The 230,686-nt window shown below is 33.8% G+C and carries 191 protein-coding genes, 1 other RNA gene and 5 pseudogenes (2 of these 197 cut by a window edge); 77 read left to right on the forward strand and 120 right to left on the reverse strand.

Going from position 1 to position 230,686, the window contains the following annotated elements:
* The 3 genes in view from rlmD to ACRASX_RS14525 are tightly spaced (at most 39 nt apart) and all read left to right on the forward strand, a layout consistent with a single transcriptional unit that may run on beyond the window.
* Positions 1 to 1,111, forward strand: the 3' portion of a protein-coding gene (rlmD, locus tag ACRASX_RS14515; RefSeq protein WP_432221742.1) for a 23S rRNA (uracil(1939)-C(5))-methyltransferase RlmD. 302 nt of this gene lie to the left of the window's left edge; only the last 1,111 of its 1,413 coding nucleotides appear in the window; its start codon lies beyond the left edge, outside the window; its stop codon occupies positions 1,109 to 1,111.
* 39 nt (positions 1,112 to 1,150) lie between these two features.
* Positions 1,151 to 1,690: a DUF6452 family protein gene (locus ACRASX_RS14520; RefSeq protein ID WP_432221743.1), complete on the forward strand. Its 540-nt coding sequence runs from the start codon at positions 1,151 to 1,153 to the stop codon at positions 1,688 to 1,690.
* On the forward strand, positions 1,662 to 2,456 hold the full coding sequence (locus tag ACRASX_RS14525) for a DUF6048 family protein (RefSeq protein WP_432221744.1): 795 nt from the start codon (positions 1,662 to 1,664) through the stop codon (positions 2,454 to 2,456). The genes ACRASX_RS14520 and ACRASX_RS14525 overlap by 29 nt, the downstream gene beginning before the upstream one ends.
* Before the next feature lie 81 nt (positions 2,457 to 2,537).
* Here ACRASX_RS14525 and ACRASX_RS14530 read toward each other — a convergent pair whose 3' ends face one another.
* Entirely contained in the window at positions 2,538 to 2,774 is a 237-nt protein-coding gene (locus tag ACRASX_RS14530; protein ID WP_066306210.1) for a hypothetical protein, read from the reverse strand.
* A gap of 78 nt (positions 2,775 to 2,852) precedes the next feature.
* A complete protein-coding gene (locus ACRASX_RS14535) occupies positions 2,853 to 4,025 on the reverse strand; it encodes a THUMP domain-containing class I SAM-dependent RNA methyltransferase (RefSeq protein ID WP_066306207.1) in 1,173 nt (390 codons plus the stop codon).
* A 205-nt stretch (positions 4,026 to 4,230) separates the two neighbouring features.
* Here ACRASX_RS14535 and ACRASX_RS14540 point away from each other — a divergent pair, with 205 nt between their 5' ends.
* The 12 genes from ACRASX_RS14540 to ACRASX_RS14595 all read left to right on the forward strand — a co-directional run bounded on the left by ACRASX_RS14540 (position 4,231) and on the right by ACRASX_RS14595 (position 15,767).
* Positions 4,231 to 4,995: a class I SAM-dependent methyltransferase gene (locus ACRASX_RS14540; protein WP_432221745.1), complete on the forward strand. Its 765-nt coding sequence runs from the start codon at positions 4,231 to 4,233 to the stop codon at positions 4,993 to 4,995.
* 91 nt (positions 4,996 to 5,086) lie between these two features.
* The gene (locus tag ACRASX_RS14545) at positions 5,087 to 5,755 is read left to right on the forward strand and encodes a ZIP family metal transporter (RefSeq protein ID WP_066306194.1); all 669 of its coding nucleotides are present in this window, start codon (positions 5,087 to 5,089) and stop codon (positions 5,753 to 5,755) included.
* 284 nt (positions 5,756 to 6,039) lie between these two features.
* Positions 6,040 to 6,858 (forward strand): N-acetylmuramic acid 6-phosphate etherase, encoded by an 819-nt coding sequence (gene murQ / locus ACRASX_RS14550; protein WP_432221746.1) that lies wholly within the window; start codon positions 6,040 to 6,042, stop codon positions 6,856 to 6,858.
* A gap of 67 nt (positions 6,859 to 6,925) precedes the next feature.
* Positions 6,926 to 7,147: a DUF6095 family protein gene (locus ACRASX_RS14555; RefSeq protein ID WP_066306190.1), complete on the forward strand. Its 222-nt coding sequence runs from the start codon at positions 6,926 to 6,928 to the stop codon at positions 7,145 to 7,147.
* A gap of 17 nt (positions 7,148 to 7,164) precedes the next feature.
* A complete protein-coding gene (locus tag ACRASX_RS14560; RefSeq protein WP_066306188.1) occupies positions 7,165 to 7,737 on the forward strand; it encodes a pentapeptide repeat-containing protein in 573 nt (190 codons plus the stop codon).
* A 2-nt stretch (positions 7,738 to 7,739) separates the two neighbouring features.
* Positions 7,740 to 8,315: a DUF1572 family protein gene (locus ACRASX_RS14565; RefSeq protein WP_432221747.1), complete on the forward strand. Its 576-nt coding sequence runs from the start codon at positions 7,740 to 7,742 to the stop codon at positions 8,313 to 8,315.
* Positions 8,316 to 8,446: 131 nt separating this feature from the next.
* Entirely contained in the window at positions 8,447 to 8,821 is a 375-nt protein-coding gene (locus ACRASX_RS14570; RefSeq protein ID WP_066306185.1) for a DNA topoisomerase IV, read from the forward strand.
* Between the two features lie 44 nt (positions 8,822 to 8,865).
* Positions 8,866 to 9,636, forward strand: coding sequence for a TerC family protein (locus tag ACRASX_RS14575; protein ID WP_066306178.1), 771 nt, complete (start codon positions 8,866 to 8,868; stop codon positions 9,634 to 9,636).
* An 86-nt stretch (positions 9,637 to 9,722) separates the two neighbouring features.
* Entirely contained in the window at positions 9,723 to 11,642 is a 1,920-nt protein-coding gene (locus tag ACRASX_RS14580; RefSeq protein WP_432221748.1) for a DUF294 nucleotidyltransferase-like domain-containing protein, read from the forward strand.
* 4 nt (positions 11,643 to 11,646) lie between these two features.
* The gene (locus ACRASX_RS14585; protein WP_432221749.1) at positions 11,647 to 12,288 is read left to right on the forward strand and encodes a 3'-5' exonuclease; all 642 of its coding nucleotides are present in this window, start codon (positions 11,647 to 11,649) and stop codon (positions 12,286 to 12,288) included.
* A gap of 142 nt (positions 12,289 to 12,430) precedes the next feature.
* Positions 12,431 to 13,912: an alkaline phosphatase PhoX gene (locus ACRASX_RS14590; RefSeq protein WP_432221750.1), complete on the forward strand. Its 1,482-nt coding sequence runs from the start codon at positions 12,431 to 12,433 to the stop codon at positions 13,910 to 13,912.
* A gap of 67 nt (positions 13,913 to 13,979) precedes the next feature.
* Complete coding sequence (locus ACRASX_RS14595) at positions 13,980 to 15,767, forward strand: cytochrome-c peroxidase (RefSeq protein WP_432221751.1); 1,788 nt, start codon at positions 13,980 to 13,982, stop codon at positions 15,765 to 15,767.
* Positions 15,768 to 15,830: 63 nt separating this feature from the next.
* Here the strand turns inward: ACRASX_RS14595 and ACRASX_RS14600 are convergent, their stop codons facing one another.
* The 8 genes from ACRASX_RS14600 to ACRASX_RS14635 all read right to left on the reverse strand — a co-directional run bounded on the left by ACRASX_RS14600 (position 15,831) and on the right by ACRASX_RS14635 (position 25,583).
* Positions 15,831 to 18,548: a DNA gyrase/topoisomerase IV subunit A gene (locus tag ACRASX_RS14600; RefSeq protein WP_432221752.1), complete on the reverse strand. Its 2,718-nt coding sequence runs from the start codon at positions 18,546 to 18,548 to the stop codon at positions 15,831 to 15,833.
* A 69-nt stretch (positions 18,549 to 18,617) separates the two neighbouring features.
* Positions 18,618 to 18,869, reverse strand: a complete 252-nt coding sequence (locus ACRASX_RS14605) for a nucleotidyltransferase domain-containing protein (protein ID WP_432223093.1) — start codon at positions 18,867 to 18,869, stop codon at positions 18,618 to 18,620.
* 163 nt (positions 18,870 to 19,032) lie between these two features.
* Complete coding sequence (locus tag ACRASX_RS14610) at positions 19,033 to 20,901, reverse strand: DNA topoisomerase IV subunit B (protein ID WP_066306162.1); 1,869 nt, start codon at positions 20,899 to 20,901, stop codon at positions 19,033 to 19,035.
* A 158-nt stretch (positions 20,902 to 21,059) separates the two neighbouring features.
* The gene (pncB, locus tag ACRASX_RS14615; RefSeq protein ID WP_432221753.1) at positions 21,060 to 22,241 is read right to left on the reverse strand and encodes a nicotinate phosphoribosyltransferase; all 1,182 of its coding nucleotides are present in this window, start codon (positions 22,239 to 22,241) and stop codon (positions 21,060 to 21,062) included.
* A gap of 6 nt (positions 22,242 to 22,247) precedes the next feature.
* A complete protein-coding gene (locus ACRASX_RS14620; RefSeq protein WP_432221754.1) occupies positions 22,248 to 22,772 on the reverse strand; it encodes an NADPH-dependent FMN reductase in 525 nt (174 codons plus the stop codon).
* Complete coding sequence (locus ACRASX_RS14625; protein WP_432221755.1) at positions 22,769 to 23,704, reverse strand: YihY/virulence factor BrkB family protein; 936 nt, start codon at positions 23,702 to 23,704, stop codon at positions 22,769 to 22,771. Before ACRASX_RS14625 ends, ACRASX_RS14620 begins: the two co-directional genes overlap by 4 nt.
* Before the next feature lie 169 nt (positions 23,705 to 23,873).
* Positions 23,874 to 24,968 (reverse strand): redox-regulated ATPase YchF, encoded by a 1,095-nt coding sequence (gene ychF, locus ACRASX_RS14630; RefSeq protein WP_432221756.1) that lies wholly within the window; start codon positions 24,966 to 24,968, stop codon positions 23,874 to 23,876.
* 264 nt (positions 24,969 to 25,232) lie between these two features.
* Positions 25,233 to 25,583 carry a 4Fe-4S dicluster domain-containing protein gene (locus tag ACRASX_RS14635; protein WP_066306319.1) on the reverse strand — a complete coding sequence of 117 codons (351 nt, stop codon included), beginning with the start codon at positions 25,581 to 25,583 and terminating at the stop codon, positions 25,233 to 25,235.
* 156 nt (positions 25,584 to 25,739) lie between these two features.
* Between ACRASX_RS14635 and ACRASX_RS14640 the strand changes: the two genes are divergently transcribed.
* From ACRASX_RS14640 to ACRASX_RS14665, 6 genes are all read left to right on the forward strand, one after another.
* Positions 25,740 to 26,804, forward strand: coding sequence for an acyl-CoA reductase (locus ACRASX_RS14640; protein WP_432221757.1), 1,065 nt, complete (start codon positions 25,740 to 25,742; stop codon positions 26,802 to 26,804).
* 92 nt (positions 26,805 to 26,896) lie between these two features.
* On the forward strand, positions 26,897 to 27,967 hold the full coding sequence (gene serC, locus ACRASX_RS14645) for a 3-phosphoserine/phosphohydroxythreonine transaminase (RefSeq protein ID WP_432221758.1): 1,071 nt from the start codon (positions 26,897 to 26,899) through the stop codon (positions 27,965 to 27,967).
* 211 nt (positions 27,968 to 28,178) lie between these two features.
* Complete coding sequence (locus tag ACRASX_RS14650) at positions 28,179 to 29,129, forward strand: D-2-hydroxyacid dehydrogenase (protein ID WP_432221759.1); 951 nt, start codon at positions 28,179 to 28,181, stop codon at positions 29,127 to 29,129.
* Positions 29,130 to 29,229: 100 nt separating this feature from the next.
* Positions 29,230 to 29,787, forward strand: a complete 558-nt coding sequence (locus ACRASX_RS14655) for a hypothetical protein (protein WP_432221760.1) — start codon at positions 29,230 to 29,232, stop codon at positions 29,785 to 29,787.
* Between the two features lie 63 nt (positions 29,788 to 29,850).
* The gene (locus tag ACRASX_RS14660; protein ID WP_432221761.1) at positions 29,851 to 30,291 is read left to right on the forward strand and encodes a DUF6146 family protein; all 441 of its coding nucleotides are present in this window, start codon (positions 29,851 to 29,853) and stop codon (positions 30,289 to 30,291) included.
* A 32-nt stretch (positions 30,292 to 30,323) separates the two neighbouring features.
* Positions 30,324 to 30,629, forward strand: coding sequence for a DUF6787 family protein (locus ACRASX_RS14665; protein ID WP_066306141.1), 306 nt, complete (start codon positions 30,324 to 30,326; stop codon positions 30,627 to 30,629).
* Between the two features lie 3 nt (positions 30,630 to 30,632).
* Here ACRASX_RS14665 and ACRASX_RS14670 read toward each other — a convergent pair whose 3' ends face one another.
* Positions 30,633 to 30,932 carry a hypothetical protein gene (locus tag ACRASX_RS14670; RefSeq protein ID WP_432221762.1) on the reverse strand — a complete coding sequence of 100 codons (300 nt, stop codon included), beginning with the start codon at positions 30,930 to 30,932 and terminating at the stop codon, positions 30,633 to 30,635.
* Between the two features lie 205 nt (positions 30,933 to 31,137).
* Between ACRASX_RS14670 and ACRASX_RS14675 the strand changes: the two genes are divergently transcribed.
* The 4 genes from ACRASX_RS14675 (at position 31,138) to ACRASX_RS14690 (ending at position 51,303) form a co-directional block, all read left to right on the forward strand.
* Positions 31,138 to 31,800, forward strand: coding sequence for an ABC transporter ATP-binding protein (locus ACRASX_RS14675; RefSeq protein ID WP_432221763.1), 663 nt, complete (start codon positions 31,138 to 31,140; stop codon positions 31,798 to 31,800).
* 810 nt (positions 31,801 to 32,610) lie between these two features.
* Entirely contained in the window at positions 32,611 to 48,387 is a 15,777-nt protein-coding gene (locus tag ACRASX_RS14680) for a gliding motility-associated C-terminal domain-containing protein (RefSeq protein WP_432221764.1), read from the forward strand.
* Positions 48,388 to 48,440: 53 nt separating this feature from the next.
* Positions 48,441 to 49,352, forward strand: coding sequence for a PorP/SprF family type IX secretion system membrane protein (locus ACRASX_RS14685; protein WP_066305360.1), 912 nt, complete (start codon positions 48,441 to 48,443; stop codon positions 49,350 to 49,352).
* Between the two features lie 10 nt (positions 49,353 to 49,362).
* Positions 49,363 to 51,303: an OmpA family protein gene (locus ACRASX_RS14690; protein ID WP_432221765.1), complete on the forward strand. Its 1,941-nt coding sequence runs from the start codon at positions 49,363 to 49,365 to the stop codon at positions 51,301 to 51,303.
* A gap of 288 nt (positions 51,304 to 51,591) precedes the next feature.
* Here the strand turns inward: ACRASX_RS14690 and ACRASX_RS14695 are convergent, their stop codons facing one another.
* The 4 genes from ACRASX_RS14695 to ACRASX_RS14710 all read right to left on the reverse strand — a co-directional run bounded on the left by ACRASX_RS14695 (position 51,592) and on the right by ACRASX_RS14710 (position 54,129).
* On the reverse strand, positions 51,592 to 52,587 hold the full coding sequence (locus ACRASX_RS14695; protein ID WP_432221766.1) for a metal-dependent hydrolase: 996 nt from the start codon (positions 52,585 to 52,587) through the stop codon (positions 51,592 to 51,594).
* Positions 52,588 to 52,728: 141 nt separating this feature from the next.
* Positions 52,729 to 53,322, reverse strand: a complete 594-nt coding sequence (locus tag ACRASX_RS14700) for a nucleotidyl transferase AbiEii/AbiGii toxin family protein (RefSeq protein ID WP_432221767.1) — start codon at positions 53,320 to 53,322, stop codon at positions 52,729 to 52,731.
* Positions 53,323 to 53,375: 53 nt separating this feature from the next.
* Complete coding sequence (locus ACRASX_RS14705; protein WP_432221768.1) at positions 53,376 to 53,873, reverse strand: helix-turn-helix transcriptional regulator; 498 nt, start codon at positions 53,871 to 53,873, stop codon at positions 53,376 to 53,378.
* Positions 53,874 to 53,910: 37 nt separating this feature from the next.
* Entirely contained in the window at positions 53,911 to 54,129 is a 219-nt protein-coding gene (locus ACRASX_RS14710; RefSeq protein ID WP_432221769.1) for a hypothetical protein, read from the reverse strand.
* Positions 54,130 to 54,559: 430 nt separating this feature from the next.
* On the opposite strand from ACRASX_RS14710, the gene ACRASX_RS14715 reads away from it, so the two are divergent.
* Entirely contained in the window at positions 54,560 to 54,925 is a 366-nt protein-coding gene (locus ACRASX_RS14715) for a hypothetical protein (RefSeq protein WP_432221770.1), read from the forward strand.
* A gap of 396 nt (positions 54,926 to 55,321) precedes the next feature.
* Here ACRASX_RS14715 and ACRASX_RS14720 read toward each other — a convergent pair whose 3' ends face one another.
* The 7 genes from ACRASX_RS14720 to ACRASX_RS14750 form a co-directional block, all read right to left on the reverse strand.
* On the reverse strand, positions 55,322 to 56,422 hold the full coding sequence (locus ACRASX_RS14720) for a Fic family protein (RefSeq protein WP_432221771.1): 1,101 nt from the start codon (positions 56,420 to 56,422) through the stop codon (positions 55,322 to 55,324).
* A gap of 516 nt (positions 56,423 to 56,938) precedes the next feature.
* The gene (locus ACRASX_RS14725; RefSeq protein WP_432221772.1) at positions 56,939 to 61,879 is read right to left on the reverse strand and encodes a hypothetical protein; all 4,941 of its coding nucleotides are present in this window, start codon (positions 61,877 to 61,879) and stop codon (positions 56,939 to 56,941) included.
* Positions 61,880 to 62,163: 284 nt separating this feature from the next.
* Positions 62,164 to 65,037 (reverse strand): type I restriction endonuclease subunit R, encoded by a 2,874-nt coding sequence (locus ACRASX_RS14730; protein ID WP_432221773.1) that lies wholly within the window; start codon positions 65,035 to 65,037, stop codon positions 62,164 to 62,166.
* A gap of 65 nt (positions 65,038 to 65,102) precedes the next feature.
* The gene (locus tag ACRASX_RS14735) at positions 65,103 to 66,254 is read right to left on the reverse strand and encodes a restriction endonuclease subunit S (RefSeq protein WP_432221774.1); all 1,152 of its coding nucleotides are present in this window, start codon (positions 66,252 to 66,254) and stop codon (positions 65,103 to 65,105) included.
* A gap of 2 nt (positions 66,255 to 66,256) precedes the next feature.
* Complete coding sequence (locus ACRASX_RS14740) at positions 66,257 to 67,267, reverse strand: virulence RhuM family protein (RefSeq protein ID WP_432221775.1); 1,011 nt, start codon at positions 67,265 to 67,267, stop codon at positions 66,257 to 66,259.
* A 130-nt stretch (positions 67,268 to 67,397) separates the two neighbouring features.
* A complete protein-coding gene (locus ACRASX_RS14745; RefSeq protein WP_432221776.1) occupies positions 67,398 to 67,658 on the reverse strand; it encodes a KilA-N domain-containing protein in 261 nt (86 codons plus the stop codon).
* 55 nt (positions 67,659 to 67,713) lie between these two features.
* Complete coding sequence (locus ACRASX_RS14750) at positions 67,714 to 69,276, reverse strand: type I restriction-modification system subunit M (protein ID WP_432221777.1); 1,563 nt, start codon at positions 69,274 to 69,276, stop codon at positions 67,714 to 67,716.
* A 458-nt stretch (positions 69,277 to 69,734) separates the two neighbouring features.
* On the opposite strand from ACRASX_RS14750, the gene ACRASX_RS14755 reads away from it, so the two are divergent.
* Both ACRASX_RS14755 and ACRASX_RS14760 read left to right on the forward strand, forming a co-directional pair.
* The gene (locus ACRASX_RS14755; RefSeq protein WP_432221778.1) at positions 69,735 to 70,355 is read left to right on the forward strand and encodes a hypothetical protein; all 621 of its coding nucleotides are present in this window, start codon (positions 69,735 to 69,737) and stop codon (positions 70,353 to 70,355) included.
* Between the two features lie 56 nt (positions 70,356 to 70,411).
* Positions 70,412 to 71,017 carry a hypothetical protein gene (locus ACRASX_RS14760; protein WP_432221779.1) on the forward strand — a complete coding sequence of 202 codons (606 nt, stop codon included), beginning with the start codon at positions 70,412 to 70,414 and terminating at the stop codon, positions 71,015 to 71,017.
* 139 nt (positions 71,018 to 71,156) lie between these two features.
* On the opposite strand, the gene ACRASX_RS14765 is transcribed toward ACRASX_RS14760, so the two are convergent.
* From ACRASX_RS14765 to ACRASX_RS14895, 27 genes are all read right to left on the reverse strand, one after another.
* Entirely contained in the window at positions 71,157 to 71,543 is a 387-nt protein-coding gene (locus ACRASX_RS14765) for a hypothetical protein (protein ID WP_432221780.1), read from the reverse strand.
* A gap of 33 nt (positions 71,544 to 71,576) precedes the next feature.
* Entirely contained in the window at positions 71,577 to 72,881 is a 1,305-nt protein-coding gene (locus tag ACRASX_RS14770) for a relaxase/mobilization nuclease domain-containing protein (protein WP_432221781.1), read from the reverse strand.
* Positions 72,878 to 73,267 carry a hypothetical protein gene (locus ACRASX_RS14775; protein ID WP_432221782.1) on the reverse strand — a complete coding sequence of 130 codons (390 nt, stop codon included), beginning with the start codon at positions 73,265 to 73,267 and terminating at the stop codon, positions 72,878 to 72,880. The genes ACRASX_RS14770 and ACRASX_RS14775 overlap by 4 nt, the downstream gene beginning before the upstream one ends.
* 164 nt (positions 73,268 to 73,431) lie before the next feature.
* Positions 73,432 to 74,301, reverse strand: a complete 870-nt coding sequence (locus ACRASX_RS14780) for a toprim domain-containing protein (protein ID WP_432221783.1) — start codon at positions 74,299 to 74,301, stop codon at positions 73,432 to 73,434.
* 297 nt (positions 74,302 to 74,598) lie between these two features.
* Positions 74,599 to 76,476 carry a hypothetical protein gene (locus ACRASX_RS14785; RefSeq protein WP_432221784.1) on the reverse strand — a complete coding sequence of 626 codons (1,878 nt, stop codon included), beginning with the start codon at positions 76,474 to 76,476 and terminating at the stop codon, positions 74,599 to 74,601.
* Positions 76,477 to 76,565: 89 nt separating this feature from the next.
* Positions 76,566 to 76,853 carry a helix-turn-helix transcriptional regulator gene (locus tag ACRASX_RS14790; RefSeq protein WP_432221785.1) on the reverse strand — a complete coding sequence of 96 codons (288 nt, stop codon included), beginning with the start codon at positions 76,851 to 76,853 and terminating at the stop codon, positions 76,566 to 76,568.
* Between the two features lie 73 nt (positions 76,854 to 76,926).
* Positions 76,927 to 77,970, reverse strand: coding sequence for a hypothetical protein (locus tag ACRASX_RS14795; RefSeq protein WP_432221786.1), 1,044 nt, complete (start codon positions 77,968 to 77,970; stop codon positions 76,927 to 76,929).
* Positions 77,971 to 77,975: 5 nt separating this feature from the next.
* Positions 77,976 to 79,103 carry a site-specific integrase gene (locus tag ACRASX_RS14800; RefSeq protein ID WP_432221787.1) on the reverse strand — a complete coding sequence of 376 codons (1,128 nt, stop codon included), beginning with the start codon at positions 79,101 to 79,103 and terminating at the stop codon, positions 77,976 to 77,978.
* A gap of 639 nt (positions 79,104 to 79,742) precedes the next feature.
* Positions 79,743 to 80,066, reverse strand: coding sequence for a helix-turn-helix domain-containing protein (locus tag ACRASX_RS14805; RefSeq protein WP_066305894.1), 324 nt, complete (start codon positions 80,064 to 80,066; stop codon positions 79,743 to 79,745).
* A gap of 128 nt (positions 80,067 to 80,194) precedes the next feature.
* Positions 80,195 to 80,488 (reverse strand): hypothetical protein, encoded by a 294-nt coding sequence (locus ACRASX_RS14810; protein WP_066305897.1) that lies wholly within the window; start codon positions 80,486 to 80,488, stop codon positions 80,195 to 80,197.
* A gap of 6 nt (positions 80,489 to 80,494) precedes the next feature.
* Positions 80,495 to 81,295, reverse strand: coding sequence for a hypothetical protein (locus ACRASX_RS14815; protein ID WP_066305900.1), 801 nt, complete (start codon positions 81,293 to 81,295; stop codon positions 80,495 to 80,497).
* A gap of 38 nt (positions 81,296 to 81,333) precedes the next feature.
* Positions 81,334 to 82,158 (reverse strand): conjugative transposon protein TraN, encoded by an 825-nt coding sequence (gene traN, locus ACRASX_RS14820; protein ID WP_432221788.1) that lies wholly within the window; start codon positions 82,156 to 82,158, stop codon positions 81,334 to 81,336.
* Between the two features lie 24 nt (positions 82,159 to 82,182).
* On the reverse strand, positions 82,183 to 83,475 hold the full coding sequence (gene traM, locus ACRASX_RS14825) for a conjugative transposon protein TraM (protein WP_432221789.1): 1,293 nt from the start codon (positions 83,473 to 83,475) through the stop codon (positions 82,183 to 82,185).
* A complete protein-coding gene (locus ACRASX_RS14830; RefSeq protein ID WP_432221790.1) occupies positions 83,450 to 83,974 on the reverse strand; it encodes a hypothetical protein in 525 nt (174 codons plus the stop codon). The genes traM (ACRASX_RS14825) and ACRASX_RS14830 overlap by 26 nt, the downstream gene beginning before the upstream one ends.
* Positions 83,955 to 84,563, reverse strand: coding sequence for a conjugative transposon protein TraK (gene traK, locus ACRASX_RS14835; protein ID WP_432221791.1), 609 nt, complete (start codon positions 84,561 to 84,563; stop codon positions 83,955 to 83,957). Before traK (ACRASX_RS14835) ends, ACRASX_RS14830 begins: the two co-directional genes overlap by 20 nt.
* A gap of 25 nt (positions 84,564 to 84,588) precedes the next feature.
* Positions 84,589 to 85,788 carry a conjugative transposon protein TraJ gene (gene traJ / locus ACRASX_RS14840; protein ID WP_432221792.1) on the reverse strand — a complete coding sequence of 400 codons (1,200 nt, stop codon included), beginning with the start codon at positions 85,786 to 85,788 and terminating at the stop codon, positions 84,589 to 84,591.
* Positions 85,789 to 85,799: 11 nt separating this feature from the next.
* Positions 85,800 to 86,462, reverse strand: a complete 663-nt coding sequence (locus ACRASX_RS14845) for a TerB family tellurite resistance protein (RefSeq protein ID WP_432221793.1) — start codon at positions 86,460 to 86,462, stop codon at positions 85,800 to 85,802.
* The gene (locus tag ACRASX_RS14850; RefSeq protein WP_432221794.1) at positions 86,441 to 87,058 is read right to left on the reverse strand and encodes a hypothetical protein; all 618 of its coding nucleotides are present in this window, start codon (positions 87,056 to 87,058) and stop codon (positions 86,441 to 86,443) included. Before ACRASX_RS14850 ends, ACRASX_RS14845 begins: the two co-directional genes overlap by 22 nt.
* A 13-nt stretch (positions 87,059 to 87,071) precedes the next feature.
* Positions 87,072 to 87,785 carry a conjugal transfer protein TraI gene (locus tag ACRASX_RS14855; protein WP_432221795.1) on the reverse strand — a complete coding sequence of 238 codons (714 nt, stop codon included), beginning with the start codon at positions 87,783 to 87,785 and terminating at the stop codon, positions 87,072 to 87,074.
* A gap of 10 nt (positions 87,786 to 87,795) precedes the next feature.
* Positions 87,796 to 90,264 carry a TraG family conjugative transposon ATPase gene (locus tag ACRASX_RS14860; RefSeq protein ID WP_432221796.1) on the reverse strand — a complete coding sequence of 823 codons (2,469 nt, stop codon included), beginning with the start codon at positions 90,262 to 90,264 and terminating at the stop codon, positions 87,796 to 87,798.
* A 29-nt stretch (positions 90,265 to 90,293) separates the two neighbouring features.
* Positions 90,294 to 90,620, reverse strand: a complete 327-nt coding sequence (locus ACRASX_RS14865) for a DUF4133 domain-containing protein (RefSeq protein ID WP_432221797.1) — start codon at positions 90,618 to 90,620, stop codon at positions 90,294 to 90,296.
* Between the two features lie 2 nt (positions 90,621 to 90,622).
* Complete coding sequence (locus ACRASX_RS14870; protein WP_432223094.1) at positions 90,623 to 90,904, reverse strand: DUF4134 domain-containing protein; 282 nt, start codon at positions 90,902 to 90,904, stop codon at positions 90,623 to 90,625.
* 190 nt (positions 90,905 to 91,094) lie between these two features.
* Positions 91,095 to 91,577 (reverse strand): hypothetical protein, encoded by a 483-nt coding sequence (locus tag ACRASX_RS14875; RefSeq protein ID WP_432221798.1) that lies wholly within the window; start codon positions 91,575 to 91,577, stop codon positions 91,095 to 91,097.
* A gap of 244 nt (positions 91,578 to 91,821) precedes the next feature.
* On the reverse strand, positions 91,822 to 92,373 hold the full coding sequence (locus ACRASX_RS14880; protein WP_432221799.1) for a hypothetical protein: 552 nt from the start codon (positions 92,371 to 92,373) through the stop codon (positions 91,822 to 91,824).
* 18 nt (positions 92,374 to 92,391) lie between these two features.
* On the reverse strand, positions 92,392 to 93,594 hold the full coding sequence (locus ACRASX_RS14885) for a hypothetical protein (protein WP_432221800.1): 1,203 nt from the start codon (positions 93,592 to 93,594) through the stop codon (positions 92,392 to 92,394).
* A 45-nt stretch (positions 93,595 to 93,639) separates the two neighbouring features.
* Positions 93,640 to 94,515 (reverse strand): helix-turn-helix domain-containing protein, encoded by an 876-nt coding sequence (locus ACRASX_RS14890; protein ID WP_432221801.1) that lies wholly within the window; start codon positions 94,513 to 94,515, stop codon positions 93,640 to 93,642.
* A gap of 301 nt (positions 94,516 to 94,816) precedes the next feature.
* Positions 94,817 to 95,509, reverse strand: a complete 693-nt coding sequence (locus tag ACRASX_RS14895) for a hypothetical protein (protein WP_432221802.1) — start codon at positions 95,507 to 95,509, stop codon at positions 94,817 to 94,819.
* A 336-nt stretch (positions 95,510 to 95,845) separates the two neighbouring features.
* Between ACRASX_RS14895 and ACRASX_RS14900 the strand changes: the two genes are divergently transcribed.
* Both ACRASX_RS14900 and ACRASX_RS14905 read left to right on the forward strand, forming a co-directional pair.
* Positions 95,846 to 97,534 carry a helix-turn-helix domain-containing protein gene (locus ACRASX_RS14900; protein WP_432221803.1) on the forward strand — a complete coding sequence of 563 codons (1,689 nt, stop codon included), beginning with the start codon at positions 95,846 to 95,848 and terminating at the stop codon, positions 97,532 to 97,534.
* A 179-nt stretch (positions 97,535 to 97,713) separates the two neighbouring features.
* Positions 97,714 to 97,890, forward strand: a complete 177-nt coding sequence (locus tag ACRASX_RS14905; protein WP_432221804.1) for a histone H1 — start codon at positions 97,714 to 97,716, stop codon at positions 97,888 to 97,890.
* 88 nt (positions 97,891 to 97,978) lie between these two features.
* On the opposite strand, the gene ACRASX_RS14910 is transcribed toward ACRASX_RS14905, so the two are convergent.
* A complete protein-coding gene (locus ACRASX_RS14910; protein WP_432221805.1) occupies positions 97,979 to 98,110 on the reverse strand; it encodes a Fic family protein in 132 nt (43 codons plus the stop codon).
* A gap of 114 nt (positions 98,111 to 98,224) precedes the next feature.
* On the reverse strand, positions 98,225 to 99,316 hold the full coding sequence (locus ACRASX_RS14915; RefSeq protein WP_432221806.1) for a Fic family protein: 1,092 nt from the start codon (positions 99,314 to 99,316) through the stop codon (positions 98,225 to 98,227).
* Positions 99,317 to 99,660: 344 nt separating this feature from the next.
* Here ACRASX_RS14915 and ACRASX_RS14920 point away from each other — a divergent pair.
* A pseudogene (locus ACRASX_RS14920) lies at positions 99,661 to 99,750 on the forward strand (histone H1); the annotation flags it as partial.
* A 94-nt stretch (positions 99,751 to 99,844) separates the two neighbouring features.
* Here the strand turns inward: ACRASX_RS14920 and ACRASX_RS14925 are convergent.
* Entirely contained in the window at positions 99,845 to 100,357 is a 513-nt protein-coding gene (locus tag ACRASX_RS14925) for a helix-turn-helix transcriptional regulator (RefSeq protein ID WP_432221807.1), read from the reverse strand.
* Positions 100,358 to 100,633: 276 nt separating this feature from the next.
* On the reverse strand, positions 100,634 to 101,326 hold the full coding sequence (locus ACRASX_RS14930; RefSeq protein ID WP_432221808.1) for a hypothetical protein: 693 nt from the start codon (positions 101,324 to 101,326) through the stop codon (positions 100,634 to 100,636).
* 317 nt (positions 101,327 to 101,643) lie between these two features.
* On the opposite strand from ACRASX_RS14930, the gene ACRASX_RS14935 reads away from it, so the two are divergent.
* Both ACRASX_RS14935 and ACRASX_RS14940 read left to right on the forward strand, forming a co-directional pair.
* Positions 101,644 to 101,853, forward strand: a complete 210-nt coding sequence (locus ACRASX_RS14935; protein WP_432221809.1) for a hypothetical protein — start codon at positions 101,644 to 101,646, stop codon at positions 101,851 to 101,853.
* A gap of 2 nt (positions 101,854 to 101,855) precedes the next feature.
* Entirely contained in the window at positions 101,856 to 102,920 is a 1,065-nt protein-coding gene (locus ACRASX_RS14940) for an HNH endonuclease domain-containing protein (RefSeq protein WP_432221810.1), read from the forward strand.
* A 175-nt stretch (positions 102,921 to 103,095) separates the two neighbouring features.
* Here the strand turns inward: ACRASX_RS14940 and ACRASX_RS14945 are convergent, their stop codons facing one another.
* From ACRASX_RS14945 to ACRASX_RS14975, 7 genes are all read right to left on the reverse strand, one after another.
* Positions 103,096 to 103,317 carry an AlbA family DNA-binding domain-containing protein gene (locus ACRASX_RS14945; protein WP_432223095.1) on the reverse strand — a complete coding sequence of 74 codons (222 nt, stop codon included), beginning with the start codon at positions 103,315 to 103,317 and terminating at the stop codon, positions 103,096 to 103,098.
* 13 nt (positions 103,318 to 103,330) lie between these two features.
* A complete protein-coding gene (locus tag ACRASX_RS14950; protein WP_432221811.1) occupies positions 103,331 to 104,683 on the reverse strand; it encodes an IS5 family transposase in 1,353 nt (450 codons plus the stop codon).
* A gap of 237 nt (positions 104,684 to 104,920) precedes the next feature.
* The gene (locus ACRASX_RS14955) at positions 104,921 to 106,309 is read right to left on the reverse strand and encodes a hypothetical protein (RefSeq protein ID WP_432221812.1); all 1,389 of its coding nucleotides are present in this window, start codon (positions 106,307 to 106,309) and stop codon (positions 104,921 to 104,923) included.
* 3 nt (positions 106,310 to 106,312) lie between these two features.
* The gene (locus ACRASX_RS14960) at positions 106,313 to 108,463 is read right to left on the reverse strand and encodes an ATP-binding protein (protein WP_432221813.1); all 2,151 of its coding nucleotides are present in this window, start codon (positions 108,461 to 108,463) and stop codon (positions 106,313 to 106,315) included.
* Positions 108,451 to 109,674, reverse strand: coding sequence for a DNA cytosine methyltransferase (locus ACRASX_RS14965; protein ID WP_432221814.1), 1,224 nt, complete (start codon positions 109,672 to 109,674; stop codon positions 108,451 to 108,453). The genes ACRASX_RS14960 and ACRASX_RS14965 overlap by 13 nt, the downstream gene beginning before the upstream one ends.
* 1 nt (position 109,675) lies before the next feature.
* Positions 109,676 to 109,891 carry a helix-turn-helix domain-containing protein gene (locus ACRASX_RS14970; RefSeq protein WP_432221815.1) on the reverse strand — a complete coding sequence of 72 codons (216 nt, stop codon included), beginning with the start codon at positions 109,889 to 109,891 and terminating at the stop codon, positions 109,676 to 109,678.
* 217 nt (positions 109,892 to 110,108) lie between these two features.
* Positions 110,109 to 110,429: a helix-turn-helix domain-containing protein gene (locus ACRASX_RS14975; protein WP_432221816.1), complete on the reverse strand. Its 321-nt coding sequence runs from the start codon at positions 110,427 to 110,429 to the stop codon at positions 110,109 to 110,111.
* 624 nt (positions 110,430 to 111,053) lie between these two features.
* Here ACRASX_RS14975 and ACRASX_RS14980 point away from each other — a divergent pair.
* Genes ACRASX_RS14980 through ACRASX_RS14990 form a run of 3 tightly spaced genes read left to right on the forward strand, consistent with a single transcriptional unit; the run spans position 111,054 to position 118,047 of the window.
* The gene (locus ACRASX_RS14980) at positions 111,054 to 113,957 is read left to right on the forward strand and encodes a SusC/RagA family TonB-linked outer membrane protein (protein WP_432221817.1); all 2,904 of its coding nucleotides are present in this window, start codon (positions 111,054 to 111,056) and stop codon (positions 113,955 to 113,957) included.
* Positions 113,958 to 113,967: 10 nt separating this feature from the next.
* Complete coding sequence (locus ACRASX_RS14985) at positions 113,968 to 115,374, forward strand: RagB/SusD family nutrient uptake outer membrane protein (protein ID WP_432221818.1); 1,407 nt, start codon at positions 113,968 to 113,970, stop codon at positions 115,372 to 115,374.
* Positions 115,375 to 115,386: 12 nt separating this feature from the next.
* Positions 115,387 to 118,047, forward strand: coding sequence for an alpha/beta hydrolase family protein (locus ACRASX_RS14990; protein WP_432221819.1), 2,661 nt, complete (start codon positions 115,387 to 115,389; stop codon positions 118,045 to 118,047).
* Between the two features lie 68 nt (positions 118,048 to 118,115).
* On the opposite strand, the gene ACRASX_RS14995 is transcribed toward ACRASX_RS14990, so the two are convergent.
* The 3 genes from ACRASX_RS14995 to ACRASX_RS15005 form a co-directional block, all read right to left on the reverse strand.
* On the reverse strand, positions 118,116 to 118,385 hold the full coding sequence (locus ACRASX_RS14995) for a hypothetical protein (RefSeq protein ID WP_432221820.1): 270 nt from the start codon (positions 118,383 to 118,385) through the stop codon (positions 118,116 to 118,118).
* 102 nt (positions 118,386 to 118,487) lie between these two features.
* A complete protein-coding gene (locus ACRASX_RS15000) occupies positions 118,488 to 120,002 on the reverse strand; it encodes a MauE/DoxX family redox-associated membrane protein (RefSeq protein WP_432221821.1) in 1,515 nt (504 codons plus the stop codon).
* A gap of 211 nt (positions 120,003 to 120,213) precedes the next feature.
* Positions 120,214 to 120,504, reverse strand: a complete 291-nt coding sequence (locus ACRASX_RS15005; RefSeq protein WP_432221822.1) for a hypothetical protein — start codon at positions 120,502 to 120,504, stop codon at positions 120,214 to 120,216.
* Positions 120,505 to 120,792: 288 nt separating this feature from the next.
* Between ACRASX_RS15005 and ACRASX_RS15010 the strand changes: the two genes are divergently transcribed.
* From ACRASX_RS15010 to ACRASX_RS15025, 4 genes are all read left to right on the forward strand, one after another.
* The gene (locus ACRASX_RS15010; RefSeq protein WP_432221823.1) at positions 120,793 to 121,188 is read left to right on the forward strand and encodes a plasmid mobilization protein; all 396 of its coding nucleotides are present in this window, start codon (positions 120,793 to 120,795) and stop codon (positions 121,186 to 121,188) included.
* Positions 121,173 to 122,459, forward strand: coding sequence for a relaxase/mobilization nuclease domain-containing protein (locus tag ACRASX_RS15015; RefSeq protein WP_432221824.1), 1,287 nt, complete (start codon positions 121,173 to 121,175; stop codon positions 122,457 to 122,459). Before ACRASX_RS15010 ends, ACRASX_RS15015 begins: the two co-directional genes overlap by 16 nt.
* 25 nt (positions 122,460 to 122,484) lie before the next feature.
* Positions 122,485 to 124,467 (forward strand): conjugal transfer protein MobC, encoded by a 1,983-nt coding sequence (gene mobC / locus ACRASX_RS15020; protein WP_432223096.1) that lies wholly within the window; start codon positions 122,485 to 122,487, stop codon positions 124,465 to 124,467.
* 154 nt (positions 124,468 to 124,621) lie between these two features.
* Positions 124,622 to 125,059: a DUF1810 domain-containing protein gene (locus ACRASX_RS15025; protein WP_432221825.1), complete on the forward strand. Its 438-nt coding sequence runs from the start codon at positions 124,622 to 124,624 to the stop codon at positions 125,057 to 125,059.
* Positions 125,060 to 125,213: 154 nt separating this feature from the next.
* Here ACRASX_RS15025 and ACRASX_RS15030 read toward each other — a convergent pair whose 3' ends face one another.
* The gene (locus ACRASX_RS15030) at positions 125,214 to 125,345 is read right to left on the reverse strand and encodes a hypothetical protein (protein ID WP_432221826.1); all 132 of its coding nucleotides are present in this window, start codon (positions 125,343 to 125,345) and stop codon (positions 125,214 to 125,216) included.
* A gap of 80 nt (positions 125,346 to 125,425) precedes the next feature.
* On the opposite strand from ACRASX_RS15030, the pseudogene ACRASX_RS15035 reads away from it, so the two are divergent.
* Positions 125,426 to 125,788 (forward strand): annotated as a pseudogene (locus ACRASX_RS15035) (DUF932 domain-containing protein); the annotation flags it as partial.
* Positions 125,789 to 125,873: 85 nt separating this feature from the next.
* Here the strand turns inward: ACRASX_RS15035 and ACRASX_RS15040 are convergent.
* From ACRASX_RS15040 to ACRASX_RS15055, 4 genes are all read right to left on the reverse strand, one after another.
* Positions 125,874 to 126,890 (reverse strand): site-specific integrase, encoded by a 1,017-nt coding sequence (locus ACRASX_RS15040; RefSeq protein ID WP_066305865.1) that lies wholly within the window; start codon positions 126,888 to 126,890, stop codon positions 125,874 to 125,876.
* The gene (locus tag ACRASX_RS15045) at positions 126,877 to 127,866 is read right to left on the reverse strand and encodes a tyrosine-type recombinase/integrase (protein ID WP_432221827.1); all 990 of its coding nucleotides are present in this window, start codon (positions 127,864 to 127,866) and stop codon (positions 126,877 to 126,879) included. Before ACRASX_RS15045 ends, ACRASX_RS15040 begins: the two co-directional genes overlap by 14 nt.
* Positions 127,863 to 128,579, reverse strand: a complete 717-nt coding sequence (locus ACRASX_RS15050; RefSeq protein ID WP_432221828.1) for a site-specific integrase — start codon at positions 128,577 to 128,579, stop codon at positions 127,863 to 127,865. Before ACRASX_RS15050 ends, ACRASX_RS15045 begins: the two co-directional genes overlap by 4 nt.
* Positions 128,580 to 128,665: 86 nt before the next feature.
* Complete coding sequence (locus ACRASX_RS15055) at positions 128,666 to 129,127, reverse strand: hypothetical protein (protein WP_432221829.1); 462 nt, start codon at positions 129,125 to 129,127, stop codon at positions 128,666 to 128,668.
* Between the two features lie 163 nt (positions 129,128 to 129,290).
* On the opposite strand from ACRASX_RS15055, the pseudogene ACRASX_RS15060 reads away from it, so the two are divergent.
* Together ACRASX_RS15060 and ACRASX_RS15065 are read left to right on the forward strand one after the other, a co-directional pair.
* Positions 129,291 to 129,959: pseudogene (locus ACRASX_RS15060) on the forward strand (DUF932 domain-containing protein); the annotation flags it as partial.
* Positions 129,960 to 130,274: 315 nt separating this feature from the next.
* Positions 130,275 to 130,745: a JAB domain-containing protein gene (locus ACRASX_RS15065; RefSeq protein WP_432221830.1), complete on the forward strand. Its 471-nt coding sequence runs from the start codon at positions 130,275 to 130,277 to the stop codon at positions 130,743 to 130,745.
* A gap of 331 nt (positions 130,746 to 131,076) precedes the next feature.
* Here ACRASX_RS15065 and ACRASX_RS15070 read toward each other — a convergent pair whose 3' ends face one another.
* Complete coding sequence (locus ACRASX_RS15070; protein WP_066305835.1) at positions 131,077 to 131,511, reverse strand: hypothetical protein; 435 nt, start codon at positions 131,509 to 131,511, stop codon at positions 131,077 to 131,079.
* Positions 131,512 to 131,730: 219 nt separating this feature from the next.
* On the opposite strand from ACRASX_RS15070, the gene ACRASX_RS15075 reads away from it, so the two are divergent.
* On the forward strand, positions 131,731 to 132,135 hold the full coding sequence (locus ACRASX_RS15075; RefSeq protein WP_066305837.1) for a response regulator: 405 nt from the start codon (positions 131,731 to 131,733) through the stop codon (positions 132,133 to 132,135).
* Positions 132,136 to 132,564: 429 nt separating this feature from the next.
* Complete coding sequence (locus tag ACRASX_RS15080) at positions 132,565 to 132,936, forward strand: hypothetical protein (protein ID WP_157492551.1); 372 nt, start codon at positions 132,565 to 132,567, stop codon at positions 132,934 to 132,936.
* A gap of 949 nt (positions 132,937 to 133,885) precedes the next feature.
* On the opposite strand, the gene ACRASX_RS15085 is transcribed toward ACRASX_RS15080, so the two are convergent.
* Both ACRASX_RS15085 and ACRASX_RS15090 read right to left on the reverse strand, forming a co-directional pair.
* Complete coding sequence (locus ACRASX_RS15085; protein ID WP_066305842.1) at positions 133,886 to 134,329, reverse strand: adenylyltransferase/cytidyltransferase family protein; 444 nt, start codon at positions 134,327 to 134,329, stop codon at positions 133,886 to 133,888.
* 139 nt (positions 134,330 to 134,468) lie between these two features.
* Positions 134,469 to 136,268: a glycoside hydrolase family 15 protein gene (locus tag ACRASX_RS15090; protein WP_066305844.1), complete on the reverse strand. Its 1,800-nt coding sequence runs from the start codon at positions 136,266 to 136,268 to the stop codon at positions 134,469 to 134,471.
* 322 nt (positions 136,269 to 136,590) lie between these two features.
* Between ACRASX_RS15090 and ACRASX_RS15095 the strand changes: the two genes are divergently transcribed.
* The gene (locus tag ACRASX_RS15095; protein WP_066305847.1) at positions 136,591 to 138,801 is read left to right on the forward strand and encodes a bifunctional alpha,alpha-trehalose-phosphate synthase (UDP-forming)/trehalose-phosphatase; all 2,211 of its coding nucleotides are present in this window, start codon (positions 136,591 to 136,593) and stop codon (positions 138,799 to 138,801) included.
* 386 nt (positions 138,802 to 139,187) lie between these two features.
* Here the strand turns inward: ACRASX_RS15095 and ACRASX_RS15100 are convergent, their stop codons facing one another.
* The 4 genes from ACRASX_RS15100 to ACRASX_RS15115 all read right to left on the reverse strand — a co-directional run bounded on the left by ACRASX_RS15100 (position 139,188) and on the right by ACRASX_RS15115 (position 142,447).
* On the reverse strand, positions 139,188 to 139,838 hold the full coding sequence (locus ACRASX_RS15100; protein ID WP_066305848.1) for an SOS response-associated peptidase: 651 nt from the start codon (positions 139,836 to 139,838) through the stop codon (positions 139,188 to 139,190).
* 27 nt (positions 139,839 to 139,865) lie between these two features.
* Entirely contained in the window at positions 139,866 to 140,606 is a 741-nt protein-coding gene (locus ACRASX_RS15105; RefSeq protein ID WP_066305850.1) for a DUF3891 family protein, read from the reverse strand.
* Positions 140,607 to 140,776: 170 nt separating this feature from the next.
* Complete coding sequence (locus tag ACRASX_RS15110; RefSeq protein WP_066305852.1) at positions 140,777 to 141,034, reverse strand: hypothetical protein; 258 nt, start codon at positions 141,032 to 141,034, stop codon at positions 140,777 to 140,779.
* Between the two features lie 1,227 nt (positions 141,035 to 142,261).
* Entirely contained in the window at positions 142,262 to 142,447 is a 186-nt protein-coding gene (locus ACRASX_RS15115) for a hypothetical protein (protein ID WP_432221831.1), read from the reverse strand.
* Between the two features lie 80 nt (positions 142,448 to 142,527).
* Between ACRASX_RS15115 and ACRASX_RS15120 the strand changes: the two genes are divergently transcribed.
* Positions 142,528 to 143,589, forward strand: a complete 1,062-nt coding sequence (locus ACRASX_RS15120; RefSeq protein WP_432221832.1) for an SHOCT domain-containing protein — start codon at positions 142,528 to 142,530, stop codon at positions 143,587 to 143,589.
* A 200-nt stretch (positions 143,590 to 143,789) separates the two neighbouring features.
* Positions 143,790 to 144,185, forward strand: coding sequence for a hypothetical protein (locus ACRASX_RS15125; protein WP_432221833.1), 396 nt, complete (start codon positions 143,790 to 143,792; stop codon positions 144,183 to 144,185).
* A 235-nt stretch (positions 144,186 to 144,420) separates the two neighbouring features.
* Here the strand turns inward: ACRASX_RS15125 and ACRASX_RS15130 are convergent, their stop codons facing one another.
* The 3 genes from ACRASX_RS15130 to ACRASX_RS15140 form a co-directional block, all read right to left on the reverse strand.
* Complete coding sequence (locus ACRASX_RS15130) at positions 144,421 to 145,581, reverse strand: IS91 family transposase (protein WP_432221834.1); 1,161 nt, start codon at positions 145,579 to 145,581, stop codon at positions 144,421 to 144,423.
* The gene (locus ACRASX_RS15135; RefSeq protein WP_432221835.1) at positions 145,566 to 146,426 is read right to left on the reverse strand and encodes a tyrosine-type recombinase/integrase; all 861 of its coding nucleotides are present in this window, start codon (positions 146,424 to 146,426) and stop codon (positions 145,566 to 145,568) included. The genes ACRASX_RS15130 and ACRASX_RS15135 overlap by 16 nt, the downstream gene beginning before the upstream one ends.
* Positions 146,427 to 146,789: 363 nt before the next feature.
* Positions 146,790 to 148,334, reverse strand: a complete 1,545-nt coding sequence (locus ACRASX_RS15140) for an IS1182 family transposase (protein ID WP_432221836.1) — start codon at positions 148,332 to 148,334, stop codon at positions 146,790 to 146,792.
* Between the two features lie 157 nt (positions 148,335 to 148,491).
* Here ACRASX_RS15140 and ACRASX_RS15145 point away from each other — a divergent pair, with 157 nt between their 5' ends.
* The 3 genes from ACRASX_RS15145 (at position 148,492) to ACRASX_RS15155 (ending at position 150,676) form a co-directional block, all read left to right on the forward strand.
* Entirely contained in the window at positions 148,492 to 148,875 is a 384-nt protein-coding gene (locus ACRASX_RS15145) for a helix-turn-helix domain-containing protein (RefSeq protein WP_432221837.1), read from the forward strand.
* A complete protein-coding gene (locus ACRASX_RS15150; RefSeq protein ID WP_432221838.1) occupies positions 148,827 to 149,735 on the forward strand; it encodes an IS3 family transposase in 909 nt (302 codons plus the stop codon). The genes ACRASX_RS15145 and ACRASX_RS15150 overlap by 49 nt, the downstream gene beginning before the upstream one ends.
* Before the next feature lie 272 nt (positions 149,736 to 150,007).
* Complete coding sequence (locus tag ACRASX_RS15155) at positions 150,008 to 150,676, forward strand: hypothetical protein (RefSeq protein ID WP_432221839.1); 669 nt, start codon at positions 150,008 to 150,010, stop codon at positions 150,674 to 150,676.
* A 37-nt stretch (positions 150,677 to 150,713) separates the two neighbouring features.
* Here ACRASX_RS15155 and ACRASX_RS15160 read toward each other — a convergent pair whose 3' ends face one another.
* Entirely contained in the window at positions 150,714 to 151,691 is a 978-nt protein-coding gene (locus tag ACRASX_RS15160; protein ID WP_066305296.1) for an IS110 family transposase, read from the reverse strand.
* A gap of 432 nt (positions 151,692 to 152,123) precedes the next feature.
* Positions 152,124 to 153,668 (reverse strand): IS1182 family transposase, encoded by a 1,545-nt coding sequence (locus ACRASX_RS15165; protein WP_432221840.1) that lies wholly within the window; start codon positions 153,666 to 153,668, stop codon positions 152,124 to 152,126.
* A gap of 148 nt (positions 153,669 to 153,816) precedes the next feature.
* Between ACRASX_RS15165 and ACRASX_RS15170 the strand changes: the two genes are divergently transcribed.
* Complete coding sequence (locus ACRASX_RS15170) at positions 153,817 to 154,737, forward strand: hypothetical protein (protein ID WP_066305745.1); 921 nt, start codon at positions 153,817 to 153,819, stop codon at positions 154,735 to 154,737.
* Positions 154,738 to 155,150: 413 nt separating this feature from the next.
* On the opposite strand, the gene ACRASX_RS15175 is transcribed toward ACRASX_RS15170, so the two are convergent.
* A complete protein-coding gene (locus ACRASX_RS15175) occupies positions 155,151 to 156,233 on the reverse strand; it encodes an IS110 family transposase (RefSeq protein ID WP_066305750.1) in 1,083 nt (360 codons plus the stop codon).
* A gap of 222 nt (positions 156,234 to 156,455) precedes the next feature.
* Between ACRASX_RS15175 and ACRASX_RS15180 the strand changes: the two genes are divergently transcribed.
* From ACRASX_RS15180 to ACRASX_RS15195, 4 genes and pseudogenes are all read left to right on the forward strand, one after another.
* Complete coding sequence (locus ACRASX_RS15180) at positions 156,456 to 156,839, forward strand: helix-turn-helix domain-containing protein (RefSeq protein WP_432221841.1); 384 nt, start codon at positions 156,456 to 156,458, stop codon at positions 156,837 to 156,839.
* On the forward strand, positions 156,791 to 157,699 hold the full coding sequence (locus tag ACRASX_RS15185) for an IS3 family transposase (protein ID WP_432221838.1): 909 nt from the start codon (positions 156,791 to 156,793) through the stop codon (positions 157,697 to 157,699). The genes ACRASX_RS15180 and ACRASX_RS15185 overlap by 49 nt, the downstream gene beginning before the upstream one ends.
* A gap of 301 nt (positions 157,700 to 158,000) precedes the next feature.
* Positions 158,001 to 159,002 (forward strand): annotated as a pseudogene (locus tag ACRASX_RS15190) (IS30 family transposase).
* Between the two features lie 283 nt (positions 159,003 to 159,285).
* The gene (locus ACRASX_RS15195; RefSeq protein WP_066305752.1) at positions 159,286 to 159,504 is read left to right on the forward strand and encodes a hypothetical protein; all 219 of its coding nucleotides are present in this window, start codon (positions 159,286 to 159,288) and stop codon (positions 159,502 to 159,504) included.
* 877 nt (positions 159,505 to 160,381) lie between these two features.
* On the opposite strand, the gene ACRASX_RS15200 is transcribed toward ACRASX_RS15195, so the two are convergent.
* Both ACRASX_RS15200 and ACRASX_RS15205 read right to left on the reverse strand, forming a co-directional pair.
* Positions 160,382 to 160,621 carry a hypothetical protein gene (locus ACRASX_RS15200; RefSeq protein ID WP_082706530.1) on the reverse strand — a complete coding sequence of 80 codons (240 nt, stop codon included), beginning with the start codon at positions 160,619 to 160,621 and terminating at the stop codon, positions 160,382 to 160,384.
* Between the two features lie 43 nt (positions 160,622 to 160,664).
* Complete coding sequence (locus ACRASX_RS15205) at positions 160,665 to 160,853, reverse strand: transposase (protein ID WP_082706531.1); 189 nt, start codon at positions 160,851 to 160,853, stop codon at positions 160,665 to 160,667.
* 411 nt (positions 160,854 to 161,264) lie between these two features.
* Between ACRASX_RS15205 and ACRASX_RS15210 the strand changes: the two genes are divergently transcribed.
* Positions 161,265 to 161,636, forward strand: a complete 372-nt coding sequence (locus ACRASX_RS15210; RefSeq protein WP_432221842.1) for a hypothetical protein — start codon at positions 161,265 to 161,267, stop codon at positions 161,634 to 161,636.
* A gap of 822 nt (positions 161,637 to 162,458) precedes the next feature.
* Here ACRASX_RS15210 and ACRASX_RS15215 read toward each other — a convergent pair.
* Positions 162,459 to 162,986 (reverse strand): GreA/GreB family elongation factor, encoded by a 528-nt coding sequence (locus ACRASX_RS15215; protein WP_231739458.1) that lies wholly within the window; start codon positions 162,984 to 162,986, stop codon positions 162,459 to 162,461.
* Between the two features lie 865 nt (positions 162,987 to 163,851).
* On the opposite strand from ACRASX_RS15215, the gene ACRASX_RS15220 reads away from it, so the two are divergent.
* On the forward strand, positions 163,852 to 165,996 hold the full coding sequence (locus tag ACRASX_RS15220) for a catalase (protein ID WP_066305756.1): 2,145 nt from the start codon (positions 163,852 to 163,854) through the stop codon (positions 165,994 to 165,996).
* 11 nt (positions 165,997 to 166,007) lie between these two features.
* Entirely contained in the window at positions 166,008 to 166,580 is a 573-nt protein-coding gene (locus ACRASX_RS15225) for a ferritin-like domain-containing protein (protein ID WP_432221843.1), read from the forward strand.
* A gap of 172 nt (positions 166,581 to 166,752) precedes the next feature.
* On the opposite strand, the pseudogene ACRASX_RS15230 reads toward ACRASX_RS15225, so the two are convergent.
* Both ACRASX_RS15230 and ACRASX_RS15235 read right to left on the reverse strand, forming a co-directional pair.
* A pseudogene (locus ACRASX_RS15230) lies at positions 166,753 to 167,049 on the reverse strand (DUF6766 family protein).
* Positions 167,049 to 167,363, reverse strand: a complete 315-nt coding sequence (locus tag ACRASX_RS15235) for a DUF6766 family protein (RefSeq protein ID WP_369815122.1) — start codon at positions 167,361 to 167,363, stop codon at positions 167,049 to 167,051. The pseudogene ACRASX_RS15230 and the gene ACRASX_RS15235 overlap by 1 nt, the downstream one beginning before the upstream one ends.
* Positions 167,364 to 167,795: 432 nt before the next feature.
* On the opposite strand from ACRASX_RS15235, the gene ACRASX_RS15240 reads away from it, so the two are divergent.
* From ACRASX_RS15240 to ACRASX_RS15250, 3 genes are read left to right on the forward strand one after another with little or no spacing between them, the layout of a single operon-like run.
* Positions 167,796 to 168,776 carry a glycosyltransferase gene (locus ACRASX_RS15240; RefSeq protein WP_432221844.1) on the forward strand — a complete coding sequence of 327 codons (981 nt, stop codon included), beginning with the start codon at positions 167,796 to 167,798 and terminating at the stop codon, positions 168,774 to 168,776.
* Positions 168,773 to 169,906 (forward strand): UDP-galactopyranose mutase, encoded by a 1,134-nt coding sequence (gene glf, locus ACRASX_RS15245; protein ID WP_066305760.1) that lies wholly within the window; start codon positions 168,773 to 168,775, stop codon positions 169,904 to 169,906. Before ACRASX_RS15240 ends, glf begins: the two co-directional genes overlap by 4 nt.
* Positions 169,907 to 171,052 (forward strand): hypothetical protein, encoded by a 1,146-nt coding sequence (locus ACRASX_RS15250; protein ID WP_432221845.1) that lies wholly within the window; start codon positions 169,907 to 169,909, stop codon positions 171,050 to 171,052.
* Positions 171,053 to 171,327: 275 nt separating this feature from the next.
* Here ACRASX_RS15250 and ACRASX_RS15255 read toward each other — a convergent pair whose 3' ends face one another.
* The gene (locus ACRASX_RS15255) at positions 171,328 to 171,606 is read right to left on the reverse strand and encodes a hypothetical protein (protein ID WP_432221846.1); all 279 of its coding nucleotides are present in this window, start codon (positions 171,604 to 171,606) and stop codon (positions 171,328 to 171,330) included.
* Between the two features lie 488 nt (positions 171,607 to 172,094).
* On the opposite strand from ACRASX_RS15255, the gene ACRASX_RS15260 reads away from it, so the two are divergent.
* The gene (locus tag ACRASX_RS15260) at positions 172,095 to 172,520 is read left to right on the forward strand and encodes a response regulator (RefSeq protein ID WP_066305767.1); all 426 of its coding nucleotides are present in this window, start codon (positions 172,095 to 172,097) and stop codon (positions 172,518 to 172,520) included.
* A 236-nt stretch (positions 172,521 to 172,756) separates the two neighbouring features.
* The gene (locus tag ACRASX_RS15265; protein ID WP_432221847.1) at positions 172,757 to 174,424 is read left to right on the forward strand and encodes an FAD-dependent oxidoreductase; all 1,668 of its coding nucleotides are present in this window, start codon (positions 172,757 to 172,759) and stop codon (positions 174,422 to 174,424) included.
* A gap of 121 nt (positions 174,425 to 174,545) precedes the next feature.
* On the opposite strand, the gene ACRASX_RS15270 is transcribed toward ACRASX_RS15265, so the two are convergent.
* The 3 genes from ACRASX_RS15270 to ACRASX_RS15280 all read right to left on the reverse strand — a co-directional run bounded on the left by ACRASX_RS15270 (position 174,546) and on the right by ACRASX_RS15280 (position 176,947).
* Positions 174,546 to 174,917: an STAS/SEC14 domain-containing protein gene (locus ACRASX_RS15270; RefSeq protein WP_066305773.1), complete on the reverse strand. Its 372-nt coding sequence runs from the start codon at positions 174,915 to 174,917 to the stop codon at positions 174,546 to 174,548.
* A 39-nt stretch (positions 174,918 to 174,956) separates the two neighbouring features.
* Positions 174,957 to 176,126 carry a zinc-dependent alcohol dehydrogenase gene (locus tag ACRASX_RS15275; RefSeq protein ID WP_432221848.1) on the reverse strand — a complete coding sequence of 390 codons (1,170 nt, stop codon included), beginning with the start codon at positions 176,124 to 176,126 and terminating at the stop codon, positions 174,957 to 174,959.
* 653 nt (positions 176,127 to 176,779) lie between these two features.
* A complete protein-coding gene (locus tag ACRASX_RS15280) occupies positions 176,780 to 176,947 on the reverse strand; it encodes a hypothetical protein (RefSeq protein ID WP_197413360.1) in 168 nt (55 codons plus the stop codon).
* A gap of 523 nt (positions 176,948 to 177,470) precedes the next feature.
* Between ACRASX_RS15280 and ACRASX_RS15285 the strand changes: the two genes are divergently transcribed.
* Positions 177,471 to 178,118: a ferritin-like domain-containing protein gene (locus ACRASX_RS15285; RefSeq protein ID WP_432221849.1), complete on the forward strand. Its 648-nt coding sequence runs from the start codon at positions 177,471 to 177,473 to the stop codon at positions 178,116 to 178,118.
* A gap of 61 nt (positions 178,119 to 178,179) precedes the next feature.
* On the opposite strand, the gene ACRASX_RS15290 is transcribed toward ACRASX_RS15285, so the two are convergent.
* From ACRASX_RS15290 to mnmE, 10 genes are all read right to left on the reverse strand, one after another.
* The gene (locus ACRASX_RS15290) at positions 178,180 to 178,557 is read right to left on the reverse strand and encodes a response regulator (RefSeq protein WP_066305781.1); all 378 of its coding nucleotides are present in this window, start codon (positions 178,555 to 178,557) and stop codon (positions 178,180 to 178,182) included.
* A gap of 171 nt (positions 178,558 to 178,728) precedes the next feature.
* The gene (locus tag ACRASX_RS15295) at positions 178,729 to 178,974 is read right to left on the reverse strand and encodes a hypothetical protein (RefSeq protein WP_066305783.1); all 246 of its coding nucleotides are present in this window, start codon (positions 178,972 to 178,974) and stop codon (positions 178,729 to 178,731) included.
* 48 nt (positions 178,975 to 179,022) lie between these two features.
* Positions 179,023 to 179,244: a hypothetical protein gene (locus tag ACRASX_RS15300; RefSeq protein WP_066305785.1), complete on the reverse strand. Its 222-nt coding sequence runs from the start codon at positions 179,242 to 179,244 to the stop codon at positions 179,023 to 179,025.
* 1,038 nt (positions 179,245 to 180,282) lie between these two features.
* On the reverse strand, positions 180,283 to 181,167 hold the full coding sequence (locus ACRASX_RS15305) for a PorP/SprF family type IX secretion system membrane protein (protein WP_432221850.1): 885 nt from the start codon (positions 181,165 to 181,167) through the stop codon (positions 180,283 to 180,285).
* A 25-nt stretch (positions 181,168 to 181,192) separates the two neighbouring features.
* On the reverse strand, positions 181,193 to 188,773 hold the full coding sequence (locus ACRASX_RS15310; RefSeq protein WP_432221851.1) for an HYR domain-containing protein: 7,581 nt from the start codon (positions 188,771 to 188,773) through the stop codon (positions 181,193 to 181,195).
* 8 nt (positions 188,774 to 188,781) lie between these two features.
* On the reverse strand, positions 188,782 to 189,219 hold the full coding sequence (locus ACRASX_RS15315; RefSeq protein WP_432221852.1) for a hypothetical protein: 438 nt from the start codon (positions 189,217 to 189,219) through the stop codon (positions 188,782 to 188,784).
* Between the two features lie 1,415 nt (positions 189,220 to 190,634).
* Positions 190,635 to 190,769: a hypothetical protein gene (locus tag ACRASX_RS15320; protein WP_255357067.1), complete on the reverse strand. Its 135-nt coding sequence runs from the start codon at positions 190,767 to 190,769 to the stop codon at positions 190,635 to 190,637.
* Positions 190,770 to 191,108: 339 nt separating this feature from the next.
* Complete coding sequence (locus ACRASX_RS15325) at positions 191,109 to 192,251, reverse strand: site-specific integrase (RefSeq protein ID WP_066306335.1); 1,143 nt, start codon at positions 192,249 to 192,251, stop codon at positions 191,109 to 191,111.
* The gene (locus ACRASX_RS15330; RefSeq protein WP_066306339.1) at positions 192,244 to 192,813 is read right to left on the reverse strand and encodes a helix-turn-helix domain-containing protein; all 570 of its coding nucleotides are present in this window, start codon (positions 192,811 to 192,813) and stop codon (positions 192,244 to 192,246) included. Before ACRASX_RS15330 ends, ACRASX_RS15325 begins: the two co-directional genes overlap by 8 nt.
* 315 nt (positions 192,814 to 193,128) lie before the next feature.
* Entirely contained in the window at positions 193,129 to 194,529 is a 1,401-nt protein-coding gene (gene mnmE / locus ACRASX_RS15335; protein ID WP_432221853.1) for a tRNA uridine-5-carboxymethylaminomethyl(34) synthesis GTPase MnmE, read from the reverse strand.
* A 212-nt stretch (positions 194,530 to 194,741) separates the two neighbouring features.
* Between mnmE and ACRASX_RS15340 the strand changes: the two genes are divergently transcribed.
* Together ACRASX_RS15340 and ACRASX_RS15345 are read left to right on the forward strand one after the other, a co-directional pair.
* On the forward strand, positions 194,742 to 195,575 hold the full coding sequence (locus tag ACRASX_RS15340) for a universal stress protein (protein WP_432221854.1): 834 nt from the start codon (positions 194,742 to 194,744) through the stop codon (positions 195,573 to 195,575).
* Between the two features lie 115 nt (positions 195,576 to 195,690).
* Positions 195,691 to 197,463, forward strand: a complete 1,773-nt coding sequence (locus ACRASX_RS15345; protein WP_432221855.1) for a MutS-related protein — start codon at positions 195,691 to 195,693, stop codon at positions 197,461 to 197,463.
* Here ACRASX_RS15345 and ACRASX_RS15350 read toward each other — a convergent pair.
* The 5 genes from ACRASX_RS15350 to ACRASX_RS15370 form a co-directional block, all read right to left on the reverse strand.
* Positions 197,456 to 197,884, reverse strand: coding sequence for a protease complex subunit PrcB family protein (locus tag ACRASX_RS15350; protein ID WP_432221856.1), 429 nt, complete (start codon positions 197,882 to 197,884; stop codon positions 197,456 to 197,458). The genes ACRASX_RS15345 and ACRASX_RS15350 overlap by 8 nt on opposite strands.
* Before the next feature lie 18 nt (positions 197,885 to 197,902).
* Entirely contained in the window at positions 197,903 to 199,036 is a 1,134-nt protein-coding gene (gene bshA, locus ACRASX_RS15355; protein ID WP_066306358.1) for an N-acetyl-alpha-D-glucosaminyl L-malate synthase BshA, read from the reverse strand.
* A 126-nt stretch (positions 199,037 to 199,162) separates the two neighbouring features.
* Positions 199,163 to 203,131, reverse strand: a complete 3,969-nt coding sequence (locus tag ACRASX_RS15360; RefSeq protein WP_432221857.1) for a PAS domain S-box protein — start codon at positions 203,129 to 203,131, stop codon at positions 199,163 to 199,165.
* A gap of 12 nt (positions 203,132 to 203,143) precedes the next feature.
* Positions 203,144 to 203,581: a response regulator gene (locus ACRASX_RS15365; RefSeq protein WP_432221858.1), complete on the reverse strand. Its 438-nt coding sequence runs from the start codon at positions 203,579 to 203,581 to the stop codon at positions 203,144 to 203,146.
* 145 nt (positions 203,582 to 203,726) lie between these two features.
* Positions 203,727 to 204,923, reverse strand: a complete 1,197-nt coding sequence (locus tag ACRASX_RS15370) for an NAD(P)-dependent oxidoreductase (RefSeq protein WP_432221859.1) — start codon at positions 204,921 to 204,923, stop codon at positions 203,727 to 203,729.
* 226 nt (positions 204,924 to 205,149) lie between these two features.
* Here ACRASX_RS15370 and ACRASX_RS15375 point away from each other — a divergent pair, with 226 nt between their 5' ends.
* Together ACRASX_RS15375 and ssrA are read left to right on the forward strand one after the other, a co-directional pair.
* A complete protein-coding gene (locus ACRASX_RS15375; protein ID WP_432221860.1) occupies positions 205,150 to 206,346 on the forward strand; it encodes a serine hydrolase domain-containing protein in 1,197 nt (398 codons plus the stop codon).
* 72 nt (positions 206,347 to 206,418) lie between these two features.
* Positions 206,419 to 206,815, forward strand: a transfer-messenger RNA (tmRNA) gene (ssrA, locus tag ACRASX_RS15380).
* On the opposite strand, the gene ACRASX_RS15385 is transcribed toward ssrA, so the two are convergent.
* Both ACRASX_RS15385 and ACRASX_RS15390 read right to left on the reverse strand, forming a co-directional pair.
* Complete coding sequence (locus ACRASX_RS15385) at positions 206,770 to 208,326, reverse strand: recombinase family protein (RefSeq protein WP_432221861.1); 1,557 nt, start codon at positions 208,324 to 208,326, stop codon at positions 206,770 to 206,772. The two genes, ssrA and ACRASX_RS15385, sit on opposite strands and share 46 nt — an antisense overlap.
* On the reverse strand, positions 208,310 to 208,459 hold the full coding sequence (locus tag ACRASX_RS15390) for a hypothetical protein (protein ID WP_432221862.1): 150 nt from the start codon (positions 208,457 to 208,459) through the stop codon (positions 208,310 to 208,312). Before ACRASX_RS15390 ends, ACRASX_RS15385 begins: the two co-directional genes overlap by 17 nt.
* Positions 208,460 to 209,792: 1,333 nt before the next feature.
* Here ACRASX_RS15390 and ACRASX_RS15395 point away from each other — a divergent pair.
* Positions 209,793 to 210,185 carry a single-stranded DNA-binding protein gene (locus tag ACRASX_RS15395; RefSeq protein WP_432221863.1) on the forward strand — a complete coding sequence of 131 codons (393 nt, stop codon included), beginning with the start codon at positions 209,793 to 209,795 and terminating at the stop codon, positions 210,183 to 210,185.
* A gap of 44 nt (positions 210,186 to 210,229) precedes the next feature.
* Positions 210,230 to 211,303, forward strand: a complete 1,074-nt coding sequence (locus ACRASX_RS15400) for a DUF932 domain-containing protein (RefSeq protein ID WP_432221864.1) — start codon at positions 210,230 to 210,232, stop codon at positions 211,301 to 211,303.
* Between the two features lie 377 nt (positions 211,304 to 211,680).
* Here the strand turns inward: ACRASX_RS15400 and ACRASX_RS15405 are convergent, their stop codons facing one another.
* The 10 genes from ACRASX_RS15405 to ACRASX_RS15450 form a co-directional block, all read right to left on the reverse strand.
* On the reverse strand, positions 211,681 to 211,959 hold the full coding sequence (locus tag ACRASX_RS15405; RefSeq protein WP_432221865.1) for a molybdenum ABC transporter permease: 279 nt from the start codon (positions 211,957 to 211,959) through the stop codon (positions 211,681 to 211,683).
* Between the two features lie 215 nt (positions 211,960 to 212,174).
* Entirely contained in the window at positions 212,175 to 213,077 is a 903-nt protein-coding gene (traN, locus tag ACRASX_RS15410) for a conjugative transposon protein TraN (protein WP_432221866.1), read from the reverse strand.
* Positions 213,078 to 213,110: 33 nt separating this feature from the next.
* Positions 213,111 to 214,412, reverse strand: coding sequence for a conjugative transposon protein TraM (gene traM / locus ACRASX_RS15415; protein ID WP_432221867.1), 1,302 nt, complete (start codon positions 214,410 to 214,412; stop codon positions 213,111 to 213,113).
* Positions 214,399 to 214,686 (reverse strand): nitrogen regulatory IIA protein, encoded by a 288-nt coding sequence (locus ACRASX_RS15420; protein ID WP_432221868.1) that lies wholly within the window; start codon positions 214,684 to 214,686, stop codon positions 214,399 to 214,401. The genes traM (ACRASX_RS15415) and ACRASX_RS15420 overlap by 14 nt, the downstream gene beginning before the upstream one ends.
* Positions 214,687 to 214,697: 11 nt before the next feature.
* Positions 214,698 to 215,321 carry a conjugative transposon protein TraK gene (gene traK / locus ACRASX_RS15425; protein ID WP_432221869.1) on the reverse strand — a complete coding sequence of 208 codons (624 nt, stop codon included), beginning with the start codon at positions 215,319 to 215,321 and terminating at the stop codon, positions 214,698 to 214,700.
* A gap of 19 nt (positions 215,322 to 215,340) precedes the next feature.
* On the reverse strand, positions 215,341 to 216,333 hold the full coding sequence (traJ, locus tag ACRASX_RS15430) for a conjugative transposon protein TraJ (protein WP_432221870.1): 993 nt from the start codon (positions 216,331 to 216,333) through the stop codon (positions 215,341 to 215,343).
* A gap of 2 nt (positions 216,334 to 216,335) precedes the next feature.
* On the reverse strand, positions 216,336 to 216,968 hold the full coding sequence (locus ACRASX_RS15435; protein WP_432221871.1) for a DUF4141 domain-containing protein: 633 nt from the start codon (positions 216,966 to 216,968) through the stop codon (positions 216,336 to 216,338).
* A 24-nt stretch (positions 216,969 to 216,992) separates the two neighbouring features.
* On the reverse strand, positions 216,993 to 219,497 hold the full coding sequence (locus ACRASX_RS15440) for a TraG family conjugative transposon ATPase (protein WP_432221872.1): 2,505 nt from the start codon (positions 219,495 to 219,497) through the stop codon (positions 216,993 to 216,995).
* A complete protein-coding gene (locus ACRASX_RS15445) occupies positions 219,494 to 219,826 on the reverse strand; it encodes a DUF4133 domain-containing protein (protein WP_432221873.1) in 333 nt (110 codons plus the stop codon). The genes ACRASX_RS15440 and ACRASX_RS15445 overlap by 4 nt, the downstream gene beginning before the upstream one ends.
* 10 nt (positions 219,827 to 219,836) lie before the next feature.
* Entirely contained in the window at positions 219,837 to 220,142 is a 306-nt protein-coding gene (locus tag ACRASX_RS15450) for a DUF4134 domain-containing protein (protein WP_432221874.1), read from the reverse strand.
* Between the two features lie 326 nt (positions 220,143 to 220,468).
* On the opposite strand from ACRASX_RS15450, the gene ACRASX_RS15455 reads away from it, so the two are divergent.
* The 4 genes from ACRASX_RS15455 to ACRASX_RS15470 are packed head-to-tail and all read left to right on the forward strand — an operon-like array spanning position 220,469 to position 226,438.
* Positions 220,469 to 222,784, forward strand: a complete 2,316-nt coding sequence (locus tag ACRASX_RS15455) for a sensor histidine kinase (protein WP_432221875.1) — start codon at positions 220,469 to 220,471, stop codon at positions 222,782 to 222,784.
* Complete coding sequence (locus ACRASX_RS15460) at positions 222,774 to 223,826, forward strand: hypothetical protein (RefSeq protein WP_432221876.1); 1,053 nt, start codon at positions 222,774 to 222,776, stop codon at positions 223,824 to 223,826. Before ACRASX_RS15455 ends, ACRASX_RS15460 begins: the two co-directional genes overlap by 11 nt.
* Before the next feature lie 4 nt (positions 223,827 to 223,830).
* Positions 223,831 to 224,544 carry a hypothetical protein gene (locus ACRASX_RS15465; protein ID WP_432221877.1) on the forward strand — a complete coding sequence of 238 codons (714 nt, stop codon included), beginning with the start codon at positions 223,831 to 223,833 and terminating at the stop codon, positions 224,542 to 224,544.
* Position 224,545: 1 nt separating this feature from the next.
* A complete protein-coding gene (locus ACRASX_RS15470) occupies positions 224,546 to 226,438 on the forward strand; it encodes an HsdM family class I SAM-dependent methyltransferase (RefSeq protein ID WP_432221878.1) in 1,893 nt (630 codons plus the stop codon).
* 76 nt (positions 226,439 to 226,514) lie between these two features.
* Here the strand turns inward: ACRASX_RS15470 and ACRASX_RS15475 are convergent, their stop codons facing one another.
* From ACRASX_RS15475 to ACRASX_RS15485, 3 genes are read right to left on the reverse strand one after another with little or no spacing between them, the layout of a single operon-like run.
* The gene (locus tag ACRASX_RS15475) at positions 226,515 to 227,147 is read right to left on the reverse strand and encodes a conjugal transfer protein TraD (protein WP_432221879.1); all 633 of its coding nucleotides are present in this window, start codon (positions 227,145 to 227,147) and stop codon (positions 226,515 to 226,517) included.
* A gap of 7 nt (positions 227,148 to 227,154) precedes the next feature.
* Positions 227,155 to 227,580 (reverse strand): DUF3408 domain-containing protein, encoded by a 426-nt coding sequence (locus tag ACRASX_RS15480; protein ID WP_432221880.1) that lies wholly within the window; start codon positions 227,578 to 227,580, stop codon positions 227,155 to 227,157.
* Positions 227,581 to 227,584: 4 nt separating this feature from the next.
* Complete coding sequence (locus tag ACRASX_RS15485) at positions 227,585 to 228,352, reverse strand: ParA family protein (RefSeq protein WP_432221881.1); 768 nt, start codon at positions 228,350 to 228,352, stop codon at positions 227,585 to 227,587.
* Between the two features lie 713 nt (positions 228,353 to 229,065).
* Here ACRASX_RS15485 and mobA point away from each other — a divergent pair.
* Together mobA and mobB are read left to right on the forward strand one after the other, a co-directional pair.
* Positions 229,066 to 229,509 carry a conjugal transfer protein MobA gene (mobA, locus tag ACRASX_RS15490; RefSeq protein WP_432223097.1) on the forward strand — a complete coding sequence of 148 codons (444 nt, stop codon included), beginning with the start codon at positions 229,066 to 229,068 and terminating at the stop codon, positions 229,507 to 229,509.
* Positions 229,506 to 230,686: the 5' portion of a conjugal transfer protein MobB gene (mobB, locus tag ACRASX_RS15495; RefSeq protein WP_432221882.1), read on the forward strand. Its footprint extends 124 nt past the window's final position; the window shows 1,181 of its 1,305 coding nt (coding positions 1-1,181); its start codon is at positions 229,506 to 229,508; its stop codon lies off the right edge, out of view. Before mobA ends, mobB begins: the two co-directional genes overlap by 4 nt.

Consider the following 230,686-nt stretch of genomic DNA (forward strand, 5'->3'; position numbering starts at 1 on the left):
AAATGAGGTCAAAAATCATTTGCAACGAATTGGAAAAATTGAACTTCCAGAATTTGAACCAATTTTAGGTTCACAGAAAAAATTTTTCTACAGAAATAAAATGGAGTTTTCTTTTTCAAATAGCCGTTGGCTGACTGAAGAAGAGATAGAAAGCACTGAAGATTTAGGCGACAGAAATGCACTTGGTTTTCATATACCAAAAATGTGGGATAAAATTCTAGACATCCAAAAATGTCATTTGCAAGAAGATCCTTCAAACGCTATTCGTAACGAAGTTCGCGATTTTGCTATAGCTAATAATTTAGAATTTTTTAATCCTCGAGCGCAAGAAGGTTTATTGCGTACTTTGATGATTCGTACTTCTTCTACAGGTGAGCTAATGGTTTTATTTCAGTTTTTTGATAACAATCATGAGCAGAGAGAATTAATACTAGACCACATTTATGAGAAATTCCCACAAATTACATCGTTGCAATTTGTAGTGAATAACAAACAAAACGATACAATATACGATCAAAACATTATTCTATATAAAGGTAGAAACTATATTTTGGAAGAAATGGAAGGTTTAAAATTTAGTATTAATGCTAAATCTTTTTACCAAACCAATTCAGATCAAGCATACGAATTGTACAAAATAACGCGTGATTTTGCTGGACTTACTGGTAACGAAATTGTTTATGATTTGTATACAGGAACAGGAACTATTGCACAATTTGTATCCAAAGAGGCAAAAAAAGTAATTGGTGTAGAAAGTGTTCCAGATGCAATTTTAGATGCAAAAGCAAACGCAGAAAGAAACAGCATCACGAACTGTGAGTTTTTCGTTGGCGATATGAAAGTTGTTTTTAACGACAGTTTTATTGCTCAACATGGTCAACCAGACGTTATTATTACCGATCCACCAAGAGACGGAATGCACAAGGATGTGGTAGAGCAAATCATGAAAATTGCACCCAAAAAAGTAGTCTATGTAAGTTGTAACTCGGCTACGCAAGCACGTGATTTGGCACTAATGAATGAAAAATACAAAGTGACTCGTGTGCGTCCTGTAGATATGTTTCCGCAAACGCACCACGTAGAAAACGTTGTCCTTTTAGAACTTCGTTAATTGATAGGTTTAGAAAGTAAATCTTGTAAAAAAAAGGCAATGAAAAAAACAGTTATTTTTCTTTTAATGGTAGCGTTTTCATTTTCTGGATGTGAAAAAGATGACATATGCGATGCAGATACACCAACGACACCTCGATTGGTAATTTCTTTTTTTGATAGTAATACGCCTGAATTAGCAAAAAAAGTGACCGATCTTAAAGTGATTGGTGACGGAATGGAAGACGGAATTATTTTTAATGAAAATGCAATCGGTGAAGCAAAATTTCGCACCAGCGGAACAAGCATTTCGATCCCATTAAAAACAATAGAAGACAGCTGCAGCTACACTTTTATTTTGAATGATGGTAGTACAAATGCTACGTTGACAAACCAAGATAAAATTGAAGTTTTTTACACCAGAAACAATGTTTATGTTTCTCGTGCGTGCGGCTTTAAAACTATATTTCAACTAGATACACAAAAGCCTTTTTTACGAACTGATGGAGCAAATGCGGATGGCTTTTGGATGAAATCAGTTCGACTTGAAAACCCTAATATTGAATTCGAAAATGAAACACATATCAAAGTATATTTTTAGTATTTGGTTTATTTTTGGATTTTCAGTAGTTCAAGCACAAACTCAAGACACTTTAGCTGTTCCCATCAAAGAAGTAGAAATTACAAATTCTATTTCCAAAAAAGAGACTGTAAAAGTTAATACAGATACAATAGCAACAAAAACAGATCGTTATGGCTTGCGCGTTGGTGTCGATTTATACAAATTGACTCGTGGATTATACGACAAGAATTACAAAGGTGTCGAGCTTGTTGGTGATTATCGTTTAACTAAAAGATATTATTTGGCGGCCGAACTTGGTACTGAAAACAAAACAACAGAAGACGACAGATTAACTGCGAACGCTACAGGGCAATATATAAAAGCTGGTTTTGATTACAATACGTATGAAAACTGGTTGGACATGGAAAATATTATCTCTGTTGGAATGCGTTATGGTTTTAGTACTTTCAATCAAGAATTAATTGATTATAAAATCTACAATCCAAATCCATATTGGGGAGAAGTTCCTCCATTAGCTTCTGGTCAAAAATATAGCGGCTTAAATGCCAGTTGGATTGAAGTAAATGCTGGCTTAAAAGCAAAAGTATTTAACAATATATTTGTTGGTTTCAGCGTACAGATCAAGGGTTTAGTTACAAATAATGCACCTGTTAATTTTGACAATTTATACATTCCTGGTTTCAACAGAACCTATGACGGAAAATTTGGTATCGGATTTAATTACACCGTTTCGTATTTTATCCCGATTTATAAAAAGAAAATTAAAATAGAACTTGAAGAATAAAAAGAAAGCTGATTCAAAATTGAATCAGCTTTCTTTTTATGATTAGTATTTAAAATACCTGTGCCATTTTATATTTGATCGTTATCCTATTTCTTTAACACCTTTTACAAAAATCCATTTCATAAAAAGTTTCTCTCCATCTTTAGTTTTAGCCGCTTGAAATTTTGGAGACAACAAAGTGCCTATTACAAAAGCAGTCATGGGAACCCAAATCCCAGTTAAATCGGTATACGAGCCTACCAAAAATCGAACTAACATAAATAAGCAGGCAAAGCAGCCCAACTGATATAAAAATGCTCTTATTTGTAATTTTGTCATTTCTTTTCTTTTTTAGTTCAAAGCTACAAAGAAATTAGGGAACCTAATAAGAGCTCAACCTCTTTGTGTCTTCAACTTTTATAAATTTTCTTCAGGAACCTGAAACTTCGTTCTTTTGCTTCCTTCGTACATTTCGTATTTTACCAAACGCGATTCGATACTCGCGTTAAATAGTTTTATTTTTCTCGACGGACGCAATCCTACATGCTTTAACGCATCTAAGTTTCCTGTGATAAACCAAGCGTTTGTTGCTGGGTAGCTTTTTTTCAACGTATCACCAATGCTTTTGTAAAATTCTTCCATATGAATATCCAAACGCTCATCATAAGGTGGATTAAAAACCATATGTAACGTGCCTTGAGTTTGCTTTTCTGTATCAAAAAAGTTTTCTTCCTCGATAGTAATATAATCTTCTAAATTAGCATTTCGAATATTGTCTTTGGCTTTGCTAACCGCACTTGGGGCCTTATCATATCCTTTTATCGTATAATGAAACTCTTTTACTTTTTTCAACAAACTGCTTACAATTTGATCAAATAATTCATTATCCCAATCTTTCCATTTTTCAAAAGCAAATTCTTTACGATTAATATTTGCAGGAATATTACAAGCAATCATCGCTGCTTCTGCCAAAAAAGTCCCTGAACCGCACATGGGATCCAAAAAGTGACCTTGACCTTCCCAACCAGACAATAACAAAACGCCTGCCGCTAAAACTTCGTTTATAGGTGCAATGTTTGTTGCTGTACGGTAACCACGTTGGTGCAATGAATTTCCTGACGTATCTAATGCAACCGAAACTTGGTCTTTATCGATATGAATATTGATTCTTAAATCCGGATATACTTTATCAATACTTGGACGCTGACCTGTACGCTCTCTAAATTGATCGACGATGGCATCTTTACATTTTTGCGAAACAAATTCAGAGTGATTAAAAAACTCCGAATGCACTGTTGCATCAATAACGAAAGTTTGATTGGCATTTAACAATTTAGACCAATTAACTCCCGAGACTCCTTTATATAAAGCTTGTTCATTTTTGGCTCGAAACGAATAAATTGGTTTTAAAATTTTTAAGGCCGTACGCAAAGACAAGTTTGCTTTATACATAAATCCCTTGTCGCCTTTAAAACTAACCATTCGCACTCCTTTTTCTACATCCTGAGCACCAAGAGCACGCAATTCATTTTCTAATATTTCTTCAAAACCAAAAAAACATTTGGCTATCATTCTAAAATTTTCTTCCATTTTCTTTATTAATTCTAACTATTATACTCAAAACCTATTGAATGTAATATTTCTCTTAAATTATTTTTAAGAATATCATTATTAATTCAATTTCGAGAGCGTTTAAAAAATTAATGCTTTTAAATGCTTTGTATGGTACCGAAATAGTTGTTTTCTGCAAAAATACACTAAATTTGCGGGACTTGAATTAATTGAAAAAGAATAAATGTCTGAAGCGCATCATCCGTCCGAAAACAATCCAAATAACGAAACCGAAACTTGGTTTTCTTCTTGGTTTGACACCCCATATTACCACATTTTATATAAAGATAGAAATTACCGAGAGGCTCAAATTTTCATGGACAATTTGACCCATTATCTCAACTTACCCGAAAAAGCAAAAGTATTGGACTTAGCTTGCGGAAAAGGCCGCCATTCTATTTACTTAAGTCAATTAGGATTTAACGTCTTAGGTGCTGATTTATCTGAAAACAGTATTGCTGAAGCGAATAAAAATGACAACGAAAACTTGCATTTTAAAGTACACGATATGCGCCAGCCATTTGATGAGAAATTTGACGCAATTTTCAATTTATTTACCAGTTTTGGCTATTTTGAAAATGACGAAGACAATCTTACTACTTTAATCGCAATCAAGGATAGCTTAAGTGAATACGGTTTTGCTGTTATTGATTTTATGAACGTACACCAAGTTTTAAACACTTTGGTTCCCGAAGAAATTAAAACAGTTGAAGGTATTGATTTTCACATCAAGAGATATTTGTTAGACGGTCATATTTTTAAAGAAATTGATTTTGAAGACAACGGAAATAAATATCATTTTACTGAAAAAGTAAAAGCCCTGACACTTAAAGATTTCGAAGAATTGATGGAAGAGGCAGGTATTTTTCTACTGGATACTTTTGGAGATTATAAGCTTAAAAAGTTCCATAAAACAGAAAGTGAACGTTTAATAATGATTTTTAAGTAGCTTTTTTACAGTTTCAAAAACTGAATAAAAAACTTAAATTTTTCTTTACGATTGAAAATTAGTAGTGTTTAAAAACAACACCTGTATTACGATGAATTACCTTTTACCTTTACTTTCTGTACTTTTAGGGTATATTTTTGCTCTGATTATCAAGCCTAAAAACAAAAGCAATTTAAAATTATTACTTGCTTTTAGCGGTTCGTTTTTACTTTCATTAACAGTAATGCACTTGCTTCCAGAAGTATATGAAGGTCACGATCACAATACTGGTTTGTTTATCATGCTTGGAATTTTATTTCAAATCATACTCGAATTTTTCTCTAAAGGAGCTGAACACGGACACGTGCACGGAAAACCAATTATGAATCAAATTCCGTGGCTGTTATTTATCAGTTTGTGTATCCATGCTTTTTTAGAAGGCTTTCCGGTTGGTCATCACCATGATTTGGCGATAGGAATTGCAATTCATCACTTGCCAATTGCGATAATTTTAACTACTTTTTTCATCAATGCAGAACTGAACAAAAAAGCCATTTTTGCTTTCATGATTACCTTTGCCTTAATGACACCTCTTGGTACAGTGGCCTCTGATTATTTTACTTTTTTAAATGATTATTACACTCAAATTACTGCGGTTGTAATCGGAATTTTATTTCATATCTCCTCCACCATTATTTTTGAAAGTAGTGAAGGACATAAATTTAATATTGCCAAAGTTTCTATGATTATCTTAGGAATTGTGTTGGCCTATGTTTTGTAACTGAAACAAAAAAAATAATTCTACTGTAATTAATTCTTAAAAAATGTACTGTAAAAACGTAAGACAAAAAATTACTTAGATTAAAAGTGTAGTTATTGAATTTACAACAGCACTACTTTTTAAGTTATTGTAAGTTTCTTATCGCTTTAAATTGATTTATAATCGCTTTAAATTTGCAAACGTTTTTATTATACTTTTATTTTAAAAATACTTATTTTTAAATGAGTTACTACCTTTTAAACTTCGATGATCCTTTGTAACTTTGCATCTTCAAAAGACAAAAAATGACTTTCACTAAAACGACCGAACAAGCTTCCAAATACGAACATTTAGAGCAAATGTCTGTTCACGAATTGTTGATAAATATCAATAACGAAGACAAGACCGTTCCTGATACAGTCGAAAAAGCAATTCCACAAATAGAAAAAATTATCGAACAAGTTATTCTTAAATTAAAAAAAGGCGGTCGCTTGTTCTACATTGGCGCAGGTACTTCTGGACGTTTAGGAGTTGTGGATGCCTCGGAATGTCCGCCGACATTTGGTGTATCATTTGACTTGGTTGTTGGTATCATTGCGGGTGGTGATACTGCCATTCGCCGAGCGGTAGAAAATGCCGAAGACGATCCTGATCAAGCGTGGTTAGATTTGCAAGCAAAAAATATTACGACCAAAGATGTGGTTATTGGAATAGCAGCTTCGGGAACCACACCATACGTTATTGGTGGTTTAGAGATGTGCAACGCTAACGGAATTGTTACTGGAAGTATTTCTTGCAATGCTGGTAGTCCACTTTCTCAAACCGCTCAGTTTCCTGTTGATGTGGTGGTTGGTCCAGAATTTATCACTGGAAGCTCTCGCATGAAAGCAGGAACTGCACAGAAACTGGTACTGAATATGATTACGACAGCAGCGATGATACAGCTTGGAAAGGTCAAAGGTAACAAAATGGTCGATATGCAATTGAGCAATGCTAAATTGGTCGATCGCGGTGTTAAAATGATCATGGGCCTAATTCCTGTTTCGTACGACGAAGCAAATGTACTTTTAGACAAATATGGCAGCGTAAGAAAAGCTTTTGAAAACTATAATTTGCAAGAGTAATTGTGCAAGAGACACAAAACTTCTAGAAAGATTACTATATTTTGGTTTTATAACTTTAAAATAAAAAATGGCAACAAATAAAAACTTGATCAGCAAAGGAGTGAAATTTTTAACAGGTGCATTGCCTCTGCTTTTTTTAGGCCCAGTTCTCATTTACAATGCTTTCATGAATAAACACACGAATTGGCATTACCTTATTTTAGGAATCGGAATTGTAGCTTGTTTCGCGGCCGTGTTCCTAATGTTTAAAGGTCTACAAACGATTATGAAAGCACTTTTTAACGATTAATTTTTACAATAAAAACCATGGAAAATCTACTTCACGTTCAGAAAACTTTTGAAAAAGTAACTTATACTGATAAAATTATCAATAATAGGGAGTTTGAAGATTGTGTGTTTAAAAACTGTGATTTTTCAAATAGTAACTTCGCAAACAACACCTTTATGGATTGCGAATTTATTGATTGCAATTTATCGATGATGAATGTAATGGGAACCAGTTTAAAAAATGTTTCCTTTAAATACTGCAAGGTATTAGGCATTCACTTTAACGAGTGTGACGATTTTTTATTTCAAGTTCAATTTGAAGAATCTACTTTGGATTATGCCATTTTTACCAATAAAAAAATGCCGAAAACAAAATTCCTACATTGCTCTATGCAAGAAGTTACTTTTGTAGGCACGACATTAACCAATAGTATTTTTGAAAACTGCAATTTAGAAGGAGCGATTTTTAACGATACACAATTGGCTGGCGCTGACTTTAAAACTGCATACAACTATAAAATCGATCCCGAATTTAATCCGATGAAGAAAGCTAAATTTTCAACACAAGGTTTAGATGGTCTTTTAGACAAATACGATATTAAAATTGTGTAATTATGGAAGCAAATGCATCGTATTTAGAAAGCGTTAGCAAACAGTTTTTATACTACAAAACGCTAGGAGAAAAAGCCATACACCAACTAGAACCCGAACAACTTTTTACTGCCGCAAACGAAGATTCAAACAGTATTGCAACCATCATTAAACATCTTGCTGGAAATATGCTCTCGCGTTGGACTGACTTTTTGACTACAGATGGTGAAAAAGAGTGGCGCAACAGAGATGTTGAGTTTGAAAATGATTTAAAAACGAAAGAAGCAGTGCTAGAGCTTTGGGAAAAAGGTTGGAATTGCCTTTTTAACACCCTAAATTCACTTCAGCCACAAAATCTTTCAACCATTGTTTACATTCGAAATGAAGGACATTCTGTAATTGAGGCAATTAACAGACAATTAGCACATTATCCCTATCACATTGGTCAAATTGTATTTTATGCCAAACAAATTAAAAAAGAGAATTGGTACAGTTTGTCTATTTCAAAAAACAATTCGCAGAATTACAATAACGAAAAGTTTGCAGGAGACAAAGAAATGAAGAACTTTACCGATGACGAATTGAAACGATTACAATAAAGTACACTAACAACTTTTGCTTATAGGCATAAACCCCTAGCCCTGATAGCAGCGAAAATCCTTTTTTACGGCTTTTTACCGAAAAAAAGATTGCAGTGCACAGCAGGAAAAAGCTCCAAAAAAACATTAAAATGAAAAGATTAATTGCCTTTATTCCGCTTTTTGCATTGCTTTCGTGTTATCAAACAGAGCACAATTGTAAAGAATTTAAAACAGGAAAATTTAAGTTTGAACATAAAGTGGATGGTGTGACTAAAACGACACTTTTTGAGCGTAAAGATCATATTGAAATCGAGACTTTTGAAGGCAAAACCGATACTGCATCAATACGCTGGGTAAGCGATTGCGAATATATTTTGAAGAAATTGAATCCAAAAAACAAAGCAGAAGAAAAGTCGATTGGAATGAAAATATTAACGACTCAGAAAGATTCGTATACATTTGAATTTGGATTAATTGGATCGGATCAAAAACAACACGGAAAAGTAACCCGAATTGTAGAATAATCTATTTATTTTTGCGCAGTATTTTAATTAATCTCTAAAAACGAATGGAAGTATTTTTAAATCCGGATGCATGGGTTGCATTGTTAACGTTGACTTTTCTAGAAATTATCTTAGGAATCGACAACATCATTTTTATCTCGATTGTCACTGGTAAATTACCAGAAGAGGAACGCAAAAAAGCCACTAGAATTGGTCTCTTTTTAGCGATGTTCATGCGTATTGCCTTGCTTATGGGAATTTCCTATTTGATTGCAATGAAAAAGCCATTGTTTAGTGTTGATTGGGGCTGGTTTTCGGCCGATTTTACTGGTCAAGCCGTGATCTTATTTGGCGGCGGATTATTTTTGATTTACAAGAGTACGAAGGAAATTAGTGAAAAAGTCGATCATAAAGGAGAAGAAGAAATAACGTTAAAAACGGCGGCTAAAAAGACGTTCTCGAATGTTATTGTTCAAATCTTACTAATTGACTTGATTTTTTCTGTCGATTCTATTTTAACAGCTGTAGGAATGACCAATGGTGTGACCGGAGCGTTAACGATTATGATTACTGCTGTAGTTATTTCGGTTGCAGTAATGATGATTTTTGCGGTTCCTGTTGGGAATTTTGTCAATGCAAATCCTTCTATTCAAATTTTGGGACTTTCGTTCTTAATTTTAATTGGATTCATGTTAATTACAGAAAGTATGCACTTGTCGAACGCGAATTTGTTAGAAGAGCATATTGGCGCAATTCCGAAAGGATATCTCTATTTTGCTATAGCCTTCTCGGTTGCGGTCGAGTTTGTGAATATGAAAATGAGGAAAAGAACATAGTTCAAGATATTTTTTTAAAAAGCTCCAGAATGGGGCTTTTTTTATTTTATTTTTTAGCTTTACTTGATTTAAAAGAACGCATTACAATGAAAAATACAATTTCGCAAAGGGTAGCCGATTTTTTAAAAAGCTTCCCTCCTTTTACATTTTTGCAACAAAGAGATTTGGAGCAATTATCCGAACAAATTTCGATTGTTTATAAAGAGAAAGATGCTGTTATTTTTGCTGAAAATGACAAAACGCACGATTGTTTTTATGTAGTGCACAAAGGAGCTGTTGCCTTAAAAAAGAGTCACACCAGTGATATTTTGGACATGTGTGATGAAGGAGATATTTTTGGATTACGTCCTCTTTTAGCACAAGAAAATTATGTGATGGAAGCACGCGCTTACGAGGAAAGTATTTTATACTCCATTCCCATTGCTATCTTTAAACCCTTTGCCCAAGAAAATAAAGCGATTGGAAATTTTTTGATTGAAAGTTATGCTTCCAACACCAAAAATCCATATTCTGATATTCATAAGGATAATTTGTATGGTGAACTTTTGGAGCATGAAAAACATTCTGATAAAGAAATATTTGATCTACAACCAGTTAAGTATTCAAAAAAAATTGTAACCTGCAGTCGCTTAACTACGGCTAAACAAATTGCTCAATTATTAACGGAGAAGAAAGTTGGAGCAATTTTAATTGTTGATGAAAACTTACCCGTGGGTATTATTACCGATAAAGATTTAAGAAATAAAATCGTTACGGGAGAATTTCCTATAACCACTCCTGCAGAAACAATAATGACTTCGCCTGTACTCACTTATCCGAAAAAATTAACGGTAACTGAGGCGCAAATGGCAATGATGAAAGGTAATATTAGTTATTTGTGCATCACCAAAGATGGAACGCCCAACACCAAATTAGTCGGTGTTTTGTCTAAACACGATTTAATGCTAACACTTGGTAATAATCCTGCGGTATTAATTAAGGCTTTGAAAAGAGTGAGAAAAATTAAAGAAATTAAACCCATTCGCGCTCGAATTACACAATTGTTGCAAGGTTATTTAGATCAAAATATTCCGATGCAATTGATCGCTAAAATTATAACCGAATTAAACAATGCTTGTATTACGCGAGTAATCGAAATTTCGATGAAAAAAATGAGCGGTCCACCTCCAGTTAGATTTGCTTGGTTGGCGTTAGGAAGTCAAGGAAGAAGCGAACAAATGTTGCACACCGATCAAGACAATGCAATCGTTTATGAAAATGTTTCTGAGGATCTTTCAGCAGAAACTAAATCTTTCTTTTTACGATTTGCTGTGTTGGTCAATAAAGGATTGCTCCATATTGGTTACGATTATTGTCCCGCCGAAATGATGGCTTCGAATCGAAAATGGTGCCTGAGTTTAGACGATTGGAAAGATCAGGTGCAGTATTGGGTTACCAATCCAGGTAAAGATGAAGTCTTACTGTCCTTTATCTTTTTTGATTACAGTTTAACGTATGGCGATTCTAAAATTGTAAACGAATTGTCTGAATCTATATTTGAAATCGTTAAAGAAAATCCAGATTTTTACCGCCATTTGGTTAGTGGTGCGCTTCAAAACCCTTCTCCAACTGGCTTTTTTAGACAATTTTTAGTAGAACAAAATGGGGTGAATAAGGATCAATTTGATGTAAAACGAAGAGCTTTAATGCCGTTAACCGATGCGGCTCGTGTTTTAATTCTATCTCATTCAGTAAAATCGATAAGCAATACTGCCGAACGTTTTGAGAAATTAGCTGATCTAGAACCTCAAAATTCTGAATTATTTTTGTCTTGTGCCTATTCATTTAAAGCGCTATTAAAATTTAGAACCAAGCAAGGATTGTTACACAATGATTCTGGGCAGTTTATTGCGCTAGAAACACTTTCAAAAACTGAAAAAATAAAACTAAAAAGTACGTTTAAAACTATTAAGGAACTGCAGGAATTAATTTCAATTCGATTTAATAATGCGAATATATTAGGATAAAGTTATGAGCTTGTTAGATAAACTAAAATTTTGGAAAACTCGAGAAACAGAAATTGCTATTGAATTACAGCTTCCAATAAACGAGTGTCGTTTTGTTGTTTTAGATACCGAAACTACTGGTTTTGATTATGAAAAGGATCGCATTTTATGTGTTGGCGCGCTTGTTTTACAAAACGATACCATTAATTTGCAAACTGGTTTTGAGCACTATATGGATCAAGATATTTACAACAGTAATGCAGCACAAATTCACGGAATCTTAAGAAGTGATGTTTTATACCATCGATCCGAATTACAAGTATTACAGTTGCTTTTGGATTATGTGGGAGATTCTATACTTGTTGCACATCATGCTAATTTTGACGTTACCATGATTAACAAGGCATTGGAGCGAAATGGTTTGCCTAAATTAAAAAACAGAATTTTAGACACCGCTATTTTATATAAAAAGACATTACTAAAATCGCATTTGTTTGAGCGCAAAGAGCATTATACTTTGGATGATCTTGCTGATAAATTTGACATTTCAAAAAAAGACCGTCACACTGCTATGGGCGATGCTTATATTACTGCCATTGCTTTTTTAAAAATCATAAAACGTTTAAGAGATAATAAAGAAACGGTGTTGGCTGATTTGTTTGTCTAACATCTTCAACTTTTATACCTACCACTGAATTTTACAATTTAGTAATACAAAACTGCTTATTTGGTAGCAATTATAAAAAACTAGCTTAACACCTGTTTTGTTTTGGAGCAATAGCTTTGCTTCAAATAAAAAACAAAACAACATGAAATGTAATTTTTTAAAATCGACCGCTTTAGCAGCAGTTACGAGTCTATTGGTACTAAGTTGTCAAAATGATGACACGAACGGCGCTACTACCGTCAATCCACAGATTGATTTTACTTCTCAATCCAAAATTCCACCTTTTGTATATGCAATGAGTGGTTTTGAAAATCTTAAGATCAGTACGCTACTCACTAGTGCTGATGTATTGCCTGAATCTCCTTCTTTTATTTATGGAGCGCAACCTGACGGCGCTGGATTAATGAAAGATCCAAATAGCGAAGGCTATATTTTAATTACTAATCATGAAATACTGCAATCGGTGTCTCGAGTGTACTTGGATAAAACCTTTAAACCTGTAAAAGGAGATTACCTTGTAGATGGTATTGGTGGTTTAACTCGCTTGTGCTCCGCCACACTTGCTACACCACAAATTCATGGATTTGGTCCTCTTTTTTTAACTGCTGGCGAAAGCGGTCAGGAAAGTATGGTACACGGAATCGATCCGCTAGGTTCCTCAACTGACAAAAGTAGAAAAGACAGAGTTTTACCTGCTCTAGGAAAAGCAAGTATGGAAAATGCGGTGCCCTTACCTAAAGAAGCTTATCCTGGAAAAACAATTATTATTATAGGAGAAGACCAATCGTATTCGACTTCACATGCGAGTGCTGGACAACTAATTATGTACATGAGCAATACAATTGGTGATTTATCTAATGGTAAATTATATGCTTTAAAAAGAGCAGATGGCAATCAGGTAGAAACCACTATAACGTTAAACAATTCCTATCCTGTTTCGTTTGTTGAAATTCCGAATGCTAAGAACTTAACTGGTGCAGAAATTAACACCACTGTAAATGCCTTGGGAGCGATTCGCTTCTCTAGAGTGGAAGATGTGGATTATCGAAAAGGAAGCGCCAGCAACAATAGAGAAGTATATTTTACTGCAACTGGTCAATCATCTGCTAATAATCCAGTAGAAGGATTTACGATGTGGGGAAGAGTTTATAAATTGAAAATGGATGCGACTAATCCGTTGAAAGGAACTTTGGAATTGGTAGTTGAAGGTGACAGTACTCCAGGAACCGGAATCATTAATCCAGATAATATTTGTGTGACCGAAAACTACGTGTACATTCAAGAAGACGGTGACAGTTATTATGCCGATGCGAAACACGATTCGTACATCTGGCAGTACAATATTGCATCCAAACAAAATAAACCTTGGTTAAACATGAATCATAAAAGAACAGATGCAGCTTGGAATGCTTCTTATAATCAGTCGGGTGAAATGCGTTTTGGAAGTTGGGAATTTGGCTCAATGGAAGATATCTCAAACATAATTGGAGTTCCAAATACGTTTACAGTAAACATTCATTCCCACACTTGGCAACTTGATGCCTTCAAAAACGCTGATGGATCAGGAATAAACAAAAACAAAGAAGGTGGACAAACCGTTATTATTAGAAATGTAGAACGTTAACACTACCTCTTAAAAACAATTTTCAACCCTTATTATTTTGATAGGGGTTGTTCTCTTTTAAAATAATATGATACAACTCAAACACTATATTTCACTATTAATTTTTTGTACTATTTTCTCTTGCAAAGAAAACCAACCTTCAAAAACGACTGTTAAGCAAGATTTAATCATTGATTTTAACAAATTAAACAATGACATGCTACAATTTCAAAAAATTGTAACTGCAAACCAATCAAAGGCTGAAATTATTGCTCAATTTAAAAAATCACGTTTGGCATATAAAAAAGTAGAATGGGCAGTTGAGTATTTTATGCCAGAAACTGCACGATTTATGAATGGCCCCGCATTGGATGAATTGGAATTAGAAGAAAATCGAGCTTTTGAACCGCATGGATTTCAGGTCATGGAAGAACTTATTTATCCAGAATATAGAATTCAAAATAAAGAAGATTTAATACGGGAAACCACTATTTTTTTATCCAATATTAAACAGTTAAAAAACACTTTTGAAGTAATTACCATGAGTGATGAATATGTTTTACATGCACTTCAGCAAAATGTATTTCGAGTAATTTCTTTAGGAATCACTGGTTTTGACAGTCCTCTTTTACAATCTTCCATTCCAGAAGCAGGCGAAAGTTTAAGTGGCATTCCGAACACACTTGAAAAAATTAATAAAGGCAGTAAAATAATATTTGATTTAAAAAAGCTAACTCAAAAAGCAAATCAGTACTGCAAAGAAAACAATGATTTTAACGCTTTCGACCGAGCCGTTTTTATCACACACTATCTGAATCCGATTTCCAGAAAATTAAAAGCTTTTCAGGATGAACAACAACTTAAAAACGTAAAAAAAAGCAGTCCGTTGAAAGCTAGTGTCGCCACCTTATTCGATAAAGATGCGTTTAATGTTAATGCATTTGTACTTTCAGAAGGATATAATTTTACGAAAGAAAAAGCAACTTTAGGCGAAAAATTATTTTATGATACTAATTTGTCTAAGAATAACGATCGAAGTTGTGCGACTTGCCATCATCCTGAAAAAGCATTCACTGACGGATTGCAAACCAATGTTGCGCTCAATGGCAGCACTTTAATGCGAAACACGCCTACTCTAACCTATTCTTCTTTACAAAATGCACAATTTTGGGACATGCGCCAATTGGATTTAGAAAAACAAAGTCTAGCTGTAATTGAAAATAAAGATGAAATGCACGGTTCTTTAAAAGACATTCACGCACAGATCTTACTAAATGACGTCTATACTACGCTTTTCAAAAAAGCATATCCAAAAACAGCCGAGACAGAAGCTTGGCAAATTCAGAATGCTATTGCAAGCTTTCTAAGATCCTTAAACGCTTTCGATTCAAAATTCGATTTATATATGAGAGGAGATGAAAACATTCTTAGCAATCAGGAAATTAAAGGAATGAATCTTTTTATGGGCAAAGCAAAATGCGCAACCTGCCATTTTACTCCTTTGTTTAACGGAACAGTTCCTCCTAATTATGCTAAAACAGAACATGAAGTAATTGGTACTCCGAACGATGCTTCTAGTAAAAAAATAAGTCCAGATGTTGGTCTTTACCTGTATAATAAATTGCCGCAACTTGTTGGGGCTTTTAAAACACCGACGGTACGAAATAGTAATGTTACTGCTCCATATATGCATAATGGCGTTTTTAAAACTTTAGAAGAAGTAGTCGATTTTTACAACAAAGGCGGCGGCAAAGGACTGGGATTAAAAGTTGACAACCAAACGCTCCCTTTTGACGAATTAAATTTGACTAAAATAGAAGAACAAGCGATTGTTGCCTTTATGAAAACTCTTACCGACAAAAAGTACCAACAATAAATTCAAATTGAGATTATAGTACATGCAAAAAGCGCTGAAAAATTCTCAGCGCTTTTTTATTTTTTAATCTAAAACTAAACCGATTTGACCGTCATCTTCGAGTTGGGTTTCTACATCAGAATCAGGAATAGCAATTGATTCTTCTATCTCTTCTTCGGGCTCATCATACGGCAACGGTTCTAACAAATTGACTTGTTTTAATTTATCTGCCGTTAATTGATTTCCTAACGCTTTAAAACCTTTTACCGCTATAAATTCTTCAATCTCAACATTCAAATTATCTTTTTGAACTCCTTTTACTTTTGCAAAAACAATTTCAGCCACTGGGCGATAATCCGTAGAAACGATTTCAAGTTGCGAATTTGGATGTTCGGTTATAAAGCTTTCTTCTTTACCTTCATTCTCTACTAAAAAACGTTTTACATAATACCTTGCTTTTTCACCTTCATAGTAAATTGCCGAAATTGGTTTTTTTGGAATCCATTTTTCCAAGATAATCATATCTTCTTCAAAATGAGTCGATAATTCTGGAATAATAACTTTGACTTTACCGGCTTGACTGATGATTAAAATTTTATCATTGGGTTTAAATTCTCCCAATAATTCCCCTCGACCATCGACGTTTAAACGTTTTACGGTATCATCAAACCAAACTTTTCTTGGCAATAAAGTCGAAATTCCTTTCTCTTTTAGTTCGATTTTTTTGATTGGATATTTTGTCGCCAAATTCCCTTTAGATGCACGCCCTTTTATCGCTAAATTGGCAAAATCAACGTCAAATTTCAATTTTTTAATGCTTCCCACCTGACGTAAAATAATCGTTATTACTTCTGCTTCTCCATTCGGATTATGAGAAAAGTACACAACTTGTGAACCAGTGCTTCCGTTGGTTAAATCGTATAATTTATCTCTTGTAACTCCAGAAACATTGAATCGTTTCAAGTAAGATGGACCTGATTTTCCATCCCGATACAGCATATTGTAAATGGTGCGCTTGTCGCTTTTATCAAAAATAGCAATGTGAATAATATCTTTACCCACAAACGTTTTAGCATCTACTTTGGTAATCATCATTTTACCATCACGTAAAAACACAATTACATCGTCAATATCCGAGCAATCCGTCAGGTATTCGTCTTTCTTCAAACTCGTTCCTACAAATCCTTCTTCGCGATTTACATATAATTTTGTATTTCGCAGCACTACTTTAGTCGCTTCGATATCATCAAAAATACGTAACTCGGTTTGACGCTCGCGACCTTTGCCATATTTTTCTTTTAATTTAGAAAAATAAGCAATTGCAAAATCTATCAAATTGGCTAAATGATGTTCTACTTCTTTCATTTCGTCCTCCAATCTAGCGATTACATCATCGGCTTTATCAGAATCAAAACGAGTAATACGAATCATCGGGATTTGCGTTAATCGATTCAAATCTTCATCGTTAATTTCTCTAACAAATGAAGCTTTAAAAACTTCAAATCGATCATATAAATAGTTATACAATGATTCTCTATCTCCGTACAATTTAAAATCAATATACATTTCTTCACGGATGAAGATTTTTTCTAAAGTAGAAAAATGCCATTTATTTTTTAGTTCTTCTAGCTGTATTTCTAATTCCTGACGAAGTAAATCAGAGGTTCTTTCGGTCGAAATTTTCAGCATTTCAGAAACTCCAATAAACAACGGTTTATTGTCTTCGATAATACAACCCAAAGGCGCAATTGAAGTTTCACAAGCAGTAAATGCGAATAATGCATCGATGGTTTTATCAGGAGAAACGCCTGGAAAAAGATGAATTAGAATCTCTACATCGGCCGCAGTATTGTCTTCAATTTTCTTGATTTTGATTTTGCCTTTGTCGTTGGCTTTCAAAATACTATCAATTAATGTCGTTGTATTGGTCGAAAACGGAATTTGCGTAATCACCAGTGTATTTTTGTCCAGTTGCGAAATTTTCGCGCGTACACGCACACGTCCTCCACGAAGTCCATCGTTATAATTAGAAATATCGGCTATACCTTGGGTAACGAAATCGGGATAAATTGTAAACGCTTTACCTTTTAAAATTTTAATCGACGCATCTATCAATTCATTGAAGTTATGTGGCAATACTTTCATGGAAAGTCCAACTGCAATTCCTTCTGCTCCTTGTGCTAAAAGCAACGGAAACTTTACCGGAAGATTGTTTGGTTCAGCACGACGACCGTCATATGAAACGCCCCAATCAGTAATTTTTGGCGAATACAAAACTTCCAAAGCAAACTTAGACAACCGCGCTTCAATGTAACGAGAAGCCGCCGCACCGTCGCCTGTTAAGATGTTTCCCCAGTTTCCTTGACAGTCAATTAATAAATCTTTTTGACCAATTTGCACCATAGCGTCACCAATACTCTGATCTCCGTGCGGATGATACTGCATGGTGTGGCCCACAACATTGGCTACTTTATTGTATCGACCATCATCCAACTCTTTTAAAGAGTGCATGATGCGACGTTGAACAGGTTTAAATCCGTCCTCAATGGCAGGAACAGCACGTTCTAGAATAACGTACGATGCATAATCCAAAAACCAATCTTTGTACATACCGGTTACTTTGGTAATGGTATCGCCATCTTCATTATTATTTTCGTAAAAATGTCCGCCCTCAAAGTGCTTCGCTTCTACTTCAATAATTTCTTCCTCATGATTTTCTCCTTGATTTTCATCAATAGAATTTTCTTCAGAATTATTTTCTTCGTTGTTTGGAATGCTGTTATCGTCTTCTTCGTCTTTCATTTATTGTGCTTCGGGAATTATTTTATTTAACCTGAAATTTAACTATTCTATATTTTAAGGGAATTCTTCTTAATCATCTCTGTTTTTATTCCTTTTGTAAAAAGTTTGTCCCACTCTTTGTATATGTTCTTTTAGACTATCTGAATTTAAATTACTGCAAACTAAAATATCAAATTTATATGGAATATAACTATCATCTAAGTCTTGCCACAATTTATCGCAATCTGATTTTGTAGGTTCTCCCAAAATAGTCAAATCAATATCAGATCCCTCTCTGCAAGTTCCTTTAGCACGTGAACCATAAATTACCACTTCGTCGATAGAAGTGCAATTTTCTTATATTTCTAGAATTTCACGATAACTTTTAGGATAGATACCAAACATTACAAATAATTTTTTATTTTATTTTCAAACTTGATAAAAGCGGCAACATATTCGTTTAAAATAACTTCTAAAATCACTAAGATTTCAGATTTTCCATACCTTAAACTTCTTCAACTGCATCCAATTCAACTTTCAAATTTTTGATAATAAATTCCTGTCGATCTGGCGTATTTTTTCCCATATAAAAGGATAATAATTGCTCTATAGACGTGTTTTTATCCATCATAATAGGTTCTAATCGAATGGTATCTCCAATGAAATTTTTAAACTCATCGGGCGAAATTTCACCTAAACCTTTAAATCGAGTAATCTCTGGTTTTGGTTTTAATTTTTCGATTGCAGCTCTACGCTCTTCGTCAGAATAGCAATAAATCGTTTCCTTTTTATTTCGAACTCTAAAAAGTGGCGTTTGTAAAATATACAAATGGCCTTCTTTGATTAACTCTGGAAAAAACTGAAGAAAAAAGGTAATCAATAACAATCGAATGTGCATTCCATCGACATCGGCATCGGTTGCAATTACGATATTATTGTAACGCAATTTTTCTAACCCATCTTCGATATCCAAAGCGGCTTGCAATAAATTGAATTCTTCGTTTTCATACACAATTTTTTTGCTCATTCCGTACGAGTTCAAAGGCTTTCCTCTCAAACTAAAAACGGCTTGTGTATTTACATCTCGCGACTTTGTAATCGATCCCGAAGCCGAATCTCCCTCGGTAATGAACAGCGTACTTTCTAAATTTCGACTGTTTTTAGTGTCGGGAAGGTGCGCCCGACAATCTCTTAATTTTTTATTGTGAAGATTCGCTTTTTTAGCACGATCGGTCGCTAATTTTCGAATTCCTGATAACTCTTTACGCTCGCGCTCTGCTTGCAAAATTTTACGCAACAAGGCTTCAGCAGTCGGCGGATTTTTATGTAAATAGTTGTCTAATTTAGTTTTAATAAAGTCGTTGATAAAAGTACGAACCGAAACGGCAGGCGTTCCATCATCAGAACCCATATCCATCGAACCCAATTTGGTTTTAGTTTGCGATTCAAAAACAGGTTCCATAACCTTGATGCTGATCGCACTAACAATCGATTTACGAACGTCTGATGCTTCGAAACTTTTGTTGTAAAACTCTCGAATCGTTTTTACAATTGCTTCTCTATAAGCCGCCAAGTGTGTTCCTCCTTGTGTAGTATTTTGACCGTTTACAAAAGAGTGGTATTCTTCGCTATATTGTGTTTTACTGTGTGTTAACGCAATTTCGATATCGTGATCTTTCAAATGAATAATCGGATATTCTAAATCGTCGGCACTAATGGTTTCTTCTAATAAATCTCTAAGACCATTTTCCGAAAGATACTTTTCTCCGTTAAAAATAATCGTCAAACCATTGTTCAAGTAACAATAGTTTTTGACCATTTTGATCACATATTCTAATCGAAATTTAAAATTTTTAAAAATTGATTCGTCTGGCGTAAAAGTTACTTTAGTTCCTTTTCGCTTTGTTGTAGTAATTATTTCTTCTTCTAAAACTAAATTACCTGCAGAGAATTCGGCTGCTTTTTGTTTATCATCACGAACCGATTCTACACGAAAATAATCAGACAACGCATTTACTGCTTTTGTTCCTACTCCATTTAATCCTACTGATTTTTGGAAGGCTTTAGAATCATACTTTCCACCGGTATTCATTTTTGAAACTACATCGACCACTTTTCCAAGCGGAATCCCACGACCGTAATCGCGAACTGTAACTACTTTTTCCTTAATTGTAACTTCGATTGTTTTTCCTGCACCCATAACGAATTCATCGATACAGTTGTCCAAAACCTCTTTAAGCAAAATGTAAATACCGTCATCGGGAGAAGATCCGTCTCCTAACTTTCCGATATACATACCGGGACGCATACGAATATGTTCTTTCCAGTCGAGTGAACGAATATTATCTTCCGTGTACTGATTTTGCTCTAACATATATGAATTTGGATTTTTTGCTAATGTACTATATATCGATAAAAGATAAAAGTCAATTTTTTAAAGTTACCCATAATTTGCACTAAAAAAGCAAAAAAAGCGTTCCGTAAAAAATTGACTCAATAAAAATATAAAAAAACTGTTTTTATACAAAAAAATTAATGTTCAATTCCTAAAACCTGTTGCGCCAAAGCAATCATTTTTGGGGTTCCGGTATGTTTGTTTTTCTCATCCGATAATTTTACTACTCCTTCCCAATGGCTATTTTCGGGTTTTGTATCAGTCAGTTTAATTACCATATTCATTGGTCGTAAACCTACGTCGTTACTAAAATTGGTTCCGATCCCAAATGACATCTTAATTTTTCCTCTGCAGAAATCGGCTATTACTTTTACCTTCTCAAAATTTAAAGAATCAGAAAACACAATAATTTTTGATTTAGGATCAATTCCCATTTGTTCGTAATGTGCAATTGTCTTTTTTGCAAATTCAATTGGGTCGCCGCTATCGTGACGCACACCATCAAAAAGTTTAGAATATTTTTTATTGAATTGTTCTAAAAAAACATCTGTAGTGTAGGTATCTGTAAGTGCAATTCCGAGGTCACCTTGATACACTTTAGTCCAGTTCTCCAAACTAATCGCGTTAGCTACTTTAAAACCATACTGCGCCGCATGAAACATAAACCATTCGTGTGCATGTGTTCCCGATGGTTTTCTGTTTTGCAACATGGCCAAATGCACATTACTTGTTCCTAAAAAACTAGTAGAACCAAAAGTATCCAAAGTTTCATTAACCAAACGATGCACTTTGTAAGAATGGCGGCGACGCGTTCCAAATTCTAAAATAACCACACCTAAAGCATTGTAATTCTCAATTTTTTCTTTGGTTATTCGTTTTACTTCCTCATCATCCACTCGAACTAAATCTTGCTGGGCCACATAAAAAAGTTCAGAAATTAATGCCATCAAAGGAACTTCCCATAAAATAGTTCGGTACCAATACCCCTCGATAATCACTTTTAGCTCGCCCTCATGTTGTTCGATTTTCACTTCGGTTGGGTCGTACTGATACCCTTGTAGAAAATCTAAATAAGTCGGATCTAAATATGGACAATTGTCTGCTAGAAATTTCTTTTCTTGCACGGTTAGTTTTAAATGTACCATGGCATCTACAGCTTCACGAAGTAAAACGGCAAAATTAGCAGGAAAAACGTGCTTGCCGCGATTGATAAAAGCATAGCGAACTTTTACATTTGGGAAAAGCTTAATGACAGCGTGCTGCATTGTAAACTTGTAAAAATCATTATCTAAAATAGAATGTAATTGTACTGAAGTCATATATTTTTAAAAATTATCGGCAATCAATTTTTCGAGTGCTGTTCGCAATTCGATATTACTAATTTCTTCTTTTTCAAGGTCAAAATTATCATTAAAATTCGGTAAAGAATAGGTTGCTTTTATATCAGCTGCAAACCTAGGAAAAGCATTATGGGCAATATCTAAAACCGATGCTCCACCACGCGCTCCAGGCGAAGTAGCCATTAACAACATTTCTTTATCTGCAAAAATATTCTTGGTAATTCGAGAGCACCAATCCAAAATATTTTTGAAAGCAACCGAGTAATTTCCGTTATTCTCCGCTAAAGAAACTACAACACAGTCGGCTGTTGCTAATTTATCCAAAAAAGCCTGTGCCAACTTATGCTGACCAATGTTTTCTTCTAAATCCACGCCAAATAAAGGCATTTCATAATCGTTTAAATCTAATATTTCGACTTGTGCGTTTTTGAATAAATTTGCCGTATAAGTCGCTAGTTTTTTATTGATGGAGTTTTTACTATTGCTTCCTCCAAAGGCTACTATTTTCATGCTTCAGTCGTTTTGGTTTTTGGATCAATCTCAATAATTTGTTTTTTAATTTCGACTGAGTATTTGTTTGGATGAATGTCACCACCATATGTATGGGCGTAAATTTTTGTAAACTCTGCCCCAAAGTACAGAATTATAGCCGAATAATAAACCCAAACCAATATAATTATAACTGATCCTGCAGCGCCATAAACAGAGGCAACCGTAGAGCTTCCTAGATAATACCCGATAGCAAATTTGCCTATCATAAACAAAACAGCCGTAAATGAAGCACCAATTAGCGCATCTTTCATCCGTATAATTCCGTCTGGTAAGGTTCTAAAAATGATCGTGAATAAAAACGTTATGGTAGCAAAAACGAAGAAAATATTTAGAGAATAGAAAAAGTAAAATGAGCTGTCTGGGAAATACAGTTTTATACGGTCGCTTACTAAATCTAATACAGTATTTAACAGCAAACTCACCAACATTAAAAATCCAACCGAAACAATCATCGAAAAAGACATCAAGCGATTTTGAATGAATTTTTTGATTCCTTTATTGGGTTTAGCACTAATGCCCCAAATAAAATTGATAGAACTCTGAATTTCAGCAAAAACCCCTGAAGCTCCAATGATTAACATAATAACCCCAAAAATAGATACAAAAACATTACTATCAGACAAAGTAACATTTTTGATGGCGTCTTGAATTTGAAGCGCAGCATCATTTCCAACCATCCCTCTAATTTGACCGTATAATTGTCCAGCAACTGCTTCTTGTCCGAAAAAAAAGCCGCAAATTGTAATGATGATAATCAGTAAGGGCGGCAATGCAAAAATAGTATAGTACGACAAAGCAGCACTCAATTTGATTGCGTTATCATCTACAAAAGCCAATGCAGCATCTTTTAAAAGATGGAATGATTTCTGAAAAGAATTTTTTATTTTCAAAGTTTTCAATTTACAGTTACGCTCAAATATAATTAATTAAAATGTTTGAAAAAATGAATGTCTTGCAATTGTGGAAATTATGTAAAAGCGGAAAGGTTTGGTTTAATTTCAAAAAAAATAGGACTCCTAAAAGTCCTATTTTATATTTATATATGTAAAAATTTAAAGTTTACACGTTGAAACGGAAATGCATTACATCACCATCTTTTACAATATATTCTTTACCTTCTACCTTAAATTTACCTGCTTCTTTGGCTTTGGCTTCAGAGCCGTAATGAACGTAATCTTCAAAAGAAATTACTTCGGCACGAATAAATCCTTTTTCAAAATCAGTATGAATAACCCCTGCAGCTTGTGGCGCAGTAGAACCGATGTTGATGGTCCAAGCACGTACTTCTTTTACTCCAGCCGTAAAATACGTTTGTTGTTTTAGTAATTTATAAGCTGCACGAATTAAAACAGATGCTCCTGGCTCTGTCAAACCCATGTCTTCAAGAAAAACTTGACGCTCTTCGTAGCTTTCTAATTCGGTAATATCTGCCTCTGCTCCTACCGAAAGAATAATAACTTCAGCATCTTCATCTTTCACTAATTCGCGAACTTGATCTACGTATTTATTTCCGTCGACAGCAGAATTTTCATCTACGTTACACACGTACAATACTGGTTTTGCAGTAATTAATTGAAACGCTTCCATTAATTCTTCTTCGTCAGCATTTTGAGGAATAATTGTTCGTGCTGATTTAGCTTGCAACAATGATTCTCTAATTCTATCTAAAAGTGCTTTTTCAGTTTGCGCTTCTTTATTTCCTGTTTTTGCTGCACGATTTACTTTTTCTAAACGTTTTTCAACCGTTTCTAAATCTTTTAATTGCAGCTCAATATCAATGGTTTCTTTGTCACGAATCGGATTTACATTTCCGTCTACGTGTATAATATTATCATTATCAAAACAACGCAAAACGTGAATAATTGCATTACATTCTCTAATGTTACCTAAAAACTGATTCCCTAAACCTTCGCCTTTACTTGCTCCTTTTACTAAACCTGCAATATCAACAATATCAACAGTTGCCATTTGTACACGCTCTGGTTTTACAAGTTCCTCTAACTTATTAATACGGGGATCTGGTACATTTACCACACCAATATTAGGTTCGATTGTACAAAAAGGAAAGTTAGCACTTTGCGCTTTTGCGTTTGATAAACAATTAAATAAAGTTGATTTTCCAACATTTGGTAATCCTACAATTCCTGCTTTCATCTGTAGATAAATTTGTTTGTATAGTATGGAGCCGATTCATAATTTGTATAAAAACTCTTTACACATTACTATCGCTGCAAAATTTCATATTTTATTCTAAAAGTGTGCAAATATACCATTTAAAACCACGATGCCGAATAATTTTTTAGCATTAATCTTTATTTGCTGCTTTTCTAAAAGCAATATCAAATATATTTAAGAATTAGAAACAAAAAATCCCAAGCGATGTGCTCAGGATTTTTATATTATTATTTATAATACAGTTTATTCGTTATGCAAAAATGCTTTACGATTCAATAATGTTTCGTCGCTTTCTACGTGATTATCATCTGGAATACAACAATCTACTGGACAAACAGCCGCACACTGTGGCTCATCATGAAATCCTTTACATTCTGTACATTTTCCAGGAACAATAAAATATACTTCGTCAGAAATTGGGGTTTGTGCGTCTTCTGCATCCACTTCTGTTCCGTCTGGTAAAATTACTTTTCCAGTTAACTTTGTTCCATCTTTATATCTCCAATCGTCAGCACCTTCATAAATTGCTGTATTTGGGCACTCTGGTTCGCAAGCCCCACAATTGATACATTCGTCGGTTATAATTATTGCCATCTTTTCTACTCTTAAAGTTTTGTTGTGTCCAATTACATAATCATTTAAATGCTCCAAGACAATTATCTCTTTATCCCTTGATGCTTTTTGACTTTCGTCTTAATTATGCTTATTTTTGTGCAAAATTACAATCAAAACTATTCATATACAAGAATTATGACATTAGAAACAAAAAATAGTGTTTTTGTTGAATTAGGAAATTTCTTAAGTCAATTTTCAGAACACAATACCATAAAAAAATCGGATGTTTTACACAACGATTTGTTTTTTGAAGATTTTGTAAATCTAATTCAGTTGTCCCAATCACACAATGGTTGGTACACGCCCGAGCAAGTTTATTTTGCCATTCAATCTTGGGCAAATGCTTTAACAAAAGCTAATTTAGAGCAGTGGTTGTCTAATTATCCAACAATTAATGACCAGCGCACACCTAAAACTGTTGCTTTAATCTTGGCAGGAAATATTCCGCTGGTTGGGTTTCACGATTTTTTATCGGTTTTAATTACCGGAAATTCAGTTTTGGTTAAAACGTCTTCTAACGATCAACATTTATTGCCTTTTTTAGCCAAATACTTAATTGCTATCGACGACAGCTTAGCCGATCGCATTACTTTTGTGGAAGGAAAATTAGAAAATTTTGATACCGTAATCGCCACTGGCAGCAATAATACGGCCCGTTATTTTGAGTATTATTTTAAAGACAAACCTTCTATTATTCGTAAAAACAGAAATTCGGTTGCTGTTTTAGATGGAACTGAAAGTAAAGAACAATTACTTGCGCTAGGTGAGGATATTTTTCGCTATTTCGGGTTGGGCTGTCGCAATGTTTCGAAGCTATTTGTTCCTAAAGGCTATAAATTCGACTCTTTTTTTGAAGCTATTTTTGCCTATCAAGATGTTATTCATTATGAAAAATATGCGAATAATTATGATTACAATAAAGCTGTTTTTTTAATGAGTGATTTTAAATTATTAGACAATGGTTTTCTTACCATAAAAGAAGATACAAGCTACGCCTCTCCTATTTCTAGCGTTTTTTATGAATTTTACGAAGACATAGATGAAATCAGAGAACGATTAGTGTCGGATACTGAACAAATTCAGTGCATTGTGAGCAATAATTTAATTGAAAACAGTATTAATTTTGGTCAAACTCAACTTCCTCACTTATGGAATTATGCAGATAATGTCGATACTATATCGTTTTTGTTAATAACATAAGTTAAAATTTGACAATTAATGCGAAATTTTTAACGCTTTTTAGACATCTATTAACGAAATTTGCATCTTAAATTTTCGCATTAACTACAACCATGAAAAAACACAACTACAGCGCAGGACCTTGTATTTTACCACAAGAAGTTTTTGACCAATCAGCACAAGCAATTTTAAATTTTAACGATTCAGGTTTATCTATTCTTGAAATTTCGCACCGAAGTAAAGATTTCGTTGCCGTAATGGAAGAAGCTAGAGCACTTGCAATTGAATTATTAGGCCTTGAAGGAAAGGGGTATCAAGCACTTTTTCTTTCGGGAGGAGCGAGTTTAGAGTTTTTAATGGTTCCGTATAACTTGATGAAAGAAAACGGAAAGGCCGCTTACTTAGATTCAGGAACTTGGGCTACCAACGCAATCAAAGAAGCTCAATTCTTTGGTGAAACTGTTATCGTTGCTTCATCAAAAGAGGCTAATTATACGTATATCCCTAAAGATTACGAAATTCCTGCTGATGCTGATTATTTTCATTGCACCAGTAATAACACCATTTTTGGAACACAAATGAAATCGTTTCCAAAAACAAATGTACCGATGGTATGTGATATGAGTTCGGATATTTTTTCTCGAGTGATTGATTTTTCTCAATTTGATATTATTTATGCTGGCGCTCAAAAAAATATGGGACCTGCAGGAACAACATTGGTGGTTATTAAAGAATCAATTATTGGTAAAAGCGGTCGCACGATACCAAGTATGTTGGATTACGCTAAACAAGTAAAAGCAGAAAGTATGTATAATACTCCTCCTGTTTTTCCTATATATGCATCATTATTGACCTTAAAATGGATTAAAGAAAAAGGTGGAATTGCAGCTCTTGAAAAATTAAACAATGCAAAAGCAGCTTTACTTTACAATGAAATAGATAGCAATCCTTTGTTTAAAGGAGCGGCAAGAGAAGAAGATCGCTCGACTATGAATGTTACGTTCTTACTTACTAACCCAGAGCATACTGAAACATTTGATCAAATGTGGAAAGAAGCCAATATTTCTGGAATAGCAGGTCACCGTTCGGTTGGTGGTTACAGAGCTTCTATTTACAACGCTATGCCAATAGAAAGTGTGCAAGTACTAGTTGACGTAATGAAAGCTTTAGCAAGCAAGATTTAAATTCTAATTTCAATGCAAATCGAAACTAGATGTGACTACAGGAGTCCTAGCCCAGATAGAAGGGAAAATCCTTTTTTATTGTTTTTTACAATAAAAAAGATTGGAATGATAGCTGGAAAAAGCTCCTAATTAAATACGTAAATAATAAGATAATTGTTTGTACTAATTGGTTGAAAACAACTAAAAAACAGACGAAAAAAAATAAAAAGAAATGAAAGTATTAGCAAACGACGGTATTTCACAAAGTGGAATTCTTGCCTTAGAAAAAGGTGGATTTGAAGTAATTACAGCAAAAGTAGCGCAAGAACAAGTAGCCAATTATGTAAACGAAAATGACATTGCTGTTGTTTTGGTTCGTAGCGCTACAAAAGTGCGTAAAGATATTATTGACGCTTGTCCTGGATTAAAAATTATTGGTCGCGGTGGTGTTGGTATGGACAATATTGATGTTGACTATGCAAAAAGCAAAGGAATTCACGTAATCAATACACCTGCATCTTCATCTGAATCGGTTGCTGAATTGGTTTTTGGACACTTGTTTAACGGAGTTCGTTTTTTACATGATTCAAACAGAAACATGCCTTTGGAAGGTGATACCAATTTTGATGGTTTGAAAAAAGCATACGCAAATGGTGTAGAATTAAGAGGTAAAACATTAGGTATTATTGGTATTGGTCGTATTGGTCAAGCTACTGCAAAGGTTGCGCTTGGTTTAGGTATGAAAGTAATTGCTGCGGATAGTTTTATCCCGGAAATAGACATTAAGGTTTCGTTTTTTGACGGTCAATCGGTTACTACAAAAATAACCACACAATCTTTAGAGTCTGTTTTTAAAGAAGCTGATTTTATTAGTTTACACGTTCCTGCTCAAAACGGTTATATTATCGGTGAGAAAGAATTTGAAATTATGAAAGACGGTGTTGGAATTGTTAACTGCGCTCGTGGTGGTGTAATTGACGAAGTTGCTTTGGTTAAAGCATTGGATTCTGGAAAAGTTGCTTTTGCAGGTTTGGATGTTTTTGAAAGTGAGCCCAAACCAGAAATGGCAATTTTGATGCACTCCAAAATTTCGTTAACGCCCCATATTGGAGCTGCAACGGGAGAAGCACAAGATAGAATTGGTACAGAATTAGCTTCGCAAATTATTTCGTTGTTGAACTAAACTACTGATTTAATACAACTTACAAAGGGATTTGGTATTAAAATACTAAATCCCTTTGTTTTTTTAAGTAACTTTGAGTTTAAATTTAATTTAAAAAACTATGTTAGAACAATTAGCACAAATAGTGCAACAGTTTGGCAATGATGCTGTTGTACAAAACGATGCGATTCCCAATGAACACAATCAAGCGGTATTGCAAGAAACAGGAAATTCTATTTTTTATAGTTTACAAAAAATGGCTTCTGAAGGTGATTTATCGCAACTAGCGGCATTATTGCAAGGAAATAATATCAGCAGTGCCAACCCAGCAGTACAAGAGATTACGAATAATGTTTCGGGTTCGTTGACTGAAAAGTTTGGGTTAAGTTCGTCTGCAGCTATTGGAGCAGCTTCCAGCATGATTCCGCAAATACTGGGTTCATTGATGGGTAAAGCAAACGATAAAAACGATAGCAGTTTTAATATTTCTGATATTATCGCTGCATTGACAAGTGGAAATAGCGCTCAATCGTCGGGTATTATGGAAGCAATAAATAAATACGGAATGCAGTTTGGTTTGGATCAAAATGCAGATGGAAAAGTAGATCTGGAAGATGCTATGGCACTGACCAAAAATGGAGGTCTAGGTAGTGTTTTAGGAAAGCTTTTTGGAAAGTAAAAAGTTGCGTTTCTAAAAAATAGAATGTATAAAATTGAATATCATTCTCGTAAATAATTAGCAATGAAAAATTCTTTCTATTTCATCACACTCTTTTGTATAATCCTAGGTTGTTCTGCAACTAAAACAAGTACTAATACCGCAATTGCAGCGACTGACGTTACTACTGCCGTAAGCGACACTGTTCGTATTGCCAATGATGAGTTAGAATATGAAGTATTAATTATTGATCCTGGTTTTAGCAGTTGGCTCGTTTCTAGAGCTTATCCTAGAAATTATTATTCGCAAAGTTATCTTGAAAATAAAAATCAAAATTATATTATAGAATGGAATAGTCGGGCGCTGCAACCACTGCGTTATGATTCGAATTTATACGAAATGACCATAAATTACGATCTGACTACCGACTACGGTTACGAGGTAAATTATTTAATTTACAACTATATGATTTATTTTCAAAATACCTATAAACAAAGGTTAGCAGGTTACGTTCCTTCGAGATAATGTTACTACATTTGTAATCATTACATAGAAAAATGAAGCGATTAAAAGAACGTTGGGGCGTAACCTCCAATTTGCAACTTACTGTTATATTTATAGTTTTTGCTATTACAGGCTCAGCGTCTGCTTGGCTTTCAAAACCTTTTTGTCTGTGGTTGGGAATATCCAAAGATCACGTTGGCTTTTTATTTACACCACTTCGTCTAATTCTTATTTTTCCTATCTATCAAATTTTATTAGTTTTTATCGGAACAATTTTTGGCCAGTTTACTTTTTTTTGGGCTTTCGAAAAAAAGATGCTCAAAAAACTTGGACTGGGGTTTTTATTTAAAGACAACTAAAAATCAATTCTCTTCTTTACGAATATAATATGTGTACAACCACGTTAATGTAAAAGACGGAATTATGTCTGTAAAAGGCAGAACCTCTTCTAAAAAGGTGAAAATTCCAGCCACCTTTCCTACTCTTCCTTTGTACATATAAGTCATTAAATAACCTGCTAATGGCGCCCAAATAACGTCTGAAAATTCGCCTATTCCAGGAATTGCAAAAGAAAGCATTCCGATGCCATCAAACAGTATACCCAAAAGCAGTTTAGTTGTTTTTCGTCTTTGAACCGCTTTATCTAGTGTTGTTGTATTCATTTTTATTTTTTTATCAATCAAGGATTATTATAAAAGTCATGTTTCAATTATAAGCTGTACTAGTGCATTAGATGAGCCATTTTTAAATATAAATTTAAAAAATCAAAATTGAATTATAATTAAAAGTATTTAAGTAAAAATTATGCCAAAGCCGTTTTATTATCGAAGGAAACTTTTGTTTCTTTGTGCAAACAGTTTCTGAACCATGATACAAGCAAAAAATATTCATAAGTTTTACGATCAACTTGAAGTACTAAAAGGGGTAGATCTACACATTAAAAAAGGGGAAATTGTATCTATTGTTGGCGCCTCAGGTGCCGGAAAAACGACACTTTTACAGATTTTAGGAACATTAGATAAACCTTCTACCACTGACGGCACCTCTTTACTTATTAATAACGAGAATATTTTAAAATTAAACGATAAAGCATTATCTAAATTTAGAAATTTGAACTTAGGATTCATTTTTCAGTTTCACCAATTATTACCCGAGTTTACTGCCTTAGAAAACATTTGTATTCCGGCATATATCGCAGGTAAGAAACAAGCGGAAACTGAAATCGAGGCTAAAAAACTGTTGGAATACTTAGGACTGTCGCATAGAATAAACCACAAGCCAAACGAACTTTCGGGTGGAGAGCAACAACGAGTTGCCGTGGCCAGAGCATTAATCAACAAACCCGACGTTATTTTTGCCGATGAACCTTCTGGAAATTTAGATACTACTTCTGCAGAAAATTTGCACCAGTTATTTTTTAAGCTTAGAGATGAATTTGGACAAACCTTTGTTATTGTCACCCACAACGAAGAATTAGCCAATATGGCCGATCGTAAATTAGTAATGTCAGACGGTAGAATTGTGACTTAGCTGTTTTATAGGTCGAATTTACTGTGATCTATTCTCCTTGATGGCATTTATTGATTGTCGCACTCATGTATCATTGAGTACGTAGTATCTTCTTTTACTTCCTTATTATGGGAGGTAAATTATACTATTTCTAGTCAAAAGAATATCAAATTTTTGAGAGTAATTTCTTTCGTAAAACGATGTTTTTTTTGAATTACCAGCTTTTTTGTGATAAATGTAGCCCTACTAGAGTTAAGTAGAGATAAACAGCATTAAACAGTTGAATTTTCGTGCTTTACATCTCAAATCCGCATGATTTATTTACTTTTTTTGTAAGTTAAAGCTTTATAATTTTTTAAAATAATGTTTTTAATCGATAATAAGTGGTCTTAATCGAGTATTCTCATAATCTTATAATTTAGGATTTCTTTGTGGTATTTTTGCCGTCAAATAAATCGTTAATGGAAACAAGTTTTTCGAACAAAATTTTTACTTTTATCAGAGATTTTTTTATACAACAACATCTATTTGTTTGTTTTTCGCTTACAACCGTATTCCTATTCACAAGTACATCTACAGCTGTTAAAAGAGAAATAGTAAATGCTTATTTTACTTTTAAAACACCTAGCAATCCAAAATATTTTTCTTTTATAATCGTCTGGATAAGATCTGCCCTATTTTTAATTTTTATTAAAAATAATGAAGTGCATATTCCTCCATGCAGACGACTAATTTTAAGCTGACTTTCAAGCATTTTTTCACATTTTTTACATTCATTTTTTATCAGAAAATTAAAAATTTCTGGTTGTACTTACAAAATCCCCTTTGTCTATGCATAATTTTACCTCTAAAAAGTTTTGTTATTTTAAATTTTTACTGTTTATCTTCTTATCATTCTCTGCAAGAGCTCAAGTTTGTGGAACTCCTGGAGTTGATGGACCCATAACTATTTCTAGCGCTGTAAATACCTATTATCCTGTTTTAAGTAGTACACTTACTTTAAATGCGGGAGCACAATCCATAGAATTAGCCGCAGTGCCAGCAACTGATATTTATGGTAATAATTTTGGTGCACTTTCAATTGCTACTGGTGATTTGATTTTGATTATTCAGATGCAAGACGCGGAAATTAATTATACTAATACAACCAACTATGGCTCAGGTTTACCTGATCCTAATAGAGGTTTCCTTGAAGCTACTGGATTTACTAATATTGGTAATACTGGTATTTTTGAATATGTAATAGCAACAAATAACGTACCAATTAGTGGAGGAAATCTAACCTTTAAAGGAACAGGTACGCTTGCTGGAGTTAAAAATAGTTTTTACAATGCTGCTCCAACAACGACAAGAGGAAAAAGAACCTTTCAAATTGTTAGAGTGCCACAGTATTCTAATCTGACCTTAAACGCAAATATTACCGCACCACCATTTAATGGTAGTTCGGGTGGGGTTATCGCATTTAATGTTTCGGGTACTTTTAATTTTGCTAATTATACTATTGACGGTAATGCAAGAGGATTTAGAGGGGGATTTAGCCCTAAAGCAGATTCTGATTTAAATAATTCTATAATTTATACAGGAAATTCTTCTTCAACTGTTATTTCTGGTAAAGGAGAAGGAATAGCAGGCACTCCAAAACGAATGTGGGATGGATATAATGAAGTGGTCAATGCAGTAGAAGGTTTACCAGGAGGATCCTCGGGAAGAGGAGCTCCTGCAAACGGAGGAGGTGGCGGTAACGATCACAACGCAGGAGGAGGTGGTGGTGGTAACGGTGGTTACGGTGGCATAGGTGGTCTTGGCTGGCAAGGAGGTAAGGGAGATACTTCTCCAAAAACGGGTGGAGGAAGACCTGGTTCTACAACTTATATTCCCACAAAAACTCCTCCTTTAGATAGACTCATTATGGGTGGTGGTGGTGGTGGTGGTGATGCCAATAATGCTACGAGTGGTGTAAAAGGAGGCGTTGGTGGAGCCATAATATTAATAAATGCAGGAAGTCTTGCTGGAATTGGAAGAATAGAAGCCAATGGTGGCATTGGTGCTGCGGGTAAATATGCAAATTCTCCTGATGGTGCAGGTGGAGGCGGAGCTGGAGGAAGTGTATTTTTAAATATTTCTAATCCTAGTACAGCAACAATTACAATAGATGCAAAAGGAGGTAACGGTGGTAATACTGAAAAGGATGGCGGTAATGAGCATGGTCCCGGCGGCGGCGGCGGCGGCGGTATTGTTAGATATAATGCATCAGGAGCTACGATAACAAGTAATATAAATGCAGGTTTGGCTGGAAAAACTAATAATGGAGTTAATCCAACTAGTACTCATGGAGCGATGGATGGAGCTGCTGGTTATTCAGCAACTTTTGCTGCTGGTGATTTAGCCGAAAATCTGCAGATTAATTCAGATTGTTTTCCAGTTTTGGAGACTAAAGTAAAAGCATTAACTCAATCAGTTTGTAATTCGGTTAATAATGAAGTGTCTTATGAAATTCAAATAAAAAATATTGGAAGTGGAAATGCTGCAAAAGTTTTCTTAGACTTCGCTTTTCCAACAGGTGTAGATTTTTTATCCGCTACAGCAGTTTATTCTATAGAAGCTACTGGTCCAGCGGGTCTTTTGTCGCATACTAATACTGCAAACAAACCTTTAATTGGTGATTTTAATATTGCTAAAGATGGAATAGTAACAATAACGTTGAAAGGTAAAATTACTAGTTTTGCAACTACAGGTGTAAACAATGCTAATGCTCAAGCAATATACTTAGATCCTACAAGAACAACAGCTAATGCAAACAGACAAATTACTGCATTTACTTATAGTTTTGGGTCCTATGCAAAGATTTACGAAGGCGGAAGTCAAGCGAATGTCCCAGGTATAAATTTTAACGGATCTAGTTCTAATATTGACAATGTTGAAATTTTAGCGTTACCTGTAGCGCCTACAGTAACTACTACACAACCGAATTGTACTACTTCGACAGGAACAATAAAAGTGACTGCGCCTGTTAATGGTTCGGGTATAATGTATGCATTAACTGGTTTAGCTCCAGTTGTTGCTGCAGTGTCTAATTCTACTGGACAATTCTCTGGTTTAGTAGCGGGTACTTATCAGGTAACTACTAGTAATGCTAATTCATGTACTTCATTACCTACTTCTACAATTACTATAAATTCTGTTTCTGGTGCTCCCACTACTACAAGTGTGTCTATTTGTGTAGGAGGTTCAGGAAATTTAATTGCGAGTGGATGTACTGATAATAGCAAAATTGAATGGTTTACCACAGCTACTGGAGGGTCTTCAATATTTACGGGTGCTACTTTTAATCCTATTGGTGTATCGGGTTCTGGATTAACGAATGCAAATACTGCTGGAACAACCACTTTTTATGCTAGTTGTAATGGTTCCACATGTAGAGCAGCAACAAATTTTGCTATAAATCCAATACCAACAATAAATGCAGTTACGCCAGGGACAATTTGCGGTGCTGGAAGTGTTACTTTGAGTGCTACTGCTTCTTCGGGCACAATAAGTTGGTACGATATTGCAACTGGTGGTACACCAATAGCTACAGGAACTACTTATACTACCCCAAGTTTGTCTGTAACCAAAACATATTATGTACAAGCATCGGATAATAATTGTACTTCAGCTAGAACTTCCGTTACTGCTACAGTTACTGCTATACCAACAATAACATCTACTACAGGAGCGGAAGGATGTGGTCCAGGAACTTTGACTTTAAAAGCTACAGCTTCAGCAGGAACAGTTAATTGGTATGCAAATGCATTAGGAGGAACGTCACTTTATGAAGGAACTGAGTATATAACTCCAAATTTATCTGCAACCACTACTTATTATGTTGATGCAACAAATAATAGTTGTACTTCAGGCTCTCGATTAGCTGTGGCTGCTACGGTTAATACAGTTTCTACTCTAACATTAACTACTGGTTCGCAAAATCAGACAATTTGTACAGGAGCAGCAATCACAAATACGGTATATACTTTTGCAGGTAGCGCTACTAATGCTGTTGTGACAAATTTGCCTGCAGGACTGACCTCCAATGTTGATACAACAAATAAAACAGTAACCATTAGTGGTACTCCAACAGTTGCTGGCACTTATACCATAACAACGAATGGACATGTAGGATCATGTACTGCAGCTACTTTAAGCGGAAAAATTACTTTGACGGCTACTAATGCAGTTGGAGTTGCTTCGTCTACCCCAACATTATGTATCAACACAGCATTAACAGCTATTACACATACCACAACAGGAGCAACTGGAATTGGTACAGCTACAGGTTTACCGACAGGAGTTACAGCAGTTTGGGCAAGTAACACTATTACAATAAGTGGAACTCCAACAGCATCTGGTACATTTAATTATAGTATTCCATTAACTGGTGGATGTGGAGCAGTTAAATCAGCAACAGGAACCATCACAGTAAATGCAGACAATACCGTTGGAAACGCATCAGCTACCCCAACATTATGTATCAACACAGCATTAACAGCTATTACACATACCACAACAGGAGCAACTGGAATTGGTACAGCTACAGGTTTACCAACAGGAGTTACAGCAGTTTGGGCAAGTAACACTATTACAATAAGTGGAACTCCAACAGCATCTGGTACATTTAATTATAGTATTCCATTAGTTGGTGGATGTGGAGCAGTTAAATCAGCAACAGGAACCATCACAGTAAATGCAGACAATATCGTTGGAAACGCATCAGCTACCCCAACATTATGTATCAACACAGCATTAACAGCTATTACACATACCACAACAGGAGCAACTGGAATTGATACAGCTACAGGTTTACCAACAGGAGTTACAGCAGTTTGGGCAAGTAACACTATTACAATAAGTGGAACTCCAACAGCATCTGGTACATTTAATTATAGTATTCCATTAACTGGTGGATGTGGAGCAGTTAAATCAGCAACAGGAACCATCACAGTAAATGCAGACAATACCGTTGGAAACGCATCAGCTACCCCAACATTATGTATCAACACAGCATTAACAGCTATTACACATACCACAACAGGAGCAACTGGAATTGGTACAGCTACAGGTTTACCAACAGGAGTTACAGCAGTTTGGGCAAGTGACACTATTACAATAAGTGGAACTCCAACAGCATCTGGTACATTTAATTATAGTATTCCATTAACTGGTGGATGTGGAGCAGTTAAATCAGCAACGGGAACCATCACAGTAAATGCAGACAATACCGTTGGAAACGCATCAGCTACCCCAACATTATGTATCAACACAGCATTAACAGCTATTACACATACCACAACAGGAGCAACTGGAATTGGTACAGCTACAGGTTTACCAACAGGAGTTACAGCAGTTTGGGCAAGTAACACTATTACAATAAGTGGAACTCCAACAGCATCTGGTACATTTAATTATAGTATTCCATTAGTTGGTGGATGTGGAGCAGTTAAATCAGCAACAGGAACCATCACAGTAAATGCAGACAATACCGTTGGAAACGCATCAGCTACCCCAACATTATGTATCAACACAGCATTAACAGCTATTACACATACCACAACAGGAGCAACTGGAATTGGTACAGCTACAGGTTTACCGACAGGAGTTACAGCAGTTTGGGCAAGTAACACTATTACAATAAGTGGAACTCCAACAGCATCTGGTACATTTAATTATAGTATTCCATTAGTTGGTGGATGTGGAGCAGTTAAATCAGCAACAGGAACCATCACAGTAAATGCAGACAATACCGTTGGAAACGCATCAGCTACCCCAACATTATGTATCAACACAGCATTAACAGCTATTACACATACCACAACAGGAGCAACTGGAATTGGTACAGCTACAGGTTTACCAACAGGAGTTACAGCAGTTTGGGCAAGTGACACTATTACAATAAGTGGAACTCCAACAGCATCTGGTACATTTAATTATAGTATTCCATTAACTGGTGGATGTGGAGCAGTTAAATCAGCAACGGGAACCATCACAGTAAATGCAGACAATACCGTTGGAAACGCATCAGCTACCCCAACATTATGTATCAACACAGCATTAACAGCTATTACACATACCACAACAGGAGCAACTGGAATTGGTACAGCTACAGGTTTACCAACAGGAGTTACAGCAGTTTGGGCAAGTAACACTATTACAATAAGTGGAACTCCAACAGCATCTGGTACATTTAATTATAGTATTCCATTAGTTGGTGGATGTGGAGCAGTTAAATCAGCAACAGGAACCATCACAGTAAATGCAGACAATACCGTTGGAAACGCATCAGCTACCCCAACATTATGTATCAACACAGCATTAACAGCTATTACACATACCACAACAGGAGCAACTGGAATTGGTACAGCTACAGGTTTACCAACAGGAGTTACAGCAGTTTGGGCAAGTAACACTATTACAATAAGTGGAACTCCAACAGCATCTGGTACATTTAATTATAGTATTCCATTAGTTGGTGGATGTGGAGCAGTTAAATCAGCAACAGGAACCATCACAGTAAATGCAGACAATATCGTTGGAAACGCATCAGCTACCCCAACATTATGTATCAACACAGCATTAACAGCTATTACACATACCACAACAGGAGCAACTGGAATTGATACAGCTACAGGTTTACCAACAGGAGTTACAGCAGTTTGGGCAAGTAACACTATTACAATAAGTGGAACTCCAACAGCATCTGGTACATTTAATTATAGTATTCCATTAACTGGTGGATGTGGAGCAGTTAAATCAGCAACAGGAACCATCACAGTAAATGCAGACAATACCGTTGGAAACGCATCAGCTACCCCAACATTATGTATCAACACAGCATTAACAGCTATTACACATACCACAACAGGAGCAACTGGAATTGGTACAGCTACAGGTTTACCAACAGGAGTTACAGCAGTTTGGGCAAGTGACACTATTACAATAAGTGGAACTCCAACAGCATCTGGTACATTTAATTATAGTATTCCATTAACTGGTGGATGTGGAGCAGTTAAATCAGCAACGGGAACCATCACAGTAAATGCAGACAATACCGTTGGAAACGCATCAGCTACCCCAACATTATGTATCAACACAGCATTAACAGCTATTACACATACCACAACAGGAGCAACTGGAATTGGTACAGCTACAGGTTTACCAACAGGAGTTACAGCAGTTTGGGCAAGTAACACTATTACAATAAGTGGAACTCCAACAGCATCTGGTACATTTAATTATAGTATTCCATTAGTTGGTGGATGTGGAGCAGTTAAATCAGCAACAGGAACCATCACAGTAAATGCAGACAATACCGTTGGAAACGCATCAGCTACCCCAACATTATGTATCAACACAGCATTAACAGCTATTACACATACCACAACAGGAGCAACTGGAATTGGTACAGCTACAGGTTTACCGACAGGAGTTACAGCAGTTTGGGCAAGTAACACTATTACAATAAGTGGAACTCCAACAGCATCTGGTACATTTAATTATAGTATTCCATTAGTTGGTGGATGTGGAGCAGTTAAATCAGCAACAGGAACCATCACAGTAAATGCAGACAATACCGTTGGAAACGCATCAGCTACCCCAACATTATGTATCAACACAGCATTAACAGCTATTACACATACCACAACAGGAGCAACTGGAATTGGTACAGCTACAGGTTTACCAACAGGAGTTACAGCAGTTTGGGCAAGTGACACTATTACAATAAGTGGAACTCCAACAGCATCTGGTACATTTAATTATAGTATTCCATTAACTGGTGGATGTGGAGCAGTTAAATCAGCAACGGGAACCATCACAGTAAATGCAGACAATACCGTTGGAAACGCATCAGCTACCCCAACATTATGTATCAACACAGCATTAACAGCTATTACACATACCACAACAGGAGCAACTGGAATTGGTACAGCTACAGGTTTACCAACAGGAGTTACAGCAGTTTGGGCAAGTAACACTATTACAATAAGTGGAACTCCAACAGCATCTGGTACATTTAATTATAGTATTCCATTAGTTGGTGGATGTGGAGCAGTTAAATCAGCAACAGGAACCATCACAGTAAATGCAGACAATACCGTTGGAAACGCATCAGCTACCCCAACATTATGTATCAACACAGCATTAACAGCTATTACACATACCACAACAGGAGCAACTGGAATTGGTACAGCTACAGGTTTACCGACAGGAGTTACAGCAGTTTGGGCAAGTAACACTATTACAATAAGTGGAACTCCAACAGCATCTGGTACATTTAATTATAGTATTCCATTAGTTGGTGGATGTGGAGCAGTTAAATCAGCAACAGGAACCATCACAGTAAATGCAGACAATACCGTTGGAAACGCATCAGCTACCCCAACATTATGTATCAACACAGCATTAACAGCTATTACACATACCACAACAGGAGCAACTGGAATTGGTACAGCTACAGGTTTACCGACAGGAGTTACAGCAGTTTGGGCAAGTAACACTATTACAATAAGTGGAACTCCAACAGCATCTGGTACATTTAATTATAGTATTCCATTAACTGGTGGATGTGGTAATGTCGTGGTTAAAGGGAATATTATTGTTACTTCCTCTCCAATTACTCCATCGATAGGCTTGATTACTCAACCAACATGCGGAATTACAACGGGGAGCATTGAATTAAGTGGATTACCATTCGGCAATTGGAATATAACTGCAATACCAGCTACTCCTGGCTTAACGGGTCTAACAGGTTCTGTTGGAACTACTACAATTGGCGGACTTACTGCAGGTCAAACTTATCAATTTAGAGTTCTAAATGATTTAGGTTGTATTTCAAATTTAAGTACAGCAGTACTAATTAATAATGGAATTTGTGCAAATGACGATACACCAGCGGCAATCAACGGAAAAGATGGTGGAAACACTACAACTTCTGTTTTAGATAATGATACCCTAAACGGACAACCAGTAGTTGCATCAGAAGTTGATTTAACTCCAAAAGGTGCTTATCCAAATGGAATTAAATTGAATCCAAACGGAACAATTACAGTAGATGCCAATACTCCTGCAGGGAATTATACTGTTGAGTATACCATTTGTGAAAAATTAAATCCATCAAATTGCAGTTCAGCTACAGTAACTGTGGTGGTTCAAGCGGCAGTAATCAAAGCAAATGACGATACGCCAGCAGCAATCAATGGGAAAGATGGTGGAAACACTACAACTTCTGTTCTAGATAATGATACGCTAAACGGACAACCAGTAGTTGCATCAGAAGTTGATTTAACTCCAAAAGGCGTTTATCCAACTGGAATTAAATTGAATCCAAACGGAACAATTACAGTAGATGCCAATACTCCTGCAGGGAATTATACTGTTGAGTATACCATTTGTGAAAAATTAAATCCATCAAATTGCAGTTCAGCTTCAGTAACTGTGGTGGTTCAAGCGGCAGTAATCAAAGCAAATGACGATACGCCAGCGGCAATCAATGGAAAAGATGGTGGAACAACGCCATCAGTTTTAGATAATGATACGCTAAACGGACAACCAGTAATTCCATCAGAAGTTGATTTAACTCCAAAAGGCGTTTATCCAAATGGAATTAAATTGAATCCAAGCGGAACAATTGCAGTAGATGCCAATACTCCTGCAGGGAATTATACTGTTGAGTATACCATTTGTGAAAAATTAAATCCATCAAATTGCAGTTCAGCTACAGTAACTGTGGTGGTTCAAGCGGTAGTAATCAAAGCAAATGACGATACGCCAGCAGCAATCAATGGGAAAGATGGTGGAAACACTACAACTTCTGTTTTAGATAATGATACGCTAAACGGACAACCAGTAGTTGCATCAGAAGTTGACTTAACTCCAAAAGGTGCTTATCCAACTGGAATTAAATTGAATCCAAACGGAACAATTACAGTAGATGCCAATACTCCTGCAGGGAATTATACTGTTGAGTATACCATTTGTGAAAAATTAAATCCATCAAATTGCAGTTCAGCTACAGTAACTGTGGTGGTTCAAGCGGCAGTAATCAAAGCAAATGACGATACGCCAGCAGCAATCAATGGGAAAGATGGTGGAAACACTACAACTTCTGTTCTAGATAATGATACGCTAAACGGACAACCAGTAGTTGCATCAGAAGTTGATTTAACTCCAAAAGGCGTTTATCCAACTGGAATTAAATTGAATCCAAACGGAACAATTACAGTAGATGCCAATACTCCTGCAGGGAATTATACTGTTGAGTATACCATTTGTGAAAAATTAAATCCATCAAATTGCAGTTCAGCTTCAGTAACTGTGGTGGTTCAAGCGGCAGTAATCAAAGCAAATGACGATACGCCAGCGGCAATCAATGGAAAAGATGGTGGAACAACGCCATCAGTTTTAGATAATGATACGCTAAACGGACAACCAGTAATTCCATCAGAAGTTGATTTAACTCCAAAAGGCGTTTATCCAAATGGAATTAAATTGAATCCAAGCGGAACAATTGCAGTAGATGCCAATACTCCTGCAGGGAATTATACTGTTGAGTATACCATTTGTGAAAAATTAAATCCATCAAATTGCAGTTCAGCTACAGTAACTGTGGTGGTTCAAGCGGTAGTAATCAAAGCAAATGACGATACGCCAGCAGCAATCAATGGGAAAGATGGTGGAAACACTACAACTTCTGTTTTAGATAATGATACGCTAAACGGACAACCAGTAGTTGCATCAGAAGTTGACTTAACTCCAAAAGGTGCTTATCCAACTGGAATTAAATTGAATCCAAACGGAACAATTACAGTAGATGCCAATACTCCTGCAGGGAATTATACTGTTGAGTATACAATTTGTGAAAAATTAAATCCATCAAATTGCAGTTCAGCTACAGTAACTGTGGTGGTTCAAGCGGTAGTAATCAAAGCAAATGACGATACGCCAGCGGCAATCAACGGAAAAGATGGTGGAAACACTACAACTTCTGTTCTAGATAATGATGTCCTAAACGGGCAACCAATAATTGCATCAGAAGTTGATTTAACTCCAAAAGGTGTTTATCCAACTGGAATTAAATTGAATACAAACGGAACAATTACAGTAGATGCCAATACTCCTGCAGGGAATTATACTGTTGAGTATACCATTTGTGAGAAATTAAATCCAACAAATTGTAGTACAGCTTCAGTAACTGTGGTGGTTCAAGCGGCAGTAATCAAAGCAAATGACGATACGCCAGCAGCAATCAATGGGAAAGATGGTGGAAACATTACAACTTCTGTTTTAGATAATGATACGCTAAACGGACAACCAGTAGTTGCATCAGAAGTTGATTTAACTCCAAAAGGTGCTTATCCAACTGGAATTAAATTGAATCCAAACGCAACAATTACAGTAGATGCCAATACTCCTGCAGGGAATTATACTGTTGAGTATACCATTTGTGAGAAATTAAATCCAACAAATTGTAGTACAGCTTCAGTAACTGTGGTGGTTCAAGCGGCAGTAATCAAAGCAAATGACGATACGCCAGCAGCAATCAATGGGAAAGATGGTGGAAACACTACAACTTCTGTTTTAGATAATGATACGCTAAACGGACAACCAGTAGTTGCATCAGAAGTTGACTTAACTCCAAAAGGTGCTTATCCAACTGGAATTAAATTGAATCCAAACGGAACAATTACAGTAGATGCCAATACTCCTGCAGGGAATTATACTGTTGAGTATACAATTTGTGAAAAATTAAATCCATCAAATTGCAGTTCAGCTACAGTAACTGTGGTGGTTCAAGCGGTAGTAATCAAAGCAAATGACGATACGCCAGCGGCAATCAACGGAAAAGATGGTGGAAACACTACAACTTCTGTTTTAGATAATGATACGCTAAACGGACAACCAGTACTTGCATCAGAAGTTGATTTAACTCCAAAAGGTGCTTATCCAACTGGAATTAAATTGAATCCAAACGCAACAATTACAGTAGATGCCAATACTCCTGCTGGTACTTATAATGTTGAATATACAATTTGTGAGAAATTAAATCCAACGAATTGTAGTACTGCTACAGTAATTGTAGTTGTTACAGCGGCAGTAATCAAAGCAAATGATGATACGCCAGCGGCAATCAATGGAAAAGATGGTGGAAACACTACAACTTCTGTTTTAGATAATGATACGCTAAACGGACAACCAGTAGTTGCATCAGAAGTTGACTTAACTCCAAAAGGTGCTTATCCAACTGGAATTAAATTGAATCCAAACGGAACAATTACAGTAGATGCCAATACTCCTGCAGGGAATTATACTGTTGAGTATACCATTTGTGAAAAATTAAATCCATCAAATTGCAGTTCAGCTACAGTAACTGTGGTGGTTCAAGCGGCAGTAATCAAAGCAAATGACGATACGCCAGCAGCAATCAATGGGAAAGATGGTGGAAACACTACAACTTCTGTTCTAGATAATGATACGCTAAACGGACAACCAGTAGTTGCATCAGAAGTTGATTTAACTCCAAAAGGCGTTTATCCAACTGGAATTAAATTGAATCCAAACGGAACAATTACAGTAGATGCCAATACTCCTGCAGGGAATTATACTGTTGAGTATACCATTTGTGAAAAATTAAATCCATCAAATTGCAGTTCAGCTTCAGTAACTGTGGTGGTTCAAGCGGCAGTAATCAAAGCAAATGACGATACGCCAGCGGCAATCAATGGAAAAGATGGTGGAACAACGCCATCAGTTTTAGATAATGATACGCTAAACGTACAACCAGTAATTCCATCAGAAGTTGATTTAACTCCAAAAGGCGTTTATCCAAATGGAATTAAATTGAATCCAAGCGGAACAATTGCAGTAGATGCCAATACTCCTGCAGGGAATTATACTGTTGAGTATACCATTTGTGAAAAATTAAATCCATCAAATTGCAGTTCAGCTACAGTAACTGTGGTGGTTCAAGCGGTAGTAATCAAAGCAAATGACGATACGCCAGCAGCAATCAATGGGAAAGATGGTGGAAACACTACAACTTCTGTTTTAGATAATGATACGCTAAACGGACAACCAGTAGTTGCATCAGAAGTTGACTTAACTCCAAAAGGTGCTTATCCAACTGGAATTAAATTGAATCCAAACGGAACAATTACAGTAGATGCCAATACTCCTGCAGGGAATTATACTGTTGAGTATACAATTTGTGAAAAATTAAATCCATCAAATTGCAGTTCAGCTACAGTAACTGTGGTGGTTCAAGCGGTAGTAATCAAAGCAAATGACGATACGCCAGCGGCAATCAACGGAAAAGATGGTGGAAACACTACAACTTCTGTTCTAGATAATGATGTCCTAAACGGGCAACCAATAATTGCATCAGAAGTTGATTTAACTCCAAAAGGTGTTTATCCAACTGGAATTAAATTGAATACAAACGGAACAATTACAGTAGATGCCAATACTCCTGCAGGGAATTATACTGTTGAGTATACCATTTGTGAGAAATTAAATCCAACAAATTGTAGTACAGCTTCAGTAACTGTGGTGGTTCAAGCGGCAGTAATCAAAGCAAATGACGATACGCCAGCAGCAATCAATGGGAAAGATGGTGGAAACATTACAACTTCTGTTTTAGATAATGATACGCTAAACGGACAACCAGTAGTTGCATCAGAAGTTGATTTAACTCCAAAAGGTGCTTATCCAACTGGAATTAAATTGAATCCAAACGCAACAATTACAGTAGATGCCAATACTCCTGCAGGGAATTATACTGTTGAGTATACCATTTGTGAGAAATTAAATCCAACAAATTGTAGTACAGCTTCAGTAACTGTGGTGGTTCAAGCGGCAGTAATCAAAGCAAATGACGATACGCCAGCAGCAATCAATGGGAAAGATGGTGGAAACACTACAACTTCTGTTTTAGATAATGATACGCTAAACGGACAACCAGTAGTTGCATCAGAAGTTGACTTAACTCCAAAAGGTGCTTATCCAACTGGAATTAAATTGAATCCAAACGGAACAATTACAGTAGATGCCAATACTCCTGCAGGGAATTATACTGTTGAGTATACAATTTGTGAAAAATTAAATCCATCAAATTGCAGTTCAGCTACAGTAACTGTGGTGGTTCAAGCGGTAGTAATCAAAGCAAATGACGATACGCCAGCGGCAATCAACGGAAAAGATGGTGGAAACACTACAACTTCTGTTTTAGATAATGATACGCTAAACGGACAACCAGTACTTGCATCAGAAGTTGATTTAACTCCAAAAGGTGCTTATCCAACTGGAATTAAATTGAATCCAAACGCAACAATTACAGTAGATGCCAATACTCCTGCTGGTACTTATAATGTTGAATATACAATTTGTGAGAAATTAAATCCAACGAATTGTAGTACTGCTACAGTAATTGTAGTTGTTACAGCGGCAGTAATCAAAGCAAATGATGATACGCCAGCGGCAATCAATGGAAAAGATGGTGGAAACACTACAACTTCTGTTTTAGATAATGATACGCTAAACGGACAACCAGTAGTTGCATCAGAAGTTGACTTAACTCCAAAAGGTGCTTATCCAACTGGAATTAAATTGAATCCAAACGGAACAATTACAGTAGATGCCAATACTCCTGCAGGGAATTATACTGTTGAGTATACCATTTGTGAAAAATTAAATCCATCAAATTGCAGTTCAGCTACAGTAACTGTGGTGGTTCAAGCGGCAGTAATCAAAGCAAATGACGATACGCCAGCAGCAATCAATGGGAAAGATGGTGGAACAACACCATCAGTTTTAGATAATGATAAGCTAAACGGACAACCAATAATTGCATCAGAAGTTGATTTAACTCCAAAAGGTGCTTATCCAACTGGAATTAAATTGAATCCAAACGGAACAATTACAGTAGATGCCAATACTCCTGCAGGGAATTATACTGTTGAGTATACCATTTGTGAAAAATTAAATCCATCAAATTGCAGTTCAGCTTCAGTAACTGTGGTGGTTCAAGCGGCAGTAATCAAAGCAAATGACGATACGCCAGCGGCAATCAATGGAAAAGATGGTGGAACAACGCCATCAGTTTTAGATAATGATACGCTAAACGGACAACCAGTAATTCCATCAGAAGTTGATTTAACTCCAAAAGGCGTTTATCCAAATGGAATTAAATTGAATCCAAGCGGAACAATTGCAGTAGATGCCAATACTCCTGCAGGGAATTATACTGTTGAGTATACCATTTGTGAAAAATTAAATCCATCAAATTGCAGTTCAGCTACAGTAACTGTGGTGGTTCAAGCGGTAGTAATCAAAGCAAATGACGATACGCCAGCAGCAATCAATGGGAAAGATGGTGGAAACACTACAACTTCTGTTTTAGATAATGATACGCTAAACGGACAACCAGTAGTTGCATCAGAAGTTGACTTAACTCCAAAAGGTGCTTATCCAACTGGAATTAAATTGAATCCAAACGGAACAATTACAGTAGATGCCAATACTCCTGCAGGGAATTATACTGTTGAGTATACCATTTGTGAAAAATTAAATCCATCAAATTGCAGTTCAGCTACAGTAAAAGTGACTGTTCAAGCACCAGGTATCAATGCAAATAACGATGGTCTGGTAACGGTTGACGGAATCAACGGCGCAGTGGCATTTTTAAATGTGCTAAGCAATGATAATTTGAACGGAGCCACGATTAATCCGTCGCAGATCACCTTAGTTTCGAATAACATTCCAAAAGGAATAGTTTTAAATGCTGACGGAACTTTAGATGTAGCACCCAATACTGCCGGAGGAACCTATACATTCGATTATCAAATTTGCGAAATTGCAAATACTACTAATTGTGCAACAGCAAAAGTTTCTGTTTTTATAGAAAGACCTGCTATCACATTGGTAAGAACTGTGACCTTTAATGATGAAAACGGAAATGGCGTTGTCGATTCAGGGGAGACCATTACCTACTCGTTTACCGTTACCAATACAGGAAATACTACCTTGCAAAACATACAAATTACAGATTCATTAGAAGGCTTGATCATACTTGGAGGACCAATCACATTAGGAATTAATCAAATTGACATTAATTCATTTAGTGCCAATTACACTATAACTCAGAATGACATTAATAAAGGTACTATCTCCAGTCAAGCAACAGTAGTTGGATTTACCAACTCTGGAATTCAAGTAGACGATTCTTCGGATTATAAAGATGCAATCAAAGATTATCCAACTGTTCTTCCTTCTCAAAGTTGTGTAATTAAGATATTCAACGCTTTGTCAATAAACGGAGACAACACGAACGAAAGATTCTATATTCAAGGAATTGAATGTTATCCTGATAATACTGTCGAAATTTACAACAGATGGGGAGTATTGATTTTTGAAAAAAGCAACTACGATAATGTAAATGTTGTATTCAAAGGATTTTCTGAAGGAAGAGTAACTATAAAAGAAACAGGTGGTTTACCAGCTGGAACGTATTTCTATGTTCTGAAATACAAGGATAGCAGTTTAAAAGCAAATCAAAAAGCGGGCTATTTATATATAACAAAGTAAAATAATATGGACTCAACGTTACAAGCAATGAGTCCATATTTAAAATTAAAATTATGAAAAAAATTATTTTGTTGTTTCTGTTTTCTTCAAGTGCATTGTTTGCACAACAAGATGCTCAGTTTACACAATACATGTACAATACTATCAATATAAATCCAGCCTATGCAGGATCAAGAGGAGCTTTAAGCATTTTTGGATTGCATCGTACACAATGGGTCGGATTAGATGGCGCGCCAGAAACCAGTAGCTTTTCAGTAAATACTCCGATCACCAATAGTAATATCGGGCTAGGTGTTTCTGTGATTAATGATAAAATTGGACCAACGAACGAGAATACTTTCTCTGCAGATTTGTCTTATACTGTTCCAACTTCACCTGATTTTAAGCTTTCTTTCGGTCTTAAAGCTACCGCGAATCTATTTAATTTAGACATCAATAAATTGAATCCTGAAAGCCAAGGAGATCCTCAGTTTCAAGATTTTTCAAGTAAATTTTCTCCTAATATTGGAGCTGGAATATATTGGCATTCTGACAAAGCTTATATTGGTCTTTCGATACCAAATTTTATAGAAACGGATCGTTATAGTGATGCTGATGTTGCTATTTTTAAAGATAAAATTAACTACTATTTAATCGCAGGTTACGTATTTAATCTAGATCGTTACGAATACATTAAATTTAAACCAGCGCTTTTAACAAAAATGATTGAAGGCTCACCTTTACAAGTAGATGTTTCTGGAAATTTTATGTTCAATGATAAATTTACTGTAGGGGTTGCTTACCGTTGGAGCGCTGCTGTTAGTGCTATGGCAGGTTTTCAAGTCACTGATGGATTGTTTATTGGTTATGGATATGATAAAGAAACTACCAATTTAAGCAACTATAACTCGGGGTCTCACGAAATTTTCTTACGATTCGAATTCTTAAAAAACTACAGCCGAATAACTTCACCTCGATTCTTCTAAACCTACGATTATGCAAATTAAAAAATTACTTTATACGGGTTGTCTCGTTCTTCTGGCAGTAAGTGGAATTGCACAAAGCGGTACCCTCTCCACTGCAGATAGTAAATATCAAGAATATGCCTACATCGACGCTATTACTACTTACGAGAAAGTAGCGGAGAAAGGTTATAAAGACGAACAAATGTTTCAGAGATTAGGAAATGCCTATTATTTTAATGGAGAGCTAGCACGATCTTCAAAATGGTATACTGCTCTTTTTGAAATGAATCCACAACAGGAACCAGAATACTATTATCGGTATGCACAAGCTTTAAAAGCAGTTGAGAATTACATGAAAGCAGATCAGATGCTAGCACTTTTCAATCAAAAGACAAAAACGGATTCTAGAGGAATATTGTTTGCTAACAATACAAATTACTTAGAGCAAATAAAATTAAATTCAGGACGATTTGAAATAGCTGATGCAGGTATCAACTCCCCCTACTCTGATTACGGAAGTGCTTTTTATGACAACCAACTGGTATTCGCTTCGGCAAGAGATACGGGCGGTGTAGCTAGAAAAACATTTAAATGGACTAACAAATCATTTACAAATTTGTACTCTGCACCATTGGAGGCAGATGGAACTCTTGGTAAGCCGAAACGATTTGAAAAAAAAATCAATTCGATATTTAATGAATCGACTCCCATTTTCACAAAGGATGGCAGTACGATGTATTTTACTAGAAACAACTTCTTAGAAGGTAAAAGAGGAAAAAATGATCAAAAAATTACTTTGTTAAAACTCTACAAAGCTAATTTTATGGATGGAAAATGGGCCAACATTACCGAACTACCGTTTAACAGTAACCAGTACAGTGTTGCACATCCGGCGTTGAGTGCAGATGAAAAAACTTTATATTTTGCGTCAGATATGCCTGGAACTTTAGGTCAATCTGATTTGTTTAGTGTCACTATAAATGCAAATGGAACTTTTGGAAGTCCAAAAAACCTTGGAAAAACCATCAATACGGAGGGAAGAGAAACTTTTCCTTTTATTTCTTCTGATAACGAATTGTATTTCTCAAGCGATGGAAGACCTGGTTTAGGTGGTCTTGATGTTTTTGTTTCTACTATAAATAATAACGGAGTTTTTGGAGAAATTCAAAATATTGGCGCTCCAATTAATACTAAGCAAGATGACTTTGCTTTTGTAATCAATAGTAAAACAAAAAACGGATTTTTCTCATCAAACAGAGATAATGGTAATGGCTACGATGACATTTACCGCTTTACGGAGACTAAAAAATTAGTTTGCGAACAATACCTAATCGGAACAGTGACTGACTTTGAAACAGATAAACTGTTGGAAACAGCTATAGTCAATTTACTAGACGAAAACTTCACTAAACTAGAAGAGATAAAAACAGGCTCAGATGGACGGTATTTTTTTCAGGTAATTTGCGGGAAATCGTATTATGTAAGAGCTGCCAAGCAAGAATTCGAAACGAAAGAAATACCAGTGACAATAGAGCAATCTACTGGAAAAACAAAGCTTAAAATTGCCTTAGAGAAGCGAATCAAATCAATAGAAATTGGAACAGATTTAGCTAAAACATTAGACATACCGATTATTTATTTTGATTTAGATAAATCGGCAATCACAAAAGCGGCAACTTTTCACCTAGAGAAAATTCTAGCAGTACTGCAGCAATATCCAAAGATGAAGATTGACGTTCGCTCGCATACAGACAGCAGACAGACTGCTAAGTACAATAGTATTTTGTCAGAAAACAGAGCACAATCGACTATAAAATGGTTGATCAAAAACGGAATAGCAGCCAATCGATTAACTGGAAAAGGATATGGAGAAAGTAAATTAATAAATGGATGCGGAGACGGCGTAAAATGTTCAGAGGCCGAACATCAATTGAACAGAAGAAGTGAATTTTTTATTGTTAAGATAGAATAACTTTGCAATTCGATGCTCGGTAAAGTCACTATATCAATTGTAGCAAAGCGCAAGACCATGAGACTGTATTGATGTACTACCCATTTTAGTACTAGTAGTAGGGTTTGAGGTAAAACACCTCTACCCTGCCCAGGATAGCAGCGAAAAGCCCGCAAAGGAAAGCGGCCTTAAAAAACAAAACCCAAAACAGCGACCAGCGGAAGCTCGTTTTGGGTTTATGTTTTTATGGACGGTGACTGCGGACTTGAAGTGGATTGCCTGAATTGGCAGCATCAATATTAAATGCCTTTAATTGCCCTTTAAACGAGTAAATATTTTTTGAAGCAGTCTCTTACCATCCCGCTTTTCTTTAGGAACCTCAACGGCTTTCAACTCAGAGTTCGTTTCCTTAAATTGATAACTGAAGGCGAATTGTGGATTGTTTGGCGTGTCATTTAATAGTCCGAAACGCAAATCGTTAAAGTAAAGTGCGCCATTCTTTTTTGCTACAATATACCAACCTTCACTTATTTTTTGAAGCTTTTTGAAATCCGAATTCCCGTTGAGTTCAGCTTCGAAATTTGGGTTTTTGGCGTATCGAACAAACGAAATCGGTTGGCTGTCAAGGAGCGAATAATCGCCCAACAAGTACGAATCGGCAGTCGCAATATTAGCGTTCCATAAAATAAGATTGAAAGCGGTGGGTTTTACGATGATCTCAGAATAGGTAATTCCCTGATTTAGAAGCGCTTTTTTAAATTGATTTAGCGCATATAATTTGATTCCGCAGGAAAGCAACAAATAACTGCTGCTTATGACTAAACCTCGTAAAATGTATTTTTTACGGCGCAGTAAATCTTGGGTTCGCCACACCATTATTACGCTGATTAACAACGGAATTGTGTACAGCGGATCGATGACGAATATGGTTTTTAAGGCAAATCGAGTCTCGAGTGGCCATAATATTTGGGTGCCCCAAGAGGTAAACATATCGAGTAAAACGTGGGTAAATAAACACCAAAAAACCATAGCAGTGGCAGTTTTAAAACTAATTTTGTTATGTTCGAATTTTGAAATCAGCCAGCCCAAAAACGGCGATAGCAGCACATATAAAAATAAGGAGTGGCTGATGCCGCGGTGGATCATCACGCCGTTTACGGGATCCATAAATAACCCCACAAGCACGTCTAGGTCGGGCATTGTTCCTAAAATAGCGCCGTACAAAAAAGTACGGTTTTTGAGTGCTTTGCCCGCGCAAACTTGCGCAACCGCAATACCTAAAACGATTTGTGTAAATGAATCCATTTTGCTTTTAAATTGTGGCGTTGGTTACTTCCCGATACAATAAGTAATTTTCCTTTGTTATAAAGGCATTAGAAGCTATGAGGTGTACAAAAGGAGTACAATATTTGATAGAATTACTATTAATAGAGACAGTAAAACAAATTATAACTTTGTGAATTTCAGAATAACCTCTTCAAAATCCTCCTTTATAAACTCCCAGTATTTGCCTTTAAAACAAATAGGATTAAAATCTTCATCAGCTTGTTCAAAGGACGTTAAGTTTTGGATTATCAAATCTCTGTCATGTGTATAAGGATATCTTTGCTTATGTAAATCTAACATTTGGCTGATATCATAAGATTGAAGTAAATCATGTAAATCCCAAAAGTCTTTTTTTCTTCCTCCTCGTTGTACGACATCTATTTTCATGGCAATAATTTCTTCAATAGTTGCCATTCTGATACCATCAATTTCGATATAGGGCTGAATATAATTGTCGGTATAATATAGATCAAGCTTTATTGTGTTTTCTTTATTCTCTCCAATAATATAAGACTTCCCCATTGCTGGAATTATATCTAAAAAATCGACATATTCAAAGTTTTCTTTTAGGTAGTTTTCAATGGCTTTAAAATCTAATGTTCCATATTCCACGTCACTAAAAAGATCAATATCAATAGACTCTCTATGCCCTATTTGTAAACTCAATGCTGTACCTCCTACAAGTCTAAAATCTTTAAATACATCGAATTTCATTAATTGTAACAGACTATTTTTCAATAAATCGTTTACGGTACTATAATGCAGCATTATACGTTTTCTTTATTTTTGTAAATAGTGTATGGCTTCCTAATGGTTTTCGTAAGTGCAGCTTTAATTCTAGCACTTTTATAGAAGCGTTTAATTTCTTCTTTTTCGATATCATTTCCACGTTCAAATATCCGTTTAATAACTGCAACAGCTTGACTTTGCCAGTCAATTTTAGAAATATCAGTATCCCAAAATAAAGATTTCCTTAAAAGAGTCAAGTCTGGAATATTTTGTTTTGCTTTACTTTTTTCTTCCTTAATGTCAAAATAGGTTTGAAGTAAAGCTAGAGAACCTTCTTCTAAATCTAATTTCTCTTCAATTTTCAAAGCAAGTGCTATATTGAGTTTCCTTCTACCCTTTGTAATTGCATTTATTGTTTGGGGATGTTCACCTATAGAAATAGCAAAAGGACGTTGTGAAATCGCTTTTTTACTAAGTAAGCGTTCCAATATTATGCCTGGATGTATCCCTTTGTATTTTTCGATTAAAGATTTCATATTACAAATATAAACAATTTTGTTTACACACTATTGATTAATTGTTGGTATCAAAATTATAAGCCAAAATATATTCAGCTTCAGAATACATAAATTTATTTTCTCCACTTAATTCTTTTAAGGTATCAATACAGTCTAATATATCTTGTTTACAGTTTTTTAATGTACCTCCACCTCCTACAATTCCCTTTTCGTTTTTGGCATAAGCCCAAAAACCGTCTTCGTTTTTCTCGATAATTATTGTAATTATTTTCACGGTATACTGTTTTTTTAAAGTTTAAATTATAGGCAGGCTATTCTGGGCAAAGTGTAACTCATTTTTAAGCTGATGGATGTAAATTTCCATTGTTTTTTCTTTGATGCGGTAAATTTAATGACTATTCGCCGCAAAAAATGCGTCAATAAAGTTATATTTTTACCGTATTTTAAATGTACTCTACAATTCTGTAAAAAACGAAAAAAGGAACTCCTATTTAAAAAGAATTAATTGAAATTTCTTTTCTCACTAATGAAATGAAAGTAAAATATTTGGAGTTATTGCAGGCTAGGATAGCGATGTTTATGTAACTTAGCTCAATAAGTATTTAAATATAAATCCATCAATAACACCTTGAGCATGGATTCAGGATTTCGAATTTTATACCCTGATATTAAGAAGATTATATAATTAATTTAAAAATTGTAGTATGGAAGAACATTTTAAAAACAAAAGGAAAAAAATTGAAATTCCTTTCAATGAAAATTATAATACTAATCTTATCGATACTTCTACATACAGAATTATCCTAGCTCATATTCAACAGATTTACCCAAAAGTATATGATTTAATGAATCATGAGCAATCATTCGAAAGGTACATAGACCCTAAAATAATGACCTTAATGGATTATGAAGCAGAATATCATGCACAAGGATATCCATTTTGTGGAGAACCAGCAATGAGAGATTTATTTGCTTTAATTGCAGCAGAGCTTCAGCCTTACGAAGACGAAGAATATTTAGAAGAATTTGATTTAGACAAGCAATTTTTTATTGATACTGAAGAAATTTAGTTAGGAAAATAGTATTTATAATTTACTCCAAAAAAGGAAATATTTTTTTCCAATATTAGAATAAAGTGATATTAAATTTGATTCTCAGAAATAGAATATACTTCATGTTACTTTTGTAGAATAAATAAAAATATCAACGTCTCTTAACTATATCATCGCTTCAAATATTTTTTTTGGCAAGAAAGATTGCAGCTCAATGAAAAAACGATGGAGACAATTGTAGCACAAATAAAAAAATCCACGCGTAGAAGGAGGGAATCGCCTGCCATTTCTTTTCTTTCGAAGGATATGAAAAATAAACATTTTGAATTTATTGAAAACTAGAATAAAATTATTCTAGTAAAGTAGGTTTGAAAAATGCGGTGAATAATCAACTTATTCACCGCATTTTATATTTTAAAAACTATCTTTTAGGTTATAATTCGTGCTTCTACCGCCTGCATTAGCTTTAACAAGGATCCCTTTATTCACTAAATCAGTAATATCTCTTAGTGCAGTATCTGGCGAAGTTTTGGTCATTTTAGCCCATTTACTTGTGTTTAAATTGCCTTCAAAATTATCCATGAGTTTGTTAAGCATTGTTTGCTGGCGTTCATTACTGATTTTACCTGCAAATTTTACCCAAAAATGATGTTTTCTAACTACTTTTTCAACTATGACACTTGAATGAAGTATACTGTTTTTAAGACAGTCTAGAAACCATATAATCCATGCTGTGATATCAAGGTCGTCCTTTTGAGTTCGTTCTAGGATGGTATAGTAGCTTTTCTTTTGTTTATTTATTTCAGTAGACATACTATAGAATCTTTGGTTGACACCATCCGATTTTGAAAGTTGCATATCAGTAATTGCTCTGGTAATTCTACCGTTACCATCATCAAATGGATGTATCGTTATAAACCACAAATGAGCAACAGCCGCTTTAAGTAGCGATTCTAATTCTTGTTCGTTATTATACCAGTCTACGAATTGCTTCATTTCGTTACTTAAAAGTTCTGCTTTCAGAGCTTCGTAATGAACGACCTCTCTCCCCATTCCTCCAGATACAACTTGCATGGCACCTGAGCGCCATTTTGCAACTTCAATTTTGTGCATACCACTTCTTCCTGTTGGAAACAAGGCCGAATGCCAACCAAACAAGCGATCCTCACTAAGTATTTTATTATCGTTTTGAGTAGCATCGATCATCAATTCTACAATCCCGTCCACATTCCTATCTGATTTTTCTAACCCAGAATATTCTAAACCTAGTCTGGTTGCAATGGAGGAACGAACCAACTCTGGGTTTAATATCTCCCCTTCTATTTCAGAAATTTGTAGTACATCTTGAATCAAGGTTTCTAAATTCGCTTCATCTTTTAATTCGAAACCTAACAATTCCACTTTACCCATAAGTTTACCCTGCAAGTGACGTACTTCGCTTAATAACGAAATAAATTCCTGCTCATTCCAAGTAAACGTAGGCCAGTTTTTAAGTTGATGAATGTAGATTGCCATTGCTTTTTTATTTATGCGTTAAATATAGTGATTATTCAACGCAAAAAAGGCGGTGAATAGATTGGTTATTTACCGCATTTTAGAATTATCATGTTAAAGACAGATTACAATTCAACGAAAAAACAATAACTACAATTCTAGATCAAATGAAAAAAGCAACCCCTAAATCAAAGGAATTGCTTGAGATTTCTTTTCTATCCCCTGAAATGAAACTTAAAAATTTGCTTTTATTGGAAACTAGAACAAGGATGTTTTAATGATCTAGGCAAAAAACGCGGTGAATAGATTACTTATGCACCGCATTTTACTAAATTTTTTAAAATTCTTAGAATATTTGTAACTAACAAATATTTAAAAAGTTAAATTTAATAAACAAAAAAATTAAACACTTTATGAAACTGAGCGTTATAAGTTCTAATAATGCAAAAGGTGATACAACAAGGAATCAAAATTTCATGTAATTAAACTAAGTGAAATAACTTCACATATTTTAGGGCAGTACTTAATGTTTAAATTCTACTCTTCTAAATCAAAACTCTCATATTTTAAGCTAAAGGCTCCTATTTTTCTTATTTCCTTATATAAATATTTATCAATTATCTCCTCAACATTTAGCAAACTTTCAGTATTTAACTCTTCTATTGATGATTCTTTATTCCCAAACCCATTATATGAGGTGCCCAACTTTAGTCCTTGCTTAGAGTGTGGCTCAATTATCCATCTATCATGAATTGGAGTATCAAATGTATCCTTGTCCCAAACAATTTTAATAATTGTCGGTAACGGATCATCAGAAGAAATTTTTTTCCATTCACCTATATAAATTTCTTTATTTATAGACTTCCCAGACTCGTTAGAATGATTATTATTTTTACTCCTAGTTTTGCTGGTTAAAATTTTAACTTCGCAATCAGCCTTAACTTCTTGAATTAACTGTAATATATTTAATTCTTTTTCTGTAAAATAAGGATCTATAATTATTAATTGACAATCAATATTCTTAGCAAACCAATTTTTAAAAATATCAATAGCCTTCATTCTTTCGCCAGGAGATATTATCGGATTTATGTCTAAACTGCCTTTTGTTTTATATAGATTTTTCATTTTACTTATATTGTCCGAAGATAAAATTCCAATTAATTTCGTGTTCTCGATGGTTGAACTAAAAATAGATGATAATATATCTTTTTCTTTAGAATTCACTTCATACCTTTTAATTGCATTTTGAATAAAATACATGTAAGACTCGTAGGCATCATTTAATGATAAACCTGATGATTTATCCAAAATTTCAAAAGTGTCGGCAATATCTTTCGAGACTTTTTTTCCATTATTTAAATCCATCAAATTCTTTCTGAATACATCTTGATATTGACTATTGTCCAAGGAAGCTAACATACCTGATTCTTTGCAAGCTTTATTAATAATTGTTTTACTTTCAATACTTTTAACAAATGGTTTTTTTAAATTTTTCCTAGCTGGATCGTCATCTAACATAGTAATTAATTCATCAGTCAGTTGAGAATCATGTTGGTGAGCCATGTCGATAATACTTTTTATCCCACTAATTTCCCCATCTTTAGCTGTTAAAAGGTCTTTATAAGCTAATTTAAGGTATTTTTTAAACTTACTTTTATCTATATTTAGCCAAGTTTCCCATGTAGCATCAAACCTATTTGTTTTATCGTACACAGAAGGAATTAATTTTATCAAATCGAATGCCTTTTCCATCAATTCAATTTGTTTTTTGTTTGACTTCTGCTTAATTTTATTTGCCAACATAACTAATATTAAGGCACGATCAGATATATTAGTAATTGAATCAGCACGTTTTATTAAATTAGTCCAAGAATTTTCATTTCCACTGTAGTTATCTAAAGATAAAATTTCAGATTCTGAGACGATTTTATATCCTTCATGCTGAATACCTCCGCGACTTGGCAATTTCTCTTTTATTATTAGTATGATTTTTTCCTTTAATGAATCTTTTTGAATTATGGTTAATTCATTTTTTGATTCTTTAATACATTTAACTAATTTTTCAATATAATTATGAATTAGGAAATCGTTATCTAATTTATTTATAAGCATGCAGATTTCATTAATTTCAGAATAATCTAATTTCACAGTTTTCTGTTCTGAGCTAACAGGGTCTTCTGTGCATAATTTAGTCAAAATGAAATCACAAATATTTTTAATGGATTTGTCTTTAGATTTAGTATTTAATTTTTCTAAATAATCAGTTTGAAAAATTTGCGAATTAAAAGTATATAATGCAGAAGAAATGTTAATTATTGTATTTAATTTATAGGAGTCCGTTGTGCTAGAAGTCCATTCATTTAGTAGTGGATTAATATATTGTTTAAAGATGTTCTTTGATAGGTCAACCTTCCCTAAAGCATAAATTCTTAAATATATCTCTGACCAAAGCTTTAGTTTTTCACCTACTGACTGTAATACATTAATTGTGTCAAAGAGTAAATTAAGTTCTACAGAACGCTTGTCATTTATTATAACTAATCCGCAAAAAGAGATGATAGATAGTTTAATACTTGTAATATATGTATTAACAATTGAATTAGATGAAAAAGCTTCTTGGTGCTTTAAACCAGTAGCAAAATCTAGATATTCACCAGCTTTATCTTTCGAAAAATCTTTTAAATCTCTGGCTATTAAGAATCCTATTTCAATTTTTTCCCATAGAACATCTATTTCATTCCATGAACTGTATAATTCTTTTAATAAATCATCAATTAAAATTTCATGATTAGTTTTATCAAAATTTAATATTTTAACTGCATGACAAATAATATAGCATTTATTAGCTACTTGACTTAAATTTTTAACAAAATTATAGTACGGTGTTATTCTAGCTATATGTGGGATCACATTCTCTTTCAAAAAATAAAACTTATCTATGATTTCTATGATTATACTTTCTTTCAGTATTACATCTACAATCTCCCCATAAAACTTGTCGATTAGGATAAAATCTAAATTTTCAACTTCAGTTTTTTCAATATAGTTTTCTAAAGCCAATTTAAGGGATATATCTCTTCTCTCCTGAGTATTTAGCTTTTTGATGGTCTCAAATACGAAATCTGGATTTGCTATTATTATTGTGGATATTACATTCTCTACCATTTTAAAATGATAGGCAGTATCTTTTAATAATAAATCAATATTTTTTCTGGTTTGAAGTTCAATTGTTTCAGTGGAGCTAATTGACTTTTCAATGCTATTATTTTTATCGTTTTTTGATAGCCATAACCATAGGAAACTTAGACAATCTGTTTTTACTGATAAATCCTCCAACTCATCAATTATTAAATAGATGTCAAAAATTCTATCCTTAGCTTCATCAAAACTAATTTTTAATAAAGATTCTGCAATGATCAATTGAAGCTCAACATAGCTCTTAGTGGGCCTATTAATTGTGTTTCTATGGGCATCAAATAATAAAATTAACTCTTTTACTTCATCCTTATTTTTTATAAAAGGTAATGGAGTTGCTATTTCTGATAGTGAAATAGCATTTGGTACATTTTCACTTGAAGTTCTAACTATTTCTTCTAATGTCAACTTAATAGCTTTTGTAACCTCTTTATTTTTCCTATTGTTTTTTATCCAATTTCTTAGGATAAATAATTTTTGACTAAACTTAGTTATGTTTGTTACATTAACAAAGAGCTCATCTATTGAATATTCATCTGATAAAAATCGTAACGCATTTGTAATATTCTTAACGTCATCGTTTTGAATCTTAGCATTAATGATATCAATATCGGCAATTTGTGATTTGTTTTTTTTATTAATTTCTGTAGCATATAAGGTAAGATATGCAAAAGCATAATCTAATGAATTATTTGTAGACGAATTGTCGGTTACTTTTTCAACTAACTCGATTGCAAGTTGCAAATTTGAGTAGATAAGTATGCCAGCAATTTCGAAACCTTTACCACGAATATCGGAAAAATCTATCTGCTCATAAAGAAATTTTATTTGATCTAGTAAGTCAGAATCTTCATGTAAATTATTTATTTTCCTTTGCTTTGCTACAATTGCCAATAATTTAAGTCTATCTTCTTTGAGCAATGCGCTATTCGCTAAAATCAGGGACTGATCATAATCGCCTAATAAAATTCTTGCTTCTATTTCACTTTCCCATAATTCATGTTTTTCTAAACCAATGATGGAAGATTTATGCAATGCAAATCTTAATCTAGCTTCATCAAACCTAATCTTAGTATTTTTAGAGGCATTGTATGCAATTGAAAAGTGCGAGTTTATATTAACTATTGTTTGATATTTGTCGATAAAATGAATAAATGCTTCTGTTGTAAAGAACTTCGTTATTTTTTCCCATTGTTTTGCTTTGCTGTACAAATGAGGCAAATTAAACATACTTTCTTCTGAATCTTGTTTTAACTCGTAATAATCAATTAGTAAATTATTAATACTATCCTCTAAATTTTTTAATTTTTTTTTCGAGAAACTTCTGATTGTATCAACTTGGAAAGTTATTCTTTCGTCAATAATCTTTATAAAAGTAACTTCTTTAATGTTTACTTCTAGAACTGTTTTATCTATCTCAAGAATTTCACAAATTGCAGTTATATTTAAATCTATATCGCTAAAAACTACTAGGGCAATAATTTTATTTAAAACATCATTGTATTTATCGACATCATCCCATATTTTTTCTAAATAATCAGTTTTTTCAGATAAATCATCCGTTTTAAGAAAGTTAGCGACACCTCCATTATTTTCACAGAGCAATTTCAATTCTTTTAATTTAGATGGAATTCCCTTTTTACTTAGTTTATGTATCTCAAGTAGTTCATTTTCATCAGAACAAATTTCTTTAAAATATTCTTTAGTTTCATGAAATCCAAAATTATATATATCTACTGTTGCACAATTTAATTTTTGACTGTAAAATCTATTAAATAAATTTTTCTTTCCAGAAAAAATAAATTTTGCACTCTTCCATGGTAAAATCTCAATTAATGGAATTATTTGATCTAATTCTTTGAAATTCAAATTGTCTAAGCCATCAAAGACAAAGAATATATTCTTTCTCTTTGATTTGATCTTTTTTCTAAGATCGCCTTGAACTGAATTATATAAAATTAAATCTGGACTAATTTCTGTAATTTCTGATTTATTAAAAAAGTAAATTTGACTATAAAGCTTGTCCAAAATACAATCAAAGCTATAGGTATATTTATCAAATTCATTTACAAAGAAAGATATAGTATTTTGAGAGTTTTGCAATACAAAATCATTAAGGATGGTGGTTTTTCCAATTCCCTCTTCTCCACAAATAAAAATAACATCATTTATTTCCAGTGCTTTATCTATTTGATTTAATATTGCATCTCTCTTTATATAGTCTTTAGGAAGTTCTTCTATCCCAGAAATATATGGTAAATCAATAATTTTCGTGTTTTCCATTTTAAAATTTATTATTTTAATTTATCTAATCTTTTTACTAACTTAGAATAATCATTTAAGATAGTCCTTCAAAAAAAAATAATCAATTTTATATTGATTCAATAATTTTCAAATAACATACTTAAATCTTACTTTAATGGTATAAATCTCTTAACCTGCACTGAGAAAAATCTTTAAAAATCACGAAACCGACTAAGGGTATTCTACAATAATTTCTCTCATTTATCATCATCTTAAAAAAATTAAGAAAGAATAAATATCTCTAATACTGAAGAGTTCTCCAACTAAGCCACCATCCCCATCTCAAAAACCTCCACAAACTCCTTCATCTTTGCAATAATTCGATCGCCAATCACTCTCGCTTGCAAAATACTCGGTCTATTGTCCAGGCATTGAAAAACTTCATCTTTAATCGGTTCTCGACCGCTGTAGATATAAGCATCAATTAAAGCTTTAAATTGTAATTTGTCTAAATGTTCGTCTTCACAGAGTTTCCCTAATGCTAGGACTTTTTGCTCTTGCCAGAATTTTTCAAATTCTTCTTCGATGTCGTCACCCTCTTTGATGTTTGGCATATTTTCGTCTATGAATTTCTGAATCAGCTCTCTTTTGCTTCTCAATTTGATGTCGCCGCCTAACAAATCAATAATGGCTTTGCGTTGTGCTTTTGCTTCGGAAGTATTGGCTCCTTTCATTTGTGCCAATAACTTCAAGATGTAAGCTACTCCAATTTTGTCTCGGTGAATCAACTCCAATTCAAAATCAATATCATCGAGAATAGAGGTTTTTTGTACTTGCGTATCTTGTTTTACTTTTTGGTATAAATCCAAGTATTTGCCTTTGTAATCTGCAAATTCTTGTTCGTCGATAGGTAAATCATCCCAATCAAAATCAGCGTAGGATTGCAAGACATTTATATTTCGCAACAATTTTCTAAAAGCTTGCACAAATAAAGCTTCGTCTTCTTCGCTTTCTAAATCGTTTACACTTTGATACGTTGGTGTTATTTCTCGTAAGGCTTTCAAAGCTTCATCGAACTTTTCAGCAATTTTTTCATAACTGGGCATTGTCACTACATCAATGGCATCTTTGTTCGAAAACAAAGTAATAGCATCATCAGTGGCTTTTTTGAGGTTTCTAAAACTCAGAATATTGCCTTGTGATTTCTGTTCTCCTAAAATTCTATTCGTTCTGGAATACGCTTGAATTAAACCGTGTTGTTTTAGGTTTTTATCAACGTATAAAGTATTTACTTTTTTGGCATCAAAACCCGTAAGCATCATATTCACAACGATTACAATATCCAAACGGTCTCTGGCATCATTGAAGTTTTCTTTCTCTCGTTCTTTCAAACGTCGGCTAATATCTTTGAAATAGGATTCAAATAATTTAGGATCTTTGGTCGTAAAACTTCCTTTGTACATTTTATTATAATGTCCAATATAGCTTTCTAATTTGTCTCGACTGTGGCTTGATTTATAACTTGTTTTAGGTTCTGCCGCCATATCAAAATCATTTTCCGCAGGAAGATAATCTTGTGCTTCATCAGAATCTTCGTTGGCTCCAAAAGTAAAAATAGTAGCGATGCGCAAATCGTGTTCTTTTGCTTCTTTCTTCTCTTGAAAAAGATCATAATATTTTACCGCATTTTCGATACTGCTTACCGCCAAAAGTGCCGAATATTGTTTGTTGAAGGTTTTTTGATCGTGATACGCAATGATATAATCGACAATTTTATTGATGCGTTTGGTCGAATCTAATACTTCTTGTTTGTCGATTTCTTCTACTTCGATGTCAATAAAAGTATTGCTTTTGTTCTTGTATTTTCCAATATATTCTATTCCGAAACGCAATACATTTTGATCTCGAATGGCATCTGTAATCACATATTTATGCAAACAATTCCCAAATAAATCTTTGGTGGTTCGTTTTCCGAATTCATTTTTAGAAGCATTCTCGGCAAAAATCGGTGTTCCTGTAAAACCTATCAACTGACTTTTATCAAAAAACTTCGTGATGCGTTCGTGGGTTTCTCCGAATTGCGAACGATGGCATTCATCAAAAATGAAAATAATTTTCTGGTGTCTTAGTGCTTCAAGGTTATTTTTAAAACGGTCAGAAATGGCATTGTTTAATTTTTGGATTGTTGTTAGAACCAATTTGGTGTTATCCGTTAATTGTCTAACTAAAGATTGTGTATTGTCTGTGACATCCACGCTGTCTTTTTTAAACGCATTGAATTCATTCATTGTTTGAAAATCCAAATCTTTTCGATCGACTACAAAAACGACTTTATAGACTTCGGGTAAATCCATCAAAATCTGACTCGCTTTAAACGAGGTTAAGGTTTTTCCCGAGCCTGTTGTGTGCCAAATGTAGGCGTTGTCGTTAGACTGTTTGACTTGCTGAATAATAGCTTCGGTAGCAAAATATTGATACGGACGCAATACCATCATCACTTTGTGGGTTTCGTTGATTACGATATAATGCGCTATCATTTTTCCCAAATGATTGGGGTTCAAAAACGCTGCGGCAAACTCGTTTAATTCGGTAATGTTTTTGTTATTGGCATCTGCCCAAAAGAAAGTTTGTTTGACCGATTGTAATTTGTTATTGGCTAAATATTTGGTGTTTCCACCATTGCTGATCACAAACAATTGCACGTATTGAAACAAACCGTGATTACTCCAAAAAGAATGGTTTTGATAGCGGTTGATTTGGTTAAACGCTTCTTTGATTTCGATACCCGAACGTTTGAGTTCTATTTGTACCAAAGGCAAGCCATTGACTAAAAGCGTCACATCAAAGCGGTTTTTGTAACTTCCTTCTAAACTGATTTGATTCGTAACTTGATATACATTAGAATTCCAATCTTCGCTATTAAAAAACTGAACATAAAATGAAGTTCCATCTTCTTTAGTCAATTGAAAACGATCCCGTAAACTTTTGGCTTTTTCGAATACATTGCCTTTTGCCAAATGATTCAAAACGGCATCAAACTCCTTGGCACTAAAACTAGTTTGATTAAAAAGTTCGAGTTGCTTTTTTAGATTGGCAACCAAAGCATCTCCATCTTGAATTTTTACAGATGCATAGCCTAAACCAATTAATTGTTGGATTAGATTGTTTTCTAATTGTGCTTCGGATTGGTGACTCATAATTATTTTCGTTCAATAGTGATGCTTTTTAAAGTGGTCGAATTTAACCACTTTATCTTTTTTCTTTACACAAACAATTGTTGCAATAATCCTTTTTTCCAAACCTGCGTTTTTTCTATTTGTCCTTGACAATGATTGATTTTTTCATCCATTGCCGATAGAAAATTGGCGATTTTGGTTTGTTCTTTAAAAGATGGAATTAGAATATAAAATGGTGCAAATTTTGAAATCCAATGCCTTTCGTGACCACCAAGTTCATATTTCATTATTTGCATAGTTTCATACATAAATTTAATATTGAATCCTTCTTTTGATTTCAAAATTTTCATTGCAGAAGATTTGGCTTTAAAAGAAAAATCTACAAACTGTGTGGCTGTTGTGAAATCATCAAAAATTATAACTGGCAAATTTTCATTAAAAATCCCAACTGTTTCATTAGTATAACCTAATATAAAAGTTTTTCCTGCTGTTAAAACAGGTGTTTTATATGAATTATCATATTCGGTACTTGAAACTAAATATTTGATTGGTTGAACATAATCCAAACAATCCCCCAACATTTTTTCTTCCCAATCCGCAAAATCATTTCCATTATCATCCTTAAACCGTAGTTCTTGCGAGAAAATTTGTTGCATTACGCCTTTTTTGTATTGCTCTAAAAGGCTTTTCTTTTGTTTTAAGGCGGTTAATTTTTTATCGACTTCGGTTAGGAAATTGGCGATTTTGGTTTGTTCGGGGAGAGTTGGGAAATTTATTGGAATAGAATTACAATTTTCTTTATTCATATATGGAACAGCCGTTTTAGTTGCAACGGTATCCATATATTTTTTCTTTAAATTTAATTCATAAAGTAAAAATCGATATTCAATTTTTTCTTTAGGAATAAAGGCATGTAATTGTTGATTAATTATAATTTCTTTACCTGTAATTGCAGATAATCCTAATTCTCCAACACAAGAAATAATAATTGAGTTAATTGGAACTATTTTTGAACCAACTTTTTTAGCCTCTTCTCGTGATATATTTAAGTCTTTCTTTGAGTAAGTTATAAATCCATTGTGTTCAATATCAGGTGTTGTTATCCAAGGAATATTTCCTTCAAAATTTGTTGGCTTATTTCTACCAGGAACAATACTATCACATAAAGCTCCAACTTTTTCAACTTCCCATTCCCCCGAAAATTCAGGAAAGCGCAAATTTGGTTGTCGATTTTCCATTGTTATTTTTTGGGGTTATTTTTAATTTGGTTTTCCAATTGTTTTAGTTCTTCCAAATCTTGTTCATCTGCTTTTTTAGCATCGAGTTGTTTTCTTTGGGTATTGAATTTTTCATAGATAGCATCTACTTTTTTCTCCATTTGCAGATGCGTTATTGTACCAAGATGGTTTAGTACATTTTTATCATTAAATTCAATAATACGATCTACATTGGTTTTCCAAAAACTCATCGTAATATCTTGTCTGTTTTTGGCTCTTAATTCGGCAGTTTCTAAAAACACCACCACAAAGCGATTCAAACTATTTATTTCATCATCAGTCAAATAGTTTTTGGCGGTGTAAATATCTTGCTTTCTAACTACTGCACCTTTCCAACTGGTTAAATTCATATTGGGTTGGTTAGGGTTAGCACGTATTACCACAATTTCGGCAGCCGTATTGCCTATTATGGCGTATAATAATTTGTTTTGTGTTTCGGCAAAAAACATTTGTGTGGCTTTATCAGTTTTGTCGTAATCGCTACTCAAAGAAAATAAGTCCCGTACTTTTTGGTAGAATCTTTTTTCGGAGGCTCTAATGTCACGAATACGCTCCAGTAATTCATCAAAATGATCGTTTCTACCATTTGGGTTTTTAAGGCGTTCGTCATCCATTACAAAACCTTTAACCATATATTCTTTTAGGTTATAGTTTGCCCATTGACGGAATTGTGTTCCTCTCTTGCTTCGAACTCTAAAACCTATGGCAAGAATCATATCAAGTGAGTAGAAAGTAATGTTATAGTTTTTACCGTCAACAGCAGTTGTCAAGTATTCCTTGACAACTGAAATTGCATCTAACTCCTTTTCTTTCAGTATGTTGTTTATGTGTAAGCTTACATTTTGTTTAGAGGTGTCAAAAAGTTCTGCCAACTGAATTTGATTCATCCAAATGTCACCTTCTCTGGCAAATAATGCTACTGAAGCTTTACCGTCTTCGGTATTGTAAATAATTATTTCTTGTTCTTCTTTCATCTATAATTATCTAAAAAGGAGTATTCTATTTTCCATTGTTATTTTAGGATTTGAATGTTAGGATTTGTTGTCAAAGATTGAAGTTGGTTAATTCCAATAGCGTTGTTTTTTTCTTTCCATTCCGATGCACTTAACACAAAGCTTGGTAAACCTGCTTGATCTTAAAGTGGTCAGATTCGACCACTTTAAAATTCGGATTATTAATTTCTTTCCAAGTACCTAAAAATTCAATAGTATATCTATTTCTAAGCCAATTTTTAATAATGTCTGCCGCTCTGCTTTCTCCTTCATTGGCGTGTGCCATATCAGTTAGGCAAATAAAATCATCAACGTTATTATTAGTAATTATTCCTATTGATGTGCCTTCGATATTTATCGTTTTATCTTTCATTTTAAACTTTTTAAAAGTTCGAATTCTATTTTTAATTAGTGCAAAATCGCCATAATTAAAAAGGAGTTACAATATTCAATTCAGCACAAAAAGAAGTAATCGTTTTATCGGTTTCGTTAATCTGTTGGTCAACGGCTTGAAGTTCCTTTGCAATAGCATTAATATCGATGCTTTCTTCAGCTTCAAAAGTATCAACATAACGAGGAATGTTCAAGTTGTAATCTTGTGAAGCAATGAATTCAAGCGTAGCAATTTTGCTGTATTTATCTTCTTCTGTACGGTTGCTGTACGTGGAGATAATTTTAGAAATGTGTTCGTCTAACAATACATTTTGGGTTTTTACTTTATCAAAATGTTGGCTGGCATCAATAAACAAAACATCCTCGGAGTTTTGGCGTGTTTTTTTCAATACCAAAATACAAGTCGGAATCGAGGTACCGTAAAAGATATTCGCTGGCAAACCAATCACGGCATCCAAATAGTTTTTGTCTTCGATTAAGTATTTACGAATGTGACCTTCTGCGCCACCACGAAACAAAACCCCGTGTGGTAACACAATTGCCATCGTTCCGTTATCCGCCAATTGATGCAACATGTGTTGTACAAAAGCAAAATCGGCTTTCGAACTTGGAGCGAGTTTTCCGTAAGCCGAAAAACGTTCATCGGTCATAAAAAGCGGACTTGCACTCCAATTTGCCGAAAAAGGCGGATTGGCCACAATAGCTTCAAAACGCATATCCAAATGTTGCGGACGCTCTAAAGTATCTTCGTTCTTGATGTCAAAACGTTTGTAGTGTACATCGTGCATAATCATATTCATACGACAAAGGTTGTAGGTCGTAGGATTCATTTCTTGTCCGTAAAATTCGCTTACGTCTTTGACTTCTTTGGCAACACGCAACAACAACGAACCCGAACCACAAGTAGGATCATAAACGCTTTTTAATTTGTCTTTGCCCACCGTTACCAATTGCGCCAAAACACTACTGACTTGTTGTGGGGTATAAAATTCTCCTGCTTTTTTTCCTGCTCCGCTGGCAAATTGTCCAATAAGATATTCGTAAGCATCGCCCAAAACATCGGAATCGGTATTTTCTAAATCAAAATCAATTTCGTCCAAATGAGTTAGGACTTTTACGATTAATTCGTTTTTATCGCTTTCTGATTTTCCGAGTTTATGAGAGGTTAAATCGAGGTCCGAAAATAAGTTTCCAAAATCTTCTTCACTTTCTGATCCCATCGTACTTTGCTCAATGTGCGTTAGTACTTTCGCTAGATCTCCTAAGATAAAGTTGTTTTTTCCACCTGCATTTCCTCTATGTGCCAATTCTGAGAACAATTCTGAGGGTTCTAAGAAAAACCCCAATTTATCAATGGCTAATTCTTTAACTGCTTGCATCAACAATGCTTCGTCAGCATGCCCGATGATATCACCAAAAGTTAATCCGTCTGGTTGTAGTATTTGGTTGGCATACATATCCATTTTTGTACTCAAGTACTTGTAGAATATAAAACCTAATATATAATCTCTAAAATCGTCCGCATCCATTTTACCACGTAGGGTATTTGCAATATTCCAGAGTTGTTGTTCTAATTTTTGTTTTTGTTCGGCTGCCATTTATGGTATTTATTCAATTTTATTTAGGGATTCCAGGATTGGATTTTTATATGCTTTTCTCGTTTAGTTCGAATTGTACTCTTTAATTATGAAGTTCAATCGAAAAGATCTTACAAATTTCGATTCTGTAAGAAATGCATTGGGCTAAGATATTGAAAAAATTAAGTTTTTTGAATATGGAAAACCGTAAAGAACTGCTGTTTTTGTTTCTTTTAGTTTCCTTTAGTTTCTTTAGTTAACTTTTAATTGTTTGAACCGAGCGTTACGACCATCTAACTATTTTGAATTCAGCATTTTGAAGTACCATTTAAAGAAGCTCCTTCCTATATTTGCTGCTGAAAATAAAAAACTAAGATTCTAATAATTTTATTTTTTTATGCAAAAATTATTCAAAACTGTTTTCTAAATCTTGGTTTTAGAAAGCAGTTTTCTGTTTTGTAACTTTAATTTATTTATACATGAGCAAATACCCTTTAAAACCTGAAAGCACTAAGTTTGACTTTTTAACTTCAGAACAACTCGCGTCTTTAATCCAAGAATATTACGAAAAAAGCGCTTCAATCAAATCTTTGAAAGAGAAATACAACCTTCCTACTTATCAAGGCTTTGAAAAACATTTTCCTAGGTTTAAAACTGAGGAGATTTGTAAAAAATGTAGTACCGATATGATCATCATTCCGCATCATCGTGATTGGAGAAATAATGACACCGAATGTCCCAATTGTGGTCATGATAATACCGCAAATTGTAGGTGCTATGACTGTTTGATGGAAGAAAGAAATACGATATTAGAAGAGAAAAGAACCAAAATCGAACAGGCAAAGAAAATCCTTCTAAAAGCAGTTAAAGTACTTGTCCCTTTTGAAAAATTAACTATCGAAGAAAGAATAAGCTTGGCAGTTTTGATTGGAGACAGATCTTCTAATGATCTCTCCCATATCTTGGCATTTGGGTCAAACAAAATATGGAATGACTATAAAGGTTTTATTATGCCATTATTCGAAAATAAAATCATTAGCATTCATCCTGAATCAGATCCACGCGAATTTGATATCAAGAAGATAAATTTGGCAAACTGAAATTAGCTGTCAATTTTGCAACTGTAAAATGGAATATTAATGTCTCCAAAGATAACTTGAACAACAAAGAACTTTATTGCTATTTTGCCAATGCAAATGATAATCTTGAATTAAGTGATATGGATATGCTGATCTATTGGAAAAAAGTTGCCGTTGAAGAAGCTTTAAAGTATCTTAAATACAGTTTTGAAAACATACTTGATACTTCATTTGAGAATAATGCTTCCGTTTTAAAATTATTAGATTACCTAACCGATCATTTTTCGATAGCACAGATTACCAATATTATATGGAGACATACCAATAATACACTTCGTTTTATAAAAGAAAGAAGAATAACCACAGATCACCTTTACAATTATTTTCTAAAGTCAATGAGAACTACGGGAGAAAACGCGGTAAAAAATAACATTCCAATTCATCCTTTTGATATTCCTAAATACATTAGCTCGAGTTCTTTTTCGGAATTTTTTTTCAATTCGATTTTAAAGGTGGGTAAGCAAGGATATCGAATTACACCCCAGGAAATTATGGAAATGTATGCAGTAGATGAAAGTACTGAATTACAGGAATTTAAAACTATTGGTGATATTATTCGAAACATGAAGTTTTCTGTGCAAGATGATAGTGAAGTTGATCCAGATTCTTTCAATAACAAATAAATTACAATTTGAATTCGTTCTTAAAGTAAAAAGGAAACTAGTTTACAAATTAACGGGTTAACTAGTTTCGAAATAAATTTATTTATTTATTCCTAAAGTAAAAAGGAAACTAGTTTACAAATTAACTAGTTTCCTTTTTTTATATTTTACCAGGCTGCTCATGCAGATTAGAATACAATGCTTGTATATTAAATAATAATCCGATAATTTCCGACTTTTCATTTGAATCAAAGCTATCTATATTTTTTTTATTTAAATAAGAATTAAATTCTCTAAAATTAGTTCCTATACTTATAAATTCTTCTATTAATTGATTTCTCTGATTTCTAGACTCTAAATCAATATATTGTACTTTGTGTATACTATTAAAAAGTATGTCCTTAACTAACTTGGTTACATCTTGGTAACCTCCTTCTTTTGAAAGTTGATTTAAAGTGTCCATTTCTTCTTTAGTAAAACGGAAACCTTTATTCACGGTCTTTTTTTCTTTTTGCATAGTGTTTTTCTGTGTGTTATTATTTTGCATATTTTTTTATATTAAATTTAAAGCAATCGTAAACTATAATAGTCTTCTCCTTTTTTTTCGCTTTTTTAGTGATTCATTATCTTGAGTATTTACCGAATTACTACTTAAAAGGCTTGAAAAAAGTTCTAAAGCACTAACTATTGAATGTTGTACTGGTTTAAAATCGGCGATATAAGTTTGACTTTCATTCGGATTGTTAAAACTTATTTTTGAAGTTGATTTATTCTTTTCATCATCATCAATCAACTTTAAAAAGTCGATTGTTTTTAGCTTAATATCCGTTGCAGAATAGGTAAATCTAGTTTTCTTATCCCTGAAAAGAAGGCCGTATATACTATTTAAGTTTTCGCCAGACTGTGTCCTTTTAGTAATTAATTCGATTCCTTTTTTCTTTAATTCAAGTTTCAATTCACTTAGTTTTATTGTTGATTTTACTTCAATTTCATTTTTTTTATTCGCTACTATTGGGTTTAAAACGGAGTAAATTTTGCGCATTATCTGACGACCTAATATGGCTTTATGTTTAGCATTAAGAGAGAGCTGCAATTGAATAGCTTCATATTGAAAATTCGGATCAAGAGAAAAGCCTTTCACACCTCTAGATTTTTTAAACTGTTTCTTACCACCTAAATATTCAAGCGGTACTAAATCAAAATAATTTCCTATGATATTTTTATCTTTATCATAAGAAAGACTCCTTTGTACTTGATAACTCTCTAATAATTTTTCAAACTCTCGATCCGTTGTCGGTTTAAAATCTAAAACTTCATACAAAACTTCTGATAGTATGCCTGTTAGACTGTGTTTACCATGCTCTAAATGCTCATAAATAGCCTTGTGTAAATCTTTTTCTTTCAGGACGCCGATTTTTCTAACCACTTTTGTAATTCCATATTTTTCTTCCAATCTTCTAGTTAAAGCCTGACTTTTGTAATAAATATGTGAGTCGTTAACTTTTTTTCCGTCCGACTGAATTTTAGAACTAACAATGTGCAAATGTGGATGTTCCTTATCAAAGTGCCTATAAATTGCATAAGGTTGATCAGAATAACCCATTTGATTCATATAATCATTTGCAATCTCCTGCATCTTTTGATTGTCTAAAATATCATCTTTGTAAAAACTAAGACTTATGTGAATATTTGGTTTTTGAACCATCGTGTTTTTGGAATTATAATCTGAAATTGTACTCACAATAGATTCGAAATGAGATGTAATTATATTTCTAATACCAATTAATGCTGCATCTGCTTGCCCATTAACATCAATTTTTGTTTTGTCATGGTTGTATTTAACCATCCCTGCTGTGTAACTTCCTGTATTTATTTTAGCAATCATAACTCTTTTCCGTTTTGGTTTTCGATTTTATCATAAATAATTTTAATTTGATTGGTAATAGCAATCAACACAGTAATTTCTTCTTTTGTGAAGTTATCCAGTTTTTTTTGATTGAAATGTTTCACTAATTGGTTGAAATTAATTCCGATTCGACGTACCTCTTCAATCAGAATATTTCTTTGATTTCGAGCATCAAAATTGCAGGTAATTATTTTGTACTGTCTATTTATTAAAATATCACGCATCATATCATTTAAGCACCTATACTCTCCTTCATTAAGCATTTCGTTTAATTGAATAAGTTCTCGATCGTTAAACCAGATTGTTTTTGCGTTGCTTCTTTTTTCTATAATTTTTGGTCTACCACCTTTGTTTTTATTCTCCATACTATTTCAATTTAAATTAGAAAAACGACTTCGGAGTTTTTCATTCCCGTAGGGCAAGGAGATTAGCGGTCTAGAAATAAAAATTGAAGATTTTAGGTTTCTAGATTAGCTAAACACACCTTGCTAGTTGACGCTCTTAAAAATATTTTTCGTTCCCTTTTGATTTAATCATTTAGTTTTTTTGAACGATCATCTATGAGCCATTCATTCAAGTCTTTAAAATCTTTATATCTACACCGAAAATCTACAGTATTAATAAATTTACTTTTAATGAAATTGGAGTATTTATCGCCTGTAGTATCATTGTCTAAATAGAGCTCGATTGAATTGTACTGATCTAATATTTCAATATTCTTGACTATCAAAGCAGCCGAATTTAATATTAGATAATCTGAGTTTTCAACGGAATCATTCTCCATAATTTCTAAGAAACTCAAAAAGTCAAACACTCCTTCAAAAATGCGTAGAAGATTACTTTGAGTCGTAATTAATGTCACATCTTTTTTACCCAAACATATTTTAGCATATTTAGATCTTAATTCCCATCCATCGCTTCTGTTCTTGAATCCAATTGCAAAATATTTTTTTCGATGGATTTCATAATGGATTTCTTTTATTTGATTTTTTACAAAAGTCTTCGTTATGCATCTTGCCGTTAGATATTGTTTTAAGGCAATATGTTGAACTTTTATTATTCTTATTACTTTGTTATCGGTCTCTTCCTGTTTTATCTCGGGAGAAGAAATAATTTGCTTTTGAAAAGAAAAAGAATCAAAATTCTGTAAAAAGGTTAAAGCTTCACTAACTGTACACTTTTCCAATTTTATTATCAGATCTACTGTGTTCCCTCCAAATCCAGTGGAAAAGCAGTACCAATAATTTTTTTGCTTATGTACGTGGAAAGAAGCAGTTTTTTCAGCACTATAAAATGGACTTATAAACCAAAGGTCATTGCCTGCTTCTTTTATTATTGTAAAGCCCATCGAATTTAAAATTATTTCGATCGGAATTAATTTGGCTTGATTTGTATTCATAGGATAATTATTTTTTTTATTTCAATAGCGAAAGTCATAGCAAACTTTTAAAAGGCTCCTTTAAAGCGAAATCACTTCCTACGCTTCCTACACTTCCTACTTAATTGATATACAGTTAATTAAAATTAAAAAACGCTTAAAAAGAGTAGGTTTGCGTAGGAAGTAGTAGGAAGTCATTTTTTCATTTCCTACTACTTCCTACTACTTCCTACCATGTTTCCTACCACTTATTAATATTAAGTAATTAATAATAAGATAGTTAACTAAGTGTAGGAAGTGTAGGAAACCAATATCGCTTTAAAGGGGGTATTGCTCGCATATTTGCCATTCGATTGCATTTACAATTTCATCTTGAATTTGTAATTTTGACACATCTACTTGATAACCAGAGGTAGTTCTAGCATCTTTGCCTTTTTCGTATTTAATACTGCTTACCTCTTTTAGAAAACAGGAGTCTTTCTTTATATAATCCTGTAAAAGTGCTTTGTTGGGAGCCGTTTCTCTATATTGTTGCATCCACTGCCTTTGTATCTTATTGTAACACGACGTAAACTGGAACGAAAGTTTGTTTCCATCCAACCTTAAATCCCTATAAACAACAATACGATCGTCTCTATTTCCTCTCATTGAGGCAAGAAAACAGTCCCAAAATTTTGTTCCAATACTTGAAGAGTTCAATTTTCTTGTTTGGTTTTCAGTACACTTCTCAAAATGTTTAACCATTTCATTATAAGTAAATGGAAATGGAACTAAGTCCTTAAAAATTTCATACACGGATCCTAAAACTGCGAGGTTACTAATTACCCGAGTATGTTTAACTTCGAACTGGCTTATAAACCGCTCTTTGCATTGTCTAAATTTTCCTTTGAAAGTAGTTTCAACTAAAGCTCGATGCATTAACAGTGAATCTGTAAAGTGACTGACTCCTCTTTTATTATAATCTTTTAAAATGTCGTAATTTTTTGTCTCTTCAAGAGTAAATGTTTTGGAATGGAACTCTAACCATAGTAGTCGAGAAATTAAGGCCTCAGATTCAGGGTATTCATTTCCAGTTAATAGTGTGGAAGATAAAATAGGTACAGTATCAGTACTCACTTTGCTTTCAATGGTACCAAACTCATACCCCCTACGATCCCAAAAACCTTTAATAGTACCATCTAGTTTAGAATCGCCACGCTTGTACTCGGAAAGATGGCAGATGATATTTGTAAACTGAGCAAATTTCCTAATTTGACCTTTCAAGGTAGAAGCACCTCCTTCCAAATTTATAGCCGATTGAGGTGTTCCAAAAAAGCTTTGACAACAATCTGCTAACTGATCCTTCCCACTAGATCCTGGGCCATACAAAAAGAGAATAGGAAAGTTACCTATTTCATTGACAATAATGTCTTGAAATAGACTACTAATGGTAAACAAAATAGCCGAAATGGAATAGTCTTTATGAACCTCCATCATCATCTGAAAATATAAATCCATAGAAACATCAGACTCAATAGCAATCATTTTTTTCTGAGCTAAATAAGCAGACATGTTGTTAATGTAGATTTTATTGGCAGATGGCACATAAAATGACTTATTGTTGTGTGTAAAAATGCCGTTTTCATCAATCTCTAAATTTTTCCCATTTAAAAGATTAACTTTATTGTTCCACAACCAAAATTGAAAGCCTACCTGATAGCCTAAGCTATCAATCTTATGTCCATTGCCCATCTTATCAAAAAGATAGGCTTTCAGCATTTTAAAATCTAATGCACTGCCAGTAAACAGAAAATTACCTTGTCTCGCAATACAGTTTTCAAAACTGGCTAGGGTATTAAAAAGATCTGATGGAATGTCAAAAATCTTTTCAAGATTAAAAACATTTTTAACCTTTAATAATTTGATAGGGAATTTTTCATCCTGAATGTGCTGCAAAATTTTAATCTCAAAATTGGAGATTTCCTGAAAATAGTAAGACTCGTCTTCGTCTTTCTCTTTTTTTCTGCGAATAAAGATCTTGTTATTGGACATGAAAATTTTATACTTTCTAATGTCACTTTCGATATCTTTAAAATCGGTGGTAATATTGGCGGGTAAATCCGTATAAGATAGCTCACCTACTTTTTTTGATTGTTTTTGGGGCAAAACAATAACGTGCTCGTCGTTAAAAACGTCGTTTTCAATTATACTTTTCATTATACAATAGAGATTTATTGTATCTTTGCAGGACACAAGAGGTTTAAAAGATTTAATAAAGCGTCACAATTTGTCGGAATTGGACGCTTTTATTTTTTATTAGAATTTGTATAATTAAGAGCCTCTTGCGCGATTTGAGAAATCGACTTAGATTTGTTTTGAAGTAACCATTCGTCTATTTCTACCTTAGTAAAAAATAGAGTACGATTATTTGGTTTCGAATACGGAATTATGTTGTTATGTACCAGCTTGTATACATAACTTTTTGAAAACCCAGTGTAGTTTACAACATCATCTACTGTGAAGATTTGTTTAGTTGTTCCAATTATAAGTTTTTCTAATTGGGTTAATTTTTGAATGATCGCATTGCTTTCCATAAGTGATATGTTTTATCGTTATGTGAGCAAATGTCAGTAAAGTGTAACAGATCAATATTGAGATATTAAGATGTTAATGATTTTTAATATTTTCAAACATAGATTTTAAATTTTTAACATCGTCACGTTCTTTGGTGAATTTTCGATATTGTGCCATTGAAGAATATATTGCACTAGCTTTTATTATGCCATTCTTGTTCGCAATTTTAGCAGAATACTCAATAGTTGATAATTGTATTTTTATAGCAAAATAGGTCTCTAAAAAATCAATAAAATATTTAAACAAAATATTGTCCATTTCAAAGTAGATAATTGAATTATGACTTTCCCAATCATTTTCTAAAACTTCCTTAAATTGATTTAATGATGTTTTATTCTGATCTATGAACATGATTTTCTCCAGACTGTAATAAAGCTTTTGTAAATCAATGCTTTCTATATTTATTTGATAATTCCCGTTTTTATTCCCATGTTTGTTCTCATTCTTAGATTTACTTAGGACAATAACTTTTTTATGGATTTTAGATTGTAGATCTTTAAGATGATTTTCATAGTTTTCTAAAAATCCATTAATATCTAATAAAAAGGATATCTTTTTAACATCAAAGTTCTTGTCTTCTATATTTACATTGTCAACATAATCAATTAAACCTCTTTTAAAAATATATAAAGGATATGATATATGTTCATAAATTTTGTCTGATAAAACTAAAAGCATATGAGATTGAGTCTCTTTAGGATACTCTCTCATTTCAAAATAAAATGTTATTAATTCAGAAAGTTCTTCATTACAATTAAAAGTAAGCGATTGTTCTAGATTAACGTTTTGTATCTCTTCTGTATTAACTTCTTCATAAGCTTGAAAGGGTAGTGGCTCGTTAAATTCAAATTTATGATTACAAACTGAACAGAAGAAATGTTGTAATGTTGTGATGCTAATATCATCAAATCTAAAATAATATATGTAATTAGCGAGAAATAAAAAGAATTGTGATTCGTTTAATCTTCCGATTGCAAAATATGTTTCTTCATTGATTTTGCTTAAATCATTGTAAACTTTTTGTACCGCATCATTGAAGTATTCATCGAAATCTTTAAAGTATGGATAATGTAGCATAATTGTTAAAAATTAATGTCGGGTATTAAATTAGCAGCTTCCTTCATTTTTTGATCAACAATTTTTGCATAAATTGCCGTAGTTCGTATTTCACGATGTCCTAATCTCTTGGAAACAGTATAGATGTCTGCTCCATTTTCAAGCAAAAGCACTGCATTCGTATGCCTGGCGCTGTGAAAAGTGATGTGTTTTGATATCCCTGCACGACTGCACCAACGGACAATTTCGTTATTATAAACGGCTGAGTATTTTAGCCCAACAAAAACTCTTTCTGACGGAAATTTTCTTTCTCCTAATAGTTCTCTTGCTTGACTAGAAATGTAAAGATATTCCACGCCGTCTGTTTTTTCTTGGCGAAAATTGACTCTACTTGTACTGTCTTCATCCCTAACTTCCGACCAGACCATTGTATTGATATCGCTCCAACGAAGACCTACAAGGCATGAAAATAAAAAGGCGCGTTTAAGAACTTCATATTTGCATTCTGTTTGAGCTAACTTTTGTAATTCAGTAAATGTTAAGTATTCCCTTTGGCTTTCTGCTTGCTCAAAGGATTTTACTTTTGATGCGTAATTTATAGCAAGGTAACCTTCGTCAAAAGCAGCACGAAGAGCAGCTTTAAATTTGTTAAAATAGGAGTATTTAGAATTTAAGGATAGAGACAAATTACTCTTAGTCATCGCATCTTTTTCAAAATACAATCTTACTTTTTTTACGAAGTTTTCGTCAATTTCATCAAATGATAAGTTTGCTGAAATGCACTTCTTTAAGTGTAAAAAAGAAGCTGTCCAGTTACCATAGTTTTTTGGACTGTCAATTTTTTCTTCCGTTTTTTCATGAAAAAAATCTAAGAAACGGCGTTTGCCTTTAGTAGTATTCTTGATATCAAATTTTCCTTGAAAATACTCCGCTTTTCTAATTGAGAAGATTTGTTCTGCTAATATTTCAATCTCTTTGTTTTCTTTCTTTTCACTAGCGGATTTTGGTTCTTGGTGTGGGTAAAGTTTTAAATATTCAAAATCCCTTAAATGAATTCGCTTTCCTTCAGCATTTACGGTTGAACCTTTATAATACTCTAGATATAAACTGAATTTGCCATTTTGTAATTTCTTTTTTTTTAAAGTAATATTCATAAGATGTACATTTTTACACCTTCTAAAAGAAAAGGTGTACATTGAGTGTAACAAATGTATGAATTAAACCTAATAGAAGAAACTAAAAATACAATGAAATCAATGACAGTCAAGTAAAAGAAACTTAATATCATTTAAAGAAAGAGCATTTACTTCCCGATACAGAAAACCACAATCCTTATTTGATAAGGGTTAACAGGACTGAGGTACAAATAAGGTACAAATATTTGCAAAGAAAAACTAAATAAATACAATTACAGTTTTGTGCTGATTCTAAATATTTTAAAAGAACATAGAAATAAAATAAAATTATTCTAGTAGTTAAACAAATATATAAAATATTTTCAAATATTTCGTCCTTATAGAAATCTTGAATTGCTGACTACTTTTAAAGACGTTTTATATTACGCGATAACAAAAGAAGCTGCAAAGCATCACTAAAGAATTTTTCTAAAAATAACCACAAGCAAAAATCACGGGAGGATAATTGAAATCAAGCTAATAAAATAATGATGTATGCCAATCCTATAAGGTTTTAAATACTTAATCAGCTCTTAGCTATATTGAAAAAAAGGGTTCAACTTTAATTAAAAAGTCAAACCCTTTTTTAAATTTTCTTCCGTATTGAGATAGTGTTTTTTAATTATACTTCTTTTCAATTTCGGTTTTTAATTCACATATCGTTTTAATTCTGCCAGATTTAATCCAATCTAATAACTCAGTTTTATTAAAATAAAGCCTTTTCCCCTTTTTACTAACTGGTAATTCCTTTCGACATACTTTGCTATATATAGTAGCGACCGATAGTTTTAACAACGTTGCAGCACCTTCTATACCCATTAATTCCTGTTGATCAGATTCCTTTGTACATTTTTGTTCAATTAATAATTGTTCAATTTTATCCATCTTCACTACTAATAAACTAAGAATAGTAGGTAAATCTTCAAATGTATATTGTTTCATATTTATATATATTAATCAGTGCACTTCTTGCTGACGATTTACAGTTATAATCTCCCTCATGATCTGATTTTTAAAAAAATTAAAAAACTAAAAATTGCATCGCTACAGACAAAATAATCGCTGATATCTTAGTGCGTATTGTCCATAAAATAAACTTTACTCCCTTCATTTTTCTTAAAGGATATTACGTATTTAATGTAACCGTAATCATTAAGATCGTGGAGTATCTTATTGTAAGTTCGTTGACTTGACACTTTTGCAATAGGCATAACCTCCTTGGCAAACACTTGAATAGGATTTGCAAATCCCCTCTCTATTCTACTTTGCAGCAAGGCCATGTAAATGGCAATATGTGTAGTACTGATTCGGAAATCATTTTGAATACCTACAAAGAAATTCGAAAAGGAATTTGACTGATCCATAAGTAATTAGATTGCTTTAGACTGTTTTTTTCTAGGCTTTTTTTTTGACGACTCATCTAAAGCCGTTACATTTTCTTCCTTTTTATCCTTTTTAAGATCTTTAACACTTTGCTCCTTCTGTCCTTCTCCCTGCTTTTGATCTTTGACTTCTCTGGTACTTATGCGCTTCATACTATCATCGTAAACATTGACTGTTTTAAAATGAGGGTTTGCTTCGACGAACTGTTTTACCTCTTCACCATTGATCTTAAATGTCACAGACTGCATGTTTCCTTTTTTCAAAGAAGCTAAAAGACTGTCTTTATAATTTGGTGTTTCCAATTCTTTAATGGGATGTTTAGCGAGTGTTGCCTCCAAATCGTATCCATAGTTTTGATGGTACTGCTGCATTTTAAAATTACCACTGGCATCAGATTCTTTAAAATCCATTTTCAACCATGAATTATACACTTGCCCTTCTGCATTCTTTAAATCTTTATTTACCGCTCTTCCATCCATAAGATTATAGGCCTCTTTCAAGGTGATATTGTTTTCTTTATTGATGTAAAAATTTTGAGATAAAGCAGCTCCCCCACCTTCTTTTTGCAAGTCAACTTTATACGAATTAAAAAAATACATGTCAGTCTGCTCTGATTTTTTAAATTGTAATGAAGTACTAACTTGATCATTATTAAACTTCCCAGAATGCTCTAATTGAAAAGTGGGAGTTCCTTCTTTTATTTTTTGCTGCAAGGCATTTTCTAAGCCTTCACCAAAACCAGTGAATTTAATCTGGTCGCGTAAAAATTCGAAATTTTTCTGATTCATAACTATATAATTTTAGAATTAATAATCTTTTGTAGCATTTACAAGGGAAGAATTTTAGTTAAAGCTCTTCTATTTAGTTTTAGACCAACTTGTCTAGTTCCATTTTTTTCCAACAATTGTATAATGAGGTACTTTTTATTGGAAATAGTGAATTTAGGAGTAACCACTACCCTATCTAATTCAGATTCATGCGGCACATTGGTAATGGAGTCAAATACTCCAACTGGTATAATTTCTAATTCCTGCGAAGCTGTACGTTTACTTTTCTTCTGATCTCGAATAAAAAAACGCAGTTGATCAACCTCAAAATCGATCATCGAATCGTTAATCAAATGAAGTCGAAAATAGAATAGATTATCTTGGATATAAATCCCAGTCACTTGTAATCTCAAGTTAAATTCTTTGCTTTTAAATCCTTTAAGAAATTTCGTTTTCAATAAGCATAAGTTGGAGTTGCGCGCTATTTTACTTTTATTTTCTATCTCTGGCGAAAAAACTACTTGTTGTTTCACTGCCAATTCAGCTGTTATAACTCGATTAATGTTGGGGCTACTCTCACTATAATTCACGATAAAACTATAGAGGTTTCCGTCAGCGGTGACAATCGTTAGATTAGTTGGTACAAAATCACTCTCATAAGCTTTTACCAAAAGTATATTTTCAACGCCTTTCGCTTTATCCACCACTATCGCTTCACTGCCTTTATCCACGCTTACAATTGCAAAGGGAAATACCAAACTTGTCGTTTTATTAGTGGCAACACGTAACTCGTTTGAATTAAAATTTTCATTATACTCTTGCGCTTGTATTGCTGTACATAGAAGCACAAAGCTCCATAAGATGATTTTTTTTAAATTTTTCATATTTTTAATTGTTATAATCTTTGATTAATTTTCTTTTTGTTTCTTATCGTACAATAGGATTTTGTAACCTGCTTTTACCACCACCTTTATCAGTTTGACTTTTTTGCTCAAAAGACTTTTGGCGGCTTCTACTCCCATTCCCGCGGCTTGGGTAGTCCAAGAATCATCCATTGTTGACAATCCAATTCCTTGTAAAGAACGATCGCCCGATGATTTTGCTACTTCTCTCGTTAATGCCCCAGGAATGTAAATACCTTCAATTCCGTCAAGGTCAAATACCGATAGATGCACAGGTAATATGGAATTCTGATACGGAATGCTATTAATCAAAATTGTAAGTCGCTCTCCTTTTAACACTGCAACCCCGTACAAAAAGCTATTCCTTTTAATAAAAATACCATTGACATATAAATCTGTATCAAGTCTTAATTTAACTGTGGAACCATTGGTGACTGTTTGCGTCTCGTGCCAAGTGGCTTGTACTGTATTTTGCTGATTGATTTCTGATAACGAATTATCAAGTGAGAAAAAGGTATTGGTATTAACTTGCTTCTCATTTGGCTTTCCTTGATTAGGTTTACTTTTTAAGGAAGTTATTTCCAGTACTTCGTTTTTGGTTGTAACCGCATATACTTTTGGTTTGTTGCGAATGGCTGATTCTTGTAATTTATCTTGTACTCTTTGTGGGTACTGAATGTCTAAAATATTCTCTAAGATGCTTCCCAATTGCTGCAATTCCGGATCAGGACCTTGTGCCGTCTCAAATTGCTGCATCATCTGATCTAATTCAGAGCGGTCCTCCGTAATGGTTTGATCATACTTAGAAGACATTGGAACTTTATCTTGGCTTTGTTCTGCTGGAACTCTATCAACCGCCTGTTGTAATGCAGCAAGTCTTTGATAAATTTTAGATTCACTTTCACTTTGAGGGACAGGCATTTTCAATGGTGATTCTTCGCTTAAGGCTGTTTCAGTGCCTTCTTCTAAAGCTCTTTGCCAAGCAGCTACTGATTGCTTACTAAGATCATCATCAAAACGATTCGGATCTTTTTTTCTCTGCTCACTTAATTTTATTGAATCCACTGCAGCCTGATCATAATAGCTCATTTTATCTAATGTGGTTTCATCTTTGAACTTTGGATCAGGTAAAATACTATTAAATCCCCTCGTTTTTTCCGAACCCTCTTTAGCATTTTTATAAGTACCACCTGCTAACGCCCAAAAAAGCAACGCGATAAAAGGAAGAACTAAAATGGGCAACACCAGTAACATCTTGCGTTGTCGTTGCGCTTTAATCGACAGTTGTTTTGTTTCCATATTCTTGTTTTTTTAAATTTAATTGGTACTTATTTTCAATAATTAGCAGACTATCTAATAATCCTGGTCGATGTATTTTGATACTATCATAAAGAGTAACTTGTTCTGAATAGTTTTTAATACTGTCCAAATACGTACTAAACTTCAGGATTCGTTTTAACTCTTCAGTAGTATAATTTGACTGTGGTTTTATTGATTTTACTATTGCTTTTACAGGTAAGTGTAGATTTGGAATTCCTAACCCTGATAGCGTATTTTCAGCATTGTAATGGAACCTGTTGCGAATCTGTATAGATAAGATACCAGCAAACGCTGCTACAAACAAAAACCAATATCCTATTAGGTATTTTTTAGATAGTCCACTGGTCAGCTGATTCATTTTTACTGCCCATTTCTCCTGCATCCATTTAAAAATGCTATGTAAAAAGTTTCCAATAAAGTAATGAAGAGAAGACTTTTCCTTAATAGTATCGGGATTACTATTTTCTTTTGTCCACATAGAGGTCTTTATTTTCTAGCGTTTCCCATTTTTCAATTAAAAAACCGTGGGAATTGTTATCACTGCGAGAGACATTTCTCAAATTCCCCTTGGTAATTAAGCTGCGATGTACCACGCTCGTTGTTCTCACAATTTGTTGCTTGGCGTAGCACACAAATACATAGGGATAGCTATCTAAATTAATTGAAATACTGTCTATGGCTATTTCTTGACTGATGTTACCTGAAATTATTCCTGCGTAATAACCATTTTCCTTCAGATTGTCATATACTCTTTTGGCGCTTTCATCTGCCAAATACAACGCTTTTGTAACATGTTCTTTAATCACTTTATCATCTGGATCTAAAGAGAAAAAATGCTGATGAAAGGTTTTCACGTGGTCTTTAGCTTCTACCGGAATATTATCTTTCCGATCGGATGCAAAGGCTTCGAGCGCTTTGCCATTTGCGAGAACGTATACCTTGTCCTGCATACCTGAAACGGTGGCAAAACTTTTATAAATTGCATAACAGGAAATAAAAATACACCCCAATACAACTACAATGCTAAAGCCTCTTGCATACCGAAAGGCGGTATCTATATTTTTCATTTTTGTAAACATATCTTTCCTCCTTTTATTTAGAATTACCTTTTAGTTTATCGCCCATATAGCTTCCTTTTTCTTGAAAATACGGACTAGCATTACTTGCCGCAGACATACTTTGTGACATTTTACCCGCAGCATTTCCCATGGAATCTAGAACCATTCCTGCTCCTTGAGTAGCTTTACTAATCATCATCGTGCTCCCGCCACCAAATACACTGGTTACTTTTTGACCGAAGGCGCCGCCTCCGCCAGCATGAACAATATAATTAGCTACAGAGGGAACAGTGAAGTACCCAACGATTCCGATAATCATGAAAATGAGATAGGCCATGTCGGTTCTACTGAAAAATGTACTCCCATAATTGTTTACTTGTGAAATATCAATAGTCAACATTTGTTCTTGAATTTTTCCCATAATTCCCCCGAAGATATTCGCCACCGGAAGCCAGAGGTAAATATTAATATACCGAGCAAGCCAAACGGTTAATGTGTGTTGAAATCCATCAAAAACGGCTATTCCAAAAACAAGAGGACCTAATATGGAAAGCACAATGATTTGAAATGTTCGTAACGTATCGATACACAAGGCTGAAGCTTCAAAAAGGACACGCAAAACTTCGCTCAGCCACTCTTTTACAGAGTTTCTAAAATTAAAGGATGCCTTAGACATGGCAAACTTGATGTCATTGCCAATTCCGTCGAGCATTCCCTGTCCACTTGGATCTTTCTCATCGTGGGTGTACTTATACCATTTGTCCTGATTGCCACTTCCCGACTCTCCCACATACATTTGCCATGCATCCGAGCTTTTAATTGCCTCCTCTTTTTTTTGTAAAAGCAAGTCTATCGCTTTATTAGAATTGGTAACCATAGCCGCCGTAGCGGTAACTGTTGGTTTCATAACTCCGTTAATTAGAGCAAGCACAGATGGAAAAATCAAAATGCAAAAACCAATAACGAACGGTCGAAACAAAGGATAAAAGTCAATAGGTTCAGCATTAGCAATGTGCCTCCAAACCCTTGCAGAAATAAACCACAAAGTCCCAAACCCTGCGATACCTTGCCCCACTCCAATGAGGTTGCTACACAGCGGCATCATCTGATCGTATAAATTATCTAATACTAAATGCATGCTTCCCATGTCGTCTCCCAAAGATTGACCTTGCGACACATAAGGCAATAGAAAGCCCAGGACAGTGCAAACTGCCATTTTTTGAATCTTTGTCATATTGAAAATCTTTAGTGATTTAACTCATACAATGGTCTCATTATCTGGACATCATTGTACTCTTTTTGGCGCTGCAGCAGTAGTATTGCCGATGAGTTGTTGAAATAAGCTATGAATTCTAATTTATTTTCCATCTTTAGATAAATCCTATCGATAGCGGTTAATCGTTCTTCATCGGTCATGCGCATACTCTTAGCGGTTATCACCATTAATAGCTCGTCTAAATTTTGCAGGCTTTCCTGCAGTACCTTCCCATAAACAGCTTCGAAATATTTGATTTCATCCACTGTAAACTGCTTGTTTTTAGCAAACCGCTGCAATCCCTTTTTACTTTCGCTCAGCAGCGTTACTTGGTAATTTACAATATCCCCAATCCGCTTGTATTTCTTAACGTTCGGACTGACTTCCATCAAACCATCTAAAAATACCTTATGTAAACTAAAATTCCCCTGCGATAGGTCTTTAACGGTTTTATAACCGCCAGTTAAAATTTTATAACCGTCTTTCATGTCGCTTAAAATTGCTTTAAACTGTGCTAATTTTTCAATGTTTAAAGCCAGCTGCTGCAGTTCTTGCGCTTGTGCGTAATTACTTCTACAAGTACCTAAAGTGCACACTACAACCAAAAATAATAAGGTGTATTTTCTGCCTACTAATGATCTAATCCGTGCCATAATCGTACTGTTTTGGTGTCGTTAAGTTCTTTACTTCTTGTTAAGGCCAACTTACTAATTTGGGAACTGAAAGCTTGGCAAAAACCATAATCTGCACTCATGCTCTTAAATAATAATTCAATTCGATGAAGTCGCTCATCATCTGTTAACGACAAATCAAAATCTGTCGTCAGTGTTAGTAATGACTCCAAAGTTTGCCATGAATTATCTAACATTTTCTCAAAAGATCGCTCGATATAGTCGATTTCATTACCGTGAAATAAATCGGTACCGCTTAATTTTATTCGTGTCTTAGATTGAAGTTTTGTCATTTTAATCTGCAACGAAATGATGGAAGCTACTTGGAGACTATTTTTTATCTTAGGGTTCACTTTATCAAGTCCCAAGTAATAGGCAGTATGAAGACCAAACTCTCCTCTTTTGACTGTTCCAACAAAATCAAGTCCTTTTTTTACTGCAGAATATCCTGTACGTGCCTGCTCCATATATCCTTTTAGTGCAATTATTTGCAAGAGCAGTTCTTTTCTTTGTTTGGCTTGTCCGTAGCTAGATTGAACCAGCAGTGCAGACAGTACTATTAAAATACATCTTTTCATTCTGGTTGTATTATTAAGGCAAACCATATAACTTTTTAGTAGTAAGCACGTCATGCTTGGTTTTAGCACGCTGTAAACTTAAAAGCATATTTTGCTGATTGAACAAACATAAATCTTCGTAATTCTCCTCCACTTTATCAGCAGCCTGATTGATAATTTCCAATCTTTTGCCATCGCTCATCTCCATTGTAAAAGATTCTAAAATCGAAAATATTTGATCAATGTTGTTAATACTTTCTCCCAAGATCCCTTCGTAAACTGTACTCATATACTCCAGCTCTTTGGCTGTAAAATGAGCATCATTTTGAAACAATTGCCACGCTTTCTCATATTGCTTGACCAGTAAAGTCTGTCTGGTGGTAATTTCCTTTATTCGTTTGTAGTACGCTATAATTGATTTTACTTTCATCAGTTCTTGGTAATACTCTCGGTACAAATCCCGTTGTTTTTCAGTCCAATCTGAAATCTCATTCAGTTTTAACTTGGACAACGTATTTTCTAATTTCTTTTGGGCGTTTTGCAACCAAATGGTCTTATTCTGTAAACGCTGTATGCGCAAATCAATCGCTTTTATTACTTTTATTACTGCCGCTTTTACAATTGACAGTATCGGGAAAAAAACCGCTTTGTTTGCTATGTTTTTTCTACTGATTGCTGATGATTCCCTTGGCATGCCTATAAATAAGAATAGCAGTACAACTAAAATTACTTTTGATTTAATTTTCATTACGGATCAATTAAGTTTCATTTCGTAAATCGTGTGCATAAGCCGCTATGGCTTTTTTAATGTCCCCATCAAACTTGAGCGCGTATTGTTGCAGTTTGAATTTTTCAGTTTCTTCAGTGGTATAGGCTAAATACTCTTCCAATGAAACTTCGGTTCGGTATACCTTAGAGAGCATACCTCCTAAAGAAATGAATACTTCTTTGTACTTTTTATCTGGATCATTGGCCTTGTTAACAGACAAAACAAGCGTTTTCTCTTTTCCGGTAAGGCCTAGTAGTTCTTGGATCTGATCGAATTTATTCTGGTATTTACTTTGATCCAAAAGAATTTTGCAATCACTGTTATTAATAATGGCTTGCTTGACTACTGGTGATGAAATTATATCTTCTACTTCTTGCGTGACTACGATTGCCTCTCCAAAAAACTTTCGAACTGTCTTAAAGAGATACTTTATATACTCTGCCATACCTTCCTTTGCTATAGCTTTCCAAGCTTCCTCTATTAAGATCATTTTACGAACACCTTTGAGTTTTCTCATTTTACTGATAAAAACCTCCATGATAATTATGGTTACCACCGGAAATAATATCGGATGGTCTTTAATATTGTCCAGTTCAAAGACAATAAATCGTTCTTGCAATAATTCTAAATTTTCAGTAGCATTCAATAAATAGTCGAACTCACCACCCTTGTAATACGGACGCAAAACATAGAGAAAATTAGTCACATCAAAATCCTTATCTTTTACTTTATCGTCTTCTAAAATTCGAACAAAGTCTTCTTTTAAAAATTCATAGAACGTATCAAAACATGGGAAAAGTTCCTTGTGCAGGTCGAGCTTCTCATAGTACAACTGCAATGAGTTGGATAAAGCAACATATTCACTACGGTTGAATGTTTCATCATCTTTCTTCCAAAGAGCTAAGAGTAGCGTTTTAATACTTTCTTTTTTTTCAGTATCCAGTACATCTCCTTTGGAGATATAAAAGGGGTTGAAACGAATGGGGTTTTTCTCATCGTAGGTAAAATAATACCCGCCAACCATATCGCATAATCCTTTGTAACTGTGTCCAACATCCACCAGAACAATGTGCGTTCCTTGTTCGTAATAGCTGCGAACCATGTGATTGGTGAAAAAGGATTTACCACTTCCTGAAGGTCCCAATATAAATTTGTTTCGATTGGTGCATATTCCTTTTTTAACTGGTTCATCACTTATGTCTACATGAACAGGCTTTCCAGTGAGTCTATCTCCCAATCGAATACCAACGGGACTCAGTGAAGAACGATAGCCAGTTTCCATATTTAAAAAACAAGTGGCTTGCTCGGTAAAAGTGTCGAAGGTATCGTTCATTGGAAAATCGGCAGCATTACCGGGTAATCCTGCCCAATAAATTTGCGCAGCTCCCACTGTTTCAATTTTTCCAACGGCATCCATTTGAGCCATGGCAGAAGAAACTTGATTTTTTATATCTTTCAACGCTTCTTTACTTTCTGACCAAGCCAAAATATTAAAGTGTGCCTTTACCGCTAGTCTTTGTTCCCCAACGGCCTCATTTAAAAAGTCATTAGTTGCATCTCTAGCTATCATGTTTTCTCTACTATAGGCCGCTAATGATTGCAATCGCAAGCGCTTACTCTCTAATCTTTTGATGGTTTTAGAGGCGTCATCAAAAAATAAGTATTGATTGTAAATGTGATTGCATGATAACAACTGTCCCAATGTCGAAGCAAATCCAAGGCTGAATTTGGTTCTATCGGTCGAATAGCTGTCGAAATTTATTCTGGACCCGCAAAGATTGGGAAGATCTACTGCATCGCCTAAAGTAAATAAGGCACAGTGTTTATCTGCTACTTGCAAATGATCCTTAAACACCACATCTCCAAAGATAATGGCATCGGTTTTCTTTGATAAAAAACAGTACTGCTCTACAAAACCAATTTTTCTGCTGGAACTTTTTAAATCATCATCAAATAGTCTGCTCATCGAAACAAAACCGCTGTCCTCCAAAATCCTTTTAAATTGCCCAGATGTATCTATAAAATCTTGAAGCATCGTTTCGCTAAGGGTTTCTTCTGGTACCAGCGAACTTCGAATTAAAGTAGAAAATAAAGAACTTGAGTTTTTTCTGTTTGCAGGCTTTTTTGTTAGAATCACATAACACGAATGATCTAAAAAAGGTCTTTCATTAAAAAATCGCTCACTACTTCTGGTTAAAAAACTACTGTCCTCTGAACTAAAATCTGCCTCATACGTTGATTGAACAAACCAATCCTGTTTATGAAAGACAGCAAATTTAGGCAATACTTTAAGCGCCTTAATCCAAGATTGGTGAAATGCTTCGTAATCCTGATTGGATAGGCTAAAAATCTCTGGTAACTCCACCTTAAAAACAATACTTACATCCCCATTTTTAGATACAATACAATCATTCTCTATCGCCAATATTGGTAAGATAGATTCCATTTCTTTTTCCATCTGCTTCCCGCTTTAATTTGCTCACTTCATTAGATTGTACTGCTGTCAAACAGAAAAATTTTCCTGCTTTTGACTTTAATTCTTTTAGGGATTTGCTTGTAAGCTATCGCTTTCATGAGTCCATATTCTCCATAAGTACTACTCATTTTGTATACTTTTAGAACTAATACAACACCCGCGACTCCGATAAAACCAACACACAAAACAGAAGGTAAACCAAGAATATACAACACTGCAAACAGTATCATTAACACTACAACACCCCCTCCTAAATACCAAATGTATTGCGCCTTTAATCCTTTAAATTCAATACTCTGATTGATTCCTTTGTTTATTTTGTAAACGCTATTTTGCATCTTTAAACTCCAAAGAAGGATTTAATTACCGTTGCTACCACCACTAAAAAAACACAACTTCCGAACCAAGCAGCGGCTACTTTTCCTGTGTCAGGATCACCAGCATTCCATTTTTGATAGACCTTCACAGCACCAATAAGTCCTAATATTGCACCCACTGCATACATGAGTTCTGTACCAGCATCAAAGTAACTTCGCACCTTTTGATTGGCCTCATTAATACCTGCCACGCCATCCTGTGCATAACTTTGCGATTTTACCAGAAGTATCAAACCAACTAGCATTATTCGCTTAACGCCATGCAGTACTTTTTTCCTAAATTCCATTTTACATTTTTCCATCGTCATTATAATTTAGATTGTTTTCGTTTTAAAAAAAGTGGAGAAATCTTCGCCATTTCATAACTCTATTTTTCTCGTCACACATCGCCATACCGCACTAGAGAGAACAGGGAGAATTCCTCCACTAAAAATATTAATTGGCCTCCACCCACAACCCATCCACCTCGGCTAAAGTTAAAAGCAGCTGCGGGGTATTACTTAAATGGGAGACCAAAAATTTATTGATTATATGTCTAAAATGAGAATTTTGAAGGTGCGGATATTCTCGAAGGATCAGAGCAAGATAATTCCTAAAAACTTCCTTTGATCTTCCCAATCTAGCGCTCTCGTCTATGGCTTCAAGCAATATCGGATATAACTCTACTGTATCTTGTTTTAAAGTATCTTGCCCAATAATTACTGGATCGACCACCTTTATAGAAAGAGGGGATTTCTTTTTAAAAAACGCAAAATTACTTTTAAATTTAAAAAGCTTAAATCTCTTTAGTTTGCTTTTTCCTGATAATAAAGATTGCCATTCATTTTGATACAATCTTCCGATAACAAAAAGATACCAGAGCATACTACTAAAAATAACCACGGTGATATAATCACTCCACAAAATTGAATTCAACATAATCACTTCATTTAAATTTCACGCTTCATTTCTCTGTCAATTCGCAAACCACTAATAAACTGTCGGTTAACTTGATATCAAAGTAACACTAGAATTAAAGTTCCTACAAGTACAACTTTTTGTTGTACCCCGTTGTACCCCTCACAAACCCTTAACCCTAATGAAAAAGATTCATAAAAAAAGCCTCCAAAGGGAGGCTCAGTAAATAAATAAAATCAGGTAGTTAATTTCTAATTAGCGTTTGTTATTTTTGAAATTTTCCAAATTCAACATCTGCTCGCTTTACGATTTTCCATCCATTTTCTGACAAATAGAAATAAGCGGTACGTTGCATTTCTTTTTTCAAATCCCTTCCGTACAATACTGCAAAAACCGTATTAGTCCGAAGCACAGTGTAGTCAACGATGGTGACATTTTTAGTTGTGTTGGTAATAATACTCGTTATCTGTCCAAAATGCTCTTCCCAAACCTTTACCTTATGTATCGAATATGATTTGTCTTCTGAAGAGGTTTCTAATAAAAAGGGAGCCGCTCTATTGGTAAAAGATACTAGTGGACTGGGATCCAAAATCTTTAGAGTTCTTTTGACAGTCACTAATCCTTGTTTTTCAAGTCCCAAATCAATAACTCGTTTTGCATGTTGGGGATCATTGCAAAACAGATCATAATCTCCAATGATGGGAAATTGTAGCTCACTGACAATCATTTCTTGTGCTGTCTTTTGATCCAGTTTTTTTTCAGTACAGCCCATCCAAAAAAAGGAGACTGATAGTACAATTAATAGTGAGTTTTTCATTTTCAAAAGCTTTAATGATTAATAATCTCTAATGTGTTTGATAATCCGTTCTAATGTTTGTATGGCTATTTCTTTGTCCCTTTCTTCTGCATTATACGATTTACTTCTCATGGAGTCATAGGATAAATCTACTTTTTGAGAGGTGGACAGGTAGGGCACAATAGTTTTAAAAACCTGACTCATTGATCTGGCTTTTATAATTCTTGATTCGTCTCCGGCACGCAAAATGAGTGCAATTTGATCTGCAGATAGGTTACATTCAATTTTGTTTTGCACTAATTTTTCATTGTTTACAGTTTCCCGCGTACCTCCCGCTAACTTAATGTCAGAAGATAAATTAATTCTATGTTGCAAGTACTTAATTTCATTTTCAAACCAACCAAGTAAAGAGTCGCTAATGTTTTTTTGAAAAGGGTCAAAGCTGACTTTTTTATTAGAATTAATTTGGCTAAATTCTTTAAAATGTGACAATAACAGACATAATTGTTCCGTCAAACCATCCATTAATTTTAAATCATCTTTCAGCCTTTGCGCTAACCAATGAAAGTAGGTTAAACTATTAAAATTTAATACAAGAAGTAATTCATCTAACTCTGAATAAAAATTTTCGTTTACTTTTGAAAGATCACTTTCTTCGATAGATCTTAATAAGTTCTTCTGATACAAAATTTGGCGATACGTACTCTTATGACCTGAATTAGAATACAGTAGATCATTTAAATTATGAAGTACAATATCCATAGTTGCTTTATCCGACTCACTACTCAATTGCTTAAATTTTAATTTATTAACCTTAAATTGTAATTCGTTTCGAGAAACAATTATATACGTGATAGGAACTCTTTCATCTAAACTTAAGAAAGTTGCAAATCTAGTTTCAATAAAAGACAGTAGATCTTCCAAACACGTAATTATTTTTTCACTAAGTAAACCTAGATTATGATTTCGTTGCACATTGCTCATCTGACAACCCACCATTCTATCTATCAGATAGATAAAAGTGGAATGATATTTTCGAATTAATAGTCTAATTTCTCTCTTTTTTCGAATCGCAAAAACTTCATTTTTAATCTGAATTTGAATTTTCTTAGATTCTTTTACTACATCAGTTGACATTAGTAATAGCTCTTGCTCTGATATAAGTATGACATCTAAATTATTAGTATTTGAAAGTTGCAAGATTAAAGTATCTAGCCATTCTAGGGGATATTTATTCATCATACTATTGTTTTAATTGTCAAATAATGCAACCTAAACCAGTGAGCTTCATATTTCCGTAAATCTATTACGATAACGAGATGGAGATATTGAAGAATGTTTTTTAAAAAAAATACTAAAACTATTGGAGGATCCAAACCCTAATTCTTCAGCAATATCTACGATGTTTAATTGAGGGTCTTCTAGAAGGTTTTCGGCCTCACTAATAATGGCATTAACGATTAATTTCTTAACCGACTTTCCAGTTACTTGATTAACTACTTTGTTAAGGTGATTTGGAGTAACGAAGAGCGCTCCTGCATAAAATTGAACACCATGTTGCCTTTTATAATGAATAGACAAAATAGTAAGGAACTGAATAACCAAACTTTCTTTTCTTGGAAAGATTTGAAAATTATCTGAGGTTTGATGAGAATAAATTAAGCGAAGTTCATAAAGTAATAGATTAAAACTAACCCTTTGCAATTCATGATCGAATTCCTTTGCTTTAAAATCTTTGTTCACAAAATAAATTAATTTATAAATCAGTGACAGCACAGAGAATTCTTTATCATCGAGACCAATTTTTACTATTGACTTTCCAAGCAAATAGTAAAACGAATCAATCAAATCTCTTTTTAAACCATATTTAATGATAAATTCTGGAGTAAAAGAGATTAAAAAAAATTGTAATTTATCATCAGTTTGTACTATTCTGCATAAGGAATCAATTGGAATTACAAGCAAATCTCTTGGTTCAATATTTAGTAAAATTGCCCTTACTTCAATGGTTAAATTACCTGATTTAATCAACATAATTGAAAAATTAGCAACTTCAAATGATTCTTTCGCATCTGTCCTTACTTCATACTTTTTAATTATATGAATATCCAAACCTGCACTTGGAAAATTTTCTAATGTTTTATTTAAAAAATCTTTAATCACGTTTTCTATTTTTTAAAAACTTTTAAATGGCAACTTCTACTTTTAAAATTAAAGCTCAAAAATTTGTTCAAAAATTTTATACACAATAAAGTACAGATTACAAACTGATGTAATTAAAAGTAGATATGCTAGAAGCTTAAGTTCATTTATTATTATTCCTCCTGAGATCATGTAGCCAATTACTTCATCATAATTAAAAAAATCTATGATGAAATAAAGGCTTACAAGGTTAAAAATGAGCAATGCTGCGTACAAAATATTTTGCTTTTTCATTTTTAATTAAAATTTTAGAAAACACTTTTTATAAAATGGCATTAAGTAGCGCTATCATTGAGAAAAATGGGACAAGATTCTGATCTGATGAAGTGTTCACTTTTTTATGACCTACAGATGTTTCCCAATCCCTGTCTTTGCGCTCAGCCTCTGCATAAAGTGCATAACTCGAAACAGTAGAGAAAGTTAAAATAATTTCTTTTTCAGTATTATTTAATGTGTCATTCGCTAAGACTTCGGCATCAAATAAAATTATTTGATCACGCATAACTATATATTGATCATTTTGGTTATCAATAAGGTCTTGAATAAAATCTGATAGTTGAAGCTTACTAACTGTACTAAGCGAACTATTTGCCACAATTTCAAATAATTTACTAGTAGGATTATTCAAAATGGAAAGAATTTCTTCGGGTGTAAAACCCAAATTTGTTTTTTTACCTGTTTTGCTACTTTTATAAAATTCTGAAATAAAATAAATTTGGCTGTTTATTTCCTCAATATTTTGTGGCGACTTATTATTTTGTAAATACACTTGTACCGCATCATAGTATGACTTTCCTTTAAAATCATATGGATTGGCTGGATTAAGCGGAAATGATACCTCAACAATTTTGTGATCAGATAAATTAGTGTCCTTTACCTCTAAATTGGAATCCGCATCAGTGGTGCAAGAAAATAAAAGAAATAAAATGGCGGTGCATAATAGAAAATTTTTCATGATTTATTTGTTTGAAAGTAATTGAGATTTTATTCTCAGTTCATTTCATCCGGAAAAGCAGAACTTTTTATTGGCACTATGCCAACAATTTTTGCTTATGAATTCAAAACAAATCTATTGGCAGAAAAATTCTTTTGCAACACTATACCTTTTCATTTTCTGAAAATCACCTATGTGTTTTCTGAAAACACACACCCTTTTTATACAAATAATTCACTGTTTATCAAATGTTTATTTTAATTTTATAATAATCTTTGCTACAATTTTATTTTCACTTATTTATACAGTGAATTCAGCGTACAAAAGGTGTATTTCCCAAAAAAATCATCTCCTACTATGATTCAAAAAAAATATATCCTACTATTATTTTGTGCAGTTCAATTATTTCATGCCCAAAAAATTACGTTTCACATTCCAGATTCTTTAAAAAGCAAGAATTACAATTATCTTGATGAAAAGATTTATGCATTAAAGGGTGATAGTACTAAAGCAAGTGTCTATCTCTATGCCTATCTAAATAGGGCGAAAAATGAGCAAAATTGGAAGGAACTTGTTAATGGCTACCAAAATATTTTACACGAATCACCCGATTATTTACGAATAACCTACGCAGATAGTATGGTATACTCTGCTAAAAATTCAAAGAAAAACGATTTAATTGGGTACGCTTACCTATCAAAAGGAATTGTCTATTATGGTAGAAATGAACTGCAAATTGCCCTTGACAATTACATCGTGGCCAACAGTTACATCTCTAAAACAGATGATGATTATTTAATTTATAAAGTAAAATACAACATAGCCATTATCAAAACCTACTTAGGATTTTACGACGAAGCAATTTCCTTGTTTAAAGAATGCATCACTTATTTCAAAGACAATAGTACCAGACCGTACTTAAACTCACTTCATTCTCTGGGACTATGCTACAATAGAATTGGAAATTATGGATTATGTAGTCAAACCAATAAATTAGGGCTTTTGGAGGGAATACGACTGCAAAACAGAGAAATGGACTTTTACTTTATAGAATCGGAAGGTGTCAACCAGTATTTTTTAGATAATTATAATTCCGCGATTAAAAATCTTGAAAAGGTTTTACCTATTATGGTGAAAAATAAAGATTATGCAAGTGAAGCGATAGCCAATTTTTATATTGGAAAAAGCTATTGGAAGTTGAACAAGCACGAAAAGTCAATTCGTTATTTCAAGAAAGTGGATCAAATATTTACTAAAAAAAAATATAGTAATCCTGAACTTCGTGAAGTGTATGAATTAATGATAAAATTTTATAAAAGCCAAAACAATTTAGAAGGTCAATTGTACTGCATCGATCAATTGATTCAAGTAGATCAATTATTAAAAGATCGTTTTACCTATCTCCTTACTAAAATTCACAAAGAATACGATACCAACTCCCTATTATTTGAGAAAGATAAAATTAATACACAGCTACTACAAGAGAAAGAAAATGTCCAATATTCTATAATATTAGTTTTATTGTTACTGCTATTCTCCGTTTATCTTACTTACAGGCATTTTAAAAATAGGAAAGTTTATAAAAAAAATTTTTCAGAATTAATGCTGCAATTAAATTTAGAAGTCGACTTGAAAACCAAAATAAAATCAGGACGAGAGCAAATTGAAGATATAAGTCCAGAAACAGCAAATAACATATTGAAACAATTGGAGCGATTTGAAAGTGAGCAAAAATTTCTTTTGGAAAATTTGACGCTGTCTAAACTAGCTGTACAATTTAATTCAAACCCAAGATACCTATCCGTTATTATTTCGCACTATCGTGGTAAAACATTTTCAACCTATATTAATGATTTAAAAATTGATTTCTTAATACAAGTTTTAAAAACGAATAAAAAAGTGAGAGAATATACCAACGGTGCTTTAGCAGAAGAAGTTGGTTTTAGTACTACGCAACGGTTTACCCGAGCTTTCTATTCTCGAACCCAAATGCCTATACTCTATTTTATTGAACAAATAAAAAAGAATAATTATAATCATGAATAGTAATAGTATGTAGAAGTAAAAAGTGGTTTTGAAATTGACCGTTTACAAATAGCGTATTGAAAACCACATTTCAATTATAAAAGTTAAAACCTGTTCGATAAATACGTTATTTAATAGCACACTGCAAAACTAATCAGCTTATTATGCTATTTTTGTTACTCAATTTAAAAATTAGAACCATGAAAGAATTAGTAGCAAAAATTAATTCGGAATTTCAAACATTCACAACCGAAAATCAATCCTTAATAGAAAAAGGAGTAAAAGCAGCTGGACCTAGAGCCCGTAAAGCCACTTTAGAGCTTGAGAAATTGCTTAAAGAATTTAGAAAACTTTCTATCGAAGAAGCAAAAAAATAAATTCAAATTTGAATTGTTTAGCCCGTTAGTTTTACTAATGGGTTTTTCCTTTTTCTGTTAAATAATACTTTTGATTGTCACTACTAGGTTAATCATGAATAGTTAATGCTATCATGTTCACTTCCATAACTAGTTGCAAATAGTTATAAAGAAATGTAGGTTTGTGTTTTATACGAACGGCTTCTCTTAATTCTGTTCTGCTGTATGTTCCATTTGGCATCACAGAAATTTAAATTAGAACTATCAAAAATTAAAACATAGTCACAGCTTCCTTAGTGAAATCATTATCCTCAAAAGTATTATTCAAATACGATCAATTACTGTTTAATAGTGCTTATTCTATTTCGAATAATTTATAAGAAGTACCTCTCCCTATTCCTTCCTTAAACAAGATTCTTTTATTTATTAAATCTTGTAAATCCCTTAAAGCAGTATCGGTAGAAACGCTAGCTATCTTTGCATACTTAGAAACCGTTAATTTTCCGAAGAAGTTATCAAGCAACATTTGAACAACCTTCTGTTGGCGATGATTAAAATCAATTGAGCTATTTACTTCCCAAAATTCAGCACGTTTCAAAGTCATTGCAATAGTTTGGTCCGTTTGCTTCATAGAACGCAATAGACAGTCTAAAAACCAATGCAGCCAATCTGTAATATCTAAATTTCCTTTTTGAGTTTTTTCTAATATACTGTAATAGGTCTTACGCTCAATTTGAATTTGTGCTGACATCGAGTAAAACCTCTTTTTACTTTGATCGGCTCGTGCTAATTGCATATCAGTAATAGCCCTTGTAATACGACCATTTCCGTCGTCAAAAGGATGTATAGTCACAAACCACAAATGCGCAAAAGCCGCTTTCAATACAGGATCAAATGACTGATCAGAGTTGAACCAATCAAAAAAGATGTTCATTTCATAAGAAACTTTATCCGCTACTGGTGCTTCAAAGTGGACTATTTCTCTTCCCATTGCACCCGATGTCACTTGCATAGCTCCATCTCGCCATTCGCCAGTTTTTATTTTATACGTTCCGCTTCTACCTGTCGGGAAAAGGGCTGCATGCCATCCAAATAAACGCTCTTCGTCTAACAATTCTTCGTAACGTTGTGTAGCATCTAGCAACATTTCTACAACACCATCCACATTACGATCGGCTGGCACTGCGGCGGCGATCTCAATACCTAGTCGCTTTGCAATCGAAGACCGTACTTGATCATGATTGAGTTGTTCTCCTTCGATCTCACTAGACTTAATTACATCTAACGTTAGTGTTTGAAGTACTGTTTCCTCTTGCAAACGAAAGCCAAGTCCTTGCATAACGCCAAGTATTATTCCTTGCTGATGCCTTACTTTTCCAAGTAAAGGTGCAATAACATCTGCATCCCAGGTAAAATTTGGCCAATCTTTATTTTGATAAATATACATAGTACCGCATTTTTGCGGTAAATATACTATTTATTTAGTGCTTAAGAGTAATTTTGCGGTGTAAATTATGTTTTTACACCGCAAAAAAGCGGCGATTAAAGATTGTTATCACCGCGTCAATAGTAGATTTTATATCTTAGTTATGATGGCTTAAGGTGAAATAAAATAATAAAATTGTTTGAAATGCAATTTACACTTAAAGGAAACATTGATTACCGGCTTTGCTATTTTTGTTTAGTCAATTTAATAAAAAACACATAAAAAAATTAGTAAAATAAATCAATGCGGAATTTGAAAGATTCACAACCGAAAATAAATCCTTAATAGAATAAGGATTAAAAGCAGCTGGACCTAGAGCGAGTAAAGCCACTTTAGAACTTGAGAAATTGCTTAAAGAATTTACAAAATTATCTATCGAAGAAGCACAAAAATAATTGGAAATAATATCTAAAAGTCCCTCAGTATGTGCTAAAAAACTTTTATATTAATGCAAAAATATTAGTGAATAACTTCTACTATAAAACTTTTTTATGATAGTAGATGCTTATCGAAATTCTCTTGAAAAGAAGGCAGAAAATTATTAGTGGTATTTTTTAGTTCCTTCATGATGGTCTCTCTTCCATAAAAAGAGATGACTTCATTTATTTCAATTTCATTACCTCTTTCAAAAATCCTTTTCAATACAGGCTTTCGGTCAGTATCCCAATTGATTTTGTTAAAATCGGTATCCCAAAACAATACTTTTCTAATTTTTGCTAAATCAGGAGTCTTCGTACTTGAATTAATTTGAATGGCTTTCTTTACATCATAGCTTGTTTGCAGTATCATAAAATAATCATTTGCAACACCCAACTCGTGACCCAACTTAATAGAAAGGTTCGGATTTATACTCCGTTTTTCTTTAAGTATAGCACCAATCGTTTGCGCATGCTCTTCTAAAGAATCAGCTAATTCTTTATTTTTTAATCCGCGCAGCTTAATTTCTCGTTTTAAAATTACACCAGGATGAATCCCTTTTATTTTTGCTAATTCAGGTAACATATACTTTGCTTTAGAGTTCAAAGATAATCATTTACGAAATAGTAAACAAAATTGTTTAGTATCATGGCTGAACTTAGAAATCTTATAAAAAAGGAAATTGGTAATTTAAAATTTGATTAATTCGCCCCTATTTTAGTTGATTGGATTTCTTTTTAATATTGTTAAAAGAAGAGTTCCATATTATTAAAAGTGTCCAAAATAAATTTGATGCATCTTTCAGAGTTTTGCTTACAATAAATTACTAGTACTTCAAGCAATGATCCCAAACTTCAATTATTACCACATTGACTTTAACGATTCTAATGTACTTTCTAAGATTTTAGGTATTAACTTATCCTCTAACATTTTGTAGTGAATATGTTCTAGACTTGAAACATCGAAAGTTGAGCACAATTCCGTACTAATCTGAAACTCTTTGGAATAATTCAAATTTAAGTATTGATAAAGTGCTTCTGAAAAAAGTCCAATTTCTTCTTTACTATATCCTCCTCTTTTTGCTATAAACCAGATAGCGCCAATTTTAAATGTATTATTTTCCTTATAACTAAAAACATGATGCGGAATAACTTGAATCGAAATTCCACTTGTATTAAAAACGGATTTATCCCAAGGTTTTTTATGATATATAACATCTGATTCAGGAAAGAATGATCCGAATTCTAAGTTTTCTACGTTATGAAGCAGCTCAATATTACGCAAATACATTTCTTTCGAAATCTTTGCCTTTGCTGTTCCATGCCTTCCAATCAAGTCATTAATTTTATCTTGAATTAAAAAATGATTATTTTCTTTACAGGCTCGACTAATCGTACTTAGAGATGTTGTCCAATAATTTCCTCCCGACGAAGGACTTTCATCTAATAAATTTACTTTTGGCTTTACTTTTTTCAAATTGTTTACAAAAGTACTTTTCGGGCCGTCTTTTAGTTTTCTAAATTCAACAACTTTACTAATTGAAATTTTTTCCATATCCATTATTTTAAATTATTAGTTTAAAAGTAAATAAGGTTAAAAATAAAAACGCAATTAATCGACCATTGACCATTGACTATTATTAGCGATATCTATCAACTTATTATGATGAATTTATTTTTTTTGAAAAACTCTAAATTCATTTAAATCTTGATTAACTTTTTAATATACTGAAAATTAAAGTGCGATATAATCCTATAACTAATTTGGCAATCAATAAAAATAATGTGAATTACGGAAAACCGTATTGGATCATTTACTATTTAGAATAACTTTGTCACTACTATAAATGCGTACGTAAACTTGAAAAAAACATGAAAATAGCTTTAATCTTTTTGCTGGTTTCGCTTACAGCCTTCTCTACAGTTGAAACAAAGGTTTACATCTGCGGAAATAAAGGCACAAAAAAATACCATTACAATCAAAATTGCCGTGGGCTTTCGGCCTGTACTCATGGAATTAAAAAAAGTGACTTAACAGAAGCAAAGGGATATGGACTAACGCTTTGCGGTTGGGAGGATTAATTATGCATCTACCATTCTCCCCTAACCTCTCCACTCCCCAACTCGCTGCATCTTTTGGAAATACTTCTGCGACCTATAAATTTTACTGGCTAATTGCGATCTTAGAATCAGTAGAAAACGGAAGTAGTAGTATTAAAAAAAGAGCTCTTTTCGCAAGAATGATAACCAATTCTTGGTATACTGTAAATTATTTTAAAGTGTCCTTTGGAAAGCAAGATTTAATTCAAAATGCAGTACAGCAACTTTTACACTTAGAAAATCTTACAATCGATATTCACAAAAACAAGTTGTTGGCTATTTTGGAGAATTCAGATAATATCAACACAAGGCTGATATTAAATCATTTCGATAAGAATGTACCACATTGGTTCTTGTCTCCTTGGTTTCCAAAAACAAAAAAAAAAAACAAAAATGACGGAGAGTACAAAAAAAGAATTTATGTATCCTCACAAAATTTTGACAACAATTGTTTGTATGCGCTGTATGATGATGTAATTACAATAAATCCTGATTGGATTGTTTATTTAAAATCCAATGCAAAAATTCTAAAAGACTTCTGCTACTGGAATTTAGCATTGTTTCTACAATCCCGAAATCCAAACGTGCCAGATATTCCAAATAAGCTGATAAAACCAGCTATCAGAGGAACACTTTCAAATCAAAGAAAAAAGTATTGGGATATTGTATTCAAAGAATTGGGAACAGTAAATTGTATATTTACAGATACTAAATTAACAATAGACAACTTTGCAATTGATCATTTTGTACCCCATGCTTTTGTATCACATAATTTGATTTGGAACTTAATCCCTATCGATAAAAGATTCAACTCCTCAAAAAGTGATAAGTTACCTTCTATTGAAATGCACTTCGATGCTTTTTTCGAACTACAAAAATCAGCTTACGAAATACTAAATTACCACAGTCCAAAGAGTAAATTTCTAGAAGATTTCCTGACTATATATCCTGCTATAAAAGATATTAATGATTTTGAATATAATAAATACAAAGACTGCATGCAACCATTAATCACAATTGCACATAATAACGGGTTTATTTACCTGTAAATGATTAAATAAATCTCTCTTTATTTTTCAACAATTAGCTAAAGCTCTTATTTTAGTATCATCTTTTGAATAAATCCCAAAACTATTTATTAACCCTTTTGATTTCAATTTAGTTAATAATTCTCTATTAAAAACATTATCATCAAATATTGGTTTGGGTTGTTTTACAAATAATTTAGTAAAATAATTTCCGATACTTTTTACCAACAATATAAAACTCACATTTTAAAGCTGGAGATATTTCATTTATAGAATTTTGTATAGCAGAGCGTTTTCCACTATCTATTGTTACTCCCTTAATGTTATTTGGATCATCAACACCAATTAAAATAACTCCTCCTGAAGCATTAGCAAACGCACATACTTCTTCTGTAATTCCTTTTACATTACTTGGAATATTTAGTCATTCCTTAAAAACTCACTTTTTGAGTTTTTAGATTTATATTAAAAACTACATTTTCAAAAATTAGAATTAAAAATTGGAGCCAAAGAACAATTTGCTCTTTGATTTGGTTAAATCTCATTTTTAGATTGTATCCGATACCTGATAAAAGTGCATTATGTATATCTCCATCCACGCCTTTTAGGAAATTTAATTCTAAAGCGTGGTTTCTTTTTAAATGTGATATTGTTGGTTCGATTGCTGTTCTTGCTCTAAATCTTTTTCGTGCAACTTCTTGTTTATATCTTGACTTCTCTTTTGTGTTTTTTGGTATTTCTATTTTGGTATTCTCAACTTGTGTTACTCCTCTAAAACCTCTGTCCGTGCTCGCTATCGTTGGTCTTGTACCTCCTATTTGTTCTCTGACCCGCTCGCTTTGAGCTAGTGATTCTTCGAGAGTTTTACTATCATGTGGATTACCACCAAATCGCTTTATCGAAGTGATTATACCGGTCTTTCGACCTCTTGTTACAGCTACTTTTGTTCCAAACTCGTAGGCTTTATGAGCTTTCCCTTTTGCAATACAAGCGGTTTGCGGTTCATGTAAACTGTAAATTTTATCCTTGCTTTTTCTTTCTTGTGAGAGCACTTTTTTGTATTTGACAAACTCACTCTCGTATTGTTTTAAAGTTGATTCTGGTAATTTTCTTTCTAGTTCTCGAATCACTCTGTTTCCTATTGTCCGTAATTTTTTTCGCGCCGCTACTGCTTTCTTTTTTCGTTTTGGATGATGACCAAAATAGGCATCTCTAAGATGTTGTTTGGCTACTCTTTTATAGGTTTGCCTTTGAATAACTCCTTCTTTATTGGCTATTTTATTACAATTGTCAATTACTTTTTTTGCTAATTTGGCATCCGTTGGAAAGGTGATATTCTTCTCCATAACGGTCGTGTCAATCTGAACTTCCTTTTCATTTTTTGCCTCTGGATGCAGGGATACCGTTTGACTTAAAAGAAATTCTAAACCACTTTCTTGAAGTCTTTTTCTGAAATGAACAAATTCACTCGGGTCAAAAGGTTGTTTGTTTTGAAAGAAAATTTCTCCTGTAAAATATTGCCAATAAGGATTCTCAATCCAACGCTCCACTACCGATTCATCACTTTCCTTAAACATCTCTTTTAAAAGTAATAAACCTGCTATTTTTCTAATGGGAATTGAGGGTCTTCCTTGCTCTGAATATAGCTTTTGAAACTCTAACTCCATTTTATTCCAGTTAAGCTCATGAGCAAGTTTCACTAAAGGATGTCCTAAGTTTATTAGGTCTGTAAGCCTAGTTTGAAATAAATTTTGCTGAAAATCGGGTTTTATTTTACCTAACATATTGCCGATTTTTTATACTCTAATATACCTTTTTCGGCAATACAGCAGACTCTTTTCTGATGTTTTTATGATATAAGTTATTAACAATCAATAACTTATGTGTTTTTTAAGGGTTGACTATTTAACTTTAAATTCGGCATTATAGCCTTCTCTTGCAGATGCTATTGATTTTATTTGAGCTTCAATTCTTTTAAATACATAACTTTACAAGTTATTTTATTATCACATTCAATAATATTATTCTGTATATAAAACACCTTGTCTACTTACATGTCTAGCTAATTTAGATTGTATTTCTGAAATAACTGAAGAGCGTAATCTAAAAATAGGATTTATATATTTAAGTGATTCCAATAACTTTTTATCTGTCGGATACGTGAAAAAATATCTAAAATTCAGAATAATGATCTTAGATTTATTTGTTTTTTCGCAATAGAAAGAAGGAGAAATATAAATCGCTTCAGATTTATCATCTATATATTTTTTATATTCCTTATCAATAATAAACCCTTTGACTGCTCTTATTTTTCTATGCTTATTTTGAACTTTATCACATAATGGTGTAACCACTAAATATATTTTATTCCATTCTTCTCTAATTTTTTTTCTCTTAGCACTAGAAACATTCTTTAGCTCAGAATTTTGCTTTTTTGAATCAAAAGTATCAAAGCCAGTAATTTCAGATATTATAGAGAACCTATCAAAAGAATCGTTTAAAATAGTTTCAAAAATTTTATTAGAATTAAGATTTATATCTTCAGAAACTGTACCTGTGTAATCTAAATCTAATTCTGTAGTAGATGCTAAAAGTTTAAAATTTATAATATCTAATAGTTTTTCTTTCTCTAGTGTTTGTTCATCAAATAATATAAAAGCTTGTTCTTTAATATGAGATATTAGATTTATGTCAGATTCCAAGGAATCGTAAAAAATATTATTAAATGCCTGTAAGGAGCCTTTAGTTTTCTCTATATAATTAGATGATTTATAATTACTGAAACCTAAATATGCTTCTCCAAGTTTAGAAATAATGAAATTGGTCTTATTGACCCAATTTTCATCTTCATAAGCATTGAAAATTGTTTGTAAAACATTATCAGCCGATTTATGTACTTTGTTCTCCCAATATACAAGTGTACTATACGCCTGATGTTTTAATAAAATTTCTCTAATCTCTTCTATTATATTCTTACCCGAATCTTCTAGTACGTTGCCATCAAGATCAAAAAAATCAGATTTAATAAAATTTTCGATAGTAATGGGTTTTCTATCTGAAAGAGATTCATCGAATAACTCTTTAAGGGCTTCAGTATATTTATCTTCTTGTTTACTCCATAGTATAATAGAATAAGGGAAATTGTTTTTTGATATAACCCTTTTTAGAATCGGAAAAAGACTGCTTTTAACCTCTTTTGGTTCAGGAGTTCTATTGCCTAATAAGTTTAAATCCAAAAAGAGAAGTCTGATATCATTACTTTCGTCATCCTCTTCAGGTAAATAGTTCATATCATCTCCTTTTACAAACAAATAAGGAATTCTATTTTTGCTAAATATTCTGAATAGCGGTTCAACTTCTCCAATTTCATTATCAATTATTGCAACACGACCATTTATTGGTAAAAACATATTTTATTTTTTAAAAGATAATACTATAGTCGCTCCTTTTTTAAATTCCTCGGGTGTTTCAAAATCACCTTCATTAGGGAAAATCACTCTTCCGTTTTGAGCCTCCATTATTTCACTTGCTATGTGAAGACCAAGCCCCATACCGCCCGGTTTTGCAGATACAAAAGGTTCAGTAATATCATCTGTAGGAATTAAAAAACCAGTACCATTATCAGCCATTATTAGGTATATAAATTTTTGATCTTCGACAATATCTATGAATATTTTCTTTGTGAAAACTTCTTTCTTTTCGGTTGAAGAAAAAGATTTTTGGTCTAACCAATAAATAGCGTTGTCAATTATATTCATAATTGTTCCTATTAAAAGGTTTTTAGCAATCTTAAGTTTATTATTTCCTTTGAATAATTTGTATTGCTTGATAATATCTACTTTGTGCGACATCAATCTATATTCAGTATTGAATAATGCTTGATCAATAAGTTGAGAGATATTTTCTGATGTCTGGTTTGATTTTCGAATTATTTCAGCATAACCATCTATCAAAGAGGACAAATGTGTAACTAATTTTAAAACTCTATCAGAGGCATTTTCACTTTTCAGAACTTTTTCTACTTCATAAAGAATTTTTTCTACTTCATGAACAACTACAGACATGCTTAAACCTGCACCGGCAGCTTTAAGTAAATTTTCACTTACTCGTTTATAATCACTCTCAATCTTATTAAGGTATTTTACAATTTTATTTTTTACTTCACTATCTTTAATTTTTTCCTCAACATAAATTTTAGCTTCGCTTAATGTTGATGCTAACGGAGCTGATTTTGGAGTTGGACCATACACTTCTTTTAGTTTTTTTTTATCGGTATGTCTTAAAGTTTCTACAATTTCCAATGAATGAAGAATAGCATTTCTGAAAAATTTGTAAGCATCATCTTCTATAAAACCTTCTCTGTTTGTCTTTTCTATTAAAGCAGAACTGTCTTTTCTATCTAAATAAACAGCTCCTAAAATTAAATTGTTACTAATTGCTTTAGTTGGTTGTTGAAATCTTCTAAAGTCTAAATTTAACCAATCATTTTCGGGTTCTCCATAATCATATACTCTTAAACCATCACGAAACACTTTTACACCTCCATTAGATTTTAAGTACTTTTTAAAACCATCTTTATCAGAGACACCCATTTTTAAAAGAAATGGATCTTGGTCAAAAACATATCCTTCAAAAATCACCTTACCAATATTATAATTTGAAAGTGAAAAAGTTTCATCTTTTCCATTTTCATTTTTATATTTCAAAGTTTTGAATGCTTCAATTAGTGAATCATTAATTGCTACTTCTCTTGGGTAAAGTTTGGTCATAGTTGTCCATGGAGTAAAAGCATATTCAAAATCGGTGATAGAGTTACCTTCTATCGTTACCTTAAATCTGAATAAAGAATAATCTTTAACGTCCTCCCAATTTAATAATCCATCAAACCACTTAGGCTTGTCAATTATATCAAATGAGGGTTTAAACGAGTCATTATTTTCGAATGGAGATGCAAGCGCAGTAATTGAGCGTTTTATTTCACGTGCAATTCCTCTTTCCCATTTCTTTCTAAGCTTACTGATAATAATATTTGTACCTGTTTTTCCATTTTTAAAATGTACAGGGTTTGAACGCTCAACTATAGTTATTGGGACTTCTTCTAAATATTTATAATTATTAAAATCGTCCCAATTTATCTTAACATAAACTTCATTTGAATCTTTAGATTTTGTCGTAAGTTCAATTGTATTACCTAATTTATGTACACCAAATCTACCAATACCTTTTTCACCAATAGGGAGTCTATTGTATTTTGGAGAAGTAATATTTTGTTTTATTAAATTATTTTTAAAATCAGCTCCAGGTTCTAACCAAACATTTTCAACAATTTCAGGACTCATACCAAAGCCATCATCTTCAATTATTATTATACCCTGATTTGGATCATCTACATTTTCCATGTAAATATCTACTTTATTAGCATCTGCATCGTAGGAATTTTTAACTAATTCAACTAAGGCAATACTTTCGTTTTTAATGAGTTGATCTCCTAACTGTATTAATAATCTAGCTCTTGGTTTAAATTTAACAAGAGATTCTTTGTCGCTTTTGGTTATATCTGCCATAATAATTCTTTCATTTTTTTAGCAATAGCATAAGCCATTAATGGAGGTACCGCATTACCTATTTGTTTAAATGCTGCCGAACGTGAACCTTCAAAATAAAAATCATCTGGGAAGGATTGCAACCTTGCCGCTTCTCTTACCGAGATTGAACGACATTGTTCTTCATCAGGATGGATGTAGTAATGCCCATCCTTTGCAATATGAGCTACAACAGTATGTGAAGAACCTGACCCATTAACAACTTTGTACCTGTCAATAAAAGAAGATTCATTTTTATGAGTTTTAAGTTCTTCAGGTAAATCAGGATACCTCAACCTAATAGCTTGATTATTCCATTTCTGTATAGCCGTTTTATATATAGCTAAATCTCTCTCATTATGAGGACGAGATATATGTTGCGTTACAAAATCAATCCCGTTTCGTAATTCGAATTTTTCAAGATAACTATTCTTTTTATTCTTGTAATTTATGAATTGGTATCCCTCACCAGGCTTTAATTCTGGTAAATCTTCAAAAGCATCATTTACAGTATATTTCTTTTTTGTTTTGACGAAATCAGGAAAGCCGAAGTCAGCTTCTTTTTTCCAACCAACAATAATAATTCTTTTTCTTGCTTGAACTACTCCGTAATCCGAAGCGTCTAGAGTGTCGTGATATACTTCATAGCCTAATTTTCTGAAATATGCTTTTAGGTTTTTGAAATGTTGTCCTTTATTAGCGCTTAATAATCCTGGGACATTTTCAAAAACAAATGCTCTTGGACTATATTGTTTTAAAAACCTACCATATTGTATGTAAAGTTTATTTCTCGGATCATTTTCTATATTATCCTGATGCCTTCCTAAAAGTGAATATGCTTGGCAAGGAGGGCCTCCAATTATTAAATCTATCTCTTGATTCTGAGGATTAATTTTTTTAAAAATGTCTTTTATAGAATTGTCGTCTATTTCAATATTTATAACCGCATTTAGGATTTCATCTGGGAAATTTTTATAAAATTCTTCCCTGGTTATTTCCTTTTTTATATAACTGTAATATAAGTTTAATTTTTTCTTTGATTTTAGATAATGATAAGCGGCTCTTGTTTTAATTGTATAGCAAGCTTCTTCATTCATCTCTATATGAGCAACTGGTATATATCCTGCTTTAACGAATCCCTCTGACATTCCAGATGCTCCTGCAAATAAATCTATGAAATTTAATTTTTTCATTTTAGTTTTTCAATTCAATATTTCCAAATAATTTTTCAAGAATTTCAATTGGAGAAATGTCTAGTGCTAGAGAAATGAGATATAATTCTTCTGCTTTAATTTTGGTTTTTTCATTCCTACTAAGCTCACTTAAACGGGAAGAACTGATTCCAGTTTTCCTAGCTATTTCAGATTTATTGACCGATTTATGCTTGAAATATTTTCCTAATTCTGTCATTGAAATTGGATTTGGTAACTCAAATGTAATTTATTAATTTTAGATTTTCTAAAAAGAAATCCCTTTAAGCTAAAATTTTTTATTGACAACTCAATTTTAAAATTAAGACCCGACAATACAAAAGAATCATTTTTTTCCAAATTTGATTTACTTCCCAAGTATCTTTATTAAAATAAAAAACATTGATTAAGAACAATACGACCACAAAAAAAGATGCCTACGCATCTTTTTTATTTGTTGTTTTGAAATTCATAATTTCTGACTCAGTAATTTTATCATATTTTTTAGAAAAATCTTTCAATTCGTAACCCATTGCTTTTATAATTCTAAATAAAGTAAAAGTATTTGCGCTTTTTTTAGCGTTGAATATATCAGATACTGTAGCTTTACGTACGTCAGAATTATCAGCTATTTCGCTATAACTTGTATTTATTTCTTCACTAGTTATATTATCTTGAAGAATTTTTTTACTATTATCTAAAAGTTTATTTAAACTAATAGCAATTTTAATTTTTATATTTTCTTGAGTCTCTTCCACACATGCAAGTAAGGTTAAAGAAAAAAAATATTTGTTACGCTTTGGCGTACCGAATTAATTTATTATATTTGAACTGTTTACATTTACTTTTATTAGTAAAGTTTATTAATTTTGCGATTCTTCAACTAAAATATTTGAAGCATTCGCTTTGAATCTCGAACAGAAAACTGGCGTTTTTAAAACCACGAGAGGATAAGTAAGATGCTCACGTCATTGGCGTGGGCTCACTTATTGTGGTTGGTGCCGCCAGTACCTCTGTTCGATAAGCTGAGTTCCGCGCTTTTTTTATGCAAAAACTTACCTTTCATTCTTAGCTACTTGCCTAATATTTTTAAAGTTTCACATTCAAAAAAAGAAACCTTTTAAAATATTGCCTATGCTTTAAATAAAATCTTCTTTATGACCATTAAGCCGTTTACTTAATACATAAAAAATGGCCCTCTAACGCAGCGACTAACTAACATAGAGGACCGTAGCTAACAAAACTGATGTTTCATTTAACTAACCAATATTATGAATAATATTTCATTTTACTATCGGTGCAGGTCACTTTTATGCCTATTTTTTTTAGGTTTTTGCCTGCCAAACCCTACCCTTTTTGCCAAATCTTTAGCCCTCAACCGTTTGCCGCCCATTATTATTTCGGGTACGGTAACTGACGGTTCCAACCCATTGCCCGGGGTTTCTATTGTGATTAAAAACAACAAAGCCGTTTCTGCCATTACTGATTTTAGTGGAGAATTTAGTATTTCTGCTCAAGCTTATGATACGCTAATAGTTTCGTTCATGGGTTTTAAAACGGCAACTATTCCTGTGAATAATCGAAATTCAATTGCTATTACTCTACAATACGATACTACTACGCTTAAAGAAGTTAGGGTGAATGCAGGTTACTACTCGGTAAAAGAGAGTGAACGAACTGGAAGTATTGCCCGCATCACTGCCAAAGACATCGAAACACAACCCGTAACCAATGTTCTCGCTACCATGCAAGGTCGTATGGCAGGCGTTAGCGTAACGCAAACCACAGGTGTTCCTGGAGGTGGCTTTGAAATTAAAATTAGAGGACAAAATAGCCTTCGGTCTGATGCTAATGCTCCGTTATATATTGTTGATGGTGTACCTTATGCCTCTGATCCTATTGGATACAATCAAACGTCTACCATTTTACCCACTACTACTAGTCCGCTAAACAATATTAATCCGGACAATATTGCCAGCATTGAAGTTTTAAAAGATGCCGATGCTACGTCTATTTATGGTTCAAGAGGTGCCAATGGTGTAGTGCTAATCACAACCAAAAAAGGAAAGGTAGGTAAAACCGAATTTACGATTACTGCCGCTACAGGAACGGGAAAAGTAACCCGCTTTTTGGATTTGATGAATACCACTCAGTATCTTGATATGCGCAAGAAAGCATTTGCTAATGATGGGATTACTCAATACAACGATTGGGACTATGATGTTAATGGAACGTGGGACCAGAACAGGTATACTGATTGGCAGAAAGAACTGCTTGGCAAAACGTCGCAAATAAATGATTTTCAGGGTACAGTATCTGGCGGATCTGAAAATACGCAATTTCTTTTCAGTGGTAACTATCATACAGAAACCACTGTTTTTGCTGGAGATTTCGGTTACAAAAGAGGAGGCGCTCAATTTAATTTAAACCACCACTCTGAAGATGATAAATTTCGTCTGAATTTTTCAACGAATTATAACGTACAAAATAATAATCAGCCTGCTTTTGATTTTACCTATGATGCCCGTTCACTTCCGCCCAATGCCCCCGCTCTCTACGATGATGCTGGTAATTTAAACTGGGAAAATGGAACTTGGGACAATCCGCTACGTTACCTTAATGCAAAATCGTTAGCCAAAACGAATGATTTGATTGCGAACACGGTACTATCTTATGCCATTTTACCTAATGTAGTGATTAAAAGTAATTTTGGTTATACAGATCTTAGCACTGTAGAAACGCGCACGAATCCCTCCACGATATACAACCCTGCTTACAATATTTCTAGTGCAAGTTCTTCTATTTATACCAATAATACGGGTCGCTCGTCTTGGATAATTGAACTACAAATTACCTATGAAAAAGAACTAGGTTCTGGAAAATTAGGAATTTTAGTAGGATCAACTTTTCAAACTCAAACTACAACCAGACTTTTTCAGTCAGGAAACGGTTTTAGTTCTAACAGTTTAATTAACAATTTAGCCTCTGCTTCTTTTGTAAATGCGCTGTTAGATGACGAAACAAAATACAAATACCAAGCATTTTTTGGGCGGGTAAATTATGACCTACTGCAACGCTACATTATAAATGTTACCGCACGTCGTGACGGTTCTAGCAGGTTCGGACCAGGCAATCAATTTGCCAACTTTGGAGCCATTGGTGCTGCATGGTTGTTTTCGAAAGAAAAATTATTGGAGACTAGCTCTTGGTTGAGTTTTGGAAAATTGAGAGGAAGTTACGGAACCACAGGTAACGATCAAATTGGAGATTATCAATTTTTGAATACCTACGTTACTAATGGCATTCCATACAATGGAACGGTTGGATTAGAACCTGCTCGCCTATACAATGCCGACTTTGGATGGGAAACCAATAAAAAATTAGAAGTTGCTATGGAATTAGGTTTTTTAAGCGACCGAATATTTACCACTTTTGCTTGGTACCAAAACCGATCTTCCAATCAACTAGTTGGCGTTCCGCTTCCTGGTACTACTGGTTTTACCTCATTACAATCTAATTTGGATGCGACCGTCGAAAATACTGGTCTTGAATTATCGCTACGCACTTCTAATATTGAAGCAATGAACTTTAAATGGGTGACGAATTTCAATATTAGTTTCGAGAAAAATAAGCTACTTGCATTTCCAAATTTAGAAAGTTCTACCTACAATCAAAGCTATCGCATCGGTGAACCATTAAATATAAGATTGCTTTATAAATATAACGGAGTCGACCCTCAAACTGGAGTGTTTCAATTTGAAGATTTGAACGGAGATGAAACAATTTCCGCCCCAGAAGACAAACAAACCGTAGTAAACCTGAATCCAGAGTATTATGGTGGAATCGAGAATCAATTATCCTATAAAAAATGGAAACTTGCTTTTTTATTCCAATTTGTAAAACAGAAAAATTTCTCGTACCCCATGGGTTTTGCAGGACAAATGTCTAACCAACAAACTCGAAAATTGGACAGTTGGCAAATGCCCGCTGATGTAAACTCTTATCAAATATTTACAACTTCGTACGGCAGTGATGCGGCCAACGCTGAATATTTGTACAGTGAAAGTGATGCTGCTATTGTGGATGCTTCTTTTATACGATTGAAAAATATTTCACTTACGTACGATGTTCCTATACAAATAAAAGATACCCAATTTAAAATTACGCTGCAAGGACAAAACCTTCTGACTTTCACAAAATATGATGATGGTGATCCCGAGTTCACCAAATATGGTTATCTCCCTCCTTTGAAGATAATTACTGCCGGAATACAATTAATTTTTTAATTATTTGACCATGAAAAAAACACTTGAAAACACTGCAATCTTTTGTAAAGCCATTATACTGCTGACTTTGCTAACGGTACTACTTTTGCAATCTTGCGAATCCTTTGTAGAAGTCGATTTGCCAAAATCACAATTAAACAGCCCAGCTGTATTTGAAGAATATGCAACGGCAAATGCTGCCACAACAGATTTGTATTCTAAAATGAGAGACAGCGGATTCCTGACTGGTTCTAATTCTGGGTTATCTAGTCAACTCGGAAATTACACCGACGAAATGGTACCCTATGGCTTACCTTCCAATACCAGTTTTAATTTTTATTACAACAGTATTCTTCCCACATCACCCGACATGTTAGAATATTGGAATTCAACTTACAATCAAATTTATAGTGCCAACGCTGTCCTTGAAGGACTTTCAAAAAGCACTGCTTTAACTCAGGAGCAAATGAAGCAACTTACTGGTGAAGCATTATTTGTAAGAGCGTTGTCGCACTTTTATCTTGTAAATATTTATGGTGCCATTCCATACATAGTAGCAACTGACTATACTCAAAATAGTGCGGTAGCTAGAACTTCAATAGAAGAAGTTTATAAACTACTTACTAAGGATTTAGAAACAGCTGGTGAGCTATTGACAGAGAATTACAATAATGGTTTAAGAGTTCGCGTAAATAAATATGTGGTTAGAGCCTTACTGGCAAGAGTCTATCTCTACAGTGGCTCTTATGCCGAAGCTTCCAACGAAGCTTCGGCACTGCTGAACCAAACTGATTCATTTCAGTTAGAAGCGAATTTAGATCAAGTATTTTTGATTGATTCTCACGAGACTATTTTTCAACTGCAGTCTGCAACAGCAGGACAAAATACTGCTGAAGGATTACATTTTATATTCGAAAGTGGACCGCCACCATCTGTAGCTTTAAATGATAATTTGGTCAATGCATTCTCCACAGCTGATAAACGCAAACAGAGTTGGATAAGATCCGTCACTGACGGAAATTCAACTTGGTTTCATCCTTATAAATACAAACAACAGGAATTCACACCTAGCTCAGTAGAGTATTCGGTTATTTTTCGCTTAGCCGAACAATACTTAATAAGAGCTGAAGCGAGAGCACAACAAGGCGATTTAATTGGTGCTAAGGAAGATCTAAATAAAATTAGAAATCGTGCCGGTTTAACCAATACAACAGCTATTGACGAAGAAGACATACTTCAAGCCATTCTAACGGAACGGAGATTGGAACTTTTTTCAGAGTTTGGCCATCGCTTCTTTGACTTAAAACGGTTTGGAAAACTTGATATGCAATTATCAGCTATAAAACCCAGTTGGAAAACCACCAATGCCTTATTTCCTATCCCTCAAAATGAGTTGAATGCAAATCCCAATCTGCGACCACAAAATCCTGGATATTAAAATAGTACAATTATGTTGACAAATAGTCCAACTTATAGAAGATTATACCCAAGGGTACTGAATTTACCCCCATTTTTAGTTTTAGTTCTTTTATTTATTTTGCCATTAGTAGCCTGTCCCTTATGGGGGCAGGTGGTGCAAAAAAAAGAACTAGCTGCTGCTGATTATCATTTATGGAGTGAGTTGAATATCAATAAAATTTCATTGGATGGCAACTGGGCAAGTTATAATTTAACTTATGAAAATTATGTCGATACACTATTTGTACAACATATAAAGTCTCCAAAAAAAAGATATGCCTTTCCTCGTACGGAAAGCAGTCTTTTTACAATAAATAATTTTTTTCTAGCAAAGAGGTCAGATACTTTGTTGATCACAAACTTAAAAACTGGAGAACAAGAAGTTATTCGACAAGTAAAACAATACCATTATTCTATAAAAAATGATCTTTTAATTATTTCAACGCAGACCGAATTACAACAAAATTTATTGACAATTAGAACGCCTTCGGGAAAAATAGAAAAAGAAATTAAAGGTGTAAGCACATTTTCAGTGAGCCCAAATGAACAAGGTTTAATTTTTGGAGCAGAAACAAATAAAGAATTTTTAGTAGCGAGTCTAAATCTTAAAAGCCCTTACAATCAAAAGATTATAATACAAAATAATAAAAATGAATTTGATGGATATTCCTGGCAAAAGGACGGAAAATCAGTTGCTTTTTTTACTGCAGCAGAAAACGATTATATAGAATCACTGTTTTACTATAATTTTAAAAAAGAAAAATTATACGAACTCCCTTCTATTAATACCACGTTGGCAAAAGATAGTTTATTAATTCATGATAACCCGCAGCTTTTGATTTCTGATGATTTACAAAGAGTATTTTTTAATGTTACAAACAAGAATAAGTATTTAAAAAACGATTCAAAATCGGATGTAGAAATATGGAATGGAAATGATCAATGGGTCTATACTGATGAGAATATGCATGGTCAATATGAGATAGCCATCAAAAATGCTTTATGGATACCTGAAAAAAATCAAATAAAACAATTGACAACTGACGAACTCCCCAAAATTTCTCTTACGGGTGACAAAGAATTTGCTATTTTATCTAACCCAAAGGATTACGAACCTCAATTGGAATACAATTCTCCTAGAGACTATTATTTAGTAAACTTAAAAACATTTGAAAAGCGTTTATTTTTAGAAAAACTACCTGCTAGTAAAGGAAATATCTTTACGTCACCCGGAGGTAATTTCATTGCTTATTTCAGAGACAATAATTGGTGGGTCTACACTATTAAAGAAGATAGACATACCAATATCACAAAAAATATTGACACAAAATTTACTTCTAAAGAAGAATTATTTACACGAGAAAGTGTCCGCGGCAATCCAGGGTGGACTACAGGAGATAATGAAATTCTACTTTACGATCAATACGATATTTGGCAAGTGAAACCCGATGGCAGTTCTAGTCGAAGGCTGACTCATGGGAGAGAATCAAAAATAAAATTTAGCATCGTTAACATTCCTCTTAAATTACATTATTCTTCGATTTTTGATGACAATCATGTTGAAAGCTATAACTTAAAAAAAGAAATATATTTGCGTGGAGATGGAGCCGATGGAAAATCGGGTTATTTCACATGGAATAGTGATTCAAAGGAACAAGCTATCATTTACAGCGATTCTTATATAGACCAACCATTTTACAGTCCTGTAAATCACAATTTGATTTTTCGAGAACAAAAATTTGATCTATCTCCGCGATTAGTTACGATCAATAAATTAGGTGTAAGTGCTCCATTTATTCAAAGCAATCCGCAACAGAAAAATTATTTTTGGGGAAAAGCTGAATTACTAACGTATAAAAATTCAGTTGGAAAAGAGCTTAAAGGTGTTTTAATCTATCCCGCCAATTACAATTCATTGGAAAAATATCCGATGATTGTTCATATCTATGAATTAAAATCTCAAGAATTACATCACTATAAAAAACCAAGTTTGCTAAATGAAAATGGTTTTAACGAAACTAATTTTAATACGCAAGGTTACTTTATCTTTTTACCAGACATCATTCATGAATATCAAAATGTTGGTAACGCTACAGTTGATTGCATTAAATCTGGAGTTGAAAAAGTTCTAGAGAAGAATGTTGTTGATCCGGAGCGAATTGGTCTTGTAGGATTTTCGTTTGGCGGATATGAGACGGTGTTCACAATAACACAAACAGGTCTATTTAAGACCGCTATTGCTGGAGGCGCATTCACCGATTTGAATAGTTTATATTTTACACTTAGTAGAGGTACAGGCAAACCAGAAATGTGGCGCTTTGGGAGCACCTACTTTATGTTAGAAAAAACGCCTTTTGAAGCACCCGAACTCTATAATGCTAGTTCTCCCCTATTTCATGTAAAAAAAGTTAAAACACCATTACTTTTATGGACCGGAAAAAATGATCCGCAAGTGGATCCACGTCAAAGTATGGAATTTTACTTGGGGCTGCGAAGATTTGGAAAAGCCACCATAATGCTACAGTATCCAAATGAAACGCATGTTGTTTTAGACCCAAAAAACCAGATAGATATTAGCAAGCGAATGCAAAATTGGTTTGATTATTATTTAAAAGATATGCCATCTACATGGATTGTAAATGGAATAAAATAAAAGCAAAAAAACAATGCAGTTTCAAGTTGAAACTGCATTGTTCGCTTATAAATCTCTAATGAGAATTATTAAGGTCTGTACAACTGTACATCACAATTCCCTTGAGCATTTTTACCAAAAGCCTGCGGTCCAGAGGTTATACCTTGGCGACAAACAGGGTTGGTACTATTAGTGCTACAACTGACTTCAATATTACACTTATTTTGCGCACCTAAGGTGTAGCCAATTGGCGCCACACTACTAGATGCATTTTGCATTGAAGTGGTTGCAAAAGCTCCTGAAATTCCCATTGCAATTACGGCAAATGGAGCGATGTTTTTTAAAAATAATGTTTTCATAATATTAAATATTAAATTAAACTTTGATCTACTTTTTTCTACAGGTTTTCGATCTTTTTCCTGATACTGGCCAGTATATTTTTATGTCTTAAAACCTTTAACTTACTTGACATCTATTTCGTTTTTTAATATTGGTTGAATTTCATGCATTACTAATTGATCTCCTATGATCGCGTATAAATGATTTGCTGTGACAAAAAAAGATTGAAGCTTTTTCTGTCCTATGGCATAAATTGGAAAACTCATCAAGTATTTATCTTTTTGGTAATCATATACATCAATAATAAATGCCTGCTCCCAAAGTGTATCATTCTCATATTTGCCCTTAATAGTAGAATGTACAAACAGTAAGTTTTTAAAAATAACGGAGTGTCGATTTACCATTTGAGCAGGCGCAGCCATTGTTTTTACTTGTCCATTTTTGAGGTTGGCTACTTTAATTTTTGCAACTGAATTAGTGTCAATTGTATTTCCTATCTGGTAGACTTTTGCATTGTTGTCTGCCACTACATATTGATTGCGGTAATAGTAGAGGTAAACAAATTGCTTCAAGTTTTCTTCATAGAGTAACATGCCATCTGTATCAAAAACACCATCAATCTGCTGCTTCAAAAAATCGCCATTATAAGTAATCTTTGATAGTGAATTAGCACTATAAATACCTAAAACACTTGTTCTATTCTTTCCTCGGCTACTTCTAAATAGAAGGCGGGAACTATCGATAGGCTCTGCTAAATTAAAATAAGGCAGCTCTTTAAACTCATCTTTAATTACCCAATCAGAAACTGTTCCTTTAAAAACGGCTGGTACACTACCATCAATTAAATAAAAATAATTACCACGTACTAATATTCGTGCTGATGAAAAAAGCATCTCTTTATGATTAAAAGAAATAGTAATTGGTCGCTCATCTTTTAACTTGGAATCCAAAGAAATTAAATGCAGAGCATCGGTATAGTTCCCTAAATAAATTCTTCCTTTTTTAAATCCAGAAAAATAATAGGAATTAAATTTTAAATCTTTCGTATATGTCATCTGAATCGGATGTTGAGGATAACGCCTTATAAAAGGATTTTCAGAATGCATTATCTTTTCAGAATGTAGAAATAGCACAATCATCAGTAGTGCACTAAGCACGATAGTAATCAATATTTTTTTACAAAAGAGTTTGATAGTACTTAAAAATAATTCTTGATTACTTTTTAATTGAATAAATAATGCAATAGCCGCAAAAAGCACAAAAATCAAATTAAATATCAGATGTGTATTCCAACTCATTTTTTCTAAAATACCACCACAAGAACAAGGAATAAAAGAACTAAAATGTAACACTATAAAAATGTAGACAGTAAACATTGTCATAAGACTTAAAGCACAGAATAAACCTAACGTTCTACATACTGGGATCATTAATAAAATAACGATCAACAATTCAAGAAAAGGTACTATCCACGAAATCCACCAAGCAAAAGCACTTAGTAATGGAGATTGTCCCAATTGCACTTGAAAGTTTTCAAAATCAAGAACTTTACTCACAGCTGCATAAACAAATAAAAGAGCAAAAAGAAGACAAATTATTTCAACGATTAAACTTTCGAATGGGCTTTTAAATTTCATAATAAAAAATTTAAATTATTCTTAAATGGATCTCCTAGTATCCTACAAACACTTTACAAAGCTATCGTTGTAATTTGGTTTAGTACCTATCAAAATAAAGCCAAAATGTTTCTAAATCAGGCAATCTTCATTGTTTGTGATCGTAAAAGCGTAAGCCTTTCAAAAAAAATATTTCTGGAAGGCTTACGCTGTAATAATGAGTGTCCAATTTTTACTTACAACTCGCGCTGAGAACAGATAATTTTTCATTGAGTTCTATTAAGCCTGCTTTATGCAAACAATCAGCAGAAATGGTTTTTAAATCATCTATACCCTCTTGAGACAATTGTAATAAAAGATCTTTGGAATTATCATTGTCCTTGTCAAGTCCTTTGTTAATTACATGACTCAATAACAATACATTTTTGCGTGAAATTTTTAAATCAATCTTCACCAGTTCACTCATGCCAGGGATACTGAGTACCGTATCAAAAACCTTGGCCACATCATTTGTTGTAATCATAATTTACGCATTTAAAAGTTAGAATTTTTCTCTAGTAAAAGTATAAACAATAGCGCTTTTGAACCTTGTCATAATTTGCTTGGGATTGCACAGCTATTTCTTGTTCAATACTTTAGATTAAAATTTTAGAGAGTGAATTATAAAAATCATTCTGAAGAACATTTAAGTTAGCGTCAAGGCTAACGGCAAGATGTCCGGTTGTATCACAACCGATATCTTGCTGCCCCATACTCGGAACTCGTGGGCAGGGCTTCTTGAAAGATTATACTGTAAATACTAAATAAAAAGATGATGAAAGACGTGGGTAAAAACAGAACAAAATGGTTGCATCTCAGATTGAAAAATGAAGAATACGAGCTATTACATAATGGATTTAAAAAATCCATCTGCAGAAAATTAAGCGAGTACGCTCGGAAAAACCTACTCCAAAAACCCGTTGTTTTAAAATACAGAAATGAATCTATGGATGAAATGATACTCGAATTAATACAGCTTAGAAATGACTTAAATGGTATTGGAAACAATTTCAACCAATCGGTAAAAAAGCTGCATACTATCAGTGATTTTCCTGAATTTAGAAACTGGATTCTCGCACATGAGGCAGAAAGAGATCTCATTTTTACCGCCATTCATCAAATACAAAATCAAATGCACTTACTTACCAAAAAATGGTTGCAATCATAAAAACAGGAACTTCAATTAGAGCAACGGTTCTCTATAATGAAAATAAAATTTCATTAGGAGTGGCGCAGTGTCTTGGTGGAGGAAATTGTTCTCTGGATTTGAATGCATCTACTGCTAAAAACAAACTTGATTTTCTGCAAAAACAACTGCAATTAAATGAAAATGTTACTAGAAATAGCGTTCATATTTCCCTCAATTTTGATCGCTCGGAAAATGATATTTCAAACGAAAAATTAGTGGCCATTGCCAATGCGTATATGTCTAAAATTGGTTTTGAGAAACAACCTTATATACTCTATCGACACGAAGATGCGGGTCATCCACACATTCACATCGTATCTATAAAAGTACGATCTGATGGAACACGAATTGACATACATAATATTGGCAGAAACCAGTCTGAAATCGCTAGAAAAAGCATCGAACAACAATTTGGTTTAGTGCCAGCCGAAAGTCATAAAAAAGAGCAACAATTGACAGAAGAGATACTTTCTACTCCCAAAATAATTTATGGAAAAGGAACAACTAAATCTGAAATACAGAAAGTCTTAGCAGTAACAATCGGCACTTATAAATACACCAGCATTCCGGAGTTAAATGCAGTACTCAATCAATACAACGTACAAGTGGATCGAGGGGAAGAAAACTCACACCTATTTAAAAACAATGGACTACTGTATCGAATATTAGATGCATCAGGAAAACCCATTGGAGTTCCCATCAAAGCCAGTCTTTTTTATAACAAGCCAACATTATCGAATTTGCAACAACGCTTTGAAAAAAACAAAGTAGATCGCACCAAATATAGAAGCTATGTCAAGAACGAAATTGATAAAGTATTGTTCAAACCCATTGATTCGATATTTCATTTTAAAAATAACTTAAAGAACAAAGGAATTCATACTGCCTTACGAACCAATGCATCGGGAATAGTCTATGGAATTACCTATGTCGATCACCGCATCAAATGTGTATTTAATGGAAGTGATTTAGGGAAAGCCTATAGTGCCAAAGCAGTTCTAGAACACTGTAAAAAAATGGAAGTTCCTACTTTTGAAAACGCGCTACAAAACATAAGTCCTTCTCCCAACAAAAGAAAGAATTTTTATGATACAAAAGCTCCTTTTGATCCAATGGAATATCTAAGAAACAACTCTTCATCAAGTTCGGTATTGGAGCTTTTATTACACCCCGAAGAAGCTTTGAATTATGTGTCTAAAGACTTTAAAAAGAAGAAAAAAAATAAACGCAAACAGCAGGCACCGAATTAACAACTCTAAATCATTTAACATGGCTATGCAAACTGGAGAAAACGAACAAGCACTTCGCAAAATTTTAGACATGACCCGTCTGATAAGTATTGTTATATTACTACTGCATTTCTACTATTACTGTTTTAGTGCCTTTGAAAAATGGGGAATTGAAAATGTATTTATGGACCGTATAATGACCACGATTTTTAAAACAAATTTGTTTTCGTTTTTTCTAAAGTCAAAATTAATCGCTCTAGGATTATTGACTATTTCCTTGTTAGGTGCTAAGGGTAAAAAAGACGAAAAAATGAACTGTAAAAAAGCAGCTTATTTAATTTTAATTGGACTGCTGCTTTTCTATGGTAGCGAATGGATTCTATCTATTGAAATCGATGTAAATTTCACTGCTATTCTGTACGTAACTGTTTGTTCGATTGGTTATCTTCTAATTCTTTCAGGTGGTATCTTACTTTCCCGGATTATATCTCAAAAACTCAATTCTAATGACATTTTCAATACAGAGAACGAGACCTTTCCACAAGAAGAACGCTTACTGGAAAATGAATATTCAATCAACTTACCGGCTCAATATTTCTTAAAAGATAAAGTCAGAAAAAGCTGGATTAATATCATCAACCCGTTTAGAGCTTTACTGGTCTTGGGAAGTCCTGGATCTGGTAAATCGTATTTTGTAATTCGGCACGTTATTACCCAACACATTCAAAAGGGATTTACGCTATTTGTCTACGATTTTAAATTTGACGACCTCTCTAAAATTACTTACAATGCCTATTTAAAATACAGAAATCTATATAAAATACCGCCGACATTTTATGTAATTAATTTTGATGATCTGTCTCGAAGTCATAGGTGCAATCCGCTTGATCCTGCCGCCATGTTTGATAGTACCGATGCAGCCGAAAGTGCCAGAACCATACTAATGGGGCTTAACAAAGAATGGATCAAAAAACAAGGTGATTTTTTCGTTGAGTCTCCTATCAATTTTCTAACTGCAATTATCTGGTTCCTGAAAAAATACAAAGACGGTGAATTTTGTACGCTTCCGCACGTAATCGAACTCATGCAAATAGACTATGATGATCTCTTTAGTGTTTTACAAACCGAAAAAGAAATTGAAGTACTCATCAACCCCTTTGTAAATGCGTACCTAAACGATGCAGTAGACCAGTTAGAGGGACAAATTGCATCGGCTAAAATTGCATTGGCGCGATTGTCTTCTCCGCAGCTATATTATATTTTATCGGGCAATGATTTCTCACTGGATATTAATAATCCACTAGCTCCAAAAATAGTTTGCATGGGTAACAACCCACAAAAAATACAGGTTTATGGAGCCGTTATTTCGCTCTATGTCAACCGGCTTTTAAAATTGGTAAATACCAAAGGCAACCATAAGTCAAGTTTGATATTTGATGAGTTCCCAACTTTATATCTAAACAATATTGACAGCCTTATTGCGACAGCTAGAAGTAATAAAGTGGCGACTTGTCTCGGAATTCAAGATAGCAGTCAACTCCGTAAAGAGTACGGAAGAGAACTTGCAGACGTGATTATGAATATCGTTGGAAATATTATTTCAGGCCAGGTGAGTGGTGACACAGCCAAACAATTGTCTGAACGTTTTGGAAAAATAATGCAAGACCGACAAAGCTTGTCTATCAACAGTGGTGATACTTCTATCAGTCGTTCAAAGCAACTGGAAGCTGCCATTCCACCTTCTAAAATTGCAACTCTCAGTTCTGGCGATTTTGTGGGTATGGTGGCAGATGACCCCACTTGCAAAATAGTACTCAAAACCTTTCACTGCTCCATTCAAAACGATCATGATGCTATTGCAAAAGAAGAAGCCCATTATGAAGAAATTCCTATTATTAGAGAAATAGATACCATGAAAATTCAGAAAAATTACTTGCAAATAAAACAAGATATTGTAGAGATCGTTGCCGCAGAGATGCAACGAATTGAAGAGGATCCATTGCTCTTTAAATTTAAAAAGAAAACATAGAACTTACTATAAGACCATAGTTGATTAAAGTCTTTTGCTAAAAAAAAGACAAAGTTTAAATCATAAAATAACGTTGCAAAATTCTTAAAAAAATTAAATACACTTTTCTTTTTGCTACTTTTGCAGATTCTTTTTTTTTATAAAAATCACTGCCATGCATGCAAAAAAAATTGATCTATCTCGCTTTTTAGAGGCACAAAACAAAATGTATCTTACTGCCTTTAATGAATTATCGCAAGGCAAAAAAGAAACACATTGGATGTGGTTCATATTCCCGCAATTAAGAGGCTTGGGTAGTAGTGAAAATGCTGTTTTTTATGGGATACATGATCTCACTGAAGCAACTATTTATTTGGAACATCCAATACTAGGGAAACATTTAGAAGAAATGGCGGCACTTTTATTAACATATAAACATAGAGCCATTGAAACCATTTTTAATGAATTAGATACACGTAAACTGCGCTCTTCAATGACATTGTTTAGCCAAATTCCCAATGCCTGCCCTTTATTTCAAGAAATAATTAGCGTTTTTTTCTTTGGATCTAATGATCCATTAACAAGCGATTCCATAACTGCTAGTACTGTTTAAACAAACATTCCTAATAAAGTCCATAAAAATTTATCCCTTTAGTTTCAAATCGATCCTAAGGGGATTTTTTTTTACTCAAAATTTAAAATGTGACTGCACTACAATTTTTTTAATCTAGGCTTCTTTTCTGTTCAATAAAAAACGAGGGTGAAATTTATCCAAATAAACGAACAAAAAGGGCAGCTAAGATAGTAGTCTTGCCAGAGTTGGTGCGCATAATGGGCTGCGCTTCCCTTACCCACCCTACGGGACTTATAGCACCAACTGCATGCAAGTCTACTGGCATCTTGCTTTCTTTTTTTCCGTTTTTTCTTTGGAAAAAATGTTGTAAAAAAAAATAGTTTGTAACCTTTAATTCTTTATATCATGGCACATCAAATTCATTTCAATGAACAAACACAGAAACATGCTTTCTTTTCTGTAAAGGAAAAAGCATGGCACAATTTAGGTCAAATAGTATCGGACTACCCCACTAGCCAAGAGGCTATTAAATTCGCTGGTCTGGATTATGAGGTTATTAAATTACCGCTGTATTCCAAAACCGAACTAGGACAAACTTTAGAAGTCCCCAATTTTCACAGTACTATTAGAACTGATACACAAATTGTTTTAGGTGTTGTGGGCAAAGACTATGAAATTATACAAAATAAAGATGCCTTTTCTTTTTTTGACTCCATCGTCGGTGGTACGGGAATTTTATTTGAAACAGCTGGTGCCCTAGGAAATGGTTATGGAAAGTAAACAATAATGTAAAGTAGAATATGGCTAACCATTACTTTTGTGATAATTAAGACATTCTACTTTACATTATATCTTATTTAAAATTCTTGAGCCATTCTAAAAGATTTTCATTTTTAATCCATATCGGGGCTTCTTTTTTCACAACACCAACATATGCCATTTCTATTGCATCTCGTTTTTGTTTAGAATCAATCTTAGCATAAACTTCGGTTGTTGTTACTGATTCATGCCCAAGAATATCACGGATATAAATTAAGTTGACACCCGCTTGTAATAGATGCATGGCTTTTGAATGCCTTAACGAATGGCAACTGATTTTTGTTGGTATGAGCACAGGATTTTCCTTCCTTGCCATTGAGGCATATTTCTGAAGAATATGTGTAACACCTGCCCTTGTTAGTTTTTCTTTACGGGTATTACTAAACAAAGGGTACATATTGGCATAATCTTCAAGCAAAGAGTTCTTTGACATATAATTTTTCAGATGGATAACTTCTTCGTTCATTAATGGAACTATTCTGGCTTTGTTTCCTTTTCCGACTATTTTAATTGTATAAGGTTTGTTTAGTCGTAAACTAAAAGGAGTTAGATCAATAATTTCCTGCACTCGTGCACCTGTATCGTACATCAATGCAATCATCGCTAGGTCACGAATACCCTTACTTGTAGATAGATCAGGTTGGAGCAATAGAAGTTTTATACCATCAATTGTCAGATAATTAATAGAACCTTTATTTGTTTTTTTAACTTTGATTGATAAGATTCTTCGACATTCATCTATTTGCTCAGGCCATTCATATTGAACAAATTTAAAAAAGGAATGCAATGCTGCTAGTCTTACATTACGTGTTGAAATACTACACTTTCGAACCGTTTCCAGATAATTAAGAAAATCATCTACACATTTTTTTGTAAGGTCGCTAAACATCAGCTTTTCAGGTCGTATCTTTTTTTCATTTTCCATAAACGAGATTAGCAAAATAAATGTTGCTCTATAAGATGTAATAGTATTATAACTCATACCTCTTTCTGCTGGCAAATATTTAGTTAGAAAGTCTGCAAGACTTTTAGAAAAATCAACTGTTTTCATAATTGTCATGATTATATAATTCAGGGAATAAAAATGGAGATATATTGTTAACCTTAGTAAGAATAGAAGGGTACATTTCTGATGTCAACCGAACATATGCATTCGTACTGGCAATTGATGTATGTCCTAAGTAAGTAGAAAGAATTGGCAGGGAGTAGTATAAATCAATATCGTCTTCTGCCATCTTAGCCAAAGAATGAACACCGAAAGTATGTCTTAGATGATGCAAATGTGGTCCCTGATGCTTTCCTTTATGAGGTATTCCAGCCTGGAATAAAATTTTTCTAAACCAATTGTACACTTTGTGACTATCACAACTATCACCGTTCGGGTGCACAAACAGTAAATTTGTATTTCTCCTTAATGGAAAATGCTTTCTATGACTCATATAGTCACTAATGATCGCTGTTAATGATGCAGAAAGTGGTATCAGTCGGTCTGTTCCATTCTTTGTATTCCGAACCACGACATACTGTTCTTGAAGATTCACATCGGTACAGGATAGGGACAGCGCTTCCCCCAATCGTAAACCGCAACCATACAGTAATCTTAGCAAACATGGCAGTATCATGACTATTGAGTTATAACGAGTACTTTTTGTTTCTAAGTTATCACATGCAATGAACAAAGATTCTATTTCCTCTTTCGTGTAGATATAAGGCGTATATATATTCTTTATTTTCGGTAAAACAGGAAGAAAGGAAGAGTAATTCAATGTTGTTAAGAAAGAAGAAAACGCCCTGATAATTTGTATGCGATTGTACCATGTTTTATCTGATTCATTCGGACGTCTGATGCACCATTGTTTACAAAGTTCCTTGGAAAGTCCAATATTTAGCTCTTCACGGGTAAGCACAAGTTGATCGAACTTTGTGAATGCATATTCGATATTATTGTATTTATATCCAAGACTTCTCTTTAATGCTATAAACTCTTTGATAAAAGGTCTGTAAATGCTGTAATAATAGACGTTCATGATACAAACCCTCCTTTCTGTTGATAAAATATTGAAGGGACTAAAGAAACATCAAGTGCACATTGTCTAAGTTGGTTTATATCAATACGCAGGTAAGGCATTGTTGAAGATGTATGACCATGTCCCAAAGCTTCAGATATAACAGGGAGCGATGTTTTATTTCCGAGAAGTTCACTTGCAAAGCTATGTCTCAGTGCATGTGCCCCATGTTTTCTTTCTTTAAGAGAAATACCTGATCGATGAATATAAAATCTGGCAACACGAGAAACATCTTCCGCTGTTACTTTTTTATATGGCGATAACTGTTGAAGGAAACAGTGACTTTCATCAGAAACCGCACGAGCATATTTTAAATAATCTATAATTGCATTGCCTATCTCTGGCAAAAGAGGTAAAGTAATACTCTTTTTTGTTTTAAACTGCGTAAATGTAAGGATGTGCTTATCCCAATCTATATCTTCAAACTTTAATCCCGCAATATCAGAAACACGCATCCCTAATTTAATCGCCAACAAGATCATAGCGTAATCCCTTTTTCCTGATGAATTAGACCTATCTATAGACTTTAGTATCGATTTTATTTCGTCTATGGAGAATGATGATGGAAGCTTGGGTTGTTGTTTATAATTAGTGCGTTGTATTATTTTAGACCAGTCTGTGCTAAAAACCTTTTCTTCATAAGCATACTTAAGAAAACCTTTAACAACTCCCAATGTGGAATGGTTAACCGACACAGTACTGGGATTAAGACTCTTAATAAAGAAAAGAATATATACTTCGTTTATGTCATCTATCTTTTTTATCCCTTTATTTCTAAAAACAAAAAAAGAGCATACAAAGATCTGGTATTATTATTAACGGTACTTTTAGCCAGTCCAAAAGTGGTCTTTCTAAAACGGATATATCCTTCCATTAATATACCAATTTCTCCTGTGAATACTTTCGGTGGATTTCTTCGTAGTCGTGCCGAGCCAAAATGTATCTTACCTGTTTGTTGAAATACAGAAAGCGCATCCACAGTATTTGCTAACCTCCTTTGCATTTGATTAAGATTAGCATATTCGTATACTCCCAGTTTTGATTTTATAAACTGTTTACCCACCGTTATGTCAAAGAACTCAATATTGTTAGCAGATATAAAAATCTTCAGCGGTTTCCATGTTTGCCAGTATTGGCGAATGGTAAATCTGCTTCGTTGAAGTGATCGGAGATGGTTTTCAAAGCTGATTACCAACTCATCAATGGTTTGTACTTCTTTCATAATTAAACATTTAGTTGTTATGGCATAATTGCCAACAACAAAATAATGGAAAGTATAATAGAATACACATTGTGTAACTACAACTAAAAGAACAGCTTTACAAAGACCACTTTACATTATCATTTACTTTCCATAACCATTGTTATGTAAAGCTTTACATAACAAAGGTGAACGCATTTTTATTACCGCCAAACTTCCCGATTACATTCGAGTAGGAAAAGAGGATCTAATCGAAAAATACTTGTTTTTTACTACCTCGCATGATGGTAGCGGTAGTATTACTGCAGCCTTCACCCCTATTCGTATTGTTTGCGCCAATACTTTAAACGCTGCTTTAAGAACACAAACCAATACCGTTCGAATTCGTCACACCGCCAGCGCCAAGCAGCGACTAGAACAAGCGCATAGAGTCATGGGAATTACCGATACATTATCCTCTCAGATGCAAAATATTTTTAATTATTGGGCAACCGTTCCTATAAAAGATAAAGCGGTTAAAAAATTAATTACTTTAGCTCTCGCACCTTCTAAGGAAATTTATTCTAATTTAAAAAATAATACCACGCAGGAGCTTTCAAGTTGTTTTACCAATATGATCGACAATGCTTTTGATTATGCGATGAACGATGAAACCCAACAGTTACCCACCACCAAAGGGACCGTTTTTGGAGCATACAACGCTGTTGCAGGTTATTTTCAAAATGTACGCGCTTACAAAAACCAAGAAGCTAAAGTAAAATCGCTTTTGTTAGCAGGAAATGCGCAGCAACGCAATCAAACTGCTTTCACACTCTGCAGCGAGTTTGCAACCAACAAACTGCAATTGAGCTAATTTTTAAACGGGACTATCCTAACAATAGTCCCGTATTTTACAATAGGATGTACTAATTTGCGCGCCGCCTTTTCTAGGCAAAGCTAGCCGATTTGGCGCTTTCCCTAGAAAAGGCGTTCTTTTTAAACACACAATAGTAAATTCTAAAAACTATCTCTCGACTAATAGTACAACAAAGTTCGGTAATGGATGTCGGTTCTCTAACAAAAAATTCCCCCATAAATACTCGGCGCACCTCCCTTTATTGCGTTGCTTTTTGCGCTCGCTCCACCATGACCGTGCCAGTTCTATTATTAATCTTTAATTATAGAAATCATGGAAAATCATGCTAAAAATTCAAATTGGCTTATCGTATCTGAAATCAAATTAAGCTATAAATCAAGAGTAAAAGCATCTGAAAGACCGCAAATAACCTCGTCAAAATCGGCTTATGAAATTGCATTGCAGCTATGGAATCCCAACACAATTGAACTTTTTGAAGAATTCAAAATTCTACTTCTCAATAACAGCAATAAAGTTCTAGGGGCCTACGAAGTTTCTTCCGGTGGAATTACCGGAACTGTCGTGGACCTCAGACTTATATTTGCAGCAGCTCTAAAAGCAAATGCAACTGCAATTATTATGATTCACAATCATCCCTCTGGAAAATTAATTGCCTCTGATGCAGATAATCAAATTACAGCTAAAGTGAAAGCAGCTGGAAAATTACTAGATATTCAGTTACTAGATCATCTAATTATAACTCGAGAGAATTACTATTCTTTTACAGATGAAGGGGCTTTATAGCCCCTTTTATATTTTCAGTTGATACTTCTATGCGGAATGATAGGATAACCGTACTAGTGCTATCTATTATTAAATTTTATCTGTTGCCAAAGAATTTAAAGCACGCAAGAGGTCAATCTATAGGAAAGTGAAAAGTGAATTCGTACATAGTTAAGAGATATAAAATAGTCGATTTTGGGTCAAAAAAGCCTAACTGAAAAGCAATAAAGTTTACGCAAAAAACTTACTTAGGTTCCTATGGAAACCTAAAATTGATTTGCACATAGTTGATGGTGCAGTTTAAAATAACTTTTAACTGGCTTCATATTTTGAAGTAACTAAGCCAATAGGTTTAAATATAAAAATAAAAACCAAATGCCGTCAAGGCGAATATGATGTGCGCGAGTATAAGTTGTAGGTAGTAGCCTTTAAAATCAATCTTCGGCTGGTGTCTTGTATAATTAAAAATTAAATGCCAGCCTAGTACTCCAATTATACCACTTACAGTTCCTGTAAAAGTCGACCATAGCAAAGTGTCGAACAACTGTTTGCTCCACAGAAAATGATACACCACAACAAATCCCAGTCCAATTAAATAATGGAGGATCCATGCAAAAATGGCTTGAAGCTCTGCAGATCCTTTAAAATGCATTTTTTTTAAAAAGTATTGAAGCAGCACTGGTTCTTTGTAAAGCTCCCTAAAAGTGGTAGAAACTGCGTAGCTGAATGCAGTCATGGTGACCATGGCAAAAAATGCAGCTACAAGGATTTTAAATAATACATCCATAATTCGATCGTTTTAATTTAGTACCAAAGCGATGTAAAGTTAGAAACAAGCTGAAAGTAAGCGTTATATAGTATCATTAGTCTGTTATAAAATTATGGAAATCATGTGAAATTCAAATCTAATTAGTACAATTTTTACTAAAATATTCATAATTCATCTGGTGGTATGTTGATCTAGCACTAATTATTCATAAATTTGAATTTAAATAGTTGCTATAATATGTCAGAAATTACTATATGTTATGTCGCTGATCAAGTGGATGACCTACTCATTTTTGAGGACGCTTTATTAACCATTAAAACTCCTACTATTTTAAAGTTCTATTACTGCGGTGTACAGCTAATAGAGGATCTAGTGCTTTCAGATTCCACTCCGACTATCTTATTTTTAGACTGCAACAGTACACAACTTACTAGTCTGGAAATAGTACAGATCATTAGAAAATCAAAATCTAAAAAGGAGTTGCCAATTATTATATACATAGACGCAACTACTGATGAATTTATTGATCGGTGCTTAATCGCTGGATCTAACCTCTTTATAACTAAATCTTCTTCAGTAAATCAGCGCCGAAGCAATATTGCACAGGCAATTGACAAACTCATAAAGCATTTCGATGTCTAGTAATAGTTGGTACAATTTTCACTTATACCTAGAGTTGTAACAGTAATTAAAAACTGCTAAGGAAGCAAGCAGTAGGATGAGTATCTCTCGTAGGTACACTTGTACTACACCTTTGCGTTATGATCTCCAAATAGGTGCTCATGCAGTATTATTTAGTAATAGAACAAAAATTAAATGCAATAATTCGATCCGGAAAAAAAGTTGCAGCTTCTCATTCAGGTATCAAAAATGAATGGAAGTGTTTGCAGAGCGCTTTTAATGTCTAACAGAAACAATAGAGAAGCAAACTATTTTGTTACATTAGCAATTCACTTAAAAGCTTTATTTTTACAAATTTTGGAACTAAATTTAGGTGGAGATTTGATTTATTGATACGAAGAGAATAAATGAAATATAACAACCCATACAATGAAATTAGAATTTATCGACTTGGGACTTTTATTAAAGGCGGATAATCTAACCATCCCATACGGATTGCAAGATGAACTATTATTCGTATGCGTAAAAGCATATTTGCTGGAACTTCTAAATGATCCTGAAACGGAAATATATCATTTTGGTTATGCACCCGACAATACCGCTGACGGTCAAGACGAGCTGCTTTATGATGGAAATTTATTTAGAATAATAGTAAATGAAAAATATGTGGGCGTTGGTCTAGAAAGTTCTCCATTAGAAGTCAAAAAAGCATTCTATAGCTTAGTTGCAAATTATGATCCCGATTGGTGTTCCATAATGCAAGATGCAGGCGAAACTATTATTGAAACAACAATAGAGCTTCTGTATCGGGAAGTATTTTAGTTGCGTTTAAATCCACAGAATATGTTAGTGCATGCTCTACTGGTCTCTGTTTCAGCCATCTTTGCTCGTCAAAAGGAACTAATAATTTCATGTAAGGTATCACAAATCTCAAAATAGGCGTCCAAAACCATTTTTAGCGTCTTAGATTCTCTAGGAAGTTTTTTCAGCGCTAACATTTTTTTATAGTACTAGCAACTCACAACGTAGCTATTTATCGGTTGGTTTATTGTCCTAACGTTGTTTGTTTGATTTGGAAGTTATAGCTTTCAAATAATTAATGAATTTTTAATAAATTATGGTATAAGCCATTTCGGATATAACGATTTATACTGATATTCCACGAAATAAAAGATGAAGTGCAGATTATAAAACGTTACCATTAAAAAAAAGCTTTTAATTCTTAATTTTAGTACAAAGTGAAAATTAAAAAAATTAATTTATTGTTGTCTAGAAAATGATACCCTGCACCAAACTTTAGTCCGATGAAGTAATACATGATAAATGCTAAAATGGCTTTAAATGTTTCAGACTTTTTTAAGCGTTAAAGCAACACTGGCTCTTTGTAAAGCCCATTGAAAGTGCTAGAGACTACTTAATTGAACGTAATGATAATGCCAATGGCAAAAATGCAGCTAAAGCAATTTTAATAGTACATCTATAATTCTATATTGTTCAATTTATTCCAAAGTGATGTAAGGGTAGAACCATTTGTTTGTGAGTACAGTATGTAGACACTGGGTAAATAATCTAGTTGCCTAATGCGTTTGTAAATTTGGTAATTAGTTTAAAGATAAGAGGAGCACAAACTTACAGTTTCCCCTCCTCATATTTCTTTTCCTGTATTAGCTTTTTAGTTTATACATTAACGCATATTTTTACATAATTAATGATTAATTAAAGTCATTAATTTGACTAATAAGCTTGTTAGTAGCTATAACTGTAAATGCCATCAGTCCACTTTTTTAAGGTACTCACATTTAAATACTTCCGCCCTTAAGCCGCTACTAGAAAAACGATGATCGCGTTTATTAAATAGCAATTCTACCCCTTTATCCTCGCAATATTTTCGACCCGTGAATTTTACATCTTTATATTCTTCTCCTAAAATTCTCACGTTTATTGGAAAAGCACGAAGAATATCTTCTAGGTCTTGCTCAGTGGTATAAGGTATAATTTCATCTACAAATTTGCATCCTTTCAACTGGATATATCTCTCTACTACCGATTGTGTAGGTTTATTTTTTTCTGGACGATCGCTTGTCGGATCAGTCTGCAAACCGACAATAAGATAATCACAATGCATTTTCGCTTCTTCTAACATCCTTACATGACCCGCGTGCAATAAATCGAAGGCACTAAAAGTTATTCCTATTTTTTTACTTAAATCCGTCATTTTTATAATTTTTAAGACTATAACTTATGAAATACTCATTTATTTTATCAAAACTATACCATCTTAGACCGTACATTATTACATAATAAACAGCAGAAATTATAAAATTTATTGTCTGATTTAAATCATTATTAAGAAATTAGCTGATGGTATCACGAACAGCTTCTTCCTCTGTTATAGTAGACAGATTAATAGCTGTCTCAATTAAAGCTAAGTGGGAATAAGCTTGTGGGAAATTACCAAGCAAACGTTTTGTCTTAAAATCAATATCCTCACTAAATAGTCCCAAATGATTGCTGTAACTTAGTAATTTCTTAAATAATTTTTCCGCTTTTTTTTGTTGTCCTATTTTAAATAAACTATTTATAAACCAGAATGTGCAAATCGTAAATGAAGAGGACGGTAAACCAAAATCATCTTTATTTTTATATCTGTATAGTAGTCCATCATTACTAAGATTTTTCTCAATGGCAATTACTGTGCTTACATAGCGAGGATCTAACGCATCGATAAATCCGTAATTTTCCATTAACAGAACGGCGGCATCAAGATCTTCTGATCCGTACGACTGCGTGAAAGCTTGAGCACTTTCATTCCAAGCATTTTCAAGTATATCTGCTTTTATAGTTACTAAGAGTTGCTTCCATTTATTGGCTATGGAAAACTTTCCTAAAATTTCGGCTACTTTGACAGCACGATCCAGAGCGGTCCAACAAAGTACTTTCGAGAAAGTAAAGTGCCGTTCTTCCGTTCTAAATTCCCAAATTCCCTTATCTGGTTCCTGCCAGTGATTTTGAACTACCCATACAATACCTTTGGTAATATTCCAAAGTTCCTCCACATTTTCTGTATCGTTTGTAAAGTTTATTAAACGTTGATGAATCACATCCATTAGGATGCCATAGATATCATTCTGTCTCTGCGAATAAGCCGCATTACCCACTCGCACTGGCTTACTTCCCATGTAACCGCTGAGATGGTCCAATGTGGATTCTGTCAATTCTTTTTCTTTATTTATCCCATACATGATTTGTAGTTTCTCATCTTTATTAGGTATAAGATCAACTATAAATTGAAGATAATCCTTTGCGAGTTCAACATGACCTAACTCTGATACAACCTTGACTACCATAGATGCATCCCGAATCCAGCAAAAGCGATAATCCCAATTGCGCACTTCTCCAATTGTCTCAGGCAGAGAAGTTGTTATGGCAGCTAATACCGCTCCAGTTTTTTGATAGGAAAGCATTTTTAGCGTTAAAACACTTCGCAGAATTTCCTTATTGAATTTTTTATACTCAGTAGTACGATCTGCCCAACCTAACCAGTATGTTTTTGTTCTTTCAAACTCTAGGCGAATTTTAGCTAAGGTGGGTAAAAATATCTTCTCGTTATAAGCCATTAGTATATAGCCATCATCTTCTAGTTCGATCAATTTGCTTTCCGAAATAGACTGCTTACAAAAGTTACTGTACAAAAATAACGAGTCAAATTTTAAGGTATTACTGACACTAATTACGTGGTCTTCTTTTACGAATGTACTAGTCACTCCACTCGCATATTCAAGTTTCGGATCATATAATATAGCAAATTGAGGTCTGCCTGAAATTTTCCTAAAATAGCGTATAATCTCAGGAGGTATATTGTAATCCCCATTATCTTTTTTGTATCGAGGCATAAAATCATTCACTTCAAAAACATCGGTACCGTTATCAAAAGTAGTAACCAATATATTGGTATTTTCAAGATATTTCTGGGTTCTAAAGTAATGATCATCGGTAATTATTTCAAAGCTTCCACCAATATTATCATCCAAAATTTTTGCAAATACAGATGCGGAATCAAATTCCGGGAGACAGCACCAGTCGATAGATCCTTTATCTGATATTAACGCCGCACTTCTGCAATTTCCAATTATTCCGTAGTTTAAGTTATTCATATAATCCTTTTCTTATTTTTAAAATTCAGTAATTACCTAAATTTATAAAAAGATTTTAATTCAACCAAATTTAAAAAGTAGTCCTTGTAATTACCACAACTGCAAGTAAACAAAAGTTTGTAAATTCTAAACCTTAATCAAATGTTTATCCGTACTCAATTTCGAAATGTTATTAGATAAATCTATAAATTATTAACGCAATAATGTAAATGAAAAATACGTGCAACTGTTAATTTTGATTTCTGAAAAATAATAGCCGCAAATGTTTGTTGAAAGGAAAATATTTTAATTTTTTTTTTACTTTAAAATTAATACATACATCATGAATAAAACGATAATAGTATCTAATCGCTTACCTGTAGATCTTAAATATGAAAATAGCACTCTAGTAGCGAAGGGAAGTACAGGCGGTTTAGCCACCGGAATGAAATCTGTACATAAAGACGGGAACGGTATTTGGATTGGGTGGTCGGGCTTGATTGAACAACAAATTAATTCAAGTAAAGCCAAAGAGGTTGATGCGATTTTATGGCAAGAAAAATGTGTGCGAGTACCGCTTACTCAAAATGATATCGATAACTATTACTACGGTTTTAGTAATAGTGCTCTTTGGCCGCTATTCCACTATTTTCAGTCTTTCACAGAATTTGAAATTGAACATTGGAACGCCTATAAAGAAGTAAATGAAAAATTTGCTGCGGTCATTTTAGAACAGGCAAAAGATGGTGATACTGTTTGGGTGCATGATTATCAACTTTTGTTATTGCCGCAATTATTAAGAAAAGCGAACAAAAATATTACTATTGGATTTTTCCTGCACATTCCCTATCCTTCATATGAATTGTTTAAAACTTGTCCTTGGCGTGATGACCTGCTAGAGGGTATGTTGGGAGCAGATCTAATTGGCTTTCATACTTATGATTATGTGAGACATTTTATAAGTTCAGTTGGCAGACTTACGAACTATGAAGTCCATTTTAGTGAAATTCATTATCAAAACCGAATCATTAAAGTCGATTGCTTTCCTATGGGTATTGATTACACAAAATATAATACGGCAGCCTTAGCACGAATCAATCAAAAAGAGGATTCTAAAACTGAGTTGATGAAAAGTTTAGATGTACATAATGATTCGCATTCGGACAGCAAATTAATATTATCAATTGACCGAATGGACTATACCAAGGGCATAGCCAACCGAATTAAGTCTTTTGAATATTTTTTAACCAAATATCCACAATACGTAGGAAAAGTACGTTTAGTAATGCTTGCAGTTCCCTCTAGAGAAAATGTGCCACAATACCAACGGTTAAAAAGAGAAATAGACGAACTTGTAGGTAGGATCAATGGGGAACACTCCCTTTTAAATTGGACTCCAATATGGTATTTTTACAGAGCCTTACCTTTCGATGATCTTATTGATTTATACGTATCCTCTGATGTAGCGATGGTCACCCCGATACGAGACGGAATGAATCTAGTCGCTAAAGAATATGTAGCTACAAGAACGCAAGGTAGCGGTGTGCTTATATTAAGTGAAATGGCAGGCGCCGCACAAGAGATGCACGAAGCTCTTATTGTTAATCCTAATAACTTTGAACAGATTGCAGATTCACTAAAAAATGCCCTCGAAATGCCAGCAATAGAGCAAAGGGATCGAATCCAAGCTTTACAGAAAAGAATATCTCGTTATAACGTCGAACTATGGGCAAGTGAATTTCTAAAGTCGCTTCAATTAGCTAAAAGTTTTATTCCTGTGCAAGTAGCAGAAAAACTTTCAGAGCAAGTTTTGGATTCAATTCATCAAAATTTTAAAAGTGCCAAAAAGAAAATCTTTCTATTGGATTATGATGGAACTTTGGCTGGCTTTAAAAACAATCCCATTGATGCCTATCCGGATGATGAATTGCTTATACTCTTGGATTCAATAGCAAAACTGGAAAATACCGAAATTGCCATAGTGAGCGGCCGTGATCGCACAACCTTAATGGAATGGTTTGGAGACAGGGCGTACACGCTTATTACCGATCATGGTGCTTGGCTACGCAAAAAAGGGGAAAATTGGATTTGTCAGGATCACTTTAAAACAGAATGGAAAGCAAATGTTAGACCCATCTTTGAAACGTTTGTGGATCGAACACCTGGAGCATTTATAGAGGAAAAAGAATTCTCCATCGCATGGCACTATCGTAAGGCTGATGCAGAGATGGCTGACTTAAGAAAAATGGAATTTAAACATGTATTAAAAGGTTTACTTTCCAATGACTTCTTATCGGTATTAGAAGGAAATAAAGTTCTAGAAGTTAAAAATAGTAACATTAATAAAGGTCGCGCTAGCTTACAACTTTTACAAGACGAAAATTATGATTTTGTTTTTGCTATTGGTGATGATTGGACTGACGAGTTTATGTTTAATGATCTGCCTCAAAGTACTTTTACAGTTAAAGTAGGAAACGTTAACACAGCAGCAAAATATTATATTGAAGATATTTCTGAGGTGCGCCCTTTGTTGCATGCCATAATTAGAACCTAATAGTTATTTTATTTATAATCTAAATTTATAATATTTTGGAAGTGTTATGGAAGTGTTATGGAAGAAAATTAAAATGTAAAACTTGCGGAAAAAACTTTCAAAGCTTGACCATGTGACTTTTATTTTAATAAAAACAATCTAGAACAAAATTATGGCACTAAGTAGCAATCCAATTAATATCTTTCTTTTTATGAATTATTCAATTAAAATTAGATTTAACAAAAATTTTCAAAGATAATATTGAGCTATATTAACGTTTACAAATGAAAATTATTTTAGTACTGGTTCTTAAACTTCCTTCTTAGGATTTTAGACAGCATAGTACAAATAAATTAATGAATATGATCCCGATTGGTGTCCCATAATGCAAGATGCAGGCGAAACTATTATTGAAACAACAATAGAGCTTCTGTATCGGGAAGTATTTGAGTTGCGTTTAAATCCACAGAATATGGAAATGAAAATTGCTCAATTGGTGTCTGCTTCAGCCATCGTTCTTCATCTTCCGGCTTTAAAATCACAGGCATTCTTTTTTTATTATTGTGAATTTTTGCCATTAAAGCATTAGCTTCAGTAGTTACGATTGTATATGTATTTCTAATCTCACCCGTATGACTGTTAGTCCATCGGGAATACAAACCGGCAAAAGCAAACAACTCTTCATTGGCAATACCTAATTTGTACTTTACTTTGTTTTTACCTTTTGCATCTAACCATTGCCACTCAAAGTAACCATTTGCAATTACTAGGCACCGTTGATTAGTCACGTCACGAAACGAAGGCTTTTCATCAAGTGTTTCTATTTTAGCATTTAAAGTTAGCGCTCTAATATCTTCATCTTTGGACCAATGTGGAATTAAACCCCAGTTAAAATGCTGAATGATTTTGGGATTGTCGTTGGTAATGACTGGTGTTTTGGGAAACAAAAAACCATTAAAATGATCGTGAGGAGCAAATTCAGCATAGTTCTTTATTTTTGCATCAAATCTTTTTTCAATTTGATCGGCGAATTTGTCTTGAATCGTATGATAGCACATGTTTCTTTTATTTTTATTGAAGTTGGTTTATCGTGACAATACAAAATCTGCTCTTTGTACTTCAGTACGAATACAAATCTCATTAAATTCTTTAATAGAATTAAATTGTAGCTGTTCAATTATTTTGTATTCATAAAAAACCTTAAAATTATCATTTTTAAACACCCAAGGTTCTACTGAAATTATATTTTCACTTTTATAAAAGGTACGATTCATATCACCATCTGGACTTTCTGAAATTTCCATCTTTCTGCCTTCAGCTTGAATTTTATCCATGCAAATAAGAAGAGAAAAAGCATCGCACCATTCGACAAATCGATACAATCGATCAACATACTTTTTATCAACATTTAATTTTTTTAGAATTTCACTTCGCTTGTGCTTCTGTTCATTTAAAAAAGTAAGGACTTGTTTATTCTTAATTTTATCTTTATCACCAAAAATAAAATTTAAATGCATGGACGTTAATAAAGCATTTAGCTGGCTTTTAGAAGCTGATAACTCCATTACATTGTGATATTGATGTAGATCAGCATTTTCAGGACCGTCACCAATATCGAAATTTTTTGGTGCGCCTGCTTGCGTTAAGTTTTTATTTTGCAACGTTTCGGCTACACCGTCATCGTGTTCCGCAATAGCGATTAATGTGGGAACCAAAATCTCGTTTGGGAGTTCGATGTTGTATTGATTCGCTAACATAGCAGCTAGTAATCCGTGCGAGCGCTGGTTGATAATTTTCCAACCTTTTTGATGAGACAAAACAATCATAAGCGCAATACTTTACGTAGTTACAATTCTAATTTTTTTTTAATGCTTAACTAGGCGCACTTTAATAAGTGTAACGTTGAATAGATGTACTAGAATATCTGTTTTATTACATCTATTTGGTTTACTCTCAAAAAAACCTGCATGAGCAGGCTTTTGAATCGTCTTAAATTTTAATTGCCGGGATTGTCCTTTGCATCACTGCCCTCTACTTTAACAATTTTATTATAAACTCCTAAAAGTAGAAAGGATGTCGCCCACTGTCCTACGAACAATGACGTTTTACCTTTTCCCATAACCTTAAGGGTAGCCGAACCAACCATTGAGGCAACTGCTGCCCATAAAAATAAATCTGAAGGTAGCTTGGCTGTTTGTTCTTCAATCTTTTTAGCTACCGGTCCTTCTGAATGATCGTTTTGTATAATGCTCATAACTTTACTTATTTAAATTAATATTTCTTATATAAATTTACAATAGTCTTATATTTAACTGTTTATATAATTTAAATAAGTTGTTATATAACTTAAATTGAGAAAAATATTATTCCACACTCTTCTTAACCCATTTTATACAAATGTAAAGTGATAATTAAAATACATCAACTTAAGATTATGTATTCTACTGCGTCAAAATTTATCGAAGTGGATAAAAATTGATCTCTAACTTTTTTTCAAGTACTTCAAAATTAAGGGAGTCCTACTAAGGCAGACACTAAAGAAAATTCAGCAAATTGGATGGAACAGTGTAAAATTACTTCTAAAAAAATTATGCACTCATCTTAACTCGTGGAAAATCTATCGTATGAGGTTTGGGTACGGTTTTCTAGTAGTTCGACATTAATCTTAGTTACTATTATGCGCCGTTATCAATTGGTGATCTTTCGCGTGTGAATTTCTCTGATGGGGAACAAATGGCATGGTAGCCATTTTTAAAATAGTAAAGGAGGGAAACTGATACTCTATCGCTACTTATCTCAGCAAAAAATAACGTCCTCCACCGTGCAAGGGCAACACCTGTAAATTATTTGGAAAGTAAGTGGTGTTCAAATAATTTCCTTCGTAATCAATGCAAGTCCCCAAAACATTCTCCCCTTTACCGTTGGTACTTGTTTTCGAGGTATAAGATGTCCTTCATTCGGATTTCCTTTTTAGTATGTTGAATTAGATCTCTAGCCATGAAAAACCTTGTAAAAGTATTCAAATGCAGTCGGGTAATTGTAACGGAAAATATATTCCTTCAGCATTCTTGACTTTACTACCCCAGACCTTATAGTATATCTCGCTAATTACTAATAGAAAAGCCTTGAATAAAAAAGGTGACAAAGTCTTACAAATAAATCATTATAAAAATTATTGGATTACCTTTTGCTTATATTTGTACATTAAATAAACGCTTATAAATGGCTGTAATACCTTCAAATTAGGCAGACTTTACGCCATTATATAGCTTATATATAATAGTTATGCCTCATTGTACCGCAGAACCACAACGTCATAACTAAAAACACAATGGAAGTAAACAAAGAAACAGTACAAGATGTGAAAATAAATTTGAAGAATTAGTACAGTTATCAAAAAAATAGCAGAACTAAACTACTGCGTGAATTTTATATTTGATTCAGACTCTACATTATTTACAAAATTAAGAGTTACTAAAATTTATTTAGTATCTTCTGAAAATAGTATGTCTATTGATTCTACTTTATTGTCAAAAGGATTATCACTTGCATAAATCTTAATATTGATTTTATTTATTGCTTCAGTCAGTTGTACATTTTGTTTGTATAAAACATTCACTTCGGATTGTAATTTTTCTAATTTGATTTCAATTTCTTCTAAAGACATAATTTTGATTTTTAAAGTTGAAATACGAAAGTAACAAAAAATAGTTATGTTTGTGATTACAAAGATTTAAATATAGTAATATGGATAATATTGTCGGAGTTGGATTAGTAATTGGTTTAGTAACAGCATCTTCCTTCTACGTTTGGAATTCTGATAATTTTACTAAAATTCAAAAAAACACCTTATTAGTATTTGTTCTTTTTCCGCCTCTTCAATGGGTAAGTATTTTAGTCATTCTGTTATACAATAATCTCAATAAGCAAAAACCTGTTGTAGTTAATACAGAAACTAATATAAACTCAGGACTAAAAATTTTAAATGACTTAAAACAAAAAGGAATTATAACCGAAGAAGAATACGCTTCAAAAATTAATAAAGTCGAAATAGAAAGAAGTGAGCAAAATTTTAAAAACACTTTAGAATACAAACAATTAGAAAGTTTACTTCTTTCGGGCATATTGACAAAAGAAGAGTTTGAAAATAAAATAAAAATATTACAGGAAAAATTCAGCTATAAAGATATAAGAGTAAAAAAAGTTACTGTAAATAAAAAAGAAAGTTCTGCTAAAATTTATTTATTCTCATTTGTATTTTTTATAATCCTAATTTCATTAATAATACTTAACTCAAACAATACTGCATCTTATTCACCACCAGCTAAAATTGTTAACACCGCTCCTCAATATATAGAACCTAAAAAGCAAGAACCTATAAAAATAAAAAAGTTTGTCTATGTCATAATGGAAGTTGAGAAACCAAGTGTTAAAAGTATAGATAAACTTTCCTTTGATAACGCATTAGGAATACTGAGAACGACTGAAACTATCTACTACCTCATTTATGATAAGGAGTTATATACAACGGATATTATAGAGCTGGAAGATTATAATGAGGATGAAAAATATAAAATATTAGATAGCGCAAAAGATAAGACTAATTTACAATTAGCAATGTATAACAACAATTTTGATGTAGAATTATCAATAAAAAACGATAACTATCTACTGAAAGAAGAGTTTAAAAAAAGACCTTTTAGAATAATTAACACGCAAATCTATGAGTTTGATAGTTATTCAGAAGCAAGCATACAAAAAGAAAAAGACTCAAAGCAAATAGAAAATGAAGAAAATAAAAAGAGTTAATGAATTTTGGGAAAAAATAGTGGAATAAATAAAACAACGAGGCATAACACACGTCTCGCGCAATTTGCGAATTTAGTGGAATTACTGTTTTTTATCGTATTTTCGTTAAGCCGAAAATACTCGTCTTCGTAAGTCGCAAACTGCGCGAGGCGCGAGAACGATGGCAGTAAGTTTACCGCAGAATACCAAAAAAGATGTAAATGAAGAATAAGAATTTTAAAATAATATTTTATTTTGGTTTGTTATTTTGCTTATTAGCAATCACTTATTTTTACTTTTTTTCTAAAAGCGTTCAAATAGAAGTTTATAACAAAACTAATTTTGATATTGACTCTTTGAAAATTGAAAACAAATATTACGAAATAAAAAAGCGAAAATCGATAATTATTAATTGCAGAAAATTATTGATTCAAAATAGTTTGCCTTTAGAAACTCCAAAAGCAATAATTAAAAATATGCAACGTGATACCTTAATTTTTCCAGTTTGCGGAACAGAAGTTGAAGAAATTAAAAGTGGAAAATATAAGTTTGACCTTGAAGCTGAAATTGGAAAAGATTATTATAAACTTAATTGGGTAGAACATACACAGCAATGAAAAAACCTACTGCCATCAGCTAAGGCTTCGTTGCGTCTGAAAGACGAACAATGAAGCCGCGGTTGAACGGAACCGATTACATGCCGTCAGCACTATGGAGTTATCGTAAAATGAGTAGAGAGATTACAAGAGGCTAAAACGTCTCTTTTTTTTGCAGTATAAACATAATGGTTTTTATAGTGATTTCCTTCACTCCAAGCTTCGGGATTGGGCATAAAGTCCCTTACCCATAAAGTTAGTTCTTACAGGGATTTGAGCTTTGGCTATTGCCAAGATACCAACCAGGCGGACCACGCTGATCAAAAACCAATATCCGGTGTAAATTGCCTATTTTGCAACAAGGACATTTGGGCAAAAAAGGTTTCTTCTCTACTTTTTCTAGCACTTTTACCTTTAGTTTTTCTTGTAAAACCTTTAGTTTCTCCCGTTTCCAAGTGCTACTCAAAAAACCATAATGACGAATCTTAACAAAACGCTTAGGCAAAATATGCAACGCAAACCTTCTGATAAATTCTTCGTGAGTAAGTGTCATTTGTTTCTTAAATCCGTTTTGACGGTAATCTTTGTAGCTAAAAGTTACGTTTTGATTGTCTATACTTTGGATTCGGTTATTGCTAACGGCTATTTTATGGGTATATCTTCCTAAATATTCCACTACTGATTTTGGACTTCCAAAAGGCTTTTTGGCGAACACTACCCATTGCTTTTCCCACAATTGTTTCTTGACTTTGGTATAATTATCAGGGCTTCTCTCTTTTAGTTTCTCACAATATTTTGCCCTAAAAACTTTGGACAATGCCTTGACTGCAAACAAAAATTTACCATCGCCTCGTACGTTTTGCCACTTGCCATTTTTGTCCACGCCACCGCCTGGAACAATGCAATGCAAGTGTGGATGAAGGGATAAATTTTGTCCCCAAGTGTGCAAAACAGCAATCATTCCGCTTTGGATTGCTGCGGCTTTACTAAAGGTTTTCAAAGTTTCCCATGCCGACTCAAAAAGTAAATCATACACTAATCTTGGATCATAAATAGCCAGACTATTAATGCTATCAGGCAAAGTAAAAACAACATGGAAGTATGGAACTGGTAAGAGTTCACTTTGTCTAGCTTGTACCCAATCTTCTCGGTTTTTTCCCTGACATTTGGTACAATGTCTATTGCGACACGAGTTGTAACTAATACTAATTTTACCACATTGATCACACGCATCAATATGACCGCCTAAAGCTGCAGTTCTACATCTTCGCACGGCTGATAAAGTCCGCAATTGCCAGGTATTGAGTCCTAGATTCTCTACTTTGTTTCCCAGTTTTTCTAGTACATGAGCTACTTCATTTCGACTCCGCTCAATACAGCCTATTCCACTTCGCTTAGCAGCTACTTGCGGCTGCATTTTTCGAAAAGTGTATCTAGCGGACTAAAAGCTTTTATAGTGTCAAGTTGAGCAATATGCAAATATTCCATTGTAGTCTCGATATTCTCATGTCCCAAAAGATTTTTTAATGTGATAATATCTAGTCCGTCTTCAAGTAAATGGGTAGCAAAAGTATGTCGAAGCGTATGCACGCAAACCTCTTTAGTAATTCCAGCAGCTTTAGTGGCTTGTTTAACCGCCCATTGTACGCCACGTTGGGAATAGCGGCTGTCGAAGTCTCCTCCAGCTCGTTCAATAGGCTGACCGTTAAAGAGATAGGCTTTGGGTTTTTCAGCTTCAATGTAAGTTTTGAGTCCGCGGATTAAATGTTTGGATAGTGGAACATAGCGGTCTTTTTTGCCTTTGCCTTGCACCACTTTGAGTTGCTCGCGATCAAAATCCAAGTCTTGCAAACGCACACTTCGTACTTCCATACAACGCAATCCACAACCGTACAAAAGTCCAATAAGCATTCTGTGTTTAAGTAGTTGGCAACTATGGAGCAACCGCCAAACTTCTTCTTTACTGAGAACTGTTGGAAGTTTTTTCTCGTGCATTATAGAAGGTAAATGCAGGTATTCATAAGGAAGTCCTTCGGATTTTAAAAGAAACCGAAGTCCGTAAACGCAATGCTTGAAATAGGTTTGTGAAGGTGTTTTGGAACGCTTTTGAAGCATAAACAAGTATTCTTGCACTTGCTCTACATCAAGCTCTGTGGGGATTTTTCCAAAATGCAAAGCCATAGAAGCTACATGCCGAGCATAATTAGAAAAGGTACTTTGGCTTCTGCCTAAAACAGAAATCGTACGTTCAAATCGATGCAAGAGTTCCTCAAAATTTGGAACCTCACGAATTGCCTGATTAAGGATTTTGTTTTCCCTTAAAGCATCAGGATGCTTTTTTTTGTACCCATGTAAAAAGTTTTAGTATTTTTACAAAGGACTAACATTTTCACCCAAAACACTACCGAAGGTTTAGTTCAACAGCCGTTTGGCGTGATTGGGAATTTAGTGGAATTAGCGTTTTTTTATTACCTTTACGTTAAGCCGAAAATACTCGGTTTCAAAATTCCCCAACCACGCCAAGCGCCAAGACGTCAGGCTGTGAAAAAACTTCTTTTTCCTCTAATATGCCCTCACATTGGTATTACTACAATCCAAATAAAGCCTTTTAAGAAGCCTGTTTTTTTAGACTACAAATTGAAGTGGAAAGAAAACAAATCCTGATTTCGGCTTTAAATAGTCTGTTTTTAATAAAAACAAGACTTTGATCTTGTAGGGTGACTTCCAGTTCTTGATTTTGGCAATTAAATCCGGTACTCCCAAAATATTTATGGTACGTTTGATGTTGTAAACTAGCATAATTAAACTGTGTTCTCCGTTTACTTTTTCAAGACCCGTTAAATTGGTATGGTTGTAGCCCCATTGTCGCTTGATAGTGCCAAATATATGTTCGTTGATCTCCTGTCTCGTGCGGTACAATTGCGGGTTTTCTTGGTAGCGTTTGTTGTTTTCTTCAACGGCATCCGCATACTCACTTCGGTCGATTTCCCGTCCTGCTGTTCTGCTGGTGCATAAATGTTTTACAGGACATTCTTTGCAGGTTGGTGTTCGGTATTTTTTAAATTGATAACCACTTTGTTCGGTTCTACCGCTTTTCTTGTGCCATCTTCCAGTGGTTTTTAAGATTTCTCCCTGGGGACATCTATACGTGTCGTCGAATTTGTTGTATTGAAATTGTGCTACCAAATATTCGGGTTGTATAGTACTTTCTTTACTTCTTCCTGGAGTAGGATTTGCTACAATGGTCGTAATATTATGTTCTTTACATTGAGCGATTTCTCGTCCATTGTGGTAGCCTTTGTCTACTAAAACCGTGAAGGTTTCTACTTCTAAATTTTCTTTGGCTTCCAAAGCAATTGCGCCTAATGCGTTAAGGTCATTACGATTTATAGTGTGGGTGGCAACTACTAAATTGTGTTTATTGTCAACTGCTGCTTGAATATTGTAACTCACTTCTACCACTACTCCTTGTACCAAAAGAGCTCGTGCATCTTGGTCGGTAGTACTAATTTGGGGTTCCCCGCTTTCTTTTAGTTTTTCAGCCAAAAGCTCGTAGTTGATTTTATTGGCTTTCAAACGCTCTATTTTGGCTTGAATAGTAGTGATTTTTGTATTGTTTTCTTGAGCGTCGTTTTGTTCCAAATCAGATAAATATTCTTGGGTTTTTTCTTCAATATATGCCAAGTGTCTCTCTATTTTCTTTTGGCTGAAGTTGGCTTTCTTGCTGTTATGTGCTCGGGACTTTGTGCCGTCAATGGCGATGGTTTCTCCAGCAATTAAATCGGCATCTTTCAAAAAGGAAACAAAAAGTTTGAAGAGTTTTTTTAATCCTGTTGGATTGCATTTTCTAAAGTCGGATATACTGTGATAATTGGGACGAATATCTTCTAATAACCACTGCATTTCAATGTTTCTCAGGCATTCTTTTTCGAGTTTTCGAGAACTACGAAGGCCGTTGAGATAGCCGTACAAATAAAGCTTGAGAAAAATATTGGTTTCAAAACTAGGCCGACCTTCGCTTTTTAGTATTTGTACTTCAAAACCTAATGCCTTTAAATCAATATGCTCTACAAAAGCATCGATGAATCGGATGGGATTATCAGTAGAAATGCTAGATTCTAATGAAGAAATGGTCATTTGGTTGCGCGAAATTCCTCTGATGTGTTGCATCCTTAAAAATACGAAATTTAGTACTTTATTTCAACTGTTTTGCTATATTTGTTTGAGTAAAAACAGAGGTTTTTTCACAGACTGACGTTACCAGCAAACTAAACAGATGTCGCGTCCTAAAATAGGTTGACTAAAACTTAAACACCTTTAGTAACCAATGGAAACATCCGAAAATCAACCTGTCCGAAAAAGAAACGGCAAACAAGTAAGTTTTGAATACAAACTTTTTGTAATTCAACAAATCAACAACGGACAAATTTCATTAAATTTCGCTTCTAAAAAATACGATATTTCAAAAAGCACAATCGAATACTGGATGAAAAAACTAACCAATTACGAGCAAACCAACAAAGGCATTAGCAAAGACGATGAAATTCGTAAACTAAAAAGCAAAATAGAAGATTTAGAAGGTGTTAAAGCTTTTCAACAAGAGTTAATTATTGAATTTGAATCTATTACGGGGGAAGAACTTTCAAAAAAGTACTTGCCCGAGTGGTTAGCGAACGAAATTCAGAAAAAAAAGAAAAAGCTTTTAAAATAAAATGGATTTACGAATCACTCGGGTTAAGCAAACAAGCTTATTATCAAAGAATTGCCTCCTATAAAATTAAAGAAATTCGCAACAATTCTGTGATTGATTTTGTCTTGGAAATACGTGAAAGAATGCCAGGGACAGGAACTAGAAAACTCTTAGATCATTTACAAGAAAAATTTATTCAAAACAACATTAAAATGGGCAGAGATGCCTTGTTTGATTTGCTTAGAAGTAGAGGATTGTTCATAAAAAGAACCAAACATTTTCACATTACAACGGACTCTAAACATTTCTATTACAAATCCCCTAACCTACTATACAATCTAGCAATAACGCACGCTGAACAAGTTTTTGTTGCCGATATAACCTATATAAAAACCGATGCAGGACACGCCTATTTAGCTTTAGTTACCGATGCGTATTCGAGAAAAATAATGGGTTGGGCATTAGAGAATAACATGCGTGTAGAAATGGTGAAAAATGCGCTTAAAATGGCTCATAAAAATTGTGTCTTTAGCCATAAAAACATCATTCATCATAGTGATAGAGGCATACAATATTGTTGTCCAGATCATAGTGAATTTGCTGAAAATAAAGGTTTTATATTAAGTACAACTCAAAAATATGCCCCTTATGAAAATGCAATTGCAGAGCGAATAAACGGAATATTAAAATATGAATTTGGACTAAAAAGAACTCTAAAATCAATTCAACTAGCTAAAGCTATGACCAAAGAAGCTGTCGAAATTTACAATAATGAAAGAACACATTGGAGTTTAGATCTAAAAACACCACAATCCGTTCATTTACAATACGATAAACAGATAAATAAATCCTATAAAAAAGTAAAAAAAGTTGCTGTTTAAACTCCAATTTACTACTATTGTATCACTATGTGAGGATGGAAACGAGCAATGCTGAGGAGCAACTCGAATAGTGCCAAAAACATAGTCAAAGAAAATGAAGAGGGCATTTTCAAAAATGCTCCTTCTTTTAATCTTCATTTTTTTTGAATAGAAAACTTGAAAACCTAACCCTAAATTGGTAAACCAATTTTATAGTTTTGAACCTATTTTTTAATAAAAAAATAGTCAACCTAGACTAGGACAAGACAAGAATCAGGAACATAAGAAGATTTATGAATAAAATATTAATACTTATAACTTTACTATTTTCAGGAATTATTTTTAGTCAAACAACAATTGATGAAAATATTACGGTTAAATTTCCAAGTGAACCAAAAACACTTGAGAATGTTGCAAAAACGGATACTCTTAATGAAACTTTAAAAACAACTCTGAAAGCATATTACTTAAATTCAAAAGAAGAGTCTTATGTAGTGATGCGATTGAAAGTTTTAGCTGATGATGAATTAGAACCAAAACTTCCACAAAGTCAAAGTGATTTAATAGCAAAATATAAACGATTTATAGCTGGACAACTGAATAGCTTTGCTAAAAAAGGAATGTACATTAAAGACACAACTCAAATAAATTTGAATAATTATTTGGCTTATAAATTGATATTTAAGGGCGAAAATTCAGATCAAGAAATTGGGCAAAGTTTAATTCTACATTTGAATGGTATTATTTATGAATTTGTCTATTCAAAAGTAGATTCGTATAATCATCTAAACAAAGAAAAATTTTTCAAATCAATTGAAATAAATAATTCTGAAGAAATCAAACAGATTGCTCAACCATACAATTATTGGAATGCGCTATTGAAATTATTATTGGGTGGAATTTTTCTTTATTTCATAATTAAGTTTTTAAAAATGGAGAAAAAAAGAAATCTAATAAAATAGTCTGCTGGTAACATGAACTGTGTAAAAAAACTAATTTTTACGTCGTTTTTTGCAAATAAATATCCTGGTATAAAGTTCTGTTTTTTACTACTCCAAATACAATTTTAAGCAGCTTGTTGCATACGGCAATTAGAGCTGCTTTTTTGTTCTTCCCTTTAGCCACTAATCGATCATATAAATCACGACAATGGGAGTTGGTTTTCTTCGCATTTAAGGCGCACATATATAAAATATTACGCAGTTGTTTACCTCCTTGTTTGCATATTCTGACTCGTCCTCTTATGCTACTTCCACTTTGATATTCGGTCGGACTCAAACCGGCATAAGAGATCAATTGTTTATAAGAATTCATGTCTTTGAACCCCTTGGTATAGATAATTAATTCGGCTGAAGCCCTACTTCCAATTCCTTTTACACTCTGTACTAACTTAAGTGTTTCTCCCTCCCATTGAACTAGTTTCTCTTGTAATTCAAGTTCTATATTTTGCTTCTCTTGTCTTAGTTCTTTGATAATTTTTTGAAAGCTTTTTTCTACTGATTTTGTATCAAAAGGACACTTTTTTAAGCTATGAATCTGATTGCTAAATTTGGTTATTTCCTTGGTTAAATCATGTATAGCATTGTTTAATGAACGGCACTCAAAGTAAGTGTTATCAGGCATTTGATACAATTCTGGATTGCGATTTAATCCATATTCATAGATGTGTTTGGCATCTTTTTTATCCGATTTATTACGTTCTAAATGCATCTGGATATAACGCTTGATTTGAAGTGCATTTACCACACTAAATTTTATATTTTTTTTATTCAAAAAGAAGATAAATCGCAAATGATAAACTCCTGTGGATTCCATAACAAAATGGATCTCCTTGCCAGATTCTTTAAGCAATTCTCTAAATCCAGCTACCGAATTGGACACTTGTAAATGTTGTTCAATTCCCTTCTTGTTTTTAAAATAAGCATCTAAGGTTTCATTAGAAACATCAATACCACAATAGTTGTTTTTCTCTTCCATTTTATATAATTTTATTTTTAATTAAGAGAACAAACTCTTGCACAACAACCAACGATCCTAACACGAACTTTATGTTCAAATAAACTGTACGGTTTGAAGCAAGAAATGAGCAGGGATAATCATGTTAGTGAAGCTATAATGCCTAAGCCGTTTGCCTATCTTGCTCTGCTCATTTTGTTCTTTCTTATTTTAACTTTTAAGTACTTAAATATATGAATTTACAAACATAGGAGCCGTTTGCCGTGATTGGGGCTTTAGTGGAATTAGCGTTTTTTTTCATATATTCGTTTCGGCAGAAAGTACTCTGCTCCTATGTCCCCAACCACGGCAAGCGCCGAGACGTCAGGCTGTGAAAAAACTTCTTTTTCCTCTAATATGCCCTCAATTGGTATTACTACAATCCAAATAAAGCCTTTTAAGAAGCCTGTTTTTTTAGGCTACAAATTGAAGTGGAAAGAAAACAAATCCTGATTTCGGCTTTAAATAGTTCGTTTTTAATAAAAACAAGACTTTGATCTTGTAGGGTGACTTCCAGTTCTTGATTTTGGCAATTAAATCCGGTACTCCCAAAATATTTATGCTACGTTTGATGTTGTAAACTAGCATAATTAAACTGTGTTCTCCGTTTACTTTTTCAAGACCCGTTAAATTGGTATGGTTGTAACCCCATTGTCGCTTGATAGTACCAAATATATGTTCGTTGATCTCCTGTCTCGTGCGGTACAATTGCGGGTTTTCTTGATAGCGTTTGTTGTTTTCTTCAACAGCGTCCGCATACTCACTTCGGTCGATTTCCCGTCCTGTTGTTCTGCTGGTGCATAAATGTTTTACAGGACATTCTTTGCAGGTTGGTGTTCGGTATTTTTTAAATTGATAACCGCTTTGTTCAGTTCTACCGCTTTTCTTGTGCCATCTTCCAGTGGTTTTTAAGATTTCTCCCTGGGGACATGTATACGTGTCGTCGGATTTGTTGTATTGAAATTGTGCTACCAAATATTCGGGTTGTATAGTACTTTCTTTACTTCTTCCTGGAGTAGGATGTGCTACAATTGTCGTAATATTATGTTCTTTACATTGAGCGATTTCTCTTCCATTGTGGTAGCCTTTGTCTACTAAAACCGTAAAGGTTTCTACTTCTAAATTTTCTTTGGCTTCCAAAGCAATTGCGCCTAATGCGTTAAGGTCATTACGATTTATAGTGTGGGTGGCAACTACTAAATTGTGTTTATTGTCAACCGCTGCTTGAATATTGTAACTCACTTCTACCACTACTCCTTGTACCAAAAGAGCTCGTGCATCTTGGTCGGTAGTACTAATTTGGGGTTCCCCGCTTTCTTTTAGTTTTTCAGCCAAAAGCTCGTAGTTGATTTTATTGGCTTTCAAACGCTCTATTTTGGCTTGAATAGTAGTGATTTTTGTATTGTTTTCTTGAGTGTCGTTTTGTTCCAAATCAGATAAATATTCTTGGGTTTTTTCTTCAATATATGCCAAGTGTCTCTCTATTTTCTTTTGGCTGAAGTTGGCTTTCTTGCTGTTATGTGCTCGGGACTTTGTGCCGTCAATGGCGATGGTTTCTCCAGCAATTAAATCGGCATCTTTCAAAAAGGAAACAAAAAGTTTGAAGAGTTTTTTTAATCCTGCTGGATTGCATTTTCTAAAGTCGGATATACTGTGATAATTGGGACGAATATCTTCTAATAACCACTGCATTTCAATGTTTCTCAGGCATTCTTTTTCGAGTTTTCGAGAACTACGAAGGCCGTTGAGATAGCCGTACAAATAAAGCTTGAGAAAAATATTGGTTTCAAAACTAGGCCGACCTTCGCTTTTTAGTATTTGTACTTCAAAACCTAATGCCTTTAAATCAATATGCTCTACAAAAGCATCGATGAATCGGATGGGATTATCAGTAGAAATGCTAGATTCTAATGAAGAAATGGTCATTTGGTTGCGCGAAATTCCTCTGATGTGTTGCATCCTTAAAAATACGAAATTTAGTACTTTATTTCAACTGCTTGCTATATTTGTTTGAGTAAAAACAGAGGTTTTTTCACAGACTGACGTTACCAGACATAGCCCAAAAAATGAGGGGAAATACTGAAATAAGCCGACTAAAAATTAAAATATGCAAAAAATTGATTTCATTAAAAATTTAGAAGATTTAACGTCTAAGCTTAAATCAGTAGAAATTGTTCAACAATATAAAGCAGGATTTACAAGTCCTAACGCTGAATATAGTTATAATAACATTGTACCTATATTATTTCAGTCAAAAAGTGGTTATGATAGTATTAGGTATGATTCTCGCTATGAGAAAATATTGACAACATTAGAAGCCGAGAAAATATACTCTGAGTCAATTCTTTCTGCTCTAGCAGTAACTCTAAAAAAAACATCTGCTATTAATATTATTCCTTATCCATATGCAGTTTCATTATTTAATTTTCACAACACATTAGTTCAAACTTTACAACTTTCTAAAAATCTTTTGGACACAAAAAACTTAAGTGAAGACTTAAATAAAGATATTGATGATGGAATTATAATATTTCAAATTGTTATAGAAGGAGAAGGACTTGAAACTGAAAAATACATTAAGATTTTAAGTGCTTTAAATGAACTTATTGAAATAATAAATAAAATATCAGATGAGGAAGAGAAATCTGAAATTGTCTTATTAGATAGTGGAAGTGACACTAATATTGGTGTTAAAACAGGAGTTGAAACTGCAAAATCTTTATTTTTAATTTTCAAAGAAGTCTGGGATTTTATGGCAAATTATAGGTTCTATAAACAAGCACAAAAATCAAATACACTTTTGGAAAGTTTATCAATAAGAGCCGAAATAATGAAAAAATTAGAAGACGGTGTTATTACTAAAGAAGAAGCTACAGAATATATTCATATGATTAAAACGAGAACAGATGATTTAATAGGAATGAAAGTAATGCCAAAACAGATTGTACTAGAATCTAATTTAGTAAATAATCAAAAGCTTTTATCTGAATTTGAAGGAATAAAAATGTTATCAGCTGGCGAAAACTAAAGATTAACTAAAAAAGCTACGTCTGGTAACACACGTCTCCTATGTAAAGCACGATTAAGTTATTAACAACTTTGAGATGAGGGTTATATGTTGTTTTTTATTGATTAAAATACGTCGTAATATGGCTTGTTGGTAAGGTGGGCAACTAACTTTTGTCCGCCGAAGGCTGGGACATAAAAGTTAGGCTCACTTTATCAATGATGCCACGAATTATTTCTCTCTTTTATTTCATCTACTTTCTTTTTAAATTCTTAAGGCTCCTGCTCCTATATGTGGTCTAAGTAAATAGCCACCAGCATCGGTATGATTGTAAGAATAATAAAATAGCTACCTGCTTGGCGCGTGTGGTCTCTTTATTAACGAGCCACCACGTGTGTTTTGTAGTCTATTTTTCTTGTATATTTTTGAGCTTATTAAGAAGGTGATATAGTTTCTAAAATTAAATTTTTATTTATTTGATAAGGGGTTTCTGTTTTGACGACAGAAAGAATTCTTCTGGCCATTTTATGAGCCACTTTTATAATAATATTTTTTACGTTTTTACCTTGATGTTTTCGATAATATGCTTGCATTTCGGCATCTTTTCGAATAGCAATCCAAGCTGCTTCTACTAAATAACTTCTGAGCTGAGATCGACTTCTTGGGGTAATTCCTAAACATTTCTCACTATCGCCGCTGTTGTAAATTCCAGGAACTAATCCGATAAAGGAACTAAATTGAGATTCCTTTTTAAATCTACGCAAATCTCCACATTCTGCCAAAATAACACTCGCTAAAAAACCGCCAATTCCTGGAATACTCTTTAAAAGATTATAATCTTTCTTATTATACTCTCGACAATACTTCCGCATTTGATTGGCAGTTTCGAGATACTCGGATTTAATAAATTGGTACATTCTAATTTTCCCCTGTAAAGCCATTTTACCACAAGAAGTACTAAACTCTACCCCTTCCAACCAAACTATAAAATCCTTAGTCCAATTCGAATTATCAAACTCCGAAGGGATTTTAATTCCGTGGAGCAAAAGCATACTTTTTATATGAGATTTACTTTGACGTAGTCGCTTTGTTACTTGAGTACGATGACGCGCTAAAGTGGTAAACTGTTCATGAGCTTCGCTGGGAATATAGATTCCCTTTAAGATACCTAATTTCAATTGATTCGATAAGTCTTTAGCGTCTAATGAATCTGTTTTTTGATACCGTTGCTTATCACTTGTTTTAAGATCGGCTGGATTAACTACCAAAACATTCCAACCTAAATTAAGAAAATAACGCGCTGCAGAAAATCCACAACAGCCTGCTTCATAAACCAAATCAACTTCATAATTTGGAAAAGTATTCTCAACATATCGATACAAGTCCTCACAAACAGAAGGAATCGAAAAGGTTTTGTGAAAAAACAAATCGGTTTGAATAGAAACTGTCCAACTATTTTTGTGAATGTCCAATCCAATGAATAACTTTGGTGTAGCTTGAGCGTCATGTAATTGCATAATCTTCGTTTTTAGTATTCTCAAAGTTATTCTTTTACATAGATGCTTGCGCCATTTGCGAATTTAGTGGAATTACCGTTTTTTAATCGTATTTTCGTTTAGCCGAAAATACTCGTCTTCGTAAGTCGCAAACGGCGCAAGGCGCGAGAACGTTATGCCTAATGTTAGCGCATGTCGCGTCCTAAAATAGGTTGACTAAAACTTAAACACCTTTAGTAACCAATGGAAACATCCGAAAATCAACCTATCCGAAAAAGAAACGGCAAACAAGTAAGTTTTGAATACAAACTTTTTGTAATTCAACAAATCAACAACGGACAAATTTCATTAAATTTCGCTTCTAAAAAATACGATATTTCAAAAAGCACAATCGAATACTGGATGAAAAAACTAACCAATTACGAGCAAACCAACAAAGGCATTAGCAAAGACGATGAAATTCGTAAACTAAAAAGCAAAATAGAAGATTTAGAAGGTGTTAAAGCTTTTCAACAAGAGTTAATTATTGAATTTGAATCTATTACGGGGGAAGAACTTTCAAAAAAGTACTTGCCCGAGTGGTTAGCGAACGAAATTCAGAAAAAAAAGAAAAAGCTTTTAAAATAAAATGGATTTACGAATCACTCGGGTTAAGCAAACAAGCTTATTATCAAAGAATTGCCTCCTATAAAATTAAAGAAATTCGCAACAATTCTGTGATTGATTTTGTCTTGGAAATACGTGAAAGAATGCCAGGGACAGGAACTAGAAAACTCTTAGATCATTTACAAGAAAAATTTATTCAAAACAACATTAAAATGGGCAGAGATGCCTTGTTTGATTTGCTTAGAAGTAGAGGATTGTTCATAAAAAGAACCAAACATTTTCACATTACAACGGACTCTAAACATTTCTATTACAAATCCCCTAACCTACTATACAATCTAGCAATAACGCACGCTGAACAAGTTTTTGTTGCCGATATAACCTATATAAAAACCGATGCAGGACACGCCTATTTAGCTTTAGTTACCGATGCGTATTCGAGAAAAATAATGGGTTGGGCATTAGAGAATAACATGCGTGTAGAAATGGTGAAAAATGCGCTTAAAATGGCTCATAAAAATTGTGTCTTTAGCCATAAAAACATCATTCATCATAGTGATAGAGGCATACAATATTGTTGTCCAGATCATAGTGAATTTGCTGAAAATAAAGGTTTTATATTAAGTACAACTCAAAAATATGCCCCTTATGAAAATGCAATTGCAGAGCGAATAAACGGAATATTAAAATATGAATTTGGACTAAAAAGAACTCTAAAATCAATTCAACTAGCTAAAGCTATGACCAAAGAAGCTGTCGAAATTTACAATAATGAAAGAACACATTGGAGTTTAGATCTAAAAACACCACAATCCGTTCATTTACAATACGATAAACAGATAAATAAATCCTATAAAAAAGTAAAAAAAGTTGCTGTTTAAACTCCAATTTACTACTATTGTATCACTATGTGAGGATGGAAACGAGCAATGCTGAGGAGCAACTCGAATAGTGCCAAAAACATAGTCAAAGAAAATGAAGAGGGCATTTTCAAAAATGCTCCTTCTTTTAATCTTCATTTTTTTTGAATAGAAAACTTGAAAACCTAACCCTAAATTGGTAAACCAATTTTATAGTTTTGAACCTATTTTTTAATAAAAAAATAGTCAACCTAGACTAGGACAAGACAGCAGAGTGGAATCTAACGCAATTTTATAACCAAAAAATGTATAAAATTGTAGTATCAAAACAGCTTACAAAAGACTCAATCGAGATCATAGAATTGAGATTGAAAAACTAATCGCTTTAGGCAAGAATAATAAACAAATTACCACTACTCTATCAGTTCATCCAAGTACTATTTCTAGAGAACGAAAAAGAGTTAAAAATGAGCCTTATAACAACCTAAAAGCGGAAGTAAATTATGTTCATAATCTACTAGATAGACCATTAGGAATGTCCAAAATTAATGCCAATCCCAAACTTAAAAATTTTGTATATTCACGATTAGAATTACATTGGTCTCCAAAGCAAATTTCTGATGCTTTAAAACAATTTTATCCATTCGATTCAACAATGCAAATTTCACACGAAAGTATTTATTATCACATCTATATTCAACCCAAAAAAGAGGTGGAAAAAATACTCATTTCACAACTTAAACAAAAAAGAAAGTACCGTGGAAATACCAGAAGAGGAGCTGATAAAAGAACCACTATTAAAGATCCCATTCGTATAGATGAAAGACCTGCTGAAGTACTTAATCGAGAAATACCAGGGCACTAGGAAGGCGACCTGGTACTAGGGAAAAACAGAGAAAGTGCCATTGGAACTCTAGTAGAAAGAACCGCTCGGTTTTTAATAATTATTCACCTAAAACAGAAAGATTCCACAGCTGTTAGAAAAGCTTTTGAAAGTGAATCTAGAAAGCTTCCTACCAACTTAAAACTCTCGCTAACTTATGACAATGGAACCGAGATGGCGCAACACAAAACTTTTACTAAAAACAGCAAAGTAAAAGTCTATTTTGCGCATCCATATAGTCCTTGGGAAAGACCAACAAACGAAAATACAAATGGCCTCATTAGAGACTATTTTCCTAAAGGAACAGACTTCAATTTAGTCACAAAAAAGCAACTTAAAGAAGTACAAAATCAGCTCAATGAAAGACCAAGAAAAACACTAGAATATGATTATCCTTTAAACACAATTAGTAGATTATATATGAATCAAAATTTTATCTAAATAGCCAATAATTAAAAATAATATAGTAGCTTTATTTTTTGAATTTAGAAAGCCTAGAGACAATCAAAATTGCTTTCTGAATTGGAAAAATAAGGCAAAACTTAATCGCAAAGAAATTGCGCTAGAAACTTGAATCCGCCAAACGCGTGCGTCGTCCTAAAATAGGTTGACTAAAAATTAAACACTTTTTCAATACATAATATCAGTATTGTTACAATTAATAACAGGATTTCCAAAGGCGTAAAAAAGAAAATAATCTAATTTTACAAAAAGATTACTCCTTATGATACCAGCTACGAAACCGTTTACCAAAGTTGTCGAAATACAAAGAGCCGAAGAAAACTTTCAAAGTGTGATTTTAAAACTCTTAAATAATGTAATCACTTTTGAAGAGTTTGAAAAATCACATAAAGTGCTTTTCAATGTTTGCGACGAGTTTGGTTCTTATGCAAAAAAAAATAAAAATCCAATCACTCACGATGTAATTTTCTTTGATAAGTAATTATTAATGATAGTGTTAATAGTGGTTGCTTTTAGGTCAAACTTCGCTGAAATATTCGATATACTATTTAATTTACTGAAACGCCACTGCTCTATAATTTTTGTTCGAGTAGCATCAGAGACGATTTCTTTTAATTCTCTTGATTTTTTAACTAATTTTCTCACATCAATATAATATTACCATCATTGCAATGAAGGATGTTACAAATCCGATACCAAACCACGTCACCCTTAAAGCTCTCAAATCATATTTGTCGGGCTTTGTATTTATGAGATATTTGTCTTTTATTATTTTTTTAATCATAGTTATTTTTTAAGTGATAGCGAAAGCCATCTTTAATATTTTGCAATAAATTAGAAAGTAAAAATAAATTTAAAGATTTTCAACAGTAATCTATTACGTTTTTAATTTTACAAATTTAGGATGTAAGCATAATTAAAATTGACTCAGAAGAATTATTTATTAGCTTAGAATACCGTGTACAATAGTTACCGGAGATCCATAGAAAACCTTAGAAATTTGTAAGAAAAATTTAGAATATTAGAAGGATTCTCATCTTACGGAGAATTGTATATCGCATGTCTGAAAATGCTTCTACGGAAAATTTATGTCCGGTGGTAATAAAATTTTTGAAAAAAAGACAATACTGAACGGATTACAAATTTTGCAAGCGCAAGCTCGAATTTAAAATTAGCCGTGAGATTAAAAACCACTGACGATATTTTAGTATTGCCTTGTGGAATTTGTCTCATCATTAGTTGTATTTATTGTCCATCGCGGCTTATATGTTGTAAATCACCTCGACCACTACTCCTTACTCCAAAAGTGCTAGTGCATCTTGATCGGTAGTACTGATTTGGGGTTTGCTGCTCGCTTTTTATTTTTCCTGTACGATTTCATAACTTATTTTATTCGTATTCAATCGCTCTATTTGGGCTTGAATATTAGTGATTTTGGTATTGTTTTTTTGAGCGTTGTTTTGTTCTAAATCAAATAAATATTCTTGGTTTTTATCTACATTATTGGAAAAGTGCCTCTCTCTTTTCTTCAGGCTGAAGTTGGCTTTCTCAGTGTAATACGCTCGGTTCTTAGCTACATCGATAGCAATTGTTAACAACCTAATAAATCGAAATCTTTCACAAAACCAACAAAGAATTTGATTAAGTTCTTGAAGACGATAGGGTTGTTTTTCTAAAATCAGAAATAGTATAGTTATTGGGGCCACTACACTCTAATAACCAATGCATTCCTATGTTTGTAAAATATTCTTTCAATAATTTACGGCTGATTCTTAAACCATTAACATAGCCATATAAATAGATTTTTAGAAATAACCGGCTATTATAAATTTGGTTCCTTTCTTTTTAACGGTTTGAACTGAAAATACAACTTCGATAAATCCAAGAAAGATCCAAACACTTCAATAGACGAGCTTGATTATCTGCACTAATAGCATCCTCTAACTTGTAATACGCGCAGCTTATTACCTAAGTTTCCTGAGATATATTACACAGATAAAAAGACGAAAAATCCTAGTTTCATTAACGCATTAACTATATTTGTTAAGACAAAAACCTACGTTTTTCAACATACTGACGTTGTTTGACCTCTTAAAAAGACCTCCATATGAAAAAAATATATTGCTTACTATCATCATCATTTTAACGATCGTACTAACATATGTGATTACACTAAAGTTTAAAATTGTAGACTTTACATTTGCGTGGATATTAAATTTTATGCTAATGTTTTGCGTTTCGATGTTTCTAGAAACTTTGAAATCAAAACTTTTATCAAAATATTATTTAGAAAAAAAATGGGAAAACCGCGGAAAAATTTATGAAAATTTTGGAATAAACTTTTATCGAAGGCTGCTTTTTTTGGTCGGCTGGGAGAAACTTAACAAAAAGGCAAATCCCGTTAATGGAAACTTGGAAACTTTGATTAATTTAAAATATAAAATCAAACAATCTGAAGTAGGACATTTAATAATATTTATTGTTGTAAATTGTTTTACAATTTATGTGATTACTAAATTTACTTTTATTGAATCATTATTGTTAATCATTCTAAATGTTATCCTGAATGTTTATCCGATTTTTTTTTGCAACGATATAATCGACCAAGAATAAAAAGAGCATTAGAATTAAAGCAGTATAGAAAAAGACGATCGCACCACAGCCATTTTGAGCTAGGTATAGTTTAGTGGAAGTAACGCAAAGTCAAAAACAGTTACCAAAGCTTTTGCTACCACCATAAACAAATTACTTGAAAATATAATAAAATCAATGTCTTACGATAACGGAATGTAATTGAGTTATCATCAATGGCTCACAAATAAAATAAGTATAGACAAATATTTTGCTTATCGTTATTCTTCCTGGGAAAAAGGGAACCAACGAAAATACAAATGGATTTATCAAGCGCTTTTTCCCCAAAAGGACTAACTTTAATACAATAACTCTAAAATAACTAAAACATCCACAAGACAGACTTAATGGTAGACCCAGAAAGGTGCTTGGATACAAAACTCCTAACCAAATGATGGAGCAAGAATTTAAAAAAAAATTGTATCCGTTAAATTAATTCGAAAATAACTTTTGGCTCCTTAAAAAGCCAGAAAAATTATTCTGAAATTAACGCCAATATTCCGCAAATACTTTAGCATTGAATAGCTAATTAAGTGATGGACTTGTTGCGATAGGTCCTTGAACCCGCCTTTCGTTTTTTAGTATGCTCACAATTACGCTTTTACATAAATGCTTGCATAATTTGCAAATGTAGTGAATTACCGTTTCTTATCGTATTTTCGTTTAACAGAAATTACTCACCCTCGCCATTAATTAACTAAGTATGGCGCGAGAACAATAACGGATAATGTAACGCAGAGTTACGAATATTACACAATTTTATAGCTAAGAAATAATTTTAACTTTGAATAGTAAATTCATTTCTCAGTACGTTATTGACAAAATTTTAAATTCTATCCGCACTTTTTCCAATTGCAATACCGCAACATCGTCAACTTTCTTATCAATAAGAATTTTCGCGATAGGCGAATTAAATGCTATTTTCTTTTTTGGAATATTTGCCTCGTCGACGCCAACAATTTGATAGTTTTGAATTTTAGGGTCTGAATCAACCTTAAAACAAACTTCCGCTCCAAAACGTATTTTGTTTTTTGGCTGTTTTGAAAGATTAACTATTTTCGCTGTCGAAATTCTATCGAGTAGCAGTTTTAATTTAGCATTAAGAAAATTTACAGTGATTCGATTTTCATTTTCATCTGAAATTAAAAGATTATCGCGTTCGTGAATCATATTATCGCGTTCTAAAAGTAAGTCTTGATAACCTAACTCTGTAACATAATTGATTGTGCCCATTGGTAAATCAGCTCGTGGCGGTACTAATGGTAATTCCTCCTGATCACTTTCTTTAACAAATCCTCTACTCATCGTAATTCCCTTATCGCTCGCCGGCATATTATACCTAAAGTTAAGAATATGAATTCGATTTAAAAAAAAAGTTTTTATAATTGTACAATTTTTAGTATCGCGCTTTTCAATCTTATGAAAAATCATGCAATTGCTAAAGTTAAAAATATTTATAGTAATTGCGATTTTATCACATCGCGAGTAGTAAAAAAAAAATTCTTTACGACTGTTTAAAGGATCGATCATAACAATTAATTAAATAAGAGTAATAAAACTTTGTCAAAACAGTACGATGCCCTCAACGCGTAGCTCAAATAATTTTGCCAAATAGCAATATACTGAATTAAAAGAGCTTAAAATACAATTATAAAACCTCCAAAATAGATGCGTGGAAAGGCTTTCGAATTAAAATTATACAATCAAAATAACTTGGAACTAATACGTTAATATTTCAGAATTATGCAAATATAGTACGAAAATGTATATCACTGAACTATTGAAAGCCACCAGCTACACTAAGAAAAATATAAAAGGGTACTTCTAAAGCATTTTGATAAACAAAGTGAAATAGAAGCCATGGGAAATTAGATTTCTTATGAAAGACTAAATAATTGTGACCTATGCAGTATACCTATTCAACTGAAAATTATTCCTATCCTAGAACCTTAGGTTCATTACAACGCTAAAAATAAATTATGAAAAAATTATTTTGATAAACAAATATTGGTTTAAAAGATATCCTAATATGAAAAGAACTTACCAAATATAATCTCCGTACTAATTATTGTAATTCCGTAAATTCCAGAATTATAAGATGTTAATTTTATAAAAAAATTAAATTATAATATAAAATTTTTTCATCGTCTCTGTATATATTTGATCTTCTTTTATGTAATCAATAACACTTAATCTTATGGAAAATTCGCAGAATGGTAAGCAACGAGATCTGTCGAAAAACAAATCTGACGGAACCAATAAATTTATGACCACCGACCAAGGGGTCAAAATTAATGACGATAACAATTCTTTAAAGGCAGGAGAACGGGGACCGTCTCTTTTGGAAGATTTTATTCTTAGAGAAAAAATAACTCATTTTGATCACGAAAGAATTCCAGAAAGAGTGGTTCATGCTCGCGGTTCTGGTGCGCATGGTTTCTTTGAAGTTACTAATCCGATTCCCGAACTGACAAAAGCAGGATTTTTACAAGAAAAAGGACTTAGAACGCCCATTTTCGCAAGGATATCAACTGTGGCAGGCTTTAGGGGTTCTACTGATCTTGCTCGTGATGTGCGAGGTTTTGCAGTGAAATTTTACACACAAGAAGGAATTTATGACTTGGTCGGCAATAATATGCCTGTATTTTTCATTCAGGATGCGACAAAATTTCCGGACCTTGTACATGCAGTTAAGCCAGAACCGGATACTGAAATACCACAAGCATCATCAGCCCATGATACTTTCTGGGATTTTATTTCATTAATGCCAGAGTCTATGCACATGGTCATGTGGATAATGTCCGATCGCGCTATTCCTCGTAGCTTACGAATGATGGAAGGCTTTGGAGTCCACACCTTTAGATTAATAAATGAAGCGAATGAATCCGTATTTGCAAAATTCCATTGGAAACCAAAATTAGGTACTCATGGAGTAACATGGGACGAAGCACAAAAAATCTCAGGTAAGAATTCAGATTTTCACCGTCAAGATTTATGGGAAGCAATTGAAATGGGAAATTTCCCAGAGTGGGAATTAGGCGTTCAAATTATTCCAATAGAAGACGAAAATAAATATGAGTTTGATCTTCTTGATCCTACTAAACTAATTCCTGAAGAAATTATTCCTGTAACTATAGTTGGTAGAATGGTACTTAACAAAAATCCTGACAACTTTTTTGCAGAAACCGAGCAAATTGCTTTTCACCCGGGACATGTCGTACCTGGTATAGATTTTTCCAACGACCCCTTACTACAGGGCCGATTATTCTCATATACGGATACACAATTATCAAGACTGGGAAGTCCTAACTTCCATGAAATACCAATTAATCGAAGTATTGCCCCTGTTCATAATAACCAACGTGACGGCCATATGCGTCAAGAAATTAATACAGGTCGAGTAAGTTACCATCCAAATTCTCTTGGTGGTGGATGCCCCTATCAAGCAATGATAAGTGAAGGCGGTTTTTCAAGCTTTGACGAACGCGTCGAAGCTCATAAAATAAGAGGTAGAAGCGAAAGTTTTAACGACCACTTCGGACAAGCTAAATTGTTTTTTAATAGCCAAACAGACACAGAAAAAAGTCATATTGTAAAAGCATTGCGCTTTGAACTTGGAAAAGTAGAAACTACAGCTATACGCGTAAGAATGCTTGGTCTTTTATCACAGGTAGATAGACAACTTGCTGAACAAGTTGCTATTGGCATCGGTGCAACAGTGCCACCCATACTAGAAAAACCACTGAATCACGGCGTGTCTCCTGAAAATGAAAATGGTAAACAGGAATCTACCACGAATGAACAGTCAGTAAAATCTTCAGACGCATTAACTATGGTAAAAAATCCAACCAATTCGTCAACAATATCTTCTCGAAAAGTGGCTATTTTATGCGCTGAAGGAGTTTCTGCCGCTTGCGTTAACAATATGAAAATTGCGCTGATAAAAGAGGATGCTAAAGGATTTGTTGTTGCACCCCATCTAGGTACTTTGATAACAGACGAAAATGAAGCTATTCCTGTTGATTTTAGTTTCTTAACAACATCATCGGTTTTGTTTGACGCAGTGTATATTCCAGACGGATTAAATTTGAGTGCTTTAACAGAAAATGAAGATGTCAGTGAGTTTTTAAATGATGCCTATAGACATTGTAAAGTAATTGCTGCTGACGGCCAAGGATCCCAAGTAGTAAACGCAGCTCCTTTTGCATCTAAAATGAATAATCAAGACGGCGGAATTATTTTAACAACTGAAAAAGCGTCTGCGGAATTTGTACAAGAATTTATTGCAGCTATGGGAAAACACCGTTTTTGGGAAAGAGAAGTAAATTTGTATAATAATTAAATTGAAATAACATGAAAAATTCAGACCAACCGAAGGAAAATAAACTGCAAGATGAAAATGAAAATGGCTCGTTTATAGTCCCGCCTAGTAACGGTGCTGCCGCAGAATTGAGGGATTTATTTATTGACAGCTTAAAAGATATTTACTGGGCCGAGAAATCTTTAGTTGGTGCGCTACCGAAAATGGCGACCAATGCTACGGCTCCAAGCCTGGCATCGGCAATAAAAGACCACCTTGCTATTACTAAAAATCAACTTACTCGACTTGAAAAAATTTTTGAATTACTCGGAGAAAAAGCAGTAGGTAAAAAATGCGAAGCGATGGCAGGTTTATTAAAGGAAGGGGACAGCATATTAGAAGAAACTATGCCCGGAGCTGTTCGCGATGCTGGCATCATTGCTGCCTCTCAAAAAATCGAACACTACGAGATTGCCACCTATAGAACGTTAGTTGCATATGCTAAAACGTTGGGTGAAAATGATGCTGCAAAGTTACTTTCTCAGACGTTAGCTGAAGAGAAAGAGTCAGATTGTATCTTAAGTGATGTCGCACTCAATGCCATCAATATTATGGCCTCTATATAGAAATTAATTCATAACAAGATTTAGTTTTTACTATGAAAATGATCTGCACTTCGTGCAGATCATTTTTATTTAAAAAAAAGTACAGTACAAAAAAACGCAAATTACGTATGCGTTGTTTAAATAGAGAACTTTGTAATTTCCTAAATTCTAAGTAAATTCAGTATTTGTGCTTTTATTCACTAGTTTCTTTTTGACTAACATCAACTGATTTTGACTGTGAAGAGTCTTTTTGTGGCAGGAAGATCGATAAAATTACAATAGCAAAAGCTGATAAAAACTCACTTGGCCAGTTTTATAGTGATTCAAACCAAAATCGTGAGCTGGTTATATATTCTATAAATTGAACGATCGGAAGTCCATTAAGGGTGTTCATCGTGTTTTCGTTTTTCCTGCTCCCGTAAAAATGAAGTACAAAAGACAGTACAACCAAAAGCAACAAAATCAACGTTAAAGAGTTTTTATAGAGCATCAACAAAAGACCTGCCGTTTTAACAGGTCAAGGTGCATCAGATTTTGCGTTGAGGGTTTATGATCCACTTCTTCAAATCCACCAAAACCTTTTGATTCTGAAGAACCGTTTTGTTGTAGGAAAATTGTCAGCCATACCAATATGGCCATTTGGCGAAATTCACTTTCCCAGTTTTCAAAATTAGCTTGAAGAAAATGACCACTGCTTAAATACTGGCACAGAGAAAGAATAGAGCCAGTTGGTTTACGGAGTTCCATATTGTACTCTTGTAGTCCAAAATAAAGCTGTTCCAAAAAAGAAATTAGAAATAGCAAAAGAAATACATTCTATAAACTGTTTCATTCGAAATTTTTTTCATCAGATATTACACTATAAGATTGGATAAATTACTAATAGCAAATAAAAAGGTTTTTTAACGTACGTATTAAATAATTCTATATCACTTTATTTATAGCAAAATATAGTAATTATATAAATTTAGTATTTATTTTTGTAATATTTAACTGAATTATACAATTACTTTTGGCTTTAAAATCTACTAAATTTTAAGAACTTAATTTTAATCGTTTTTTTATAATACCTAAAATACCATGCTAAAAAGTAAACAAGAAAAAGGTTTGATGGAAACTTTTCGAACAGAAAAAAACAAACAATCGGTTAAGTATGATCTCATTGTTTTTTGTCATTTAAGATGGCAATTTGTTTATCAACGCCCACAGCACATTATAAGTCGGCTAGCAAAAACGATGAAGGTTCTTTTCATTGAAGAGCCCATTAGCTATAGTGATGAAGAAGAAAACCTAGGGAACTTACTGATTATTACAGAATCACTTCATGTTTTGCAACCTAAAGTAAGAAACATTGAAGAAATTGAAAAGGTTATACCTAAATATGTAAAAAACCAAAACGTGTCTATTGGCTGGTTTTATTCTGCGTCATTTACTCCTTTACTTAATTCCTTGAATTTTGGTATTGTAATATATGATTGCATGGATGAGCTCTCTCTATTTAAAGACGCTTCGCATGAACTATTAAATCAAGAAAAAAAATTGATGGCGGTAGCGGATATTGTTTTTACAGGAGGAAAATCACTTTATGATGCTAAAAAAGAATATCATTCTAATGTCTATTGCTTTCCTAGCTCGGTTGATGAGCCTCATTTTGCCCAAGCCTTAAAAGATATCGAACTTCCCTCGGACATTGCAGACATTCAAACGCCTGTGGCTGGTTATATTGGAGTAATTGACGAGCGCTTAGATCTTTCATTATTACACGATACGGCAAAATTACTTCCAGAAGTTTCGTTTATTATGGTTGGTCCGCTAGCTAAAATATCGGAAGATGATTTGCCAAAGCTTAAAAATATTATTTATTTAGGAATGCGTTCTTATGAACAACTGCCAGCTTATTTAAAAGCTTTTGACGTTGCGATAATGCCATTCGCTTTAAATGCTTCCACCAAATACATCAGCCCAACAAAAACCCTTGAATATATAGCTGCGGGCGCTCCGATCATTTCTACCAAAATAAAAGACGTTGTTAGCGATTATAGCTCTTGTGTTACCCTTGTAGAAACTTCCGAGGAATTCGTGCATGCAATTGCCACTGTACTTAATCTCACTGATCCAACAGCATTACAAATGGAATACCAAGAAATTCTTAAAAAAACTTCGTGGGATGCTACAGTTAACAGAATGCAGTCCATCATTGAAACCTATGCCGTATGAAGCAAATAGACATTTTAATTATCGGCGCTGGTATCTCAGGAGCCGTTCTAGCAGAGCGATATGCCGCTATAGGTAAAAAAGTTTTAATCCTTGAAAAACGAAATCATATTGCAGGAAATTGCTATGATTATGTGGACGACAATGGAATATTAGTTTCAAAGTATGGTGCTCACTTATTTCATACAAATGACGAGTCAGTGTGGACTTATGTAAATAAATTTTCAAACTGGTACCCATGGCAGCATAAGGTGATTGCTAAAGTAGGAGATAAAAGGGTACCCATACCAGTTAATATAACTACTGTAAATGAGTTGTTTGGAACAACAATAAGCTCCGAGCAAGAAATGACAAAGTGGTTAGAAGAAAATCGTACGCCATTTGAAAACCCTACGAACGGCGAGGAGGCGGTACTCAATCGCGTGGGACCTATTCTTTATGAAAAAATGTTCAAGCATTACACTAAGAAACAGTGGGACAAATACCCCGCTGAATTAGATGCATCTGTTTTAAATAGAATTCCCGTTCGTCACAGTTTTGACGATCGTTATTTCTCTGATGTTTATCAAGCGTTACCCGAAGGAGGCTACACACAGCTATTTGAAAATATATTAAGTAATCCTAATATTGAAACTAAATTACAAACGGATTTTTTTGATGTAAAGAAAGAATACACCGGTTACCAAAAATTGTTCTATACTGGACCAGTCGATCACTTTTTTAATTTTAAACACAGCTTAACCGAAAAACTAGAATATCGTTCGATTAATTTTGTAATTGAGACAGTCAATTCGGAGTTTTTTCAGGAGAACTCGGTGGTCAACTATCCCGGTACTGATGTTGATTTTACAAGAATAATAGAGTACAAGCATTTTGGAAATCAGAAATCAGATAAAACGACAGTTGTTAGAGAGTTTACGGTAGACGAAGGCGAGCCTTATTATCCAGTTCCAAATCCTAAAAACCAGGAAATTTACGATAAATACAAAGTAGAAGCTGAAAAGCTAATTGATATTCATTTTGTGGGTCGACTAGCGAATTATAAATATTTCAATATGGACCAAGCCTTCAAAAATGCGTTGGATCTTTTCTATAAGTTAGAAGAACAGGATAAAATTCAAACAGTACGATAAATGGAAATATTCAGAACTTTTTTGATGGGTGGTTATGAATGTGCAGATCACATCAACCGTTCTGGTGAAAGAATTAATCTCTTAAAAGAGACGCAACATCATATTAGGATCGAGGAAGACTACCAAGCTCTTCGTTCGATTGGGATACAAACAGTTAGAGAAGGTATCTGTTGGAGCGCTGTAGAAATTGCTCCAGGAATTTTTGATTTCTCGGAAGTCTACAATCGCATGCAGGCCGCAGAAAAATATGGAATACAGCAAATTTGGGATCTTATTCATTTCGGTTATCCGGATGGTCTTTACCCCACTCATCCTTTATTCTGTGATCGATTTACTGCCTTATGCTTTGCATTTGCTACATTTTATAAGACTCATGGAAAACAAAAATTATTCGTCGTACCGATAAATGAGATTAGCTTTTTGTCCTGGCACTCTGGCGACGTTAGAGGCACTGTACCCTTCGCAGTCAATAGCGGTTGGGACATTAAATACCATCTTTGCAAAGCAGCAATTGTGGGGATTCAAAAGTTAAAGGAGGTGGATCCAAATTGTGTTATTGTTTTGGTTGAGCCCCTTGTAAAAATACATGCCGATCAAACTGAAGATCCCGTTAATATATTTAATCTCAATGAACATCAGTTTCAAGCTATGGACATTATAGCGGGACGAATGTGTGCTGAACTTGGTGGTTCGGAAGCTTACCTGGAAATATTAGGATTTAATTATTATTGGAACTGCCAATGGAAAGCGAATGGTGAGCCATTAGACTGGCCAGATCCGTTGCAAAGTAGAACACCGCTCGCCACTCTATTGCAATGTGCCTATGAGCGCTATAATAAACCAATTTTTCTATCAGAAACGGGACATTTTGGTACGGGGCGTGTCCCGTGGATCAAAGAGGTCATAGAAGAATGTATAACGGCTATAAAAAATGGTGTGGAATTGAATGGTATTTGCATATATCCCGTAACGGACAGGCCAGATTGGGACAATTTAAAAAGCTATAGTAATTGCGGGCTATGGGATTTAGATAATAACGGCGAGCGAATTCCTCATAAACAATATATAAATGCTGTTGATAAGGCACAATCCGCGTTTCAACAGGATAATAAAATATTGAATTTTGTTAGAAACTTATTTAAATAAAAAACTGAAAAGTTAGATGAACTGAAAATTGTCAAAAAAGAATGCGGAAATTCATTTATCGAATTGGTTTTGCTTCATGGTAGTTCTTTTTTAGAATTGGAGGGAGTACATATCGGCTACAATTACGTTCTCTTAGTAATATAGTTTTATTATCCACAAAAGATTAACTACTAATCGCGTTGAAATACAGCCCTCCAGGAAATAAATGAAGTGAAGTGAAATTCATGGACTTGTCGAATCATCAGTACTGCATTAAGGTGATGTGCAAACTATTTTTATTTTGATGATCTTACAGAATCTGCTTTCATAGAACTACCTCTTTGTAGACTTCCAGCTGTTCCTGAACCTGTAGTTCCTTCTCCTACTGCACCAGTGGTACCAGGATTAATAACTTTTGTAGTGTCGGAAGTAGGGCCTACTGTATCGACTGTTAATATTGAATCATTTTGATTCCCATAAACTTCTGTTTCGTTAGTCGTACTTTTTTTGCAAGAAAATGAAAGTACCGTTAAAAATGAAAGTGCAATGATTTTGTATCCCGATAAAATTTTCATAATTTATTGTTTTAAATTGATATTTAGATAGCACTGCAGGACACAAGCATAAAGTACCTTTGATATTATACTATATATTATAAATGATCCGCAGTCTGCATCAAGAAATTTACATACTGTAAATTTAATGAATTAGTATATAACTTGTTAGGATTTTTTAATTTTAAGGACGATAAGAAGGGAAGATAACAAAAAGAAAATATTGCAAAATCGATATTTAAATTTTTCTAGACAATATTTAAGCTGACCAATAGCTGCATTATAATGTAGGTTTAAATATAGATTGTATTACTTTTAACCAATAAGTGAGAAAATATGGTCGGTAACTTACAATATGTCACTCTACATTAGAAATTATTTGAATGCGATTCAAAATATACAACTACTCCCGATCTACTACTTTCGGAAAATTGAACGTAATTGAAGAAGATAACTTTTGCTTTACATGAAAGAGTACCTTAGCAAAAATAATCTATAAATATTTTAAGATGAATAAAAATGGAGCAATCGTTGTTGTAGAAGACGATATAGATGACCAAGAAATGTTTAAAGATGTATTTTCAGAGCTTAATTATAAAAATGAAATTATCTTCTGCAGTGACGGTCAGCAAGCCTTAAACTATTTGACAGCAACAGCTGCAGAACCCTTTATTGTTTTTTCAGACATCAACATGCCAAATTTAAATGGAATAGAATTAAGAAAACAAATTCATGAGAACGAGAATATAAGAATAAAGACTATTCCATATTTATTTTTTACCACAAGTGCAGAACATGACGCGGTCGTTGAGGCCTATTCAAAATCAATTCAAGGATTTTTTATAAAACCTTCAAGTTACAATGATTTAAAAGACGTACTGAAAACCATCATTGAATATTGGCAAAAATGTGAATCTCCGATTTATGTTAAATAGTAAACTTAATAAAGACAGATTTGTATAACACTAAATGAATAAGTAAATATTGGGTACTGAAAGTCTCTCTTAATTTTTATTTAGAAATATATGAGGAATTCTCAACATGACGAAATGATTCTCCTGTAAATCTTGCAGATGTAAATTATGCAAAATCTCTTAATTTTTATATAAGTCAATTTGCAGGTAATTGGCGAAATTTAGAAGTGCTATTTTTTAAATTTAAATTAAGAATTATGAATACAGCTGCAAAGGGAATTATCGATAGTAATAGAACTTCTGGCATAAATCAATCATTTTGGACTCAATCCACTCAACCTATAATTTCTGAAAAATTGAATCGTAATATTGAGACCGATATTTTAATTATCGGAGGTGGTATTTCGGGAATAACAACTGCGTATAGTTTGTTAAAAGCGGGCAGGAAAGTAACGCTGGTTGAGGACGGATATATTGGAAGTGGCGAAACTGGTAGAACTACAGCACATCTTACTTGCGCCTTAGACCAACGGTATTTTGAGCTTGAAAAATTATTCGGAAAAGAAAAAGCAAGTCTTGTTGCTAATAGCCATCTGGAAGCGATTCAGTTTATAGAAAATACACTAAAATTAGAAAATATAGATTGCAATTTTAAAAGAGTTCCTGGCTATTTATTTCTTAGTGGAAATGATTCTAAAGAAACACTTACTAAGGAATATGAAGCAACAAAAATTGCGGGGCTTCTAACAGAAATGTTGGAGCAAGTTCCAGATTTACAGGCGGAAGAAGGAAAATGGTGTATTAAATTTCCTGAACAAGGCCAAATACATATAATGAAGTATTTGAAAGGTCTTACAGATGCAATAATTGCTATGGGCGGCTCTATTTTTACTGAAACAAGAGTTGAAGACGTATCCAATTATGGAGCTAAAGCCAATGGTTTTGATATCACAGCGAACCATATTGTAGTGGCTACCAATACACCTATAAACGACATGGTGGTCATGCACACCAAGCAATATGCATATCGAACCTATGTTGTTGCAGCCAAAATTCCCAAGGTCTCTCTACCTTACGCCCTGTGGTGGGACACTGGTGATCAAGAGTCAAAATGGGTAGGAGCTCCTTATCATTATGCAAGGCTAGAAGAATTTGATGAACAATATGATCTTTTAATTTTAGGCGGTGAAGATCACAAAGTGGGTCAAGCGGAGTCCGAATGTATTTTGGAAGAAGAAAGGTATAAGAAACTTATAGACTGGAGTAAGAAACGTTTTCCTGCTATGATGGACATTATTTATAAATGGTCAGGTCAAGTTGTGGAACCAGTAGACTCTTTGCCCTACATAGGAAAAAATCCAGGAAATGATAACATTTATATTATAACGGGACATTCTGGTAACGGAATTACCAACGGCACACTAGGAGGTATTATTATTACTGATATTATTTTAGGAAATGAGAATGCAAAAATTGATTTATTCAGTCCGTCAAGAATAACTTTAAAAGCTGCAAAAGAGTATCTGCAAGAGGTGGGTAACATGGTTTTTCAATACGGCGACTGGATCACTAAAGAGGATGTCGAAAATATCGAGCAATTACTTCCTGGGCAAGGAGGCATAGTTTCCACGGGCATTAAAAAAATTGCAGCCTATCGAGATGAAATGAATAATTTTCATACCTGTTCTGCAGTTTGCCCTCATTTAGGTGCAATCTTACATTGGAATGCTGAAGAAAAATCATTTGACTGTCCAGCGCACGGATCTCGGTTTACTGCCGAAGGTATTGTTATTAATGGCCCGGCCAATTGTAACTTAAAAAAAGTTGAATTAAAAAGTAAAATTAAGGATGTTGGAATTTCTCCCAACAGTTCTACGATAATAGATGAAATCTTACCAGTAGAACCTAAAATTCAACCACTGTAAGCATCTTGATGTGGGAATTTTTAACGAGGTTAAGTACAAAATTTTATTTTGAATTCTTATACACGTGAACTCTCACATATGTGCAACTGTACCTTACAACTTTTAAATTTTCGCTTCTTGTTTAATGGTCAGTTTGGCTCACCCAAATGCGCGCTTGGCTATACAAGTCTTTATTAAAACCTTTAAACTCCTGTGGCATTATTGCTATAAATGCGCTAGTAAAGGCCATAATACTTGAAGAATCGGTTACAATTGCTAACCGATTCCATCTTCCTATGTTTTTTAGATCTAATAGCAAAGCTTCAAAACTCGGATGAAGAGTAAAATTTGGAATATCTGCGTCCAACTCCAATAAAAAATTTATCTCCCCTTGATCCAGTACCAATTTTTGAAGCGCCGGAATTACGATACATCGTAAATCTTGTATTGTAACGCCAGCACGTACTGCAAAGGCGGCGACGTTTTCTGGAACATCTATTAAATGTTTAATCATGATATTAGGTATTTACATCTTTACTAATTGACTTTCAAATTATGTCCAAGGATCTAAAACAACTTTCACACAAGCGTCAATTCGTTTCTTGAAAATATCATAAGCGTCTGAAACTTCTGAAAGAGGTAATCGGTGAGTAATGATATCATCTAATTCTACTTTGCCTTCAATTACATATTCCAAAAGTTTATCAATGTGTTTCTGAACGGGTGCTTGTCCTCCTTTGATCGTTAATCCTTTATCAAAAAACTGTCCTATTGGAAAATTATCATACAAGTACGGATATACACCAAGTACGGATACAGTACCTCCGCGACGCACGGCGCTCATGCATGCTTCTAATACCTTGACAGAACCTTTTTCAAAATTTATCACTGCTTTAGCCCGATCCAAAATACTTCTATCAGGTTCAAATCCGACCGCGTCAATGCAAACGTCTGCTCCTCTTCCATTGGTCATTGCTCTTATTTTTTCAACAACATCCTTTGCATCAGTTTCCCATAAAACAATTTCGCTTCCCGTTGTCAATTTGCCTTTTTCTAATCTATATGCTAGAGTATCTACTAAAATCACCAATTCAGCTCCTCTCAAATAGGCGCTTTTTGCCGCCATAAGACCCACAGGCCCAGCTCCAAATATAGCTACGGTTTCGCCACCTTTGATGTTTGCCCAATCTACTGCAGAATAACCAGTGGGAAAAATGTCAGTCAAAAAGAGTAGTTGTTCATCAGATAAGTGCTCCGGAACTACACGCGGACTTACATTGGCATACGGTACACGGACATATTGTGCTTGACCGCCATCTATACCCCCATAAAGATCGGTATAGCCAAACATTGCTCCTCCCTTCTCGGTCAAAACTCCACCCTCAGGACCATAATGATCTGGATTACTATTTTCGCAGTGCCCCGGTAATTCGTGGTTACAAAAAAAGCAAGTGCCACACGATATTGGAAAAGGTACAATAATACGATCACCTACTTTTAAATGGTTGATCCCAGTACCCACCTCCTCTATAATGCCCATAAATTCGTGACCCAGCACCATAGGTCGGGGCTGAGGAATTCCGCCAGAATAAATGTGAAGATCCGAACCGCAAATGGCTGTTGAAGTTACCTTAATAATAATGTCATCCTGCTTCTTTAATGTAGGATCTTCTACCGTATCATATTGTATTGATCCTTGTCCATGTATAACTGCTGCTTTCATACTATAAGTGTTTTATTATTTGCTAATGTAAAAGTGTTTAATAATTCCAATAACTTATTATATGATTTTTGAATAAGTTTTTAAGATTACAATGCACTGTATATTAGGCTATAAAGGATTAAGTAGATCAGTTGTGGAAATTCTGCTATTCGAAATAATTCAAACTTCGATCTGCAAAAAAGAAGATTATTAAAATTCCATAACCGAAATAATGCTCATAAAGCTGGGCAATTTTGAAATTTACATCTACTTACGTTTAAATACCAGCGAAACAAGTACAAGTACAAATTGTCGTTTAGATGAGTTTCGTGATTGGTTTAAAACGATGAGAAAAGTTGACTTAGCAGGCTAAAAAAGTAAATTTATATGCACAATGATATATTACACGTGATGATAGCATTATACTTATGATATACACAAAAATTAACAAGTAGCTTAGAATATTATAGGATTTATTAATTCTTTTAATACCATATAAAACTAATTAAATGCAACTTACAATGATAAAACTATTAAAATGCACCAAATAGCAAAATAGCAGAAACTGTACTAATTCAAATTTGCAACAACTTTAAATCCAAGTTTTTATAAAATCTGTACACTTTTAAATAGCTTGGTTGGCGAGTTTGCAACTTTTAAAGCACTGCCCTTTTTTAGCACACTTTTATAAGTTGAGATTCCATAAATTTAGCGGTAACAATTGTTCCAAATTCGTCTTCCCATTGTGTGACAACATTTTCTATAAACTCTGGCTCAAATCCAATAATTTCCATGATTTGCGCACTAAACTCTTGCTGTACTAATTGACCCTTTTCGAACATAATTTGATTAATTTTATAATATTAAATTTGTGCTATAATAAATTATTTTCACCTTCTTTAATGATCAGGCGTAGTGTGAAAAAATTCTCATCTTTTCATATTCCGCCTACTGTATATTTAGATTAGTTTATCTCATTGTGTATTGCAAAAATGAAATATTTTTCACTAAATAAAATTGATACTTTCCTAGTAAAATTCTTTTATAATAATTTTAAAATTTGTTACCAAATTGCCACTTCAGTCTAATTCGGTCTACGAATGATTTGTTTGATCATACCTAATTTTACCTAATATAGATGGCCATTTTTGAAGTGATTATACTAAAATTTCTACTGTAGCTAAAGTTGGAATTGGTTTCTTAATTACAAAACCAAAATAATAAAATTACTTACTGATAACTATATTAACTACTGCCACTAAATTAGTTGGCACTCAAATTTTATAAATATTTTAAAAAATTATATAAAGAATATTTAGGCTTCTCGATTTAACTTTGGCTATCAGAAATTTAAAAAATCATATTATGAAAACTACAGAAAAAGATACGGAAAAAGCAAAAAAAAATACAGCACCAAAAAAAGGGACTGAGAAAACCAGTTCATCTGCTGGAAAGGTAAAAGCAAAATCGTCAGCTGCTGAGGGATTACGTGAACTGTTTGTGGATTCACTTAAAGATATTTATTGGGCTGAAAAAGCGCTTACTAAAGCCCTCCCAAAAATGAAGAAAAATGCCACTACAGAAAACTTAATTGCAGCCATCGAAGACCATCTTGAAGTTACCAAAAATCAGGTTTCTAGATTGGAGGAAGTTTTTCAAATTATCGGAGAAAAGGCAGTAGCTAAAAAATGTGACGCAATGGATGGTTTGATAAAAGAAGGAGAAAGTATCATGGAAGAAACCGAAATTGGTGCAGTCCGTGATGCAGGTATAATTGCGGCATCTCAAAAAATTGAGCATTATGAAATTGCAACTTATGGTACTCTTGTCGCATTTGCTAAAACTTTGGGAGAAGATAAAGCTGCTAAATTACTGAGTGAAACCTTGGCCGAAGAAAAAGACGCTGATGTAACACTTACAGAGGCCGCTTATAACACTATTAATTTCGATGCAGTTGACGAAGAAGAAGAAGAAGAAGAAGAAGAAGGAACTAAAAAAGATTCAAAGAAATAAACAAGTAAAAAGCCTGCCAAGTGCAGGCTTTTTTTATCTATTAAACAATAATTTATGACGCTTATATTTCTAATAACTGTTTAATTTTTAAAGTTAACTCTTGAAAAGTATTAGGTTTAGTAATGTATGCTAATACATTAAGAAGATCTGTTTTTTCCTTTTCTGAATAGGGTGAAGTAGAAAATATAATTACGGGTATGTTCTTAATAGAATTCTCCTTACGTAGTAACTGCAAAAGTGTAGCCCCACTCATCTTTGGCATATTAATGTCAAGCAGAATTAGGTCTGGCGTATACTTTAATTTTCTTAATTCACCTAATACTAGAAGTGGATTATGGATAGCCATATAAGTACATTCTGAAACGCCTTCTAATGCATCCTTGAAAAAATCACAATCATCTAAGTCATCATCGATTTGAAGTATCGAACTGTATTTCATTTTGTAGTTTAATTAAAATTTTAGCGGGAACTATTATTCATGTTATTTTCTCTAATATAAGTCATAGTATAAGAGTGAATTTTATTTATAGTTTTAGTCTAAATGAAAAACTATAAATCATAATCGTGTACACCTTACCCTTTCCTCCTTAGGATATTATCATATATAATTTTATAAATGAAACTCAAAAAACGGTAAATTTTTTCGAAAGAGGTTGCTGTAATCTGCAAAGTAGCTGTTTTGATTCAAAGCGAAAGTGGAATTAAATTCATCTTTTATAAAGTATATCGTTTGAATCTTCATATTTCGGCATTCTCTAAATAACGTGTTGTAATACGAATCTTTTTCCAACAAGCCTTCCTTAAATTTTTTATAAACCGTGTCGTAATCAACTACTATTGGCGGTTGAATCTCCATTATATCGTTGAAAATTAGTTTAGCTTCATCACCATTCTCGAGAACAAATTAATGTAATGAATTTATAGTGTTGCTTGTATCGTACAAAGTTATAATGTGTTTTGCAGAGGCGATACTTTTAGTACCCTTCTGTATAAAATGATGCTGTCCTTCCTGCATTTTATAAGCACCAAATTCTACAATATAACCCAATTTAAAAGCAAGTTCCTGCGCTAAATTTGCTGCTGAACTTCTATCTAACGTATGTTGAATGATTATTCGAGCTTCCATAAAATTCTGGATTTTTAAGGTTTAGTAAATTTAATAAAATTTACCAAATTTACTAAGACATATCGAATGCTAGAAAAAAATATTTAAATATTCTTACTGGTTCCGCAGCAATTTGTAAATATATAATCTCAAGCAATAATAGGCTTGCTACTGTCACGACAATTTTATTATAAACGAGGTTCCTAAAAAGGAATTAGTGTATAATTATTTTTTCCATTAATTAAAAAAGGATACTTGGGGCTTTAAAATTCCACTTCGCAATTTATTGGCTTTTAGGATTTTTATTTTTCTGATATCAATTACAACTTATGTTTTTAACCTTTTGATTTGCTGGTAATCTTACCGTTTTTTGTTCTTGAAAATGTACCTTGTATGAGTTTAATGGCAGAACTTTTACTGAAAAAGTTTGTGCCGCTGTATTACTTTGCAATGATAACTTCGGACGACTTGTAGTACAAGTTATTATATTCGCTAAAAATGGCTCTAACTGTTATCGCGTTGCTAAATTTTACGGCAATAAAAATTGGTATTTTATAATTTTATTAAATGCTTTTATTTTAGAATTTGAAAATGAAATGTCTTTTTGAGCAATTAGATTTTTTATAACATGATTAGTTGTTTTCAAAAAATCACCGACTTAATATTTTAAATTCTGCACACCTCCATCGGTAGGTACTGCTATAGGTTTGCTTTTAGATTTTATATAAGCTTGTTCTTATAAATCTTTAATAACTTGTGGAAAGAATTATTTTCAATTCCATATTTAAAAATTTACCTCCCCATTATGATCTTTAATACATTAAGAAAATATTTTAGAAAAATACTAAATTACTAAACAGCTGCTAACACGAGATGGGCTTTTTTAATAATATAAATTCAAACTTCTTATTTTTACAATAAATCTATTCTTCTTGTATCGTTATCAGATAGAAAAGTGATAAATACTTTATAATTTTTTTTAAATTTCTACCGATGATAATTAGGTTTTTATTCTTAAACTATTATCGCAATAATTTAAGAATAAAAAACTATTATTTATTAAAAAATATATTGTAAAAAGAACTCATTACTGCCATTAGCTTTACCTAAAAGGTTACTATTTACAGTATATTCATAAGCATAACCTAATATAAAATTTTTACCTACTGCAAATTTCACCATTCCAGCTATTGTACTATCGGTTCTATAAGTTGCCCCAAAATGCACTTTTTCATTTATCACCGCTGTTGCTGAAAAATCAGTTGAAAAAGGAGCCCCATTTACATATCGAACCATAACAGATGGTTTTAAATGTAAACTAGGACTAAGATATATATTATATCCCCCAGACAAGTAATAATGAGCCCTGTCGGTTGCTACTGTAGCATAACCCTCCTCCTTTTTAGCTCTTTCTGTATTTAATATTTTTGGAGACGATAGCGAAACGTAATATTTGTCGTGCTCGAGATAAAAACCTACTCCTATATTGGGGTTGAATCTAGAAATAGGCTCTAAACTTGGATCACTAATTAGATTATATGTTTCTAATCCTTCAGTATTTACATTATAATTGTTACCTCCCGCTTTAATTCCCATGAATAAATTTAATTTCTCAGTTAATTTAACATCATAAGAAAAATCAACAGCAATAAATGTTTGCTTTTCAATAAATACTTCATCATGAACAATTGAAAGACCTACTGCAAACTTTTTATTCTGCAAAGGCATCATAAAGGAAATAGCTTGTGTAGATGGTGAATCTTTGATCCCTGTCCACTGTTTCCTGTAAAGCGTCTGTAATTTACTAGTCCCTTCAACCCCTACAAATGCAGGATTTATTAAATTCAAATTATCTTTATAGAAAGTAATTGTACTCTCTTGTTGCGCTAATAGTCTACTGCTTGTTAAAAGCAGTAGACCTACTAGAATATATATTTTTTTCATATTAATTTTAATTACCAATTGTAAATTACTTCAACGATATATATAGCCATCCATCATAATCAATAGTTCCATTACCATCTAAATCTATCTGATAATAATAAGAACTACCATCTGGTAAAGACTTAGAACTGTTTTTATAATAACCGTTCCAATTATTTTTATAACTGCGTGATGTGTATACTTTATCCCCCCAACGATTATATACTGTTACATGATTATTTGAGTAATTCTCAATATTGTAAATCATCCAAGTATCGTTTACTCCATCTCCATTCGGTGTAATGGATTGAGAAATATTAATTTCTACAGTATCGCAAACGTCACCTACACCATCATTATCACGATCTTCCTGATATGGATTAAAGTCGAGAGGGCAGTTATCTCTAAAGTCTAAAACATCATCATTATCATCATCCTCATCGCATAAATCTACAATGCCATCACCATCATTGTCTGATCCTTCATTCGGATTTGTACCTTCACTTATATCCACGTAATCTGGAATTCCATCACAGTTACTGTCTTTGAAACTGTTTTTATCATTTGGATCAGTAAAATCATTGGTTTCAACGTAATCAGGAACGCCATCGTTGTCACTGTCCATAAAATCATTTTTATTATTAGGATCAGTTTGATTTTTTATTTCAATATAATTTGGTACTCCATCTCCATCAGAATCATTATAGTCATTTTTCTCTTTTGGATTAGTTCCGTCATTAACTTCTACGTAATCTGGAACTCCATCTCCATCACTGTCTGTTCTATCTTGTGGGTTATTAGGATCAGTTCCCTCATCGACTTCTACATAATCTGGTATTCCATCTCCATCAGAATCTCTATAGTCATTGTTATCATTCGGATTAGTCGCATCATTTCCTTCTACATAATCTGGTACGCCATCTCCATCAGTGTCTTTCACATCTTTTGTATCATTAGGATCTGTTCTGTCATTAACTTCGACATAATCTGGAACACCATCACCATCGGTATCTTTGACATCCTTTGGATCGTTAGGATCTGTTGCATCGTTCACTTCAATATAATCTGGCACGCCATCGCCATCAGTGTCTTTAACATCTTTTGGATCGTTAGGATCTGTTCCTTCTATAATTTCTACCTCATCAGGAACACCGTCATTATCATCATCAGAATCACAATTGTCGTTAATTCCGTCACTGTCAATATCAATAGCTGTATTAATTACAGTTATAATTACTGTTGCCTTTTGAATATTTCCATTTACATCTGTTACACTTAATATTACTGTATTTGCGCCTAAATCATCACAGTAAAAAATAGTTTTTGAAACTGAAATTGACGCAATACCGCAATTATCTGTTGAGCCATTATCAATCATTTGAACTGTAATACTAGCTTTACCAGTAACATCTAAATCTACCGTAATATTTTTAGTAATTACAGTTGGGACAGTTTCATCGGTAACACTCACTAGCTGTGTAGCTGTAGCGGTATTTCCAGAACCATCTGTAACTGTCCAAGTAACTGTAGTAGCTCCTACACCAAAAGTAGTAGGCGCATCATTTGTTACTGTGGCAACAGAACAATTATCAGTTGTAATTGGTGTTCCTAAAACTACACCAGTAGCCGTACAATCTGTATTGGTCACCACAGCAACAGCAACAGGAGCTGTTATAGTCGGTAAGGTGGTGTCGGTAACTGTTACCACCTGGGTAGCAATAGCAACATTTCCAGCTCCATCTGTAACTGTCCAAGTAACTGTAGTAGCTCCTAAAACAAAAGCAGTAGGCGCATCGTTTGTTACCGTGGCAACAGAACAATTATCAGTTGTAACTGGTGTTCCTAAAATTACACCAGTAGTCGTACAATCTGTATTGGTCAGCGCAGCAATAGCAACAGGAGCTGTTATAGTCGGCAAGGTGGTGTCAGTAACTGTTACTACCTGCGTAGCAATAGCAACATTTCCAGCTCCATCTGTAACTGTCCAAGTAACTGTAGTAGCTCCTAAACCAAAAGTAGTAGGCGCATCATTTGTTACTGTGGCAACAGAACAATTATCGGTTGTAACTGGTGTTCCTAAAACTACACCAGTAGCGGTACAATCGGTATTGGTCACCGTGGCAATCGCTGCAGGAGCGTTTATAGTGGGTAAAGTGGTGTCAGTAACCGTTACCAATTGGGTAACAGTGGCAACATTTCCAGCTCCATCTGTAACTGTCCAAGTGACTGTAGTGGCTCCTAAAACAAAAGCAGTAGGCGCATCATTTGTTACTGTGGCAACAGAACAATTATCGGCTGTAACAGGAGTTCCTAACACTACACCAGTCGCGGTACAATCGGTATTGGTCACCGTGGCAACGGCAACAGGAGCGGTTATAGTTGGTAAAGTGGTATCGGTAACTAATACTACTTGGGTGGCAGTGGCAACATTTCCTGCGCCATCTGTAACTGTCCAAGTGACTGTGGTAGCTCCTAAAACAAAAGCAGTAGGGGCATCATTTGTTACTGTGGCTACGGAACAATTATCGGCTGTAACAGGAGTTCCTAAAACTACACCAGTAGCGGTACAATCTGTATTGGTCACCGTGGCAACGGCAACAGGAGCGGTTATAGTCGGTAAAGTGGTGTCAGTAACTGCTACTACTTGGGTAGCAGTGGCAACATTTCCTGCGCCATCTGTAACTGTCCAAGTGACTGTGGTAGCTCCTAAAACAAAAGCAGTAGGGGCATCATTTGTTACTGTGGCTACGGAACAATTATCGGCTGTAACAGGAGTTCCTAAAACTACACCAGTCGAGGTACAATTTATATTGGTCACCGTGGCAATCGCTGCAGGAGCAGTTATAGTCGGTAAAGTGGTATCGGTAACCGTTACCACTTGGGTAGCAGTAGCAACATTTCCTGCACCATCTGTAACTGTCCAAGTGACTGTGGTAGCTCCTAAAGCAAAAGCAGTAGGGGCATCATTTGTTACTGTGGCTACGGAACAATTATCGGCTGTAACTGGCGTTCCTAAAACTACACCAGTCGCGGTACAATCTGTATTGGTCACCGTGGCAACGGCAACAGGAGCGGTTATAGTCGGTAAAGTGGTGTCAGTAACTGTTACTACTTGGGTAGCAGTGGCAACATTTCCTGCGCCATCTGTAACTGTCCAAGTGACTGTGGTAGCTCCTAAAACAAAAGCAGTAGGGGCATCATTTGTTACTGTGGCTACGGAACAATTATCGGCTGTAACAGGAGTTCCTAAAACTACACCAGTAGCGGTACAATCTATATTGGTCACCGTGGCAACGGCAACAGGAGCGGTTATAGTCGGTAAAGTGGTATCGGTAACTGTTACTACCTGGGTGGCAGTGGCAACATTTCCTGCGCCATCTGTTACTGTCCAAGTGACTGTGGTAGTTCCTAAAACAAAAGCAGTAGGGGCATCATTTGTTACTGTGGCTACGGAACAATTATCGGCTGTAACAGGAGTTCCTAAAACTACACCAGTAGCGGTACAATCTGTATTGGTCACCGTGGCAACGGCAACAGGAGCGGTTATAGTCGGTAAAGTGGTGTCAGTAACTGTTACTACTTGGGTAGCAGTGGCAACATTTCCTGCACCATCTGTAACTGTCCAAGTGACTGTAGTGTTTCCTAAAGCAAAAGCAGTAGGGGCATCATTTGTTACTGTGGCAACAGAACAATTATCGGCTATAACAGGAGTTCCTAAAACTACACCAGTAGCGGTACAATCTGTATTGGTCACCGTGGCAACGGCAACAGGAGCGGTTATAGTCGGTAAAGTGGTATCGGTAACTGATACTACTTGGGTGGCAGTGGCAACATTTCCTGCGCCATCTGTTACTGTCCAAGTGACTGTGGTAGCTCCTAAAACAAAAGCAGTAGGGGCATCATTTGTTACTGTGGCTACGGAACAATTATCGGCTGTAACAGGAGTTCCTAAAACTACACCAGTAGCGGTACAATCTGTATTGGTCACCGTGGCAACGGCAACAGGAGCGGTTATAGTCGGTAAAGTGGTGTCAGTAACTGTTACCACTTGGGTAGCAGTGGCAACATTTCCTGCACCATCTGTAACTGTCCAAGTGACTGTAGTGTTTCCTAAAGCAAAAGCAGTAGGGGCATCATTTGTTACTGTGGCAACAGAACAATTATCGGCTATAACAGGAGTTCCTAAAACTACATCAGTCGAGGTACAATCTGTATTGGTCACCGTGGTAACGGCAACAGGAGCGGTTATAGTGGGTAAAGTGGTGTCGCCAAATGTAACCGTAAAATTCGTAGAGGCTGTAGTCGTATACGAATCAGTTACCACCACTGTTATTATTGCTGTACCAACTTCATCGGTGGTTGGAGTAACAGTTACAATTCTAGAAGCTCCCGTTCCTGAAAACTCTATATTTGCATTAGGTACTAAAGTCGTATTAGAAGAGGTTCCGCTTATTATCAAATCGCTCAAGGCTGTGTTTTCATCCCCAATAGTAAAACTTAATGGATCTGTTGCAGAATTTGGGCAAACAATTGTTGGATTAGCTATGCCAGAAATTGTTGGAACTTGATTTAAAACAATTACGACACTTTTTATATCGGATATAGATATGCAGGGTTCATTTGGCATACCGCCATATTCAACCACATAACCTTGAATTTGACCAGATAGACTTAATGGATAATCATTCCATTGACCATTTGCTAAAAAGTGGCCATAATCTTCGTCACCTTGATTATTAGGTTCTCCCGAAGCCCATTTGTTGTAAAATCCATTAACTGGGTTACCAGAACTTGTTCCTTGCCAAAATTGTTGACCTGTCTCTGGTCCTGTCATCCATTTCCAATTGCCCTCAACAGCTACATCTGATGCGCCAAACCATCCTTGGCCGCTCAGTTTAGAGGAAATAAAATCATTTTCAGGAGCACTGGTAATAGTGGCTAAATATCCTTGCAATCCATTGAACAGTAAAGCATCTGCAGCAGTTTTTGCAGCAGTCCACGAAATATTTGGTGCAGTAACAAACTCGTAATAATGATTGTTACCCTCAAAAGGTAACGCATTTCCAGCTAAAAAGGTTATTTCTCTACTTTGTATGTTGGTGGACGAAGTTCTAATTTTTACGTTTCTAAAGATATTCTCCAATTCCACTGGAGTTACAGACCCTGTAAAGGTAAGCACGCCCGTAGCAGCATTAAACTCATTAGTAACACCTGTGGGTAATGTACCTGTATATTCCAAAATGTCACCGGATACAAATCCTGTACTAAAGAAAACTTTTGCATTTGTGACATTGGTAGAAGCATTGATTGTTATCGCATTATCAACAAAAACTGATGCTGCATTGACAATCACAGTAGTTATTCCATTAGAGGATACTACCTTATTTTGATCCACAGTAACGATAAAACTCCGTGTTGTAGTTTTTTCATTCGTGTCTTTAATGGTTAAAGTAATTGTACTAGTTCCAAATTGACCGGCTAAAGGAGTTATAACAACAGTTCTGTTAGCTCCTGATCCGCCTAAAACGATATTAGTATTTGGAACTAATGCTGGATTGCTTGATGTTCCTGAAACTAATAAATCAGCAACTGGAGTAACATCATCTGAAACCACTAGACTTAAACTATTCGAAGATGTTCCGGCACATAAATTAAGATTAGAAATTGTAGAAACGGTAGGTGGCAAATTACTTTTTATGGTAACTACCAAATTTTGCGTGGTACTAATTCCATACAAATCGGTTGCCTTGACAGTTACTAAATAAGTATTGTTTGCATCACTATCTGAAGGGGTGTCATAATTTGGAGCCACGTTAAATGCTAAGACGCCTGTGCCACTATTGATGCTAAATCGAGCTTGATCACTACCACCCGCTAAAGCCCAAGTAACGGATTCATTTGCAACATAACTATAAATTGTTGTACTAAGTTCATACTGAGTTAAGGCTGCATTGACAGTAGTATTAGAGCCAGGCCCTGTAATAATTGGAGCTGGATTTGGATCTAGTACAGGTTGCGTAGAACCCGTTCCGGTGGCACTATCAAAAGTACAAGTACCCATAACAGCACTATTTTGTGGATTTACAAATTCGACAGTATAATTTCCTGTAGTAGGTAAATTAAAATTATAGAAGCAATAGGTTAAAAGGTAGTCTCCTCCTACAGTAGTAATTGCAGAAGGTGGTCCCGCTTGAACACCACTTAAAACACCATTGATCCAGACTCTTTTAATAGCGGGAACAATTGAAGGCAAGCTATTTACGTCATATTTAAAAGTTACGCTTCCTGTTTTTGCACTTGTAGGAATGTTTGCATAACTAGTACCCAGTGCATTTGGACTAATTGGCGTTCCATTGACTCCTGGACATACATTAGCATCCACCTCTCCGTCTATTCTTTGATTTATTTGCGCACAACTGTATAAAGTAGTAAAATTAGAAGAACTTATGTTTGAGCTAATCAAAACATTACTTGCATTTCTAAATTCTTTGAAAAAATGTACGGTATAGTTGGTATACGGTTTTAAGCCAGTGATGGGCAACACTGAATTTTCTCCTGCAATCAATGTTTGGGATCGTTTATCAATAATGGACACACCGCTATAAGTTACACCCGCTTTGATTTGCGCAACTGTGGGTAGTGCTGCACCTTGTGGCACCACAATTTGATAACCCGTTGCTGCATTACTTGAGGTGGTATTTAAGAAAGCTGTATTGGTTCCAATATCTTGTACAGACGCACTAACATCTGCGGATACAGCGGCAATAACTGTATTTAATTCATTCAAAGGAGCGGCCGCATAATACCAAGTAAAAGTGTCAGAAGATCCTACCGCTAAATCGTTCATGCGCACAAACATGCTGTAAGATCCATCATTATCATTTTCTATGATAGCTCCATTTGGATTAAGATTTGTTGTATTTGTAAAAGGGCCATAGCCAGCATGAACATTGTTACCTCTGTTACTAGTAGTAAAAAATAAAACTCCCTCGGTGGTCGTCTGGATGCGTAATGCACCAGCTCGTTGTGAAGTGGCTGTTATGGGTGCAAAAACATCATTGGCAATATTTCCTCTAGTTTTAGTAGGTCTGTCAGTAGTTCCTACCCAGTCATCTTTTGTTCCAATCCAAAAACGTAAATTAGAAACAGAGCTAGAACCAATGTTTTTAATGTTAGTGGTTACTGATACATAGTTATCAAGTGATCCTGTCTTATAAGTATTGGTTAACTCAAAAGTTGCAGTGCCTATTATAATAGTACCTTTTACTTTAATGGTACCGTAACCCACATTTCCTGTTGTCGTAATAAAACCCGAATTATCAAATACTTGATTACTCATAACAGGATTTATTACTGCTGTACCATTGATATTCCAAGAACTCGTGCCATCGCCACCGACCGAAAATTGATAGTCAAGCGGATATGAACTGTATGTAAGTTTACGCCATCCTTCTATAGGATGCTTATAAAATGGCTGTAATACATTTCCTGTATTATTAATGGACAACTGAGCACCATCACCAAAGCGGATATCACCCGAATTAATAGTCTTGTTGCTACCATTAAATTGGCTGTAAGAAAATACGGAGATTAGAAATAAAATGATAAAAAGTAGTTGTTTTTTCATAGCTATTATTATTGTATTAACCATTGACCATTTACCAATTCAAATAAGTACTCATACTTAACCGTGATATCATTTGATTGATTCAAATAAAACTCATAGTGAGCGGATGTAGCTTTGACATCCATTCTCCAAAAGAATATTTGATTGGCTTGATCTATATTTAAATCTGATTTTTCAACCACGGCAAAGGAATATCCGTCTTTTTGAAATTGGTAACCATTTAGCACTACATAGCTATTTAGGATCGTTATCTTGTTTTTTGAAAAAATATTTTTATCAATTAAATCACTGAATATTAAATCAAGGTGCATTTTGCTAACTTCCTTAAAATTTAAATTTACTAGCGGGTTAGGGGTTAATTGACTATAATTCTTGCTAAGGGATCCAGCATGTGAATATTCCACACTAAAGAACAGAATTAAAAATGCGGCTACAAGTGCTTTCATAATTTTATAGTATTTTAATTAAGTTGAACTTTTTAAGATTAATGAACATTTCAATAAGTTGTGGAGTAAGTAATGAAAGATCTTTTTGATAACTTTTTCTTATCACCTACAATGTAAGATAATCTAAATTTTAAATGTTAAAAATTTAACATTTAAAAAAAGCAAAGTTAACAAGTATGATGTAAAAAAACAAGCTTAAGTACTTATAAACCAGTTTAAATACATTAATTAAAAATTAAATAAGAAAAATAATATGTATGGAGAGTGAACAAAATAGTAATTTTAACAGTTTTTATTAAGAAGAAAAGAGAACATTTACTAGAGATTTTTAATCATACACATCAATTTCATAACCGATCTCGAAGTGAAATTTTGATTTTACTTTAATCGCTTTCAATCAGAAATCAATTTACCCTACATAAATTTTGAAGTGGCTATTTTGCAAAATTATTATTGCACAACTGTCAAAAGGTTTTGCTTAATTAGTTTTTTTTTTAAATTTAGCCGTCTATTAAAAATAAAAGATCTTCCAGAATTTAAAAAATATAGCAATCTTTAAAATTTAATTCTAAGCTATGTTCTTATTAAAGTTTCTAAATTCATACTTGGCGTAATAGGTCAATAATTGACGGATTAATTTACAAAACGGATAAGCTTGGTATAAGTGCAGCACTGCTTCCTTCAAGATTCTTTTACAATAGACGGTTCCATATAAGGACCAGCGTAAAATTAATATTATACAAGATGAAACATGAGGTTTTTCAAAGTTATAAAAACCTAATACGCCATTTAAAAGTCTTTAAGATTTTTATTTTTCTGATATCAATTACAGCTTATACATCTATTCTGTTGGTTTGATGATATTCTAATAGCCTGTTGTTCTTGAAAATGTATTTTTTATGAATTTAATACCATAGATTTTCCTGAAAAGTTTCTGCAGGTGTATTTCCTCGCAATGATACTTGTTGACGAATTCTATTATAAATTAACCCGTTGGGTGAAATTACTTATGTTCAACTATCTAAGATAAAATTTATGATAAACGCGCTGCGTGATATAGTACAATAAAAAATCCTCTAGTGCGTGTAGTAGTACAATAGAGGAAAACCAACTCAAAAAAGTTTTCTTTTTAATTTTTAATAAATTCTCGTTTGTAATTTTACATTTATTGTCCCCTATTTTAACCAGTTAAATTCGAACTGATATTTCCTTTGTATTTATCTCTATAGACTGCTCATTTTTAATATTAAAAATGAAAATGGAAATTTGCTTCGGCCATGCTATTTATTATAATTGATTTGATCACTTCTCCACTTCCTACATATAACGCATCTTGAAGAAGATTCGAAAACAAATTCAAGTTACTCTCAGTATTAATTGTAACATCTTTTGCATTTTGTAAAGTAGTTCTTTTTTCAGGTAATACTTTTTACAGAATTTGCATCAGTTGAATTATTGAAGAAATCAAATGCTATTTTAAAAACATTTACTACACAAGCGCTTGGCAAATCATACCAAGAATCTCCTATTCTAAAACGCATTCTTTTCATTCCTGGTGTTGTTGCTAATGCTATAGTAATCGATCTTTTTACTTGTTCTAGAATCGATCGATTGTTCTACTTAAATTTGCTTAAGCTGAATTTTCTTCTCCACACTCATTGATCTCATCATCATTATTAAATCAATCCAAGCCTATAATCTAGCATGCAATCGCACCCAAATTGGTACATAGTTTTGCAGTATAAATGAAAATAAACACCCTTGTGCTAGACTTATGTATGAAAAGTTATGTTCGACATGCCACTCTAATAATAAATAAATTAAACTTAAAATGTTTTAATATTATAATTACATGTAATTTGACATTAATTAAGGTTTACACATAGATTCTAATCCAACGAAATTCGATCACTAGCATCTCTTTTTTTCTGATCCAGTACTTTGACGTATATCTGAGTAGTTTTAACATTTTTATGACCAAGCATCTTAGATATTGTAAAAATATCAGTGCCAAGTGATAATTGCAAAGTTGCGTAAGTATGCCTAAAACAATGAAAAGTAATGTGTTTGTTTATTCCAGAACTAGCAAGCCATATTGGCAAAGTTCTATCTACATCCCACTTCTTTAAACCTTCAAAAATTTTTTGAAAATCTTGTCCTCTTCTGCCAAGAATTCTAAAAGCTTCTTCCGATATAGGAAATGTTACTGCTCCGTCAGTTTTCTTTTGCCTAAATCGTATATAATAACCATCACTTTCAATATATTCTACTTCACTCCATTTTAATTTAGCAATATCTGAATATCTTAAACCAGTTAAAACAGAAAACATAGAGATTTGAAGCACTATGTTTTTGGGACAAGGAGTTGAAAATAATTTTTTGGCTTCCTCCAAAGTAAGAAAATTACGTTGAGACTCCTGTTCTTTAATGATTCCAATTCGAGAATTAATATCTATTTTTAACTTATCTTCTTTATATGCTTTTTTTAAAGTTGCTTTAATCTTATTATAATACGACAACGCTGTATTTCTTGATAAACTACTGCCAGTTTCTCTTAAACTTTTTGCATTCAATAAGTACTCTTTGTAGTCCTCAATAAGAGAAACCGTTACATCACCAAAACAAAGATCATCGCCTTGTAAAAATTTTTCAAAATGAATTATTGCACACTTCCAAATGCCAAGATTATTTCCTATTTTTTTTTCACCTAAAACTTTAAAATATTTTAAAAATGACTCGCGACCAATAGCTTGTAGGGTTAGCTGCTCCTTTTCAAATGTATTGTATATTTCTGCTTTACTTAATTCATTTTGTCTCCTAGCCATTATAAGCTCAGCTATACGCAAATTTTCTAAATTTGATCGCTTTTGAAATTGATTTTCGGGCTTTTGAAATATGTATAATTTTAGAAACTCTCTTCTGCTCAAAGCATTGCTTTTATGATCCCATATAGCTGGATAAAAATCAAGATACAATGACAAGCGACCATTTGAAATATTTTTTTTTCTCAATGTTACTATACTTTTACTCATTGCTAACGGAATTAAAAATTAAATCAAGATCATGTTTTGCAACATATGTAAATTTCCCCAAATTATATTTCATTATACCTTGTCGCTGAATTATTAAATATAGAGCACTAGGGCTAATATTAAAGGATTTTTGAGCCTCAGTAATTGTATAACATTTTTCAATTCCAGGAAACTTTTGCGTAACCTCATTTATTATTTTACTTGTTTGAGGAAGAGCAAAGAAATTATCCATATCACACCTTCTTATTATAGTTCTACTTCCAAGTTTGGCTACATCTAATTCTCCTCTTTCAATAATTCTATATAGAGTCCTTTTGCTTATACCAAATAATTCGCAAGTATCTTTTATGCTCAGAAATTCAAGCTTCTTAAGTAATTCTACATCTCCATAACGCATTTTGTTTGTTTCTTCATTGCTAATGTTAATTTTCTTCTTTCGCGTCGCTATTTTATAATTTTTACTGCCGCATTTTAGCGAACAATATTTTGTTTTGGTCGTTTTAGCGGTAAACTCAATATTACAAAATTGACAAATTCTGGTGATTTTAATGTTGGAACTCATAATTAAATATATTTATGTGTCCTACTATCAATATTTATTTTAATACTATTATCTATGTTTCATTCAAGTATAGTTTGCATTGCGAATTAACGCCTCAACATGTCCAAATGTGTCTGCCTGTGACTAGACGTGCCATAATGTGTCCATTTAAAAATTTTAATTACTCTTTTAAAAATAAGGTACAAATAAGGTACAAATATAATCCAATTAACACGAAAAATCGAAAATTGCAAATCACAAAAAAAAGAGATAAAATGTTAATTGTCAACATTTTATCTCTTTAACTTATAGATACTTTGTAGTACTTTGTGCTATTTATTTGCCGATACAAAAATTAGCAAATATATTACCTAACAGTTCATCGTTAGAAACTTGGCCGGTAATCAAGCCAAATTGATACAAAGCTTCGCGGATGTCTAAGGCAATTAAGTCGCTAGAAATGTTGGTTTCGAGACCGTATTTTACATTCTGAATTTCGTTTAGTGCTTTGAGTAACGAGTCGTAATGACGGGTGTTGGTGACGATGGTTTCGTTGTTGCGCAACGCTCCGGTATTGACAAAAGATAGCAAGGTGTTTTTGAGCGCGTCGATTCCGATTTTTTCTTTGGCTGAAATGGTTTCCAAAATTACATTTAAAGGCAGCAATTGCTTTTTAATTTCGGCCACTTCGGCTGCTGTCAATAATTCGATTTTATTGATAATTACGACCAAGGGTTTTAGTGGAAATTGATTTTTTATCTTCTCAATTTCTATGATATATTCTGAACTTTGAACTTTAAATTTTAAACTTTCAAACAAATACAAAACTACTTGCGCTTGCTCAATTTTTTCGAAGGTTTTTTTGATTCCGATACTTTCGATATGGTCTTGGGTTTCGCGAATTCCGGCCGTGTCAATAAAGCGAAAACCAATTCCGCCAATCACCAATTCGTCTTCGATGGTGTCGCGCGTGGTTCCTGCGATATGCGAAACAATGGCGCGTTCTTCGTTTAAAAGTGCGTTTAACAAAGTTGATTTTCCCACATTGGGCTCACCAACGATGGCGACTGGAATTCCGTTTTTAATGACGTTTCCAACGGCAAATGAATCAATTAATCTTTTTAAAACAAATTCGATTCGGTTCAACAATTCCCAGAATTGCGTTCTGTCTGCAAATTCTACATCTTCTTCCGCAAAGTCCAATTCGAGTTCGATTAAAGAAGCAAAATTGAGCAATTCCTCGCGTAATTTCGCAATTTCATTAGAGAAACCACCGCGCATTTGCTGCATGGCAATTTGATGCGATGCCTCATTGTCTGACGAAATTAAGTCGGCAACGGCTTCGGCTTGAGATAAGTCTAATTTACCGTTCAAAAAGGCGCGTAAAGTAAACTCACCCGCATCGGCCATTCGGCAGCCTTTGCGAAGCAATAACTGAATAATTTGTTGCTGAATATAAGTAGAACCGTGACAAGAAATCTCGATTGTATCTTCGCCTGAATACGAATTTGGTCCTTTGAAAACAGAAACCAAAACTTCATCTAAGGTTTTATGGCCATCTACAATGTGGCCCAAATGCAGCGTGTGCGATTTTTGTTTGGTTAAATCTTTGTTTCTAATCGATTTAAAAACATCGTTTCCTATAGTAATGGCATCGTGCCCTGAAATACGAATAATAGCAATTGCTCCAGCGCCCGAAGGCGTTGCTAAGGCTACAATAGAATCTTGATTTATCATGCAGCAAAGGTATAAAATTTTGACCGATTGTTCTAGTTTAGATTTATGCCCGTGAAGAAAAAAATGCTGCTGAAAATCTTCTTTTTTTGAGCAATAAGGCAAATCTCAATTTGGCTTTACAATTCTCCTTAAATTAGAAAAAATCTAATAATTATCATTTAAAAACCTACAAAAATGATGTATATTTGGTAACAACGTTAAGTTTTACTCCTATGAAAAAGATCCTTTTCCCTACTGATTTTTCTGATACTGCGCAAAATGCTTTTGTGCATGCTTTAGAATTTGCCAATCATATCAATGCTGAATTATTATTGCTGCATACCTTTGAATTGCCAGTTTATGACAGCCAGTTTTTTCCAGAAAATTATGGTGCAATTTACAACTCGATTGAATTGTCGCAGTTCAATATGTTCAAAGATGAGGTGCCAAAACTTAGGGCGATTGCCAAAGAGCAGAACTTAGAAAACATCCAAATTAAGCACCGTTTGATGGATGGTAATTTAATTTACAATATTAAAAAAGCAATCGAAGAAGAGCATATCGACTTTGTTGTAATGGGCACTTCGGGCGTGTCAGATTGGACGACTTTCTTTATCGGATCCAATACAGAATCGATTATCTCGGCAGTAAATGTGCCCGTTTTGTGTATTCCTGCTGAAGTGCGCCACCAGAAAATAGAAATTATTGGTTTTACCACAAGATTTAGAGACAAGGACAAAAATGAGTTGATCAAAGTGCTTAAAATTGCAAAACAACTGAAAGCGCAGGTCAAATGTTTGTATGTGAAAACAAATGATTCTGATGTAAAGGATGAAACCATAAAAGAATGGGCGATGGAGTTTAGCGATGAACCTGTTGTTTTTTCTATTATTCCAAACGATGATGTTAAAGAAACCGTACTGGATTTTGTGCTTTATAAAGAAATTGACGTGTTGGCCGTTATTGCTTACAAGCGCAACTTTTTTGAATCGATAATGAACCCTAGTTTTTCTAAAAAAATCGTCAAAGAAGTTCAAATTCCGATTTTGATCATGCACGAACATTGATCTTATCTTTAAAATAAAAGCTTAAAAATTCTGTTTATTTGTGCGGGTTATCAAGGATTGAAAGTTATATTTGTAGGAATAAAAAGTTTTTTAATTCTGCCTATCAGTTTCAGTCATGACGATTTACAAAAATAAAATTACGGACTACGGTTCACAGCTTCATACTTGCAATAAAAAGTACAATACGATTAGTATTTTAAGAACTTTGAGTATTCTTGCCTTTCTTGTAATGGGCTACTTTTACTTAGATAGCAGCGATTCTATGTATAGTATTGCTGCTATTTCTTTTTTTATTGGTTTTTTTATTCTGATGAAAATCCATGCTAAATTGTCTTTTCAGAAAAAAATTCTAACGGCGTTAGTCAGTATCAATCAAAATGAGATTGATTTTTTAAATAGAGAAAAACTTCCTTTTGAAAACGGCGTAGAATTTATCGATTTCCAGCATCCTTACGCTTACGACTTGGACATTTTTGGTGAACAATCTTTGTTTCAAAGTCTGAACCGCACGGCTACGCATATTGGAAAAACGACTTTGGCAAATTTGCTTTTAAAAGTACAGTCGAATTCGGCAATTCTGGCCAATCAAAAAGCGATTCAGGAATTGGCAACTAAAATAGATTGGCGTCAAGAATTTTTGGCTTTGGCCAAAGTAGGTCAAGATTCAAAATCACAATATGAGGTTTTATTGCGTTGGAACAAGCGCGATAGTTTTACTTTTTCAAAATGGATGACATTTTTGATGTTTGCAGTACCAGCTTTATTTATCGGTTTTATTGTGGCTTATTTTATTACCTCAAATTTGGTTTTGCTATCCTATGTTACCTATGTATTTATTTTAAATATGATCATTTTAGGTCGGTACATGAAGCAAATTCAGGCTGAAATCTCTCAAACCTCAGCGATCGATGCGATTATCAATCAATACAGTTTGTTGGTTCAAAAAATAGAAAAAGAAAGTTTTCAATCTCCTAAATTGCTTGAATTACAGGAGAAATTAAAATATAAAAACACGACCGCAAGTCTCCATTTAAAGAAGTTATCAGAGTTGTTTTCTAAAATGGATTCGATTAACAATTTTGTAACCGCCATATTTTTTAACGGTACAGTTTTGTTCAATCTGCATGTGTTGAAAGCGTTACTTAAATGGAAAAAAGAGCACCATGAAGTGTTGGCAGACTGGCTGGAAGTGGTGGGCGAATTTGAAGCTTTGAACAGTTTGGCCAATAACAGTTACAACAATCCCGATTTTGCTTTCCCTACTTTAAATACAGATTACAAAATTGATTTCTCAGAGTTGAGTCACCCGCTACTAAATCCGGAAACGCGCGTCGGCAATGCGGTTTCTTTTCACCCGCAGTCGTTTGTAATTTTGACTGGCTCAAATATGTCTGGAAAAAGTACGTTTTTGAGAAGTTTGGGTGTCAATATGGTTTTAGGAGGCATTGGTGCTGCTGTTTGTGCCACGCAAGCAACAATTCATCCGTTACCAATTCTCGTTTCGATGCGATTGTCTGATTCATTGTCCGATAGCGAGTCGTACTTTTTTGCAGAAATAAAACGTTTGAAGCAAATTATGGATGCGTTAGAACAGCAGCCTGCATTTGTTTTATTAGATGAAATCTTAAGAGGAACCAACTCTGATGACAAGCGAGATGGAACAATTGAAGTAGTCAAGAAAGTAATTGCTAAAAAAGCAATTGGCGCCATCGCAACCCACGATATTGAAGTTTGCTTAACGACGAATGACTATCCAAATACACTGAAAAATGAATGTTTTGAGGTCGAAATTGTAAACGATGACTTGTATTTTGATTACAAACTGCGCAGCGGCATTTGCCGAAACAAAAGTGCTACTTTCTTAATGCAGAAAATGGGCGTTATTTAATACTAATTTCTTTTTTAGAATTAATTTTCACAACAGTGTATGGGTAGGTAATATTTTGTGTGACCATTGCATCTGTAGGTGGTGTACTTTCTTTTACTGTTAGTATTATGCTAGTTGCAGTTTCTTCGGCGTTGACAACGGTTATGCTGTAACCGCCCGTATTTCTTTCGCCCATATTTAAAACAACGAAATTTGATTTTACAATATCTTTTTCATCGATTTTATCTTTCAGCAACTCGTCGTTCATCAACATTCTAATTTCACGTGGTTCTGATAATATTTCATAAAATTGAATGTTTCCACCACCATTTGATTGTTGTGTCAATACTTCATACAACTTACCAGTTTCAGCGCTTACTTCTTTAGTAGCAGTGCAAGAACTAAGTCCCACAAGTAGCAAAAGCAAAATTGATTTTTTCATAACAAACAAAATTAGAACTTATTTATAATCGTTTATGGCTTTTTCATACAAGGCTTCATATTTCGGAAGAATATTATGAATGTCAAACTTCTTAGCCACTTCAAATGCATTTCGTTTAAATTCCTTTAAAACTTCCTCATCTCTTAAAATTCGTAGCGCATTTTCTGCCATCTCGTCTACATTACCCACATCGCTTAAAAACCCAGAAACCCCGTCATGATTCACTTCAGGTAAACCACCAGAATTACTAGAAATGACAGGAACGCCCATCGACATTGCTTCAAGAGCCGCTAAACCAAAACTTTCTGTTTCTGAAGGTAATAAAAACAAATCAGTAAAACACAAGATTTTATCAATTTCATTGCTATTTCCAAAGAAAATAACTTTGTCGTGTATCCCCAATTCATGACACATCTGTTCGGCAACTTCCTTTTCAGGTCCGTCACCAACCATCATCAATTTGGCTGGAATTTCTTGTTGAATTTTATAAAAAATCTTGACAATATCTGGAATTCTCTTTACTTTTCGAAAGTTACTAATGTGGGTAATAATACGCTCATTTTCATGCGCCATTACGTAACGGTGACAAGGTGCATCAGGATCTTTTCTGATTTTAGCAATCTCAATAAAATTTGGAATCACCTTAATTTTATTTTTGATTTTAAAGAGCTTCAGTGTGTCGGCTTTTAAGCTTTCTGACACAGAGGTAACATAATCTGATTTATTAATGCTAAATGTGACAGCAGGCTTGTAAAAAGGATGATTTCCTACCAATGTAATGTCTGTACCGTGCAAAGTAGTAATCATCGGAATATAAATTCCTTCGTTTTTTAGCATTTGTTTAGCCATATAACCCGCGTAAGCGTGAGGAATGGCATAGTGAACATGCAATACTTCGATCTTATAAAGTTTTACCATGTCAACCAATTTGCTCGATAAAGCCAATTCGTATGGCTGATAATGAAACAAAGGATACTCAGGAACGTTTACTTCGTGATAATGCACATTTGGATTTAATAAAGCCAAACGAACTGGTTGGCTGTACGTTATAAAGTGAATTTCATGTCCTCTTCGTGCCAGTTCCAATCCTAATTCGGTTGCAACAACACCACTTCCTCCAAATGTTGGGTAACAAACTATTGCTATTTTCATCTATCATTTTTAGAATTACGAAATTAATTAAAAATGACGCAATCATTCGTTAAATAACGTTAAATATTACATGATGATCAATTACCCAAGTGCTGAGACGATGCTTTTTTCGGTTTAAAATAATTGTTATACAATTGAAACTGGCAAATAAATATCAAAAGTAGCTCCTTCATTCAGCACACCTGTGGCCGTAATTACTCCGTTGTGATTGTCTACAATTTTTTTAACAATTGCTAATCCGATTCCTGTACCGTTAAACTTTTCCTTTCCGTGCAAACGCTGAAAGACTTCGAATATTTTTTCATTGTACTCTTCTTCAAAACCAATTCCATTGTCTTGAATACTTATATGGCAATACTCCTTATTCTTATTCAATTTATCATTTGGCAAATCAGAACCTAATGCAAAGTTGCATTCAATTACAATTTTGGGAATCGTACCTTCTCTAGTAAATTTTAAAGAATTACTAATTAAGTTAAAAAGTAATTGTCTGAATTGAAACGGAATCACTTCAAGAGAACAATCTGTAACTACTGTTATAGTTGTATTTTTATCTAATGAATCTTGCTCTAAATCTTCCTTTACTTCTTCAATAATTTCTGAAAGTGTTGCTTTTTCGAAGATACGCTCTTGCACACTTGTTCTTGAATACGCTAATAAATCTTGTATCAGCATTTGCATTCTATTGGCTGCATTTTGCATTCTTCTGAATTTATCCTTTCCATTATCTGATAAATTCTCTGCCTCTCTTTGATTGATTTGTGTAGCAAAGGTTTGAATTTTACGCAAAGGTTCCTGTAAATCATGACTCGAAATATAAGCAAAAGACTGCAACTCCCTGTTCATTTTTTCAAGATCATCATTCTTTTGATTCAGCTCTTTTGTGCGTTCCAAAACTTGTTTTTCTAACTCATTTGTAAACATTTTTTGATCCTGAATATCTGTACTCGTTCCTACCCACATCGTAATTTTACCATCGGGATCGCGTTGCGGAATCGCTCGGCTTAACTGCCAACGATACGTGCCGTCATTTTTACGAAAACGGTGTTCGATAAGAAAGTCTTTTTCGGTAGAAATCGATTCCATCCACTTGATGGTGTTTTCTTCTCTTTCATCAAAATGGACAATTTGCAACCATCCTTTTTCGGTTATTTCTTCTCTCGATATTCCCGAAAAATCAAAAACCGACTGGTTGAAATAGTTTAATTTTCCTTCAGGATTTGCAGTCCACACGAATTGTGGCATCGAGTCTGCTAATAATCTAAATTTTTGCTCTCGCTCGACTAATTGCGACTGAATATTTTTTTCGTCGCTCACATCACGTAAGGTTCCAAGCATACGAATCGGTTTTTTGTCTGCGTCGTAAAAAACTTTTCCTTTGGCTTCAATCCAATGTATTACGTCGTCTACAATAGTTCTAATTTCATAATGTAAAATACTGGTTTGCAAGGCTTTTTCAAAAGCAGCTTTTCGGATGCCTAAATCATCGGGATGCATCTTACTCATCAATTGCTCATGGCTCTCAAATTTTTCATTTGCCAATCCTAAAACTTCGAGTGCTTGATCTGAAATTGTTGTTTCATAGGTTAGTAAATCCAATTCCCAAACGCCTAGCTCACTAGCCTCAATAATAATACTTAGCCTTTGCTCATTTTCTTTTAAAGATTTTTTTGCCACAACATTGGACGTAACTTCTGTCGCTACGACCATAATACCTGTAACAACATTTCCTTCTTTTAATGGATGATAGACAAAGTTAAAATAGGTGATTTCTTTTTTGCCATAGCGCACTAAGGTAACGGGAAACTCATATCCATAATATGCATTTTCTGTTTCATAAATACCGTCGATAATTGGCTTAATTACCTCCTCTACTTCTGGTAAGGATTCAAATAATGGTTTGCCTAAAAATTCTTCTTCAGTTTTATCTACTAATTCTAAATACGGAGTATTCACCATATCTACAACATTGTCTTTTCCTCTAAAAATAACCATAGCCGTTGGTGCTTGTTGCACAGCATCGCGGAAACGTTTTTCACTTTCTTCAATTTTTTGTTTGGCTTCATGCAGTGCGGTCACTTCGGCCGCGGTATTCATTACACCGTATATATTTCCAGTAGAATCTCTTAGCGGCGTAAAACTATAATTAAAATAAAACGCTTTTAAAATACCGTTTATTTCTATCTCTACTTTTTGATTTTTGGCATGAAATGCTATTCCTGATTCAAAAACACCTTCAATTTGTTTGTAAATATTTTGATTTTCAAGTTCTGGTAAGATTTCGGTATACAACTTCCCTATTACATCGCCTTGTTTTCCCCAAGCATCTATAATTGCTTGATTGGCTAAGGTGATTCGCATTTCTTTACCCGTGTAAACCCCTATTGGAAATGGTGCACTCTCGACCAAACTACGTATACTTTGCTCACTTTTTTCTATTTCTTGTCGAGCCAAAACTTGTGCAGTTACATCAAATCCAATACTCATAACGCCGTTAATATTGCCTTGCAGATCAAAAAGTGCTTCGTATGAAAAATTCACGTAAACTGTTTCTAATTGACCAAAACGCATCAGTTCCACTGGAAGCTCAGTAGTAGAAAAACTATTTCCAGTTGCGCATACATCATCCAAAAGTTCTCTTACACCTTGCGATTTTAACTCCGGCAGTACGGCAAAAATAGACTTATTGAGCACTTGTTCTTCTGTTCTATTCCACAGTTCTAAGGCATTTTTATTGGCAATCTCTACTGTATAATCTGTACCACGCATAATCGATATAGCAATTGGCGCTTGCAAAATCATTAGCTTTAGGCTGCGTTCACTTTGCTCTAATTTTTTACGCGAAATAGTTTGTGCTGTTATGTCTTCAACCGTTCCATTTAACTTAAAAGCTTGCTTGTCTGCATTAAACAATGCTTTTCCTTTGGCATGTAAGGTGATTTCTTTCTTTGAAACGGGATTAATGATATTATAAGTCATTTCATAATTTCCGCCCGAAGAATAGTCCAGAGATTTCGTAATTGCATGTACTACTTTGGCGCGATCCTCATCGACAATTACGTTTGTTGCTACGTTTAAATTAATTTCTTCATCGGCAGAAAGTCCGAACCATTTTTTTAAACGGCTGTTGGCAGAAAATTTATCTGTGATCGGATTATAGTCGAAAGTTCCTAATTTAGCGGCTTCGATAACAAATTCTATTTCGTTTTTGCTTTCCAGCAGCGCTTCTTCCGCTACTTTTTGTTCTGTAATATCTGTATTAGTTCCAAACCAAGTACTTATATTTCCGTCCTCATTTTTTACAGGAAGTGCTCTTGTTAAAAATTGACGGTACATACCGTCCGCGCGTCTAATTGGATAACTCATCTCGAAGGGAACCCCTAATTCTAAGGACCTCTTCCATTCGTCTACAACAGTAAACAGCGCATCTTGCTTATAAACCGATTGCCAACCCCAACCTTGCATGTCTTCAAAAGTGGTGCCTGTATATTCGTACCATTGTTTGTTGTACCAATATACTGCACCATCGGCGTTCGCCATCCAAGCAAGATTTGGAATATTATCTGCCATTGCCTTAAAACGCTCTTCACTTTCGATTAAATTATCTTGCGCTACTTTTTTTGTAGTAGTTTCGATGGCATTAACTAAAACGCCACCCACTTCTCCATTTTCTAAAAGAATTGGACTGTAGGCAAAATCAAAATATGAGTTTTTAGTAGATTCATTCCCATCAAGGACAACAAGAAAGTCGGGGAGAATTCCTGGATTTCCCATCATTGCCTGGTCAAAATTTGACGCAACACTTTCCCAGATTTCTGCGAAAGAGTCTCGGGTACTATTTCCTAATATACGAGTATGGTTTACTTTTCCTAAAATCGGAATATAGGCATCGTTATAAATCTGAGTGTACTCTTTTCCCCACGCAATGTACATTCCGAAAGGATTGTTTAATAAAACCGAGACCATAGTTTTTAAACTATTTGGCCAGTTTTCAGGACTACCTAAAGGTGTTTTAGTCCAGTCTTTAGCGCGAATTAACTCGCCCATTTCGCCGCCGCCATTCAAGAAATAATGTTGATCGTTTGAAGTAATCACAAGTCAATAATTTTAAGATTCAATGATAAAGTCGGCAAGGTCCGGTTGTTGCATTTTATTTTTTTTCAGTCGAATAATTGCTTCGTGAATGACTTTTTGTAAAATATTAAAATCCCCTGGCTTACGAACGTAGTAGTTCGCACCTTTGTCATACAATTTATTGACGACATCTTTATCCAATGAAGTTGAAAATATAACAATAGGAATTTCTTTTAAAGCTTCGTTTTCTTTTATTTCTGCCAAACACTCAAAACCAGATTTGCGAGGCATATTTAAATCTAAAAACAATGCATCGGGCAATTGTGTTCCCTCAGCAGTTAATAGTTCCATTAATTGAACACCGTCACTTACAGTTGTTAAATTAGTTGAAAGACGCAAATCTTCGAGTGCTTCTTGAAAAAATAGGCAGTCGTCCATGTCATCATCTGCAAGCAAAAGTTGGTGTATCATTTTTTGTTGTTTGAGGAAATAGTATTAAGAGAAAACTAAAAAGCTACAGGTAATTTATAAAATAAAATCTTCTCAAAAATAAGAAAAAATATCTTCAAAAATATAGATTAACAGATAGCTGCTTATTACTAATTTTTAATAAATATTAGCTTACAAAATCCTGCAAATACTCAAATCTCTTGGTTAATTTTCCGTTATCTGTCACTTTAGCTCTCGCTAAAATCCCGTCTTTATCATTATTAAAAAAAGCAGGCAAAACGTGTTCTAAAAATTGCTCTCCAAACCCAAAACTAGCATCTTTCGGAATTTCACATGGTAGATTATCTACAGCCATAACCACAATTGCTGCAGGATGAAAAACATCGACTTCTTTGTTTTCGCTAGCTAAATAACCATATAATGGCTCTGCAATTGTCGAAGAACGCAACGTTGCTGCGATTGGTCCATTGATGTCACATGAAATATCGGCAATCACACGAATATTGTTATCAATTGCTTGCAACATCTCTCGTGTCAAAATTATTGGAGCTTCGGCTGCATAAAAATGAGCGGCAACAAAAATATCAGAGACCTTAGTAAAAGTATCAAAACTAGATTCGTATTCGGTGGGGTTTTTATAAAAATCAGTATAGGCTAACTGTTGACCATCTTTACGGACATTGTAATCTAAGACATCCAGCTGTACATAAACAGGCTGCGCATATTTTTTAGTCAAGTAATTTTCTTTACTTACTTCTTTGACTTTTATAGCATCTAAAATTTCTTTAACACCGCCACCCACTTTTCCGGTACCCGTAACGACAAACTTGATAGGCGGCAAAGTGATGCGTTTGAGTTGTTTTAGCAATCCTTCCCTTCCATCTAATGTCTCAGCTTTAGGCAGTTTAAACAGTTCAAATTTAAGTCCGAAGGCACGAATTCCGTTATAAATACCAACCATTCCAGCGTATCTACCAAAACCAATTAGTCTGCGGTTATTAGCATCTACAATAGTTTCGTGATCGTATAAGGTGATGTTTTTTTCTAATATCGAGCGCAAAAGATCTCTATTGTACGGTTGTTTTTTTATAGTATGAGAAAAGAAAAAATAAGATTTATTTGGAACTAAGTTCGCAATTGGCACTTCTTTCACTCCAATCAAAACATCACAGTCACTAAGATCATCAGTCACTGAAACGCCCATATTTGTATAGTCTACGTCTGGAAAAATGCGAATGTCTGAACTTTCTACAACAAATTCCGCTGTTGTAAATTGTTGTTTGATTTTTGCTAATTCGTCCGGAGCAAAAACAACTCTACGATCAGGTGGGTTTTTTCTTTCTTTTATAATACCAAATTTCATAATACCTTTTTTATTTTGCGACTTATTCGTTTTGTTTTGTTAAAAATATAACAAATTGAGTTAATTTTTTGTTGTTATTTTAAGAAAAAAATCAGTGATTGCAGCAAATCGTTGCAGTTTCAAATAGAAAATCAATTAAATTGTTAAAACACTATCTATTTTACAATTTCGCAAATTTTAAAAACCATACATTTTGATATATTTGCCAACTTTAGCATCAAAAAACATGACCTTCCTTAAAAATACAAATATACCACAAATACTTTTCCTTCTTCTAGTTTTAAGCTCTTGCGGAAAAGATAAACAGAAAGAAAAAACAGCAATTGTAGTTGTTGAAGATACGCTTGCTAAAATGAAGCCCTTCTTTCATGAAAAAAAGCTCAGTGCTATTTACGTTGCTTCTGTGAAACCCAGAATCAATCACTTTTACGAGAAAACGTGGCCGAACAATAGTATGAACGGTGGCTTTTTGGTCGCTCGAAACGGAGAAATCATTTTCGAAAAGTACGATGGCTACGCCGATAGAAGTAAAAAAACGGATATTACAAAAGACACCCCTTTACATATTGCATCGGTAAGTAAAGTTATAACCGCTTCTGCAGTACTAAAATTAGTTGATGCAAATAAAATTGAATTGGACCAGAAGGTAAACACTATTCTAAAAACATTTCCGTATCCTGAAGTTACTGTACGATCTTTACTGAATCACCGCAGTGGTTTACGCAATTACTCGTATTTTACAGACCGCGACAAAAAGATTTGGGATCGTAAAAATCAATTGACTAACGCCGATATTTTAGACCTAATGGCCACAAAAGGTATTACGCTAGAATATAAAACTGATACACGCTTTATGTATTGCAATACCAATTATGCGATGTTGGCTTTAATTATCGAAAAAGTTACCGGACTTTCTTATCCTGTAGCCATGCAGGAAATGATTTTTAAACCTCTGGGAATGAAAAACACTTTCGTATTTGATTATGAAAAAGATCGAAAAACAGCAGTTCCTTCGTATCGCGGAAATAATACGCAAATCGGTTGGGATTATCTTGATACCGTTTACGGAGATAAAAATATTTATTCTACACCTCGCGATTTACTTAAATTTGATAGAGCACGTTATGCTGCCGATTTCTTAAAGCCCGAGTTACTGAAAGAAATTTATGTAGGATATAGTAACGAACATCGCGGTGAGAAAAATTACGGTCTGGGAATTAGAATGATCAATTGGTTTTCGGGTCAGAATTTTTATTTCCATAACGGTTGGTGGCACGGCAATACATCGTCTTACGTTACTTTGCAAAAAGAAAATGTGACTATTATATCACTCTCTAATAAATTTACTAGAAAGACGTATGCCGTTAGAAAATTATCTCCCATTTTTGGAGATTATCCTTTTAATATCAAGGATGAAGATTAATTAAAAATTGGAATGCTGTTTGCAATAAGATTGATTAAAAAATTGTAAGTTTGCACTCTTACAAAAAACAATGGGGTCGACTGGTTTTGACAGCGAGTCGAATTGAACAGTAAGCACGTCGAGCATTGAGACCTTGCTCGTAAATATAAGATCTTACAATTTTACACGGCGAAAATAACTACGCTTTAGCTGCATAATCCGAACTATAGTACGATTACGCCAAGTTCCTATCAGATAGGAAAGCTGGATTCTCCTTGAAAGCCTTGGTTTGTGGCGTTCAGTCCAGGAGAACCGTAAAAATAGACCTAGATTACCATAAGCTTCGGGTGGTTTTCAAAATTAAGAAGATAAGTGGTAAGTGGCTGTTTCTGGCCTAGCTTACTAACGAAAATCCAATCAGGAAATAAACGTGTAGAAAGCTCTTTAATTGCTTGTTTGGACGGGAGTTCGATTCTCCCCGACTCCACTGGATGGGATGATTGGAAAATCATCCCTTTTTTTATTGTAAACCAACAAGCCTTTTTCCTTCATTATCAAGTGATTACGAGACATAATTGGTATCATCGTAGGTGTTCGATAGACACCTTCCTGATAGTATAAATTGCTGTCGAACACCAATTTGACAAATTCCCTTTTTTGGATAATATTTGCATTATTATATATAGATTTTAGATCTCCGAGTAAGTGTAATTTTTTCTGTAACATTTTGAATGCATGTGTTTCAACTTTACTTAAACGCTCAATTGCATCTTTACATGAATGGATAGTACTGTTATAAGTAGCATACCATCTATCATAAGTATCTTTTGAAATCTCATTTTTAATCCACTTTTCTTCTACAGAAAACATTTTTTCTTGAGTCTCTTTTAACAACAGTTTTTTTTGTTCTAATGTCAGTTTATTAGATTTTAACTTTTCTTCTATTGCCACACTGGAAGACTGTTTTATTTCAGACAAAATATTTTCTGGGAGACTCATTAATTCTAATATTTCCGCAAGCTGTGTATGGGCTTTTATTGCACTTATATTATTATGCTTTGAAGTCTTACACTTATAATAATTAAAATACTTGCCTGATTTCCCTCTTGATGGAGCACCTGTGAGTAGGTTTCCACAATGACATTTTAAGATTCCCCGAAGTGGTAAATTTTCATCCAATACTGCTCTAACTTTTTCAGGCTTTTTCATCTTGTTTTGTACTATTTGCCAAGTTGCTTTATCTATAATAGCTTCGTGTATAGCTGGGAAAATCCCGCCAGGATACTCTTTAAATCCTTGTACTTGCAACATACCTGCATACACAGGATTTGACAGCACTCTCTCAACAGCAGTATTTCCTCTTGCTTTAAATCCTAATTTAAATACTTGTTCTTTAATTATATAAAGTGGTGTATCATGTATATAAGCATCATACATAAACTTGACAACCTTTGCTTCTGTTTCTTCAATTATTAACTTCCGTTCCTTTCCTTCACCAAACTTTATATAGCCATAAGGTGGTTTTATTCCGATGTAACGGCCTTCTTTCGCTCTAGCGGTATAGAGTCCTCCTCTAATTTTAATACTCCTGTTTATATTATCCTCTTCAGCAAGCAATAGTTGTAATCCCGCTCTGAAAAAACTTCCGGGAGTATCATAGTCGAATGTTATTCCCTCGGTTACACTGACGATCTGAATGTTGTATTTTCGCTGAAGCATTTTTACCATACTCATTGCTTCTCCAGCATCCCTACTAAATCTGTCCATTTGATCTACCAAAAGATAGTCAACAGTTTTAAAATGTTTACTGATAAACTCTTGAAGTTTAATAAAGTCAGGTCTATCAAATGTCTTAGCACTTCTTCCTCGATCAATAAAAGTATCAGTTAATTCAACATTGTTAAATTTCAACCATTGATCCGTATAAAGCTCCTGTCTTTCAATGGAACCATTACTTTGTCCCAACTGACTAAACCTTAAGTATCTAATCGCTCTTTTCATGTAATTCATTTAATGTTATAGAAACAATAATTTCAATAAGTAAATTTACGAATTTCTGCTCATTTAGCTTTTCAATATCAAACTTTAACTCATCTATCTTTCCATCAATCAAGCTCTTATCTTCCTGTTCCATTATTTACCTCCTTTGCTCCTTATGAAAATGAATTCTATTTTTCTTTGTGAATTTTATATTAACGCACATAAATAAATTTACAGCAAGGCCAGTAAATCGGATGGGAATGTCAGGTCAGGGCTCTTTTTGACTATTAGTGGCATTTAACATCAGTCGATATATTTCTATCACTCGTACTACTTAACTATTTCCTTTCTAAATTTCAGGACCGAAAAAATTAACTCAATAAACAATCTATATAAATTGTTTCTTTCAATACTTAGTATTACTGAATATATTTCTCTTTCTTGTGGATAGATATCCTTTAACTATGCATTATTTACTTAATTTTTAAAATGCAGCTCAGACTTTAAGAACGCTCACATTTTTGTGCGCAGCACAATCCTCAAAGCACATATATAATTCTGCTACGCTCCATTATAAAAGAGCTTAGTCGGATATCTGATAAAATAATCTTAAAAAATACTGGCGTTATACTATTCATTATTTTAAAAGATCCTTTTAACTCGCTTTCGAAGCCAGGTATTATAATAAAATATAATTGAATTGAACTTTTAAAATTGATCATCAAAGCACATTTATAACTTCGCTACGCTCCATTATAAAAGAGTTTGTCGGATATCTGATAAAATATTTTTAATAAATACTGGCGTTATACCATTCATTCTTACTTAAGATCCTTTTATCTGGCTTTGGAACCAAAATATTATAATAAAATATTATCGAATTGAACTTTTAAAGTTGATCATCAAAGCACATTTATAATTCCGCTAAGCTCCATTATAAAAGAGCTTTTTCAGATATCTGATAAAACAATCTTGAAAATTAATACCACTAACTGCGTATAATTTTCAAGATCCTTTTCCATGGCTTATATATCCATTTTGTTATTCCCAAATATTATCAGATTAGAACCATCAGACATTATTTCTAGTCGATTATCTTGTCTCTTTACCATCACACTTAATGCGCTGGACAACCTTGCTTCCATCCTATCTGTATTCAAAAGCCAATATGCTAATTGTCCCATTTCAAGAGCAAAGGTATACTAGTGTTTTTAACGCAAAAAAAAGGTCTAGCCCTACGGGTTTATCAAAAAATCTCCATCCGCCGAGGCGGATAGTATTTATTTGATAAAACCTTGTTTTTGCTAAACACTAACCTTTTATGCTCTCGAAACGAAACATAGCATACTCCGACTCTTTGGACGAATAAAAAAAATGTCAACAATGAAATTTAATACCATTTACATTGGAATTAGAGTGAAACAAAACAGCTCCTCCTCTCATTACCGAATAAATTAATTTAAAAAATAATCCTAAATATAAAAATCATGAACATCATCGGAAGACTGACAAGGGATGCGGAAGTACGCACAACGTCACAAGAGAAACAAGTAGTAAACTTTTCGATAGCTATCAATGACAGCTATCGAAACAAACAGGGAGAACGCATAGAGCAAACAAGTTATTTTGATTGCTCCTATTGGATTAGTCAAAATGTAGCGAAGATACTCACCAAAGGCGCTTTGGTAGAGCTTACAGGCAGAGTAAGCACAAGAGCGTGGACAGCTAATGACGGGGAACTAAGAGCAAGTTTAAATTTTCATACGGCTACTATTAAATTGCATGGAGGCGGTATGAAAACAGATAATATACTTGACATCTCAAATCAAGGAAAAAGGAAGGTCACAGAACAAGAAACGGTCGATGATCTACCTTTTTAACACCATTAATTTAATCATATTTCAACCTTTTAAATTTTAATATCATGGCACACAATTTAAATTTCAACGAAAGAACGGGACGTTATTCATTTTTTAGCGTACAACAAAAAGCATGGCACGGTTTAGGACAAATCGTAAAAGACTATCCTACAAGTTCGGAAGCTATCCAGCACGCTGGACTTGATTATGAGGTAATAAAAAGTCCTCTTTTCACAACAGGAACAGGCATTATTAAAAATACTAATGCTATAGAAAGTAGTGATACTAAACTGGAGGTCCCTAATTATTTTGCTACTATCCGCAATGATAACAATACTGTATTGGGCGTAGTAGGCAAAGAGTATCATATCGTACAAAATCGAGAGGCCTTTAGTTTTTTTGATTCTATTGTAGGTGGTACAGATGGCATCTTGTACGAGACTGCAGGCGCATTGGGCAATGGGGAACGAATCTTTATTACTGCAAAATTACCTGACTATATTCGTGTGGGTAATGGTGATGATGTCACAGAAAAATACATTTTCCTTACCACTTCTCATGATGGTAGTGGAAGTATTACGGCAGCTTTTACACCTGTTAGAATTGTTTGCCAAAATACGCTTAATGCTTCGCTTCGTAATATGAGCAATGTGGTACGCATTCGCCATACTTCGGGTGCTAAACAACGTTTGGATAACGCTCATAAAGTAATGGGATTAGCAAACGAATTTAGTAATCAACTTGAGGGGATTTTTAATGAATGGGCAAAAGTAAGAGTAAATGACAACGAGGCAAAAAAATTGATACAATTAGCACTATGTCCCAACAAGGAAACCTTACAGCATATTAAAAGCGGGAATGAGGACGAAATATCCACCGTTTTTAAAAACACGGTTGAAGATGCTTTTGCTTATGCTATGACGAGCGACTCACAACAAATGGAAACTACAAAAGGCACTTTATTTGGAGCTTATAACGCAGTTACAGGCTACTACCAAAATGTACGTAGCTACAAGGATAATGAAGCCAAATTACAATCTATCATTTTGGGCGGTACTGCACAGATAAAATCACAAAAAGCTTTTGAACTATGTGCCTCATTTCAAAAAATAGGTACTGACGTTTTCAACTTCAATTAAACAAATTTTAAAATTAAAGGCGACTACCCACTAAAGCAGTCGCCTTTAATTATTTTTCTTATTTTTCAGAATAAAGTTTTTCTTTAAATCTTAAGGATTTTGGGACACAACCTTTTCCGGTTGCTTTACTCCAAAATTTGGCTGCAAAAAGACACTCCCTTCCCATGGTCGGGAAAGTCTTTTTGCAGGAAACGGTGCAACCATTTTAGTAAAACAGCAATAACGCAGCTATCCATTGCTCTTGCTATTTCACCAAAAAGGTCGCGTTTATTATATAGGATATTCATTATCCTATCTTTTTTACTGGACTTCTTTTCTTTCAACATAAGCGTCAAAAGAAAAGAAGCAAAAGAATGCCGCTTTATTTTCTTCTGGTTTTAAACGTGTTTATACGAAACCTCTTCTTGAATCATCTTTTTACTATCTTTATTTTCTCTTGAATAGCTCCACAAAAAAAGTAGTCCAAAAATAATTAGAATATAGGATATCCATTTTCCTGTACGTTCCAGAAATAAAATAAAGACTGATTTTTCATAACTTGAAAAACCTTCTGCACCCAAAGGACTTCTTCTATAAAATTTTCTTCTGTTAATCCAATAACGAATCCCCAAACCACTTAGCAAAGCTAGAATACTTAAAACTAATGTTGAATACATAATCTGATTATTTTAATTTTCAGTTTCTAAATTTACTCAAAATTATTTTTTAAAAAGTTCAAGCTATTGATTTAGAGCTAATTAATTAAGACAAATATGTCGATCTAACAAAAAAAGGATCTGTCATTACGAGTGACACAGCCTGCTTTCCATTTTAATATTTTGAAATCTAATAGAAATTAATTTTCAAACAGTTCCCTTCAAAAGCATCTATTTCAGTCATGTGACTTACTGTTCGTTATTAGTTTTGACTTGACGAAATCTGAATTTTTAAGTTTTAATACCTGATGTCTGTCACCGTTTTTTTCGTAAATTTCTATTAGCAGTACTTTATCATTGGCAATAGTAAATTGATCCAGCATAAATACATTTGGCTCTACTGTTTTACCTTTAATTGCGCCCAATGGCTTATAAACTTTCAGTGGATTCAACGTCCTTTCTTGTATAACTGTGCGTTTAGCTAGCTTTTTGTCCACTACTTTAAAAGCAACAAAATCGATATTAAAGGAGACATGACTGAAGTTAGTAAGCTGAGTATGGAAATAGAATTTGCCATCATCTATATAGAGTCCTTTCAATAAGAATTCGATACCAAAACTTCTAGCTCCCTTATTTTTTATTATACGTTTGTCTTTTTTATATATCGTTTCCATTAAATCGCTTACCAATGAAGGCGAATTCTTTCCGAGTTCCTCAAAAAGAACATCATTTGTAGGTGATCTACTAATCCCTTTCTGCATTCCTAAAAGATTATAATTCAGATCCACAGCTATAGGATTGTAATCCACATTGAAATTATAAAAATGACCATCTTCGGTAATTACTGAAAAGTTGGTTTCCTCTTCAAAATTGCGCACTGAAGCTTTTACCCGTAAAACATTTTCCGCATCTTCTGCTTTGCTTGCAATCAAATAATCACTTCCTAAATCTACGTATCGGATTGCAGCAGGAAATAGTAGATGTGAAGTTTTATTGTAAGTTACCTCTATTTTATATGGGTCGATTTTTTCTAAACTCAATTTTTGGGCATTATTAACAGTCACTTGCCCTTCTGATTCCGTACTGTATCCTAAAACTAAGACCAGTACTAGTATTAAAGCTTTTATTGTTGTTTTCATATTTTTTTTATTAAGTTTTATCAAGGGGAGCATTTAATTTTTTGAGACTAGAAACACTTGAAGCCCTGACTTCAATGTTACTTTTGGAGTTTTCATTTTTTTTGAAAAATAACCTGATATACCTTGTACCAGACCACGGCTCAAATCGCCTGCTATCTGTTGCCCAGGGGAGCTTGAAAGCATAATACTGCTTCCTGAACTTTGCCCCATATTGGCAGCCATGTCTTTTACAGCGCTCATTTCTGGGGAATAGGGTACAAATAATCCTTTTTGTCCATCTAATCCATAAATAGTAAGATCAACTGGAAGGATAGTGCCATCCAACTCAATGGAAGAAATTTTCATTTGCAGCCTTCCTTGATTAAATTTTGAATTTGCCGTCAATACTGTCCCTTGTGGAATAATACGGTTTTGCATTTTGGCAGGCTCTAACAAACGTAAACGAACATTACTTTCCACTGATACTACCTGTGTGGTTTGAATGATGGCACGAACACTATTTTTGGGTTGTGACTCTTGTTCTATTTTCCCAACTGTAATGAATCCTCGATTGCGACTTTCGCTCCAATTGGCTATAAAAGTGCTATCAGGAAGATCTCTATGCAATGACGAAACCGCACTTTTACTTGCAGGAATAAGTGAAACAAACGACTCCATTTGGCTCAAAGAGCTAGCAATACTTCCCGTTTTCTCCTGTGATTGTTCCGTTGATGCTGTATTCGTAGGCAAGTATTTTGCAGCCATCTGATAGGATTTTTCCATTAGCTCCAATTGGGTATCTACTGGATTCATAGGCGCTTCGTCTTTTCTAGCCAGTTGTGCTTTTAATTCATCCAGTTGTTTCTGCAATTCTTGTGTCTCAGCAGTATCGTTTTCATAAAAAGTACCTAGTGTTTTTTGTGCATTGCGATAACTATTCAGCGAAATATTGGCATTAGCTTCTTTTTCAATTTCAGGACCATTATCAACAGTTTCATGGGTGTTACCTTCACTCCAGTAATCAGAAAGCGAGCTTAGCGCATTTTGTTTTTCTTGATTTTTTTCGTCCATCAATTCTTGTTCATAGGCTTTTTGTTTATCATGTTGTAAACCGACAGTAGAAGCCTGAGGAACTGAATCATTAAGACCTACTGCTTCTTTCTTTTTTACGTCTTCCGATGGTTTAAAAATTAAATACATACAACCAAGAAATACTATACTCATCAACGCGAACAGGATTGGCTTTTTAAATTTTTCTAATTTATTAGCTGAATGTTCTCGTACTGTATCTGTATTTTTATCTAAGCTACCATCCGTAACCAAGACCGTATTTTTTTTGTTTTCACTTTCTTTCATGTGTTCTATTTTTTATAATTAATAGCAATGTGTCCCTTAGCGATGCTGTGGATTCGTTCTTTTTGAGAAGAGCGTTTTCAATACGCTCAACATCCAGCTTGCTACTGTGTTTTCCGGTTTCAAACCAAACGCTAAGTGTAACAACTACCGTAAGAATCAAATAACTGATAAAACAATACAGAATGTATTTGTACTGTTTCTTTAAAGGGACCGCTCTCCAGCGTTCATCAATTTGTATTAACCATAAGTCAATATTTGTTCGTAGATTTTCCATCTTGATTTATTTTAACGTTCAATAATTTCTAAATCATTATTCTGCACTACAGTAAACTTTTCTATGTTGAAACCTTGCGGATTAGTATCTGAACGAACCGAATTCACAAGATAGCAGGAGGTAATTAGATTGCGTTTGGTTACATTACTAGAGCGAATGATGATTTGTTTAGCATAGGTTTTTACAGCATAAGGATAGGTTTCGAAGTTGCACACCACACTATCTACTTCAAGACGCTGTTGTACATTACCTGAAATAATCCGATTGTAATATCCCTTTTCCTCTAAGTCTTTGTAATAATTAAAAGCGCTCTTGTCTGCTAGATTAAAGGCTCTTTTCACATTATTTTCTATAGCATCCTTGTCAGGTGCGAGCGTAAAAAAAAGCTCATGAAATCTGCGTACATGCTCACGAGCTTCTACAGGACGATTAATTGAAGCATCTTGCGCCAGCGCTAGCATTAATGATTTTCCGTTATCCAATACATAAACCTTTTGACGCTGCAATTCTGCAAATCGATACGATTCCCATATTGCATATCCTGCTACCCCTACACAGAGTACTGCAAATACTATGGCATACAGTCTCATTTGCTTAAAGCTATTTTCGATATTTCTTAATGTTTTAAATTCCATTTTCTTCCATTTTAAATTGTTACTGCATTAATCTCCCTCCAATATTTCCGGCAACTGCTCCTGTACCAGCACCTACCATATTTCCAGCTTTGGTGGTAGTTTGGTTTAGGTTTCGCATAAAATTACCTGCTCCCCCAGCCTGAATAATCCAACCGGTCACCGTAGGAATAGTGAAGTAGCCAATGATGCCAATAATCATAAAAATGATATACACCGTATTGGAAGAATCAGGTATGAAATTGGGATCGGATAAACTATCGATATCCTTCTGCAGTATTAACGATTGGATCTTGGACAACATCGCGCTAAAAAGATCAGAAACGGGCAACCAGAGATACACACTAATGTATCGGGTAAACCACTGCGTCAGCGTGGACTGAAACCCATCCCAGACCGAAATAGCAAAAGCTATAGGTCCTAAAATTGATAACACAATTAAAAAAAAAGTTCGAATCGTGTCAATGACTAGTGCGGCAGCTTGAAAAAGCACTTCCAAAAACTCTCGAAAACTATCCCGAATCATTTTCTTTACCCCGTACATTTCTCTTTCGATATACATACCCGATATGGTTGCTAAATCAGCAGGAGACCAACCTATTTCATCCAATTTTTTATCAAATTCTTCATTCGAAACTAAATAAGCAGTCTCTGGATTGCGCAACATAGCCTCTCTTTCTAATTGGTCTTTCTGCTGTTGTAGGGCATTTAAATCCAACACTTGGTTTTCTAAAATACTATGTGTTCCTTTTACAATTGGACTAAGCACGCCGTTGAGGGTTCCTAAAACGATCGTTGGAAAAAACATAATGCAGAGGCCTAATGCAAATGGCCTAAGTAGCGGATATACGTCTATCGGTTCTGCACTACTGAGTGCCTGCCACACTTTTAACGCTACATAAAACAAAGCTCCCAATCCAGCTAAACCTTTTGCTACTGCTGCCATATCTGCTGATAGAGGCAGCATCTCATCATACAGCGAACGCAGTACTTCGTGAAGATTACTAAATTCCATGATTACCAGTATTTTTGGTTAGCAGTTCCATAAAGCTCCAATACCCTTTGACTACTGTTTGCTTTCTTAGCTCGCAGATAACTAACCGAAATATTTTTATTCGTGAAATAGCGAACCAAATTATGGTACTCTTTTACTTTTATATACACACTGTCAATAATGTCAATTCGCTCCTTATCCGTAAGCGACAAGCTGGAAGAGCTTACAATTTGCTTTAGCTCTTTTAGAAGTTCAGTACTTTCATTCAGTAAGATGGAATACCCATTAGCAATAGCCGTTAATTCTTGTTCATTGAAATTAGTATCGTTCAACATTTTTCCAAAATTCTTTACATACATCTCAGAAACATCACCAACAAGTAGTACAGTCTGTTGAACTTTTCGAGCATCCTTCACAAGGTTGTTTACTGCCTTTAGCTTATCATAGTATTCTTTTCCTTGATTATAGACTTTTTGGACTTCTTTAAAGTTGTTAATCATATTAGTCGCAGTGCTCGAAGTCTGTATGATCTGTCTTGCTGAATTGACTATTCCTTGAGCCAAATTCGTAGGATCTGTTACCACCCATTGTGCCTTAGCAGGCGGTATCACAGCAAATAAAATTACTATGCACACCATAATTTTTAAATTTTTCATTTTTACTCTTTTTTAAAATGTTTACTATTTGTTTTCTTTTTCTCTTTTTTCAAGAGCTAATCTTTTGATGGCTTGCTCTACATTTCCATCCAGTTCTCCAGCAAGACGCATCACTTCTAACTTTTCGGTTTCTTCTGTGGTATAGGCTAAATATTCTTCAAGACTCACTTCTGTAGCATATACTGCTGAATGCGTACCTCCAAGTCCAATCCAAACTTCTTTGTAAAGTCGTTTTGGATCATTGTTCATATTGATCGAAAGTACCTGCGCTTTTTCTTTTTCAGTAAGACCAAGCATGGCTTGGATGTCATCAAATTTGTTCATGTACTTGCGTTGATCAAGAAGTATTTTGCAATCCGAATTATTGATGATACTTTCTTTCACAATTGGAGATTGGATGATATCATCTACTTCTTGGGTTACAACAATGGCTTCTCCAAAGAACTTCCGTACGGTTTTAAAAAGGTATTTGATGTACTCTGCCATTCCTTCTTTTGCAATAGCTTTCCAAGCTTCTTCAATCAGAATAAGCTTCCGAACTCCTTTCAAACGTCTCATCTTATTGATAAAAACTTCCATTATGATAATGGTCACAATTGGAAAGAGGATTTTATGATCCTTAATGGCATCAATTTCGAAAACAATAAATCGTTTGGAAAGTAAGTCGAGTTGCTTTTCGGAATTTAGCAGATAATCATACTCACCGCCTTTGTAGTAAGGTTCTAATACATTCAGGAAGTTGGCAAGGTCAAAGTCTTTTTCACGTACCTGCTTTTCATGTAATACTTTTCTATAGTCCCCTTTTACAAATTCATAAAATCCATTGAAGGACGGAAAATCGGCAGTCCGTTTAATCCTTTCAATATAACCGCTCACGGCGTTGGACAATGCGACTTCTTCTGAACGTGTTGGTGGTTCATCATCCCGTTTCCATAATGTCAGAATCAACGTTTTGATACTTTCTTTTTTCTCAATATCGAATATGCCATCATCGGTGTAAAAAGGATTAAAGGCAATTGGATTGTCTTCAGTGTAGGTGAAATAAACGCCATCCTCTCCTTTGGTTTTCCCTTTGATGAGTTCGCACAATCCTTGATACGAATTACCAGTATCTACTAACAATACATGAGCGCCTTGCTCGTAATATTGTCTGACCATGTGATTGGTAAAAAATGACTTTCCAGAACCGGATGGACCCAAAATAAATTTATTCCTATTGGTGATAATACCCTTTTTCATTGGTAAATCAGAAATGTCCAAATGGATTGGTTTTCCGGTGAGTCGGTCAGCCATCTTGATTCCAAAAGGAGATGATGAACTTTTATAATTCGTTTCCTCCGTAAAAAAACAAAGTGCTGGTTCGATGAAGGTGTAAAAACTTTCTTCACTCGGGAAATCTCCTGCATTGCCTGGCATTCCTGCCCAATAAAGCGTAGCTACATCAGTAGTGTTGTGTCTTGGCTTGCATTCCATGAGCGCCAAAGCACTACCTGTATCGTTTTTTAACTGTTTTAGTTCAGCTGGATTATCAGACCAAGCCATCACATTAAAATGCGCCCGAATAGAAGCATGACCGAAAGAATGTGCTTCGTTCAAATAACGCTCGATCCATTCCTTATTGATTTGGTTGGCTCTGCTATACCTTGCCAAAGAATGCATGTTTCGAGCTGACTTCTCAAACTTCCGCAGATTGTCCTCGCTGTTATCCAAAAAAAGGTACTGGTTGTAGATGTGATTACAACTTAACAGTAGTCCAACTGGTGCGGCAAAAGACAAGAGACAATCACTTCTATCGGTAGACAATTTTTCGTAGCGAGTTTCTGCAGATACGGAACTAGGCAAATCCTCTGTGTCAGACAACGTATGCAGGCAAAGTCTTTTATTTCCAATACGAACTTCTTCCGCTCCCAAAGCAATATCCTGCATTGGTGTTCCCTCCTCTCTTGATAGACTGAGGTATTGTTCCAATAATCCTTGTTTCTCATTTGTTCCACTGATGTCTTCCTCACTCAATCGTTCCAATTTTACAAAACTCGAATCATTGACAATACGCTCGAACTGTGCTACCGATTCCATAAAACGATGCATTGTTTCCTTATCTCTTATTTCTTTTGGGATAAGGACACCTTTGCAAAGCGAAGAGAAGTTACTCTGCATTCGCATGCGCTCTTTGGTCGTTTTTGTTAAAAACAGATAACAATAGTGATTGAGAAACGGACGCTCATTAAAATGTTGCTGGTACGATTTCGCTAAAAAACTCAAATCTTCTTTTGCAATTTCAGGAGCATAATTTTCCTTGATGTACCAATCTTGTTTGTGCACTACTGTATAATCAGGCAAGGTTTTTATTGCTTTATGCCAAGCTGAATGAATCGCTTCATATTCCGCAGAGGATACTGTGAAAAGTTCTGGTAGCTGTACTCGAAAACAAGCGGTGATATCAGCATCCTTTGAGATAATACAATTATTTTCTACTGCCAACAATGGAAACTTACTTTCCAGCGTGGTCGCTCTTGATTTATTTCTCATAGCTGGTACGATTGGGAGTTGAACTTGAAATAGCGATGTACGGGCTTGCGAAAGATGATGTATCGTGGATGTCGTTTGTTCGCTCCTACTTTCATCAAGCCATGTTCACCATACTTTTTATTTAGTGAAAAAGTTTGCCAAACTAGTAATGACCCACCACCGATCCCGATAAACAAACACAGATAAGAATTTACTCCAGTCATGTACAAGATCATTATCAGGATAAGCATCCCGAGCAAACCACCTGCAAATAGGAACAAGTATTGTGCTTTCAGTCCTTTAAACTCTACTGTTCTTCCTATTCCCTTATTTATATTATACGTATTCATAAGGAAATAATTAAAGGAAGAAGGAACGTAAAACAGTTGCCGCTACAATCAAAAAGATACAAGCTCCAAACCAACTGGCTGCTGTTTTGCTTGTATCAGGATCACCGCTACTAAACTTGTTATACACCTTTACCCCGCCAATGAGCCCCACTACTGCGCCAATAGCATAAATAAGCTGGGTAGCAGGATCAAAATAAGAGGTTACCATTTGTGTAGCCTCTGTAATTCCTGCTGTTCCGTTTCCTTGTGCCATTGCACCAATTGTTGATAGTATAGTTACTGCTACCAACACTAGTTTTTTTCTTTGATTTTTCATGATTTGAATATTTTATCATTCTGTATTCCTACGCTTTGCAGGATTTATGGACAAATATCAATTGGAAACAGTTGTGATATAATACATTGTCTTTAAGTGGATCTATTTGGCAGAGGAAGACTTGACAACTTAGATTATGATGTTAAAAATCACTAAATTTGGACAATCAATTCTATTATATTGCAAATTGCGATATGCAATACAGCGTGATCAAAGACTATTAATTAGAAAAGGACATTTTCGCATTTTGATGTAAAATGTAAAAGGAATAATAAAATAAAAGCCGTACTATTGGTATAAATCATTTAGAATATAACGAGAATTTTATGGTTGAAGAAAAAAAAGTAAGGGAAGAGTTGTCAAAAATATTAGTTGAAGACCCCACCAATTATAGTAAAATATTAGAATTATCTACAAAGTTATCCAGTTTTGATGATGATAATATACGATTTAGTGTCGACGCAGGAGTAATTGATAGGCTCGGTAGTGAACTAGTTGCTAGACAAGAAACAGCTGTATCTGAATTGGTTAAAAATTCATATGATGCAGATGCAACCAAAGTAAATATAAAGTTTGAAAATTCTGATGATATTGGCGGTATTTTATATATTGAGGATAATGGTACGGGTATGAATAGAGAGCAATTGATAAATGGTTTTATGCGAATTTCATCCAGTTCTAAAATTCATAACCCTTTTTCAGATACTTATAAACGTAAAAGAGCAGGGCAAAAAGGAATTGGAAGGTTTGCAGTTCAAAGATTAGGTGAAAAATTAACTATTACTACTCAAACTGAAAGTGATGATATAGCATTAGTACTGTCTATAAATTGGAATGAATATGCTAATGATATAGATTTAAACTCAATAACTAATAAGATATTCTCAAAGCCTAAAACCAAAGACAAAGGAACTATTTTAAAAATAGAAGGCTTAAAAGATAAATGGTCTGAAGCATCAATTAAAAGGGTTTATAAATATATTGGAGATATATTACAACCTTTCCCTCTTTCAGATATAGAAGAAGAATTAGACGATGAAGAATATAATTTAGATCCTGGATTTAAAGTTAATTTTTTTAAAATTGTTAATGGACGGCAAATTAATATAGCTGATGAAAAAACAATGGTGTATAATCATGCGACAGCAGTTATTGATGGTTGGATAGACAAAGATGGTTATGGTTTATATACAGTTGAAAGTAATAAATTAGCTATAAATGAAATTGGAAATATCAGTAGTGATCCAGATAATGATGACATACCCTTTACACAACTCAACAATATAAAATTTAGAGCATATTATTTTATATATAACACTAATTTAATTCCTAAAATGCAAGAAACCAATATAAGAAAGATTGCTAGAACACAAGGAGGTATTCGCTTGTATCGAAATGGTTTTAGAGTTTTGCCTTATGGAGAACCAAATAGTGATTGGCTAGGATTAGATGCTTCAGCTGTCAAGCGTTCAATTTTACCTGTTCATTCAAACATGAATTTTTTTGGTTTTGTGGAATTAAAAGACAGAGAAAATAAATTTAAAGAAACATCAAGTAGAGAAGGACTCTTAGAAAATGAGGGATTAATTGAATTAAGAAACTTTGTTTATAGAACAATTATAACTGCAATTATTAAAGTTGCAGAAGTTAGAAATGTAAAAATTGTTTCAGGACAAAAAGAATATGATGGTATTTATGAATCAGTAGAAGTAAGAATAAAAAACATAGCATTTACTCTTGAAGAATTGGATAAAGAATTAGAGAAAGAAACTGGCAATATTGAAGTAAGAAAGCGTAGAAAGAAAAAAATTGATCAGGTAAAAAAAGAAATAGCTGAATTACAAAAAGCACAAGAAGAAGAAAAAGAGCAGTTTTTAAAAGAAAGATCAATGCTTAGAGTTCTAAGTAGTGTAGGTTTAACTATTGGATTATTTCTGCATGAAGTCAAAGATTATATTCTTAATATGGATAATAACGTTTCTTTTTTAATTGAAAAACTAAATAATGATCAAGTTGTTCTAAATAGATTAACATTGTTACAATCTAACATTGAGTCATTTAATACATATACTTCGTATTTTGATGCTGTAATTTCACAAAATGTAACGCGTAACATTAAACCTATAGATTTAAAGACAACGATAAATTCTTTTTGGAATACTATTGAAAATGATTTAGTAAAAAATAATATTCAACTTGATAAACCAGAAATAGAAGGCAATTATTTATTTTCGTGTCCTATGCATCCTTCAGAATGGTCTAGCATCCTTTTCAACTTATTTACAAATTCTAAAAAAGCAGTAAAAAGAAGTAATAACGTAGGGAAAATTAATATTGAATGCGGAAAAATTGAAAATAAAATATATTTGAAATTTTCAGATTCTGGTGATGGTATTAAAGAAGAGAATAGAGAAAGAATTTTCGAAGAGTTTTTTACAACTTCATCACCTAATACAATAGATGATTTAAATATTCAAAATGAAAATACAGGAACGGGATTAGGTTTAAAAATAGTAAAAGATATATTATCCAGCTATAGAGGTAGGATATTTGTAGATGAACCTAAAGAAGGTTTTTCAACAACAATTTTCATAGAAGTACCAGCAGCAACAGAAAAAGATTTAGATAAATATGGCTTATAATATATTATACATCGAGGATTTAGATGCAGAAACAAGAAATCTAACTTTTCAGAGAGAAAATTTTAAAATAAAATCAATTCCTCCTTCAAATTCAATTGACAAAATCATTAATGATATTAATGAGCATAACCCAGATTTAATAATATTGGATTACATACTAACAGAAGGGTCTGATTTAAAGTATTGTAACGCTCCAACTATAGCTGCAACATTAAGGTCGTTAACAGCTATAGAAGAATTTATAGAAAGACCAATAGTTCTAATGTCAAATCAAGATCAAATTGTAAACTTATATAGAAAAGACTATACTAGTCATGATCTTTTTGATTATGCTATTACCAAACAAAATGCTACAAAAACATGTACTGAAAAGTTTATAAATAAGTGTATTTCGATTATTGATGCTTATGAAAAAATAGCAAATAATAAATTTAACTTATCAAAAATTTTAAGTATTAATGAAAAATTAATTCATTCAAAATTAAATTTTTACTTAAATGAAAATAATAAGTCAGTATATGAATACAGCAGATTTATTTTTGAACATTTGATAAGATGCTCAGGTATGTTAATCGGAGAAGAAGTTTTATCAGCAAGATTGGGAGTGTCTAAGGAATCATCAGATTGGGAAAAATTAAAAGCTTTTTTTGAAGATTTTAAATATAAAGGTATTTTCTCTGATTCTTATAATAGATGGTGGATGTCCTCAATCGATTATTGGTGGATTAATTATTTAGGTGAAAAATATTCTTTAAGACATCATAACGCAGAAGAACGAGTTGAAATTTTAAAAACAAAATTAGGGTTAAATCTTAATATTGTAAAATCTAGTGATAAAAATTTAAGCACCAATTATTGGGTAATTTGCAAACAAACCAAACTTCCTTTAGATCCATTTGATGGCATTGAGTTGCTTGAAGAGGAATTTAAACCATGGCAAGATAAAGATTATGTTTCTATAGATGGATACTTAGAGGATATAGAAAAGTACGGCAAGCTTGTAAGTGATTTGGATAGAATAGAAATGCGTAAATATTCTTAATCTTATGGAAATTTGGAGTAGAAGAAATTATTTAAAAGATATTAAATTTCTAAAAGAAATCATTTCTGAATATAATGTCAGAGGAGTATTTTCTGGAATTGATGAAATTGTTGAATCAATAGAAACAAATGATAAGGATCTAATAGATTATAGGTTAAGCAATTTTAGCATTCATTTAAAAGGAGCTATCGCAAGAGCCCAACCTGGTGATTTACATTTTTGTAAAATAGAATTAGAAAACAGACTTGAAGTAAAAGATGTTTTGAACGATAATATCGACCCTCTTTCAAGGTATACATTGGATTTTAAAATAAGTTTATTTAAATCAGAACAAGATCAGACTAAAGAATACTGCAGCACGTGGCATCTCGATAAAGAACATAGAGACTTAAATTTCTCATATATTCATCCATATTATCATATACAATTTGGTGGGAAAAAGCATGAATATTTAGATCCAAATATGGCAATATTAAGTAGTCCCAGAATACCACACCCTCCTATGGATTTAATTCTAGCTTTTCACTTCATAATTAATAATTTTGTGGACAGAAAAATTCATAGTTATGTGGATGAAATAGCTAACGATGCAAGGTATTTAAGAATATTAAATAATTCTAAAGAAAGACTATGGGAACCCTATTTTAAAGGATTTTCTATAGATAATAATCATAATGATTACAAAATAAATAAGCTTTTTCCATTGTACAATAATTAGAATGAATCAAAACATAATAAAATATTTAAAAAAGTATTCATACGATACTAAAGATGTGAATCGACTTTTAGTTTCATCATTTCTGAATATCAATAAAATTCAAAAAGTAAAAAATGAATTCATAAATAGCTATATAATAAAAGAAGAAAGCGAACTTGCGCAATTAAATGAGTTCTTAGATCTTTGGAATAATAAGTCTTTTGGTATAGAAGAATTAATTGAATTTTTTGAATTTGTAATTTCTCCTGAAGACAAAGAGGTCAATGGTGCTGTGTTTACGCCTGAATATATAAGAAAATTTATAGTTGAAAAAACTATTAGCCAACACCTGAATAAAAATATTGGTAACTTAATATTTGGAGATATTGCATGTGGTTGTGGTGGTTTTTTTAAAACTATAACAGAAATTCTCAGAAAAACCACCACTAAAAGTTATTTTGAAATTTACAGAGATAATATCCTCGGATTAGACATCCAAGAATATAGCATTAGTAGAACTAAAATATTATTATCATTACTTGCCATAATTAACAATGAAGATTGTCCCGAGTTTCAGTTTAACTTGTTTTGCGGAAATGCTTTAAGCTATGACTGGAATTCAATTACTAAAGTTGAGCAAAATGAAGGTTTCGATATAATTGTTGGGAACCCTCCTTATGTTGGAGCTTCAAAAATCGATAATGAAAATAAATCTTTGTTAAAAGAATGGAGCGTATCTAAATCAGGGAAATCCGATTTGTACATTCCTTTTTTTGAAATAGGCCTTCACAATTTAAATCAAAGTGGAATATTAGGTTATATTACTGTAAACACTTTTTATAAAAGTCTAAACGGAAGATCCGTAAGAAAATATTTTTCAAATAATAAATTTGACATTTCCATAATTGATTTTGGCGGTGAGCAGTTATTTAAAACAAGATCTACTTATACTTGTATTTGTTTAATATCTAAATTAGAATCTAATACCGTAAAATATGTTAAATCAAAAAGTAAAGAAATATTTTCTATAAAGAATACAGATTTTATAGCAATAAATTATTCTGACTTAAATGATTTTGAAGGGTGGTTTTTGATTAATGAAAAAACAAAAATAATAATTGATAAAATTGAGTCTACTGGACAATCACTAGGTTCAAAATTTGAAATTCGCAATGGTTTTGCAACATTAAAAAATAATGTATACCTGTTTGTACCAACAAAAGAATCAGAGGATATTTATTATATGATAAAGGACAATGTTGAGTATAAAATTGAGAAAAACATTTGTAGAGAAGCTGTTAAACCCAATACATTAAAGTTAGCTTCAGAAATTGTGAATCATACCGAAAAACTAATTTTCCCATATAAAATTGAAAATTTAGAAATAAATCTATTCAAAGAAAAAAAGCAAACCCTTAAAATTATTGACGAGAAAATTTTAAAAAAGGAATATTCAAATACATATAAATATTTAACAAGTCAAAAAGAAATTTTGTCAAAGCGAGACAAAGGTAATAGACAATATGAAGAATGGTATGCATATGGAAGGAATCAAGCTTTATTAATATCAGGTTATAAATTACTATTACCTTATATAACTAGTGAACCATGTTTCGTATATACTGAAAATCAAGATTTATTATTTTATAATGGATATGCCATATTTTCAGAATCGGAGGAAGAATTACTCATTTTACAAAAAATTTTAATGTCCAAAATATTTTGGTTTTACATTGAAAAGACTAGTAAGCCTTATGCAGGTAATTATTTTTCAGTTGCCAAAAATTACATTAAGAACTTCGGTGTTTGCGATTTAGATAATGACGAAAAATTACTATTATTGAGCCTTAATGATTCAAATAAAATTGATGAATTTCTTCTTAAGAAATATGAAATTAAAACTGAGTTAATTTAACAATTCAAATCACAAAACAATCTAGTATTAATCAAGTAAAACCTGAAAAATTTATCAGCAAAAAAAAGGAGCTTGCTCACACAAACTCCCCAATATCAAACCCCTCCAAATCATTTTTATGCAAAAAAGAAGAACCAGAATCCGTCTCTAAAGAAAATGTACCATCTAGCAGCTTGGCTATTTTTTGAGAAGCATCTTCGATAGAATTTTCCAATAGGTCGAATAATTCGGTTCCTTGTATTTTCTGAAGTAGGACTGTTGCTGTTTCCTTTTGAGAGGGTCTCATTTTCTCTTTTTTTAACAACTTTTTTACAGTGCTTAATTCTTCAAAGGTAACCCCTTGGGCAAAACCATTTTCGCCATCAGATATTCCATAACTATTCCATTCTTCTTCCTCGTTCTCAAAATCAGGTACATTCCCAAAAACTTCATCCAGTTCTTCTGGTAATATTTGTAATTCGACTTTTTCTTCGTCGATTTCAATGTCAAAATTACCATTAGTTTGTTCCTCTTTTTGCTTTTGACTTTCAATGTCGTTTTTTGGTACAGCAAGGCTTCTTTGAGGCTTGGGTTGTCCCATAATATCAGGTAGCTTTGGATTACTTTTTTCTTGTACTGGCTTTTGCTCCTGATATCTCTTAATGACAATTTTATCTTGTAACAACAGTACAATTATGATAAGCAAACAAATTACGATTACTGTTTCCATAAGTTCATTATAAAATGGGTTTGTATTTATCATTAAAACTCTTGGTAATCTGCTCACCAAATTCCTGAAAATGGTAATCTAGCAAATTATCCAAATAGGCATAAATAGTGATTTTGTCTTCGCCAATCACCTGAACGATACGAGTTAGTTTTTCGTGAAAATCGGGTCTGATATAGACCGTTTTTCCGTCCCGTGCATTGGTGTCAATTCTTTTGAAAAAGATACTTTCGTAATCCCCTTCACTTGCCCGTTTCCCCCTACTCTTTTCTTTGATCGTGGTTTTCTCTTTGGGAGGTTCTTTATAATTCCTGTATTCCCTTTCCTTTTCTATTGGAACTTGTAAACCTTCTTTTTTTATACCATCCACCATCAGGTTCATCATCAACTCTTCGTTAATTTCGGGAGTGTTTTTTTTCTTGTTTTCTTTCTCCATAACTCTATAATTGAATGATTTTCAAAAATTCGTTTATAAATTGATCTAACTGACAGGCTTTCATCAATCGTTCATCTGGAGGCATTACAGTAGAACGAAATACAGTTTTACTATGTTCTTCACTTTCTTTGCGAAAGCGAGTGCTATTCTTAATTTGGCTTTGCATCAAACTTAATCCCAGTTGCTCGATTAGTTGGTTGTAAGCTTTGTACAAAGGCGTACTTTCTCTACCGTCCACCTGATTCCAAAACAGGTTAATCGTTTCTATAGAAGTTGTTCCTTTTTTCATAATTACATCTTGCAACAATTGCGTAAAAATGAGTGTGCTTTCCATAACTAAACGATCAGCCGTAATTGGCGTAAAAATGTGGTGCATTCCGGCCAAGGCTTTCAGAATACCAGGAGTATTCACCGTTCCAGGGAGATCAAAAAACAGAACATCAATTGGTACATCAGAAGTGTTTAAAAATTCCTGAGCAGCCTCCAATACGCTTTCCGCTTTGTGTTGTAGAATGGGATAGGCTTTTTTGTTGATGGTTGTAAATTGTTTGTAAGCTAGTTTTTTCAAATGCTCATTTTCCATAACCATTGACAGATCACGAGATTTCATTTTGATTAAACTGTGCTGAGGGAAATCGGCATCAAAGACGGCTACATTGTAACCTAATCGATAGTGCAGTGTACTTGCAACTAATGTTGTAAACGTACTTTTTCCGACACCTCCTTTTTGAGAAGAAAAAGCGATAAATTTTGTATTGTGATTTGCATTCATAGTTCCACTGTTTTTAATTATTTATATCGGTATTTAATTGTATTTGTATTTCTTTATTTAGTTACCTACAGCAATAGATATGTACCTCGTTATCTATGATTTTATGTAGTTAAATAGGCAGTTAACAAAATATCTACACATTGCGTCATGTACTTATATCTGTAGGCAATTCCATTAATATTTATCCACAGAAGTAAGTACATCTGTACTTAATCATATAACTAACTAGTTCAATCTATCTCTATTTATAATTGTATGTCTATACTTTTCTATAGTGATACTTATGCAATTATGTTGTTACGTACATAGCTAACTAGGTATTCCTGTTTGTTTATAAGTACAAAGAAACAGAGCGATATAAGTGCTTTTAACATTGTGGTTGTTCTTGGCTTTTATTGACACGGTTTGGCAATTCCTTTAACCATAACACTAAACCAATCAATGTCTTACTTTGTAAAAAGACAAAACAGATTAAAAAATGAAAGGCATAAATCGAATTTAAAACAAGAAATGGAACGGCCTTAAGCCGTTTTTCCCTGCTCTATTAAATCTGTTCCGCCGACAGGCGGACGGATTATCTGTTCACCAGAACAGAGCAAGTTGTGTTTTGAGGCACTCGAAATGAATTCCGTGCCTCAAAACAACTTGCCCTTGCAGGGGCTTAAAACTCCCTCCGAAGTCGGGGTTTTCTAAAAATTAAAATTGGAATGATGATGGAAGATCAAGAGAACAAAAAACAACACAAAGGCGGTAGGAACCCCAAAAAGGATCCTAGCATTCATCGTTATGTTTTTCGTTTAACGGATCAGCAAAATGCTAAATTCCTTTCACTTTTTGAAACTTCAGGAGCAGACAATAAAGCTCGTTTTATTACTTCCGTGCTATTTGAAAAGCAAATAAAAACGGTAAAAATAGATATGGCAGCAATGGATTATTACATGAGATTGACCACTTTGTATGGTCAGTTTCGTGCCGTTGGTGTCAATTACAATCAGATTGTAAAGATACTCTACTGTAATTTTTCCGAAAAAAAAGCAGCCGCTTATCTCTTTAAATTAGAAAAACAAACAATAGAATTAGCTCAATTATGTCGTGCGATTATGCAATTGACAGAAGAATTTGAAAGGAATCATTTGATTAAAAAAGAAGAAATATGATAGCAAAAATAGGTCGTGGAGCAAATATGATTGGAGCACTTTCTTATAATCAACTGAAAGTAGATCAAGAAAATGGAACAATACTAGTCACGCATAGAATAAGAGAAACAGTTAATGGAAACTATACCGTAAACCAATTATACAGTTCTTTTGAACCTTACCTTTTTGCGAATAAACGAACAGAAAAACCAGTTTTGCACATCTCTCTCAATCCCAATCCAAAAGATAAGGTAAGCGATGAAGACTTTAAAAAGATTGCAAAAGAATATATGAAACTTATGGGCTATGGAGATCAGCCTTATGTAGTATTCAAACATACAGATATTGAACGCACTCACATTCATATTGTTTCGACCTGTGTAGATCGTTACGGTAAAAAACTACCTGATTCCTATGAAAAATTACGTTCGATGGAGGCTTGTCGTTCATTAGAACAGCAATTTCAATTACAACCTGCAACTGCAAAAAATCGAAATCCAAAAGAAGCAATTTTCAAACCAGTTGACTACAAAGAAGCTAATGTAAAGAGCCAAATAGCATCAGTAGTTAGGTATCTGCCAAAGTATTATCAGTATCAAAGTTTAGGAACATATAACGCGCTACTTTCTCTTTTTAAAATAACAGCTGAAGAAGTAAAAGGAGAGCTAAATGGGATACAAAAGCAAGGGCTTGTCTATTTTGCATTGAATGAAATGGGACAAAAAGCAACTAATCCATTTAAATCCTCTCTTTTTGGAAAACAAGCTGGAATGGATAGTTTGCAAGAATATTTCGAAAAATCAAAAGAAAAAATGAAAACTGAACCTGCAAAAGAGATCCTAAAAAAAACGATCGAAATTGCCATTCATACCTCTTATAACGAAACCGATTTTAAGAAACAACTACTAGAGCAAGGCGTTAATACGGTCGTTAGAAGAAATCATCAAGGACGCATTTATGGAATGACTTTTATCGACCATGAATCTCGCACCGTCTGGAATGGCTCACAATTGGGTAAAAATTTAGCTGCTAATAATTTTAACGACTGTTGGAAAGAAACAACATCTCAAAAACCTCACGAAACTATAAAAAGTTCATCGTTCGAATCTAAAAAGGAAACCAAAATAGAAACAGAAAAGCCACATTCACTTTTTGATTTTGTTGATAGAAATCAGTCAAACCATTCTAGTACTAATTT

The organism is Flavobacterium sp. TMP13, assembly GCF_050847115.1.
Classification (GTDB): domain Bacteria; phylum Bacteroidota; class Bacteroidia; order Flavobacteriales; family Flavobacteriaceae; genus Flavobacterium.

What these genes read in the sequence shown, in the direction of transcription:
- ACRASX_RS14520 (WP_432221743.1), top strand. Translation starts at nt 1,151, where the DNA reads ATGAAAAAAACAGTTATTTTTCTTTTAATGGTAGCGTTTTCATTTTCT.
- ACRASX_RS14525 (WP_432221744.1), top strand. Translation starts at nt 1,662, where the DNA reads ATGAAACACATATCAAAGTATATTTTTAGTATTTGGTTTATTTTTGGA.
- ACRASX_RS14530 (WP_066306210.1), bottom strand. Translation starts at nt 2,774, where the DNA reads ATGACAAAATTACAAATAAGAGCATTTTTATATCAGTTGGGCTGCTTT.
- ACRASX_RS14535 (WP_066306207.1), bottom strand. Translation starts at nt 4,025, where the DNA reads ATGGAAGAAAATTTTAGAATGATAGCCAAATGTTTTTTTGGTTTTGAA.
- ACRASX_RS14540 (WP_432221745.1), top strand. Translation starts at nt 4,231, where the DNA reads ATGTCTGAAGCGCATCATCCGTCCGAAAACAATCCAAATAACGAAACC.
- ACRASX_RS14545 (WP_066306194.1), top strand. Translation starts at nt 5,087, where the DNA reads ATGAATTACCTTTTACCTTTACTTTCTGTACTTTTAGGGTATATTTTT.
- murQ (WP_432221746.1), top strand. Translation starts at nt 6,040, where the DNA reads ATGACTTTCACTAAAACGACCGAACAAGCTTCCAAATACGAACATTTA.
- ACRASX_RS14555 (WP_066306190.1), top strand. Translation starts at nt 6,926, where the DNA reads ATGGCAACAAATAAAAACTTGATCAGCAAAGGAGTGAAATTTTTAACA.
- ACRASX_RS14560 (WP_066306188.1), top strand. Translation starts at nt 7,165, where the DNA reads ATGGAAAATCTACTTCACGTTCAGAAAACTTTTGAAAAAGTAACTTAT.
- ACRASX_RS14565 (WP_432221747.1), top strand. Translation starts at nt 7,740, where the DNA reads ATGGAAGCAAATGCATCGTATTTAGAAAGCGTTAGCAAACAGTTTTTA.
- ACRASX_RS14570 (WP_066306185.1), top strand. Translation starts at nt 8,447, where the DNA reads ATGAAAAGATTAATTGCCTTTATTCCGCTTTTTGCATTGCTTTCGTGT.
- ACRASX_RS14575 (WP_066306178.1), top strand. Translation starts at nt 8,866, where the DNA reads ATGGAAGTATTTTTAAATCCGGATGCATGGGTTGCATTGTTAACGTTG.
- ACRASX_RS14580 (WP_432221748.1), top strand. Translation starts at nt 9,723, where the DNA reads ATGAAAAATACAATTTCGCAAAGGGTAGCCGATTTTTTAAAAAGCTTC.
- ACRASX_RS14585 (WP_432221749.1), top strand. Translation starts at nt 11,647, where the DNA reads ATGAGCTTGTTAGATAAACTAAAATTTTGGAAAACTCGAGAAACAGAA.
- ACRASX_RS14590 (WP_432221750.1), top strand. Translation starts at nt 12,431, where the DNA reads ATGAAATGTAATTTTTTAAAATCGACCGCTTTAGCAGCAGTTACGAGT.
- ACRASX_RS14595 (WP_432221751.1), top strand. Translation starts at nt 13,980, where the DNA reads ATGATACAACTCAAACACTATATTTCACTATTAATTTTTTGTACTATT.
- ACRASX_RS14600 (WP_432221752.1), bottom strand. Translation starts at nt 18,548, where the DNA reads ATGAAAGACGAAGAAGACGATAACAGCATTCCAAACAACGAAGAAAAT.
- ACRASX_RS14610 (WP_066306162.1), bottom strand. Translation starts at nt 20,901, where the DNA reads ATGTTAGAGCAAAATCAGTACACGGAAGATAATATTCGTTCACTCGAC.
- pncB (WP_432221753.1), bottom strand. Translation starts at nt 22,241, where the DNA reads ATGACTTCAGTACAATTACATTCTATTTTAGATAATGATTTTTACAAG.
- ACRASX_RS14620 (WP_432221754.1), bottom strand. Translation starts at nt 22,772, where the DNA reads ATGAAAATAGTAGCCTTTGGAGGAAGCAATAGTAAAAACTCCATCAAT.
- ychF (WP_432221756.1), bottom strand. Translation starts at nt 24,968, where the DNA reads ATGAAAGCAGGAATTGTAGGATTACCAAATGTTGGAAAATCAACTTTA.
- ACRASX_RS14635 (WP_066306319.1), bottom strand. Translation starts at nt 25,583, where the DNA reads ATGGCAATAATTATAACCGACGAATGTATCAATTGTGGGGCTTGCGAA.
- ACRASX_RS14640 (WP_432221757.1), top strand. Translation starts at nt 25,740, where the DNA reads ATGACATTAGAAACAAAAAATAGTGTTTTTGTTGAATTAGGAAATTTC.
- serC (WP_432221758.1), top strand. Translation starts at nt 26,897, where the DNA reads ATGAAAAAACACAACTACAGCGCAGGACCTTGTATTTTACCACAAGAA.
- ACRASX_RS14650 (WP_432221759.1), top strand. Translation starts at nt 28,179, where the DNA reads ATGAAAGTATTAGCAAACGACGGTATTTCACAAAGTGGAATTCTTGCC.
- ACRASX_RS14655 (WP_432221760.1), top strand. Translation starts at nt 29,230, where the DNA reads ATGTTAGAACAATTAGCACAAATAGTGCAACAGTTTGGCAATGATGCT.
- ACRASX_RS14660 (WP_432221761.1), top strand. Translation starts at nt 29,851, where the DNA reads ATGAAAAATTCTTTCTATTTCATCACACTCTTTTGTATAATCCTAGGT.
- ACRASX_RS14665 (WP_066306141.1), top strand. Translation starts at nt 30,324, where the DNA reads ATGAAGCGATTAAAAGAACGTTGGGGCGTAACCTCCAATTTGCAACTT.
- ACRASX_RS14670 (WP_432221762.1), bottom strand. Translation starts at nt 30,932, where the DNA reads ATGAATACAACAACACTAGATAAAGCGGTTCAAAGACGAAAAACAACT.
- ACRASX_RS14675 (WP_432221763.1), top strand. Translation starts at nt 31,138, where the DNA reads ATGATACAAGCAAAAAATATTCATAAGTTTTACGATCAACTTGAAGTA.
- ACRASX_RS14680 (WP_432221764.1), top strand. Translation starts at nt 32,611, where the DNA reads ATGCATAATTTTACCTCTAAAAAGTTTTGTTATTTTAAATTTTTACTG.
- ACRASX_RS14685 (WP_066305360.1), top strand. Translation starts at nt 48,441, where the DNA reads ATGAAAAAAATTATTTTGTTGTTTCTGTTTTCTTCAAGTGCATTGTTT.
- ACRASX_RS14690 (WP_432221765.1), top strand. Translation starts at nt 49,363, where the DNA reads ATGCAAATTAAAAAATTACTTTATACGGGTTGTCTCGTTCTTCTGGCA.
- ACRASX_RS14695 (WP_432221766.1), bottom strand. Translation starts at nt 52,587, where the DNA reads ATGGATTCATTTACACAAATCGTTTTAGGTATTGCGGTTGCGCAAGTT.
- ACRASX_RS14700 (WP_432221767.1), bottom strand. Translation starts at nt 53,322, where the DNA reads ATGAAATTCGATGTATTTAAAGATTTTAGACTTGTAGGAGGTACAGCA.
- ACRASX_RS14705 (WP_432221768.1), bottom strand. Translation starts at nt 53,873, where the DNA reads ATGAAATCTTTAATCGAAAAATACAAAGGGATACATCCAGGCATAATA.
- ACRASX_RS14715 (WP_432221770.1), top strand. Translation starts at nt 54,560, where the DNA reads ATGGAAGAACATTTTAAAAACAAAAGGAAAAAAATTGAAATTCCTTTC.
- ACRASX_RS14720 (WP_432221771.1), bottom strand. Translation starts at nt 56,422, where the DNA reads ATGGCAATCTACATTCATCAACTTAAAAACTGGCCTACGTTTACTTGG.
- ACRASX_RS14725 (WP_432221772.1), bottom strand. Translation starts at nt 61,879, where the DNA reads ATGGAAAACACGAAAATTATTGATTTACCATATATTTCTGGGATAGAA.
- ACRASX_RS14730 (WP_432221773.1), bottom strand. Translation starts at nt 65,037, where the DNA reads ATGAGTCACCAATCCGAAGCACAATTAGAAAACAATCTAATCCAACAA.
- ACRASX_RS14735 (WP_432221774.1), bottom strand. Translation starts at nt 66,254, where the DNA reads ATGGAAAATCGACAACCAAATTTGCGCTTTCCTGAATTTTCGGGGGAA.
- ACRASX_RS14740 (WP_432221775.1), bottom strand. Translation starts at nt 67,267, where the DNA reads ATGAAAGAAGAACAAGAAATAATTATTTACAATACCGAAGACGGTAAA.
- ACRASX_RS14745 (WP_432221776.1), bottom strand. Translation starts at nt 67,658, where the DNA reads ATGAAAGATAAAACGATAAATATCGAAGGCACATCAATAGGAATAATT.
- ACRASX_RS14750 (WP_432221777.1), bottom strand. Translation starts at nt 69,276, where the DNA reads ATGGCAGCCGAACAAAAACAAAAATTAGAACAACAACTCTGGAATATT.
- ACRASX_RS14755 (WP_432221778.1), top strand. Translation starts at nt 69,735, where the DNA reads ATGAGCAAATACCCTTTAAAACCTGAAAGCACTAAGTTTGACTTTTTA.
- ACRASX_RS14765 (WP_432221780.1), bottom strand. Translation starts at nt 71,543, where the DNA reads ATGCAAAATAATAACACACAGAAAAACACTATGCAAAAAGAAAAAAAG.
- ACRASX_RS14770 (WP_432221781.1), bottom strand. Translation starts at nt 72,881, where the DNA reads ATGATTGCTAAAATAAATACAGGAAGTTACACAGCAGGGATGGTTAAA.
- ACRASX_RS14775 (WP_432221782.1), bottom strand. Translation starts at nt 73,267, where the DNA reads ATGGAGAATAAAAACAAAGGTGGTAGACCAAAAATTATAGAAAAAAGA.
- ACRASX_RS14780 (WP_432221783.1), bottom strand. Translation starts at nt 74,301, where the DNA reads ATGAATACAAATCAAGCCAAATTAATTCCGATCGAAATAATTTTAAAT.
- ACRASX_RS14785 (WP_432221784.1), bottom strand. Translation starts at nt 76,476, where the DNA reads ATGAAAAGTATAATTGAAAACGACGTTTTTAACGACGAGCACGTTATT.
- ACRASX_RS14790 (WP_432221785.1), bottom strand. Translation starts at nt 76,853, where the DNA reads ATGGAAAGCAATGCGATCATTCAAAAATTAACCCAATTAGAAAAACTT.
- ACRASX_RS14795 (WP_432221786.1), bottom strand. Translation starts at nt 77,970, where the DNA reads ATGCTACATTATCCATACTTTAAAGATTTCGATGAATACTTCAATGAT.
- ACRASX_RS14800 (WP_432221787.1), bottom strand. Translation starts at nt 79,103, where the DNA reads ATGAATATTACTTTAAAAAAAAAGAAATTACAAAATGGCAAATTCAGT.
- ACRASX_RS14805 (WP_066305894.1), bottom strand. Translation starts at nt 80,066, where the DNA reads ATGAAACAATATACATTTGAAGATTTACCTACTATTCTTAGTTTATTA.
- ACRASX_RS14810 (WP_066305897.1), bottom strand. Translation starts at nt 80,488, where the DNA reads ATGGATCAGTCAAATTCCTTTTCGAATTTCTTTGTAGGTATTCAAAAT.
- ACRASX_RS14815 (WP_066305900.1), bottom strand. Translation starts at nt 81,295, where the DNA reads ATGAATCAGAAAAATTTCGAATTTTTACGCGACCAGATTAAATTCACT.
- traN (WP_432221788.1), bottom strand. Translation starts at nt 82,158, where the DNA reads ATGAAAAATTTAAAAAAAATCATCTTATGGAGCTTTGTGCTTCTATGT.
- traM (WP_432221789.1), bottom strand. Translation starts at nt 83,475, where the DNA reads ATGGAAACAAAACAACTGTCGATTAAAGCGCAACGACAACGCAAGATG.
- ACRASX_RS14830 (WP_432221790.1), bottom strand. Translation starts at nt 83,974, where the DNA reads ATGTGGACAAAAGAAAATAGTAATCCCGATACTATTAAGGAAAAGTCT.
- traK (WP_432221791.1), bottom strand. Translation starts at nt 84,563, where the DNA reads ATGAAAAATATAGATACCGCCTTTCGGTATGCAAGAGGCTTTAGCATT.
- traJ (WP_432221792.1), bottom strand. Translation starts at nt 85,788, where the DNA reads ATGACAAAGATTCAAAAAATGGCAGTTTGCACTGTCCTGGGCTTTCTA.
- ACRASX_RS14845 (WP_432221793.1), bottom strand. Translation starts at nt 86,462, where the DNA reads ATGGCACGGATTAGATCATTAGTAGGCAGAAAATACACCTTATTATTT.
- ACRASX_RS14850 (WP_432221794.1), bottom strand. Translation starts at nt 87,058, where the DNA reads ATGAAAAGATGTATTTTAATAGTACTGTCTGCACTGCTGGTTCAATCT.
- ACRASX_RS14855 (WP_432221795.1), bottom strand. Translation starts at nt 87,785, where the DNA reads ATGAAAATTAAATCAAAAGTAATTTTAGTTGTACTGCTATTCTTATTT.
- ACRASX_RS14860 (WP_432221796.1), bottom strand. Translation starts at nt 90,264, where the DNA reads ATGGAAAAAGAAATGGAATCTATCTTACCAATATTGGCGATAGAGAAT.
- ACRASX_RS14865 (WP_432221797.1), bottom strand. Translation starts at nt 90,620, where the DNA reads ATGCAAAATAGCGTTTACAAAATAAACAAAGGAATCAATCAGAGTATT.
- ACRASX_RS14870 (WP_432223094.1), bottom strand. Translation starts at nt 90,904, where the DNA reads ATGCTAGTTGGTTTGATACTTCTGGTAAAATCGCAAAGTTATGCACAG.
- ACRASX_RS14875 (WP_432221798.1), bottom strand. Translation starts at nt 91,577, where the DNA reads ATGTTGAATTCAATTTTGTGGAGTGATTATATCACCGTGGTTATTTTT.
- ACRASX_RS14880 (WP_432221799.1), bottom strand. Translation starts at nt 92,373, where the DNA reads ATGAAAAACTCACTATTAATTGTACTATCAGTCTCCTTTTTTTGGATG.
- ACRASX_RS14885 (WP_432221800.1), bottom strand. Translation starts at nt 93,594, where the DNA reads ATGATGAATAAATATCCCCTAGAATGGCTAGATACTTTAATCTTGCAA.
- ACRASX_RS14895 (WP_432221802.1), bottom strand. Translation starts at nt 95,509, where the DNA reads ATGAAAAATTTTCTATTATGCACCGCCATTTTATTTCTTTTATTTTCT.
- ACRASX_RS14900 (WP_432221803.1), top strand. Translation starts at nt 95,846, where the DNA reads ATGATTCAAAAAAAATATATCCTACTATTATTTTGTGCAGTTCAATTA.
- ACRASX_RS14905 (WP_432221804.1), top strand. Translation starts at nt 97,714, where the DNA reads ATGAAAGAATTAGTAGCAAAAATTAATTCGGAATTTCAAACATTCACA.
- ACRASX_RS14910 (WP_432221805.1), bottom strand. Translation starts at nt 98,110, where the DNA reads ATGCCAAATGGAACATACAGCAGAACAGAATTAAGAGAAGCCGTTCGT.
- ACRASX_RS14915 (WP_432221806.1), bottom strand. Translation starts at nt 99,316, where the DNA reads ATGTATATTTATCAAAATAAAGATTGGCCAAATTTTACCTGGGATGCA.
- ACRASX_RS14925 (WP_432221807.1), bottom strand. Translation starts at nt 100,357, where the DNA reads ATGTTACCTGAATTAGCAAAAATAAAAGGGATTCATCCTGGTGTAATT.
- ACRASX_RS14930 (WP_432221808.1), bottom strand. Translation starts at nt 101,326, where the DNA reads ATGGAAAAAATTTCAATTAGTAAAGTTGTTGAATTTAGAAAACTAAAA.
- ACRASX_RS14935 (WP_432221809.1), top strand. Translation starts at nt 101,644, where the DNA reads ATGAAAATAGCTTTAATCTTTTTGCTGGTTTCGCTTACAGCCTTCTCT.
- ACRASX_RS14940 (WP_432221810.1), top strand. Translation starts at nt 101,856, where the DNA reads ATGCATCTACCATTCTCCCCTAACCTCTCCACTCCCCAACTCGCTGCA.
- ACRASX_RS14950 (WP_432221811.1), bottom strand. Translation starts at nt 104,683, where the DNA reads ATGTTAGGTAAAATAAAACCCGATTTTCAGCAAAATTTATTTCAAACT.
- ACRASX_RS14955 (WP_432221812.1), bottom strand. Translation starts at nt 106,309, where the DNA reads ATGTTTTTACCAATAAATGGTCGTGTTGCAATAATTGATAATGAAATT.
- ACRASX_RS14960 (WP_432221813.1), bottom strand. Translation starts at nt 108,463, where the DNA reads ATGGCAGATATAACCAAAAGCGACAAAGAATCTCTTGTTAAATTTAAA.
- ACRASX_RS14965 (WP_432221814.1), bottom strand. Translation starts at nt 109,674, where the DNA reads ATGAAAAAATTAAATTTCATAGATTTATTTGCAGGAGCATCTGGAATG.
- ACRASX_RS14970 (WP_432221815.1), bottom strand. Translation starts at nt 109,891, where the DNA reads ATGACAGAATTAGGAAAATATTTCAAGCATAAATCGGTCAATAAATCT.
- ACRASX_RS14985 (WP_432221818.1), top strand. Translation starts at nt 113,968, where the DNA reads ATGAAAAAAACACTTGAAAACACTGCAATCTTTTGTAAAGCCATTATA.
- ACRASX_RS14990 (WP_432221819.1), top strand. Translation starts at nt 115,387, where the DNA reads ATGTTGACAAATAGTCCAACTTATAGAAGATTATACCCAAGGGTACTG.
- ACRASX_RS14995 (WP_432221820.1), bottom strand. Translation starts at nt 118,385, where the DNA reads ATGAAAACATTATTTTTAAAAAACATCGCTCCATTTGCCGTAATTGCA.
- ACRASX_RS15000 (WP_432221821.1), bottom strand. Translation starts at nt 120,002, where the DNA reads ATGAAATTTAAAAGCCCATTCGAAAGTTTAATCGTTGAAATAATTTGT.
- ACRASX_RS15005 (WP_432221822.1), bottom strand. Translation starts at nt 120,504, where the DNA reads ATGATTACAACAAATGATGTGGCCAAGGTTTTTGATACGGTACTCAGT.
- ACRASX_RS15010 (WP_432221823.1), top strand. Translation starts at nt 120,793, where the DNA reads ATGATGAAAGACGTGGGTAAAAACAGAACAAAATGGTTGCATCTCAGA.
- ACRASX_RS15015 (WP_432221824.1), top strand. Translation starts at nt 121,173, where the DNA reads ATGGTTGCAATCATAAAAACAGGAACTTCAATTAGAGCAACGGTTCTC.
- mobC (WP_432223096.1), top strand. Translation starts at nt 122,485, where the DNA reads ATGCAAACTGGAGAAAACGAACAAGCACTTCGCAAAATTTTAGACATG.
- ACRASX_RS15025 (WP_432221825.1), top strand. Translation starts at nt 124,622, where the DNA reads ATGCATGCAAAAAAAATTGATCTATCTCGCTTTTTAGAGGCACAAAAC.
- ACRASX_RS15030 (WP_432221826.1), bottom strand. Translation starts at nt 125,345, where the DNA reads ATGCCAGTAGACTTGCATGCAGTTGGTGCTATAAGTCCCGTAGGGTGG.
- ACRASX_RS15040 (WP_066305865.1), bottom strand. Translation starts at nt 126,890, where the DNA reads ATGAAAACAGTTGATTTTTCTAAAAGTCTTGCAGACTTTCTAACTAAA.
- ACRASX_RS15045 (WP_432221827.1), bottom strand. Translation starts at nt 127,866, where the DNA reads ATGAACGTCTATTATTACAGCATTTACAGACCTTTTATCAAAGAGTTT.
- ACRASX_RS15055 (WP_432221829.1), bottom strand. Translation starts at nt 129,127, where the DNA reads ATGAAAGAAGTACAAACCATTGATGAGTTGGTAATCAGCTTTGAAAAC.
- ACRASX_RS15065 (WP_432221830.1), top strand. Translation starts at nt 130,275, where the DNA reads ATGGAAAATCATGCTAAAAATTCAAATTGGCTTATCGTATCTGAAATC.
- ACRASX_RS15070 (WP_066305835.1), bottom strand. Translation starts at nt 131,511, where the DNA reads ATGGATGTATTATTTAAAATCCTTGTAGCTGCATTTTTTGCCATGGTC.
- ACRASX_RS15075 (WP_066305837.1), top strand. Translation starts at nt 131,731, where the DNA reads ATGTCAGAAATTACTATATGTTATGTCGCTGATCAAGTGGATGACCTA.
- ACRASX_RS15085 (WP_066305842.1), bottom strand. Translation starts at nt 134,329, where the DNA reads ATGACGGATTTAAGTAAAAAAATAGGAATAACTTTTAGTGCCTTCGAT.
- ACRASX_RS15090 (WP_066305844.1), bottom strand. Translation starts at nt 136,268, where the DNA reads ATGAATAACTTAAACTACGGAATAATTGGAAATTGCAGAAGTGCGGCG.
- ACRASX_RS15095 (WP_066305847.1), top strand. Translation starts at nt 136,591, where the DNA reads ATGAATAAAACGATAATAGTATCTAATCGCTTACCTGTAGATCTTAAA.
- ACRASX_RS15100 (WP_066305848.1), bottom strand. Translation starts at nt 139,838, where the DNA reads ATGTGCTATCATACGATTCAAGACAAATTCGCCGATCAAATTGAAAAA.
- ACRASX_RS15105 (WP_066305850.1), bottom strand. Translation starts at nt 140,606, where the DNA reads ATGATTGTTTTGTCTCATCAAAAAGGTTGGAAAATTATCAACCAGCGC.
- ACRASX_RS15110 (WP_066305852.1), bottom strand. Translation starts at nt 141,034, where the DNA reads ATGAGCATTATACAAAACGATCATTCAGAAGGACCGGTAGCTAAAAAG.
- ACRASX_RS15115 (WP_432221831.1), bottom strand. Translation starts at nt 142,447, where the DNA reads ATGTCTTTAGAAGAAATTGAAATCAAATTAGAAAAATTACAATCCGAA.
- ACRASX_RS15120 (WP_432221832.1), top strand. Translation starts at nt 142,528, where the DNA reads ATGGATAATATTGTCGGAGTTGGATTAGTAATTGGTTTAGTAACAGCA.
- ACRASX_RS15125 (WP_432221833.1), top strand. Translation starts at nt 143,790, where the DNA reads ATGAAGAATAAGAATTTTAAAATAATATTTTATTTTGGTTTGTTATTT.
- ACRASX_RS15130 (WP_432221834.1), bottom strand. Translation starts at nt 145,581, where the DNA reads ATGCAGCCGCAAGTAGCTGCTAAGCGAAGTGGAATAGGCTGTATTGAG.
- ACRASX_RS15140 (WP_432221836.1), bottom strand. Translation starts at nt 148,334, where the DNA reads ATGCAACACATCAGAGGAATTTCGCGCAACCAAATGACCATTTCTTCA.
- ACRASX_RS15145 (WP_432221837.1), top strand. Translation starts at nt 148,492, where the DNA reads ATGGAAACATCCGAAAATCAACCTGTCCGAAAAAGAAACGGCAAACAA.
- ACRASX_RS15155 (WP_432221839.1), top strand. Translation starts at nt 150,008, where the DNA reads ATGAATAAAATATTAATACTTATAACTTTACTATTTTCAGGAATTATT.
- ACRASX_RS15160 (WP_066305296.1), bottom strand. Translation starts at nt 151,691, where the DNA reads ATGGAAGAGAAAAACAACTATTGTGGTATTGATGTTTCTAATGAAACC.
- ACRASX_RS15165 (WP_432221840.1), bottom strand. Translation starts at nt 153,668, where the DNA reads ATGCAACACATCAGAGGAATTTCGCGCAACCAAATGACCATTTCTTCA.
- ACRASX_RS15170 (WP_066305745.1), top strand. Translation starts at nt 153,817, where the DNA reads ATGCAAAAAATTGATTTCATTAAAAATTTAGAAGATTTAACGTCTAAG.
- ACRASX_RS15175 (WP_066305750.1), bottom strand. Translation starts at nt 156,233, where the DNA reads ATGCAATTACATGACGCTCAAGCTACACCAAAGTTATTCATTGGATTG.
- ACRASX_RS15180 (WP_432221841.1), top strand. Translation starts at nt 156,456, where the DNA reads ATGGAAACATCCGAAAATCAACCTATCCGAAAAAGAAACGGCAAACAA.
- ACRASX_RS15195 (WP_066305752.1), top strand. Translation starts at nt 159,286, where the DNA reads ATGATACCAGCTACGAAACCGTTTACCAAAGTTGTCGAAATACAAAGA.
- ACRASX_RS15210 (WP_432221842.1), top strand. Translation starts at nt 161,265, where the DNA reads ATGTTTCTAGAAACTTTGAAATCAAAACTTTTATCAAAATATTATTTA.
- ACRASX_RS15215 (WP_231739458.1), bottom strand. Translation starts at nt 162,986, where the DNA reads ATGCCGGCGAGCGATAAGGGAATTACGATGAGTAGAGGATTTGTTAAA.
- ACRASX_RS15220 (WP_066305756.1), top strand. Translation starts at nt 163,852, where the DNA reads ATGGAAAATTCGCAGAATGGTAAGCAACGAGATCTGTCGAAAAACAAA.
- ACRASX_RS15225 (WP_432221843.1), top strand. Translation starts at nt 166,008, where the DNA reads ATGAAAAATTCAGACCAACCGAAGGAAAATAAACTGCAAGATGAAAAT.
- ACRASX_RS15240 (WP_432221844.1), top strand. Translation starts at nt 167,796, where the DNA reads ATGAAGGTTCTTTTCATTGAAGAGCCCATTAGCTATAGTGATGAAGAA.
- glf (WP_066305760.1), top strand. Translation starts at nt 168,773, where the DNA reads ATGAAGCAAATAGACATTTTAATTATCGGCGCTGGTATCTCAGGAGCC.
- ACRASX_RS15250 (WP_432221845.1), top strand. Translation starts at nt 169,907, where the DNA reads ATGGAAATATTCAGAACTTTTTTGATGGGTGGTTATGAATGTGCAGAT.
- ACRASX_RS15255 (WP_432221846.1), bottom strand. Translation starts at nt 171,606, where the DNA reads ATGAAAATTTTATCGGGATACAAAATCATTGCACTTTCATTTTTAACG.
- ACRASX_RS15260 (WP_066305767.1), top strand. Translation starts at nt 172,095, where the DNA reads ATGAATAAAAATGGAGCAATCGTTGTTGTAGAAGACGATATAGATGAC.
- ACRASX_RS15265 (WP_432221847.1), top strand. Translation starts at nt 172,757, where the DNA reads ATGAATACAGCTGCAAAGGGAATTATCGATAGTAATAGAACTTCTGGC.
- ACRASX_RS15270 (WP_066305773.1), bottom strand. Translation starts at nt 174,917, where the DNA reads ATGATTAAACATTTAATAGATGTTCCAGAAAACGTCGCCGCCTTTGCA.
- ACRASX_RS15275 (WP_432221848.1), bottom strand. Translation starts at nt 176,126, where the DNA reads ATGAAAGCAGCAGTTATACATGGACAAGGATCAATACAATATGATACG.
- ACRASX_RS15280 (WP_197413360.1), bottom strand. Translation starts at nt 176,947, where the DNA reads ATGTTCGAAAAGGGTCAATTAGTACAGCAAGAGTTTAGTGCGCAAATC.
- ACRASX_RS15285 (WP_432221849.1), top strand. Translation starts at nt 177,471, where the DNA reads ATGAAAACTACAGAAAAAGATACGGAAAAAGCAAAAAAAAATACAGCA.
- ACRASX_RS15290 (WP_066305781.1), bottom strand. Translation starts at nt 178,557, where the DNA reads ATGAAATACAGTTCGATACTTCAAATCGATGATGACTTAGATGATTGT.
- ACRASX_RS15295 (WP_066305783.1), bottom strand. Translation starts at nt 178,974, where the DNA reads ATGGAGATTCAACCGCCAATAGTAGTTGATTACGACACGGTTTATAAA.
- ACRASX_RS15300 (WP_066305785.1), bottom strand. Translation starts at nt 179,244, where the DNA reads ATGGAAGCTCGAATAATCATTCAACATACGTTAGATAGAAGTTCAGCA.
- ACRASX_RS15305 (WP_432221850.1), bottom strand. Translation starts at nt 181,167, where the DNA reads ATGAAAAAAATATATATTCTAGTAGGTCTACTGCTTTTAACAAGCAGT.
- ACRASX_RS15310 (WP_432221851.1), bottom strand. Translation starts at nt 188,773, where the DNA reads ATGAAAAAACAACTACTTTTTATCATTTTATTTCTAATCTCCGTATTT.
- ACRASX_RS15315 (WP_432221852.1), bottom strand. Translation starts at nt 189,219, where the DNA reads ATGAAAGCACTTGTAGCCGCATTTTTAATTCTGTTCTTTAGTGTGGAA.
- ACRASX_RS15320 (WP_255357067.1), bottom strand. Translation starts at nt 190,769, where the DNA reads ATGAAAAGAATGCGTTTTAGAATAGGAGATTCTTGGTATGATTTGCCA.
- ACRASX_RS15325 (WP_066306335.1), bottom strand. Translation starts at nt 192,251, where the DNA reads ATGAGTAAAAGTATAGTAACATTGAGAAAAAAAAATATTTCAAATGGT.
- ACRASX_RS15330 (WP_066306339.1), bottom strand. Translation starts at nt 192,813, where the DNA reads ATGAGTTCCAACATTAAAATCACCAGAATTTGTCAATTTTGTAATATT.
- mnmE (WP_432221853.1), bottom strand. Translation starts at nt 194,529, where the DNA reads ATGATAAATCAAGATTCTATTGTAGCCTTAGCAACGCCTTCGGGCGCT.
- ACRASX_RS15340 (WP_432221854.1), top strand. Translation starts at nt 194,742, where the DNA reads ATGAAAAAGATCCTTTTCCCTACTGATTTTTCTGATACTGCGCAAAAT.
- ACRASX_RS15345 (WP_432221855.1), top strand. Translation starts at nt 195,691, where the DNA reads ATGACGATTTACAAAAATAAAATTACGGACTACGGTTCACAGCTTCAT.
- ACRASX_RS15350 (WP_432221856.1), bottom strand. Translation starts at nt 197,884, where the DNA reads ATGAAAAAATCAATTTTGCTTTTGCTACTTGTGGGACTTAGTTCTTGC.
- bshA (WP_066306358.1), bottom strand. Translation starts at nt 199,036, where the DNA reads ATGAAAATAGCAATAGTTTGTTACCCAACATTTGGAGGAAGTGGTGTT.
- ACRASX_RS15365 (WP_432221858.1), bottom strand. Translation starts at nt 203,581, where the DNA reads ATGATACACCAACTTTTGCTTGCAGATGATGACATGGACGACTGCCTA.
- ACRASX_RS15370 (WP_432221859.1), bottom strand. Translation starts at nt 204,923, where the DNA reads ATGAAATTTGGTATTATAAAAGAAAGAAAAAACCCACCTGATCGTAGA.
- ACRASX_RS15375 (WP_432221860.1), top strand. Translation starts at nt 205,150, where the DNA reads ATGACCTTCCTTAAAAATACAAATATACCACAAATACTTTTCCTTCTT.
- ACRASX_RS15385 (WP_432221861.1), bottom strand. Translation starts at nt 208,326, where the DNA reads ATGAAAAGAGCGATTAGATACTTAAGGTTTAGTCAGTTGGGACAAAGT.
- ACRASX_RS15390 (WP_432221862.1), bottom strand. Translation starts at nt 208,459, where the DNA reads ATGGAACAGGAAGATAAGAGCTTGATTGATGGAAAGATAGATGAGTTA.
- ACRASX_RS15395 (WP_432221863.1), top strand. Translation starts at nt 209,793, where the DNA reads ATGAACATCATCGGAAGACTGACAAGGGATGCGGAAGTACGCACAACG.
- ACRASX_RS15400 (WP_432221864.1), top strand. Translation starts at nt 210,230, where the DNA reads ATGGCACACAATTTAAATTTCAACGAAAGAACGGGACGTTATTCATTT.
- ACRASX_RS15405 (WP_432221865.1), bottom strand. Translation starts at nt 211,959, where the DNA reads ATGTATTCAACATTAGTTTTAAGTATTCTAGCTTTGCTAAGTGGTTTG.
- traN (WP_432221866.1), bottom strand. Translation starts at nt 213,077, where the DNA reads ATGAAAACAACAATAAAAGCTTTAATACTAGTACTGGTCTTAGTTTTA.
- traM (WP_432221867.1), bottom strand. Translation starts at nt 214,412, where the DNA reads ATGAAAGAAAGTGAAAACAAAAAAAATACGGTCTTGGTTACGGATGGT.
- ACRASX_RS15420 (WP_432221868.1), bottom strand. Translation starts at nt 214,686, where the DNA reads ATGGAAAATCTACGAACAAATATTGACTTATGGTTAATACAAATTGAT.
- traK (WP_432221869.1), bottom strand. Translation starts at nt 215,321, where the DNA reads ATGGAATTTAAAACATTAAGAAATATCGAAAATAGCTTTAAGCAAATG.
- traJ (WP_432221870.1), bottom strand. Translation starts at nt 216,333, where the DNA reads ATGGAATTTAGTAATCTTCACGAAGTACTGCGTTCGCTGTATGATGAG.
- ACRASX_RS15435 (WP_432221871.1), bottom strand. Translation starts at nt 216,968, where the DNA reads ATGAAAAATTTAAAAATTATGGTGTGCATAGTAATTTTATTTGCTGTG.
- ACRASX_RS15440 (WP_432221872.1), bottom strand. Translation starts at nt 219,497, where the DNA reads ATGAGAAATAAATCAAGAGCGACCACGCTGGAAAGTAAGTTTCCATTG.
- ACRASX_RS15445 (WP_432221873.1), bottom strand. Translation starts at nt 219,826, where the DNA reads ATGAATACGTATAATATAAATAAGGGAATAGGAAGAACAGTAGAGTTT.
- ACRASX_RS15450 (WP_432221874.1), bottom strand. Translation starts at nt 220,142, where the DNA reads ATGAAAAATCAAAGAAAAAAACTAGTGTTGGTAGCAGTAACTATACTA.
- ACRASX_RS15455 (WP_432221875.1), top strand. Translation starts at nt 220,469, where the DNA reads ATGGTTGAAGAAAAAAAAGTAAGGGAAGAGTTGTCAAAAATATTAGTT.
- ACRASX_RS15460 (WP_432221876.1), top strand. Translation starts at nt 222,774, where the DNA reads ATGGCTTATAATATATTATACATCGAGGATTTAGATGCAGAAACAAGA.
- ACRASX_RS15465 (WP_432221877.1), top strand. Translation starts at nt 223,831, where the DNA reads ATGGAAATTTGGAGTAGAAGAAATTATTTAAAAGATATTAAATTTCTA.
- ACRASX_RS15470 (WP_432221878.1), top strand. Translation starts at nt 224,546, where the DNA reads ATGAATCAAAACATAATAAAATATTTAAAAAAGTATTCATACGATACT.
- ACRASX_RS15475 (WP_432221879.1), bottom strand. Translation starts at nt 227,147, where the DNA reads ATGGAAACAGTAATCGTAATTTGTTTGCTTATCATAATTGTACTGTTG.
- ACRASX_RS15480 (WP_432221880.1), bottom strand. Translation starts at nt 227,580, where the DNA reads ATGGAGAAAGAAAACAAGAAAAAAAACACTCCCGAAATTAACGAAGAG.
- ACRASX_RS15485 (WP_432221881.1), bottom strand. Translation starts at nt 228,352, where the DNA reads ATGAATGCAAATCACAATACAAAATTTATCGCTTTTTCTTCTCAAAAA.
- mobA (WP_432223097.1), top strand. Translation starts at nt 229,066, where the DNA reads ATGGAAGATCAAGAGAACAAAAAACAACACAAAGGCGGTAGGAACCCC.